The sequence below is a fragment of the Qipengyuania sp. SS22 genome, assembly GCF_025736935.1.
Classification (GTDB): domain Bacteria; phylum Pseudomonadota; class Alphaproteobacteria; order Sphingomonadales; family Sphingomonadaceae; genus Qipengyuania.
On record NZ_CP107048.1, the window covers coordinates 1013135 to 1242349 of the forward strand.

The window sequence follows — 229215 nt, forward strand, 5'->3', positions numbered from 1 at the left end:
AGGCCGCGCTGCCCGCCCTCGACCTCGATCACCTGGAACGCCGCATCGTCCACCGTCTCGCTGACCGGGTTGTTGCGGCAGGCATCGACCACGAACACCACCCCGCGCGCCTGCTTGGTGAGGCGCTGCAGGATTGGATCGAGCCCGATCAGCGAATAGCCATCCGAGGCGAGGAAATAGTTTGCGCCGTCGATCTGAAAGCCATGGCCGGCGAAATACATCAGCGCGACATCGTCGCCATTGAGCGAGTTGGCAAACAGGTCGAAAGCCTCGTCCCACTCCTGTGCATCGGGTTCCTCGACCAGCGCCACTTCGGCCACCGCACTGCGTTTGAGCGCCGCCTCGATCATGCGCGCATCGACGACCGGATTGGCCAGCTGCAAACCGGCGAGTCGAGCAGAGGAGTAGTCCGAAGCGACCACCAGTGCCTTGATCTCGGCATGCAGCGCGGTTGGCGCCAGCGTCACCAGAAATCCCAGCAAGGGCAGGAGAATACGACCCATAGACATGGCCCGAAGGTATCGGATCAGAGCCGCAGCGACAATCCGAGATTGACCCCGTGGCTGACCCGCGCATCGCTGAAATCCTGCACCCCGGTCAGCGGAAAGAACAGCACCGCACGATAGCGCAGGTCGAGCGCGAGGTTCTCCGACAGGATGAACTGTGCGCCGACTGCGAAATCGGGTCCGATGCTGAATTCTCCCTCTTCGCGCCCGGTGATGCTGTCGCTGAACAGGCCCGAGGGGTCTTCGATGACAGTCAGCACATCGTAATCGGGACGATAGCTGGCCTGAAGCATGCCGTTGAAGAAAGCGACCGCATTGTCGCCGAACGGCACGAAAGCCGTGGCGCCGCCGCGCGCGCTGAAAGTCTGGATGGTCCCGTCCTGCCGCACGCCGGCGATCAGCGGCGGGACGGATGGAATGACCGGCGGCGCGGGATCGCCCTCTATCGCAGCACGCGACAGCGCGATGACCGTGGGGATGGCAACGCTTTGCACGATCCGCAGATCGCCGACGAAGGCGGTATCGAGCCGTTCGTAGCGGATACCGCCGAGCAGCGCGAAGCTCTCGCTCTGGCGGCGCTGCCAGGTCAGTTCGACATCGATGCGGTCGGTACTGCTGACCGTGTTCGCATCGTAATTGATCAGGTCGATGAACTCGGTATCGCCCAGCGTCAGCGTGCGCGACACGGTCGCCGAGAGCGCGGCGTCGCCCTTGCCGCTGCCATACATGGCGGTGAGCGTGAAGCGGTCGCGATCGTCTCCGAAATTGACCATCGCGCCGATCATCGGATAGCCGACCTGGTCGGACAGGACGCCTTCGCCCTCGCTGACCGTGGTCAGCTGTGGTTCGACGCCGAAAGCGGTGCGCAACACGGCGATATCTGCCGGGACGAGCGCATCGCCCTCGTCCAGCCGGGGGTCGATGCCCGATGTGCGCAAGTTCGAATTGTCGAAATAATAGGACACGCGCGGGCCGATGACGACATCGGCGTTGGCCGGCGTTGCAATTGCCGCGGCCAGTACCGCGAGACTGGCCAGGGCAAGCTGTTTGCGCATCCTATTCGGTATCCTCCACCTCGACCGTTTCGCCGGTCACGCGCTGGGCCAGCGCGGCGGAAATGAACGGGTCCAGCGCGCCGTCGAGCACGTCGTCAGGTGTAGGCGACTGCACGCCAGTGCGCAAATCCTTCACCATCTGGTACGGCTGGAGGACATAGGAGCGGATCTGGTGGCCCCACCCGATCTCGCTCTTCTCCTGATATTCACCCGAAGCGGCGGCTTCGCGTTCGGCCATCTCGCGTTCGAACAGCCGCGCCTTGAGCATGTTCATCGCGGTCGCGCGGTTCTTGTGCTGGCTGCGGTCATTCTGGCTCGCCACCACGATACCGGTCGGCTGGTGGGTGATCCGGACCGCGGAATCGGTGGTGTTGACGTGCTGCCCGCCCGCGCCCGAGGCGCGATAGGTGTCGATCTTGAGATCGGACGGATTGATCTCGATGTCGATATCATCGTCGATCACCGGATAGACCCAGACCGAACTGAAGCTGGTGTGGCGCCGCGCCGAGCTGTCATAAGGGCTTATACGTACCAACCGGTGGACGCCGCTCTCGGTCTTGGCGTAGCCATAGGCGTTCTCGCCCTTGATCAGCAGCGTCGCGCTCTTGATCCCGGCCTGGTCGCCAGCGGCATATTCGACTGTCTCGACCTTGAACCCGCGGCGTTCGGCCCAGCGCGCATACATGCGCAGCAGCATCTCGGCCCAGTCCTGGCTCTCGGTACCGCCGGCGCCGGCATTGATTTGAAGATAGGTATCGTAGCCATCGGCCTCACCCGAGAGCAGCGCCTGCACCTTGTCGCGATCGGCGCGCTCGGCAAGGCGGGACAGCGTGTCCAGTCCCTCGCGTTCGACCTCGGCATCGCCCTCGGCCTCGCCCATCTCGACGAATTCCACCGCGTCGCCCATCTCGCTTTCGATCTCGCGCACGGTGTTGATTGCGGTTTCGAGCCGCTTCTGGTCCTGTGTGATCGCCTGCGCCTGCTTGGGATCGCCCCACAAGGTAGGGTCCTGCACGCGCGCGTCGAGTTCCTCGAGCCGGCGCAGCGCGCGGTCCCAGTCAAGCGACTGGCGGACCAGCGCCAACGCGGCTTCGATGCGTTCGATATGGGCCTGCCCTTCGGCACGCATAGGGAATTCCTTCGGATTTGCTTGATCCCGCCCCTAATAGTCACAGGCGGATTGTAAAGTGCAGCGCCCGCCAGGCGCGCGGATCAGTAAATTCCGCCCTGATCCTCGACGAAGTCGTTGGGCTGGTCGCCGCGATCGTTTGCAGCCGCCTGCTGCGCCTCGAGGCGGCCGCGACGGATCAATTCGAGAATCTCGTTACGCTTGGCGGCGATGGCATCCGAACGCGTCGCGCGCGGCGGTTCGGTGTCGGGCTTGAAGGCTTCCCAGATGATTGCCGCGGTGGGTTCGTCCGACGGGGTGCCCTCGAACACGCGTTTGCCGCTGCGACGGTCTATCTTGACCATCCGCACACCCGGAGGAGCGACGAAGTCCTCTGCCGTCCAGCGATCCTTGGTTGCTTCGATGAAGCGCTTCATGATCGTTGCGGCAGTATTGCCGCCCTGCACCCAACCGCCGAGATTGCGCGGCTGGTCGAAGCCGACATACATGCCGGCGATGATTTCGGGCGAGCCGCCGACGAACCACGCGTTGGTCGGGCCGTTGGTGGTGCCGGTCTTGCCGAACAGCGGCAGGTCGAGACTGCGCAGGCGGACCGCGGTACCGCGGGTTACCACGCCCTGCAGCATATGGACCATCTGGAACGCGGTACGCGGGTCGAGCACCTGCTTGCCCGAGACGTCGAAGCGCGGCATTGGCTGGCCGTCCCATTCTTCCAGATTGCACCCCGAACAATCGCGGGTGTCGGTGCGGAAGATGACCTTGCCATCGCGGTCCTGCACGTAATCGATCACCGATCCGGCGTTCTGGCGGCCCCAATTGGCGAGCGCGGCGTAGCCATTGACCATCCGCGCCACGGTAGTGTCGCCCGCGCCAAGCGCGAAGGAATAATAGGGCTCGTAAGACCCGATGCCGACCCGGTCGATGGTCTGGATGACATTGTCCATCCCGGTATCGTCGGCAATGTGGACGGTCATCAGATTGCGGCTCTGCTCGAGCCCCCAGCGCAGCGTGTGGATCCCGCCCCCGCCGCCGCCGAAATTGCGGAAGCATTTCTCGCCCAGATTGGCACCTTGCCACACGCAGAAGGTCTGGTCGGGGACCTGCGTCGCCGGGGTCATCCCCTGGTCGAGCGCGGCAGCATAGACGAACGGCTTGATCGTCGAACCCGGCTGGCGCAGCGCCTGCGTGGCGCGGTTGAAACTGCCCAGACGGCTGTCGAAACCGCCCTGCATGGCGAGGATACGGCCCGTCTGCGGCGCTTCGGCGAGGAAGGCACCGGACACTTCGGGCACGCCGCGAATGGCATAGCCCGCGCCCGAACGCGCTGCTGCCACGACATCGCCGGGCTGGAGCGAGCTTGGCCCACCCGACAGCGCGAATTCCTCGCCATCGCTAAAGCCGATCCGGCCCGGCGCGGTGATCACGCCGACACGCCAGTCGCGATAGCTGATGCCGATGTTCGAGGAAGCGAGCTGCGCGGTGAGATCGCCATTATCGGGATTGAGCGTGGCGATCGGACCCGTGAACCCGCGATTGCCGTGATAGCTGATCAGCTGCGCGCGCAGCGCGTCGCGCGCTGCATCCTGGAGTTCGAGGTCGAGCGAGGTACGCACCCACAGTCCGCCCGAATAGACGCTGTTGCGCCCGTCATCGGCGGTCTCGCCGAAACGGTCGATCAGCTGCCGGCGCACTTCCTCGAGGAAATAGCCCGCATCGGCCGAACGCGACCCGCGCTGTTCGACCAGCCCCAGGTCCATCCGCTTGGCCGCCTCGCCAGCGCTCGCGGTGATGAAGTCGTTGGCGACCATCTGGTCGAGCACGAAATTACGCCGCGTAATGGCAAGGTCGTGATAGCGTTCGCGGCCATAGCGTTCGGGCGCCTTGGGCAGGATTGCGAGAAAGGCGATCTGATGCAGCTCGAGATCGCCGACATCCCTGTCGAAATAGGCGCGCGATGCCGCCTGCACGCCAAAGCTGCGCCGACCCAGCGGAATCTCGTTGAGATAAAGCTCGAGGATTTCCTGCTTGGTCAGCACGCTTTCGATGCGCGTGGCGAGGATCATTTCCTTGAGTTTGCGCGTGACCGAATATTCATCACCGAGCAGCAGGTTCTTGGCGACTTGCTGGGTAATGGTGGAGCCGCCGACCGCGCGTTCGCCCGAGCTGAGCTTGGTCGCGTAATCGATCACCGCATTGGCCGTGCCCGTGATATCGACGCCGCCATGGCTGAAGAAGGTCTTGTCCTCGGCCGAGAGGAAGGCTTCGACCAGCTGTTCGGGAAAATCCACATATTGCAGCTGCACGCGGCGTTCGCGAGCGTAGGTGTTGACGATCTCGCCATCGATCCCGCGCACCACGCTGGGCAGCGGGGTCTCGTATTCGAGCAGCGATTCGGCATCGGGCAGGTTGCGCCCGAGCGTCGCCCACGCGAGCACGATCATTACCACTGCAAAACCGGTGATATAGCTCGCGAACCGCAGCTTGCGGTTGCGCGACCAATTGTCGTCGAACCACGCGATCAGCCGCTTGGGATCGCGGCTGATGCGGTAACGGTAATATTGCAGGGCTGGCTGGTCGGGCATGGTGTCGGATGAGCCTCTAGCACGCCAATTTGGCAATTCGCCAGAAGGATTAGCGCCTCGCCGTCAGCTTTCTTGCTGGCGGGCAAAATAGATGCGGATGGCGCGCGCCATGACCTCCGCAAAACGTGCGCGGCCTTCGGTCGAGGAAAGACGCTGCGCATCGGCCTCGTTGGTAATGAACCCGCTTTCGAACAGGACCGAAGGCACATCGGGTGCGCGCAGCACCTTGAGCGCGGCTGAGCGGCGTGCCTGCGGATGGAAGCGGATCGCGCCCGCGCCCTCGCGGCGGATCAACCGCGCAAACTCGTCCGATTGCTCCTGCGTGCGCCGCTGCGATAATTCGACGAGGATCGTGTTTACCACATCGCTCCTCCCGCCGACATCGACGCCGTTGAGCCGGTCCGAGGCATTCTCGCGCTCGGCGAAGCGCGCGGCGGCCTCGCTCGAGGCCTGGTTCGACAGCGTGTAGATGCTGGCCCCGGTGACTTCGGCCGCATCGCCCGCGCTGTCCGCATGGATCGAGAGGAACAGGTCGGCATCGAGCCGCCGCGCGATCGCGACCCGCTCGGCATGAACCAGATAGCGATCGTCGTCGCGGGTCAAGGCGACGCGGACATTGCCTTCCTTCTCCAGCTCGGCGCGCAGCGCGCGGGCGAGGCCGAGAACGACGGTCTTTTCGCGGTAGCCCTGCCCCGATGCCCCCGGATCGTGTCCGCCATGGCCGGCATCGATCACCACCAGCGGCAAGCCCTCGCGGCCTGCCACATCGGGCAAGGCGCCCGGCGCATCCGCCTCGGGCAAATCGACGCGCAGCACATAGGCGCGCCCGATCTCGGGCACGGGAATGCGCTGGGCTGTCACCACCAGCGCGGCCACCACTGCGAGCGGCAGCAGGACCAGCAGGAGGATGTGCGTCCGGATCGACATGGCATGCATGGTTACGGCCTTGTTGTCAGATGACGCAATATGGTTGCCGTGTGAAACCCACGGTGCTAGCGACACCATATCGGTTTTCCGGTGCCTCCGATCGGCGCGAACGATACGCGACGAAGAGGGTCATCGAAGAAAACCGTTAACTTTCAGACCGCAGCGTTCGTATCGTTCCGGTCCAATGCAATACAGGTTGATGCCGGACATGGCCCGTTACTCCCCGACATTGGCAGCACAGGCACCCGCCTTTGCCGCTGCGTCGGGCCGGACAGCGCAAACCCTGCGCGAGGCCAGTCCCGCAGTCACGAATACCCGGCCCCTCGCACATGCAGGACACGGCCGGTTCGCAAACACCGCGACGCCCCGACAGGGCCGCGGACTTTCCAACAGAATACGCCGCGCCCCAGCAGGATCATTCCTGCCCCGGTGCGGCTGGAGACATATCAATGGCAACGCGCATGCTTATCGATGCGCGCCACTCGGAAGAAACCCGGGTGGCGGTGCTCAAAGGCAACCGGATTGAAGAATTCGATTTCGAATCTGCCGATCACAAGCAGATCAAGGGCAATATCTATCTTGCCAAGGTAACCAGGGTCGAACCGTCGCTGCAGGCGGCGTTTGTGGATTTCGGCGGTAATCGCCACGGCTTTCTCGCTTTCAGCGAAATCCATCCCGATTATTACCAGATCCCCAAGGAAGACCGTGACGAGCTGCTCGCTGCCGAGGCCGAAGCGGCCGAGGAAGAAGCCCGTCTGCGCGACGAGGAAGAAGACCGCGGCGAAATGCCCGGCGACGAATACGACGCCGATGACGAAAGCTCCGGCGCCCTCGCCGAAGACCTCGCCGAAGACGGCCTCGAAGAAGTCGACACTTCCGACAAGGATGATGTCGCGACCATCGAGGAAGGCCATCTCGACCGCGACGACGACGACGATGATGATGGCGACGACGATTCCGACGACGAGGAATCGGATGGCGACAACCGCCGCAAGGGCCGCAACCAGGGCCGTCGTGGCCGCGGTCGCCGTCAGGGCCAGGGCAAGGGCCGCGCCCGCGCCAAGGAAGTCGACGAAGCGCGCGCCAAGCGCATGGCGCTGCGTCGCCGCTACAAGATCCAGGACGTCATCCAGCGCCGCCAGGTGCTGCTCGTCCAGGTCGTCAAGGAAGAACGCGGCAACAAGGGTGCCGCGCTGACCAGCTATCTCAGCCTCGCCGGCCGTTACACGGTGCTGATGCCCAACAGCAGCCACGGTGGCGGCATTTCGCGCAAGATCTCCAGCGCAGCGGACCGCAAGCGCCTGAAGCAGGTCGTCAGCGACCTCACCCTGCCGCGCACAATGGGGTTGATCGTCCGCACCGCCGGGCTCAGCCGCACCAAGACCGAAATCAAGCGCGACTTCGATTATCTCGCCCGCCTGTGGGACGAGATCCGCGAGCGCACGCTGGATTCGAGCGCACCCGCGCTGATCCATTCGGACAGCGACCTGATCAAGCGCGCGATCCGCGACATCTACAATCGCGACATCGAGGAAGTCGTGGTCGAGGGCGAAGAAGGCTACAAGCTGGCCAAGCAGTTCATGAAGCTGCTGATGCCCAGCCATGCCCGCCGGGTGAAGCAGTATTCGGACCCCGTGCCGCTGTTCCAGCGCTATGGCGCCGAAGACCAGCTCAAGGCGATGTACGACCCCGTCGTCCAGCTCAAATCGGGTGGCTATCTGGTCATCAACCCGACCGAAGCGCTGGTGTCGATCGACATCAACTCGGGCCGCTCCACCAAGGAGCACAATATCGAGCAAACCGCGCTGCACACCAATCTCGAAGCCGCGCGCGAGATCGCCCGCCAGTTGCGCCTGCGCGACATGGCCGGTCTCGTGGTGATCGACTTCATCGACCAGGAGCACCATTCCAACACGCGCAAGGTCGAAAAGGCGATGAAGGACGCGCTCAAGACCGATCGCGCCCGCATCCAGGTGGGCCGCATCTCGAGCTTCGGCCTGATGGAGATGAGCCGCCAGCGCCTGCGCACCGGCGTGCTCGAAGCGACCACCCGCGAATGCCCGCATTGCGACGGCACCGGCCTGGTCCGCACCGCATCCAGCGCAGGCCTGTCGGCGCTGCGCCAGATCGAGGACGAAGCCGCCAAGGGCAAGGGTTCGACCATCCGCTTGGCAGCCAGCACCGAAGCCGCAGTCTATCTGCTCAACGAAAAGCGCGCCGATCTCATGGAGATCGAACAGCGTTATCATGTGACCGTCGAAGTCGTGCCCGAAGGCGAAGACGAAGGCGCGAAGATGGCGGTGTCGAGCCATGGGCCCAAGCCCAAGGACGCTCCGCGTTTCGACACCATCGTCGATGACGAGGACGATGAAGAGATCCTCGACGAGAACGACGACGACAGCGAACGCGACGACAGCAATGGCGAGGACGATGATCGTCCTCGCAAGAAGCGCCGCCGCCGCCGGGGCGGTCGCGGACGCAACAAGGGTCGCCAGCATTCCGACGATGACGATCGCGACGAGTCGGATGACGACGACAATGGCGATGACAGCGACGACGACACGGATACCGACGCCGACAGCGAAAGCGACGACGGCGATGACCGGCCGAAGAAGCGCCGCCGTCGCGGTGGTCGCCGCCGGGGTGGCCGTGGTCGTGGCCGGACCTCCGACGATGTGACCTCCGAAGATGCTGAAAAGCTCGAAGAGGTTTCGGACGCGGTGGTCGAAGACATGGCCGTAGTCGCGGGTCCCGAGGATTCGCCCGAAACCGCCGAGGCTGCCGCCGAGACGGAAGAAAAGCCCAAGCCGCGCAAGCGCGCCCCGCGCAAGAAGAAGACCGACGCCGAAGCCGAAGCCGCACCCGCTGCCGACGCACCGGTAGAGGGTGAAGCGGAGGCCGAAGCCAAGCCTGCGCCCAAGAAGCGCGCACCGCGCAAGAAAAAGGCCGAGACCGAAGCCGCTGCCGATGCACCGGCAGAGGGTGAAGCCGAAGCCAAGCCCGCGCCCAAGAAGCGCGCGCCGCGCAAGAAGAAGGTCGAGGCCGAAGCTGCACCCGCAGCGCCGGTCGAAGCCGCAGCCGAACCCGCTGCCCAGCCTGCTCCCGAGCCGGCCGCACCCAAACCGGTGACGGAAGACAGCGCGGCTTCGGCCGAGCCGGCCAAGCCCAAGCGTGGCTGGTGGCAGCGCACCTTCGGCGACGAATAACAAGCTCAGGGGGTCGGCGGGTCTTGCACTCGCCGGCCCTCAGGCCTTGCGCGCCACACCCCATTCCATCCAGCCCAACACCTTGGGCGCTTGCTTGAGATAGGCTTGGCCGAGCGGTTCGACCGCGAAGCCCGCACGGCGCAGCGATGCGCCCACCGGCCGCGTCAGATGGCACCCGCCTGCCAGCGGTTTCCACACCGGTTCCACGCGGTCCTGCCACTGCGCGACGCCCGCATCGGGCGCACGGCCATGCTCGAGAAACAGCAACTGGCCGCGCGGTGCGAGTATCCGGCGCAGTTCGGACAGCACCTTGTCCGGATCGTCGACCGAACACAGCGTATAGGTGCACACCACCGTATCGAACGAGCCGGACGGAAAGGGGATGTCCTCCCCGACGCCCGCACGTATGTCGGTCTCCCACCCCTTCGCCCGCGCACGTTCGCGCGCGCCATCGAGCAGCTTTTCATGCGGATCGATCCCGGCGAAAGAGGTGACCTTGTCGCGGTCGTAAAGCGCCTGGTTCAGCCCGCCCCCGCAGCCAAGTTCGAACACGCGGCCCTCCGCAAGCGGGATCAACTGACGGCGGCGTTTCTCGATACCGTCCTGCCCGCAGGCTGCCGTGATCAAACGCGGCATTACGTGACGATCGTACCAGGCCCTTAGCCCCATCGCGCTCTCCTCGACTGGCGTTCGTCAGGGAAAGCTATCCGTTTTCGAATTTGCGACAAGCACAAAATTTCGTGACCCTGTCATGGCCCGCAGGTAAAGGCGCGCGCATGAGTCACACGATCGACCTGTTCACGATACCCGCCGCCGACAAGGATCGGCTGCGCGTCCTGTTCCTTGCCAAGCACGCCGCCGCTGGTGGGCAGTTGCATGGCGAAGACGGCAATCACGCGGTCTATCACCACGAAGTGCTCGACACCTTGCGCACGATCGGTCTCGATGTGACCCCGGCGAGCGATTTCACCGCCTTGTTCGAGAAGACCGATTTCGATTACGTCTTCACCCTGCTCAACCGCGCGGGATACCCGATGAGCGAAATGCTCGGCCCGCTGCTGGCGCAGCGCATCGGTCTGCCCGCGCTTGGCGCCTCGCCCATCCTGCGCGGCCTGTCGGACGACAAACACCTGATGAAGACCGTGGCGGTCGCGCGCGGCGTGCCTGTCGCCCCTTGGCTGGTCGCGCGGCGCGGCTGCCAGTGGATCCCCGCGCCCGATTTCGCCTTCGAACGGCTGGTGGTCAAACCCAACGCCTCCTCCGCCAGCTGGGGCGTAAGCATGCCCACCGACTGGGAAACCGCCAAGAATGACATCGCCAAACTGCATGCCGAGGGGCATGACGTGATCGTCGAGCGCTATGAGGGCGCCTATGACGTGGTGGTCCCCGTGCTGGGCGGGTCCGAACCGATCCTGCTTTCCACCATGCGGTTCGAAATGCCGGGTGATGAGGGCAATTTCCGCTCCTACGAGGAAAAGCGCGGGCTGGCGGAAGCGCCCAAGGAACGGCTGGTGGCGATGAAGAACCCGGTCATGACGCGCAAGATCCGCGAATATACGCGGGCCATGCTGCCCGAACTGTGGCCGTTCGACTACGGGCGGTTCGAGTTCCGCTATACCCCCACGTCGGGCGAGGTGCTGTTCATGGAAGTCAATCTGTCGTGCAACCTGTGGTCGAAGAAGACCGTTTCGGGAGCGGCGCAACTGGCCGGGCTGACACATGCCCAGCTGATCGAGCATATCGCGGCCTACAGCATGGACCGGCAGGGAGTGATCACGGCTGAGCGAGTGCCGTTCGATCTGGCGATGATGCCCGAGGATGTCGGCGGCGAAACCATCGAAGTCTGAGCCGCGGTGCACCTCGCCGAACTCGCCTATTACGCCAAGAAGGCGTTTGCGCTGTTCCCCGGCGGGGCGAAAGCGATCAGCGCCCCGGCCTTCGCTGCACATTACGAGCGCCGCCGGCGCAATCGGTCGCTGGCGCGCGCCGCGCTCGACCGCGGCATTGCGCGCGGTTTCGCCGCATGGCTGCCATCGAGAACCCGCGCGGTCGCGCGCAAGTACGGCATGGATCCGCAGTGGGAACGGCAGGCGCTCGCGATCGCGCGCGAACGCTTCGTTGATCCCAATGATATCGCGCTGTTCCGCATCGAGCGGGCCGAGGAGCTCGATCATTATATCCGGCGGTTCGAGGATGCGGGTTTCAACAAGATCATCAATCCCCACGGATGGAGCCGTACCTGCGTGCTGGTCGACAAGGCGGCGTTCTATCGCCGCTGCGCCGCGCACGGCCTGCCGCATCCCTCCGTGCACGCGGTCTACGATCGCGAAGTGCGCGATTTTCGTCCGGCCCGTGGTCACCCGCTGATTGCCAAGCCCACCCATGGCGAAGGCGGCCGCGGTGTCGCGCTGCTCCCCCATGCCGTGTCCGATATCACCGACCAGGCCGCCTTCGCCCAGTCGATCGCGCCCTATGTCGATGGCCGGCAGGTGTGGGTGATCCAGCGCGCACTGGGCAACCACGCAGCGTTGGCGGACTATGCGATGGATGCGCTGGCGACCGCGCGGCTCACCACGATGCGCAACGAGACGGGAGAACCCGAACTGGTCAGCACCGTGCTTCGCGTGCCCTCGCTGCGCGGCCCGGTGATCGATAACATGAAGGCGGGCGGGCTGATCATGCCGGTCGATTTCGAAACCGGGCGCGCGGGTACCGCTTGCAAGGGCTATGGCGGCGGCGATTATGAAAATCATCCGGTCAGCGGCGCAGCCTTCAGCGGTCTGCAACTGCCCGACTGGACCGATGCAGTGGCGCTTGCCCGCCGCGCGCATGCCGCAGCGTTCCCCGAATATACGCTTATCGGCTGGGATATCGCGTTCACGCCCCATGGGCCGATGGTGGTCGAAGGCAATGCCAAGCCGGGGGTGCTGATGCCGCAGCGCAGCGGCCGCAAGGGTCTGGCAGGCCAGCGCTATGGCGAATTGCTCGCCTTCAATCTCGAACGTGCCGAAACCGAACTGACGGGCGACCGGGCAGCCTAGGCGGGGACGGCTTCGCCTTTCCAGTCGAACACGCCGCCGCTGTCCGCCATCGTCAGCCCATCGATCACGTTTAGCAGGTTCTCCGCCGCATCGGCGGGCTGGGTCAGCTGCCCCGCGGGCAGATTGGCCTGGAAGGGTTCGGACAGGGCCGAATCCACGGTGCCCGGATGCAGGCCTGCCACGATGGCCTGCTTGTGCGTCCGGCCCAGCTCGATCGCGAAATTCTTGAGCAGCATGTTGAGCGCGGCCTTGCTGGCGCGGTAGCTGTGCCACCCGCCAATGCGGTTGTCGCCGATCGAGCCGACCCGCGCCGACAGCGCGGCGAAGACGCTGCGGTCCTCGCGCGGCAGCAGCGGCAGCATGTGCTTGGCCACCAGCGCGGGGCCGATCGTGTTGAGCCGGAACACCTCGTCCATCGCCGCGCCGTCGATCTGCTTGAAACTGCGTTCGGGGCCCGAGCCATCGGCCAGCGTCAGCACGCCGCTGGCGACCACCACCAGATCGGGCGGCGCCTCGGCCATCGCGGCTGCGGCAGCGGCGATCGATGCTTCTTCGGCCAGGTCGAAGCGAAAGGCGCGCAGGGCGGGATCGGCCACCCTGCCCGAACGGCTTCCCGCCCATACCTCGACGCCGCGCTCCGCCAGTCTCGTGGCCAGTGCGCCGCCGATACCGCCGCTGGCGCCGAAGATCGCGGCACGCCGAAAGGGCTTTCCTACATTCATCCTACCGATCTAGACCCTCGGCAACGCCTCCTTGTTCCCCCAAATTCACCCGATTACCGGGCTTTTGGCGCAAGCAGGCCTTTTTGCCCTGAACGGTGTAACACCCGGTCCATGTTGTAGGACACCCGTTGCAGGATTTGCGTCACCCATGGCCTTGCGCCACTCGCCCGAACCGCTAGATGGGTTGCGCAAAGCAACAGGACTGACAGTGTAATGGCGACCTTCACCCTTCCCAAGAATTCGAAGATCACCGGCAAGAGCCGCGCCCACACGGCGACAGGCGGCACGCGCATTCGCAAGTTCAAGGTCTATCGCTACGATCCCGACAGCGGTGAGAACCCCCGCTACGACACCTTCGAGCTCGACCTCGACGATTGCGGCCCGATGGTCCTCGATGCCCTGTTCAAGATCAAGAACGAGATCGATCCCACGCTGACCTTCCGCCGCTCGTGCCGCGAAGGCATCTGCGGTTCGTGTTCGATGAACCTCAACGGCAAGAACGGCCTCGCCTGCACCACCGCGATCGAGGACCTCAAGGGCGAGATTCGCATTACCCCGCTGCCCAGCATGGACGTGATCAAGGACCTCGTACCCGACTTCACGCATTTCTATGCGCAATATGCCAGCATCCGTCCCTGGCTGCAGACCGTGTCGACCACGCCCAGCGGCAAGGAACGGCTTCAGTCGCCCGAACAGCGCGAGAAGCTGGATGGACTCTACGAGTGCATCCTGTGCGCCTGCTGCTCGACCGCCTGCCCCAGCTACTGGTGGAATTCGGACAAGTTCCTCGGCCCGGCGATCCTGCTGCAGGCCTATCGCTGGCTGGCCGACAGCCGCGACGAGATGACCGGTGAACGGCTCGACCAGCTGGAAGACCCCTTCCGGCTCTATCGCTGCCACACGATCATGAACTGCGCGAATGTCTGCCCCAAGGGCCTCAGCCCGGCCAAGGCGATCGCCGAAACCAAGAAAATGATTGCCGAACGCGCGATCTGATGGCCCTGCGCGACGAGGTGTTCGACCATGGCCCCGACCCGGAAAACCCGGGCTGGCACCACTGGAACCTGAAGGACGAAACGCTGTTCAACGGCGCGGTGATGGGCAAGCTCATCACCCGGGTGGACGATGACGGCAAGGCGCGGCTGCGCATGTTCCCCGAACGGCGTCACCAGAACCTGCAGGGCATCATCCACGGGGCGGTGACGCTATCGCTGATCGACATTTCGCTGTTCACCACGATGCACAACATCGGCAGCGGGAATGCCGGCCCCTCGGTCACGGTCGAGCTGTCGACCCAGTTCGTGGGCGGCGGCAAGCCCGACATGCCGCTCGACGCAGTGTGCGAGATCGTCCGCGAAACAGGCAGCATGGTGTTCGTGCGCGGCACCGTGGTTCAGGAAGACCACGCGGTCGCCAGCTTTTCGGGCATCGTGAAGAAGATCAAGCCCCGCGCCGCCGCGTGACGGGCATGCTCGCCCGCTACGAGCGACTGGTCGCCGCGGGCGAATTGCAGGCCGATCCTGACCAGCGCAGGGCTGCCGAAAGGCTCGACCGCCTGCAGAAGGAACTGGAGGCGGAAACTTCCGGCGGCCTGCTCGCGCAGCTGTTCAAGCCGAAGAAGGCCCGGCCGCAGGGCGTCTATATGTGGGGCGGCGTCGGACGCGGCAAATCGATGCTCATGGATCTCTTCGTCGAGACCCTGGGCATTGCCGAAAAGCGCCGCGCGCATTTCCACGAATTCATGCTCGAGGTCGACCGCCGGATGCGTGAACGCCGCGACAGCGATCCGGGCGATCCGACGGGCAAGGTCGCGCGCGACATCGCTCAGGACGTCCGCTGCCTCGCCTTCGATGAAATGGTGGTCAACAACACCGCCGATGCCGCAATCATGGCGCGGCTGTTCACCGCGCTGATCCGCGATGAGGGCGTGACCGTGGTTACCACCAGCAACCGCCCGCCCAAGGACCTCTACAAGGACGGGCTCAACCGCTCGCTCTTCCTGCCCTTCATCGAGCTGGCCGAGGCCGAACTGGATGTGCTGCCGCTTAACGGGCCGACCGATTACCGGCTCGACCGGCTGGGCGATATCGAGACGTGGCACGCCCCGCTGGGCGATGCGGCAACCGCGCAGGTGCGCGAGGCTTTCTTCCGTCTCACCGACTACGCGCCCGAAGACGCCGAACACGTTCCCAGCGCCGAACTGGAACTGGGCGGCGGGCGGACGATCCATGTGCCCAAGAGCCTCAAGGGCGTGGGCGTGTTCAGTTTCAAGCGGCTGTGCGGCGAAAACCGCGGTGCAGCGGACTATCTGGCCATCGCGCATGCCTATCACACAGTGATCGTGGTCGGCGTGCCCGCCATGTCGCCCGACAACCGCAACGAGGCGATCCGCTTCACCAAGCTGGTCGATGCGCTGTACGAGAACAATGTGAAACTGTTCGTCGCGGCGGCAGCCGAACCGGAAGACCTCTACACTGCCGGCGATGGCGCTTTCGAGTTCGAGCGCACCGTCAGCCGCCTTAAGGAAATGCAGAGCGCGGATTACATGGCGCGGGGTCACGGCGCCGATTAGCCACGCTGCGGGGCAGTTACATCGGTGTTTCTTGACGGCTTTCGCGCCGCCCCCACATCGGGCGGGTTCCGGCGACAACACCCCGCCGATGTGAGACTGAACCATGATCGATATCCGTCCCTTCGCCACCCTCGGACACGCAGACCACGGCTGGCTCGACGCGCGGCATCATTTCAGCTTCGCCAATTACCACGATCCCGACCGCATGGGCTGGGGCAGCATCCGCGTGTGGAACGACGACACCATCGCGGCACAGAGCGGTTTCCCGCCGCACCCGCACCGCGACATGGAGATCGTCACATTCGTGCGCAGCGGCGCTATCACGCACCGTGACAGCCTGGGCAATGAAGGTCGCACGGCTGCGGGCGATGTCCAGGTGATGAGCGCAGGCACCGGCATCACTCATGCCGAGTTCAACCGCGAGGACGAGGCGACCACGCTGTTCCAGATCTGGATCATTCCCGATCGGCAGGGTGAGCAGCCCGGCTGGGGCCAGCGCGAGTTTCCCAAGGCCACGCGCGATGGCGGCTTCGAAGTGCTCGCCAGCGGCGCTGCCCAGGCCGATGGCGCGCTGCCGATCCGGACCGATGCGAAGGTCGCCGCCGCGACGCTGGCGAAAGGCCAGAGCGCGGTCTGGACTACTTCTGGCGAACGGCACCAGTATCTCGTCGCGCCCACGGGCCGGGTGACGGTCAATGGCCAGGAAGCGCAGCCGCGCGACGGGATTGCCGTGACCGGTGAGAGCGAAATCGTGGTCGAGGCGCTCGAAGACGCCGAAATCGTGCTGGTCGACGCGCGCTAGGCGCTGGGCTTCAGATTGCGGAGCGAGCGCTCCAGCATCAGCAATTGCCACAGCACCCGGCCGTGATCCGCACGGCCCGCAATATGGTCGTCCGCGAGGCGCGAGAGCGCCTTGCGGGCGAACCACCCGCTCCCGGTAAGCAGTTCGCTCGCGGCGACCGCCCTCGCCTCGCCCGCCAGCGGACCGCGGAACCACTCCGCCAGCGGAGTCACGAATCCCTGCTTGCGGCGATAGAGGATGTCCTCGGGCAGATAGCGCTCCATCGTGCGCTTCATCAACCATTTGCCCGTCATTCCGCGGACTCGCTGGCGATGCGGCAGGCGCGCGCCAAATTCGATCAGCCGGTGGTCGAGCAGCGGCTCGCGCGCCTCCAGGCCGACCGCCATGCTGGTGCGGTCGGTCTTGGTCAGGATGTCTCCGGGTAGCCAGAACTTCAGATCGGCATATTGAGCCTGGTCGAGGCCGCTCCTTGCGGGCGCCTCGCGCATCAGTGTCTCGAATGGCTGTTCGGCGCGATAGGTCCCGCGCTGCTTGAGCAGGACCTCGCCATAAAGTGACTGCCGTTGCTCAGGCGCAAGGATCGCCAGTGCGCGCGCATATCCCGCTTCGCCGCTCTCGGCCAAGGACAGCAGGGTCGTCTTCGCGCGTAGCGGGCGCGGCGCCCAATCGGCCTTGGGCCAGACCCGCCCGAGCGCGCCGAACACCGGTTCGCGCAGGGCCCGTGGCAGGACCGAGCGGGCCTGTTCCTCGCGCGCATGGAACAGCTGGCGGCGATAGCCGGCAAACGCCTCGTCGGCACCGTCGCCCGAGAGCGCCACGGTGACATGCTCGCGCGCCAGTTCGCACACACGCAAGGTCGGCAGCGCGCTGGCATCGGCAAAGGGCTCGTCGAAGATCGCGGCGATACGCGCGATCTCGCCGAATTGGTCGGACGAGACGATCCGCTCGTGGTGGTCGGTGCCGAACAGCTCGGCGACTTGCCGGGCATGACGCGTCTCGTCGACGCTTTCGACATCGAAGCCGATCGAACAGCTGGTTACCGGTTGCGCGCTCGCCTCGCTCATCAGCGCGACGACCGAGGAACTGTCGACCCCACCCGAAAGGAAGGCTCCCAACGGTACGTCGGCGACCATGCGGCTGGTCACGCCTTCGCGCATCGAATGGAGCAATTGCGCCGAGAGGTCCTCGGTCCGCCCCTTCTCCCGCCCGGCGAAATCGACATCCCACCATTGACGGGGCGGCCCCGGCTCGCGGCCATGTTCGAGCAGCAAGAAATGACCCGCGGGCAGCTTCTCCACGCCCTTGAGTATCGCGCGATGGTCGGGGACATAACCCCAGGCCATGTAATCCTCGATCGCCAGCGGATCGATCTCGCGCCGCATCAGCGGATTGGCAAGCAGGCCCTTCATTTCACTGGCAAAGGCCAGCGCCCCGCCCTCAAGCCGCGCAAGGTAGAGCGGTTTCACCCCAAGTCGATCGCGCGCGAGGAACAGCTGCCGCCGGTCGAGATCGTAGAGCGCGAAGGCGAACATGCCGTCGAGCCGCTTGAGGCAATCGGGGCCCCATTTCTGCCATGCGGCGAGAATCGTCTCGGTATCGCCATCGGTGCGGAATCGCGCTCCGCCCTGTTCGAGTTCGCGGCGCAATTCGCGGTAATTGTAGATCTCTCCGTTGAAGGAAATCACGGCATGGCGATCGGCCGATTCCATCGGCTGCGGCGAGCCTTGGAGATCGATAATCGACAGGCGGCGGTGGCCGAGGCCGACCCCGGGTGCGGTCCATATCCCGCTCCCATCTGGCCCGCGATGGGCGAGCGCATCGGTCATCCGCTCGACCCGTCGGGGATCGACCGGCTTCACCGTCTCGTAATGGAAAATCCCCGCAATTCCGCACATATGCGTGCTGGCCTAGCCGAGCTGCGCGAGCACGGCAAAGCTTCCTGCGGCCAGCAGTATCGCACCAAGGACGAGAGCCGGGCGGGCGGCCCCGCCTACCCAGCGCGCAACCAGCGGAAGCGCAGCCACCTCGTCGGCGGTCCAGCCCGCTTCTTCGGGCTCGCGTTCGAACCAGCGCCATGCCGCGCCAAGGACCAGCGCAATCACGATGCCGAAGAATACCCAGCCATAGACGAGGTGGTCGAACCCGCCCGCGGCTTCTGCCCCGACATATTGCGCGAGGAAGATCGTCGCCCAGGCACGAATGCCGTTGGCGATCACCGGCACAACGACGCAAGCAAGCAGGAACCACGCGCGCCTGTTCCAGCTGGTGAAGCAGGTGTGCGCGACGAGTAGGCCGAGCGCGAGCATGGCGATCAGGAACTTCACACCGGCACATTCCTCGGCAACGATGAACAGCCCAGCCGGAGTGTCGATATGGATGCCCTGCGCGACCATCTCGATCCCGCTGAGCCGCGTAAGCGCGGTAGCGATGTGAGCAGTGATCACCTGCAACTGCGGGATGATCTCCCCGCCGATGGGGACCAGAAGAAAGCCATAGACGAGCGGAAAGGCGAGGATCAGAGCCGCGCGCAATCCGAACAGCGCAAGAACCGCGCCCTGCATCGCGACAACCGCGCCACCCTGCCCGATCGTGTTGATGTCGAGGCTCCGCCCCACCAGCCAGAGAACAAGCCCCAGCACGAGCCACGCCAGCCCAGGCCACCAGCCCGCCGAGCCGACGCGCGACAGTTCATCGCGGCGGATCCAGACCAGCCAGGCGATGATCGGGGGGACGAGCAGGATATGGCTATAGGTGTCGATGTCCCACCATTGATGCGCCATCGCGCGCCATTCGGCGAAGGTCAGCGCGAACAGCGCCACCCACGCAATGGCGAGCATCACACCCGAGGCGCTGCGCCCATGCGAAACGGTGCGCGGTAGTGGCAGGTCACGCTGCATCGATAGGGACCTCGGCGCCGCGGACCAGTTCGGCAAGCTTCGTCTCGACCAAGTCCCAGCTCATCCGTTCGATGACGAACCGCCGCGCGGCTTCACCCATCGCGCGCGCGTGCAGCGGATCGGCGAGCAGGCGATCGATCGCGGCGAGCAATTGCTCGGGATCGGGCGAGGAAATGACCAGATGCTCGCCATGGGTCGCATCGATCCCGGTCGCCGCCCCGGGGGTCGCCATCACCGGGCGCGCCATCGCCATCGCCTCGAGCACCTTGTTCTGCACCCCGCGCGCGATCAGCAGCGGGGCAACTACCAGATCGGCGGATTTGAGGAACGGCCGTACATCCTCCACTTCGCCCCAGACCCGCACCCCGTGCTCGCCATGGCGGTCCCGCAAGGCCCGCACCGGCGCGCGGCCGACGATATGGAACCGCGCCCGCGCATGTGTTTTGCGCAAAGGAGGCATGACATGCGCGATCATCCACTCCGCCGCAGCGATATTGGGCGCATAATCCATCTGTCCGGTGAAAACGATCTGCGGTCCCTCGCCTTCGTCGAGATCGGGATGCGATGCCACACGTTCGGGGTCGAAGAATTGCCCGTCGATGCCATTGCCCAGCGCATGCAGGCTGACCGCATCGGGCCGGGTGAGGCGGGATCTGAAAAGATCCGCCTCGTTGTCGCTGATCAGCAATGTCGCATCCGCGCGCGCGGCAAGGCGCTCTTCCTCGCGTGCCAGCAAGCGGCCTTCGCGGCGGTTGATCCACTTACGCTGCCCGGCCTCGGCATAGGCGGCGAACTTGGCGCTATCGACATCGCACAAATCGAACACCACCCGCCCGTCGAAGCTGTCGGGGATGTATTGCCCCATCTGGCCCGAGAAGACGAAGATCGTGTCGATCCGGTGGTTGGTCAGCGTCTTGGCGACATAGCGGTGCATTGCGTCGTCATCGAACGCGGTCAGGCTGACCGCCCTGCCCTTGAGCACCGCCTCGACACCCGCAAGATGAAGCGGCTTGCTCCGCTCGATCAGCGCATGCGTGCGCGCCACCTCAACCAGGAGCGGCTTTTGCGCCATGTCCTGCACGGTTTCGCCAAAGGTGCCGACATGTACGGGGCCAAGTTTGGCCAGGCCCGCCAGCAGGTGATGCGAGCGGATCTTGTCGCCGCGATCGGGCGGAAAGGGCACGCGATGCGCGAGGAACAGCACTTCACCCATCTCAGCCGAGCCCACGTGCAATCCACGGCCCGACGCGCGTAGCGACGGAAAGCGGCAGTTTCTTCCACAACGCGATGCTCGAGGAATAGCCTTGGTCGGTCGGATCGATATTGCGCGCGGTCCTGCCCGGCGCGGTCCACGTCCAATAGGTCAGCGGTTCGGGTTCGAAACCCTGCCATTTTTTGAACTTGTACGGCCCGGTGCCCATTTTCGAGCGACCATAATCATAGCGCGTGCATCCGCGCTCGCGGCCATGGTCCATCAATTCGAAATAGCACCGTTCATTGGCCTTGAGCGCGCGTGCGGCCAACCCGCCCCCGCCCCAGAACGGCATGACCGCACCATCATGGTAGAGCGACAGGACGCTCGAAACGGCTTGCCCGTCATGCAGCGCGGTGATGATGTCGGCATCTTCGCCGAAATGGTTGAGCACGGCTGCGAACAGCTGCCGCGGAAATACCGGCGTACCGAGATTGTGCACGCTGGCAGCATAGCAGGGATAGAAGGCCGCCAGATCGTCCTCGCTGCGCCCAATGACGATTTCTAGCGGCGATTGCAGGCTTTTGCGGACCTCTGCGCGGGCCTTGCGTGGGATGGCGAGTAGTTCGGCCTCGCGGTCCGCAGCCAGCGGGCGTGAGAAATTGGCGTGCTTGCCGGTGATCGCCTGCCAGCCTTCGGGTGCGGTGCCGCCGCGAATCTCGACCGAGCTTACCGCGTGGCGCTGCGCCAGCTCTTCCGCTGCCCGGCACAGCATCAGCGAAGTTGCTTCGCTATCGGCCAGCGGGCCGCCCGCCACGCCAAAGGCACTGGACACCAGTGCGGAAGCGAACAGCGGCGAGCGTATCTCGGTCAGCGGCAGCCAGCCCTCGAGCACGCCTGCGCGTTCGGCGACGAGGCCGAGCGCGCGCTGGCCCGTCCCCTGTTCGATTGCGAGCAGCCACGCCGGGCGGTGAAAAGGCGTCGCCTTATGCTCCGCCACGAACCCCTCGATCCGCGCGGATTCGGTCGGGTCGTGCAGGTCCGCCTGGCGGATTGTAACGCTATGGGAGAGCGACGGGTTCATGCTGCCCAATCGAAGCTACGCGGCTTTTCCTGCGCGGCCAGCGCATCCATCCGGCCCCAGGAGAAATCGCCGAGCAATTCGGTGAGCTTGTCCGCCATTTTCGACAGATTGGTGTAATGCCGCAGCCGCGAGCGCAGCGGCGCCCCGGCGACCCGCGGCTGGTTCGGATCGACCTCCCACGGGTGGAAATAGAACACCGCGGGTCGGCCATCGCGGTTCACTTGCCTGATCGCCCAGCGGCTGAAGCCGTAGGGAAGCACGCGGAAAAACCCGCCTCCGCCAGCGGCCAGCCGCCTGCCGCGCAGCAGCGCGGTCGTCACGGGAATTTCCACGAGATCGCTGCCCGCAACCGGGTTGAAGGCAAAGCGCGGTGCTTCGCGCCAGCCGTAGTGGTCGTGAACCACCGGCGCGACCGACGAGGAATAGGCATAGCGATGCTCGGCCAGCACTTCATGCGCCCAGGGGTTGCGTGCATCGATCGAGAAGCTTGGCGCGCGATAGCCGGTGACTGGCGCGCCGCCCACATCCTCGAGAATGGCGCGCGCCTTGGCGATATCGGCGGCGAATTCCTCGCGCGTGAAGGTGAAGACGCGGGTGTGGTCATAGCCGTGGCTGGCCAGCTCGTGCCCGCGTTCGACGATCGCGCGCATGGCGGGTTTGTTACGCTCGGCCACCCAGCCCAGCGTGAAGAAGGTCGCCTTGACCCCCGCGGCATCGAACAGGTCGAGAATACGCGCGACATTGTCGCCCACGCGCAATTCGAGCCCGTCCCAGTCTGCGCGCGAAATGGTGTTCTCGAACGCGCCGACCTGGAACCAGTCCTCGACATCGACCGAGAGGCCGTTGACGATCGTGCTGTCGCTCAACGCACTCTCCCCGATACTACGCGGCAGCGCGCGAACCCTGCGATTCGAAATAGTCGATCATCATGGTCAGCACGTGGCGCAGCGAACGCTCCTGTTCGTCAAGGCGCGCCTCGATCGACGCGAGCCGCTGGCCGACGTCCTCGGGCAAATCGTCGGCCGCGCGCTTCTGGTCCAGCTTCTCCACCTCGCGGCGCAGCGCAGACATATGTTTGTCGCGCTCGGCAAAGGCCGCCTCGATGGCTTCGATCTGATGGTCGAGCAGACCCTTGTCGGGCGCCCCGTCAGCCGCAGCCGGCGCCTCGGGAGCTGGGACCGGTGCCACGGGAAGTTCGTCCGACGTCTGGCGTGCCTCACCCTTCGCGCGCGCAATCGCGTCCGCCGCCGGTCCTTCGCGATCGGGGCGCGGCTTGGCCGGCGCCTCGACCGGAGCCGCGTCGCCGGTCATTTCCTCGACCACCGCTTCGAGCATGTCGACCTCGAGCACCGATTGCTCTTCGACCGCGCCGAGCAACAGCAGGCGTGTCATCACCTGGTTGACCTTGCGCGGGATACCCCCGGTGGCCTTGTGCAGTTTGACCCAGATCCCGCTATCGATCTCCGGATTGTCGTTCCAGCCGACGCGCGAGAGGCGGTGCATGACATAGGGCTCGATCTCGCCCGGCTGCATCGGTTCAAGATGATGCGCGGCGATCACGCGCTGGCGCAGTTGCTCGAGCTCATCCGAATGCGCGAGCAATTGCTTGAATTCGGGCTGGCCGAGCAGCAGCGTCTGCAGCAGCGGATGCGAACCGAGCTGGAAGTTCGACAGCATGCGCAGCTCTTCGAGCGCGCCGATCGACAGGTTCTGCGCCTCGTCGACGATCAGCAGGGTGCGGCGTCCGTTGCGGGCTTCCTCGTGCAGGAACAGCTCGATCGCCGCGAGATCGGCAGCCTTGTCTCCGCCGGTGACGTCAAGCCCGAAGCTGCGCGCGGCGACATGGATCATTTCCTCGCCGTCTAGCGCGCTGGTGACCACTTCGCCCACGGTCATGCGATCATCGTCGAGCTTCTGCTTGAGATGCGCGACCAGCGTCGACTTGCCCGCACCGACCTCGCCGGTGATGACCACGAAGCCTTCGCCCTGGTTGAGACCATAGCCGAGATAGCTCAGCGCCTTCTTGTGCGTGACGCTCTCGTAATAGAACGCCGGATCGGGCGTGAGCTGGAACGGCCGCTCGCTAAATCCATAATATTCTTCGTACATCGAACCGATCCTATCAGAAATCGTAGCGCAGGCCGAGCAGGGCCGATGCGGTCGTGAAATTGTCGGGCGCGATATCGCTGTCGAGCATCGAGATGGCGACGGCGGCGCGTGCCGAAAGGTTGCGGACAACTTCTTCCGAATAACTCGCCGAGCTGCCCAGGACACGGACATCGCCGGATCCGGCAGTGCCGCTGTCGAACCAGTTGGCGTAGCTGTTGAGCGAGAAATTGCCGCGCTGTCCGACCGGGCCCGAAACCCCTGCCGCGACATAGTAGCTTTCGTCGACGATACCGTCGGCCAGTTCCAGCACCGTGCCCGGTGCGCCGATGAACTTGCGCCGGTCGTACCCTGCGCCGATCGCAGCGGTCATCCGGCCGATCTGGCGGCTGTAGCTGGCGACAACCCCGCGTCCGCGGAAGACCGAGGACCGCACCGAGCCAAGCAGGCCATCGAGACAGCCGCTACCGTCGAGCGTGCTGACGCAGCCTGTCAGCTCACCCGTGACCGGGTCACGCGTAACGGTGAAATCGGTGGGCAAGGCGGCCAATGCGTTATTCAGGCGCCCGCCGAAGCCCTGGATCCCGTCATACACGCCGATCGAAAGGTTGCTCCGGCTGCTCGGACGCCAACTGAAATTGCCGTAGAAAGTCTCGCTATCGTAGCGATGTCCGAAATGCGCTTCGAGCTGGGTGCGGCTGCTGGGGGTCCAGACCACGCCGACATCCCAGATGAGCCCGCTCGCCTCATAGGCGATAATGCGCGGGCTGGCGGTGTCGGTCACGTAGCGGCCATTGTCGCCAATAACCGGGTTGCCATCCACATCGCGCACCGCATCGCGGCTCGACACTTCGACATCCTCGACCCCTGCCCCGGCGACAAAGGCCAGCGTGGGGGTGATCGGCACGGTTACATCGCCGCGGACATAGGCGTCGCGGACGCGCTGATCGAGATTGGAGACGTCTTCCTGGTAATATCCGGCGCCGACACCGACGCCGACAGGGAGCGGGTCGCCCGGGCGTGTCCCGGCACGCACAGTAGCGCTATGGGTGACGCTTTCGTCGAACAGGTCGGCCTGCGTTCCCGACTGGGTGAGGAAATCGGGGCCGTCGACGCGTGTGTACCCGATGCGGTAATTCGCGCTCACATCGACAGCGCCCATGCGGGTTTGCAGATTGGGTCCGGCATAGGCCGAGTAGGTCTGGGTGGAGAGATTGTCGTCGACCAGCGGGTTGATCACCGAACGGCCCTGCGCATCGACGCGCGTGCTGCTTGCCAGCCCGCCGGCCTCGAAGGTCAGGACCCGCGGGATAATCGTCGCATAGCCGCGCGCGAGGCCGGTGATCGTGTCCGAATCCGACCCCTCAGACTGATGCGCGAAATTGCGTTCGTAGCGCAGCGATACGCTGCCGCCATTGTTGCGGCCCGTGATCGAGGCGTCGACGCCCGCCGCGAGCTGTGTGTAGGTCACGACGTCGCTACCGGGCGAGATCTGCCAGCTGGCGAGCGAATTCGCCTCGATATAGGGATCGATGCTGGTGCGGCCGCGGTCGGAGGAAAAGTCCTCGTCGCTGGATTCGCCTGCATCGGCGCCTTGATACGACTGTGCCTGCAGCGGCGCGCCGTGCAGCGCGGCCAGGGCCGCAGCAGTCGTGGCGAGATGACGGAATTTCACACGATAGCTCATGTGCTTACTCCCCATATCCGTAATAGCTGCCGAACTTGCGTCCGCTCGGACTGAACGTCGCATCGTTGAGCAGCAGCTTGATGTCGGGACAGGCGGACAGCAGGTCCACCGCGTCTTCCAGCGCGGCGCGCCCGCTCATATCCGCGCGCGCCACGAGCAGCGCCTGACCGGCATGCTTGGCCAGATCGGCTGCAGGCGTCGCCGCGAGTGCGGGCGGGCTGTCGAACACGATGATCCGGTTGCGCGCGCCGAGCGTCAGATTGTCGAGCACCTTCCACGTGCGCTCGCTGGCGAGATATTCGCTGTCGCGCCCCGTCCGCTGGCCAGCGGGGAGCACCCACAGGCCCGGAATATCGGTGCCGACCACGACGTCCTCGACCTTCGCGGTGGGATCGGCGAGCACATCCATGAAGCCCTTGCCATTTTCGAGGCCGAGCTTGGCCATGATCGAAGGCTTGCCGAAATCGGCATCGACCAGCACCACTTCCATGTCGCGTTCACCCGCCAGCGCGATCGCCAGATTGAGTGCGCAGAAGGTTTTGCCCTCGTTCGAATGCGGCGAGCAGACCAGCACGCGGCGCGCCTGCGGGCCGGGATTGGCCTTGGCAGTCGCGAGGACCTGCCGTTTCACGATACGGAATTCCTCGAGCAGCATCGACGCGCCGCCATCGGGATCGATCAGACCCTGCTCGCGCAGGAGCGAGCGGACGACATGCTGCTTGGGCCCGGCCAGCGTGACCACCGGCTTGTCCGGCTCCGACGGTGCCGCAGGCGGCACAGACGGCACAGGCGTGGCTGCGCCAGCCGGCTGCGGCTGCGCGAAGCGGTCGGATGCGCGGCGCCGCGGCATTTCGGGCGGCGTCGAGGGCTCCGACTTGCGCTTGGGCGCAAACTTCTTGGCCTTCTCGTCTTCAAGCTTGTCGGGCACCGCCGCCGGGGCAAGCCGGTCGAGGCCGAAAGCGCCGCTGGCACGTTCGAGCAGCGAAGTGCGTTTGGGCTTCGCGTCGCCCGATTTGGGCGGTTCAATATTGGTGGGCTTGTTCACTGACACATTCCCCCCTCAGGCGACCGAGCCGACCTGGACCATTTCGACGACCAGCAGGAGGAAGCAGACCGCTCCCAACGCTCCGACGCCCGCGACGAACTGTTTGAGCCGCAGCTTTTCATGCTTGCGCGCAGCCGTGGTCATCGAACGCGAGATCGTGCCGATGACCGGCAGGTCGAGCGTGCGCTCGAGCTTGTCGGCTGTGGTGAAGCTGGATTTGAGCTGGCCCATCACGAACGCCACCCCAGCACCCGCGCCAAGGCCGACGATGAGCACACCGAGCAACAGGAGCGGCCGATTGGGTGCGGCCGGATTACGCGGCGCGGTCGGCGGATCGATGACTTCGAACTGGAAGGCGCTGCGCTCGGTTTCGACCTGCCCGCGCAGGCGCATTTCCTCGCGATCGTTGAGCAGGTCGTCATATTTGTCCTTGAGCACTTCGTAATCGCGGCTGATGCGATTGGCCTCGGCGGCCACGGCGGGCTCGTCGGCCTGCGCCGCGATCAAGCCGGAAATGTCCGATTGCAGCGCCGCCTTGCGCGCCTGGAGCGCCTGTACATTGGCCTGTCGCTCGGCGCGGATCGAGATGAGCGAGGTATAGGCCGGATTGGGCGTGCCGCTCGACCCGGCGGGCTCTTTGGCAGCCTGTTCGCGCAGCGCATCGATCTGGCGCCGCTGCGACTGGATATCGGGATGGCTATCGGTCAGCCCGCGCGCGCGCATCGCGGCGAGCTGCGACTGCGCCGCCATCAACGCCCCGCGTGCCCCGCCGCTTTCGGCAGTCATGATGCTGCGCGGCGTGCTGGCGAGCTGGCCGTTGATCGCTGCCAGGGCGCTCTGCGCGGCGGCGATATCGGCGTCGATTCCGCGCATTTCGGTGCGCATCGTCTGCAGCCGTCCGGTTACCGTGCCGGTGCCACCGATCAGATCGGGATGCTTCGCTTCGAAGACCAGGCGGCGCTGTTCGGCGGCTTCGAGTTCGCGTTTGCGGTCTTCCAGCTGCTCGTCGAGAAAGGCGATGGTATCGGCGACATCGCCGCGATTGCCCGCGATGTTCGATTCGCGGAAGATATCGATCAGGCTCTGGACAACATCCTTGGCCAGTACCGCGTTTTCTGCGTCGCTGAGGTTCGATTTGCCAACCGTGGCGGTGATCTCGAACAGATTGTCCTGCTCGCTCTCGACGACGATATTCTCGGTCAGGCTGGCTACCGCGCTCTGCATCTCGTTGTCGGTGGCGATTTTCTCGCCGAGCTTGGTCGTGCGCACCACGCGTTCGAGATTCACCGCGCTGACCAGCGTCTGGCGGACCTTGGTGATTGCCTGCTTGCCATCGCCGGAGATTTCGAGCTGTTCGGACAGGACATCCTCGAGTTCGACGTAAATCCGTGCCCGGCTTTCATAGCTGTTGGGAATGAAGGCAACCGCGAGCCAACCGAGGATGCAGACCCCCCAGGCCACGGCGAGCGCAAGCCAGCGGCGGTTCCACACCGTATGCAGCGCGCTGCGAAGTTCGTCGAAGACTTCCTGCATGCCCCCGCAGCCCCTAGAACGTGCTCTCGGGGATGATGATCACATCGCCCGGCTGGAGAAGGACATTGGCCTTGCTGTCACCGCGCTTGAGCAGATCGGTCAGGCGCAAGGCGTATTCGCGCTGGCGGCCAAGCTGCTTGTCGAAGCGGATTAGCTTGGCGCGGTTGCCTGCGGCAAATTCGGACAGGCCGCCAACCGCGATCATCGCGTCGAGCACGGTCATGTTCGCCCGGTACGGCAGCGAGGCCGGCTGCGCGGTCGCGCCGACGATACGGACCTGCTGGCTGAAGGTACCGGCAAATTCATTGACGATCACCGAGACCAGCGGGTCCTCGATATACTGGCTGAGCTGGAGGCGAATATCCTCTTCCAGCATCGAGGGCGTCTTGCCCACGGCGGGCATGTCCTTGACCAGCGGGATCGTGATGCGGCCATCGGGCCGCACCTGGATATTTTCCGCGCCCAGTTCGGGATTGCGCCAGACATGGATCGTCAGCTCGTCGAGCGGGCCGATGACATATTCCTCGCCCGGGCCTTCCTGCATCGCGACAAAGGTCGCCGGGGGCAGTTCCGTGCCACCGCCGCCCGCGCACCCGCCAAGCACGAGCGTGCTGGCAGCGCATCCGGCGACGAGAGAGGCAATACGGGTGAAGCGCATAGGTCGGTTTCCTGGTTGTGTCAGGGGATGCGCCGGCCGCATGCTGCGCCCGACACCCCCGTGTTTGGGCGAACTATTGCCCGAAAAAGGTGAACAGACGGTTAGCCATGGTGGTCGACACCCGCAGAAATCGAAGGATTCGCGGGATTTAGCAGATCGGTTCAGACAAGCATTTCGGCGGCGGGCCCTTGTCCCAGAAAGGCACTGGGCGACGCGCTGGCGCCATAGGCTCCGGCGCAGAACACCGCCACCAGATCGCCGACCTCGGCGCGCGGCAAATGCGCCTTGTCGGCAAGGCGGTCGAGCGGGGTGCACAGGCACCCGACGACATTCGCCTCTTCCTCGGGTTCGGCGGCGAAGCGGCTGGCGATCGCGACAGGGTAATTGCGCCGGACCACCGTCCCGAAATTGCCCGAGGCGGCAAGCTGGTGGTGCAACCCGCCATCGGTGACGAGATAGGTTTCGCCGTAGCTTTCCTTGCGATCGACGATCCGCGTCAGGTAAACGCCCGCCTCGCCCACCAGATAGCGGCCGAGTTCGATGAACAGTTCGGCGTCCGCCAGCGTCTCGGGCAATTCGCGGAAACAATCTTCCAGCGCGGCCCCGACCGCCGCGATGTCGAGTGGTTCGTCGCCCGGGAAATAGGGAATGCCGAAGCCGCCGCCCATATTGAGCTTGGGCAGCGTGACCCCCGCGTCGACCGCGATGCGATGCGCGCAGTCGAGCACCTTGGCCTGCATGTCGATGACCGCTTCGGCCGACAGCGCCTGACTGCCGGTGAAGATATGCAAGCCGCGAAAGTCGCATCCTGCGGCGACGATATGCCGGACCAGCGCGGGCACGCGCGTGGCATCGATCCCGAACGGCTTGGGCCCGCCGCCCATCTTCATGCCCGATCCCTTGAGCTCGAAATCGGGATTGACGCGGATGGCGAGGCGCGGCGTCACGCCAAGCCGCTCGGCGATGGCGAGCGCGCGGTCGGCTTCGGCCTCGCTTTCGAGATTGAGAGTGACGCCAGCGGCGATGGCAGCCTCGAGTTCGATATCGCGTTTGCCCGGCCCGGCGAAACTCACCTTGCCCAGATCGAACCCGGTCGCACGAACCAGTTCAAGCTCGCCCCCCGAGGCGATATCGAGCCCGTCGGCGAGCGTCGAAACGAAGGCAAGAAGCGGATCGAAGCTGTTGGCCTTGATCGCATAATTGATCTTGAGCCGGTCGGGCATGGCCGCGCGGAGCGTCTCGAAGCGCTGCGCGATCAGGTCGCGTGAATAGACGAATAGCGGGGTGCGCCCGCCCTGTTCGACCCAATGGCTTACCGGCTTCCCACCGATCGCCAACTCACCTTCGATCGCCGTGTAACCTGCGGGTATGGGACCCAGCGGCTTCATGCGCCCAGCTCCGCCGCGATCGCGGTCCGGTCGAGCTTGCCATTGGGATTGAGCGGCAGCGAATCGCGCCAGTGGATCGCATGCGGCTGCATGAAATTGGGTAACTCCTTTTGCAATGCCTTGGGCAGCGCGGCTTCGGGATCGAGCACATCCGCCGCTCGGCGTGCGACGAGGTGAATCGCATGGCCAAGCCGGTCGTCGGGCACGCCCAGCGCCACCACCTCGGCCACCAGCCCGGTGGCCAGCGCCGCGCTTTCGAGTTCCTGCGGGCTGATCCTGTTTCCCGCGCTCTTGATCATCGCATCGCGCCGCCCGACGAAATAGAGCAAGCCTGCATCGTCGCGCCTGACGCGGTCGCCCGACCATACCGCCGTCCCGCCATATTCGGACATTGCGGGCGTCGGGCGAAAGCGCTCGGCCGTGCGATCGGCATCCTGCCAGTAGCCTTGCGCCACCAGCGGGCCGCAATGGACCAACTCGCCCTCCTCGCCCGGTTCGGCCAAGGTCCCGTCATCGGCGATAACGAGGATTTCGGCAAAGGGAATGGCGCGTCCCATCGATGTAGGATGATGATCGACACTCTCGGGATCGAGATAGGTCGAACGGAAAGCCTCGGTCAGGCCGTACATGGGAAACAGGCGTGTTTGCGCGAACATAGCACGCAAATCGCGCACGAGTTCAATGGTCAGTGCGCCGCCCGAATTGGTCAGTCGGCGCATGCTTGCAATGGCCTCTGGTAGCCATTCGATTTCGGTCAGCTGGACCCAGAGCGGGGGCACCGCCGCGAGCGTTGTCACGCCATGCTTGGCGCAGGCCTTGGCGACATCGCGCGGAAAGAGATAATCGAGCGGGACCACGCAGCCGCCGGCATACCAGGTCGATAGCAGCTGGCTCTGGCCATAGTCGAAGCTGAGCGGCAGCACCGCCAGCGTGACATCGTCGCTGGCGAGCCCGAGGTAATCCGCCACACTGACGGCACCCAGCCACATATTGGCATGGCTCAGCATCACCCCCTTGGGTTTGCCGGTCGATCCGCTGGTGTAGAGAATTGCCGCCAAATCGTCGGGATCGTGCGTCGACGCGGCCATCACCGCGCCTTCCGCCTCGGCCGCCGCAAAGACGTCAGTCTCATCGATGACGTCGCATTCCGGCAGAACGTCGCCGTCGCCCAGCGATGCCAGGCGCGCCTTGGTCCCCATCAGCAGGACTGCGCCGCTATCGGCGAGGATATGCGCGACCTGCGCCCGCTTGAGCAGCGGGTTGATCGGAACATGCACCAGCCCCGCGCGCGCTGCAGCCAGCGGAAGCAGGCAGGTGAGCTCACCCTTCGCTGCCCAACTGGCGACGCGTGCACCCTTCCCCACCCGGCCTGCCAGCCATCCGGCAAGCAGCGCCACACGGTATCTCAACTCCTCGAAGCTAAGCGTGCGATCGCGCAGCACCAGTGCAGGCGCCTGTGCATCCCCGCGCTCTGCCAGTTGATCGAGCGGATAGGGCGTGGGATCAGGCATTAACGCTCCGAGGCGAGGGAATTCCGGTGGGCATCGCGGTCAGCTATCACGACACGGTTACCAAACTGCAAGGGCTGGATGGGCTCGGTGCGGGTCCTTTCGACAGGCTCGCATGGTTTGCGCTGCTGGAGACAGGCGATGTCCGCCCGCTGATCGCTCTGGCCGAACGCAATGGCGTGCAGCTCGCCCTGCCAATGCAGCACCAGCCTTCCGGACTGGCCAGCCTCACAAACTGGTTTTCCTTCACCTGGCGGCCACTGGGGGAAAGCAGCGAGCTTCTCGCCGCGATCGCCCGCGATCTGCGTGGCAGGACGCACCGGATCGATATGGCGCCCGTCCCAGCGGAGGATGGCAGCACTGCGGTTCTCGAACGCGCCTTCCGCGCGGCCGGTTGGTGGGTCTGGCGCACGCAATGCGACGAGAACCACGTGCTCCGCGTCGAAGGCCGCAGTTTCGCCGATTACTGGGCGCAGCGTCCCGGCAAGATGCGCACCACGCTCAAGCGCAAGGCGAAGAAGGTCGATGTGGAGATCCTCGACCATTTCGACGAGGCCGCCTGGCGCGATTACCAGGCCGTCTATGCCGAAAGCTGGAAGCCCGCCGAAGAACGCGCCGACATCCTCGAGCATTTCGCGCGGGCAGAGGGTGCGGCCGGGCGCCTCCGGCTGGGCATCGCGCGCGCCGACGGTGTCCCGGTGGCAGCGCAGTTCTGGACGGTCGAGAACGGCACCGCCTACATCCACAAGCTGGCGCATATCGAAGCGGCCAAGCCGCTCTCCGCGGGGACCACGCTCAGCGCCGCGCTGTTCGAACATGTGATCGACACCGACCGTGTCGCGCTGGTCGATTTCGGTACCGGCACCGATGCCTATAAGCGCGACTGGATGGAGGCGAACCGTCCGCGCTATCGTCTGACCTGTCTCGACTGGCGCCAGCCGCGCGCCTGGCCGGGGATCGCCAAGGCCTGGGCGCGCCACCTTGCACCGCACAATCGCCCCAGCTAAGGGCATCGCCTTTATGCACAGGCCAAACGCAGGGGAAGCCGCAGGAATGACCGCCGAGACCGCACATGCCCCGCCGACCGGGCCGAGCCGCAGCGAGATCGACCAGACGCTGCGCGGGATCCTGCGCGACGTCCTCGGTCTCGACCAGGCACAGGTCGACGGTTTCGACAACGATACCGGCCTGTTCGGTCATCTCCCCGAACTCGATTCAATGGCTGTCGCGGGCCTGTTCACCGAAATGGAAGACCGGCTCGACATCGTGATCGACGATGAAGACGTCGATGGCGAAATGCTCGAAAGCTACGGCGGCCTGCTCGCCTTTGCCGAAGCCAAGGTCGTCGGGGCCTGAGTTCGACCATGTATGCCACATGGCCTTGTCCGCTGCCGAATGGCCGCATGGGCGAGGAAATGGTGCTCGGGTTCGATGCCGCACGGGCGAAGCGCCTGCTGGTGATTCCGCCGATCTTCGATGAAGCCAACAAGTTTCGCCACCAAATCTTCGAAATCATGCGCAGGATCGATTCTCGCGAGGTGGATTGCTTCCTTCCCGACCTGCCGGGCTGTAATGAAAGCACGGCCGATCTGACGCAGCAGACGTTGGGCACATGGCGCGCAGCCGTGGCGGCGGCTGCGGCGCATTTTCGCGCTACGCATGTCCTCGCGATCCGCTCCGGCGGGTGGCTGGTGCCTGGCGATATTCCGGGATGGCTCTATGCCCCGGTCAAACCCCGACAGGTCCTGCGCAGCCTGCTGCGCGCGCGGATAATCGCCGCACGCGAAGCGGGACGTGACGAAACCTCAGACGGACTGCTCGAAACCGCGCGGACCGAAGGCATCGAACTGGCCGGCTGGCCACTCGGCGCACAGCTTGTCCGCGAGCTCGAAGCGGAGGAAGTGACGCCCACCGGCGCGCAGATCGTGATCGAACACTCCGATGTGGGCGGCCAACCGCTGTGGCTGCGCGCCGAGAATGACGACGACCCCGAACAAGCCGATGCGCTCGCGGCGATCGTCACGACCGGCGTGCACGGGCTGTGACCCGCCTCCACCTCACCTTCGAATGCCAGGGCGTGCGCTGCGCTGCGACGCTCGACAGTGCACCGGGAACGACCGGGCTGCTCATGGTCAGCGGCGGCAACGAGATCCGCGCAGGTGCCTTCAACGGCCAGGCACGGCTCGCGGCAACGATCGCCGCGGCAGGTTTTCCCGTGTTCCGCTTCGATCGACGCGGGATCGGCGACAGCGAAGGCGACAATCGCGATTTCCGCAGATCGACCAAGGACATAGCCGCCGCTCTTCTCGCGTTTCGCGCGATTGCACCGCAGGTCCAGCGCGTGGCGGGGTTTGGCAATTGCGATGCCGCATCGGCGCTGATGCTGGCGAGCGGCGCCGAATGCGATGCACTGGTGCTGAGCAACCCGTGGACCATGGAAGACGGTGAAGACGATATTCCGCCCCCCGCCGCGGTCCGTTCGCGCTATGTCGAAAAACTCAAGAATCCACGGGAACTTGCACGGCTTGTTTCGGGCCGGGTCGACCTTGGCAAGCTCGCCAAGGGTATGGTCCGGGCGGCACGGCCGCGCAGCAAATCCTCATCGCTCGCGGACGAGATGCGTACCGGGCTTGCCGGATTTACGGGACCGGTGAAATTCCTGCTCGCGGATGGCGATCGGACCGCGCAGGTCTTTGCCGAGCGCTGGGATACAGACGATACGCGGATCGCGCGCTGCCCCGGTGCCGACCATGCCTATTCGAGCGTGGAAGCGCGCGCCTGGCTGCGCAGCCGGATCCTCGAGACGTTGCGCCGCTAGCGGGTGAAGTAGCTCGTCACTTCGACATGCGTCGACCAGCGGAACTGGCCGACGGGACGCAGCGTATCGAGCCGGAACCCCGCTTCGACCAGCAGCTTGGCATCGCGCGCCCAGCTCGCCGGATTGCAACTGACATAGACGACCCGCGTGGCAGTGCTGGCGGCGATTTGCGCCACTTGCTCGCGTGCACCTGCACGCGGCGGATCGAGCAGCACCGCACTGAACCGGCTCACCTCGTCGCGTTGCAGCGGGTTGCGGAACAGGTCGCGGTGCAGCGTGAGCACGGGGACACCGCGCATATTGGCCGCGGCCTTGCACGCGAGATGCGGCTCGCGCGCCGCCTCGACCGCGAGGACCTTGCGCGGACCGGCGAGCGCAAAGGCGAAGGTACCCAGCCCCGAGAAAAGGTCGGCAATCGTTTCCGCCCCGGCAAGATAGCGGCGGGCATCCTCGATCAGCACCGCCTCGCCATCGGGGGTCGGCTGGAGGAAGCTGCCCTGCGGGAACGGGACGGGGATCGCGCCCAGCGTCACCGTTAGCGGTTCGGGTTCCCACAAGGTCTCGGGCCCATAGCCACTATCGAGCGAGAGCCGCGCCAGCGCATGGTCACGCGCGAAATCGAGCAGCGCCTCGGTCGCGGCCAGCCCCTCGGCTGCGATGCCCTTGAGCAGGCAGTCGATACCCTGGTCTGCCAGTGTCAGTTCGATGTCGACCGCCTGGCGCCCGCCATGCGCGGCGATCAGCGTCTTGAGCGGTGCGACGAGCGCGAAGAGTTCGGGCGTCAGGATATGGCATTCCTGCATATCGACGATGCGGTGCGATCCGCCCTCGCGAAAGCCCAGCACCGCGCTGCGTCCGGTACGCATGCCGTGGAGCGTTGCGCGGCGGCGCGATCGTGGCGGCGACAGGTGCGTTTCCAGCAGCGTGTCAGGCACGATCCCCTGCCCTTCGGCAGCATGGACCACGCGGTCGGTGACGAACTGGCGCAGCGCCTCCTCGTCGGCATGCTGGAGCTGGCAGCCACCGCAAGTCGGGAAATGTCGGCACGGCGGGGCGACATGATGCGGCCCTGGCGTCAGCGTACCATCGGGCGCGATAGTATCGCCGGGTACGCCGCCCGCCACATGGCGGTCCGAGGCGGTGATGCCGTCGCCGCGCGCGGCGATGCGCTGGATGATCTCGATTTCGCTCACAGGAACGACGCCATGGCCGGTTTGACCGCACGGGCAAGGTCTCCGGCAGAAAAAGCGGGTGATGCGATCCGCGCTGCCTCCTGATGAAGCCAAACGCCTTCGACGCAGGCGCGCTGCGAATTGCCATGCACCGCCAGACGCGATGCGACGATGCCAGCAAGGACATCGCCTGTCCCGGCGACCGAAAGCCAGCTCGACCCGCGCGGGAAGAACTGCGTCATGACGTCACTGGCGAGGATCGTGTCGGGACCCTTGGCAAGCACGGTCATTCCGGTGACGTCACGAAGGCTTCGCGCGCAATCGAGCTTGCCATCCGCGCTGATACCGAAAGCCTCGCAGAGTTTGGCCAGCTCGCCCTCGTGCGGGGTCAGGCAAACCGTCGTGACGTCGGCTCCCTTGAGCATATCCGGGTCGAGCAGCTGCAGCGCATCGGCATCGAGCACCATGGGACGCCGCTGTTTGAGGGCCCTGGCTAGGCGTCCCCGGGCATCGCCATCGCGCCCCAGCCCCGGACCGACGAGCAGGGCAGAGATCCGCTCATCGCCAAGGCTCTCTCCGAGATTGTCCTGTTCGATCACCAGATCCGCGGGTGCGTCGGGGTGCGAATGCTCGCTGAGCAGCTTCACATAGCCCGCCCCCGCACGCATCGCCGCTTCGGCTGCAAGCAGCGGTGCCCCGGGCATCGCGCCCGCGACGATTGCGAGTAGTCCGCGGCGATATTTATGCGCGTCGGGCGATGGTGCCGCCAAGTGCGGGCGCGAGGAGAAGCCGGTCGAGCCCGGCCCAAGGTCGAGGCCGATCGGAACGAGCCGCCGTATCCCCATCGCGGCCATGGCGGGCATCAGTCCATGCGCCTGTTTCCAGGCCCCCAGCGCCAGCGTCATATCGTACTGCGGCAGCGGTCCGAGCACCTCTCCACTGTCGCTGGCTACCGCGCTCGGCACATCGATTGCTATTCTATAACAGTCTCTTGCGGAGACTTGTTCGAGCAAAGAGGCAAATTCACCCTCGACCGGCCGCGTCAGGCCGTAACCGAACAGGCAATCGACCACGACCGGATGGCGCAGTGCCGCGTCGGCGGAGATGTCTCCGCCAAACTGCGCGCGCGCTTTCCGTGCGGTATCGGTGGTGGGCTCGATCGGCGCGATGATTTGCACCGTGTGCCCGGTTCGCAGGAGGATATCGGCGATCACATAGCCGTCCCCGCCATTGTTGCCCGGGCCGCACAGCACCGTCACCGACCGTCCGGCGGCGACCCGCATGACCCATTGCGCCGCACCTTCGCCCGCGCGCTGCATCAATTCCCATTCGCTGGCCTCGGCATCCATCGCCGCGCGTTCGGCGGCGCGCATCTGCGCAACGGTCAGGATCGGCTCATTCATCGCGCGGTGCCTCCCAGCGATAGCGGTCATCGCCAATGACGAGGACGATCTCATCGCCTAACCGCTGGCTTTCGGCGCGCTGCGCTCCGTCGAATTCGACCAGGCCCGACGGGGTATCGGCGCTGGCGAGCTTGCGGAAGCCGCCATCGGGGTGGCGCATCACGAAGTAGCGTGCGCTGCCCTCGCCCATTTTAACCAGGCGGCACTCGCTCGCAAAGTCGCTCGCCCCGCGCAGCGCGCAAGCGACGGGCGTGCCGCCCTCGGCATCGATAGTGGGCGAGCGGTCGCAGGCGCCGAGCGCCGTCAGCGCCAGCACCGGCACAGGAAGGAAGCGCCGTAAAATTGCCATGCCCCGCCGCTGCCATGCGCGGGGGCGCGGAGCAAGCCTCAGCCGCGCTTGATCTGCGAAACGTCGCGGATCGCGCCGCGCGCGGCACTGGTGGTCATCGCGGCATAGGCTTCGAGCGCGGGCGAAACGCGGCGCTCGCGCGGTTTGGCAGGCGCCCAACCCTTGGCCTCCATTGCGGCGCGGCGTTCGGCCAGCACTTCGTCTGCCACCGCGAGGTTGATCGAGCGCTCGGGAATCGAAATCTCGATCCTGTCGCCGGTCTCGACCAGTCCGATGGCCCCGCCCTCGGCCGCCTCGGGCGAGACATGGCCGATCGACAGGCCAGAGGTTCCGCCAGAGAAACGCCCGTCGGTCAGCAAGGCGCAGGCTGCGCCCAGCCCCTTCGATTTCAAGTAGCTGGTCGGATAGAGCATTTCCTGCATGCCCGGCCCCCCGCGTGGCCCTTCGTAGCGGATCACCACCACGTCGCCTTCGACCACCTGCCCGGTGAGGATCGCAGTCACCGCGTCGTCCTGGCTCTCATAAACCTTCGCCGGGCCCGAGAAATTCAGGATGCTCTCATCGACGCCCGCGGTCTTCACGATGCAGCCGTCGCGCGCGATATTGCCATAGAGCACCGCCAGCCCGCCATCCTTGCTGAAGGCGTGCTTGGCGCTGCGGATGACCCCATTCTCGCGGTCGAGATCGAGTTCGTCCCACCGCCGCGCCTGGCTGAAGGCGGTTTGTGTCGGCACCCCGCCAGGAGCGGCAGCGAAGAATTCGCGCACCTTGTTGTTATGGGTGCGGCCGATATCCCAATCGTCCAGCGCATCGGCCATGGTCGGGCTGTGGACGGTCGGCAGCGCGGTGTGCAGCAGGCCCGCCTTATCGAGCTCGCCGAGGATCGACATGATCCCGCCCGCGCGGTGGACGTCCTCCATATGGACGTCGCTCTTGGCAGGCGCGACCTTGGACAGGCACGGCACCTGGCGGCTGAGCCGATCGATATCGCGCATGGTAAAATCGACCCCTGCCTCATGCGCGGCGGCGAGCAGGTGAAGCACCGTGTTGGTCGAGCCGCCCATCGCAATATCGAGGCTCATCGCGTTCTCGAACGCCTCGAACCCCGCGATCGTGCGTGGCAGGACGCTTTCGTCGTCCTCTTCGTAATAGCGCTTGGCCAGTGTCACCACGAGCCGCCCGGCGCGTTCGAACAAGCCCTTGCGGTCGGCATGCGTCGCCAGCGTCGAGCCATTGCCGGGCAGCGAAAGCCCGAGCGCCTCGGTCAGGCAGTTCATCGAATTGGCAGTGAACATGCCGCTGCACGAGCCGCAGGTCGGGCAGGCGTTCTGCTCGATCGCGGTCACTTCCTCGTCGGTATAGCTTTCATCCGCCGCCGCAACCATCGCATCGACGAGATCGAGCGCAACTTCCTTGCCCTTCACCACGACCTTGCCCGCTTCCATCGGTCCGCCCGAAACGAACACGCTGGGGATGTTGATCCGCATCGAGGCCATCAGCATGCCCGGCGTGATCTTGTCGCAATTCGAGATGCACACCATCGCATCGGCGCAATGTGCGTTGACCATATATTCGACGCTGTCGGCGATCAGGTCGCGGCTGGGAAGCGAATAGAGCATCCCGTCATGCCCCATAGCGATCCCGTCATCGACCGCGATGGTGTTGAATTCCTTGGCCACCCCGCCCGCAGCCTCGATCTCGCGCGCGACCAGCTGCCCCAGATCCTTCAGATGGACATGGCCGGGCACGAATTGAGTGAAACTATTGACCACCGCGATGATCGGCTTGCCGAAATCGCCGTCCTTCATCCCCGTGGCGCGCCACAATCCGCGCGCGCCGGCCATGTTGCGGCCGTGAGTGGTGGTGCGGGAACGATAGGCAGGCATGATCTTGGTCCGGTCGGCTTCGTGGAGGATGTCAGACTAGAGGATCGCGGGTGCGGGTCGAAGCGGAAAATCTTTACGCGAAGCTAGATGCGGGATTGGCGCGCTGGTTGGCGGAGGAACTTTCGGCCCCGCAACCGCCGCGTCGCCCCTGCGCAGGCAGGGGCCCAGATGACCTTCGTTCCTCAAAGCCACGTCAGCTGGATCCCCGCCTTCGCGGGGATGACGGGAAAGCGGGAAGAAACCGGCCTCCACCCGCTCGCGAGGAGCAACACGACACCGCAAACCGCCCGCAAGCGACGAACTGATCAGCTCAGAATTCGAGCGCGACACGTCCCATGACATCGGCGATCAGCAGCGCCCAGCGCGCCTGCCCCGCCTCGGTGGCGATCTGGTCCTGGCGGACCTCGATCGTGCAATAGGGGATGCCATGCGCTTCGGCATGACGGTCCATCGTCGCGTTGAGCTGCTTGCCCGAATAGGGCTGGTTGTCGCCGACATTGAGCCGCTGTTCGCCGAACAGGCGGATCGCATGCCGAGCAGCGCGATCGTCCTGGTTATACAGCAGCGCAACCTCCCATGGCCGCTCCTCGTCGCTGGTGGCGAGGCTGGGAGTGAAGCTGTGCAGTGCGACCAGCAGCTTGGGTCTCGCCTCCGCGATCAGATCGGCGAGCGCCGCGTGATAGGGACGATGGAAGCGGTCGAGCCGCGCCTCGATATTGGCGCCGATATTGCCCGGGATCAGATGCCCGTCGCTGGTCGTCGGGACGACTGCGGGCTCGTCCTCCTTGCGGTGCATATCGCACACCAGCCGGCTGACCCAGGCGATATGCGCGGGCATGGCGTGGCGGCGGGCGAGACGGTCGGCGATGCCCTCCACCCCGATGTCGACCGCGATATGCTCCGTGAGCAGCTTACGGTCGATGCCCAGTTCGATGTCTTCGGGGACGAAATTCGATGCATGATCGGCAACGCACAGCAGACCGCCGGGCCGCAGGTCTTCGGTACCGACCTGGCGGTAGGGCAGATTGTCGATCATCATCGCAAGGATCCCTTCATCTGCCACCAGCCCGAATGCTCGGCGGCGATGCGTACCGCGGCTTCGTCGCGCGCGGTGTCGCTGTCGAACAGCGCAAAACACGTTGCGCCGGAGCCTGACATACGGGCGAGCACTGGCGAAGTTCCGCGCAATGCAGCGAGTACGCCGGCGATTTGCGGACGCAGCGAAATGGCCGGAATCTCGAGATCGTTGCGCCCCTCCAACGCGATGGTGTGGGCATCGCCCTGGGGCAACGCGCCGCGGTCGGTGCCATCCCAATGCGCGAATACGGGCCCGGTCGATAGCGGGACCCGCGGATTGACCAGCAGGACGGGGGTGCCCTCAAGGCTGTCGTCGATCGGCTCGAGTTCGGTCCCGGTGCCGCGCCCGATGCAGCTGCGGCTGTCGACACAGGCAGGGACATCGGCGCCCAGCGCGGCGGCGCGGTCGTGCCAGTCACCGGGCAGGCCGTGATGCTGCTTGACCATGCGGAAGACCGCCCCCGCATCGGCGGACCCGCCGCCCAGCCCCGCCGCGACGGGGAGGTTCTTCTCGAGCGTGATGGCCAGGCCATCGGCGCGCGGCAATGCGCCAAGCGCCTTGGCGACGAGGTTGTCGAAGGGATTGTCGAGCCCGCCGGCAAATTCGCCGAGCACCCGCACGCTATCCTGCGCCGCGCTGGACGCGGTCAGCACATCGCCCGCATCGACGAAGGCGAACAGCGTCTCAAGCTCGTGATACCCGTCCTCGCGCCGCTTGCGGACATGCAGCGCGAGGTTGATCTTGGCGTATGCGGTTTCAGTCATGGCCACTGCGATCGACTAGCCAAGCACTTGCGCGATTTGCGCTTCGATCGAGGCTACCGCCCCGTCCACTTCCAAAATTGAAGTATCCAGCCGCAAATGCGCCGAACCCCAAGGCTCGAAATTCCGCTCGGAAATCTCAGTCCAAGTGGGATGGACCAGGCCGTCCACATCGGAGGGGCGCTGCTCGGCGCGCGACCGGTGTATCTGGACGTCGCTACAGACCACTTCGACCTCGATAGACGAACACCCGCTACGCTGGGCCGCATCTCGCCAGCCCTTTCGGCTGGCTTCGATGGGGTTCACGCTGTCCGCGATCACCTCCAACCCAAGTTGGAGATTCGACGCAGCAATCGTCTGAGCAACCACATACCCCAAGCGGCCGGCATCCTCACCGGTTTCGTTGAGCACAGCCTGCTCGATCTCATCGACCCGAACATAGGTTGCCGCACGTTTGGCCGACAACGCCTTCGCAATCGTCGACTTTCCGGTTGCCGGCAGTCCTCCGAGAATAACGAGCATCAGCCTTACATATTCGGGTAATTCGGGCCGCCGCCGCCTTCGGGGGTGGTCCATTCGATGTTCTGGTTTGGGTCCTTGATGTCGCAGGTCTTGCAGTGGATGCAGTTCTGCGAATTGATCTGGAACTTCATCTCACCCGTATCCTCGTCGGCCAGCCACTCATAGACGCCGGCGGGGCAATAGCGGTTCGACGGGCCATCGTATTCGGCCAGTTCGCTGGTCTTCTGAAGCTCCCAGTCGCACACTTTCAGGTGAACCGGCTGGTCTTCGGCGTGGTTGGTATAGCTGAAGGCGACATTGGTCAGCTTGTCGAAGCTGAGCTTCCCGTCGGGCTTGGGATAGGCGATCTTCTGGTGCAGGTCGGCGCGCTGCAGCATCTCGTGATCGCGGTGGTGCTTCATCGAAATCGGCAGGCCGATCTTGAGCGTGCGCATCCACATGTCGATGCCCGCCAGCACGGTGCCCAGATCCTCGCCCCATTTGGCGACTGCGGGCTGCGCGTTTTGCACCAGCTTCAGTTCCGTGGCGATCCAGCTTGCGCGGACCGCTTCGTCGTAATCCATCAGCTCGGTATGTTCGCTACCCGCAGCGACCGCCGCAGCGATGCTTTCTGCCGCCAGCATCCCGCTTTTCATCGCGGTGTGGCTGCCCTTGATCCGCGGCACGTTGACGAACCCCGCGGCGCAACCGATCAGCGCGCCGCCGGGGAAGGCCAGCTTGGGCACCGACTGCCAACCGCCTTCGTTGATCACGCGGCCGCCATAGGCGACCCGCTTGCCGCCTTCGAGGATCGCCGCGATCGACGGGTGGTGCTTCCAGCGCTGGAATTCCTGGTAGGGCGAGACGTAGGGGTTCTTGTAATCGAGCGCAGTCACGAAGCCGAGCGCAACCTGGCCATTGGCCTGATGGTACAGGAAGCCCCCGCCCCAGGTGCCGGTTTCGCTCAGCGGCCAGCCCTGCGTGTGGATCACGCGGCCCGGTTCGTGCTTGGCGGGATCGATATCCCACAATTCCTTGACCCCGAGGCCATAGACCTGCGGCTGGCAATCGGCCTCGAGGTCGTATTTCGCCTTCATCTTCTTAGTCAGGTTGCCGCGCGCACCCTCGGCGAAGAGCGTGTATTTCGCGTGGATTTCCATGCCCGGCTGGTAATCGCCCTTGTGCGATCCATCCTCGGCGATGCCCATGTCCTGCGTGACCACGCCGGTCACCGCGCCGTGCTCGTCGAACAGCACTTCGGCAGCGGGGAAGCCGGGGAAGACCATCACGCCCAGCCCTTCGGCCTGTTCGCCCAGCCAGCGCGCCAGATTGCCCAGCGAACCGGTGTAATTGCCGTGATTGCCCATGAACGGGGGCAGCAGGAATTCGGGCAGGTCGGACTGGCCGGTTTCCGACAGCACCCAGTGGTGGTTCTCGGTCACCGGCGTTTCCGCCATCGGGCAGTCCATGTCGCGCCATTCGGGCAGCAGCTCGTCCAGCGCCTTGGGATCGACCACCGCGCCCGACAGCACGTGCGCGCCAATTTCGCTGCCCTTTTCGAGCACGACGACCTCGAGGTCTTCGTTGATCTGCTTCAGCCGGATTGCCGCTGCCAGGCCGGCGACACCGCCGCCGATGATGACGACGTCGCAGGGCATCGATTCGCGTTCGCTCATGACTCTCTCTTTTCGTCGCGTAACTTGTGCGAGTGCCTTGATTGGTGGCGCTATTAAGGTCAAGACCTGCGCTTCGAGGAATGATGCACGCCGACCCGCCGAACACGCGCGATTTCACAGCGCTCGCGAGCCTTGAAGGCGCGCTCGACTGGTGGCGCGAGGCGGGCGTCGATGCCGATTTCGCCGACGAGGCGAGCGGCTGGCTGGCCGAACCCAAGGGCGACGATGCCGTAGCGGCTCCCCCGCCGCCCGCTCCGCCGCCAGTCAAACGCAAGACCGCGCTCGAGCGCGCGCTCGAACAGCCCGACGAACCGGCCTCCGGCATCGTTCCGGCCGAGCTGCCCGATACGCTCGAAAAATTTCGCGAATGGTGGATGACCGCGCCCTCATTGGCGAACGGCGCGCTCGACCGGCGCGTGCCACCGCGCGGGGTCGCGGGTGCCAGACTGATGGTGATGCTGCCCCAACCCTTCGACGACGATGGCGACGGCCTTCTCACCGGCGGCGCGCGCCCATTCGTCGAGGCGATGCTGCGCGCGATGGGGATCGCCGCGCATGAGATCTACTTCGCCAGCGCGCTACCCGTCCCCACGGCCATGCCCGACTGGCCGCGACTGGCGGCGACTGGCCTGGGCGACGTGACCCGCCATCATATCGCGCTCGCCGCGCCGCAGCGCGTGTTGCTGTTCGGACGCGCGCAACTCGAACTGTTCGGCATCGCGCGTGAACGCGCGCGCGAGCCGCTGTCGCTTGATTGCGCGGGCAAGCCCCATCCGCTGCTCGCCGCGCCCGATCTGCGCAACCTCGCGCGCTCGCCTGCGCGGCGCGAGAATTTCTGGAACCGCTGGCTGGACTGGACCCAATGACCATTCGCCCCCTCCCCATTACCCTCGCCGCGATGCTCGCCGCGGCCCTGCCCGCCGCGCCCGCACTGGCGCAGCAGAGCAGTGTCGAATATTTCACCCGCTCACACGCCGCCGCGCTGCCGCAATTGCTGTCGAACGACGACCGCGCCTTTTACGGTTCGCTGTTCGAAGCGATCGACAGCCGCAACTGGGACCGGGTCGAAGTCATGCTGGCGGGCCGCACCGATGGGCCGCTGCATGGCGCTGCGCTGGCAAGCTATTATCTCCACCCCCAAAGCCCGCGGATCGAGCTTGGACGGATCGAAAGCTGGCTCGACCGCTATGCGCGCCTGCCCGCAGCCGAGGCGATCGTCAGGCTCGGCCAGACGCGCGGTCTCGACAATCCGCCCTCCCTGCCCCGCGCCCGCGATCTGGTGCGCCAGCCCGGCTCGACCAAGCGGATCCGGCCCAGTGCGATCAATGACGGGACGATGCCCGAAAGCGTCAAGGCGGCGATCCTCGAACGGATCACCAATGACGATCCCGACGGCGCGCGCCTGCTCCTCGACGGAGTAGATGCGACGCTCAGTTCACAGGCGCGCGCCGAATGGCGCTATCGCGTCGCGTGGAGCTATTATATCGAGAACCAGGACGCGCAGGCCTGGGCGCTGGCCGATACCGCGCGTGACGGCGGCAGCGGGGCTTGGGTCGCGGAAGGCGATTGGGCGGCAGGCCTCGCCGCCTGGCGGCTGGGCGATTGCGACAAGGCCGCCGAAGCGTTCCAGCGCAGCGCGGCGGGTGCGGCCAGCCCCAACCTCGCCGCCGCAGCGCATTACTGGGCCAGCCGTGCGCTGATCCGCTGCCGCTTTCCTGAAAAAGCCGACGAGCAATTGCGCGGCGCGGCCCGCTTTCCCGAAACGCTTTATGGCATGCTTGCGCATGAACAGATGGGCCGCGACCTGCCGCGCACGCATGCGCAGCCCGACCTTACCGAGGCCGACTGGCGGCGCCTGCGCGACAAGGAAGCCGCGCGGCAGGCGGTCATGCTGGCCGAAATCGGGCGGCGCGAAGAGGCCGAACGCGACCTGACCTGGCTGGTCCGCACGGGCGACCCCGACGATTACGGCGCGCTCTCGCGACTTGCGCGGGCGCTCGGGCTGACCGGGGCGCAGACCTTCATGGCCTATAACGCCCCGCGCGGAGAAGGCGCGCATTCCAGCCTGCGCTATCCGGTGACCTTCCGTACGCCGGTGGGCGGCTGGCGGGTCGATCCGGCGCTGGCCTTCGCGCATGCGCTGCAGGAATCGAATTTCCGCGAGCGCGTGGTCAGCCCGGCGGGCGCGATCGGGCTGATGCAGATCATGCCGATCACGCAGCGCGAATATGCCGCCTCGATCAATATGAGCAGCGGCGCCGATCTCAAGGACCCGGCAGTCAATCTCGCCTTCGGCCAGCGGACGCTCGAATCGCTGGGCAGTTCGAACTACACGCAGGGCCGCCTGCCCAAGGTCATGGCTGCCTATAACGCCGGGCCTTCGCCCGTATCGCGCTGGGAAAGCGAGATCCGTGACCAAGGCGACCCGCTGCTGTATATGGAGTCGATCCCCTATTGGGAGACGCGCGGCTACGTCGCCATCGTGATGCGCAATTACTGGATGTATCTGCGCCAGGCGGATGCCGCGGCGCCCAGCCGGATCGAACTGGCCGAAAACGACTGGCCGATGTTCCCGGGAGTGCGCTGATGGCGATCGACGAGGGCCTCCCCTTCAAGCCGGTTCGCATCGCGCTGCTGACGGTTTCCGACACGCGTACGCTGGCCGACGACAGTTCGGGCGACATCCTCGCGGGGCGGATCGTCGAAGCGGGACACATCCTCGCCACGCGCGAGATCAGCAGCGACAGCAAGAACGAGATCGCCGCGCACCTGCATCGCTGGATCGACGACGACCAGATCGATTGCATAATCACCACCGGCGGCACTGGGTTGACCGGGCGCGATGTCACCCCCGAGGCGCTCGACCGGGTCAAGGACAAGGACATTCCCGGTTTTGGTGAACTGTTCCGCTGGCTCAGCTACGAAACGATCGGCACCAGCACGATCCAGAGCCGCGCCTGCGCGGTGCTGGCACGCGGGACCTATATCTTCGCGCTGCCCGGGTCGAACGGCGCGGTGAAGGATGGGTGGGACAAGATCCTCCTCCACCAGCTCGATAGCCGCTTCCGCCCCTGCAATTTCGTCGAACTGATGCCGCGGCTCAAGGAACGATAGGCACCGGGATGCTCCCCGTTTTGCGTTAGCCAAGAGGGGAGGTGGACGAGGCTAGCAACCGCGATCCGAGGGGCACCGGCCTGACCAGGACGCTTCGAACCACATCCACCCACCGTCACCCCCGCGAAGGCGGGGGTCCCGCTACCTTTGGGGATGCGAGACAGCAGCGGGATCCCCGCGTTCGCGGGGAAGACGGAACGATTGTAAGAGCGCGGTAGGTTGCCGCGCTAGCCCGCTGCCACCCACCAATTCTGCCTGGCGCACCACTCTTGTTCTATATATGTTCTCGTATATGGAACATCGACTCGCTCCCCCCATATCCGGACGCGGCGCGCAGGGCGGCGAAGTGTCAACGCGCTTCGGTCTCGCCACGCGCGAGGAAGACGGGGACTGGCGCGATTATATGGAGCAGCTGGCCACCATCGAAGGGGGCCCGCCGGTCAAGCTGCGCACGCAGGTGACCGAGGAACTGCCCAAGACGATCCTCAGCTTCAACCAGTCGCCCGACATACCTTTCGACCGTTCGGTCAACGCCTATCGCGGCTGCGAGCACGGCTGTGTCTATTGCTTTGCGCGGCCGACGCATGCCTATCATGACCTCTCACCCGGGCTCGATTTCGAGACCAAGCTGTTCGCCAAGCCCAATGCGGCGGAACTGCTGCGCGCTACCCTGGCCAAGCCCAAATACCGCCCGCGCCCACTGGCGATGGGCACCAATACCGACCCCTACCAGCCGATCGAGGCGCGTTACCGGATTACGCGGCAGGTGCTCGAAGTGTGCCTCGATGCGCGCCACCCGGTGACGATCACCACCAAGTCGGACCGCGTGCTCGCCGATCTCGACCTGCTGGCCGAGCTCGCCGAGCGTCGGCTGGTGGCGGTGGCAATCTCAGTCACCTCGCTCGATCCGAAACTGTCGGGCAAGCTCGAACCGCGGGCGGCGGCTCCGGCGAAGCGGCTGCAGGCGCTGGGGAAACTGGCGGCTGCGGGTGTACCGACGCATTGCTCGGTCTCGCCCATCATTCCCGCGATTACCGACGAGTTCATGGAAGAGATCGTCCAGCGCGCGGCGGCGCTCGGTGTCGACAGCGTCGGCTGGATTCCGCTACGTCTGCCGCACGAAGTCGCCCCGCTGTTCCGCGAATGGCTCTCGGTCCACTTTCCCGAGCGCGGCGACAAGGTGATGGCAATCGTCCGCTCAATCCGCGGCGGGCGCGACAACGATCCCGACTTCAACACTCGCATGAAACCCACCGGAGTCTGGGCCGATCTATTCCGCGCCCGCTTCCGCCTCGCCTGCAAGCGCTCGGGAATGGGCAAGGCGAAGTTCGAGCTCGATTGCACGCAGTTCAGGCCCCCCGCGCTGGGCGGACAGATGCGGTTGCTATGACAGCCTCCCCTCTCCCCGTTACGGGAAGGCTAAAAGCCCTCGCCCGCATCGCCCGGAGCAAATCGCACCAACCTGCTGTCCGCCAGCGCGGCGGTGCGGTTGGCCACTGCCTTCTGGTACTCCGGGTCCTTGATCATTTCGAAGAAGGCGCCCGAATTGGGATATTGCGCGACGAAGCCGTCGTGCCAGCGCATCGCGTCGGGGCCGGTCACCACCGTTTGGAAGACGCCGCGCCAGACCATCGTGCCGCCCACGCGGCGGAAGATCGGGCCGCTGGTCTTGCCATATTCCTCATAGGCGCGGCGACCGCTCCAGCCCTTGCCGGCATGTTCGTGGCCTTGCGGATATTCCGCCTGCTCGCGATATTCGAGCAGGTTGAGCATGTGGATCGGCTCGTCGCGCGGCAGGTCCTTGAACGCCTGGAAGTTCGCAGGGCTCGGATCGATATAGGTGTCGGTCATCTCAGATCTCCAGCGCGTAATCGTTGAACCGTTCACGCAGGTCCTTCTTGCTGATCTTGCCCGTCGCGGTGTGCGGGATGTCGTCGACGAACTCGACCGCATCGGGTAGCCACCACTTGGCCACCTTGTCGGACAGGAAGTTGATCACCTCTTCCGCGGTGACTTCCTGGCCGTCCTGCTTGACCACGAACAGCACCGGGCGCTCGTCCCACTTGGGATGCATCATCCCGATGGCGGCGGCTTCGGCGACCGCCGGGTGGCCCACCGCCGCGTTTTCGAGTTCGACAGAGCTGATCCATTCACCGCCCGACTTGATTACGTCCTTGGTCCGGTCGGTGATCTGCATCGTGCCGTCGGGGTGGAGGATCGCCACATCGCCAGTGTTGAACCAGCCGTCCGCATCGATCGCGTCTTCTTCGGCCTTGAAATAGCGCTTCACCACCCAGGGTCCGCGGATATGCAGCGCGCCCGAGCTTTCGCCGTCGCGCGGCAGCACCTTGGCCGGATCGTCGAGATCGACCGTGCGCAGTTCCACGCCGAAGATCGGGCGACCCTGCTTCATGGTCTTCTCGACCTTCTGGTCGAAGGTCAGCTCGTCCCAGTCGGTCGTCGGCCCGCCGACCGTCCCGATCGGCGAGGTTTCGGTCATCCCCCAGGCATGCTGGACGCGCGTGCCGTTCTTCATCAGCCGTTCGATCATGAAGCGCGGCGCGGCCGAACCGCCGATGGTCGCGGCGCGTAGCTTGGGCAGTTCGAGGTTGTTGGCGTCGCAATACTGGAAATGCGCCAGCCACACCGTAGGCACGCCCGCCGAGTCGGTGACCTTCTCGGCCTTCATTACCTCGTCGAGGACGGCCGGGTCGTTGACCGCGCTGAAGACGAACTTGATCCCCGCCATCGCTCCCGCATAGGGCAGGCCCCAGCTGGCCGCGTGGAACATCGGCACCACCGGCAACATCACCGACGACGCGGTAAAGTTGAAGGTCGACGGCTGCAGTCCGGCCAGCGCGTGCAGCAGCGTCGAGCGATGTTCGTACTGCACGCCCTTGGGATTGCCCGTGGTGCCGCTGGTATAGCAGATCATGCAGGGATCGCGCTCGTCGCCATCGACCCATTCGAAGTCGCCGTCCTGCGCGCCGATCCAGTCTTCGAAGCTGGTGGTGTGCTCGCCGCTGTCGAAGCAGATGTAATGCTCGACCGTGGGCCATTTGTCGCGCATCTTGTCGACGATCGGCTGGAACGCCGCATCGTAGATCATCACCTTGTCCTCGGCGTGATTGACGATGTATTCGAGCTGGTCTTCGAACAGGCGCGGATTGCAGGTGTGCAGCACGCCGCCCATCCCCGCGACGCCGAACCAGCTGACCAGATGGCGCGCATGGTTCATCGCGAGGCTGGCGACCTTGTCGCCCTTGCCGAGGCCCAGCGCCTGCAGCGCCTGGCTCATCTTCTTCGCATCACGGCGGACGCACGCCCAGTCGGTGCGGGTCTCGCTGCCATCCGCCCAGCGGGTGACGATTTCGCGGTTCGGGGCTTCCCGGGCTGCGTGGTCGATCACATGCGAAATCCGCATGCTCCAGTCCTGCATCGCGCCAAGCGACATATGTATTCCTCTCCATTCTGGTCATTGCGAGGAGCCGCAGGCGACGCGGCAATCCAGCTTCGAACGTCGCAAATCGGAGCGACGGCGGGAAATGGATTGCGTCGCCTGCGGCTCGCAATGACTGTGTTCTCAGGCGACGAGGCGCAGGTTTGCCTTCCCCCGTCGCGCGGTTAACTGCACCTTGGCAAGGCCGGGCACACTTGCCAAGCGTTCGGCAAGCTCGCCGTCGATAGAAAATGTTCGCCCCAGCCGCACAATGGGCGGGCTGGGATCACCGGTCATCAGGGTCGCGACCGCTTCGTCGCCCCCCTCGCCGCCCTGGCCCAGCACGATCGCCAGCTCGCCCAGCGCGGCGACGCTCTCGATCTCGAGCGTGAGCAGCATCGCCATGGTGCCCTTGACCGCTTCCAGCGGAACCGCACCCCGCACGGTGATCCGCGGCGGTTCGTCGGGGCTCGGGCTGTCGAGTTCGACATCGAGCTTCACACAGGTCTGGTCCTGCGCCCACTGGAGGAATTTCTCGACCAGTCCCTCTTCGAAACAGGCGGCGCTGAACTGGCCCGAACTGTCGGAGAAATCGGCCCGCACAAAGGGTTTGCCGCGCCGGGTGGTGCCCTTGTTCACCTTCTCGACCATGGCCGCCATCACCGCGCCCGCCCGGCCGCCTACCGGCCCCCCGCCGACCATCAGCGAGGCATAGCTGCGCGCACCCTGAGCGCTCGCCACCTGCCGCCATGCCTCGACCGGATGCTCGGCAAAGTAGAAGCCGAAGTTTTCCTTCTCGCGTGCCATCAGCTCGGCGCGCGGCCAGGGTTCAGCCTCTTTCAACCGCAGCACATCCTCGACCGCCGCCCCCTCGCCGCCGAACAGGCCGCCCTGCCCGCTCGACCGCTCGCGCTCGGCCGCATCGGCGACCGCCAGCAGCATGTCGGCATTGGCGAACAGCTTGGCGCGGTCGGGTTCGAATTCGTCGAGCGCGCCCGCGCTGATCAATGCCTCGAGCTGGCGCGAATTCATCGAGCCCCTGGGCAAGCGCTCGAACAGATCCTTGAGATTTTCGAAACGGCCGGCGGTTTCACGCTCCTCGACGATCGCTTCCATCGCGCGTTCGCCGACATTGCGGATTCCCGCCAGCGCATAGCGCACGGCGTAACCGTCGTCGGTCTGCTCGACGGTATATTCGGCCTCCGAGTGATTGAGCGAGGGCGGCAGCACCGTGATCCCGCTGCGCCGCGCATCGTCGACGAAGATCGCCAGCTTTTCGGACTGGTGCATGTCGAAACACATCGCCGCGGCGTAGAATTCCTCGGGGTAATGCGCCTTGAGCCACGCGGTCTGGTAGGCGAGCAATGCATAGGCGGCGGCGTGCGACTTGTTGAAACCGTAACCGGCGAACTTGTCGATCAGGTCGAACAGCGCATTGGCCTCGGCCTTTTCGATCCCGCTGACTTCCCTGCACCCGGCAACGAAGCGTTCGCGCTGGATATCCATCTCGGCCTGGACCTTCTTGCCCATCGCGCGGCGCAGCAAATCGGCGTCGCCGAGCGAATAGCCGGCCAGGATCTGCGCCGCCTGCATCACCTGTTCCTGGTAGACGAAGATGCCGTAGGTCTCGGCCAGGATGCCTTCGAGCTTGGCATGCGGAAACTCGATCGCAACCTCGCCCGCCTTGCGTTTGCCGAACAGCGGGATGTTGTCCATCGGACCCGGACGGTAAAGCGAGACGAGCGCGATGATGTCGCCGAAATTGGTTGGCTTCACCGCGGTCAGCGTGCGCCGCATGCCTTCCGATTCCAGCTGGAACACGCCCACCGTGTTGCCCGCCTTCATCAATTCGTAGACCTTGGGATCGTCGAGCGGCAGCTTGGACAGGTCGATGTCGATCTCGCGCCGCTTGAGCAGGTCGACCGCCTTCTTGAGCACCGACAGTGTTTTCAGGCCGAGGAAGTCGAACTTGACCAGCCCCGAGCTTTCAACATTTTTCATGTCGTATTGCGTGACCGGCATGTCCGAGCGCGGATCGCGGTAGAGCGGCACCAGCTTGGCCAGCGGCCGGTCGCCGATCACCACGCCCGCCGCGTGGGTCGAACTGTTCCGCGGGAAGCCTTCGAGCTGCATCGCCAGGTCGACGAGGCGCTTCACCTCGTTGTCATTGTCGTATTCGTTCTTGAAATCGGCCGCCCCGTTGAGCGCGCGCGGCAGTGTCCACGGATCGGTCGGGTGGTTGGGCACCATCTTGCACAGCCGGTCGACATGGCCGTAGCTCATTTGCAGGATGCGCCCCGTATCGCGCAGCACCGCGCGCGCCTTGAGCTTACCGAAAGTGATGATCTGCGCGACGTGATCGTGGCCGTATTTCTGCTGGACGTAGCGGATCACCTCGCCGCGGCGGGTTTCGCAGAAGTCGATGTCGAAGTCGGGCATCGAGACGCGTTCGGGATTGAGGAAGCGTTCGAACAGCAGGCCGAGCTGGATCGGGTCGAGATCGGTGATCGTCAGCGACCAGGCGACGAGGCTGCCCGCACCCGAACCACGCCCCGGTCCCACGGGAATGTCGTGGTCCTTAGCCCATTTGATGAAGTCGGCAACGATCAGGAAGTAGCCCGGGAACCCCATCTGGTTGATGATGTCGACTTCGAACTGCAGCCGGTCGAAATAGACCTTGCGTTCCTCCTCGCTCATTTCGCCATAGGGCGCGAGCCGCGCCTCCAGCCCCTTGCGGGCATCTTCCTCAAGCGCGCGCGCCTCGCCTTCAAGGTCGCCCGCGAGGCTGGGCAGGATCGGCTTGCGATAGGGCGGCGCATAGGCGCAGCGCTGCGCCACCACCACGGTGTTCTGAACCGCTTCGGGGAGGTCAGCGAAGGCCTCCTCCATCATGTGGCAGGTTTTGACGTAACTTTCGGGGTTCGACCGCGCGCGTTCCTCCGCATCGACATGCGTCGATCCCGCGATGCACAGCATGGCGTCATGCGCCTTGTGCATGTGCGGTTCGGCGAAATTGGCAGGGTTGGTCGCCACCAGCGGCAGGTCGCGGGCATAGGCGAGGTCGACCAGCGCCGCCTCCGCGCGTTCTTCCACTGCATCGCCGCGGCGGGCCAGTTCGATGTAGAGCCGGTCGGGGAACAGCGCCTGCAAGCGATCGAGCAGCGCCTCGGCATGGCTCTGCTGCCCCTCGGCAAGCAATCTGGTCACCGCGCCTTCGCTCGCGCCGGTAAAGGCGATCAGCCCGTCGGTGCGACCGCCCAAGTCTTCCAGCCGAACATGCGGTTCGAATTCGAGCGGGCGTTCGAGATGCGCCTTCGAAACAAGGTGGCAAAGGTTGTCATAACCCGTCTCGTCCTGCGCAAACAGCGGCAGGTAATCGACAAGCTTGCCCTCCGCCCCTTCTTCGCGGCTTGGGCGCGCAACACCCAGCAGCGCTCCGATGATCGGCTGCACACCTTCGGCTTTGCAGGCATTGGCGAACATGACCGCGCCATACAGGCCGTTGCGGTCGGCAATCGCGATAGCGGGAAAGCCGCGTTCCTTCGCCAGCTTCGCCATCGCCTTGGGGTCGATCGCGCCTTCCAGCATCGTATAGGCCGACAGGATACGGAACGGGACGAAGGGCTTGAAGGACATAGCAGCCAATATGCGGTGCGGGAGGGGATTCGCCAACCCGCGCGCGCCGCGCTTTCCTCCGTTCCGTCATCCCTGCGAAGGCAGGGATCCAGATAACGGAAACGTTTCGCCAAAGGCTTGCTTGCCTGGGCCCCTGCCTACGCAGGGGCGACAGTCATTGCCTAGGAGCTACAATAGCTTTTCGATATCCTTGGCGATCGTCTTGGGCGCGTCGGTCGGGCCATATCGCTTCACGACCTGGCCTGAACGGTCGATCAGGAACTTGGTGAAGTTCCACTTGATCGCCTTCGATCCCATCACGCCGGGCTTTTCGCGCTTCATCCAGTCGAACAGCGGGCTGGCATTATCGCCATTGACATCGACCTTGGCCATTAGCGGGAAAGTGAGACCGAAATTGACCTTGCAGAACTCGGCGATCTCGCCCGCATCGCCGGGCTCCTGGCCGCCGAACTGGTTGCAGGGAAAGGCAAGCACCTCGAAGCCCCTGTCGCGATAGTCCTGGTAGAGCTCCTCAAGCCCGTCATATTGCGGGGTGAAACCGCATTTGCTGGCGGTGTTGACCAGCAGCAGGACCTTGCCCAGCTTTTCCGACAGAGCGATTTCGTCGCCCTTGTTCGTGGTGACGACGAAATCGGCGATAGTGGTCATGCGGGGCTATTCCTTGCAGCGACGAACAAGTGGGACAGGATCTGCACGCGCGGCGCTGACCGCGCAAGCGCGGCCATTGCTGGCGCGAGGCAGCCCCATTCAGGCGGCAGGGAAATCCGGGCGCTGCGACAGGCCCGCCACCTCGGCAGCGTGATATTCGCGGTCGCCCGCCTTCTCGATGCAATATTGCGCGCGTTCGTCTTCGGGCATCAGCATAATGTGGCGGATCAATTCGGCGAAAGTTCCGCTGCGCAGCCCTTTGGCCGCATCGAGCACACCGTCGCCGTCATCCACGCGGTGCAGGCTGGCACGGTCATCCCATTCGATGCCGTGGCGGTGGTTGTCGTCGCCTTTGAAAGTGCTGGGGTGGTCGGTCATGAAAATCTCCTTCGCGAAACCTACGATCGAACCGGCTTGCGGGTCCGCTATGCCAGCACGCCGTCGTGCAGCCGGACCACGCGGTCCATCCTTTGCGCCAGGCGTTCGTTATGCGTCGCGATCAACGCCGCGCTGCCTTCGCCGCGCACCAGCCCGAGGAATTCGGCGAGCACCTTGTCGGCGGTGGCCTCGTCGAGATTCCCGGTCGGTTCGTCGGCCAGCACAAGATCGGGTTTGTTGGCCAGCCCGCGGGCAACCGCCACGCGCTGCTGTTCGCCGCCCGATAGCTGGCTCGGTCGATGATCGAGCCGATGCCCGAGCCCCAGCGCGACCAGCAATTGGTCGGCGCGCGCCTCCGCCTCCCCATGCGGGCGGCCAGCGACAAGCTGGGGCAGGACGACATTTTCGCGCGCATCGAAATCGGGCAGCAAGTGATGGAACTGGTAGACGAAGCCGAGATGGTCGCGGCGCAGCACGGTGCGCGCGCGCGAGTTCGATTTTTCCGCCGAATGGCCGGCAATGACGATCTCACCGCCGAAGCCACTCTCGAGCAGGCCGACCGCCTGGAGAAGCGTCGACTTGCCCGATCCCGAAGGACCCAGCAGCGCGACGATCTCGCCCGGACGGATCGCGAGGTCGACGCCGCGCAGCACGTCGATTCGCTCGCCGCCCTGTTCGAAGCTGCGGGTAAGCTGTTTGAGCTCGACTACCGGTTTCACGCCCGAATTACTCATAACGCAGCACCTGCACGGGATCGGTGTTTGCCGCCTTCCACGCGGGGTAGAGCGTAGCCAGGAAGCTGAGGCCCAGCGCGAGCAAGGCGATCATGGTCACTTCGCTGCCATCGACCTTCGACGGAATAGTGGTGAGGAAGCGATATTGCGGGTCCCACAGGTTTTGCCCCGTCAGCGCGCCGATCGCCTGCACGATCTGTTGCCGCCCGGCGAGGATCGAAAAGCCCAGCGCAAGGCCCACCACCGTGCCGATCGCGCCCACGGTAAACCCGGTGGTGACGAAGATTTTCATCAGGCTTTGCCGCGACGCCCCCATGGTCCGCATGATCGCAATGTCGCGAGTCTTGGCACGCACCAGCATGACCAGGCTGGAGAGAATGTTGAACGCTGCCACCAGCACCATGAAACTGAGCGCGAAGGCCATCGCCGCGCGCTCGACCTGCAAGGCATCGAAGAGCGTCGCGTTGATGGTCTTCCAGTCGTTGACCACCGCACGGCCGCCAAGCGAAGAATTCAGCGGGGCCATGATTTCGCCGACCTCGTCGGCATCCTCCACCGTGACCTCAATCATCTGCACACTGTTTCCGATAAGCAGGAGCGTCTGCGCATCCTGCATCGGCATCACGACGAAGGCACCGTCGTAATCGTAGACGCCGACCTCGAAAATGGCGGCGACCTCATAGCCGATCTGGCGCGGCATGGTGCCGAAGGGGGTCGAACGTCCCTGGAGGTTGATGACCGTAATTGTATCGCCGACGCGGGCGCCGATGTTCTCGGCGAGCCTGACCCCGATTGCGACCTTGTACGCGCCCGGCTGGAGCGCCGAGAAATCGCCGCTGATCGCCTTGCTCGAAAGGTCGTCGAGGTCTTCCTGCCTATTACCGCGCACCGATACGCCTTCGACGCGGCCGTTGAAACTGATCGCCAGCGGTTGTTCGATCAGTGGGCTTGCATCGACCACACCCGGCGTCTGACGCACTTCTTCAAGAATGTTCTCCCAATCGTCCATCCGCCCGCCATAGGCCTGGACGATGGCATGGCCGTTGAGGCCGACGATCTTGTCGAGCAGTTCGGCGCGAAATCCGTTCATCACGCTCATCACCACCACCAGCATGGCGACCGAAAGCATCACCACGCCGATCGAGATGCTTGCCACCAGGGCAATGAAAGCCTCGCCCTTGCCCGGAAGCAAATAGCGTTTGGCGATGGTCCATTCGAAGGGGGAGAGGATCAAGAGGGCCCTGGTTTGTGGCTGCGGAGTGCAGCGCGTTTAGGCAGGCAATCCTTGCTGCGCAATGAAATCGTGTCGGATGGGCGGGCATTGGTCGCACTGCCCTTGTAATCGGTTCGTAACACCGCCATTGGGCGCGCATCCCGATCAGTCGCGGCGGACAGGCCTTTCGATGAACCTCACGCACCCGTTTCTAGACGAGGATGGCGACAAGCTGCGCGAAGAGTGCGGCGTATTCGGCGCGGTCAACGCGACCGATGCTTCCGCCGTCACCGCCCTGGGCCTCCACGCGCTGCAGCACCGCGGCCAGGAAGCTGCGGGTATCACCAGTTTCAACGGCACCGAGTTCTTCACGCTCCGCGGGCTGGGTCATGTGGCGGAGAATTTCTCCAGCCAGGAAGCGATCGCCGAACTACCCGGCATGATGGCCGCGGGCCATGTCCGCTATTCCACCACCGGCGGCTCGGGCCTGCGCAATATCCAGCCGCTCTATGCCGACCTTGCCAGTGGCGGCTTCGCGGTCGCGCATAACGGCAATATCTCGAACGCGGGTATGCTGCGCGAAGATCTGGTGCGGCGCGGGTCGATCTTCCAGTCGACCAGCGACACCGAGGTCATCATCCACCTCGTCGCGACCAGCCGCTATCCCACCATCATGGATCGGCTGATCGATGCGCTGCGGCTGCTCGAAGGCGCCTATGCGCTGATCGTCATGACCCCCGAAGGCATGATCGCCTGCCGCGATCCGCTGGGCATCCGCCCGCTACAAATGGGCCGGATCGGCGATGCGACATTGTTCGCTTCGGAAACCGTCGCCTTCGACGTGGTCGGCGCGCAATTCGTCCGCCAGGTCGAACCGGGCGAGGTGATCAAGGTCGATTTCGACGGCAATATCGATTCGCTGCATCCCTTCGGCAATCATTCCGCCCGCCCGTGCATTTTCGAGCATGTCTATTTCAGCCGGCCGGATTCGGTGTTCGACGGGCGCAGCATCTACGAGGCGCGCAAGGCGATCGGCGCCGAACTGGCGCGCGAAACGCCGGTCGAAGCTGACCTCGTCATTCCGGTGCCCGACAGCGGCGTCCCTGCGGCGATCGGCTACGCGCAGGAAGCGGGCATCCCGTTCGAACTGGGGATCATCCGTTCGCATTATGTCGGGCGGACCTTCATCCAGCCCAGCGACGGCGCGCGCCATGCCGGCGTCAAGCGCAAGCACAACGCCAACCGCGCGCTCGTCGAGGGCAAGCGCATCGTCCTGATCGACGACAGCATCGTGCGCGGCACCACCAGCATGCAGATCGTCGAGATGATGCGCGATGCGGGTGCCACCGAAGTGCACTTCCGCGTCGCCAGCCCGCCCACCGCGCACAGCTGCTTCTACGGCGTCGATACGCCCGAACGCAGCAAGCTGCTCGCCGCGCGGATGGATGTCGAACCGATGCGCGAATTCATCAAGGCCGACAGCCTCGCCTTCGTCTCGATCGACGGCCTCTATCGCGCGGTCGGCGAGAAACCGCGCAATTCGGCCTGCCCGCAGTTCTGCGATGCCTGCTTTACCGGGGATTACCCGACCGCGCTGACCGATCTGGCGCGGCGCGAGGATAAGCAGCAGCAGCTCTCCTTCACTTCCGAACAGGTCGCCTGATGGACCAACCGTTGGCCAATCGGCTCGCGCTTGTCACCGGGGCGAGCAAGGGGATCGGCGCCGCCACCGCGCGCGCGCTGGCCGCTGCTGGCGCGCATGTCGTGCTGACCGGCCGCGATGTTCCTGCGCTCGAAGCGGTCGAGGATACGATCCACGCAGTCGGCGGCGCGTCGACCATCGCCCCGGTCGATCTTGCCGAAAGTGACGGGCTCGCTCGCCTCGCCTCGGCCATTGCCGGTCGCTGGGACAAGCTCGATTATCTCGTGATTTCCGCAGCCTATCTGCCGGCCCTCACACCGGTTACGCAGATGGACGGCAAGCAGCTCAGCCAGGCGCTGACCGTCAATTTCCTCGCCACCCAGGCACTGCTGGCCAATTTCGACCCGCTGCTCAAACGCGCCGAGGCCGGCCGGGTGATCGGTCTGACCAGCAGCGTCGGGGCCAGCCCGCGCGCCTATTGGTCCGCCTATGGCGCAACCAAGGCGGCGTTCGACAATATGCTCGAAAGCTATGCGCAGGAGGTCGAGAAGATCTCCAAGGTCCGCGTCGCGCTGGTCGATCCGGGCGCAACCCGCACTGCCATGCGGGCCAAGGCCTATCCGGGCGAAGACCCGCAGTCGGTCAAGGAGCCCGCCGCGGTGGCCGACCGTCTTGTCGAATTGCTTGTTAACGATTTCACCGGCTTCCACCGCGAGCGCGTCGACCGGTGAATTAACCAGCTTTGGCGACTAATACTAAACCCTGATCCGCGATACTCGTTAAATCCCGCTGCGCATACGCCGGGTCACACTTCATCTGGATTGATCGAGGAGGGGCGCCCATCATGATCCGACATTCGCAAGATCCATACACGCTGGTCGCGCAGGAGGACCGCTGCGCACCGCGCGCCAAGCTGGCCATTCCCGGCCAGTTGCGCGCCAGTGGCGGCCGCGCCTTCCAGACCGTGATCCACGACCTGTCGATGTCGGGATTTTCCGCCGCCGCGCTCAACCGCATGCACGAAGGCCAGCTATGCTGGCTCACCCTGCCCGGGCTCGAATCGCTGCAGGCACAGGTCGTGTGGTGGGAAAACTCGATGGTCGGCTGCGCATTCAGCGAATTGCTGGGCTCGATCGTCCATGACAACATTCTCGCCCGCTACACCAGCGAAGGCGCCGCCTACCGCCCTTATTGATCGACGGTAGTGGCGGGTAGATGGCGGTGTACCGCTGACCGGCCACCGCCACCTTGCTTGCCGCTAGTCCTCCAGCGTTTCGACCAGCCTGCCCACCAGCGTACGGAACCCGTCGCGGTGTGCGCTGCTGGTCGCGGTCGACCAATTGCTCACCACCGCCACGACCAGTTCCTCTTCCGGGATGATCGTGATCGCCTGACCGAAAATTCCCTGCGCGCCATACATGTCGCCGGGATAGGTCCACCATTGGTAGCCATAGCCGAAGCCGGGTGCCTCGGGCGCGAAGTCCACCAGCGGTGAACCGGCTGTGGCGAACCAGCCTTCGGGCACCACGCCCTCCCCGCCCTCAAGCGCGAACTGGCCCATGCGCGCATAGTCCGACAGCCGCAGCGAAAGGCAGCAGCCCCCGATATTGCCGCCGGTCAGGTCCTGCATCCAGAACAGGCCGCCCTCGAACCCGGCGGGCTCGACGATCTTCTCGGCCGCATAGGCAGCGAGCGACTGGCCGGTCGCCTGTTCGACGATCAGGCCGAGCAGATTGGTCTCAAGCGTCTTGTAGACCCACTTCTCGCCCGCGGGCGCTTCGCGCGTCAGCGTGCGGGCATAGGTCACTGCCTGCGATTCGCCCGCGACCGGGGCGACGCCAAGCATCCGCGCGACGTCGCTGTCAGGGTCGGTGTAATCCTCGTTCCACGCCACGCCCGAAGTCATCGTGGCGATCTGGCCGACGCTTACCCCCTCATAGGCAGTGCCCGCCAGCGCGGGGATGATGTTGGTGACCGGTGTATCGACGCTGGCGATTGCGCCATCCGCAATCGCGGCGCCAAGCAGGGTCGAAGTGAAACTCTTGGCAACCGAGAAGCTGGTCCAGCGTCCGGTCGGGCCGAAATCCAGACCGTAATCCTCGAATACGATCGCGCCGTCCTTGAGCACCATCAAACCAGCCGCCTGCGTTTGGGCCATATAGGCGCGGATATCGGCCTGCAGCGCGGCGGGGAGGCGATCCTCCTGTCGCGGCAGCGTGCGGACCGTATTGGCCGGCGCCACTTCGAGCCCGGGGAAGGCCGATTCCATATCGCGGAAGGCGGCCGACCGGCGTGCGTCGTCCCAGAACAGGATCGAATCGCCCGGATCCAGGCTCGCCATTTGCGCGGGCATCGACTGGGTTACAGCGGGCAGCGCCGGGGGTGCGGTTGCAACGGTGTCGTAAGCCGTCGCGCAACCGGCCAGCGCCAGTGCCGCCGTCGAAATCAATAATCCACGCATCAAATCTCTCCCTCTTTCACCAGCGTAACCTGGTGGACGTCGATCCCGCCACCGCGGAATCCGCCTTCGCAATACATCAGGTAATAGCGCCACAAATCGCAGAACTGTTCGTCGAAATCTTTGGGCAGCGCCCCGGCGGCGACCGCCGCATCGAAACTGTGCCGCCAATCCTCAAGCGTCGCGGCATAGTCGCCCCCGAAATCGTGCTGGTCCCGCCAGGCAAGGCCGCGCTCCTCCGCCAGCTGGCGAAATTCGCTCGTGCGGATCAGCAGCCCGCCGGGGAAGATATAAGCCTGGATGAAATCGGCGCTCTTCGCATAGGCGTCGAACAGATCGTCGCGCATCGCGATATACTGGATTGCGGCGCGCCCGCCCGGCTTCAGATTGCGCGCAATGCAGTCCATGAAAGTCGGCCAGTATTCGCGCCCCAAGGCTTCGACCATCTCGACGCTGACGATGGCATCGAACTGGCCCCCGCAATCGCGATAATCCTGCTTGCGGAAATCGACCCCGACGGCGTGTCGCGCGCGTGCCCAGGCGAGTTGTTCGTCGGACAGGCTGATTGCCGTGACATTGGACCCCCGCGCGGCAAGGAAGCCCGCCAGCCCGCCCCAGCCGCAACCGATTTCGAGCACCTCGGGCGCCGCACCGATACGCGCTGCCAATGCGTCCCATTTGCGCCGCTGCGCCGCTTCGAGGCCGTCCTCGCCACACTCCAGCGCCGAGGAATAGCTCATCGTCGGATCGAGCCATGCCTCGTAGAAATCATTGCCGAGGTCGTAATGCGCACTGATGTTCTTCTGCGCGCCTTCATGGGTGTTGCGATTGACCAGGTGCGCCAGCTTGAGCGCGTGGCGGAACGGGCCCTTGGCACGCGCGGTATCGCCCAGCCGGGCGGCGTGCTGCATGAACAGCGCGAACAGTGGCACCGGATCGGGGCTCCACCATTCGCCCGCCTCCCAAGCCTGGTACCAGCCGACCGAGCCATTGCTCGCCAGCCGGATCAGCGCGGTCCAGCTGCGCAGCTCGACTTCGCATTCGAACCCCGGCGCGTGTCCGCCCAGCGTGCGGCGGCTGCCGTCGGGCAGGACACCGTGAATGGTCCCCGATGTCAGCGCGGCATCGATGCGGCCGAGGATCCTCTCGAAACCGGGTGCCACCAACCGCGCGAACCAGCCGGGTTGGCGCGCAAAGCGTTGCGATCCGGCGATAAGGTCGTGCGCACGGGGGGTGGTCGGCATATCCATCGCGCGCTGCTATTGCGCGGCGCGGCGGCGGACGCAAGCTAGCCTTTTGCCGACCGGTACGCCTCCAGCGCGCGCTCGCGCGCTTCCCGGTGACCGATCATCTTGACCGGATAGCCGCCGCGCCGGTCATCGGGTGGGTCGTGGATGCAATCGTCATCCATATCGGCCAGTTCGGGCACATATTCGCGGATGTAATCGGCGGCGGAGAACTTTGCGCTCTGCGTCAGCGGCGCCATGATCCGGCTGAACATATTGCTGTCGACGCCGGTGCCCGAAATCCACTGCCAGTTGACGCCGTTATTGCCGTAATCGGCATCGACCAGGCAGTCCCAATACCATTGCTCGCCATAGCGCCAGTCGATCAGCAAATGCTTCACGAGGAAGCTGGCGCAGATCATCCGCACGCGGTTGTGCATCCACCCGGTCCGCCACAGCTGGCGCATGCCCGCATCGACCACCGGATAGCCCGTCATGCCGCGCTGCCAGCATTCGAGGTCTTGCTCGATCAGATGCCCCGCCTTGGGGTTCCGCCACAGCGTGCGTTCGTCGTAGTCGCGATAGCTGTCGCGCGGATAGTCGGGAAACTGGTCGATGATGTTCTGCGCATAATCGCGCCAGATCACTTCCTTGGCGAAGGTCTGCCATCCGGTGGAGCGCTTGTCCTTCAATGCATGCCACACCTGCGCAGGGCTGATCTCGCCCCATTGCAAATGCGGCGACAGGCGCGAGGTGATATCGTCCGAGGGCAGATTGCGCCCTTCGTCATAGTCGGCGATCTGGTCCGCCCACCAGTCGAGCCGGTCGTGCGCGGCACCTTCGCCGAACTCCCAGAAATCGCGGATGCCGCCGGCCCAATCGGGCCTGGTGGGAAGCAGATTCCAATTGGCCAGATCGTCGCTGCCGGGCCAGCTGTCGGGCGAATGGATCGTCTCGGGTTCGGGCAGCGGATCACGCGGCGGCATGACCTCGAGCATCGATTTCGAAAACGGCGTGTAGATCTTGTAGGGATCGCCCGAATTGGTCGTCACGCTGCCCGGCGGGAGCAGGTAATTGCCATCGTAGAGGCACAGCTTACAGCCTTCACCCAGCGCGTCGCGCAATTCGTCCTCGGCTTCTTTCCACCACGGCTCGTAATGCCGCATCGCGTGGATGCAGGTAGCCCCGACCTCGTCGGCTAGCGCGGCAAGCACCTGCGGGGCGTCGCCCTCGCGCAGCACGACGCGCGATCGACGCGCGCCAAGCGATTTGCCAAGGCTCTCGAGCGAGTGGTGCAGCCAGACCTTAGATGCGCCGCCATAGGCGTGGTCGCCAGCGCGCGCATCGTCGAGGATATAGACAGGAATAACGGGCCCGGCTTGCGCCGCCGCGTGCAAAGCGGGCTGGTCGGCGAGCCGCAAGTCGCGGCGCAGCCAGACGATTTGTGGTTTCGCGATAAATCTTCTCCCGATTGCCTGATACCAACCCCGTCATGCTGAACTTGTTTCAGCATCCATCCTTCGGCCAACTCAGGTCGAGCGGGAGGAATGATGGACCCTGAAACAAGTTCAGGGTGACGATAAAGGAACCGGTTCGCAACGCACGTCGGGTAGCGCTACCGAAAAGCGGTCACGCGCGCGCGGATCGTAAAAGCGCGCATCGCGCAGGAGGACCTGGCCGCTGTCGTCACATTCGACGAACGGAGCTCTCGACCAGAACAGAAACGCCGCCATGGCACTATTCTTCGTGGCGATCTCTTCCGCAGTCATCGCAGGCGTTCCTCCATGCTCGATAAACACAATTTTGTCGCTCGAACTAAGGCCACTGGCGACTCCCTCCGGAAACCTCCAGTTTCCCCAAACCGGTCTTGCGTTTTCGGGGTCTGCATCCGCCGCATGCCAAATCAGTTCTCTCTCCCAGAAAGCTAAAGGAACAGGTGACGCTATGAGATCCGCAACATCGAGATGCTCATCGCCATCCCGCTCCGCTGCTGCTGTGATCGCTCCATTCATCCCAACATACGCCAGCGCCACCGCAATCGCCACGCGCGCAGGCCTTCGCCACTCCCTGCCCCGCTTCTCGCGGCGGAGCGAGAACCAGGTCGCGAAACCAAGCAGCGCCCATAGCCAGATGTCGATGATGAACAGCGTGTCGCCGTAGAACCACCTTGAGGAGAATGGTTCGAGCAGGCGAATGCCGTAGACGTTGAGCCAGTCGAGCGCGGGGTGGGTCAGGCAGGCGATGAAGCTCAGCAGATAGAGCCATTTGAAACTGACCGGGAGCCTGTCCGCCGGGCGCTTGCCGCGCCCGGCCTGCCAGCGGTCGAAACCGTAGAGCAGCCCCGCCAGCACCAGCGGCAGCAGCACCCAGGCGATCGGTCCATGCTTGATGCCGCGGCGGAAGCCGAGATGTTCGACCCCGTCGAGCCAGAAGAAGCAGGCCGCATCGACATCGGGCAGGTTCGCGCCGATGATCAGCGCGGGCATGGCCAGCCCGGTCTTCCGTTTGAGCCCCGCCTGCCCGATCAACGCCCCGACGAGGCTGTGCGTGAGATTGTCCATCGCGCGCGAGTGTTAGCCCGCCGCGCCCAAAAGGAAAGGGCGGCAGGTTGCCCCGCCGCCCTCGGTTCATCGGTTCAGCCTCGATCAGGAATCGAAGGTTTCGCCGCGGCGCGCTGCGGTGAATTCACGGCGGTCGAGATAGGTGTCGCCGTCGTTATCGTAATAGAAGAAGCTGTCGGCGGCCTTGTTGATCGTGTCCGCCTTGAGCTCTGGCTCGCCCTGATCGTTCATCGCCTCATGCTGCGGATTGAGCGGGATCGCCCAGATCGCATATTCGGCAACCGAGAGCTGGTCGTCGTCGTTCCGGTCGAGATAGCCCCAGGTCATGTTCTGGCGCAGGCGCATGTTGGTTTCGCCATCGCGTTCCTGCGACGCGGCCTCCATTTCCTCGCGTTCGTCATCGCTCATGTCCTGCGAAGTGTCGGTAGCATCGGCCTGCTCGACCTGCTCGTTTACCACCTCGTCGCGATAGGTGCGATATTCGCTGCGGAACGCGTCGGAATCGAACGCATCGCGGCGCGTCTGCGCATCGTCGCCCAGCATGTAATCGCGCGTCATGGGATCGTATTCGTCCACCATGGCGGTTTCAGTATCGGCCATTTCGCTGCCGACTACCGGGTCCTCGGCCACGTCGTCGCCGCAGGCGACAAGCGCCAGCGCAAGCGTGGACAGTGCGGTCGTCTTGATCGAAATATTCATGTCTTCTCCATTGGTTGAACGGACCCTGCAGCGGCAGGGATATGTCCAACCAACGGAGCCGAACCGCGATCGGTCCGAAAAACTGCCAAATGCTGTCAGCGCGTCAGACAGGATCCTGCGCGGTGCCGTCGACGGTCCAGGTCTGGCCCTTGCCGAGCAACTTGGCGAGGTTGGCTTCCTTGCCCTGGCTCGCGGCGGCCTTTTCGGCCATCGCGGCGGCTTCGAAGGTCGGGCGCGGATCGTCATAGAGCACGCCCAGCGCCATCGGGAACGGGCCGAAGGGCATTTCGACCAGCATATGCGCGATCGAGCGGTTGGTGACATCGTGGACGATCACCCCCGCGGCTTCCCAATCGCCATCGACGACATCGACCACCTTGAGTTCGAGCTTGTCGCGGTCGAGCGCGATGCCCTTCGCATCCTTCGCGAACAGCATCGGCTTGCCGTTTTCGAGCCACAGCTGCTGGTCTTCGGCGCCCTTGGGCGCGGCGAAATCGTGGAACACGTCCTTGTTGTAGACGATGCAGTTCTGGAAGATCTCGATAAAGGCGGCGCCCTGGTGGGCATGCGCGGCCTTGAGCACATCGGGCAGGTGCTTCGACACGTCGAAACCGCGGCCGACGAAGCGCGCGCCCGCGCCCAGCGCGAACGCGGCAGGACGTGCGGGATGGTCGTAGCTGCCGATCGGGGTCGAGGGCGACTTCGTGCCTTCGCGGCTGGTCGGCGAGGCCTGGCCCTTCGTGAGACCGTAAATCTCGTTGTTGAACAGCATGATCTGCATGTTCACATTCCGGCGAAGAACATGCATCAAGTGGTTGCCGCCAATCGACAATCCGTCACCATCGCCGGTCACCAGCCAGATATCGAGATCGGGATTGGCCAGCTTCGCACCCGTGGCGAACGCGGGCGCACGACCATGGATCGTGTGGAAGCCGTAGCTCTCGACGTAATAGGGGAAGCGGCTCGAACAGCCGATGCCCGAAATGAACACGGTGTTCGCCGGGTCCGCGCCCAGCTGCGGCAGCGTGCGCTGCACCGCCTTGAGAATCGCATAGTCGCCGCAACCCGGGCACCAGCGAACCTCCTGGTCGGTTTCCCAGTCCTTGAGCGTGGTTTCGATCTTAACGGGTGCGTTCACGAGCCGAGCTCCTGCGATTGCGGTGACGACTGGTTCTTCAACGACCCGTCGTCATGTCCGGATTTCAGATGCGGTAGCTGGTCGTCATTGACCGGCACTTCGCCGCCCTCATTGCCTTCGACGCCGTCGAAATACTTGCCGATCGCCTCTTCCAGTTCGGCGATCTGGAACGGCTGGCCGCTGGTCTTGGTCAGCGGCGTCGCATCGACGAGGAACTGGTCGCGCAGCACGGTCTTGAACTGGCCGGTGTTCATTTCGGGCACCAGCACATGCTCGAACCCGCGCAGCAGGTCCCCGAGGTTCTTCGGCAGCGGCCAGATATGGCGCACATGGATGTGGCTCACGTCCAGCCCCTGGCGGCGCGCATTGTCGACCGCGCGGTGGATCGGGCCGAAGGTGCTGCCCCAGCCGACGACTGCGAGCTTGCCCGAACTGTTCCCGAGGCACACTTCCTGGTCGGGGATGGCGATTCCGTCGATCTTGCCCTTGCGCAGGTCGGTCATGCGCTGGTGGTTGTCGGGCGAATAGTCGATATTCCCGCTCAGCTCGTGCTTTTCGATCCCGCCGATGCGGTGCATCAGGCCGGGCGTGCCGGGCTTGACCCAGGGCCGTGCACCCTTGTCGTCGCGCTTGTAGGGCAGGAAGGTGTCGGCCCCCGCGTCATCGACCGCGTTCTTTTCGGTCAGAAACTGCGCCGGGAACGGTTCGAACGTGGCCGGATCGGGCACTTTCCAAGGCTCGGCGGCATTGGCGATATACCCGTCGGTGAGCAGCATGACCGGCGTCATGTATTGCACCGCGATGCGGCAGGCCTCGATCGCCACCTCGAAGGCATCGCCCGGGCTGCTGGCGGCAATCACCGGCATCGGCGCATCGCCGTTGCGGCCATAGACCGCCTGGTACAGATCGCTCTGTTCGGTCTTGGTCGGCAGGCCGGTCGACGGGCCGCCGCGCTGCGAATTGACGATCACCAGCGGCAGTTCGGTCATGATCGCGAGACCCATTGCCTCGCCCTTGAGCGCAATGCCCGGACCCGACGAGCTGGTGATCCCGAGGCTGCCCGCGTAGCTGGCGCCGATCGCGGCGCAGATTGCGGCAATTTCGTCTTCCGCCTGAAAGGTGGTGACGTCGAATTCCTTGAGCCGCGCGAGATGGTGCAGGATCGCACTGGCGGGCGTGATCGGATAACCGCCGAAAAACATCGGCAGGCTGGCCAGCTGCGCGCCTGCCACGAGGCCAAGACTGACCGCTTCGGCGCCGGTGACGGTGCGGTAAAGCCCCGGCGCGCTGGGCACCGGATCGATATGAACCTGCTTGAGCGGCCCCGCGAGCTCGGCGGTTTCGCCATAGGCATGGCCCGCATCGAGCGCGGCAATATTGGCATCGGCGATTTCGGGCTTGGATTTGAACTTGGCCTTGAGCCAGTCGTGGATCGGTTCGCGCGGACGGTCGAACATCCACAGCGCCAGACCCAGCGTCCACATGTTCTTGGACCGCAGCGCGTCCTTGTTGCCCAGGCCGTAGGGCTTGACCGCCTCGATCGTCTTTTCGCTGATGTCGAAGGCGAGCAAATCGTATTTCGCGAGGCTGTCATCCTCGAGCGGATTGGCCTCGTAATGCGCCTTGTCGAGGTTGCGCTTGGTGAACGCGCCGGTGTCGGCAATCACCAGCCCGCCGGGCTTGAGCGCCGCGATATTGGTCTTGAGCGCCGCCGGGTTCATCGCCACCAGCACATCGGGCGCATCGCCCGCAGTATTGATTTCGCGGCTGCCGAAATTGATCTGGAACGCCGAAACGCCGAACAGCGTGCCCTGCGGCGCGCGGATTTCGGCGGGGAAATCGGGGAACGTGGCCAGGTCATTGCCGGCCAGCGCGGTCGACAGGGTGAACTGCCCGCCCGTCAGCTGCATGCCATCGCCGGAGTCGCCGGCAAAGCGCACGACAACGCTTTCGGGGGTTGCGGGGAGGCCGTCCTGCGGGGCGGTGGCGGCTGTTGCCATCCGGATATTCCTTGTCTGCGCCATCGCTTGCGGCGCCGTTTCCAATGGGAAGCGCCACCTAGGGCGCGCCTCATCCTCTCGCAATGAAGTTTCTCTGCTAGGCCAAAAAAGCGGCATGGAAAAGCGCTGCGAACACGCTAAGTCCCAAAAAGAAACGCAAATGAGAGAGAACGCAATGGCCGATACCGAACATTATGTCCGCGACGATGTACGCGGGTTCCTCGACATGCTCGAAGCGATGGGCGGTAAGGGAGTAGAGGAGGTCGGCGCCGAAGAGGCCCGCCAGCAGATGCGCGCGATGGGCACCGTGGCCGAGTCCGAGCCGCGGACGATGGCGGTACAGCGCGATCTGACGTGCCCCGGCCCTGCGGGTCCGATCCCGCTGCGATTCTACGACGTCAAGGCCGAGCGCGAGCCGGGCCCCTGCGTAATATTCATCCACGGCGGCGGTTTCGTGATCGGCGATCTCGAAGTCTACAACGCGCTGTGCACCGAAATTTCGCACCATCTCGACTTGCCGGTAATCTCGGTCGACTACCGTCTCGCGCCCGAACACCCCTTCCCCGCCGCACCCGACGATTGCGAGGCCGTCGCGCGCTGGCTCGCCGCATCCCCCGCCGAGCTTGAGCGGACGATCACCGGGCTGGTCATCACCGGCGACAGCGCGGGCGGCAATCTGACCATTGTCACCACCAACCAGCTGATGAACGAACCCGCCGACGTACCGGTGATCGTGCAGGCACCGATCTATCCGGTGGCCAGCGACACCTCGCAGCACAGCAGCTTCGCGATGTTCACCGAAGGCTTCCTGCTGACCGGCGCGGCGATGGCCTGGTTCAACGATCAATATGGCGGCGATGCGGGCGATCCGCGCCACACGCCGATGGTCGGCGATTGCACGAACACCCCGCCGACCGTCGTGTGCACCGCGGGTCTCGATCCCTTGCGCGATTCCGGCCGGGAATACGCCGCACATCTGGTGCAACTCGGCACGGAAGTGGTCTATCTCGAGTTTCCCGGGATCATTCACGGGTTTACCACGCTGAGAAAAGCGATACCGAGCGGCCAGAGGGACCTCGAAGCGTTCCTCGACGCGACGAAACTGATGGTGGAGCGATACAGGTGAGCGAAATGCTGGGATACCGCCCGTGTGTGGGTGTGATGCTGGTTAACGGTGACGGCAAGGTGTTCGTCGGGCGCCGGATCGACAACAAGGAAGGCGATTGGTGGCAGATGCCGCAGGGCGGCGTCGACGAAGGCGAAGACCTGCGTGATGCCGCGCTACGCGAGCTGGGCGAGGAAACCGGGGTTCGTCCCGAGCACGTGACCATTCTCAAGGCGATGGACGAGCCGATCCGTTACGACCTTCCCGAAGAGCTGATCGGCAAGCTATGGGGCGGCAAGTACCGCGGGCAGGAACAGGTGTGGTATCTGGCGCGGTTTGCCGGCGCGGATGCCGACATCGACCTCGAAGCGCATGATCCGCCCGAATTCTGCGACTGGAAATGGGTCGAGGCGGAGCAGCTGCCCGACCTGATCGTGCCCTTCAAGAAACGCGTCTACCGCGCCGTAGTGGACGCGTTTCGCGAGCTGGTCTGAGATGGAGTTAGCCCCTCTTCTTCAGGGGAATCCTGACTATCTCAGTTCGATTGCGGCGCCGCAGCATCGGGCAGCACCGCTTCGGCGGTCTGTACGCGCGCCGGGGGTCCGGCGGCGATCCGGGCGTTGAGCTGCTGCGTTTCGGCGCAGGTCTGGCCGCACAGGGACTCCAGCCTGGCCAGGCTGCCGCGCGCCTTTTCGATCGCGCCCTTCTCGACCAGCGCTTCGCCCTCGCCCGCGATCGCGGCCAGATTGCGCGGCTCGCGCGTCAGCGCTTCGCGGTAATAGCGGATCGCCTTGCCCTGCAGGCGGTCGGCGCGGGCGGCTTCGGCGAGCCGCAGGAAGATCGGCGTGTGCCCCGGATCGACTGCCAGCGCGGCCTCGTAAGCGTCGATCGCGCCCTGCGTATCGCCCTGCGCCAGCGCCGCTTCACCCTCGGCAATCAGCACCGCCGCACGCGGCGTCGGTGCGTCATCCCCGGCCCAGCCAACGCTCGATGTCACGGCAAGCGCCAGCGAAAGGGCAGCGGCGGCGGGGGCAAAACGCATAATCGTCTCCAGCGGGGTCGTCCGTCGAATATGTGGCGGGTCAGCCATAATGCTTATGGCTAACACGGGAAGTGTTCAGGCCCAAGCGTGATAATCCCCACCTTCACTCCGCGGTCTGAACCCGCGCTGCACAGGCGATGAAGAAACCGTCGGTGGAATCGGGTCCCGGCGACAGGCGGATGCCCTGCCCGCGCGGACGCCCCAGTGGCAGCGCCAGCGCGCGTGGCTGCAGCGCGGGATGCCGCGCGAGCAGAGCGTCGAACTGCCCCGCGCCTTCCTCGTCGAGCAGCGAACAGGTGACATAGATGATCCGCCCGCCGGGCTTGACCAGTTGCGCCGCCACATCGAGCAGATAGGCCTGCAGCGTGGTTAACCGGGACAGTTCCTGCTCGTCGAGCCGCCAGCGCGCTTCGGGATTGCGGCGCCAGGTGCCGGTGCCCGAACAGGGCGCATCGACCAGCACCGCATCGGCCTCACCAGCGAATTCGGCCAGCGCCTCCATCTCGCGCTGCGGGTTGAGCAGGATAGTGGCGATATTCGCCGCGCCCGCACGTTCGGCGCGCGGCGCCAGCCGCGAGAGGCGGTTGCGATCGGTGTCGGAGGCGACCAGCCGCCCCTGGTTGTCCATCGCCGCGGCCAGCGCGAGCGTCTTGCCGCCCCCGCCCGCACACAAATCGACCACGGTTTCCCCCGGTTGCGCGCCAACCGCGAGGCAGGCGAGCTGCGAGCCGGTATCCTGCACTTCGATCTCGCCGGCACGGAAAGCCGGCCATTGTTCGACCGGTGTGCCCGTGGCGAGCCGCAGCCCGTGCGGGGCAGCGGTGGGTTCGGACGGCTCGGGCAGCGTCACCGTGGCGCGCTCGGCCTTGAGCGTGTTGACGCGCAGGTCGAGCGGGGCGCGGTCGAGCAAGGCCTCTGCCTCAGCGCCTTCGACACCCGATGCGGCCAGTCGCGCAATCAGCCAAGCTGGCGCGACGCCGCCCTCGGCCACCGGCTCACCCTCGGCAATCGGTTGGGCACCATAGTTCGAGCCATCGAACAGTGGGGCAATTGCGGGATCGGTCTCGCCCAGCCGCAGCATCGCGGCGCGCCCGCTTGCCGGCACCGGACCGCAGGCGCGGATGGCGGAATAGACCAGTTCGCGGATCGCGCGCCGGTCCTTCGACCCGGCAAAGCGGTTGTTGCGGAACCACTCGGCGAGGATGCGGTCGGCAGGCGCGGCTTTCGCGCGCGCAGCCTCGACGATCCGGTCGAGCAGTTCGATCGCAGTCTGGACCCGGGCGGCAGGCGTCATGGCCTAGCGCGTCGGATAGTTCGGCGCTTCGCGCGTGATCGACACGTCGTGGACATGGCTTTCGGCGAGGCCGGCATTGGTGATGCGCACGAATTGCGCGCGCTTGCGCAGGTCGTCGATCGTGGCGCTGCCGGTGTAACCCATCGCCGCCTTGATCCCGCCAACCAGCTGGTGAACCACCGCGCTGGCCGGGCCCTTGTAGGGCACCTGTCCCTCGATCCCCTCGGGGACCAGTTTCTGCTGGCTGATATCGGCCTGGAAGTAGCGGTCGGCGCTGCCGCGCGCCATCGCGCTGACGCTGCCCATGCCGCGATAGGCCTTGTAGCTGCGGCCCTGATAGATGAAGGTTTCGCCCGGCGCTTCCTCGGTGCCTGCCAGCATCGAGCCGATCATCACCGTGCTCGCGCCCGCAGCCAGCGCCTTGGCGGCATCGCCGCTGGTGCGCAGGCCGCCATCGGCGATGACGGGAATGCCATACTCCTCGGCCGCCTCGGCGCTGTCCATCACCGCCGTCAGCTGCGGTACGCCCACACCCGCAACCACGCGCGTGGTGCAGATCGAGCCCGGGCCGATCCCGACCTTGACCGCATCGGCGCCAGCGCCCGCGAGCGCCTTGGTCGCTTCGGCAGTGGCGACATTGCCCGCGATTACCTGGACGTTGTTCGACAGCTTCTTCACCCGTTCGACCGCCCGCGCGACATCCATATTGTGGCCATGCGCGGTATCGATCACCACCACATCGACCTCGGCATCGATCAGCGCCTGCGTCCGCTCGAAGCCCTTGTCGCCGACCGTGGTCGCGGCAGCGACGCGCAGGCGTCCGGTGGGGTCCTTGGTGGCATCGGGATAGGCGACCGCCTTCTCGATATCCTTGACCGTGATCAGCCCGACGCAACGACCGGCGTCATCGACCACCAGCAGCTTTTCGATCCGCCGCTGGTGGAGCAGCCGGCGCGCTTCTTCCTGCCCGGTGCCGAGCGGCACGGTGGCGAGGTTCTCGGTCGTCATCAGTTCGCCAATGGGCTGGCGCGGGTTCTCGGCAAAGCGGACATCGCGATTGGTCAGGATACCGACCAGCTTGCCGTCGCGATCGGTCACCGGAATGCCGCTGATGCGGTTGACGGACATGATGTCCTGCGCCTCGCCCAGCGTGGCGTCGGGGTGGATGGTGATCGGATTGACCACCATGCCGCTTTCATAGCGCTTGACCGCACGCACCGCGGCGACCTGTTCGTCGACGTCGAGATTGCGGTGCAGCACGCCGATCCCGCCAAGCTGCGCCATGGCGATCGCCATGTCCGCTTCGGTGACGGTGTCCATCGCGCTGGAAACCACCGGGATGCTGAGCCCGATGTCGCGTGTCAGCCGACTGGCGGTCCGGGCCATCGACGGCAGGATGTCGCTCTCGGCCGGACGCAGGAGAACGTCGTCGAAAGTAAGACCAAGGGGAATGTCGAAATGTGCCACGTGGAGAATCGCCTGCCGGGGGAGAAAGTGGCGGCCCATGTAACGACGGATGGGGAAACTAGCTAGTGCCCATAACCGCACTTTGCCGCCTGACCCGTTCGCGGGGGCCGAATATCCCTTACGGACAGCCCACGGTCCTATGTCCGATGCCCCGACCGCCGCCGATTGCGATGGAGGTATATCCGCCCCAACCCTACGAACGCGCCGAGCGGAAACAAGGCGCGCATCACGTCCGGTTCCCAGCTGCCCGCCGCTGCCCTGAACGACACGGTCGGGACCGCCACGCCGAGGAACCAGTAAAGCTGCTCCGGCGCTTGCGGGACCCACGCCGCCCCGCCGACGCCGACAAAGGCAAGGACCGCCCACAGGGGTTTCAGCGTCAGACCGGGTTCGCGCAATACCGCAATGGCTAACCCCACGCTGACGACGAGGCTCGCGGCCGCAGCGACGAGAAACGGGACCAGCACGCCCGACACGCGCGCCTACTCCGCGGTCCAGCCGCCATCGACGCTCCAGTTGGCACCGTTCACATTCTGCGCCTCGTCGCGGCAGAGAAACACGGCCAGCGCGCCGATTTCATCGGGCTGGACGAATTTCTTGGTCGCCTGCTTCACCAGCAGCACATCGTTGATGACCTGCTCGCGGGTCATCCCGCGCGCCGCCATCGTGTCGGGGATCTGGTTTTCGACCAGCGGGGTCCAGACATAGCCCGGGCTGATGCAATTGGCAGTCACTCCGAACTCGGCGAGTTCGAGCGCCACGGTCTTGGTAAAGCCGTCGAGCCCGTGCTTGGCCGAATTATAAGCCGACTTGAACGGGCTCGCGACCTTCGAATGCGCGCTGGCGGTGTTGATGATGCGGCCCCAGCCCTTGCGCTTCATATCGGGCGCGGCAAGCCGCGTGGTGTGGAAGGCAGCGGTCAGGTTGAGCGCGATGATCGTGTCCCATTTCTCCACCGGGAAATCCTCGACCGGCGCGACATGCTGCATCCCGGCATTGTTGACGAGCACGTCGATCTCGCCCGCCTCGGCCATCATCGCCTCGATCTGCGCGACATCGGTCAGATCCGCGCCGCTGTGCGTCGCGCCCAGTTCCTCGCATAAGCCGGCGATTTCACCCGCATCGCCAAAGCCGTTGAGGACCACCTGCGCCCCCGCGCCCGCCAGCGCGCGCGCAATGGCAAGGCCGATGCCGCTGGTCGATCCGGTCACCAGCGCGCGCTTGCCCTTGAGGAATTCGGTGTGAAACATTTGGCTCTCCGGACGTTGTGGGAATGGTCGATTTCGGCCATTGCGCACATACCAAGCGCTGTAAAGCGGTCAGGCACAAGGGGGAGCGCATGCGGCTCAATCCGTTCAATACCGGCAATATCAACGTACGATCGAGCGGTGGCGGCGGCGGCGTTCCCGGCGGCAAGGCGGGCGGGATCGGCTGCGGCACGATCGTGATCGCCGCAGTGGGCTATTTCGTCTTCGGACTCGACCCGATGCAGACCGCAGGCATGGTCGAAGGCGTCCAGCAGGGGCAGCAGCAGGCGGGCCCCGCTAACACCAACGAACAGGAAATCTGCACCAGCAGCGAATATGCGCGCGAAGCGTGCAACGGGTTGCAATCGCTCAACCAGACCTGGGCGGGCACCTTCGAGGCGCAGGGGTATGGTGACCAGTTCCGCCAGCCCACGCTCGACCTGTTTCGCAATGGCCAGGTAGCCACGCAGGGCTGCGGCAGCGCGACCAGCGCCGCCGGGCCGTTCTACTGCCCCGCCGACCAGACGATCTATATCGACACCAGCTTCTACGACACGCTCGAACGCCAGCTTGGCGCGGGCGGCGATTTCGCGCGCTATTATGTGCTCGCGCATGAATATGGCCATCACATCCAGACGATCACCGGGATCTCCTCGCAGATCCGCAGCGCGCAGCAGCAGAACCCGAGCCGTGCGAACCAGCTGCAGGTGCTGATGGAATTGCAGGCCGATTGCTATGCCGGGGTCTGGGCGGGCAAGAACCGCAATCTGATCGAGCCGGGCGATATCGAGGAAGGCATGCAGGCCGCCGCCGCGATCGGCGACGACCGGCTGACCGGCGGGCGCGTGTCCTCGGAGAACTTCACCCACGGCACGTCGCAGCAGCGCAGCGATGCCTTGCGGCTGGGGCTGCAGGGCGATGATCGCGCCTGCGACCGGATCACCAATATCGGCTGAGGCCGTTTGGCGATAGCGGATGACGCAAAGCAAAAGGGCGCGGCTTTATCGGCCACGCCCTTTTTCATGTGGTGGTTCGCAGGGCAATTAGCCGCGCAGCGAGCGCTTCAATTCGCGGATTTCCGCGTCGAGATCCTCCAGCATATCGCGGCGGACCTCGTCCGGCAGGCTTGTGTTGCCGGCGATCTTGTCGCGTGTCTTAGCCAGCGACTTCAGCGCGATCCGGTCACCGGCGGTATGGCAAACGTAGAGGAACACCTCGCCGTTGCTCTTCACCTTCTTGGCGGGGACATCGGGATACCGGCAGCTTTCGATCACCTTGGGGCCGTGATCGATCGAGACCGCAACCGACCGAGGAATTTCCTCGTCCAGCTTCTTGCCCCACTCGCCTCCCACCTCGACATGCGCCTCCATCCGGCGCGATGTGGCCTCGGCGTGCGCAACGCGGTTCTCGACCGACGCGATCGTTTGCACCGCCCATTCCTGGCGACCGCGCGCATGCTCGATGCGCCCCTCTACCCATTGCTGGCGATCCGCAGTGTAACTGGCGACCTGCTTGGCGCGTAGCTTGTCGGCGTGTTTACGCTTTTCGGCTGCCTTTTCGCGCTTCTCCGCAGCTTTCTCGTACTTCTCCGCGGCCTCCTCGCGTTTCTCGGCAGCCAGCTCGCGCTTCTCTGCTGCCAGTTCACGCTGGCGTTCGGCGCGTTCGAAGCCTTGCTCGATGGCGACGAATTCGATCACGCTTTCGGGAGCCTCGGGCGCTACCGGAGCGAACGGCGGCGGCGGCGCGACCGGCGTTTGCAGGGCAAAGGACTCTTCGGGCGACGCAGAAATCACCTCCGCATACCCGATGCTGGCCGTCATCGGCAGCGTGAACACGGCAGCGACCACCGCGCCGCGCACGGCAAAGCGGCGGCGACGCGAATCGTCGGTCATCGGCAGGCTGCGCAAACGGTGGATGATCGATTTGTCGCCGAGCACGGGGCAGGCCATCGGCGCCGCCAGCGCGGGCCGCGGCGCAATCTGCGGACGGCGGGCGAAATCGGCGATAATCGCGGCATAGGCGGCGCGCTCTTCGCGGCTGCGGCTGGCCACCACGCGCGCATCGCAGGCGGCTTCCTGGTCGCGGCGCATGGCCGACCAACCCATCCAGCCCAGCGGGTTGAACCAGTGGATCGCGAACAGCGGCTGGACCAGCACATTGACGAGGATATCGTGGCCGCGGTGATGCGCGAGCTCATGCGCAATCGCGAGGTCACGCACCTGGCGTTCGCGGCTGGCCATGAAGCCATCGGGCAAGGCGACGACCTTGTCGAACACGCCGAAGGCCATCGGGCCCGAGATCGCGGTGGTTTCGATCAGGCGGATATGGCCGACCTCGCCGACGGGGCGCGCATCCTCGAGCAATTCGTGGCGCAGCTCGCCATAGAGCCAGAACCGGCGACCCATGAAGATCGCTGCACCGACCAGCCACAGGATCACCAGCGGGGTAAGGAGGTCGATCGGCGTGTCGAGCGGCGCAGTCCCGGCGGGGGAGACGAACTCGCTATAGGAGAACCCATTTTCGGCAGCAGGCGCAAACGCCAGATCGGCGGCCATCACCTCGCTCGCGGCGTCGCTACCCGAAAGGTCGGGACGCATCCATGCGGGCAGTGTCACCGGCGGGAAGAGCAGCCGGATAAGCGGCAGGAACCACAGCGCATAAGCCGCGCCCGCGCCGAGATATTTCGCCACCGGGCGGCGCAGCAGCAGCGCAACGCCGATCAGCGCGCCGGTCCACACCAGCGTATCGAGCAGAAACAGGCTCCAATATTCGCGGATTAGCTCGGTCATTTGCGCATCTCCCTCAAGAGCGCTTCGATTTCGACGAGATCGTCGTCGGTGAGCGCCTCGCTCTCGGCCAGTTGGGCGAAGAGCGGGGCGGCGCGGCCGCCGAACAGGCGGTTGACCAGGCGGCGGCTTTCACCGCCGACATACTCGGACCGCTCGATCAGTGGGCGATAAAGGAATTTGCGACCCTGGGGCTCGGTGCTGACCACCTGCTTCTGGACGAGACGGCTGAGCAGCGTCTTGACGGTCGGGATCGACCAGTCGCGCCGGGCGCAGATTGCCTCGCACACCTCGGCAGCGGAGATCGGGTTGCGGTCCCACAGCACTTCCATGACGGCGTGCTCGGCTTCGCTGATCCGTTCGCCCGGGGCGTCCTTGCGCTTGCTCATTCCCACCTCCTGATCGTCATCTGACCTGCACGCGTAATTCTTCGATTACGTCTGTAGCCACAGCGACTACGATTGTAAACCTGAAGCGTGGATGAATGCGCGGGAAAGGTCCTTGCTTCTCGACCAACAACATATCACTCTGGATCAATGACACGGATTCTGGCCGCGCTGGCCCCGCTCACCCTTTTTGTCACGCCGCTCGCCGCGCAGGACGACTCGCTACCCCAAGCGGAAAGCTTCGCCACCCAGCTGGTGGTGATCGAGACCAGCATGGGCGAAATCGCGGTGGAAATCGAGACCGAGCGCGCGCCGATCACCGCGGGCAATTTCCTGCGCTATGTCGACGAAGAACGCTTCGACGGCACGTTCTTCTACCGCGCGATGCATCTCGATTGGGGCGAACCGCCCAATGGCCTGCTGCAGGGCGGGACGCAGATGGACCCGGGCCGCGTGCTGGACCCCATCGCGCATGAACCGACTACCGTCACCGGCCTCAGCCATACCGATGGTGCGCTGTCGATGGCGCGTTACGATCCGGGCAGCGCGACGGGCGATTTCTCGATCATGATCAAGGACCAGACGGGGCTCGATGCGACCCCGGCATCGTCCGACCCGAGCCTGCAGGCGGGGTTCGCGGTGTTTGGCCATGTCGTCGCGGGGATGGACGTGGTCCACGCAATCCACGCGCTGCCGCCCGATCCCGACAAGGGCGAAGGCTGGATGAAGGGACAGTTGCTGGCCGACCCGGTCGAGATCGTCGATATGCGCCGGGTAGATGCGCCTGCCGACGCGGACTGACGGGATACGCGGCGGCTAGGCCGTCGGCTCGTCGCCTTCACCGCACACGGCGGTCCGGTCGATGCGGAAGATCTTGACCTCCCCCACCCCTTTCAGCGTGTGCAATTCCGCGCTTGAAAAGGGCATCACGTTGCGTGCCGACAGATAGGTGGATTCGCTCACCGCGATACCGCCGGGTTCGGCAATGCCTTCGACCCGGCTGGCGACATTCATCGTATCGCCCCAGTAATCATAGGCATAGCGGCGGCTGCCGACCACACCGCCGACCACCGGACCGGTGTGGATGCCGACGCGGACCTGCACATCGAGATCGGCTTGCTGCGCAAAGGCGCGGATGCTGCGGATGATATCGCACGCGAAGGCGATGGCCTCGCCGGCGCCGCGATCGCCCGAGGCCTGCCCGCCGGATACCGCCAGATAGGCATCACCGATGGTCTTGACCTTCTCCACCCCGGTGCGGTCGGCGCAGTCGTCGGCGATCGAGAACACCTCGTTGACCACCTTGACCAGCATGCCGGGCGACAGCCTGCGCGCCAGCTTGGAGAAGCCGACGATATCGATGAAGATCACCGACACGTCGGAGAAGGAATCGGCCACCGCCTGCCCTTCGCGCAGCCGTGCGGCGACTTCGGGCGGAAGGACGTTGAACAGCAGTTCCTCAGTCTTGCGGCGTTCGAGTTCGAGCGCCTGCCCTGCGGCGAAGGTCTTGCGCGCGCGGCGGTCGATGTCCCAGTTCACGAAGGTGGCGAAAGTGAAGAAGGTGGTGAAATTGGTGAAGGTATAGACCTTGTTCACGATCCCGCGATCGGCCTGCACCAGGACGGCGAGATAGATCACCAGCACGAGACCGGCCCAGGCAAGGTAATAGCGGGTGGTGGCGACGAAGCCGACGCTGGCGAAGACCATCAGGATGCCCAGGTTGATGATCGCCATTCCGAAGCGCGAAATGCCGGTGATCGCGGCCTGGTCGCCCAGCGCGTCGATCAGCATGATCATCGCCACACCCAGCGCGGTGAAGATGAGCATATCGACCCATCCCCGCTCGACATAGAACCGCGTAAAGGTGAGCGCGATAATCCCGACCAGCGCGGCGATGAAAACGCCCGCCGCGAGATTGTAGGCGATCACCCCCTCGCGCGGGAAATGCAGCGGATTGAACCCGATATAGGACAGCAGCGTGACAATGCCGATCCCGGCAAGGAAGCGCGTACCGGGAATGCGCGCCAACCGCTCGCCCTCGACATAGGCGCGCTCAGTGTTTGGATCCTCGAAACGGCCCAGCATCGACTGCCCCCCAATGCCCCATGCACCGGCGAACCTACCCAATGCCGCGCGGCAAGACCAGCGGCCGGCGCAGGCAGGTGCCCCGCGCGACCGGGCGCCGCGCCAGTATCAGCGGGTTTCGCGCGCCAGCCGGCTCATCAGGATGGCCGAGCGCTGCGCCTGCCGCACGATCGAGCGCAAGTTGATCGTTTCGCCTTCGGCGTGGCTGCCGCTGCCCGCGGGCCCCATCCCGGCCAGCCCGTCGACATAGGGAGCAACGAAGCTGATATCGGCTGCCCCGCGGCGCGCCGGTGGATAGGGCTGCATCGCATCGTGCCCCAGGTCGGCGTTGATCGCGTTGAGCCGGTCGAGCAGCGCGGCATTGCCCGCGGTCGGCGCCATCGGCGGATAGCGGAACTCGATCGCGATGGTCGCCTCGGTACCCGGCAGGTGCTGCGCGACGATGGCGCGCATCCGTTCGGCGGTCGCCTCGTTCTGTTCGGGTGTCAGCGCGCGCAGATCGCCGCGGGCCACCGCATGCGAGGGGATGATGTTGGTCTTGCCGCTCGTAGTCGCGGAGAGGTCGTCTTCGCCCAGCTCGGCCGGGGTTCCGCCCCCCATGAAGCCGACGTTGTAGGTGAGGTTTTCCTCGGGCAGTTCGCGCCGGAAAGCATCGAGGATGCGCACTATTTCATAGATCGCGCCATAGCCCGCATGGTCGGAGAATATGCCCGAGCTGTGCCCGCTGCCCGCGCGCGTGGTCAGCGTCCAGCTGCCCGACGAACGCCGCGCGATCACGCCCGCGTCCTTGCCGTCCAGCACCGAAAGCCCTTCATAGCCAAGCGCGACATCGGCCCATCTGCCCGCTTCGACCAGGTCCCGGCGCGCGGCCTCCAGCGGTTCACCCGCATCTTCCTCGTCGCCCGTCAGCGCGACGACGATGTTCGCGCCCTCGAGCGTGCCCGCCACCTGCATGGCGCGCAGCGCGGCGAGGATCACCACGATGCCGCCCTTGTCGTCGACCACGCCCGGCCCAACCGCGCGGTCGCCCTCGCGCACGAAGCCGGTGAAAGCCGAATCGGATTCGAACACCGTGTCGAGATGCCCGATCAGCAGCATCTTCGTGGTGCCCGGCGCGCCTTCGTGACGCGCGAACAGATGGCCTGCGCGCCCCTGCGCCGACTGGTCGATCCACTCGACGTCGAAGCCCAGCGCCGCGAACTCGGGCGCCAGCAGCTCGGCGACCGCCTCGACCCCAGCATGGTTGTGCGAACCCGAATTGATGAGCGTGATCCGCTCGAGCAGCGCGACATCATCCTCGAACCCGTCCGCGACGGTTTCGACCATGACCTCTTCTGCATGGCTGAGTTGCGCGGAGACGGGGGCGGCAAGCAGCGCCGCGAAACCCACGACGAAGCCGAGCGCCCCCGTCCGCATCAGTAAACCCGCTTCTTCGGCTCGATGTACTTCGCGTCGTCGGTCAGCGTATATTCGTGAACCGGGCGGTAATCGATCTTCACGCCGCCGCCATTGCCGCCCCAGCCGTCGAACCAGGCGATGGTGTGCTTCATCCATTCGGCGTCGTTGCGATCGGGGAAATCCTCATGCGCATGCGCGCCGCGGCTTTCCTTGCGGTTCTCGGCCGAAGCCATGGTGACATTGGCCTGCGCCATCAGATTGTCGAGCTCGAGCGTCTCGATCAGATCGCTGTTCCAGATCAGCGAGCGGTCGAAGACCTTCACGTCCTCCATCCGCTTGTTGATCTGCTTCAGGTTTTCGACGCCTTCGGCCATCAGCTTGCTGTCGCGGAACACCGCCGCGTGGCGCGTCATCGTCTTCTGCATGTCCGCGCGCAGCTCAGCCGTAGGCGTGCCGCCATCGGCGTAGCGGAAGTGGTCGAGCCGGCCGAGCGACAGTTCGGCGCTGTCGGCGGGCAGCTCGTCATGGCTGGTGCCCGGCTTGATCAGTTCCTTGAGACGGTGGCCGGTCGCGCGGCCGAACACCACGAGGTCGATCAGCGAGTTCGAGCCAAGCCGGTTGGCGCCGTGGACCGAGACGCAGGCCGCCTCGCCCACCGCGAACAGGCCGGGGACGATCTTTTCGGGATCGCTCTTGTCGCCGGCCATCACTTCGCCGTGATAGTTACAGGGGATGCCGCCCATGTTGTAATGCACCGTCGGCGTCACCGGCAGCGGTTCGCGGGTCAGATCGACCCCGGCGAAGATCTTGCCGCTTTCGGTGATCCCCGGCAGGCGCTGGCCCAGCACGGTCGGATCGATATGATCGAGATGGAGGTAGATGTGGTCCTTTTCGGGGCCCACACCGCGGCCTTCGCGCATTTCCAGCGCCATCGAGCGGCTGACGACGTCGCGGCTCGCGAGGTCCTTCGCGGAAGGTGCATAGCGTTCCATGAACCGCTCGCCTTCGGAATTGGTGAGGTAACCACCCTCGCCGCGCGCGCCTTCGGTGATAAGCACGCCCGCACCGTAGATGCCGGTCGGGTGGAACTGGACGAATTCCATGTCCTGCAGCGGCAGTCCGGCGCGCAGCACCATGCCGCCGCCGTCGCCGGTGCAGGTATGCGCGCTGGTCGCGGTGTAATAGCAGCGGCCATAGCCGCCGGTCGCCAGCACCACCGCCTTCGAACGGAAGCGGTGGATCGTGCCGTCGTCGAGGCACATGGCCATGACACCGACGCAGACGCCGTCCTTCATGATCAGGTCGAGCGCGAAATATTCGATGAAGAAGTCCGCATCGTACTTCAGGCTCTGCTGGTAGAGCGCGTGGAGCATGGCGTGACCGGTACGGTCGGCCGCGGCGCAGGTGCGCTGCACCGGCGGGCCTTCACCCATGTTCTGCATGTGGCCGCCGAAGGGACGCTGGTAGATCGTGCCGTCGTCATTGCGGCTGAACGGCACGCCGGCGTGCTCCAGCTCGTAAACCGCCTGCGGTGCTTCGCGCACCAGATATTCGATCGCGTCCTGGTCGCCGAGCCAGTCGGACCCTTTGACCGTATCGTACATGTGCCACTGCCAGTGGTCGGGCGTGTTGTTGCCGAGGCTGGCGGCGATGCCGCCCTGCGCCGCGACGGTGTGTGAACGCGTCGGGAAAACCTTGGTGATATTGGCGGTCTTGAGCCCGCTTTCGGCAGCGCCCATCGTGGCGCGCAGGCCCGAACCGCCGGCGCCAACGACGATCACGTCATAGGTGTGGTCGATGATCGGATAGGCGGCAGCGCCGCTCTGGCGGGTGGTGCCCGGGGCCGAACCGGGCGTGGCCGGCGCGGTGTTGGGCGATTGGTTGGAACTGTCCACATTGCCCGTATTGGTATCGTCGCGCCCACCGTGCGGCGGCGCGCCATTGTTCGCACCACTAGTCATCAGGAAATTCCTCCAAGCGCGATGCGCGCAATCGAAACGAGACCGAAGACACCGCCGCCGATCGCCGCGAGGTTGAGCGCAGCGATACAGGCGAACTTGTTTCCGGGAGTATGGACATAATCCTCGATCAGCACCTGCAGGCCAAGCCGTGCGTGCCAGAAGACCGAGATGATCAGCAGCGCCAGCGCAGTGGCGGGCACCGTTTGCGCGGCCCAGCCGGCGACCGTGCCGTAGGAATAGTCAGGCAGCAGCGCGAGGCTGACCGCAAGGAACAGCATCAGCACCAGATTGCCGATGGCGGTGAAGCGCTGCAGCAGCCAGTGATGCGCGCCTTCATGCGCCGAGCCGAGCCCGCGTACGCGTCCGATCGAGGTTCCGTTACCCATGGGTCTAAGCCTTTAGCGAAGCAGGATGAGGGCCCAGAAGCCCGCAGTGAGAAGAATGCCGAGCAGCGGCGCGAGGATCGACCAGGTCTTGTTCGTGTCGAGCTCATAGCCGGCCCCGAGATCGAGCACGAAGTGGCGCAGGCCGCTCATCATATGACTGAAAAACGCCCACGACAGGCCGACCAGCACCACCAGCCCCAGCGGCGAACCCATCAGGGTTTCGAACTGGCCATAGGCTTCCGGCCCCGCGGCCATCGCGCCCAGCCACCACAGCAGCACGCCCAGACCGACCAGCGCCATGCCGTCGCCTGTCATGCGGTGGAGGATCGAGACCGCCATATGCGGGCCCCATTTCCAGATTTGCAGGTGCGGCGCCATCGGGCGGTTGGCCATGGTCATCTTCCGGTTGAGACAATTGGAGTGCTTCCCTTAGCGATATGGGCGTGTGTGACAAGGCGCGCGGCCTCGACAAGTTGCGCAAATTTTTCGAATAGGGTGTGCATGACATGTATTCTTCTTACCGGCTCCAGCCGCGGGATCGGGGCAGCGGCGAAAACCGCGCTCGAAGCCCGCGGTGCCCAGGTTATCGGCCAGGCCACGCGGAGCAGCTCGATCGACACCATCCCGGCCGATTTCTGCGAACCGGGCGCGCCGCAGGAGGTGTGGCAGGCCGCGCTCGCCCGGGCGGGCGGGCAGATCGACGTGCTGGTCAACAATGCCGGGCTGTTCGATCCCAATCCGATCGAACGCTCGGACATCGCCTGGCTCGATGCATGGGAGGATACCATGCGGATCAATCTGACCGCAGCGGCGCAGCTCAGCCGGTTTGCTGTCAGGCACTGGCAGGAACGCGGCACTGCGGGCCGGATCGTCCATGTCGCCAGCCGCGCAGGGCACCGCGGCGATTCGCCCGCGCATTGGCATTATGCGGCGAGCAAGGGCGGGATGCTGGCGATGCACAAGACCATCGCCCGCCAATATGCGCGCGAGGATATCCTGAGCTTCGCCATCACCCCCGGCTTTACCGATACCTCGATGGCGGGCGATTACCTCGACAGCCGCGGCGGGCCCGGCCTGCTCGCGGATATTCCGTTGGGGCGCGTGGCCGAGCCCGAAGAGATTGCCAGGCTTGTAGAATTCTGCGCGCTTGATGCGCCGCCCAGCATGACGGGCGCCACGCTTGATGCCAATGGAGCCAGCTATGTCCGCTAGATTACTGCCCGCCCTCGCCGCGGCGCTGCTCGCATCCGCCTGCGCGCCGCCGATCCAGACGCTTGCCCCGCTGCCGGAGCCCGAACAGGTTACCCCGCAGCAATGGGCAGCGACCTGTTCCGAGTGGGACGAATGGGACAAGCCCGCCCCGCCCTATCGCATCCATGGGTCGATCTACTATGTCGGCACGTGCGGTATTTCCGCTATCCTCGTCGCGGGCGCAAAGGGTCATATATTGATCGACAGCGGGACGGTGGCGGGCACCGGGGTCGTGCTCGACAATATCGGCAAGCTCGGCTTTCGCCCCAACGAGATCGCCAGCCTGCTGCACAGCCACGAGCATTTCGACCATGTCGCAGGACACGCGATGATCAAGCGGGCCAGCGGCGCGCATGTGGTCGCCTCGCCCCGCGCCGCCGCGGTATTGCGCAGCGGCGAGGACGATCCCGACGATCCGCAATATGGCATGCACGGTCCGCTGGAACCGGTCGCGGTCGATGTCGTGGTGCGTGGTGGCGAGACCGTCCGCAGCGAAACCGCGACGCTGACCGCGATCGCCACGCCGGGGCATACACCGGGCGCGCTGAGCTGGGCATGGGACTCCTGCGATGCGGCAGGTGACTGCATTGGCGTCGTCTATGCCGATTCGCTTTCGCCGGTGAGCCGCGACGACTACCGCTTCGGCGATCATCCCGACTATGTCGCCGCCTATCGCGCGGGCCTGCAAAGACTGCGTGACCAAAAGTGCGACCTTCTGCTGACACCGCATCCCTCGGCCAGCGACATGGTCGCGCGCGCAGCCAGCGGTTCGCTGATCGGCGGAATGTCCTGCGCCGACTATGCCCATGCAGTGGAAGCCCGGCTCGACGCGCGGCTGGCGGAGGAAACCGATGGGTGATGCCTGGAAGATCCTCGCCGAAGTGTCGAAACCCGTCGCCAGGGCCGCGCTGGTCGCGCATGAGGACGCGGTGGACTGGCCGGTAGAATGGGTGGTGACCGGAATGGAAGTCGCCGACCATCTGCCCGATGACTGGACCGTCGAAGTCTATCTCGATCGCCAACCGAAATCCGCCGATCTGCAACGCGTAGCGACCCTGTTCGAAGGCAAACCGCCCGCTTTCGTGGTCGAGAAGCTACCCGATACCGATTGGGTGACCGAGAGCCAGAAAGGCGTCGATCCAATCCGTGCGGGCCGGTTCCATGTCCGCACGCCCGAACATCCGGCCGATCCGGCAATGGTCGATTTCATCGTTCCGGCCAGCCAGGCCTTCGGGACCGGGCAGCACCAGACCACTGCAGGCTGTCTCGCCATGCTCGACCGCATGAAGCGCGAGGGCGTTGTGGCACGCAACCATGCCGATATCGGCACCGGCACCGGCCTGCTCGCCTTTGCCGCGATCCATCTGTGGCCACATGCCAGGGCGACCGCATCGGATATCGACCCGGTCTGCGCAGGCGTGGTGCGCGACAACATGGCAACCAACGCTATCCGCGAAGGCCACGGTCCGGGCGAGCTGACCATGGTCATCGCCGACGGGATGGAGGATCCGCTGCTGGCGCTGCGCGGCCCCTACGACCTGTTCATCGCCAACATCCTTGCCGGGCCGCTGGTCGAACTTGCGCCGTCCTTCGCTGCGGCCATCGCGCCCGGCGGCAACCTGCTGCTCGCCGGGCTGCTCGAGACGCAGGAACTGCGGGTGCGCCGTGCCTACCGCGCGCAAGGCTTCCGGCTGGCGCGGCGGCTGGTGCGCGGTGACTGGTCGATCCTGTGGCTGCGCAAAAGCCGCGTGCGGTGAAACGCGCGGCGAAATGGACCGCATGGGCGGTCGCCGTGCCGCTCATCCTGCTGACGCTGTTCCTCCTCGCCGCGTGGATCGGCAGCGCGCTGCCGCGCAATGGCGACTGGGTCGAACCCGACACGGGCGTCGAGATCATGATCGAAACCAATGGTGTGCATACCGCGATCGTCATGCCACTGGTCACCGCGCAGAAGGATTGGCGGCCCGCCTTTCCCGTGGGCGATCTCGGCGCGCCCTTTCGCCCCTATACGCATGTTTCGGTCAGCTGGGGCGAGCGCGAGGTGTTCCTCAACACGCCCACATGGGGCGATATCACGCCTGCTACGATCCTGGGCGCGGCGGTGGGCGGCGACAGCCTGCTCCATATCGCGCATTACACCCGTCCCGCACCGAGCGACACGATGCGCCCGCTGCGAATTACCCGGGGGCAATACGCCCGGCTGGTCGCGGCGATCGAGCGCCAGGTCCTCCCGCCCGCCGCGCGCACATTCTACCCCGGATATTACGCCAACGACGTCTTCTACGACGCGCCGGGCACCTATCATCTGGGGAACACCTGCAACCAGTGGACCAGCGACACGCTGGCCGAAGCCGGTATCCGCACCGGTCGCTGGACCCCGCTGGCGGGCGGCGTGATGCGCTGGATTCCGTATGAATTGCGAGGGGGTGCTCGCTAAGCGAGCCCCGCATCCGCCGCGGGAACGCCCGCCACCGGGCGCCCGACATCAAGCATCGCGCGCACCCGTTCGGAGAACATCAGCTTGCCCTGCGGATAATAGCGGCGGTGGATGCGCATCAGCTCCGCCAGATGCGCATTGTCCAGCGTCTTGCAGAACTCGGGGCCCAGCGCGCTCTTGCCGAAATGCGGGCGCGTGTCGGGTTCGTAATGCATCACCAGCCGCTGGAGCCGTTCGAGCCAGGCATAATCGCGCGGATCGGCGAACAGGTCGATCGCGGCCATCGGGCGCCGGGCATTGGCTGCAAAATGCGGCCCCGCCTCGCCCGGCATTTCGCGCACCGAGATGATCCCCTTGAGGAAGAAGCCGAGATCGCGCAGCGCATCGGCCTCGCGGATGATGAACTTGACCACCGCCGGAGCTTTTTCCAGCGGGACGAAGAAGGCGAGATTATAGCCGGTATAGGTGGTCGAGAAGAGCCCGCGCGTAATGCTCGGCGCGCGGTTTTCCTTCAGCCCCGGCTGCGGATCGTAGAGGTAATCCAGATCAACGGGATCGGTTATCACCCGTTCGCTCTGCTTCAGGTCGAGCCAGTCGATGAACCGCTGCATCGGGCGGCGCAGCTTGGGCAAGAACCGGTCGAGCTTGTAATAGCGCCGCAGGAACCAAGCGGCGAATTTGCCGCTGCCCCCGCTGGCCTTGGGGTGCGTGGCGATGGCCCCCGCCTGGTCGGTTTCCGCCAGCGCGTGGAGCATGATCACCGGGTCTTCGGGGTTGGTATAGGGCATCACCGCCCAGTTCACTGCAAGCGCGCCCTGCTTGAGCTCGTCAAGCTTCGACAGGCGGCTCATCGAGCTTACCGAGACGTAGGATTCGAGCGGCTTGGTCTCGAGCACCAGTTCCACGATCGGCGCGATCGTCCCGAAGGACAGCGCGACATAGGCGAATTCGGGATCGCCGCGCTTGAGCGTGACGCGCTGTCCCGCGCCGTCGAGGAAGGTCAGTTCGACGATCGCATCGGCCATCACCGCACGCGGGCCGAAGCCGTGGGTGCCGGTCGCCAGCGCGCCGATTACCGATTGCTCCATGTAATTGCCTGCATTGTGCAGCCCGCGGCGATGTTCGTCGCGCAGATACTCCTTGAGATCACGCACCGAGACCGAGGCGCCCACGCGCACGGTCTCGCTCGCCGGGTCGTAGGCCAACGTCGTCAGCCCGCCCTCGCGCATCATCATCGCGGTGACGCTGGGGACCACCTGCACCCCGTTATAGGAATGCGACTTGCCCACGCAGCTGAACTCGCCCTCGCAGATCAGTGCGGCAAGCTGCGCCTCATCCTGCGGCACGCGCGCTTCGGTCTCGGTCCGGAAGACGTTGATCCACGTGCGAATCCAGCGTTTGCCATCGGTGCCCACGGCCCGCGCGTCCGCGCGCCGTTCGCAATAGCGACGATAATACCCGATCATGGCGTTTCCCCCTGCCAACCCCTTGTGCGCGCGTCATAACCCGCCACTCGCCCGGAAGCGAGGACAGGAACGACAATACGCACCGGAACCTCCGTCCGGCCAGGGCGCTGTTGGAGAGCCATTCGAATCAGGAGACTTCATGACCAAGACGCTGCTCATCACCGGCGCCTCGACCGGTATCGGCGCCGCCACTGCCCGCGCTGCGGCACAGGCGGGCTGGAACGTCGCGCTGCTCGCGCGCTCGAAGGACACGCTTGAGGAACTCGCCGGAGACATTGGCGACAGCGCGCTCGCATTGCCGTGCGATGTGACCCAGCGTGACGAACTGGACCGGGCCATCGCGCAGGCAGTCGCGCATTTCGGCGGGCTCGATGCAGTCTATGCCAATGCCGGCAAGGGCGTCTCCAGCGCGGGTATCGAACAGGGCGACCCTGAGGAATGGCACGCCATGATCCACCTCAATATCCTCGCCGTACTTGCCACCGCGCATGCCACGCTGCCGCATCTGCGCAAGACCAAGGGACATTTCGTGGTCACCGGCTCGAAAGCCGGACGCGATCATCTCAAGGGGTCGGTCTATGGCGCGACCAAGTGGTTCGTGCAGGGCTTCGCTGGCAATCTGGCAGAAGAAATGCGCGAATGGGGCGGCCGCTGCACCGTGATTACCCCCGGCATGGTCGACACACCCTTCTTCGACGAACCCAAGCCCGACAAAATCCAGCCCGAAGACATTGCCGCCGTGGTGATGTTCGCACTGTCGCAGCCCGCCACCGCGGTGGTGCGGGAAGTGCATATCATGCCCGGCGACTGATCAGCCGCGCAGCGCGTCTTCCAGCGTCTGGAGGGCGGCGCGCGCAAAGGCTTCCATATTGGCGATCCGGTCGCCCTGCCCGGTCTCGGTCAGGCGGGTGAATTCGAAGCCCTCGGGGCCGACCACAGCCGCGCAGCTACGCCCCGCGGGCGCGCCGCTGGGGTGGCTCGATCCGCCGACCGAGCCGCTTTCGGCGACGCCCCATTGTGCGCCGAAATTGTCGCGGATCGCGCGTGCCTGAAGCAGCGCATAATCCTCGCTTGCCCCGGTCATCCCGGCATACGCCTCGCGCGGAAGATCGAACAATATATCACGCGCGCGGAAGGAATAGACCACCCCGCCCCCGACGAAAAAATCGAGCGCGCCGGGCACCGTCAGCAGCGAGGCGGCGATAAGCCCGCCGGTCGCGCCATCGGCAACGGCGATTTTCTCGCCCCGCGCGCGAAGTAGATCGGCAATGCGCGCAGCCTGTTCGTGGGTCTGGTCCAGCATATCAGCCCGCCGCCTTCACGATATCGGCCCAGCCGGCCTCGTCGATCACCTCGATCCCGAGTTCGGCGGCCTTCTTGAGCTTGCTGCCAGCGCCCGGTCCCGCGACCAGCAGGTCGGTCTTCGCGCTGACCGAGCCGCTGGCCTTGGCGCCCAGGCGCTCGGCCTGTGCCTTGGCCTCGTCGCGGCTCATCGTCTCGAGCTTGCCGGTGAACACCACCGTCTTGCCGCCGACCGGGCTTGCGAGGGTTTCCACCTCATAGCGTTCCGGTTCGACCACGCCCTCGCCCGGCTCAGCGCCGATCAGGTCATTCCAGACGGTGCGATTGTGCTCCTCGTGGAAGAAATCCGCCAGCGCATGGCCCACCGCAATGCCGATGCCGTCGGTGCGGACCTCGAAAATCCGCTTCACCGCCTCGACCATGCGGGTGTTGAACGGGCTTTCCTTCTCGTCCTCGCCGCGCGGATGTTCGCGGCAATAAGTGCCGAATTCCTCCGCCTTGCGCGGCAGCAGACGGATATCGCCCAGACCCTTCATCAGGTCGCGCGCGGTGACCGCGCCGACATGGCGGATGCCAAGCCCGAACAGCAGCCGCGCGGCATCGGGCTGTCGGCGGTTTTCCACCGAAGCCAACAGGTTGTCCACAGACCGTTCCTGCCATCCTTCGAGCGCCAAAATGTCCTCGCGCCGCTGCTTGAGCAGGAAGATATCGGCGGGGCTTTCGAGCCAGCCCAGCGCGAAAAACTGGTCGATCGTCTTCTCGCCCAGCCCGTCGATGTCGAGCGCGCCGCGGGAGACGAAATGTTTCAGTCTTTCCGTACGTTGCGCGGGACAGATAAGACCGCCTGTGCAGCGCACATCGACCTCGCCCTCCTCGGCCACCGCCTCGCTGCCGCATTCGGGACAATGGTCGGGAAATTCATAGGGTTCGCGGGTTTCGTCGCGGGTCAGGTTATCCACAAGCTGTGGAATAACGTCGCCCGCGCGCTGCACCACCACACGGTCGCCCGGGCGCACGCCCAGCCGTTCGATCTCGTCGCGATTGTGCAGCGTGACATTGGTCACCGTCACCCCGCCCACCAGCACCGGCGCAAGCCTGCCGACCGGGGTCAGCTTGCCGGTACGCCCAACCTGGATATCGATGCTTTCGAGTGTAGTCTGCGCCTGCTCGGCGGGGAATTTATGCGCCAGCGCCCAGCGCGGCGCCTTGGCGACAAAGCCGAGCCGCTGCTGGTAATCGAGCCGGTCGACCTTGTAGACCACGCCGTCGATTTCATAGGGCAAGTCGGGCCGCGCCGCGGCTATCGTTTCGTAGTGCGCGAGGATCGCTGCGGCATCGTCGAACCGCGCGAACAGCGGCGAGACGGGCACGCCCCAGCGCTCGATCACGCGGACCACCTCTTCCTGCGTGTCGCCCGGCACTTCGGAAGCCGCACCCCAGCCATGCGCCCAGAACTTGAGCGGGCGCTGCGCGGTCACCTGCGCATCCTTCTGCCGCAGCGATCCCGCCGCAGCATTACGCGGATTGGCGAACTGGCGGACCTTGGACGTGTCGAGCGCCTCGCCCTTCTCGTCTGCTGCAGCGCGCGCATCGTCCATCAACCGCATGTTGAGCGCTTCGAAATCGGCGCGGCCCATATAGACCTCGCCGCGAATCTCGAAGACTTCGGGCGCATCGCCGTCAAGCTGCTGCGGGATGTCGGGAATATGCGCGACATTGGGCGTCACATCCTCGCCCACCTGCCCATCGCCGCGCGTCGCCGCACGCACCAGCTTGCCCTTTTCGTAACGCAGCGAGCACGACAGGCCGTCGATCTTGTCCTCGGCCGTAAATGCCACCTGATCGTCTTCGGACAGCGACAGGAACCGCCGCACGCGCGCGACCCATTCCTCGACCTCGTCGGCGTTGAAGGCATTGTCGAGGCTCATCATGCGAACCTCGTGCGTCACCTTGCTCAGCGGCGAGGTGGTGGCGGTGTGGCCCACCTTGCGGCTCGGCGAATCTGCGCGCACCAGATGCGGAAATTCCGCCTCCAGCGCGGCATTGCGCCGCACCAGCGCGTCATATTCCGGATCGCTGATCTCGGGGTCGTCCTCGGCATGATACAGCCGGTCATGATGCGCGATCTGCCGCGCCAGCCGCATCAGTTCATTGGCGGCTTCGGCTTCGGATAAGTAGGACCTATTTACCACGGTCATTCAATCGGTTTGAACACGGTCAAAGTGGGACGATCATGCAAATCCGGACCTGCCATTTGGACAAGGTACAAATGCTCATCGCCAACTAGCCGCGCCACGTGGCGCGAAAGCAACAATCGGATCTTCGCAATCCATCCCGAGATATCCGCCTCATATTTTTCTAGATCAACTTCGCTCCGGAATGGATTGGTCGCATGTAGAATATTGCCTGAAGTCCCGTAGAGCGTGCGAAAATCGGATCGTGTCAAATATCCGTCTTTCTTGGTAACAAATTCTGGAATGCCTGACTCATGCTCGACTTGTTCAACTGGTTCAGGGTACGCTTTCCCATGAACTTTCTCGATGCGGCGCAGGACCTTGTCGGCGTGATATTCACGCTCTCCAGCCCTCTTCAATCCCTTCAAATTCTCATGGTTGGCCACGAGAACGCTGAAAGCGATTAGCTCAAGAATCTTTCTGAATTGAAGATAACACGTGTCGACTTTGGTAGGCAGAAAAACAAGCCGCTGAGGCTGTTGCATCACCGTTACAATCACGTGATCGCGCCGCTTAATTTCGTACATCATGTCCAAATAATGCCGAAGATGAGGCGCAAAGGGTTCTTCTGTCGTGGCCTCTCTCAGACCCAAATTTTCTTTCCTCACACACCCTCCAGCAGCCGGTCGGCCTGTGCGCGGGCTTCGGGGGTGACCTCGGCGCCCGAGAGCATGCGCGCGATCTCTTCCTGCCGCCCCGCCTCGTCGAGCAAAGCGACGCCGGTTTTGGTCACCGTGCCCTCGCTCGACTTGGCAATCATGTAATGCATGCGGCCGCGCGCGGCGACCTGCGGGCTGTGTGTGACGGCGAGCAATTGCCCTTCGGACGAGAGCCGCGCGAGCCGTTCGCCGATGGCGCTGGCGACCGCGCCGCCGACCCCGCGGTCGATCTCGTCGAAGATCACTGTCGCTGCCCCGCCCTGCTCCGCCAGCGCGACCTTGAGCGCGAGGATGAAGCGCGACAGTTCGCCGCCGCTGGCAATCTTGGTCAGCGGCGCGAAATCGGCGCCGGGATTGGTGGCGATGAGGAATTCGACGGTGTCCATGCCCGCGGCGCCCCATTTGTCCTCGGGCAAAGCGGTCACCGCAGTGCGGAAGCGCGCAGCGTCGAGCTTGAGCGGCGCCAGTTCGCGCGTCACCGCCTCGTCCAGCCGCAGCGCCGCGGCAAGGCGGCTGGCGTGCAAAGCCTCCGCCGCCGCGCGGTAGCCGGCACCGGCATCCTTGGCCGCCGCTTCAAGCGCATCGAGTTCGGCCTCGCCGCCTTCGATGCTTTCGAGCCGGCTGCGCATGGCGCGCATCGTCTCGGGCAATTCGTCGACTTCGCAGCGGTGCTTGCGGGCCAGCGCGCGGAGTTCGAACAGGCGCGTTTCGGCGGCATCGAGCGCGGCGGGATCGTGGACCAGCGCCTCGGCCGCGGCCTGCAGCTTTTCTTCCGCCTCGCCCGCTTCGATCACCGCGCGGTCGAGCGCGCCCAGCGCCTCAGCCAGCAGCGCATGTTCGGGCGCGATCCGGTCGAGCCGCCGCGCCGCCACTCGCAGCGATGCGAGCGGCGAATCCGAGCCTTCCCACAAATGCCGCAATTCCTCGAGATCGCCCGACAGCTTCTCGCCCTTCTGCATGTCGGTGCGCGCTGCGGCGAGCCGCGCCTCTTCGCCCGCCTGCGGTTCGAGCGCGGTCAGTTCGGCGAGATGCGCGAGCAACAGATCCTGGTCGGCCTTGGCGGTTTCGACCGCGCCGCGCGCTTCGGCCAGCGCCTCCTCGGCGCTGCGCCATTTGCTCCACGCCTCGGCGACCCGCGCGGTATCGGCCCCGGCAAACCGGTCGAGCAAGACACGGTGGCCGCGCGGATTGACCAGCCCGCGATCGTCGTGCTGGCCGTGGAGTTCGACGAGGAAGCCCGCCATGTCGCGCAGCAGGGCAACGCTGACCGCCTGGTCGTTGACGAAGGCGCGGCTCTTGCCGTCGGGCTTGAGCTGGCGCCGCACGATCAGCGGTTCGCCACTCTCCAGCTCGATATCCGCATCGTCGAGCAATTCGGCCAGGCTGCGCGGGAGGGTGTGGAAGTCGAAGGTCGCCGAAACGCTGGCCTTGTCCTCGCCGCCGCGCACCAGACCGCTGTCGGCGCGGTTGCCCAGCACCAGCCCCAGCGCGTCGAGCAGGATCGACTTGCCCGCGCCGGTTTCGCCGGTGAGCACACCCAGCCCGCGCCCGAAGGAAAGGTCGAGCGCCTCGATCAGCACGATATTGCGGATGGATAGCCGGGTCAGCATGCAACGCCCTGTTAGCCGCTGCCGCGGGCCAAGTCAGCAAGCCTTTGCGCGCAATCGACAAGCTTTGCAGCGGCAAAATCTTGCCCATGCGTAAACGCCGAATTAGCAAATGCTACAATAGGACAGGCGGGTGTTTTGGCGACGCATCCTGAACGGCCTTGGCGGGCCGGGCATTCCCGCGCATCTGCGGGACGACTTCACGGTGCTCACTGCCCGCCACATGATAGGCCAGGCGCGGCTGCTGTTCGTCGGGTTCATCCTCAGCCTGCCTCTCGTCGCTTACGGAGCGAGCCCGGGTGCGGGACCGATGGTCGCCTATGGCTTGCCGCTGGTGGTGCTGGCGCTTGCGGCGCTCGGCCTGATCCTTCTCGCACGGCCGATGGAATTCGACGCCTCGACCACTCAGGACGCGCGGCGGATCATCGCCACGGTGTGGAAACTGTGCCTGCTCACCGCCGCGGTCGGCAGTGCGTGGTGCATCGCCAGCTGGGCGAGTGCACCGGCGGAAATGCGGATATACTACCCCGCGATCATGTCGCTCGGCGCGCTGATGCTCGGCTATTGCCTGACGGCGGTGCGCGGCATCGGCCTGTCGGTGCTGCTCGTGACGCTGGGCCCGGTGGCCGCCGCGCTGGCGAGCACGGGACAGCTGATGGACGCGGTGCTGGCCGCCGCAGTGATCATCGCGATGGGGTTCCAGCTGCTGCTGATGCGGCGGCACCAGCGTTTGCTGCTGAGCCTGGTCGAGGAACGCTACAGATCGGCCGAACTGGCGCGGCAGGATCCGCTCACCGGCCTCGCCAACCGCCGCGCATTGATGGAGCATTTCGAGTGCTTTGCCGAGCGCGGCCGCGCGGTGCGGCTGATGGTGGTCGATATCGATCGCTTCAAGACGATCAACGACCGCTTCGGGCATGATATGGGTGACGATGTGCTGCGCGCCTTCGCAGCGCTGCTGGTGATCCATGCGCGCGGTGAGATCTGCGCCGCACGGCTGGGGGGCGAGGAGTTCGCGCTGCTCGCCAGCGCCGATGCGCTCGACCCGGCGATCGCGCTGCAGGTGCTGGGCGAAATCCGCGGCGCCTACATGCCGCATGGCGAACAGATCACCGCGAGTATCGGGGTGGCGGATGCGGTGGTCACCGGTTCCGAGGACTGGACCGCGCTCTATGGCGAGGCCGACCGCGCGCTCTACCGCGCCAAGAACGAAGGTCGCAACCGGGTCATGTCATTCGATGAGGAAGAGGCGTCCGCCGCGCAGATCGAGGCCCCGCGCGTACGCCGGGCCTGACCTGCCGGACCCGATCAGCTGGGCTTTACGCCCGCGGCGTGATCCTCCACCAGCTCATACGCCTTGTCGTACCAGTCATTGCCCGGATAGTTCGCACCGAGCACCGCGGCATATTTCACCGCTTCGGCAGGAATCCCCAGCGCGAGGCTGGTCTCGGTCAGCCGGTACAGAGCTTCGGGCGCGTGGCTGGTGGTCTCGTAATTGTCGACCACGTTCTGGAAGCGGATTTGCGCCGCGATCCACTTGCCCGAGCGTTCGTAATGACGGCCGATCTCCATTTCCTTGCCCGCGAGGTGATCGCGCACCAGGTCGATCTTGAGCCGTGCATCGGCGGCGTAATCGCTATTGGGGAAACGGCGGTTGATCTCGTTGAGCGCGGTCAGCGCCTGATCGGTGATCTTCTGGTCGCGCTGGATGTCGCTGATCTGCTCGTAATAGCTGAGCGCGATCAGGTAGAACGCGTAGGGCGCGTCCTTGTTGCCCGGGTGGATCTGCAGGAAGCGCTGCGCTGCCTGGATCGCCTTGTTGTAATCCTGCGCGACGTAATAGCTGAACGAACCCATCAGCTGCGCACGGCGGGCCCAGGGCGAATAGGGATGCTGACGCTCGACCTCGTCGAACAGCGCGGCGGCCATTTCGGCCTGGCCATTGTCGAGCCGGCGCTTGGCCTCCCAATAGAGCGTTTCCACGTCGCGCGCGACATAGGCGGTGTCGCGGGGGCCGTTGTCGCGGCCCGCACATCCGGCGGTGAGGAGCGTCGCACCCGCAAGCGCGGCGCCGAGGATGAGCTTGGGGGTGGAGCGGGTCTGGGTTGTCATGGGAAGCAGCCTATAACCAGCGTCCCGATGAACGCCAAGTGAAGTTCGCGCCGCTGTCCCCCGAGGGCTAGTGCGCGTTGGAAATTTCTTCGGGTGCATCCCACAACAGATGGCGATTTTCGAGCATCACCAGATTGGCGCTGCGGATCACTTCGCCCTTGGTGCGATAGCCGAGCAATTGTTCGGCCTGCGTATCCGGATTGCTCGTCAGCACGCGCAATTCCTCCGAGGTGAAATCGCTCAGCCCGCGGGCGCGTTCGATGCCCTTGCTGTCGTAGATATGGAGCACGTCCCCGCGCGAGAAATCGCCGGTCATCGAGATCACGTCGCCGCGGCGGATCGGGCGATCGCCTCCCAGCCCCGAGGCGGTGGTATCGGAAATCACCAGACTGCCCGCCATCTGCAGGCGGTTGGCGATCCAGCTATCCCAGCCCGACAGCGGATTGGGGTGCGGGAGAATCTTGGTCGAGCGGCGCGTCTGTGCCAGCACGCTGGTAACCGGGTAATCCACCTCGCCCTGCGCGATCCAGGTGGTGACGCCTGCTTCCTGCGCCATGTTGGCGGCGAGCAGCTTGGTCTCCATCCCGCCCGTGCCGAGCGTGCTCTTGCCCTTGGTCGCGTCCATGTACAGGCTCACATCCTCGACCTCGGGCACGAATTGCGCCTCGGGATCGTCGGGATTGCGGTCGTAAAGACCGTCGACGCCGGTGAGAATCACGAAATCGTCCGCGCCGACCATCTGCGCGACCTTGGCCGCCAGCCGATCGTTGTCGCCGACACGAATTTCCTCGGTGGTGATGGTGTCGTTCTCGTTGACGATCGGGACCACGTTGGATTCGAGCAGGCGGTGCACAGTGTTGCGCGTATTGAGGAAGCGGCGGTGATCCTCGAAATCGCCCAACGTGAGCAGCACCTGGGCAATCTCGAAGCCGAATTCGTGCCCGACCTGCTTATAGGCATTGAGCAGCAGCGGCATGCCGCATGCGGCAGCGGCCTGCTTATCGGATACTCCGGCGCTTTCGGGCGTTTCCCCGATGATGCGCAGGCCCAATGCGACCGAGCCCGACGAGCACAGGATCACATTGGTACCTTCTGCGCGCAGTTGGGCAATGTCTTCCAGCAGGCGCTGGAGGAAGCCATAACGCGGAGTTAGGAGCTGTTGGTTGGCGAGGAGAGCCGAACCGATTTTGACGACGACGTTTCGTTTTTGGGTCATATTTTCGAATGTTGCGTAGGCTTGAAATTTCTCGAGCACAATATAGATAGTGGTTGTGCACTGCACAACCGTCTTTTTGAGAATACCGACCTAACATGAATAGGATCGTATTCGGTATAGTTAAAGCAGTAAGCTTCTAGGAAGCTCTTTTTATAGTCAAGTAAGTGCAAGATTACACAAGAGCCAAGGCGCTCGGAAACGGATTTTAGTCATTATAAAAACTGTTTGCATTGTCGGATGCGGAAAAATGGGCTCCGCTTTACTTTCGCAATGGGTCGAAGGGCCCGAAAAGATCACGGTGGTCGATCCCGCTGGCAGCGACGTGCCAGAAGAGGTCACCCTCGTCACCGACCGCGAACAGATTGCCGGCAAGCGATTCGACTGCATCGTCGCCGCCGTGAAGCCGCAGCTGATCGACGACATCATGGCCGATTATATCGAGCATCTGGCGCCGGGGGGCTACGTCCTCTCGATCGCCGCTGGCTATTCGGGCACGCGCCTGTCCAAGCTGATGGGTGACGCGCCGGTCATCCGCACAATGCCCAACCTTCCTGCAGCCATCGGCCGCGGCGTCAGCGGCATCTGCCCCGGGCCACATGCCAGTTCGATCCATGTCACCCATGCCGAGGCGTTCATGCGCCGCGCGGGCGCGACCATCACGGTGAGCAGCGAAGACAAGCTCGACAAGGTAACCGCCGTCGCGGGTTCGGGTCCCGGCTATGTCTTCGAGATTGCCCGCGCCTATGCCGAAGCGGCGATGGCGCAGGGCTTCGACGAGGACGAGGCGCGCGACATGGTGCTCGGCACCATTGGCGGGGCCATCGCCATGGCCAGCGAATCGTCGGCCCCCAGCCTCGAGGAATTGCGCAATTCGGTGACCAGCAAGGGCGGCACCACCGCCGCCGGTCTCGGCGCGCTCAACGCAGACGGTGGCCTTTCCAAGCGCCTGCATGATACTTTGCAGGCAGCCTACGACCGGGCGGTCGAGCTACGCTGAATGCCAGCGACTCCCGCCCCGAAACCAGATAGATGAGAGACACTATGACCGACCAGACACTCGACCCCCAATTGCATATTCACGACCTTGGCCAGCGCGCACGTAAAGCCGCGCGCGGCCTGCTGTCGGCCAGCACCGAGGCGAAGAACACTGCGCTGCGCGAAGCCGCCAAGGCGCTGCGTGACCGCATGCCCGACCTGCTCGAAGCCAATGCCAAGGATGTACAGAGCGTCGAAGGCAGCAAGCCCGAAAGCTTCATCGATCGCCTGCGCCTGACCGAAGATCGCATCGCAGGCATGGCCGGCGCGCTCGAGGAAATCGCCGAACTGCCCGACCCCGTCGGCCGCCAGCTGGCGACGTTCGAGCGGCCCAACGGCCTCACCATCGAACGCGTCGCGGTGCCCATTGGCGTGATCGGCATGATTTACGAATCGCGCCCCAATGTCGGCGCCGATGCCAGCGCGCTGTGCCTCAAATCGGGCAATGCGGTGATCCTGCGTGGTGGCAGCGAAAGCCGCTATTCGACGCGCGTGATCGTCGATTGCATGCGCGCCGGACTCAAAGCTGCCGGCCTGCCCGAAGATGCGGTGCAGACCGTCGGCACGACCGACCGCAATGCCGTCGCCGCGCTGCTCAAGGCCGATGAATTCGTCGATCTGGTGATCCCGCGCGGCGGGCGCGGCCTGGTGGAACTGGTACGCGACCAGGCCAGCGTGCCCACGTTGCTCCACCTCGACGGCAATTGTCACAGCTATGTCCATTCCGCCGCCGATCTCGACAAGGCGGTCAAGGTGATCCGCAATGCCAAGCTGCGCCGTACCGGCGTGTGCGGCGCGACCGAAAGCGTGGTTGTCGACCGCGCGGTGGCGGCAGACTTCATCCCGAAGTTCGCCGACACGATGGGCGCAGATTGCGAATTGCGCGGCGATGCCGACGCTGTGGCGATCGACGATCGCTTGAAGCAGGCGACCGAGGAAGACTGGAATACCGAGTATCTCGACCCGATCGCCAGCGTAAAGATCGTCGACGGTCTCGATGAAGGCATCGCCTGGGTCGAAGCGCATTCGAGCCATCATACCGACGCGATCATCACCGAGGACGACGACGCCGCGCGCAAGTTCATGACCAGCATCGACAGCGCGATCGTGATGCACAATGCCAGCACGCAGTTCGCCGATGGCGGCGAGTTCGGCATGGGCGCGGAAATCGGCATTGCGACGGGCAAGATGCACGCGCGCGGGCCGGTCGGCCTCGAACAATTGTGCAGCTTCAAATATCTCGTCCACGGCGACGGCCAGATCCGTCCGTAAACCCAGTTTGCGCTTTGCGCACCCGCATCCTCGGGGCTGTTCCTCCGTCGCTGCGCTCCTGCGGGCCCCTGCGGGCGGCCGGTCGGCCTTGCCGTTCGCTGGTCGCGAACGGGACTCGCGCGGTAGGATAGCGGGTCGCGATGATCCCGAGCTGCAGGCGAGGCAAGGGCGACCGCCCGCCCGCAGCGGGTGCAGCTTGCTGCACATCTAGCGAGGACGAACCCGCGGATGCGAGTTCGAAAAGCAAAAACTCCCCCCTCCCCCTTCCCCTCCCCAAGTTTTCCTACTCGCGCCAAATCTGCTCCACCCCCGCAGATGGACGACCCGAACCCCGACACCGCCCCCACCCAACACCCCCACACCCCGCGCGGCACGCTGCCCGACTTCACCCCCGTCCCGCGCCTGCGCGAGCGCTCGAACGGCTGGAAACCGCAGGTCCAGCGCGCCTTTATCGAGGCGCTGGCCGATACCGGCAGCGTCGCCAGCGCCTGCCGCCGCGTCGGCCGCGCCGAGGTCGGCGCCTATCTCCTGCGCCGCCACCCCGAGGCCGCCAGCTTCCGCAAGGCGTGGGAAGTCGCGCTCGATCTCGGCATGCGGCGGATCGAAGATGTCGCGATGGACCGCGCGCTCAATGGGGTCGAGGTGCCGGTCTATTCCTATGGCAAGCTGGTCGGCAGCCGCACGGTGCATAACGACCGGCTGCTGATGTTCATGCTGCGCAACCGCGCGCCCGAGCGTTTTGCGGAGGGCAAGCCCAAGGGCCTCAACGCGGTGGGCAAGATGGAGACCGAGCGGCTCAAGAAGCAATGGCGCAAGGAATGGGAAGCCGAGCGCAACGCCGGCGCGGGCGAGGAAGAGGCCGAAACGCTGCGTTCGCTCAACACCAAGCTGAACGCGGGCTACGAGAACTGGTACGCCCAGCTAAGCCCCCGCACCCGCGCGGCGTGGGAGGAGTACAAGCGGCTGGAGGCGCTCGACCAGGAGGAAGGCTACCTCTGCTACGACGACCCCGAGCATGAGCTCTATGACGATCCCGACGCGCGGTGGGACGAGGTGGACGAGGCGATGCCGTTACCGGCCCCGGAGAGGGGTGTGTGGGAGGCGCCGGAGGAGCCTGCCGAAGACGACGGCCCTCGCTGCCGGACGATCAAGGATGACGGGTGGGATTGAGCCCCAGCTTTTCACACACCCTGCGGCTCGCTGAGCCCGCACCGGTCTGGCGCTAGACCGCGAGGCGCAGCCGAGTGCAAGCGCGACCGCGCGCCGCGGCTTATGCCGCGTAGCCAAGGGGCGCGGATGCGCCCCGCCCGGCGCTTGAGGGCGCAAACAAAAGACTCTCTCGCCCCGCTACCCATTCTTACCTACTAGCGCCCCGATGGTGGACAACCTCAGCCCGGAAGACCGCAGCCGCTTGATGTCTCGTATTCGTGGGAAGGATACGAAGCCCGAGCTGATCGTGCGCCGACTCGTACACAGGATGGGCTATCGCTTCAGGTTGCACCGTCGCGATCTTCCGGGAAGCCCGGATTTGGTGTTTCCGGGGCGCAAAAAGGTGATCTTCGTCCACGGCTGCTATTGGCACCGCCATGATTGTAAAAAAGCGACGATGCCGAAGACCAACGTTAAGTTCTGGAAAAAGAAATTTGACGAAAACGTGATTAGGGACAATAATAACGTGAACGACTTGATCGAACTGGGGTGGGATACGATGGTCGTGTGGCAATGCGATGCCGAAAAGTCGGGAAATCTCGCCGAACGTTTGGCGGATTTCTTGGGGGACGCTCAATGAGTGCGCGCCCAGAAGTCGTCGATCTCTTTTGCGGGGTCGGTGCCCTTAGCCACGGCCTGAAGCTTGCCGGGTGCAGGATACTGGCCGGATACGATACGGACGAGCGATGCAAGCACGCCTTCGAGACAAACAACGGAGGCGAATTCGTCAAACGTGACGTCGGTAAGATGTCGGCGTACGAAATCATGGGTCGCTATTCGGGCGACGCGCCTAGCGTTTTGGCAGGATGCGCGCCGTGTCAGCCGTTTTCGACATACAAGCAGCGATACGCCGAAGACCCTCAATGGGGGCTGGTGCGGAAATTCGCCGAATTGGCTGCCGAGGTGCAACCCGACTTCGTCACGATGGAAAACGTGCCGTCGCTTTTGCGCTATAAGGATGGTTCCGTGTTTCGCATGTTCAAAGACATTTTGAATGAAGCGGGCTATCCGTTGAGAGTAACCGTCGCGAAATGCGAATTGTTCGGCGTGCCGCAGAAGCGCCGCCGGTTGGTTGTTGTAGCAGCCCGTGGACGAAAGATCGGGCCGCTGATCCCCGCTGAGAATGTAGGCCGAACGGTCAGGGAGGCCATAGGACACCTTCCCCCAATCGAAGCGGGAGCAAAACACGCCAACGACCCGCTTCATACATCATCATCGCTATCCGACTTAAACATGCGCCGGATGAAAGCTGCCAAGCCGGGAGGCACGTGGCGAGACTGGCCGGAAGACTTACGCGCGGACTGCCATCGACGAGCGAGTGGCAAGACTTATCCGGGTGTTTACGCCAGAATGATGTGGGACGAACCGGCACCCACAATGACAACCCAATGCTTTGGCTTTGGGAATGGGCGCTTCGGCCATCCCGAACAAGATCGAGCAATCAGCTTGCGAGAGGCTGCACTCCTGCAATCGTTTCCCGAGGGCTATGAATTCGTCCCAACTAACGAGAAGCCGAGCATGAAGGAAGTTGGTCGTTGGATTGGCAATGCCGTGCCGGTTGAACTAGGGCGGGCGATTGGAAATACAATTTTGGTGGGGCTTTGATCTATGGCCATAGAGCATGATGCAAAAGACTATCAATTCGCGATTTCCCTCAGCGTTCTCAACCATTTGGGTAGAAACCTCTATCGGAATTTCGTAACTGTTCTTGGTGAAGCGATATCCAATTCTTGGGACGCTGACGCGACGAGAGTATGGATTGATATCGATCGAGAGAATGACAGTTTTATGATCTCGGATGATGGGGTGGGAATGACGTCGGATGATTTTGAGAATAAGTTTCTCAAGATTGGATATTCGAAACGCAAAGAAGGGGGAATGGCAAGCGTCAAAGGAAGGCCCTATATTGGCGCCAAAGGTATTGGAAAGCTTGCCCTCTTATCTTGCGCAGATAAAGTGTCCATTTTCACTCATACCGAAGGCACCCCTTATACTGGCGGCGTTATCATAAATGAGCAGCTTGATGCTGCGATTCAAAATGATCTAGTCCCCGATCAGTATCCGTTGGAACAACTTGATTACGATCTCATCGAAGACGTGTTCGAAAGAGATAAACATGGAACCACGATAGTTTTTGAAGGAGCCGGTCGCGTTCTCAGTAATACTGATGGCTACATCAGAAAAATCCTGGCCCTATCTTTTCAATTTAGTCTGATTGATCCAAATTTCACTATCTACGTGAACGATGAGGAGATAGCAGTCCACGACCTCGCGGATCTTTCCAAGAATACACAATTCTTGTGGACAATTAACGGGTACGACGATGATTACTTGGGAACGCTCGACAAGTTAGCGAGGCCCAAAGAAGAATTGACCACAGACCTAGCGATTTCCGGATATATAGCTTCGGTTGAATTACCGAGACATGCGAAGATACACGGGATGGACGAACGGGTGACTATCGATCTTTTCGTCAACGGGAGAGTGAGAGACAAAAACGTTATAAGGCATGTTCCCACCCAGCGAATTGTCGAAAGCTACATATACGGGCAACTACATTTCGATGGTCTCGACCGCGAGAATGCGGACCCTTTCACAAGCAGTCGTGAGGGCATCGTAGAAAACGACGTGGAGTTTAAAAAGCTCCTAGAATACATACAGAAGGTCTTACTGCCGAAGGTCTTCGATGATTGGGACAAATTTCGCGGAGAAATCGGCAAGGAAGGCGATGATGAAAATCCTCGCCGGACGAAAAAGGAGAGAAAAGCCGCCGCCCTCGTCTCAGCAGCCGAAGAGGAATTCACCGAGGACCTTCCACCTGAGCAGAAAAATACCGTTGATGGGTGGGTGAATGAAATCCGTCCCGACGCACAATTTAACGTGGCTGCTTACATCGATTGCTTCTTGTCAGAAAATTTGGTCCGCAAATTCATGAGCGAGAAGGATATTGCCGTTCACAACTCGGTGACAGGCGAGGTTACGAAATATCGCACCAGAGAAACGCAGGCAAAACAAAGGGCTAACATAAACTTCGACGTTCGCCGTGGTGACGACGATTTGCTTTATCTGGGCATGAATGAGCTTGCTATTTGTGCTGAAGGGGGCGCTGCTCAAGACGGTCAAGTGAATCCAATGGTTCAATCTGCAACCGCCTACAAACCAGTGCGCGATGCAGTTGGGCATACAAGTCGATTGGCAGATCCCGCCAAATTGCATCTGACCGTTACCTTCGAAAATATAAAGGGGCGGGTAAAGACGCTGTTGAGCGAGATGGAACCCTAGGAACCTATTCCTTGTCCCACAATCAGCAGAGCGGCGATTGACGCGTCCTGCGGGATGGTTACGTGGCCCGCCACTTTCGCGGGGGTAGGCCGCCCTTCAGGCGATCGCGCGTTCTTCGTCGCTTTGCGTCTTCGCGCGGAGCACCTCTCGCCCGCCGTCGGGCGCCGCTCCACGATTGCTGGGGCAATCGCTCCATGCGCCCGCAAAATCCCCTACCCCTTCTTCCGCTTCTTCCGCGCCGCATATTTCGCGTCGCGCGCGGCCTTCAACTCCGCTTCGGTTGGTGCGGGGACCGCCTCGGCTTCGGCCTTGGCCTTGGCGGCGGCCTGTTTGTCGGCCTTGGCCTGCGCGATCGCGGCGCGCTTGGCGGCGCTCTTTTCGGCGATGGCGGCTTCTCGCGCTTCCTGTGCGGCCTTGCGCTTGGCAATCGTCGCCTCGTCGAGCTTGGGCGCGTCGGCCAGCTTCTTCAGCGCCTGCTCGCGCGCCTTCTGCGCCAGGGCGAGGCGGTCTTGCAGATTGGGGTCCTTGTATCCGGACATAAGCGGTAATCTCTTTTCTGGTTGGCCGGCGGGGTGAGCCGCGGGCTGATGGGGGCTGGACAGCACTGGCGCCGGGGGCGCGGGCCTATTCCTCGCCCATGCGCAGCGCGGCGATGAACGCCTCCTGCGGGATACTCACATTGCCATACTCGCGCATCCGGGCCTTGCCCTTCTTCTGCTTTTCGAGCAGCTTTTTCTTGCGGCTGATGTCGCCGCCATAGCATTTGGCGGTCACGTCCTTGCGCATCGCGGCGATGGTTTCGCGCGCGATGACCTTGCCGCCGATCGCCGCCTGGATGGGCACCTTGAACAGGTGCCGCGGGATGAGGTCCTTCAGTCGTTCGCACATGCCGCGCCCGCGGCTTTCGGCGACATCGCGGTGGACGATCATCGACAGCGCATCGACCGGTTCGTTGTTCACTAGGATGCTCATCTTGACGAGGTCGCCCTCGCGCAGGCCGATCTGTTCATAGTCGAAGCTGGCATAGCCGCGGCTGATCGATTTCAGGCGGTCGTAGAAATCGAACACCACTTCGTTGAGCGGCAATTCGTAGGTCACCTGCGCGCGCCCGCCGACATAGGTCAGATCGACCTGGATGCCGCGCCGGTCCTGGCACAGCTTGAGGATCGAGCCGAGATATTCGTCGGGCGTGTAGATCACCGCCTTGATCCACGGCTCCTCGATCTGCTCGATACGGCTGGGATCGGGATAGTCGGCGGGGTTGTGCAGCATCAGCTCCTGCGCCGGGTCGGTCCGCGACTTGTTGAGCTGGATGCGATAGACCACCGAGGGGGCGGTGGTGATCAGGTCGAGATCGTATTCGCGCGTGAGGCGTTCCTGGATGATCTCGAGATGCAGCAGGCCGAGGAAGCCCGCGCGGAAGCCGAAGCCCAGCGCGGCGCTGCTTTCGGCCTCGAAGCTGAAGCTGGCATCGTTGAGCCGCAGCTTGCCGATGCTCTCGCGCAGTTTCTCGAAATCGGCGGCATCGACGGGGAACAGCCCGCAGAACACCACCGGCTGGACTTCCTTGTAGCCGGGCAGCGCCTTCTCCGCCCCGCCCTTCACCGTGGTGATCGTGTCGCCGACGCGCGCCTGTTCGACTTCCTTGATCTGCGCGGTGATGAAGCCGATCTCGCCCGGGCCGAGTTCGGGCAGGTCGGTGCGCTTGGGGGTGAAGCAGCCGACGCGGTCGATCAGGTGCTGCGTGCCGCCCTGCATGAATTTGACGTTGAGGCCCTTCTTGATCGCGCCGTCCATCACGCGGACGAGGATGACCACGCCGAGATAGGGGTCGTACCATGAGTCGACCAGCATGGCTTTCAGCGGGGCGTCGCGGTCGCCCGTGGGGGACGGGATGCGTGCGACGAGCGCCTCGAGCGTGTCTTCGATGCCGATGCCCGACTTGGCGCTGGTGAGCACCGCGCCGCCCTCCTGCCAGGTGCCGGTGGCCTCGATGCCGACGATTTCCTCGATTTCCTCGGCCACACGCTGCGGTTCGGCGGCGGGGAGGTCGATCTTGTTGATGACGGGGAGGATCTCGTGGTCGTGCTCGATCGACTGGTAGACATTGGCAAGCGTCTGCGCCTCGACGCCTTGCGCGGCATCGACCACCAGCAGCGCGCCTTCGCACGCGGCGAGGGAGCGCGAGACTTCATAGGCGAAGTCGACATGGCCGGGCGTGTCCATGAGGTTGAGCTCATAGGTCTCGCCATCCTTGGCGGTGTAGTTGAGGCGCACCGTCTGCGCCTTGATCGTGATGCCGCGCTCCTTCTCAATGTCCATGTTATCAAGGACTTGCTCGGACATCTCGCGATCGGTCAGCCCGCCGCAATGCTGGATCAGCCGGTCGGCAAGCGTCGACTTGCCATGGTCGATATGGGCGATGATACTGAAATTGCGTATTTTTGTGAGGTCGGTCATACAAACTGCTTAAGCGGAAAAAGGCGGCACACAGAATGCCTTGCGCGCGCCTTAGCCGGGGGAGACTAACTCGCCAAGCACCGTATCCTCGCGGGGTCAGTAACCTGTGCCCGGTTTGGGTGTCCCGACTTCGACCTCGACGAACTGCCTGGGTGAGCCGGCACCCTCCTGCTCGCCCATGATCAGCGAATAGGGATCCTGCGGCAATGCGGCGAGCGGACGCCCCGCAGCCTCGATCTGGTAGGGCGAGACGCGGTGGCGCGTACACAGCCCCTCGGCGCCGTCGCTAATGAGTGGGTTCTCGAACTCGACGCCTTGCAGCGCCCCCTTCGAGCGCCGCACCGTTGCCACCGCCAGCTGCCCGCCGCCAAGATCGAGCACCACCTGCGTGCCCAGCGGCACTTCGAGCAAGCCCTCGATCATCGCGCCCGTCTTCGACAGGTTGCGCATCACGACCTTGTAGCGATTGTCCTCGTGGATCAGCCCGATCCGGCGGAACACGGTCTTGCGCGCGGCGCGATATTTGGCCGGCCCCCGCGCCTCGTAGGTCTGCTGCCCATTGGCCAGCCGGTCGACGAAATCCTCGTTTGGCATCGGGCGGGCGAAGATGAAGCCCTGGACCAGCGTCGCGCCGCGTTGGGTAACGAGTTCGAGTTCGTCCCTGGCCTCGACCCCCTCGGCTACCGTTTCCATGCCCAGCGCATCGGCAAGACCGACGATCGCGGTAAGAATCGCGGCGTTGTTATTCCCTTCCTCGGTGGCCCCGCGAACAAAGCCCTGGTCGATCTTGATCGTGTCGAACGACGCAGTGCGCAGATAGCTCAGCGAGCTGTAGCCCGAGCCGAAATCGTCGAGCGCGAGATTGACGCCCAGTTCCTTGAGTTCGGCGAACATCCCCTGCGCGCGGCCGATATCGCCGAGGAACACGTTTTCGGTGATCTCTAGTTCAAGGCGCGCGGCGTCGAGACCGCTATTGGTCAGGGCGTTCCGGACAGTCTGCGCAAAATCGTCATGTGCGAACTGCATGGGCGATACATTGACCGCGACCCGCAGCTCGACCGGCCATTGCTTGGCCTGGCGGCACACCTCATTGAGCGCCCACTCCCCCATCTCCCTGATGATCCCGATATCCTCGGCTACCGGGATAAAAACCGCGGGCGGGACATCGCCATTCTCTGGATGGTCCCACCGCATCAGCGCCTCGCAGGACTGCACTTTGTAGGTCTTGGCGCAGACGACCGGCTGGTAGTGCATCGAAATCTGGCCATTGGCAATCGCGTCGCGCAGATCCTCCTCGACCCGGCGTCGTTCTTGAACGCTGTTTTTGAGGTCGCTCGAATAGAACCGGTACTGGCCGCGCCCGCCGCCCTTGGCTGCATAGAGCGCCAGATCGGCAGCGGTAACCAGTTCCTTGGTATCGAGCCCGTCATAGGGTGCGATGGCTACGCCGATCGACGCCCCGATGATCGCACGTGCGCCATCGATCGAATAGGGCTGCGACAATGCCTGGATGAGGCGCTGTCCAAGCTCGCCGAGCGCGCCGCGATCGTCGACATCGGGCTGAACGATCTGGAACTTACCGCCACCCAGATGGCCGATCTCGCCCTCGCTATCGACGATCTGTTCGAGCCGCGCCGCCACCTGCTTGAGCAGTTCGTCGCCGCCCTGCTGGCCCATGGTGTCGGTGATCTGCTTGAACCGGTCCAGATCGAGCGTCAGCAGCGCACAGGCGCGTTTGGAATTGCGATAGGAGGTGAGCGTCTCGGTCAGCCGCGTAGTCAGGCGTTCGCGATTGGCGAGGCCGGTCAGCGGATCGAATTGCGCGACCCGTTCGGCATTGAGATCGCTTTCGCGACTGGCAGTGACATCCCTGGCGCTACCGCGATAACCGGTGAAACGGCCCTTCTCGTCGAATTGCGGTTTTCCGGCGATTTCCCACCAGACTTCCTCTTTGGTGAAAGCCAGCCGGACATTGAGCCCGCTGATCGAATTGCGCGCGCTCAGCAGGAAGACAAGCGGGCGCTGGGTCTTGTTCGGATCATCGAACCGTTCGGGAATAAACAATTCGCCCAGCGGTTTGCCGATCGCCTCGCCATCCGACCAGCCCAGCTTCTCGGAGGCATTGTCCGACAGATAGATGAGGCGTCCTTGCGCATCGGTGGCCCAGAACCAGCCAAGCCCGGCAGCCTCGAAACTGTCGAGCAGTTCAACCCGGCGGACGGCATCGGAAGCGGCGATGGGGCGCAGCGGTGCCTCGTCCGACCCCGCGTCCTCGTCCGCCGTTGCCCGCACCGATCGCGAGAAGAACCCTGCCATGTGTATTGTTGCTCCGATTGATTGCCCGGGGGTGCAGTCCGGTGCCCCCCGGCGAAGGCCAATCATAGCAAATGTACCTTAACAGGCGGCTAACCATGTTTTCCGGGGGTTTACGGCTGTCCGCATCGGGTTGCCAGCCAGCGGGTGCACGTGCATGGATTGCCCGTCTTGTGGGAGAAGGACATGCGGCACATTGCGATCGTGGGGTCGGGCCCGGCGGGCTATTACACGGCCGAAGCAGCGGTCAAGAAATGGGGCGAGGACGCCCGCATCGACGTGTTCGACAAACTTCCCGTGCCCTTCGGGCTGATCCGCACCGGGGTCGCCCCCGACCACCAATCGATCAAGGCCGTCGCGCGTCGCTATGAAAAGACCGCGATCGGCGACACCGTCCGGTTCGTCGGCAATGTCGCGGTGGGCGAAGACATCACGATTGCCGAACTGGGCGAGCTTTACGATGCGGTGGTGCTGGCCACCGGGGCGCCGGTCGACCGCGCGCTGCCGATTGCCGGTGCCGAAGCGGACAACGTCATTGGCAGTGCGGCCTTCGTCGGCTGGTACAATGGCCACCCCGAATTCGCCGCGCTCGAACCGCAGCTATCGGGCAAGCATGTAATCGTGATCGGGATGGGCAATGTCGCGCTCGACGTCGCACGCATCCTCGCCAAGACCGAAAGCGAGTTCGCGGGATCGGATATCGTCACCCATGCGCTCGGCTCCCTGCGCGCCAGCTCTATCGAGACGATCACCATCCTTGGACGTCGCGGGCCGCATCAGATCATGATGACGCCCAAGGAACTGGGCGAACTGCTGCATCTCGAACGCGCCTGCCCGCAAGTCGATGAAGCCGACCTGCCGCCGGTCGATGACGATGCCGCACTCGAGCCGGGCCAGCGTAAATCGGTTACCCTGCTGCGCGAATTTGCCGCCCTTCCCGCCGCGGCAAGCAGCGAAAAGCCGCTCACGATCGCGTTCGATTTCTATGCCAGTCCGCAGGCGATCGTGAGCGAGAACGGCACGGTCACCGGCGTCGAGGTAGAGCGGACCGTGATCGAGGACGGCCGTGCGACGGGCACGGGCGAGACCTACCGCCTGCCGGCCGATCTGGTAGTGACATGCATCGGCTATCAGACATCCCCGATACCCGGCGTCCCCTTCGACGAGCGCGCCGGTCGCTTCGCCAATGACGAGGGGCGGATCGAACCCGGCCTTTACTGCGTCGGTTGGGCCAAGCGCGGCCCCAGCGGCACGATCGGCACCAACCGGCCCGATGGCTATGCGGTGATCGATATCGTGGACGCGGACATCGGCGCTGACTCGGACAGAGCCGGACGCGACGGGTTCGACCAGCTCGCCCGCGAGCGCGACCTCGACGTGGTGACCTTTCGCGACTGGCAGAAGATCGAGGAAGCCGAGGTCGCGGCTGCCCGCACCGGTGCCCCGCGTGAAAAATTCGTCGATATCGCCAGCATGATCGCTGCCCGCGGGGAATAAGCCACGCTTGCCTAATTCGCCTCGCCGCAGCATGAACCGCCGCGGTCGCATCTATACCATAAGAAAATCAGCGGAGAGACCCTCGAACATGACCAGGCTCGACAGCGAAGCTGCGCGGCACACCGGCGGCTGCGGCCCACATGGCCAACCGGCGCGGGAGAATGCGGCCACACCGAAAGGTGTGGATATTTGTTCGGGGAGTGCCAGCTAGGTGGCCGGGGATCCGGCGCTGGCTGCCAATCCGCTCTCCCATCAATCCATCCGCCCGACCTCCGGCGAAGGTGGCGCACTGGGCCGGACCGGCTTTGCCTGGGCGGTCTTCGAATGGGCCCGCAATCCCTATTACGTTCTCGTCGTCATCTACATTTTCGCGCCCTATTTCGCGCGCGACATCATCGGTGCGGATTTGCTGGCCAGCGGCACACTCGACGCGATGGAGCCCGAGGCGGCATTGGCCGCGGCCAATGCGCAAGGCCAGGCCACGATCGCCTCGGTCACCAAATGGGCCGGGATCATCGCTGCCCTGACTGCGCCCTTCCTTGGCGCGGCGCTCGATCGCGGGGGGCGGCTCAAGCCGATTCTCGTTATTTTCCTCGGCTCGATCGCGATCTGCTCGGCGCTACTGTGGTTTGCCATGCCAGGCGGTGCGGGCCTGCCGGTGCCGATGATCATGGCGCTGCTGGTCGTCGCCTATGTCAGCTTCACTTATTCCGAGGTCACGCATAACGCGATGCTCAGCGTCGCCGGTGAGCCGCGACGGCTGGCGATGATCTCGGGTCTCGGCCTTGGCTTGGGCAATCTTGCCGCGACGTTGATCTTCATCGCCATCGCATTGTTGTTCGTCCTGCCCGCGATGATCGGCTGGCCCTTCGCAGTCCCGCAATTCGGCGTCGACCTAGCGAGCTTCGAACATGCCCGCATGGTCGGCCCGATCTGCGCGGTCTGGCTGGTGCTGTTCTCGATCCCTTTCTTCCGCAATGCCCGCGATCCGGGTGTTCCGGGGGCAAGCTGGATTGCGGCATTCCGCGATGGCGCGCGTAGCGTTTGGCGCACGGTGCGCGAGGCAGCGCAATACCGCCAGCTTATGACCTTTCTGGTGGCGCGCATGTTCTATGCCGACGCCATGGCCGCGCTGCTGGCGCTCGGCGCGGTCTATGTCGCGCTGTTCCTCGGCTGGAACTTCCTTGAAATGCTGTGTTACGCGATCTTCGCCAGCGCCTGCGCCTTCTGTGGCGGCATCTTTGGCGGGTGGCTGGAAGGGAAGGTCGGCGTGAAACGTGCGCTGGCGCTGGAAATCCTCGCGATGATCGTCGTCGGGCTGGTCCAGCTCAGCATCACGCGCGACAGCCTGTTTCTCGGGCAGGTCGAAAATTTCGTGGTGTGGGATGGGTTGGTCTTCCGCACGCTGTCGGACCTCGTCTATCTCGGGCTGATCAGCATCATCGCGGTGACCGCCACGGCAAGCATTTCATCGAGCCGGAGCATGCTGGTCACCCTCGCCCCGCCGGGACGCAGCGGCGAATTCTTCGGGCTCTACGCCATTGCCGGGACGATCACCGTGTGGATGGGACCGCTGCTGGTCGAACAGTTCACGCTGTGGTCGGGCGACCAGCGAATCGGGATGACCTCGATCCACCTGCTGTTCGTTGTCGGCCTTGCCGCACTGCTGACGGTGAGGATGCCCGACCGGGCCGCCTAGTCTGCGCTGGACTCATCGGTTGCAATGTGGAACCTTCCTCCGTGGAGAGAGGAGCACAAACATGCCCGCATATGATTTGATCATTCGCAACGGGACCATCGTCGATGGCACCGGCCAGGACCGCTTTACCGGCGACATCGCCATCAAGGATGGCCTGATCGCCCAGGTGGGCGAGGTCAGCGGCGATGCCGCCGAGGAAATCGACGCGCAGGGGCATCTGGTTACTCCCGGCTTTGTCGACATCCACACGCATTACGACGGGCAGGCGACCTGGGACCAGGAAATGGCCCCCTCGAGTTGGCACGGCGTGACCACCGTGGTGATGGGCAATTGCGGCGTTGGCTTCGCGCCCGCCAAGCCCGACAAGCACGAATGGCTGATCGGCCTGATGGAAGGCGTCGAGGATATTCCGGGCACCGCTCTGGCCGAAGGCATGAACTGGGATTGGGAGACCTTCCCCGAATATCTCGATGCGCTCGAGAAACTGCCGCGCACCGTCGATGTGGGCACGCATGTCCCGCATGGTTCGGTCCGCGCCTATGTGCTGGGCGACCGCGAGCGTCCCGGAGCCGTGCCGACCGCCGAAGATATTGCCGCCATGAGCCGCATCGTCGAAGACGGCGTACGCGCGGGCGCGCTGGGTTTCTCCACCTCGCGCACCGTGCTGCACCGCGATATCGGCGGCGAAGTCGTTCCCGGGACCACCGCCACCGCCGAAGAACTGGTCGAGATCGGCCGCGCCATGGGCCGCGCCGGGCATGGGGTGTTCGAAATGGCCAGCGACATGATGCGCGAATGGGACGAGTTCGGCTGGATGGGGCAGATGAGCCGCGAAACCGGCCTGCCCGTCACCTTCGCAGCGCTCCAGTCGATCGCCAAGGAAATGCCGCTCGACGAGCAGATCGAAAGCATGCGCGCCGAGAACGACAATGGCGCCAATATCGTCGCGCAGATTGCGCTGCGTGGCAACGGCATCGTGATGGCGTGGCAGGGTACCGTCCACCCCTTCCGCCTCAAGCCAAGCTGGAAGGAGGTCGAGGATCTGCCGTGGGAAGAGCAGCGCGCAAAGCTGATGGATCCCGAGTTCAAGGCGCGCCTGATCGCCGAGCAGCATGACTTTTCCGAGGTCAACCAGGACATCATGGGGCTGATCATGGTCGTCTGCGGCGGCTGGAACATGCAGTTCGAGATGGACCCGGACTTCAATTACGAACCAACTGCGGACGAAAGCATTCTCGAACGCGCCAAGGCCGCGGGCATGTCCGGCGATGAATATGCCTATGAGCTGCTCTGCCGCGACGAGGGCAAGGGCTTCATCTACCTGCCCATCCTCAATTACGCCGATGGCAATCTCGATTTCCTGAAGGACCTGCAGCACGCTGACGACACGGTGAATTCGCTGTCCGATGGCGGCGCACATTGCGGCACGATCTGCGATGCCGCATCGCCCACCTTCATGCTGCAACACTGGGTGCGCGACCGTGCGCGCGGCACGATCAGCCTGGAAAACGCGATCAAGCGCCAGTGCAACGACACCGCCCGGCTTTACGGGCTCGAGGATCGCGGCGTGCTCGCGCCGGGCTATCTCGCCGATCTCAACATCATCGACATGGACCGGCTCAAACTCGGCAAGCCGTGGCTGGCCTTCGACCTGCCTGCAGGCGGCAAGCGGCTGTTGCAAAAGGCCGAAGGCTATGTCGCCACGATCAAGAATGGCACGGTCACCTTCCGCGAAGGTGAATGGACCGGCGAAGCGCCCGGGGGCCTGATCCGCGGCCCGCAGCGGGTCGAACTGCTGGAGGCAGCCGAATGAAAGCCATTCGTACGGGCGCGGCCCCGTCCACCCTCGACGCGCTCGAATATTGCGACATCGACGATGCGGCCGCGCCCGGACCCGGCGAAATTACGGTCGGGTTGAAGGCCAGCTCGCTCAACTATCACGACTATGCGGTGGTCAAGGGCATGATCCCGACCCCGCAAGGCCGCATCCCGATGTCCGATGGTGCGGGCGTGGTCACCGCGGTGGGCGAAGGCGTGACCGAATTCGCCGTGGGCGATCGCGTCGTCAGCACCTTCTTTCCCGACTGGCTCGACGGGTCTCCGCCGACCAGCGCGTTCACCCGCGTGCCGGGTGACGGGATCGACGGCTATGCGCGCGAAGCGGTTACCGCGCCGACGCACTGGTTCACCCGTGCGCCCAAGGGTTTCAGCCATGCCGAAGCGGCCACGCTGACCTGCGCCGGGCTGACCGCGTGGCGGGCTTTGTTCGTCGATTATACGCTCAAACCCGGTGACACGGTGCTGGTCCAGGGTACCGGCGGCGTGTCGATCTTCGCGCTTCAGTTTGCCAAGACGGCGGGCGCGACGGTGATCGCCACCAGCTCCTCGGACGAGAAGCTCGAGCGGGTGAAGGCGCTCGGTGCCGACCATCTGATCAATTACAAGGAAGTGCAGGCCTGGGGGCCCAAGGCGCTGGAGATCACCGGCGGCCGCGGGGTCGATTGCGTGGTCGAGATCGGCGGTGCGGGCACGCTCGACCAGTCGATGCTGGCGAGCCGCGTGAGCGGGCATGTCGCGCTGATCGGCGTGCTGGCCGGTTTTGCCGGTCCGGTGCAGACCGCGCTGCTGTTCTCCAAGAACCTCAAGGTGCAGGGCCTGACCGTGGGCAGCCGCAAGATGCAGCAGGATATGGTCGCGGCGATCGAGGCGAACGGGTTGAAACCCGAGATCAGCGATACATTCACGCTTGAAAACCTCGCCGATGCTTTCCGCCACCAGGAAAGCGGCGGCCACTTCGGCAAGATCGCGGTCGAGATCTAGGGCTCGATCACGATCCCCCTTGCGGGATCGACGCTGCCGCCGGCCATGGCGGCGAACATGTCGCGCGCGGCGGCGAGGCCCGCGAGCCGTTCGATGGTTACGCTGTCACCCGCATCGGCAAGGAATGCGCGCCAGCTGGCCGCCATCTGCTTGCCCGCCTCCTCGGGGCCGAGGTCCTTGAACAGCGCCACCGCGTGATCGGGCGCGAAGAACAGCGTGGGCGTCGGCCCGGGAAGCTCTGCGCTGCCCCCGCCCCGTTCGTCGATATGCGTCGCCCCGACGAGGCAGGAGTATTGCAACACCTCGCCCAGCTGTTCGTGGATCTCGCGCAGGAGGCCGGCATTGCCCGCGAAATCGACCGCCACGCTCGGCTCTTGGGTGACCTCGCCAACGCGGTCATAGGCGATCACCTCGTCGTACAGCTCGCTCGCCTCGACAAATGCGACATTGCCCGCCGAGGTCAGCCCCACCCGCCGCACGTCGGGCGAACGATGCTTGGCCACGCTCGCCAGACCCATCGCGGTCTTTGACGAGGCGCTGGTGATGACCAATTGCTGCGCACCGAACCAGTCTTGCGAGCGCATGAAATATTCGATCAGGAAGCCGGTCTTGAACAGCGGCCCGAAGATCATCCGCTCGCCCTCACGCGAAGGGTCATGCTCGGGATCGGCGGCGAGCCGGGAATACTGGTTGTAGATCGGGCTCATCGGCTGGCGATGCTCGGCCATGTCGGTGAAACCGCTCGCAGAAAGCTTGCCGGGCACGACATCGAGATGCGTCGCCATGGGCAGGTAGCCATAGACCCGCTCGCCAACCGCCACATCGGGGTGGTTGCTTTCGATCACCCGCGCATGCCCCCACATCGGCACGATGCCCATGCCTTCGGGAGCAGGAAAGAAGTTCCAATAGCCGAAACCGTCGCCAACGACCGCATAGGTCACATTGTTGGCGGTGACCGAGAAGCTCTCGATCGCGAGGCGGATGGCGCCTGCGGCCAACTCGCCCTGTTCGCCTTCGACCAGTTCGGTCTTGGCAATTGCATCCTTGCGGACATGAACCTGCTGCATTCGCACCTCTCCTTGCAGAGCGAGGCTACCGCCCCGCCGATGCGAATGCGAGCGATTAAACCCGCATCGGCATCAGCACGTACAGCGCGGGCGAATTCTCGTCCTTGCGGATCAGCGTCGGGGCGCCAGCATCGGCCAGGTGGATCTCCACCGTATCGGCATCGATCTGGTTGAGGATGTCCTTGAGATAGCCCGCGTTGAAGCCGATCTCGAACCCGTCGGACGAATATTCGGCGGGCACTTCCTCGGTCGCGGTGCCGTTGTCAGGACTGGTAACGGTGAGCGTTACCTTGTCCTTGTCGAGCCCCATCTTGACCGCACGGGTCTTCTCGGTGGCGATCGTTGCGACACGGTCGACGCCCTCGTGGAAGCTCTTCGGATCGAGCCTCAACAGCTTGTCGTTACCCGTTGGGATAACGCGCGAATAATCCGGGAAGGTGCCGTCGATCAGCTTGCTGGTCAGGACCACCCCGCCCGTCCCGCCAAGCTTGAAGCGGATCTTGCTGGCGGACAGGTCGATCTGGACATTTCCGTCGAGCGATTCGTCGAGCAGCTTGCGCAATTCGGCCACGGCTTTGCGCGGCACGATGACATCGGGCATGCCTTCCGCACCGGCCGGACGCGGCAAGGTGAAACGCGCGAGGCGGTGGCCATCGGTGGCAGCCGCCCGGAGCACGGGTTCATTGTCGTCCGAGACGTGGAAGAAGATACCGTTGAGATAGTAGCGGGTCTCTTCGGTCGAGATCGCGAAGCGGGTGCGGTCGATCAGTTCGGCCAGCGTCTTGGCGGGCAGTTCGAAACTGGTCGGCAGATCGCCTTCGACGATGACGGGGAAATCGTCGCGCGGCAGCGTGGGCAGCGAGAAGCGGCTGCGCCCGGCGTTGATCGCCATGCGGTTTTCCGCCGCTTCGAGGCTGACCTGCGACCCTTCGGGCAGCTTGCGCGCAATGTCGAACAGCAAGTGCGCCGACACCGTGATCGCGCCCGCACTGTCGACGCTGGCATCCATATGCTCGACCACCTGCAGATCGAGATCGGTCGCCATGACCTTAAGCGAATTGTCGCCTTTGGCCTCGATCAGCACGTTGGAGAGGATGGGGATGGTGTTACGGCGTTCTACGACCGACTGCACGTGGCTGAGACAACGCAGCAGCGTCGCGCGTTCGATGGTGGCCTTCATGGTCCTACTTTCGTCCCTTTTGGGCGCCTGGCAGGCCGGAATCGCCCCACCAGCGCCGGAATACGGATAGTCACCCTAGCGGGGCGGGCTTGGGGGGCAAGGCCGGACGCCGCGGCGCCGCAATTCCTTGGGGAAAAGTGGGCGGAATCAGCCCATCATCGCCATGCCGCCATTCACATGGAGCGTCTGGCCCGTGACATAGGCGGCCTCGTCGCTCGCAAGGTAGGCCACCGCAGCGCCGATCTCGTCGCCCTCGCCCATCCGGCCCATCGGAATGCGGCCGTTGATCGCCGCCTTCTGGTCGTCGGTCAGCGCTTCGGTCATCGCGGTGCGGATGAAGCCGGGAGCGACGCAGTTCACGGTGATGTTCCGGCTGGCCAGTTCCTGCGCGAGGCTCTTCGACATGCCGGTCAGGCCCGATTTGGCAGCGACATAGTTCATCTGCCCCGGATTGCCGGTATGGCCGACGACGCTGGTGATCGAGATGATCCGCCCACCCCTGGCCTTCATCATCGGCCGCGCGCTCGCGCGCATCAGGCGAAAGCTCGCCTCGAGATTGATCCGGATGACCTGGTCCCATTCGTCATCCTTCATCCGCATCGCGAGGTTGTCGCGGGTAATGCCGGCATTGTTGACGAGGATGTCCATCGAACCGAGCGTATCGACGGTGGCCGGGATCAGTTCCTCGACCTGCGTCGTGTTCGACAGGTCGCAGGTGATCTCGACATGGTCGTGGCCGAATTCGTCGTTGAGCTGTTCGCGGAAGGCGCGCAGCTTGTCGCCATTGGAGCCCGACAGCGCCAGGCGCGCGCCCTGCTTGGCCAGGGCATAGGCGATCGACGAACCGATCCCGCCGCTCGCACCGGTGACAAGGGCGGTCTTGCCTTCGAGGCTGAACATCATGCGTTCTCCTTGGCGAAATTCTCGAGGTCTTCCATGGTGACGAGGCTGACCGTGGTCGCCTCCTTGTCGATGCGGCCCACCATGGGGGCAAGCACCTTGCCGCCCACTTCGACGAAGCGTTCGATCCCGGCTTCACGCATCGCCAGCACGCTTTCGCGCCAGCGGACGCGGCCGGTGATCTGTTCGACCAGCAGCGCCTGTTCCTCCGCCGGGTCGGTGACGCGCGCGGCGGTGACATTGGCGTACAGCGGCACGGAGAAAGCCTGCGGCGGGGTCGCCTCGAGCGCATTCTTCATGCGCAACGCGGCCGGACCCATCAGCGAACAGTGGAACGGCGCCGAAACGGGCAGCTTGATGCCGCGCTTGATGCCGTGATCCTTGGCCATTTCGATCGCGCGGTCGATCGCCTCGGCATGGCCGGAGATAACCACCTGCGTCGGGTCGTTGTCATTGGCGACTTCGCAGACCTGCCCCTCGGCAGCCGCCTCGGCGAGCGCGGTGGCCTTTTCGATATCCGCACCGAGCAGCGCCGCCATCGCGCCGACGCCGATGGGCACGGCATCCTGCATGGCGATGCCGCGCAGGCGCAGCAGTTTGGCCGTATCGGTCAGCGAGAACGCCCCGGCGGCGCACAAGGCACTGTATTCGCCAAGCGAATGGCCCGCAACGCAATCGGCGCTTTGCGCGAGAGCGATCCCGAATTCCTTTTCGAGCACGCGGGCGGTGGCGACCGAATTGGCCATGATCGCGGGCTGGGCGTTGGCGGTCATGGTCAACTCGCTTTCCGGCCCTTCCTTCATCAGCGCCGAAAGCTTCTGCTTGAGCGCCTCGTCGACCTCTTCGAACACCGCGCGGGCATGCGCGCTGGCATCGGCGAGGTCGGCGCCCATGCCGACTTTCTGGCTTCCCTGACCGGGAAAGATGAATGCAGTCATGTAATTCTCCTCGCCGCCGCGCCTAGGCGCGCGCGGCGCGCGCCTCAAGCCCGAAGGGGACAATCTTGTTGGCAGCATCGTGCCCGATATCCGCCCGGCCGAGATAGGGAATGCCGCTCCGCTGGCACCAGTCCTGCGCGATCGCCACCTCGTCGCTGCCGAAGGGGCGATCGTTCTCGGGGATATCGCTGATCCGGCCAAGGCGCAGGCCCGCAATGCCACCGAGGTGCTGCGTCACATGGAACAGCAGCCGGTCGACCGCATAGAGATGTTCGGCCACTTCCTCGATCAGCACGACATGGCCCGACAGGTCGGGGGCAAGCTCGGTGCCGACCAGCATCGCCAGCGTGGCCAGGTTGAAAGCCACCGCGGGGCGCGCATCGAGACCGGGTTCGAGACCGCCCTCCCCGCCCATGAACCAGTCGAGCGCGCGTTCGACCGCCTGTGTCCCGCCCTCGCGTCGCACGTCACCCGCCAGCGGGCCATGCGCCACGCGGCCGATACCATGCTTGTAGAGCGCGGCGAGCAGGAAGCCGGTGTCCGAATAGCCGAGATAGGATTTGGTCCGCGCCACCTCGTTCATTTGCGCGACCGCCTGCGCGGCGATGCGGTTGGAGCCATAGCCGCCCATCGCGAACCATACGGCATCGAAACCGGGATCGTTGGCGCAGTCGAGCAGCGCGGCGAGCCGCACTTCGTCGCTACCGGCGAAATGCCCGTCTTCGGCAAAGCACTGTTCGTGGAAGTGCAACGAGATATCGCTACGCTCAGCCACCAGCGCTTCGACCGCCTCGGCCCGTTCGCGCTTCAACCGCTTTCCGGGGGCGCAGATCGCAATTCTGACCATGCGCCCTGCTAGCGTGCTTGTATCGCGCGGCACAACTCAATAGCTGCACCGCCATGAGCGATATGCCCACTCCAGACGAATTGTTCGCCCGCCCCTTCTTCTTCTGCGGGATCGGCGGATCGGGAATGCTGCCGCTGGCGCAGATCCTGAAAGGTCGCGGCTGCACGGTCGAGGGATCGGATCGCAGCCACGACCAGAGGCGCACGCCCGACAAATTCGCCGCGCTCGAACAACAGGGTTTTATGCTGCATCCGCAGGACGGCAGCGGGATCGTCTCGGCCGAGCAGATCCTCGTCGCCAGCGCCGCAGTCGAGGATACGGTGCCCGATGCCAAGCGCGCCAAGGAACTGGGCTGCCTGCGGCTGACGCGCGCCGAGCTCAATTCGATCCTGTTCAACACCAGCGGCGCGGGGCTGGCGGTGGCCGGGACCAGCGGCAAGTCGACCGTGACCGGCATGCTTGGCTGGATCCTGCACGCCTGCGGGCGCGAGCCGACGATCATGAACGGCGCGGTGATGAAGAACTTCGTCTCGCCCGAACGCCCCTATGCCAGCGCGGTGGTCGGCGGGCAGAGCCTGTTCGTCAGCGAGGTAGATGAAAGCGACGGCTCGATCGCGCTATATCGCCCCGCGGTGGGCGTGCTGCTCAATGTCAGCCTCGACCACAAGAGCATGGAAGAACTGCGCCAACTGTTCGGCGACTATCTTTCGCGCAGCCGCATCGCGGTGATCAATGCCGACGATCCCGAGGCGCTCGCGCTGCTGCCGCACGCCAAGGAAGTCGTCACCTTCGGGATCGAGCAGGAGAAGGCGCAGATCGGCGTGGTCCCCGGTTCGATCGCCGAAGGCCCGATGCGGCAGGCCGCGCTGATCATCGACCGGCACGATGGCAGCGAGCATGCGCTGACGCTCGACCTGCCCGGACGCCACAACCTCTCCAATGCGCTTGCCGCGATCGCGGGTGCAACTGCTGCGGGTATCCCGGTGGCCAAGGCGGTCGCGGCGCTGGCGGGTTTCGCGGGCCTTGCGCGCCGCTTCGACATTATCGGCACCAGCGCTTCGGGAATCACCGTGATCGACGATTTCGGCCACAACCCCGAGAAATGCGCCGCCACGCTGCGCACGCTCAAGGCGCATCCGGGACGCGTGCTCGCCTTCTTCCAGCCGCATGGTTACGGCCCCTTGCGCCAGATGGGCGAGGAACTGGCCGAAACCTTTGCGCACGAACTGGACGACGGCGACCGCGTGATCCTGTGCGATCCGGTCTATTTCGGCGGTTCGGTCGATCGCAGCGAGGGCAGCGAGCGAATCGTGCGGCTGATCGAGGACGCGGGCGGACATGCGGAACACATTCCCACGCGCGAGGCAGTGGGCGACCGGCTGGCGGAAATCGCCCAGCCCGGTGACCGGATCGTGATCATGGGGGCACGCGACGACACGCTGAGCGGTTTCGCGCGCAGCCTGTTCGACCGGCTGCCCTAGATCGCGGCAGGCCCCACGGCTTCGCGCGTCACTGCACGGCGATACCCCTCGCGCGCGGTCAGCCGGTCGCGGTAGTCCTTGAGCGATTGCGGTACGCCCTCGTCCAGTCCGACCCGTCCCGCCAGGATCAGCGCATAACCGCAACAGATATCGGCCACGGTGAAGCGATCCGCGCACAGGAATTCGCGGGTTTCAAGGCGCTGCTCCAACTTGATCAACCGCTTCCAGAACCATTTGGCATAGGCCTCACCCGCCTCGCCCCAGCCCTTGTCCTTTTCGAACAGGGAGAAACGCATATAGACCGTCTGCGGGAAGGTGATCGTCGCATCGGCGTGATAGGTGAAGTCGAGATAGGCCGGATAATCCAGCTCTCCCGGTGCCACCACCAGCGACGCGTCGCTGCCCGTGGTCGCCAGATAATGCGCGATGGCGCAGCTTTCGGTCATCTGCACATCGCCCTCGACCAGCATCGGCACCGTGCCCAGCGGATTGGTCTCGAGATAGTCGGGCGCGGTGAAGCGCGGCGGAAACGGCAACAGTTTCAGCTCGACATCGACGCCGGCTTCTTCGGCTGCCCAGGTTGCGCGCAGGCCGCGCGAACCGGCGCAGGTGTAGAGAACCGGCCGCTCAGCCATGATCGTGGGTCTTGCCGACCTTCAACACATTGTGGATCACGAACGCGAGCACGAAGCCCAGCCCCAGCCCGGCCAGCGCCGACAGGCCGGCATAAGTTGCCCATCCAAGAATACCCGAGAGACCGCCGGTAACGCCCTCGACCATGTGCTGCACCCCGTGCGCCCAGTCGGAGGGGCCGTGCAGGCCAAGCTCGTGCAGACTGTGGAGGATGATCCCGCCGCCGACCCACAACATCGCGATCGTGCCCACAAAGGACAGCGTGGTCAGCAGATAGGGGACCGAGGTGACCAGAAACTGGCCGAACCTCTGCGCCAGTTCGGAAGTCTTCGCGCGCAGGTGCAGACCGATGTCATCGAGCTTCACGATCAGCGCCACCGCGCCATAGACGAACAGCGTGACCGCGACCCCGACGATCGCCAGCACGCCCGCGCGGACGATGAAATCCTCCGCCGCCACTTCGTTGAGCGTGATTGCCATGATTTCCGCCGACAGGATAAGATCGGTGCGGATCGCGCCCGCAACGCGCTGTTTCTCGAACGCCACGGGATCGGCGATCTCGTCATCCACCGTCAGGCCGTGTTTTTCACTGCCCAGTTTCTCCATCACCTTTTCGGCGCCTTCATAGGAGAGGTAACCGCCCCCCAGCATCAGGATGAAGATAATCGCGCTTGGCAACAGCCAGCTGAGCAACAGCGCCCCGGGCAGCAGGATGATAAGCTTGTTCTTCAAGCTGCCCTTGGTAATGTTCCAGATGATAGGCAATTCGCGCGCGGGGCTGAGCCCGGTGACATAGCTCGGCGTCACTGCCGCATCGTCGATCACGACGCCTGCGGTTTTCGTACCCGCACGGCTGGCAGCCACACCGATATCGTCGGCCGAGGCCGCCGCGGCGCGGGCAATGATCGAAACGTCGTCGAGCAGGGCTACTAATCCACCGGGCACGCAATACTCCTTGGTTGCAGATGCAATGCCGCCCTGCCCGCGCGGTTCCACCCTGCCAAGCCCCGAGATTGGCTTGCATTCGCCGCCAATCCCGTTATGTGCGCGCATCCCTAGGGTCCGGCGGATATCGGATTCGGGGATGACGAAGAAAGCCGGAGGGGCCCCGCAATCCCGCGGATCAGCCAGCGATCGGCCATATGTGAAAGGACAAGGGCATGGCTCATTACGAGCATGTTTTCCTGGCGCGACAGGACCTGAGCCAGGCTCAGGTCGACCAGCTCGCCGCCACCGCTACCGAAATTGTCGAGCAGAACGAAGGCAAGGTCACCAAGACGGAGACCTGGGGCCTCAAGAACCTCGCCTACAAGATCGACCGCAACCGCAAGGCGCATTTCGTGATGCTCAACATCGAGGGCCCCGGCGCCGTCGTGCAGGAGCTCGAACGCCAGACCCGCATCAATGAAGACGTCATCCGCTACATGACCATCCGTGTCGAAGAGCACGAAGAAGGTCCGAGCGTGATGATGCGCAAGAACGAGCGCGATGCCAAGAAGCGCCGCGACCGCGAGGAGCGTAACTGATGGCCCGCCCGTTTTTCCGCCGCCGCAAGTCCTGCCCCTTCTCGGGCAAGAACGCCCCCGCGATCGACTACAAGGATGTGCGCCTGCTGCAGGGCTTCATGTCCGAGCGTGGCAAGATCGTCCCCAGCCGCATCACCGCCGTCAGCGCGAAGAAGCAGCGTGAACTGGCCAAGGCCATCAAGCGCGCCCGCCACATCGGCCTGCTGCCGTACATCGTGAAGTAGGGGAATAACCATGGATATCATTCTCCTTCAGAGGATCGAAAAGCTCGGCTCGATCGGTGACGTCGTCACCGTGAAGGACGGCTACGCCCGCAACTTCCTGCTCCCGCAGAAGAAGGCCCTGCGCGCCAACGAGTCGAACAAGAAGGTCTTCGAAGCGAACCGCGACCGCCTGGAAAAGGAAAATGCGGAACGTCGCGGCGAAGCCGAGAAGGCTGGCGAAAAGGTCCAGGGCGAGGAAATCGTCCTGCTCCGCGCGGCATCGAACACCGGCCAGCTCTACGGCTCGGTCAACGTGCGCGACATCGCTGCATCGCTGGGCGAAAAGGGCCACGAGATCGACAAGAAGCAGGTCATCATGGGTGATCCGATCAAGGCGATCGGCATGCATGAAGTCCGCATCGATCTTCACCCCGAAGTCTCGGTCACGGTGAAGGCCAATGTCGCCCGCAGCGACGACGAAGCCGAACTGCAGAGCCAGGGCATCGACGTGATGGCGCAGATGTTCGAAGACGAACAGCGCGAGATCGAAGAAGCTGCCGAAGCCAACCGGACCGACCCGACACTCGAGCCGGGTGAAATCCCCGCCGACATGCTCGAAGACGGTGTCAGCACCGAAGACGGCGTGAGCGAGACCGAAGCGAAGATCGAAGCCACGGCGCCGGACGGCGACGAAGGCTGATCCCCGCGATCACGATCAAAACAGGGCGCGGCGGCTTCGGTCACCGCGCCCTTTTTGTAAGTAGCGCCCGCACACCCTATGTGCAGGCACGAGACGCGAAAGCGAAAACAACAAGAGGCAGGAGGAACGCCCATGGAATCGATCGAACAGACCCTCGACCGGCTTGAAAAGATCTATGACGCCGCGGTGGAACGGCTGCGCGAGGACGTGATCGCATTCGGCCGCGAGCGTGAGATACCCGCCCCCGAACGGCGCAGCGACGGCAGCTATGCCTATCCCGAACTGCGGCTGCGGTTTCGCGGTGGCGACCAGCCCGAGGATCGCAACCGCGCCTTTGGACGGCTCAACGCGCCGGGCCTCTACACTACCACCGTCACCCGACCCGCGCTGTTCCGCGATTACCTGCGCGAGCAGCTCGAACTGATCGACGAGAATTACGAAGTCGAAATCGAAGTCGGCTCGTCGAAGCAGGAAATCCCCTTCCCCTATGTCCTCGACGGCCAGGCCGGTGCGGAATTGGTCGGCGTCGACCCCAATCTCATCGCGCGGCATTTCCCCTCGACCGAGCTCGCCGATATCGGCGACGAGCTGGCCGACGGGATCATGCTCGAGAATGCCGACGATCCCATCCCGCTGTCACTGTTCGACGGCTTGCGGACCGATTTCAGTCTCGCGCGGCTCGCGCATTACACCGGTACCAGTACCGAGCATTTCCAGCGCTTCATCCTGTTCACCAACTATCACCGTTATGTCGATGAATTTGTTGACTGGGCTGGTTCGCAGCTCGGCAAGGACGGCTATACCGCGCTGGCTGGTGCGGGCGGCATGATGCTGACCGAGCAGACCGACAACGCCCGCGCGCAATTGTCCGACACTGCATGGCGCCGGCACCAGATGCCCGCCTATCACCTGGTCGGCCCCAACCGCGAAGGCATCACGCTGGTCAATATCGGCGTCGGCCCGAGCAATGCGAAGACGATCTGCGACCATCTCGCGGTGCTACGTCCCGAAGCGTGGCTAATGATCGGCCATTGCGGCGGCCTGCGTCCAAGCCAGAAGATTGGCGATTACGTCCTCGCCCATGCGTATCTGCGCGATGACCACGTGCTCGATTCGGTGCTGCCGCCGGAAATCCCCCTCCCAGCGATTGCCGAGGTCCAGCAGGCGCTGGCGGGTGCCGCGCAAGAGGTTTCGGGAACGCATGGCGCCGACCTCAAGCGGCGCATGCGCACGGGCACCGTGGTCACTACCGACGATCGCAACTGGGAACTGCGTTATACCAGTTCTGCGCATCGCATGAGCCTGAGCCGCGCGGTCGGCGTCGATATGGAAAGCGCGACCATCGCCGGCCAGGGATACCGCTTCCGCGTACCCTACGGCACGCTGCTGTGCGTATCGGACAAGCCGCTGCACGGCGAGATCAAGCTGCCGGGCCAGGCCAATGCCTTCTACGAGGAAGCCATCGCGGCGCATCTCCAGATCGGCGTGACCGCGTGCAAGCTGCTCAAGGCGGAAGGCCCGCGCCTCCACAGCCGCAAACTGCGCGCTTTCAACGAACCTCCGTTCAGGTAAACTAGCCCCCGGCAAGGGGAGAGATTGCATGACCGAGACAGTGGACCGCTCGCGCTCGATCGCGGGCCGGGTGGCAATCGTGACCGGCGCCGCGAGCGGCATGGGCGCCGCCACCGCCAGGCTGTTCGCAGCCGAAGGGGCGCAGGTGGCAGTGACCGACCTCGATATGGCGGCGTGCGAAAAACGGGCGGCAGAATGCGGCAATGGCGCGCGTGCCTACGCGCTCGACGTGGCGGACAAGGAGGCAATCGCCGGTACCGTTGCGCAGATCTCGGCGGATTTCGGGCGGATCGATATTCTCGTCAACAACGCCGGGGTGTCGAGCTTTGCCCCGCTCGATGACGGCGATGCCTATGAGGAGGTCTGGCACCGCGCGCTGGCGGTCATGCTGACCGCGCATCAACGCATGGTCCGCGCCGCCCTGCCGTATCTGCGCGCCAGCGATGCCGCGCGGATCGTCAATATCGCCAGCACCGAAGGGCTCGGCGCGACACCCGGCGACACGCCCTATGTCGCCGCCAAGACGGGGGTAACCGGCCTCACCCGCGGTCTCGCAGTCGATCTCGGGCCGGAGGGTATTACCGTCAACTGCATCTGCCCCGGCCCGATCCGCACCGCGATGACCGATGCCGTGCCCGACGAACACAAGACCATCTACGCCAAGCGCCGCACCGCGCTCAAACGGTATGGTGAACCCGAAGAAGTCGCGCATATGACGTTGTCGCTGGTGCTGCCCGCGGCGAGCTATATCACCGGAACGGTGATCCCGGTCGATGGCGGGTTGATGGCGCGCAACGCCTGAGGCCTACGCAGTCTCAGCGGGTGATCTGGACCACGCAGCGCAGCCCCTCGGGACGGTAGTCGAACTCGACCTGTCCGGTGCCGCCGAGCACGATCGACATCATGCGGGTGCCAAAGCCGGGCTGAATGTCCGCCTCGACCGGAGGACCGCCGCTTTCTTCCCAGACCAGCTGCATCCCGCCAGCAGTTTTCTCGATATCCATCGCCACGCGTCCTGCGGGGCTGGCGAGCGCGCCATGGGCGATGGCATTGGTCAGGAGCTCGTGCACAACCAGCGTGAAGCCCTCGGCGATATTGCCCTTCAGCCGCGGCCTGCCGCTCACTTCGAGCGTCACCCGGTCCGCGACATCCGCGAACGCTGCAAGTTCGCCTTCGATGATCGTGCGCGGACTGAACAGCTGGTCGGCATTGTCCACCAGCAGGTCATGCGTGCGCGACAAGGCGGCGACGCGGCCCTCCAGCGCCTTGCCAAAGCGGCCGACATCGGTCGCCTTGCGCGCCGACATCGAAATCATCGCGCGGATCGTCGCAAGCATGTTGCGCACGCGGTGGTTGAGTTCGGAAGTGAGGGTTTCCAGCCGCGTCTCGTTGCGCTTGGTATCGGTGATATCGATAACATGGCCGATGATCTTGGTGGGAATGCCGCTCACCACCAGTGGGCGCCCCGCCGCACTGATCCAGCGTTCCTCGCCGTCGGCGCGGGTAATGCGGCATTCGAAAATCCAGTCCTCGACGCGTTCGAGCGCTTCGCCCTGGCGGTCGTCGACGTCGCTGCGATCTGCCGGGATCACATGATCGAGGAACTGTTCATAGGTCCATTCGGGAAGCAATTCGTCATAGCCGAAAATTTCGTCATGGCGGGTGTTGCGCCATACCTGGCCGGATTCCAGGTCGAGTTCCCAAATGCCGATCTTCCCGGCGGCGAGGACCAGCCGGAGATGATCGAGCGACGATTCGGCGAGGTGCTCTAACTCGGACATGCGCCAAACCTATCCGCTACGGAGTGAGTGCCAAGATATTTTTCGTACGCCGGCCAGCGCACGGGGGAAGATCAGCCCTGCCCCTTGGTCTTGGTCTTCCCGTCCTTGGCGCGTTTCTCGATGAATTCGATGATCATCCCGGCAATATCCTTGCCGGTCGCATTTTCGATCCCTTCGAGCCCCGGCGAGGAATTGACTTCCATGATCACCGGGCCGTGATTGGACCGCAGCATGTCGACGCCGCAGACATTGAGGCCCATGCGGCCCGCCGCACGGACGGCGGTGCTGCGTTCCTCGGGGGTAATCTTGATCAGCTGCGCGCTGCCGCCGCGGTGCAGATTGCTACGGAAATCGTCGGGCGCGCCGGTGCGCTTCATCGCCGCGACCACCTTGCCGCCGACCACCAGCGCGCGAATATCGGTGCCGCCCGCTTCCTTGATGAACTCCTGCACCAGGATGTTGACGTTCGCGCCGCGAAACGCCTCGATCACCGATTTGGCGCTGCTCATGGTTTCGGCAAGCACCACCCCGATGCCCTGCGTGCCTTCGAGCAGCTTGATCACCACCGGCGGCCCCTTGACCGCCTTGATGATCTCCTCCGCTGCCTTGGGGTCGTTGGCATAGGCGGTCAGCGGCAGGCCGAGCCCATGCTTGGCGAGGATCTGCATGCTGCGCAGCTTGTCGCGGCTGCGCCCGATCGCCACGCTTTCATTGAGCGGCCAGCAACCGCGCATCTCGAACTGGCGCAGGATCGCGAGGCCGTAATTGGTGATCGAAGCGCCAATGCGCGGGATCACCGCATCGTAGCCGATGCAGGGCTCGCCATTGTAGAACACTTCGGGCTTGTGGCTGGCGATATGCACCGTGCAGCGCAGCGTATTGAGGATGTCGAGCTGGTGACCGCGTTCCTCCGCCGCCTGTTGCAGGCGCTGGTGCGAATAGAGATTGGCGTTCCGCGCCAGCATGGCGATCTTCATCGTGAGCTCCTCAGGGCTTGTGCCCCTTCGTCGTTTTGCGCTCGGGCGTCTGCAACCAGGAATAGCCGCTGTCGACTACAAAACGCCGACGCAGCGACGAACGGCCGATCAGCATCGGGAATTTCATATCCCGGCGGTCGGCGAGGCTGATTTCGGCGCGGAACTCCAGATCGCCGATCCGCAGCGGTGTCTTGATGACATAGCGCCGCTGGGTTTCGCCATTCGAGCTGGTGATGCCGCGGATATCGACATGCACCGCCTCGCATACCTGGCGCACATGCTGCTGTTCGAAATCGACCGCAAAGCGGACGAAATTCTCGCCGTCGCGTTCGAATTCCTCAAGCACCGTACCGTGCAGCGAGGACGTTCGCGCGCCGGTATCGATCTTGGCCGGCATGGCGTGCAGCCCCAATTGTGGCAGGTGGACCAGCTCGCGCCAGCCGACGACGGGCAACGCGTTGCGTTTCAGGCTCATTCGATGATCGCGATCCCGTCGCCGCCGCCTTCGCCGGGCAACCGACGCAGCACTTCGCCGCTGGCGAAATCGACTTCGGCGATCGTATTGGCGGTGGTTTCGGCGACATAGAGCCGCTCTCCACCGGGCGAAAACAGGATCGTGACCTGCGTGCGCGCCTCCGCCTCTGCGGGGCTCGACACGGCAATGCTGCGCACGACTTCGCCGCTGGCGGTATCGATCACGCTCAGCCCGCCATCGGCGAGGTCCGAGGTCACCGCGTAATCGCCCTGCGGACGCAGCGTGATCCGCAAGGGGAACGCACCTGTTTCGACACGCTGGCGGATCGCCAGCGTGTGCGGGTCGAGCGCGAAGGCAGCGTTGGAACCGCGCGCGGATACCCACAGCGTGTCCCCTTCGGCAGACAGCCAGATGCCTTCGGGTTCCTCGCCTACCTCGACAGAGCGCGGCGCGCGCCGGGTCTTGAGGTCAATCAGGCTGACCGTGCGCGACCCCAAATTGGTCGTCCAGGCATGCAGTGCGTCGGGCGCGACGGCAAGCATATGCGTGCCCTGCTGGCCGGAGGCGTATTCGAAGGTTTGCGCCGCGCCCAGCGGGTCGCGAACCCAGAAGATCGAGCCGCGCCCTTCGGCGGTCGCGTAGAGATCGCCATTGGCATGCCAGACGACGCCGTGCGGGCGCGCATTCTCTCCCAGATCGATGCTTGCGACACGTTCGAGATCCACCGTGCGGAAAATATCGAGTGTCTGCCCGCCATAGCAAGCCAGCGCGACATGTGCCGCGTCGGGCGATGTCGCCAGTTCATGCGGATTGGTACAGCTGGCGACCGAAGCGACCACCGCGCCGCTCTTCAGATCGACCTTTGACAGCGTATTGCCGAACTTGCCCGCCACGAACAGCGCGCCATCGACATCCGCAGCGGTGGGCAGTGACGCGGCATCCCCGCCCCCCGCGACGGGCGCACAGGCGACCGCCAGCGGAAGGGCAAGGAGCGGGGCGAAGCGGCTTACCACCCTTCGGTCTGGCCCGCGTTCTGCTCGTCGAGCCACGCCTTGAGCGGGGCAAAATACTCGACCATCGCCGCGCCGCTCATCTGGCGCTCGCCGGTGAAGGCTTCGAGCGCGTCGGGCCACGGCTTGCTGGCGCCCATTTCGAGCATCGCGTCGAGGTTCTTGCCGACTTCCTCATTGCCGTAGAACGAACAGCGGTGCAGCGGCCCGTCCCAGCCCGCCTGGTCGCATGCGGCCTTGTAGAACTGGAACTGCAGGATCCGCGCGAGGAAATAGCGCGTGTAGGGCACATTGCCCGGAATGTGGTACTTCGCGCCCGCATCGAACCCGCTTTCATCGCGCGCGACCGGCGGGGTGATGCCCTGATATTCCAGCCGCAGCGCATTCCAGCCGGTGTTGAGCTGGTCGGCCGGGATCGACCCGTCGAACAGCTGCCAGCGATAACGGTCGACCATCAGGCCGAAGGGCAGGAAGGCAACCTTGTCCATCGCCTGACGCAGCAGCAGGCCGATATCCTTGTCGGCGCTCGGCACGTCGGCCTCGTCGAGCATGTCGATCTGGACGAGGTATTCGGGCGTGATCGACAGCGCGATCATGTCGCCGATTGCCTCGTGGAAGCCGTCGTTGGCGCCGTTGAGGTGCAGATAGTCCTGCTGGTTATAGGCGCGCTGGTAGTAATTGTGGCCGAGCTCGTGATGGATGGTGACGAAATCGTCAGCGTTCTTCTTGATGCACATCTTGATGCGCAGATCGTCGACATTGTCGACGTCCCAGGCGCTGGCGTGGCAGACCACGTCGCGGTCCTGCGGCTTCACGAACTGGCTGCGTTCCCAGAACGTGCCCGGCAGCGGATCGAAGCCGAGCGAGGAGAAGAACTGTTCGCCGGTGCGGACCATCTGAATTTCGTCGAGTCCCTTGGCGGTGATCAGGTCGGTGAGGTCGTACCCGATGTCGCCCGCCCCTTCGGGCGCGACCAGCGGGTAGATATTGCCCCATTCCTGCGCCCACATATTGCCGAGCAGGTCGGCGCGGATCGCCCCCGTGGCGGGCTGGACATCGTCGCCGTATTTCTCGTTGAGCTTGCTGCGAACATAGGTGTGCAGCGCCATGTAGAGCGGCTTCACTTCCTGCCACATCCGCTCGGTCTCACCGGCAAACTGGTCGGGGTCCATGTCGTAGTTGGAGCGCCACATCGCTCCCAGATCGGCAAAGCCCAGATCTTTCGAGCCCTCGTTGGCGATGGCGATCATACGCTGGTAATCCCCGCGCATGGGCGCACCGACATTGTCGTGCCAGCTGGTCCACATCTCGGCGAGTTCGGCAGGCGTACGGTCGAGATTGCCCATCTCGGCCTCGATATCGCTGCCGTTGATTTCCTCGCCATTGAGCGTGCCCGTGCCTTGGCCGTAGGCCGCGCCGAGCTTGGTGGCGATTTCGTTGAGTTCGGTTGCCGCGCCGTCGCGAACCGGCGCGGGCATGACGATGCCATTGCGCAGGATGTCGAGCTTGCGCGCGACTTCGGGATCGAGCCCCGCGACACGCGCGTATTGCGCTGCCTCATTGGCATAGGTCACCGATTTCTCGGTCGCCTGCGCGCCGTATTTTGCCGCCAGCTGGTTGCTGTCGTGAACGATATAGGTGTTGTTGAGCCACAGCACTCGGCCGTATTCGACCGAGAAATCGAACATGTCCTGCTCGACCATCGCAACCCAGTCGGCGGCGCCCTGCGGCGTCATCGGATAGGCGGAGACGGCCGCTTCGGATGTCTCCGCATGGTGATCGGCCAAGGCCGGGGTGGCGAGCGAGACGGCAAGCGCGGAGAGCGCGACGGATGCGAATTTCATGCGGGTCCTCTCAGGATCGGAATGATGTGGTTTCACGTGCTACCGGATTGCACCTGCCGCGCAGCTTAATCAAGCGGTTGGCGCGGCAAAGCGATGGATGAGCCATCCCGCGATCACGCCGAAGAAGGTGACGATCCACGCCGCAACCTTCACCGGTCGCGCGGTGGCCGCGATCCCCGCCGACTGATCCGACCCCTGATCACGCAGCAATTGCACCAGTTGCAGCAGTGTTTCGGTATAGTCGGTCAGCACGAATACCACCGCAGATGCGGCCACGATCGCACCGATGATCCGGAGAATTCCGCCCATCGGCAGGAAGCTGCGCCCGGCGATCCAGCTGCCCCAGCCATAGATGGCAATGAACACGAGATCGCCGATCACGGCGAAAATCGCCAGTGGTCGCACGCCGCCCGCGTGCCATTGCGCATGGATTTCATCGACCCGTGCGGCCGTCGCGGCCGCCTGGTGTTCGGCGATGCCAAGCGTCACATCTGCGGGCGCGGTGACTGCGAGACTGAGCGCGACTACCACGGCAAAGGCCACGAGCCCCCACATCCACCAACCCAATTCGGCGCGCGTGCTGCTCACGCCTTGTCTCCCAGCCAATCGGCGATCGCGCGCCCCAGATCGGGCTTGGTCACGCTGCTCATATGCGTCCCCGGTACTTCGACGAAGTTGGCGTCGGGCAACAGCTTCGCCAGATCGGCGGCCGAGCCATTGTCGCGGTCCTCGTCACCGCAGACCACCAGCGTGGGCATGGTGATATTGTCGAGCAGGGCGAGATCGAGATCGGGCATGGTGTCGAGCAGCAGCCGCGCCGCGACGCGGTCGACCCCCTGCGATTTGAGGAACTGCATCGAGAAATAGTCCGGGTCGCCCTTGGGGATGGCATCGAATTCGTCGATCACCCGCTTGAACTTTGCCGCGCGGCGCTGCCATTCGCCCAGCCCCGCGGTGCCCATGCCGCCAATGACCAGATGCGCAGGCGTCAGCACGCCGTGCGCCACACCGTGCAGCGATGTGCGCGCGCCGAGCGAAAACCCGCCAAGGTCATAGTCGTCGAGCCCGAGGTGATCGACCAGCGCGGCCACATCGCGGACCAGCACATTGCTCGGATAGCTTTCGGAATCATGCGGCGCATCGCTCTCCCCATGCACGCGAAAGTCGAGCATCACTACTTCACGGCCCTGCGCGGCAATCGCTTCGTGGTGGCCCCATTTGATCCAGTTCATCTGCGCGCTGGAAAACAGCCCGTGGAGCAGGATGAAAGGGCGTCCCGCACCATGACGATAGAAGGCCAGCCGCGTTCCGTCGAAACTGTCGAAGAATTCGGTGGTCATCGCTTCGCCAGCCCCCTCTGCTCCATGCGCCACTGCGCCATTTCGATGCGGTCCTGGCCGAAGAACGGTTCGCCTTCGAACACCAGCGTCGGCACGCCCCAATGGCCAGCGGTTTCGAGCGCAGCCTGATTGGCGGCGATTTCGGCATCGAGGTCATCGGACCTTGCGCCGACTTCCTGTTCGATCTCAGCCGCGTCGAGCCCGGCGCGTTCGAGCGCGCCGGCAAGGTGGTTACCCTCGTGCCAGTTCTCCTGCCCGCCCCAGATTAGCTGGCCTGCCTCATGCGCGAACACGAGGCCCTTGCCGCGCCGCGCAGCAGCCTGGCCCATCCGCGTGACACGGCGGATATAGGGCTGCTCGGCGGCGATTTTGCGCGTCGCGGCATCCTGCACGATCGGATCGGGACGCGGCGGGCCGAAGGCAATGCCGTGGAACTGCGCCACGCGCATCATGTCGCGCAGCGTATAGGCCAGCCAGTTGGGATGGTTGCGCTCGAAGAAATCGGGCTCGCGGATCGCCAGCGGCCAGACCGGGCGCAGCGCGATCTCGAGATCGTATTGCTCGGCCATGGCGCGATAGCGGCCGACCGAAAGGTAGCTGTAGGGCGAACGGAAGCTGAAATAGAGCTCGGCAGTAAGGGTCATGCAGAGACTTATACATCTCCGTCGTCTCGGCGAAAGCCGGGACCGCTATCTGCGTTGCGTCAGATAGATAAAGACCCCGGCTTGCCCCGGGATGACGCTCAGCGGAAGAAGCAGCTTATCCCCGCCTGCAACGCGGTGACCGTCTCGCCATCCTCGGCAAAGCCGGTGATCGTGCCGTAATCCGCAGTGGTATACTGGAATTCGCCCGGCAGCGTGGTGTCGAGTTCGCGAACTTCCCGGTCGCGCTTGAGTCCCGCAAAGGTGGTCTCACCCGGACGCACGCCATCCGACGTGGCCATGCCCTCGCCCTCGCGCAGGAACCAGCCGGCGAAGTTGCCGTCCATATAGGCGATCTGGAGCGCGCCGAACTGGCTGAACTCCATCGGCCCCGCCCCGCATTCCTCGTTGCTCGAGGTTGCAGGCGCAGCGCCGAAGGCCGCCGCGATCGCCTCGTCGACCTCGGCCCGCGGTGCGCCGAACCGCAGCGGTTCCTCGCCTTTCGCGCCCAGACCATTGGCATCGACGACGATCGCAACATCGCTGAGATCGACCGTCGCAGCAGACGACGCGGTTTCAACCGGCTCGGGCGCGGGTTCGGACTGCCCGCAGGCGGCCAGCGCCAGCGGCAGGGCGAGCAGGAGTGCGCCGCGGATCATCCCTTCTTGAGGCATTCGCGGCCCAGCAGCTCGGCGATCTGCACTGCGTTGAGCGCGGCACCCTTGCGCAGATTGTCGGATACGCACCACAGGTTGAGGCCGTTTTCGACTGTCGGATCCTCGCGCACGCGGCTGATATAGGTCGCGCTGTCGCCCGCGGCCTCGACCGCGGTGATATAGCCGCCGTCCTCGCGCTTATCGACCAGCATGCAGCCCGGCGCTTCACGCAGGATGTCCTGCGCCTCGGCAGCGGAAATCTCGTTCTCGAACTCGATGCTGACGGCTTCGGAATGCCCGACGAAGACCGGCACGCGCACGCAGGTCGCGGTGAGCTTGATCTTCGGATCGAGGATTTTCTTGGTCTCGACCACCATCTTCCATTCTTCCTTGGTCGATCCATCGTCGAGGAAGACATCGATATGCGGGATCACGTTGAACGCGATCTGCTTGGTGAACTTCACCGGTTCGACCTGGTCGCCGACGAAGATCGCCCGGCTCTGCTGGAACAGCTCGTCCATGCCCGCCTTCCCCGCGCCCGAAACCGACTGGTAGGTCGAGACGACGACGCGCTTGATCGTGGCGGCATCGTGCAGCGGCTTGAGCGCCACGACCAGTTGCGCGGTCGAGCAGTTCGGATTGGCGATGATATTGCGCTTGGCATAATCGTGGATCGCCTCGGGGTTCACCTCGGGTACGATCAGCGGCACGTCGGGGTCCATGCGGTAGAGCGAGCTGTTGTCGATCACCACGCAGCCCGCGGCCGCCGCCTTGGGGGCGAATTCCTTGGCCGGACCGCTGCCCGCAGCGAACAGCGCGATGTCCCAGCCGGCCCAGTCGAAATGCTCGATATTCTTGCATTTGAGCATCTTGCCCGTGTCACCGAATTCGACCTCGGTGCCATGCGAACGCGAGCTGGCGACCGCCGCCACCTCGTCGCAGGGGAACCCGCGCTCGGCGAGGACCTGCATGATTTCGCGCCCGACATTCCCGGTCGCGCCGACCACGGCAACACGATAACCCAAATTACGTCTCCAGTATCTCTAGGCCGCCGAGATAGCGATTAGCTACGCACCCGCAAGCGCACATTCGATTGCACGGGCTAAAGCGTCATTCGGGCGGGGTGACGCCGTGGCTTTCGAGAAACCGGAAGATCGTGTTGTAACGATGCGGCGAGATCTGTTCGCCCGACACGCGGTGGGTGTATCCAGGATAAAGCATCATCTCGAACGGCACGTTGGCTTCCTGCATCGCAGAGATCACTTCGGTCGCGTTTTCGAACACCACATTGTCATCGGCCATGCCATGGATGATCAGCAGCGGATCGGCGATCTTGGCCGCGTCGGGGATCGCGCTCGTCGCGGTATAGGCGGCGCCGTCCGCTTGCGGCGTGCCCATGTAGCGCTCGGTATAATGCGTATCGTAGAGCTCCCAGCGCGTGACCGGCGCGCCGCTTATGCCAGCTGCATAATACCCCGGATCGGCCTGCAGCTGCTTGAGCGTCATATAGCCGCCATAGGACCAGCCATCGATTGCAATCTTCGCCGGATCGACGAAGTCGAGCGTCTTGAGATACTCCGCCCCAGCCCTCTGGTCGCGCACTTCCACCCCGCCCATCGCGCGATAGAGCGGCTGTTCGAACGCGACGCCGCGATTGGCCGACCCGCGATTGTCGAGCGCGAACCAGATGTACCCCCGGTCGACCACGGCTTGCTGCAGGGCGCCGTTCCAGCCCTTGTTGACGATCTGCGGCCCGGGCCCGCCATAGTGATAGAAATAGACCGGGTAGCGCTTGCCCGGCTCCAGTTCGGGCGTGACCATTTCCCAATAGAGCGGCGTGCCGTCCTCTGCCGGGATCGTGCCGTATTGCGTCGGGCGATGGCTGGCGAGGAAAGGCGCATAGGGGTGCGAGCCGTCGAGCGCGTTTTCCTCGATCCAGGCGAGGCGATTGCCCTGCTGGTCGGCGATATAGCTCTGCGGCGGCGTGTCGGCGTTCGAGCGGCTGACAACCAGCGTTTGCGCCTTGTCGTCCATGCTGGCCGAATTCGCATAGGCAGGATCGGTCAGCAGCGTGATGCGCGATGGATCGGCGAGATCGAAGGCATAGACCTGCTGCGCAAGGACATCGTCCTTCGTGCCCTGGAAAAACACCCGTCCGGCATCCTGGTCGACCCCGACCAGCTTGGTCACCACCCATTCGCCCTGGGTCAGCTGCGTCCATGCGCCATCGACATAATGATAGAGATGGCCGTAGCCGTCGCGCTCGGACCACCAGATCAGGCTGCCGTCGTCGAGCCATTTGTAATTGTCCGACAGATTGAGCCAGTAATCGTCCACCGCGGCGTGTTCGGTGAACAGCACTTCGCTTGCCCCCGTCGCCGGATCGACCCGGAGCATGTCGAGCACGGTCTGCGCGCGGTTCTGCCGCTGGACATAGAGCGCTCTGCCATCGGGCGCCCAGTCCACCCGCGCGAGATAGATATCGCTCTCCGCCCCCAGATCGACCTGTACGCGGTCCTGGCCGTCGGGATCCATGACATAGAGCGCGACTTCGGCATTCGCGCTGCCCGCAACGGGATAGCGCTGGTCGAACACTTTGGTGCCCGTGGCACCGATCGCGGCGCGCGTGACCACGCCGACCATGCTTTCGTCGAAGCGCTCGACCGCGATACGGCGGTCGTCGGGACCCCACCAATAGCCGGTCATCCGGCCCATTTCCTCTTGCGCGACGAACTCGGCCTCGCCCCAGCGGATCGCCTCGCCTTCCTGCGGCGTGACCGGCCGGGCTTCGCCGCCCACCTCGCCGACCCACAGCCGGCGGTCGCGAACGAAGGAGACATGGCTGCCCGTGCTGCTCAGGGCGGGATTGAGTTCGCTTTCCTCGGTGTCGGTCAGAAGCACGACCTCGCCGCCGATGCGCGCGAGGTAGAGATCGCCGTCGAGCGGGACGAGTACGCCCGCGCCATCCTCGGTCCACTGATAGTCGATAATGCCTGCAAGGTTGCCGACGCGCGCGCGTTCGCGCTGCATCTTCTCGTCCTCGGACAATTCGCGCCCCGTCCCCAGCGCCTCGCTATCGACCAGCATCGCCCAGGCCGCGCTGTCGCGGTCATAGGCCCACAGATCGTAGCGCTCGCGATCGTCTGCGCGGTTGCGCAGCAGCGTGAGATAGCGGCCATCGGGCGAGATCTTGACCTTGCGCGGGCTCGGCCCGTCGAGATCGGGCGAGGCGAAGACGCGTTCGAAACTCAGTTCCATCGGCGCGGTCTCCGTGCTCTGCGGGGTGGTCTGGGCAGCAAGCGGCGCAGCGAGGCAAGTGCCCAGCGCCAGCGCGGCGGCGAATTTCAACGGCCTCATCATCTCTCCGGTCAATGCAGGCGGGACGCATCGACTGCAGCTCCTCGCAACGACGGTGAGCGAAAGCAAGCGCGTGCCGTGCAAACACACCTAATTTCGGCTTAAGCGCGAGCGTTGAAATTCGGCTAATACCTCGAAGCGACAGTGGTCAGGACCCCGGGCGGCCCATTCCGGTTCACCGGCCGCGCGGGGTCAAACACATGGGGCCGATTACGGCGACCATCACGCTTCGCACGAAAAAGGGCGGCTTCCCCAACGGGAGGCCGCCCTCGATCTTCTCGCGAAGAGAAACGGGTTGGCTCTTACGCCTTGGGCGCGTTGTCGCGGCGCTCGGCGATACGAGCGCGCTTACCGGTGCGGCCACGCAGGTAATAGAGCTTGGCGCGACGCACGATGCCGCGGCGGACCACGGTAAGGCTGTCGACGATCGGCGAGTAGAGCGGGAACACACGTTCCACGCCTTCGCCGAAGCTCATCTTGCGGACGGTGAAGTTGCTGCCCATGCCGCGGTTCGAGCGGGCAATGACAACGCCTTCGAAATTCTGGACACGCTCGCGGGTGCCCTCGACAACCTTCACGCCGACGCGAACGGTGTCGCCCGCACGGAATTCGGGAATGTCCTTGCCGAGGTTTTCAATCGCTTCGGCTTCGAGCTGCTGGATCAGGTTCATGCCTGGTCTTCCTGGTTTTTTCGCCGCGCGCCAGAGGCAGGTCGGTCCCGAGCGTCACAGTAACGCTCCCAAAGGTCCGGCCTGCGTAACCGAGTATCGTCTTCGCTCCTTGCCTTGCGCCAAGCAGCGATCTTCGCATGATCCCCCGATCGCAGCACTTCAGGGATCGTGCGCCCTTCCCATTGCTGAGGTCGGGTATATTGCGGGTATTCGAGCAAACCGTCTTCGAACGATTCCTCCTGCCCGCTATCGGGCGCGCCCATTACTCCGGGAAGCAGGCGAATGCAAGCATCGAGAATCGCCAGCGCGGCGGGTTCTCCGCCCGACAGGACGATATCGGCCAGCGAAACCTGTTCAACCTGCGGAAAAGCGTCGAAAATCCGCTCGTCGAAGCCTTCGAACCGCCCGCACAAAATGGCGACACCGGGCTCCTGTGCGATCTCGCGGATGCGCGCCTGCGATATCGGCTTGCCGCGCGGCGTCATGGCGAGGATCGGCCGCCCTTCGCCCACGCTGGCGATGGCCGCGCCGAGGACATCAGGCTTGAGCACCATGCCCGCCCCGCCCCCGGCCGGCGTATCGTCGACCGTGCGATGCTTGCCTTGCGCGTAATCGCGGATCTGCACGGTCTCGCACGACCAGTCGCCACGTTCGAGCGCACGGCCTGCCAGCGAGACCCCCAGGGGCCCCGGAAACATCTCGGGATAGAGCGTCAGGATGGTAGCGGCGAAACCCATGGCGCGCGCCCTAGCCGCCAATCGCGACCAGCACCATAGCGCGAACCGCGATCAGCGGGTCGGCAGGCGCTGGTCCGCGGTTTCGACGCCCACGCGCGGGGCGGTTGGCACGACTTTGCCGACCATGGTCGATGTTACGACGCCAAGCACCACCAGTCCCCCGGCGCCGAGCAGGTCCATGCCGTGCAGGGTCACGCTATCGGCTTCTGCCAGCCGCGCGCCGAGCACCGCCGCCAGCGGCGCGCCGCCCGCGAAAAGATGGCGCAGGCGCAGCCCGATCGAGGGGGAAACCTTGGCGACCACCGCGCTGAGGCCCGCTGCCATCGCGGCATAGGACCCGGCGAGAAATACAACATTGTCGATCATTGGTCTGCAGCCCTCCCGGTTGTGGGGCGATGGTGTGGCACGGTTGGAAATTTGTGCAAAGCACGTGTCGGTCGGGCAGCCATTATCCCTCTGCGAACGGCACACTTGGGCGCGTGGTGCGTAGGTGGGCCATGGATGTCGACGATTGCATCATCGTGGGTGCGGGGCCCGCCGGGTTGACCGCCGCGATCTATCTGGCGCGCTACCACCTCTCGATCCGCATGTTCGACTGCGGGACCAGCCGCGCAAGCTGGATCCCGACCAGCCACAACCATGCAGGCTTCCCCGAGGGCATCAACGGCAACGACCTGCTCGAGCGGATGCGCGACCAGGCGGCCCAATACGGCGCGCTGCGCGAGCCGAAGCGGGTGACCGACCTCAAGCGCGAAGACGGCCATTTCGTGGTGTGCTGCGAGGAAGAGGAATTCCGTGCGCGCACCGTCCTGCTCGCCACCGGGGTGGTCAACAACCGGCCCGAGGGGATCGACGAGCAGTTCCATGCCGAAGCGATGCAACGCGGGCTGATCCGCTATTGCCCGGTGTGCGACGGCTATGAAGTCACCGACCAGCGCGTCGCGGTGATCGGCATCGGCGATCATGGCACGGCAGAGGCGCAGTTCGTCCGCACCTATACCAGCGATCTGACGCTCGTTTCACCGGATGGCGACCACGATCTTTCGCAAGCAAGTTCGCGCGCGCTCGACGAGGCGGGAATTGCGCGGATTGCCGGACCCTGCGGCGACTATGCCATCGAGAACGGGCGGATTGCCTTCGACACCGCCGAGGGGCGCAAGACCTTCGACACCGTCTATCCCGCGCTCGGGTCAGTGGTTCGCTCAGGGCTGGCGGTGAAATGCGGCGCGGAGGTGACCGAGGGTGACTGCATTATCGTCGACGACCATCTCGAAACCAGCGTGCCGGGTCTGTTCGCTGCGGGTGACGTGGTGCTTGGCCTCGACCAGATCAGCCATGCGATGGGCCAAGCGGGCGTCGCGGCGACCACGATCCGCAACCATCTCGCGGCGGAGCGACCGCTGAGGCGTTAGCGGCGATAGCGGTGACAGCGTAAGCGAGTGATCCGGTAGGCGGCGCTTACCGCTCCCAGAAGTCGTCGGCGATAGTCAGGGTGTCGGCGGTCCATCCGAGGACGGCCTGTTCGGTCAGCGGGACCATGAATTTCTTGCCGTCCGCCTGTTCGATCTCGACGATGTCGGTGGCGCCGTAATTCTCGACCGCGCAGACCTGCCCGACGGACTCGCCCTTGTCGGTGACCACCGCAAGCCCGAGCAGGTCGGAGAAATAGAATTCGCCCTCTTCCAGCGCGGGCAGTGCCTCGCGCGAGACGGACAGGGCGGTGCCCCGCAAGCGCTCCGCCGAGGTGCGATCCGCAACCTCGGTAAAGCGTGCGATGGCACCGCCCTTATTGTCGCTGCGGATTTTCACGAGGGTCAGCGTGCCCCCGGTATCACCCGCATTGAAGCGCTTGTGCGGCTTGAGGGCATCCACCCCCTCGCCGAACAGCTTCAGCCGAACCTCGCCCGTCACCCCATGCGCACCGGTGACGGCGGCAAGCGTGACGGGTTTGTCCGACATGCAGCCGCTTACTCGGCCTTGGCTTCGGCGTCGTCGGCCGCAGCTTCCTCGGCGGGAGCGTCTGCGGCAGCGGCGTCTTCGGCCGGTGCTTCTTCAGCAGGTGCTTCAGCAGGTGCTTCAGCAGCGGTCTTGGCTTCTTCCTCGGCAGCCTTGGCGGCTTCTTCGGCTTCAGCGACCTTGGCGGCCTTTTCTTCAGCGCGTTCCTTGGCGGCTTCGCCCGGCTCACCCTTCTTGGGGTTGTTGCGCTGTTCGCGCTCGAGGATGCCCGCGGCGTCGAAGAAACGGTGGACGCGGTCGCTCGGCGTGGCGCCAACGCTCAGCCAGTGGCGTGCGCGGTCTTCGTCGAGCTTGACGCGCTCGCCCGAATCCTTGGGCAGCATCGGGTTGTAGGTGCCGATCTGCTCGAGATATTTGCCGTCACGCGCTGCGCGCGAGTCGGCGACGACGATGCGGTAGTAGGGGCGCTTCTTGGCACCACCACGCGAAAGCCGGATTGCAACTGCCATTGTGTATTACCTTTCGAATGTAAACGTTTGAAACTTATTTCTTCTTGAGCATGTTCTGGAGGTCGGGGGGAAGCGTGGAAGGATCCACCCCGGGGCCCTTGCCGCCGCCCATTCCGGGCAGGCCGCCAGCGCCGCTTCCCGGCCCGCCGAGGCCCGGCATGGCGGCACCCATGCCGCCTCCGCCGAACAGCGCGCCAAGGCCCTTCATCCCGCCCATTTTCTTGATCTGCTTCATGGCGCGGCCCATCTCCTGGTGCATCTTGAGCACCTTGTTGACGGTCTGCACGTCGGTGCCCGAACCCGCCGCAACGCGCTTCTTGCGCTTGGCGTTGAGCAGCGCCGGCTTGGTCCGTTCCTTGGGCGTCATCGAACCGATGATCGCGTCCATATGCAGCAGCACCCGGTCGTCCATGTTCGACGCGGCCATCGCGGCCTTGGCCTTCTTCATGCCCGGCAGCATCCCGGCGAGCATGCCCAGCCCGCCCATGTTCTGCATCTGCTTCAATTGCATGCGCAGGTCCTCGAGGTCGAACTTGCCCTGCGCCATTTTCTTGGCGAGCGCTTCGGCCTCGTCCTGCTTGATGCTCTCGGCGGCCTTTTCGACCAGCGACACGACATCGCCCATGCCGAGGATACGGCCGGCCACGCGCCGGGGATCGAATGCCTCGATCGCGTCGAGCTTCTCGCCCGTACCGGCAAACTTGATCGGCTTGCCGGTGACATAGCGCATCGACAGCGCCGCACCGCCGCGTGCATCGCCGTCCATCCGGGTCAGCACGACGCCGGTCAGCGGCACTTCGCCGGTAAAGCTCTGCGCGACATTGACCGCGTCCTGGCCGGTCAGGCTGTCGACCACCAGCAGCACTTCGGTTGGCGTCGAGACACCGGCAATCGCCTTCATCTCGGCCATCAGCGCTTCATCGACATGCAGGCGGCCCGCGGTATCGAGCAGCAGCACGTCGGCAGCCTGCAGCTTGGCGCTTTCCATCGCGCGGCGGGCGATATCGACCGGCTGCTGGCCCTCGATAATCGGCAGCGTCCCGACATCGACCTGCTCGCCGAGCACCTTGAGCTGTTCCTGCGCGGCCGGACGGTTGACGTCGAGCGACGCCATCAGCGCCTTCTTGCCGTGCTTTTCGCGGATCAGCTTGCCGAGCTTGGCGGTGGTGGTGGTCTTGCCCGAGCCCTGCAGGCCGACCATCATGATCACGACCGGCGGCTTGGCGGCGAAATTGAGCCCCTCGACCTCGGTTCCGCCGAGCATGTCGACCAGCTCGTCATCGACGATCTTGACGACCTGCTGGCCCGGAGTGACCGATTTGAGGACGTCCTGCCCGATCGCCTTTTCGGTGACGGCATCGATGAAGCGGCGCACGACGGGCAGCGCGACATCGGCTTCGAGCAGCGCGATGCGGATTTCGCGCATCGCCTCGCGCACGTCGCTTTCGCTCAGCGCGCCACGCCCCTTCAGGCGGTCGAAGACATTACCGAGGCGGTCGGACAGATTGTCGAACATGCCGGCCTAAACTCCTTTCGAACCCTGCAGGGCCCGAATACGCGAAAAACGCCGACGGACGAAAACTCGTCGGTCAGCGTGGGGAAATCCCCGATGGAACCCAAACTTGTGCCCGGGTGAGGTGGAAGCAAGCCGTAACCGTCGCCACGGCCTGCTACCAGCGCACTCGGTAGTTGAAATGGTGGAGCCTAGCGGGATCGAACCGCTGACCTCTACAATGCCATTGTAGCGCTCTCCCAGCTGAGCTAAGGCCCCGAGCCATTTCAATCGGCACGCCCTGGGAGGCGCGCCAGCCTTGCGGAGGCAGCCCTTTATGGGGCCGCCCCGCGCAAGGCAAGCGAAAAAATCAGCTCTCGTCGGCGTCGTCGTCGTCGCCCTTGGCTTTGGTTTCGACACCGAGGTCGTCGTCACCGCCAAGATCGACTTCATTGTCGGGCGAATCGTTATCTTCATCGATGTCGAGATCGAGATCGTCGTCATCATCATCGCCGCTCAGATCGCTATCCGGCTCGGCGTCCTTCTTCTTCTTGCTTTCTTCCTCGGCAAGAATCGGCTGCTTCGACTTAAGCACCGGTTCGGGCGACCATTCTTCGCCGCATTCGATGCAGGCGACGGGATCGTCCTTGTTAAGATCGTAGAAGCGGGTGCCACAGTTCGGGCAGGTCCGCTTGGTGCCCCATTCCGGTTTGACCATGTGTAATCCTTAGGCTTTGCCGCCCCTGGCGAACTGCGCAGGGGCCGTGAATTCGTAATCGTATTGATGGGAACCTGCAGCGCAGGAATCAACAGCGCGCGCGCCTTGCCAGAAGCACCTGCCACTGTCAAAGCGCCGCATCCGAATGAACTGCCGATACGGAAACCCCCGCTTGACCGCCCACCGCTTCACCCCCGCAGGACCGCTGACCGGACGCATTCGCGTACCCGGCGACAAATCGATCAGCCACCGCGCGCTGATGTTCGGCGCGTTGGCAGTCGGCCGCAGCCGCATTTCGGGCCTGCTCGAGGGCGAGGACGTGCTCGCCACCGCCGCCGCGCTGCGCGCGATGGGCGCGCAGATCGAACGCGACGGTGACGATTGGGTGGTCGACGGCGTCGGTGTGGGCGGGCTGCTGCAACCGGACGCAGCGCTCGACATGGGCAATTCGGGCACTTCTACCCGACTGCTGCTGGGCCTTGTCGCAAGCCACGCGATCACTGCCGCCTTTACCGGCGATGCCAGCCTTTCGAAGCGCCCGATGGGCCGTGTGATCGACCCGCTCTCCTTGATGGGGGCCAGTTTCACCCCCTCGCCCGGCGGCACGCTGCCGCTGATGATGGAGGGCATCGAGCCTGCTGTGCCGATCGAATACTGCCTGCCCGTCGCCAGCGCGCAGGTGAAGAGCGCGGTGCTGCTGGCAGGCCTCAACACGCCGGGCATCACCACCGTGATCGAGCCGGTTCCGACCCGCGACCATACCGAGCGCATGCTGCGCGGCTTCGGCGCCGACCTGAGCGTGGAAGAGACCGATGGCGCGCGCATCATCCGCGTGCATGGCCCCGCCGACCTGCACCCCTGCGATATCGAGGTGCCGGGCGATCCGTCTTCTGCGGCATTCTTTGCGGTTGCGGCCAGCATCGTGCCCGGCAGCGACCTCGTGATCGCAAACGTCGGCCTCAATCCGACCCGCAACGGCATTTTGGAAGTGCTCGGGCAGATGGGCGCGAAGATCGAGTATCAGGACGCGCGTGAAGTCGGCGGCGAGCCGGTGGCCGACCTGCGCGTGCGCCATGCTCAGCTGACCGGCATCACGGTCGAGCCCGCAGTCGCCCCCCGCATGATCGACGAATTTCCCGTACTGTTCGTCGCCGCCGCGCTGGCCGAAGGCACCACCGTTACCAGCGGCCTCGAGGAATTGCGCGTCAAGGAAAGCGACCGCCTGTCCGCCATGGCGCAGGCGCTGCGCGCAGCAGGGGTCACGTTGGAAGAAACCGACGACGGCCTGATCATCGAAGGTACCGGCGGCGCGCCGCTGGCGGGCGGCGGCCCGGTCACCACCCATCTCGATCATCGCATCGCGATGAGCATGGCGATTGCCGGCCTCGTCAGCCGCGAGGGCGTTGCGCTCGACACGGTCGACCCCATCGCGACCAGCTTCCCCGGCTTCGTCGGTTTGTTGCAGGAGGCCGCGGCATGATCGACCTCGACTGGGCAGCCTGGATCGGCTTCGTCGGCACCGCCTGTATAATCGGTGCCTATGCCTATCTCACCTCTACCGAGAAACCCAACTCCTTCATCCTGCATGGCACCAATCTGGCAGGTGCCGCGCTGCTGACCGTCTCGCTGCTGGTTCACACCAATTGGCCCAGCCTCGTGCTCGAAGGATTCTGGGCAGCGATTGCCCTGTGGGGCTTGGCCAAGGCGGTCCGCGGGCGCAAACAGGCACGATGATTATCGCCGTCGACGGACCGACCGCCTCGGGCAAGGGCACCATTGCGCAAGCGCTGGCCGAGCATTTCGGCCTGCCGCATCTCGATACCGGGCTGCTTTATCGTGCGGTCGGGCGGCAGGTGTTCCTCGACGGCGGCGACCCCGACAATGGCGGCGATGCGCTGGCGGGCTGCGCCTTTCCCGACGAACTGCTGCTCGATCCGCATCTGCGAAACGAGGAAACCGGCGGGCTGGCGAGCCGGGTCTCGGTCCACCCGGCGGTGCGTCAGGCACTGTATGAACGCCAGCGCCGCTTCGCCATGCAGGACGGCGGCGCTGTGCTCGACGGGCGCGATATCGGCACCGTCATCGCGCCCGAGGCCGACGCCAAGCTGTTCATCATCGCCAGCGTCGAGGCGCGCGCGCAGCGCCGCTTCATCGAAATGCGCGAACGCGGTGTGCATGTCACCAAGCTCGAGATCGCGGACGATCTGCGCCGGCGCGACGAACGCGACAGCAATCGCGCGGTCGCCCCGCTGGCTCCCGCGCCCGATGCGATGGTCATCGACACCAGCCCGCTGAGCCGCGAGCAGTCGATCGAAGCCGCGATCGAAGCGGTGAGGGAAGCCACTTCCTAGCCCGATCGACCATCGCGTGGCGCCGTTTCGCGGACGCCGCTTTCCTACAGGAGGGTGGCAATGGCAGCATCATCGTCATGCCCGCCGCCAGCCCCCTCCCCGGACCGCTCCATTTCGCCAGATCAGCGCACATGTACCGGTCCCGGATAAAGTTCTCCAGGACCGTGTAACATGCGGTCCATGTCTAGAGGCCGATGCCCGCAATTCGCTTGCGTTTCGCGACCATTTCGCCTAGGCGCGCGCCCGTTCTCTCAATCCCCGATTGAAAGGACTTCCGCGGCGGCATTCGGCCCTGCGGGAGACAGCGGCCCTCTTGCCCCGTTGGCCTGCGCAATCGTGCGCAGAGACGGGTAAAGACCCCGGGAAAACCGGTGGCCGGTAGCAAAACGTAAGTTAGGACTACTCACACATGGCAACTTCAGCCAATCCCACCCGCGACGATTTCGCGGCCATGCTCGACGAGCAGCTCGGTGGCGCCGATGACGGCGGCTTCGAAGGCCGCGTCGTCAAGGGCACCGTCACTGCCATCGAAAACGGCATGGCGCACATCGATGTCGGCCTCAAAAGCGAAGGCCGCGTCGACCTCAAGGAATTCCAGCGCTCCGAAACCGAAACCGCGCCCGGCGTCGGCGATGAAGTCGAAGTCTATGTCGACCGCGTCGAAAACGCCGAAGGCGAAGCGATGCTCAGCCGCGACCGCGCCCGCCGCGAAGCCGCCTGGGACAAGCTCGAAAACGAATTCGGCGAAGGCAAGCGCGTCGAAGGCCGCATCTTCGGCCGCGTCAAGGGCGGCTTCACCGTCGACCTCGACGGCGCCGTGGCCTTCCTGCCCGGCAGCCAGGTCGACATCCGCCCCGTGCGCGATGTTACCCCGCTGATGGACATGGCCCAGCCCTTCCAGATCCTCAAGATGGATCGCCGCCGCGGCAACATCGTCGTGTCGCGCCGCGCCGTGCTTGAAGAAACCCGCGCCGAACAGCGCAGCGAACTGATCGACAAGCTGGCCGAAGGCCAGGTGATCGACGGCGTGGTCAAGAACATCACCGATTACGGCGCCTTCGTCGACCTCGGCGGTATCGACGGCCTGCTGCACGTCACCGACATGAGCTACAAGCGGGTCAACCACCCCAGCGAAATGATCGAAATCGGCGCTACCGTGACCGTCCAGATCATCCGCATCAACGAAGAAACCCAGCGCATCAGCCTCGGCATGAAGCAGCTGGAAAGCGATCCGTGGGATGGCGTTGCCGCGAAGTACCCGGTCGGCATGAAGATGACCGGTACCGTGACCAACATCACCGAATACGGCGCCTTCGTCGAAATCGAGCCGGGCATCGAAGGCCTGGTCCACGTTTCGGAAATGAGCTGGACCAAGAAGAACGTCCACCCGGGCAAGATCGTCTCGACCTCGCAGGAAGTCGAAGTCATGGTCCTCGAGGTCGACAGCGAAAAGCGTCGCATCAGCCTCGGCCTCAAGCAGGCCCAGCGCAATCCGTGGGAAGAGTTCGCAGAGAAGCATCCGGTTGGCTCGAAGGTCGCTGGCGAAGTCAAGAACGCCACCGAATTCGGCCTGTTCATCGGTCTCGATGGCGACGTCGACGGCATGGTCCACATGTCGGACATCGCCTGGGGCATCTCGGGTGAAGACGCACTCGCCCTGCACCGCAAGGGTGAAGAAGTCGAAGCCGTCGTTCTGGATGTCGATACCGACAAGGAACGCATCAGCCTCGGCATGAAGCAGCTCGAAAAGGGCGCGCCGACCGAAGCCGGTGCCGCCGGTTCGGTTCGCAAGGGCGAAACCGTCACCGTCACCGTTCTCGAAGTCCGCGATGGCGGGCTCGAAGTGCAGGTTGGCGAAGACGGCGCGACCGGCTTCATCAAGCGTTCGGATCTCGGCCGCGATCGTGACGAACAGCGCCCCGACCGCTTCCAGGTCGGTGGCAAGGTCGATGCGATGGTCACCGGTTTCGACCGTTCGAAGAAGCCCAACTTCTCGATCAAGGCGCGTCAGATCGCCGAAGAGAAGGAAGCGGTGCAGCAGTTCGGTTCGTCCGACTCGGGTGCCTCGCTCGGCGACATCCTCGGCGAAGCGCTGAAGAAGAAGGAAGACTGACGGCAACAGGTTGGCGCCTGCGAAGCGGGCGCTTACCGCACCGTCATCCCGGGCTCGATCCGGGATCATGGGCCGATAAGTCCCGCGGTGCCGTCAGCGATCCCAGCTTCCGCTGGGATGACGATTACAGGAAGGCCCGCTTGCGAGATCCGCAAGCGGGCCTTTCCTATGTGGGGGAACCGTCCTAGGTTCCCCGTCATGCTAGACGTCCACCAGTTCCCCTGCCTGACCGACAATTACGGTTTCCTGCTCCACGATCCCGCCAGCGGGGAAACCGCGGCGATCGACACGCCCGATGGCGGCGAATACCTCAAGCAGGCCGACGCCAAGGGCTGGCGTATCACGCAGATCTGGAACACGCATTGGCACCCCGACCATGCCGGCGGGAACAAGACCATCGTCGAGGCGACTGGGGCAACGGTCATCGCGCCGCGCGAAGTCGAACGCCTGTCACCCATCGACCGCGTGGTCGGCAATGGCGACAGCGTAATGCTGGGCGACTGGCAGGCGCGGGTGATCGACGTGTCGGGCCACACCAACGGCCACATCGCCTATTACATAGCCGAGGCAGACATGGCTTTTGTCGGCGACAGCGTCTTCGCACTGGGCTGCGGGCGGATGTTCGAAGGCGAGCCCGAGCAGTTCTGGAACAGCCTCGACCGGATACGCCAGCTCCCCGACAACACGCTGCTCTATTGCGCGCATGAATATACCGCGGCGAATGCCAAGTTCGCGCTCCATGCCGATCCCGACAATGCCGAGCTCGCGCTCTATGCCGCGCGGATCGACGAGCAGCGCGCCAAGGACGAACCGACCGTTCCCACCTTGCTGTCGCGCGAACTGGCGACCAACCCCTTCCTGCGCGCCGACGACGCCGATCTGCGCGATCGTTGGGGCGGATCGAGCCCGGCGGAGACCTTCGCCGCATTGCGCGCCGCAAAGGACAGTTTCTAACTGCGATGAAGGCCGTTCTCGTCCGCGAACTGTCGCCCGACCTGTCGGGGGTCGAGCTGGCCGAGATCGCCCAGCCTGCCGGCGATGTGCTGGTCCGCGTACGCGCCGCCTCGCTCAACTATCCCGACCTGCTGATGACGCAGGGCACATACCAGTTCAAACCCGAGCCGCCCTTCGTCTCGGGTCTCGAAATGGCTGGCGAAGTGGTGGAAGCCCCTGCCGATTGCGGCTTCGTCCCGGGTGACAGGGTACGCGGCGGGGCCAAGACCGGCGCCTTTGCCGAATATGTCGCGCTGCCCGCTGCCGCGCTGCGCAAGGTCCCTGAGGCAATGGACTGCGCGCACGCTGCGGCGATGGGCGCTGCCTATCACACCGCCTATGTCGCGCTGGTCGAGATTGGCGGGCTGGAAGCCGGACAGACGGTGCTGGTGCATGGGGCCAGCGGCGGGGTCGGCCTTGCCGCCTGCGATCTGGCCCAGGCGATGGGCGCAAAGGTAATCGCCGCCACGCACCGCGAGGACAAGCTCGACCGTTTGCGCGTGATCGCCAAACCCGATGCGGCGATCCTCAACACCGGCCGCTTCCGCGAAGATGTCAGCGAATTGACCGGGGGGCGATTGTGCGACCTCGTCTTCGATCCCGTCGGCGGCGATGTGTTCGACGAGAGCACCCGCTGCGTCACTTTCGGTGGCAAGCTGCTGGTGATCGGGTTCGTCGCCGGGCGCATCCCCGAAATCGCGGTCAACATCCCGCTGATCAAGGGGTTCTCGGTGGTCGGTGTCCGCGCGGGCGAATACGCCCGCCGTTTCCCCGAGCGCGGCGCCCACATCGCGCAGGCGATCGACCAGCTTGCCAGCGAGGGCCGCATCACGCCCCATGTCGAGCGCACGCTCCCCCTCGCCTCGTGGCGCGAGGCTTTCGAGGCGATGGCGCGCGGCGAGATCATCGGCAAGCTCGTCCTCGAACCGTAAGCTTCGCGGCTCAAACGCAAAAGGGCGGCCCCGCAGGACCGCCCTTTCGAAAACTCCATGACAGCCGGAATCAGATCCCGGCGATCACCGTATCGGCCAGCGCCTTGTCGGCCGTAGCATCGTGCTTTTCGGAAATCAGCGTGCGGCTGGCATTGGTCGCGGCATTGACGGCGCGATTACGGACATCGTCGACCGCCTCGCGCTCGGCGGCAGCGATCTTGTCTTCGGCCATCCGCTTGCGGCGCTCGACCATGGCCTTGCTGTCGGCCTCGGCCTTTTCGAGCAGCGCATCGGCTTCGTGCCGGGCATTGACCAGCATCGCTTCGGCGTCCTTCTCGGCACCGGCGATCTTGGCGGCATATTCCTGGCGCAGCGCTTCGGCTTCGGCGCGCAGCTGCTTGGCCTCGTCGAGCTGGTCCTTGATCGCGGCAATCTTGCCGTCGAGCCCACCGGCGATGGTCTTGTGGGCCTTAGCCCCGAACAGCGCGATCAGCAGCAGGACAAGCATCGACAGCGAGACGATCTGGAACGGTGCCAGGCCCCACAGCTCGGGTTCGGCATGCGTTCCGGCACCGCCGTGGCTGTCCTCGACGAGGACCTGGGCCGCTTCGGTGGCGAAGACTTCGGGCGCGGCGTTAGCCATGGCTCAGGGCCTCCTTGACGGCCTTAGTGGCGACGGGCTTGGTCACGCTGACGCCGGCGAGGCGCGAGACGATGTCCTGTGCCGCTTCGGCAGCGACCGCTTCGACTTCGGTCAGCGCCGCAGTGCGGGCTTCGGCGATACCGTGTTCGGCTTCGGCAAGTTTCTTGTCGAGCCGCGCCTGTGCCGCCTTCAGTTTCTTTTCGGACTTGGCCGCAGCCTCGTCCTTGGCCCCGGCGACGATTGCCTGCGCCGCGGCGCGGTTCTCGTTCTCGCGGACCCGCCAGGCTTCTTCCTCGGCGTCGGCAGCATCGCGCGCAGCCTTGGCTGCAGCGAGGTCGGCGGCGATCTGGCCGTCACGCTGGGCGACGGTTTCCATCACCCTCGGCACCATGCCGCGGCCGATGACGAAGAAGGTGATGCCGAAAAAGACCAGCAGCCAGAAGACCTGGCTGGACCATGTTTCGGCAAGCTGTGCGATCTGGGGCATGGCAGCTCTCGAAAGGCGGGTACGAAAAATTCACGGCACCGGCCAGGACATGTCCCCGGCCGGTGCGATATCGGCAGTCGCTGTTAGGCGACGAAGATCAGGATCATCGACACGACGAACGCCAGCAGGCCGAGAAGTTCGGCAGCGGCGAAGCCGATGAACAGGCGGCCCTGCTGGCCGTCGGCAGCACCCGGATTGCGCAGCGCGCTTTCGAGGAACGAACCGAAGACGTTACCCACACCGATCGCGGCCATACCGGCACCGATCGCTGCGAGGCCTGCACCGATGAGCTTTGCAGCTTCCATTTCCATGACAAACTCCTTTGAAAAATCTGATTGATAGATGACTTAGTGAAGGTTCTCGGCGTCGTTGATATACAGCGACGTCAGAAGAGCGAAAACATAGGCTTGGATACCGGCGACCAGCAGTTCGAGCGCGCAGATGCCGATCATCAGGATAAAGCTGGGCAGGCCGACCATCAGGCCGAAAGTGGCGCCGGCATTGGTGCCGTCGATCACGAAGCTCGACAGCACTTCGAGCAGCACGTGGCCGGCCATCATGGCGACGAACAGTCGCAGGCCGAGGCTGAACGGACGCACCATGAACGAGATGAACTCGATCGGCGCGATGATCGGAATCATCGGCAGCGGCGTGCCTTGCGGCACGAACAGGCTGAAGAAGTGGAAGCCGTGCTTCCAGAAGCCGACCAGCAGCACGATCGAGAAACTGATGATCGCGAGCACGCCGGTAACGGTGAAGTGGCTGGTGAAAGTGAACGGGTGCAGCCCGAAAATGCCCAACGGCAGCAGGCCGAGGAGGTTGGCGAACAGGATGAACATGAACAGGCTGAAGACATAGGGCACGTATTTGCGCCCGGCCTTGCCGATATTGGCTTCCAGCATGTTGTCGATGAAACCGGTGAAGGTTTCGACCGTCATCTGCCAGCGCCCGGGCACCAGTTCGCGCTTCATCCCGCCCAGCACGAAGAGGAAGAGCACCACGGTGGTGATCAGCATCCACATTGCGCTGTTGGTGAAGGCGATGTTGTAACCGGCCAGTTCCCAACCGCCCGAACCGGCAAGCGGTTCGATGGTGAACTGGTACATCGGATCGACTTTGGCCTGCTCGGCTGCCACGTCTGTTTCGTCCCTAGAACCTGTAACGAACGCCCCGGAAATCCCGCGAGGGGATCATTCGTCGGGGCGCTTGTTTGCCGCACGGAAAATGTTTCTGAAGGCGACCACTATTCCGAGGAACAGGCCGATCAACAGACCCCAGGGATTGGTACCGGTGAAATAGCCGATGGCATAACCGATGACCGCACCGCCAAGAAGCCCGCCGAGAAGGTCCGCCAGAACCCGGTTGCCGCTACGATAATTCGCATCGGCACCCGAAGCCGTGGGACGGTTACGCTGCTCTTCGCGCTGCTGGGCGGCCGAGAGCCGCTTCTCCAGCGCGTCGATCCGCGCATCCTCCTCGATAGGTTCTCGTGCGGGTTCGTCGTCGCTCATGCCTTGCTCCTTTAAGGGGGTTGCGCGGCACGGGCACGGACTTGCCCGCCGAGGGCGACGACCCCTTAGAAGGGGGGTGGTGGCAAGTCAACACGGAGCGGGGCGAGCTACGCCCGAAGTATCACAAAAAAGCCCACTTTCTTACGGACAGCGTGGATCGCGCAGCGGGGCACCGGTGCCGCGGGTCTGCCAGCTGCCATCGGGTGCCTGGTATTTCTCGCCCGGTTCGGTGGCGAGGATCGCCTGGCAACCGGCGGTCAGGGCATATTCCTCGATCGTCGCATTGTTCGCCTTAGCGCGTTCCGAATAAACAGCGCGGCGCTTGATGTTGATATCGTTGACGATCCGGCGCAGCGCGGGCGTTTCGCCGACCACGATGCCCAGATAGCCATCCATCCGCTCGCCGACCTGGCCCGACGAACGGGCCGCGGCATAGGCGGGATCGCGCTGTGCGAAGGCCGGTGCGGCGAAGCCGCCCAGCGCGGTGGCCATGGCCGCAGCCACCAGAACCGGTTTCGTCATCTTGTTCATAATGTCACCCATCAGAAGATATCCGCATTGTCCTCGATCGTATTGCCCGCATCCTCGGCGAGCCGGTAGATCACTTCCTGGCGGATGTTGACGTTCAACTCGATCACGATCGGCTCTTCGGGCGCATTCACCGTAATGCATCCGCCCAGCGCGACTGTGGCCAGCATGGCCGCCGCCATCCTCCCGGTCAATTTGGGGTATTTCATAGCCCTCACTCGCTTTCCTGCTCCTGAATAGGGATTTCATCCGGAATGATGTCGTCCGGGTCGATAATCGGTTCGGCCTCGGCGCCGGTAATCGAACGGCGCAGCAATCGCGTGCCATCGTCGGACAGCAATCCCAGCGAACGCGGATCGCGCACCGAGGCCGGATCGTACAGCGATTTGAGATTGTTCAACAGCTGGTAGAACTGGGCCTTGATGTTGATACGGAACTGCAGCGGCAGCGATGCGAGGCGCTTGGTGACGAAATTGGACTTGGCGTCCTCCCCCTGCCGAATCCCGTCGAAGCGGACACGGGTGACGATCTCGCCGGTCAGCGGGCCTTCCATGATCACGCGCATCTGCGAATAATCGAGGCTCTTCAGCGCATCGAAGGCAAAATTCGCGATCGGCGAGAGGTCTTCATAAGTCAGCTCGCCGACATAGGAAACGGTGCCGCCCGGCGGGCGCGAGATAAGGACTCCGGTATCGATCCGGCCATTGCCGCGTTCGTCGAACACGATCGGCACGGTCCCGTCGAACAGCCCCGTCGCGGTGATGTTCTCCAGCTCCATCTCGGTGACGAAGGTCCCCGCATCGAGACCGACGATCTCGAAGATATAGCGCCGTTCCTCGCTGACCCCGAGATTGAGATCGACATCGCGCAGGATCAGCTGCCCACCCATGAACGGCCAGTTGCCACCCGACACCGCGAGCAATTCGCCGTTCTGCAGCGCAAAGCCGACTTCGCCGTCGAACACTTCGACCCCGGGATTGACCGAAGCGACGCGAATCGTTTGCCCGGGCGCAGTCGTCAAATTGAGCAAATCGGTAAACTCGATCGTCCCGCTGGCTCCCTTGACCGGGCCAAAGGCAGCCGCGAAATCGAGATCGTCGGTGGTAAAGCGCCCGGTACTGGTCACCGTGCCGTCTGCCGCCCAGTCGATCCGGCCCCGCCCGGTGACGGTTCCTTCGGTATTGGCGATCACACCCTTGGTCAGGCTCGACAGCTCCATCGGCTGTAGGCCAGCGTCGAATTGCAGGCCGGGGACTGCAAGATCGGCAAAGCCCGCACCGCTGGCCAGATCGTGGCGGATATCGACCGCGGTGACGAGCCGGTCGCTCGCCGGATGGCGCAAATCGGCCTGCGCAGCGATGACATTATCGATCAGAGCAAGCACCGCATCGCGCGCGACCAGCGGCTCGAACCGGGCGGGTTCGTCGCGGTCGACGAGTGTGAACTCGCCTTCCTCGATCGCCAGCCGGCCATCGGCGAAACGCCACTGGCCGCTGGCCTGCGTCAGGTTCATCGGCACCGCCGCGAGCGCGATATCCGCATCGCTGAACGTCCCCGCGATTTCGTCGCCGAGCCGCGCCTCCAGTCCCGATACGCGGAACCGGCTGGCGGTCTCCGCCGGGCCGAGCGCGACATCGATGGCCTTGGCGGTCATCACGCCCGGATAGGCGAAGCCGACCGGACCGGAGACGAGCCGGATCGGCGTTTCGCCGAGATATCCCTCGAGATCGAGCGACGAGGTTCCGGCAGCGATCTGCAGGCCGCCGGGTCCGCTCTTCAGAATCGCGCGTCCACGCGGCGGGCATAGCGTCAGGCCGCGCTTCTCGACGGCGAGATTGGCGAGTTCGAGGCGATCGAAGCGCACCTCGGTGCACGAGCGCCACAAAGCGAGTTGTCCCTCGCCGTACCGCCCTTCCACCGGCAACCGCAGATTGGTCGCCGAGCCGCCCGGTAGCGCGCCGCTGGCCTCGACCCGACCCGCAAAGCCGAGCGCCCCGCCCGGCCCCTGCGCGATCATGATCTGCGGCACGGCCAGCATCGAACTGCCCGCAGCATACCGCTCCATCGCCAGGCGGAAAATCGACCCGCCCGAATCGCTGCGCTCCATCCGTCCGCTGATCCGCGGCATATCCGCGCCGCCGGTTGCGATATTGCCCACGATGCGCGGCATTTCGCCAGTCCTCGCAGCGATCTCGACGCGCGATAGCGACACCAGCCGTGCGCCGCTGCCGCCGCGCAATTCGGCGCGCGGGGTGAGCAGCGAATACCCCTCGGGATCGAACCGCAAACGGATATCGGCATCGAGCGCGCTGCCGCGGGTCTCCGCCTGCAATGCATTGGCCATCTTGCGGGTCAGCGGTGCGACCAGCGTCCCCTCGCCCGTTCGCACAAGCGATTCGACCGTCGCCACCAATCCGCGCCCGAGCCGCAGCCCGTTGCCCTCGAGGTTGCCTTCGAGCTGGAGCCGCTCGACCCCGTCGCTGGCACGCAATTGCCCTTCGGCGGTGAGCACCGCCGCGAGCACCTGCGGGGTATCGACGCCGCGTGCTGCGAGCGAATATTTCGCGGTGGTCAGCCGGTCGCGCATCTGCGCGCGAACCGTGCCCATGATGGCGGAAGCGGTATTACCCGCATAGCGCGTTTCGCCGCCCTCGAGCCGGACCTCGATCGCCGGGTTTGCCAATCGCGTGTCGGCTGCAACCGTGAAGTCCAGCGCATAGTCGTCGAGGGTGAGCGCCTGGTCTTCGCACGCCAGCGAGGCGAGACGCACGGGGCCGGAGAATTGCGGCTCGCCCGAGGTCGAAGTGAGCTTGCCATAGGCGCTCGTCCGCCCTGCTTCACATCCAGGCAGCGCAAGGCTGGGCGCAATCGCGGCCAGCGTGCCGTCCCAGCCATGGCTGACCAGTCCGGTGCCCGCGATCTTGAGTCCGACCGGGCCGTAATCGGTTTCGATCAATCCGCGCCCGTCGTGGATGGTCAGGTTGAGATTAGGCAAGCCGGCAGGGCCTTCGCTCGGTCCGAAGACCAGCGGGTCGAGGCTTCCCAGGCTGAATTGGCTGTCGCGATAGGTTCCGTAGAGGCGCGGTTCGACCAGCGTGACGCCGCCAATTTCGGGCGTGCCAAAGCGGTGCCTCAGCGTGACGATCACGCGTTCGGCGGTGAAATCGGGGGCGTCGGGATCGCCGAGGACGACCTGCGACAGAACCTGCGTCTGGCCGCCGACGCGGTCGATCGTGTAACTGGCGGGGATATTGTTCGCATCGAGCTGGTCGCGGATGATGTCGTCGACAATCTGCTCGCGCGACAGCCATACTACCAGTGCGGCACCCAGCAGCACGGCAAGGAAGGCAAGCGCGAACGCCCAGCGCTTGCGACGCCAGCCTGCCCGCCGCACGGAATCGTCGGCCGTCATGTCATCGTCGCTCGCGGCCCGCTCCATCGATCCCACACTTGCGCGTATTGCCTGCTAAAGGCAATGCAAGTGCGTCAAACGCGGCGCATGGGGGAATGGTTGCCGGGGGATACGAATAAATCGGCGACGCATGCCGGTGCCGGGCACCGCCAGCGTCTGCGCGACCGCCTGCTGTCAGGCGGTGCCGAAGCGCTCGCCGATTACGAACTGCTGGAATTCCTGCTGTTCGCCACCATCCGCCAGGGCGATACCAAGCCGCTGGCCAAGGCGCTGATTGCCCATTTCGGATCGTTCGCGGGCGTTCTTGCCGCCGATCCGCAGGCGCTGCAGCGGGTCAAGGGCATGGGCGAAGCGAGTGCCGCCGCGCTTTATGCCTGCAGTCTGGCAGCCCGGCGGATGGCGCGCGGCGCAGTGCAGGACAAGCCGGTGCTGGCAAGTTGGCAGGCGCTGCTCGATTATCTCGCGATCGACATGGCGCATCTCGCTCACGAGCGCGTCCGCGTGCTTTACCTGAATGCGCAGAACCGGCTGATCCTCGACCACCTGCTCGGCGAAGGGTCGATCGACGAAGCCGCGATCCACCCGCGCGAGGTGATCCGCAAGGCGTTCGATATCGGCGCGACGGCGCTGATCCTGGTGCACAACCATCCCAGCGGAAACCCCGAACCGAGCCGTGCCGATATCGCGATCACCGCGCGTATTGCCGAGGCTGGCCGCCTGCTTGGCGTGACCGTGCACGACCATGTGATCATCGGCCGCGAGGGCAATGTCTCGCTGCGCGCGAAGGGCCTGATCTGATCAGCGCGGGACCAGGCCGTAGCCCTTGTACAAGCGATCGATACCGGGTTCGATCCGCCGCGCGTAAACCAGATCCTCGCGCCCGCGCTTGTCGCCATCCTCCAGCCGGATCAGACCGCGCATGAACAGGCTCGCCGCCTGCCCCGGCTCCTGCGCCAATGCCGCCTCCAGATCCGCCATCGCCTCGTCCTTGCGGCCAAGACGGTAATAGGCAAGCGCGCGGCTATCGAGCACGCCGGGCGCATTGCCCGAAACCGCGACCGCCCGATCACAGACCTCCTCGGCCAGCTCGATCTGGTAGCTCCAGATACCCGCGGTCCAGCACTGCGAATTGAGCAGCGATACGTCGTCGGGCTGCCGGTCGAGAGCGATCTGGAGCCGATCCCAGGCCTCGGCGGCGCGGTCCGCATGACCGGAAATTTCCGCCCATGCGGTGTCGACGCCAACGCCTTCGTCCCCGGAAAGACCAAGGCGGTCGAGCAGATCGAGCGCCTCGTCAGCGCGGCCCGCCAGCGACAGTCCCTCAGCGAGGCTCGCGGCGTATTCGAGATCGCCTTGCAAATCGAAAGCGGTCTGCGCATCGGCCAGCGCCAGATCGTATTCGCCCATGGCGTTGTAGACCCCGCCGCGTAGCACATACAAATCTGCGCTGCCTTCCAGATCGATGGCGCGATCGAACTCGACAATCGCCTCCTCGTAATCGCGCGCGAAAGTCAACATGGTTCCGCGAAAGGTATGAAATACCGCCAAATCGGCCTTGAGTTCAGTCAATGCCGACGCGCCCTCGATATGCGGCTGGAGCCGTCGGGCGATGACCTTGTCGTCGAGCTCCCAATGCCGCTTGGGATTTTCGATGCGCAACACCGGATCCCCACTGGCGATCCGGCGAATCGCACGTCGCGCATCGCCGAGTTCGGCGGCGGGAATTTCGGCGGGAATAAACGATGTCGAATCGCGAAATTCGAAAGTCCCCTCGGCAAGGCTGCTGGCGCGCTTGAAACGCACCCCCGCAGCAAGCTCGTCGAGTGCCTCGACACCGGTAAGCTGAACCACATCGCTGCCTTCGGGCAGGCGGTAGGTCCAGTGTTCCTCCATCGTCACCGGACCGCCGGTTCGATAGGGAATATCGCGCCACGCGGAGCGTGCACGATCGGGCTGGAAGCTCCAGTTGGTGGTCGCCCCGGTGACGTAATAGCTGGCCACGCCGCGATCGAATTCGAACTGGTCGAAGGTCATGCCCTTGGCCACCAGCCGCGCAATCCCGGCCTCGTCATCATAGGTAATGCGCGCGTCGTAAACGAGGCCGCCGATGATGTCTTCGAGATACTTGGTCACAGCCCCGACCACGATCATGGGATCGTCCTGTGCTGCCTCCGCGCGCCAACGCGCACCCATCGATCCGCGCAATTCGACATCGGCCGTATAAAGCACGGGCATGTCGACCCCGGCCGACATGTCATAGGTCATTTTCAGCACCCGGTCGGACGTTTGCGGCCAGCGCTGCGCGACCGGGATCAGGTCGGCGCCTTCGCTGCGGATCGGCAGTGCCCAGCCGAAGTCGGGCACTTCGTCGATCGTCGCCAGCCGCGTGCCGGCATTGGTCCCGTCGAGCCAATAGTCCTTGCCGGCGATGTGCGCGCGGACAATCATGTGGTCGAAGGCACCGGGGATTGGCTGCGAAATCGCCACCGCATCGCCATTGTCGCTATCGACCAGCACCGCTTCGGCCTCGATCCCCATCGCGCGCAGCATGGCCAGCAGCAGCAGGCTCTTGGCCTTGCAGTCGCCATAGCGATTCGCCCACGTCAATTCGGGCGCCTGCGGCAGGTAATTGCCCCCGTCCATCCCGTTGAGCAGGTAGCTGACCTCGTCCTGCACCATGCGCAGTGCCAACGCCGCGCGTTCGAGCGGTACGTCGGTGGCCTGTTCGATGCGCGCCACCTCGCGGGCGATCGCGCTGTCGGACGCAATCGTGCCTTCGGTCGTGTAATAACGGCTCATCGACTGCGAGACGTGGGCCCAATCGGTGAAGCTGCCGACCTGGATTTGCGGCATCACCTTGAAGCGGCTCGGCGCATCCTCGGGCATGGGGTCGGGCTCGGCCACCGGGAGGTTGAAATCGAGCACGGTAAACCCGCTCTCGTTCCAGCTTTTGGGCGCAGCGACATCGCCCAGCGTCTTCCACTGTATCGGCGCAGATTCGGGCCATGACAGCCGCAGGCGTCCCAATCCGATCTTGGTCGGCTCGGCAACGATTCCTTCAGCAAACTGCATTTCGCCCGCCAGCGCCTGGTCGCGCAGGCTGCTCGACGACGTGACGCGCAGCACATCGCCGATCTTCAGTCCGGGAATGGCAAAGGCGGCTGTCAGTACACCATCGACCGAGCGCCGCTCGAGTTCGCGTTCGCGGCGCAGGATTTCGGGCCGCAGCCCCCCCGCGAGGAGATCGATGGCTTCCCCATCGCGCAGGATCTCGAGCCGGTGCACTGCCAGATCGCCCTTGTCGGGCAACCAGGCCAGCTGGATCGTTCCCATCTGCTGCAACGCCTGCGCGGTATCGAGCCAATAGGCAATGTCGGTATAGCGCGTGACGGTGCCGTCCTCGAGCCGGACCTGCCGGTCGTAGAGGGGAATGTTGTCGCGCGATTCCGCCAGCCCACCATCATACAGCGGTTCGACCCAGGCGGGCGGCTCGATATAACGCACATCCTCACCCGCCAATACGGGAGCGGCGAGGACAAAAAGCGGCACGGCAGCAAGTGAACGGTACGACAAGTCTTTGGAACTCCCCCCAATTCCTGCGCATCTATGGGATAAGTGCGGACCTGCCAAGATTTCGCCGCGCGAAAGCCGTGGTTTTGTGCCGCGCATGACGCGGGCACCACAGCGCCGACCGGCTCGCGCGAACCTTGCTATTCGGCTGCGCTCCGCCTAGCGGCAGCGCCACGTTTCAGCCCCTATCGCATCCGGAGCTCACCATGGTCCCCCGCTACGCCCGTCCCGAAATGACCGCTTTGTGGGAGGCCGAAGCGAAGTATCGCATCTGGTTCGAAATCGAAGCGCATGCGACCGAAAAGCTCGGCGAACTGGGCGTGGTCCCGCCGAGCGCGGCCAAGGCGCTGTGGGACTGGTGGGCAACCGATCCCAAGATCGACGTCGAGGCGATCGACGCGATCGAGGCGGTCACCAAGCACGATGTCATCGCCTTCCTCACCTGGGTAGCCGAAAACGTCGGCGACGAGGCGCGCTTCATGCACCAGGGCATGACCAGCAGCGACGTGCTCGACACCACGCTGGCGGTCCAGCTGGCACGTTCCGCCGATATCCTGCTGGCCGATCTGGACGCGCTGCTGGAAGCGATCAAGCGCCGCGCCGAGGAACACAAATACACGCCGACCATCGGGCGCAGCCATGGCATCCATGCCGAACCGGTGACCTTCGGTCTCAAGCTGGCGCAAGCCTATGCCGAGTTCGACCGCTGCAAGACGCGGCTGGTGGCGGCGCGCGCGGAAATCGCCACCTGCGCCATTTCGGGCGCAGTCGGCACCTTCGCCAATATCGATCCGCAGGTCGAAGAGCATGTCGCGGACAAGCTCGGCCTGACCGTGGAGCCGGTTTCGACGCAGGTCATCCCGCGTGACCGGCACGCCATGTTCTTCTCGACGCTGGCGGTTATCGCCGGTTCGATCGAACGGCTCGCGGTCGAGGTTCGCCACCTCCAGCGCACCGAAGTGCTCGAAGCCGAAGAGTATTTCTCGCCCGGCCAGAAGGGATCGAGCGCGATGCCGCACAAGCGCAACCCGATCCTGACCGAAAACCTTACCGGGCAGGCCCGGATGATCCGCGCCTACGCCCTGCCCGCGCTCGAAAACGTGGCGCTGTGGCACGAGCGCGATATCTCGCATTCCTCGGTCGAACGCTTCATCGGGCCCGATTCCTGCATCACGCTAGATTTCGCGCTCGCCCGGCTGACCGGCGTAGTCGACAAGCTGCTGGTCTATCCCGAGCGGATGCAGGCGAATATGGACCGCATGGGCGGGTTGATCCATTCGCAGCGCGTGCTGCTGGCGCTGACTCAGAACGGGGTCAGCCGCGAGGATGCCTACCGCCTCGTCCAGCGTAACGCGATGAAGGTGTGGGAATCGGACGGCCAGCTGACGCTGCTCGACCTGCTCAAGCGCGACGAGGATGTGACCGCCGCGCTCGGCGTCGAACAGCTCGAAGAGAAATTCGACCTCGAATACCACTTCAAGCACGTCGACACGATCTTCGCGCGGGTCTTCGGCTAGACGCGGGACGGGTCCCGGCCTAGCATCGACCGACAAGACACAAGAGGGGCTTCACTTCATGCAAATCGTGCGCACCATCGGTTGGGTCCTGCTGCTGTTTTCGCTGCTGGCCTTCAGCTTTTTCAATTGGAAGCCGGTCGAAGTGCAGATCTGGTCGAACCTCGTGCTCGAGACCAAGCTGCCCGCGCTGGTGATCATTTCCTTCCTGCTCGGCTTGGTGCCGATGTGGCTGGTTCACCGCGCCAGCAAATGGCGCGCGCAGCGCCGCATCAATGCGCTGGAGGCGGCGACCACTCGCCTGACAACCCCGGCAGCGGCACCCGCGCCAGCGCCGGCGCAAATGCCCACCGCCGAGACACCCGCGAGCGACCTGCCGCCCGAACCGGTCAACCCGGTCGACCCCGAGCCGTCAAAACCCGCATGACCAATCCGATCTATCTTGCACTCGACGTTCCGCACCTGCGCGACGGCCTCGATCTGGCCAAGAAGGTCAAGGGCCATGTCGGCGGAATCAAGCTGGGGCTCGAATTCTTCTGCGCACACGGCGCGCACGGTGTGCATATGATCGGCCAGCTCGGCCTGCCGATCTTCCTCGACCTCAAGCTCTACGACATCCCCAACACCGTCGCCGGCGCGATGCAGGCGATCCACGTGCTCGAACCCAGCATCGTCACGGTGCATGCCAGCGGCGGGCGCGCCATGCTGGAAGATGCCAAGGCGGCCGCAGGAGAGAATACCAGGGTCGTCGGCGTCACCATGCTCACCAGCATGGACGATCGCGACCTTGCGCGCACGGGCATCGCGGGCAGCGCGCACGATCATGTGAAGCGCCTCGCCGAACTGTCGCATGAAGCGGGTCTCGACGGGATCGTCTGCTCGGGTCAGGAAATGAAGGCGGTTCACGACCAGTGGAAGGACGGCTTCTTCGTCGTTCCCGGCCTGCGCCCCGCAGGCAGCGCGGTAGGTGACCAGAAACGCGTCGTCACCCCGCGCCAGGCCCGCGACGATGGAGCTAGCGTCCTCGTGATCGGCCGCCCGATCAGCCGCGCCGACGATCCAGCGCAGGCCGCGCGCGATATCGAAGCGACGCTGTAGGACATCCGATGTCGGTTCAGATCAAGATATGCGGGCTCTCGACGCCCGAAACCGTGGACGCCGCGATCGAAGCGGGCGCGACGCATATTGGGCTCGTGCATTTCGAACCCTCACCGCGCCATGTCGCGCTCGACCAAGCCCGGGAACTGCGTGAGCGAGCCCGCGGCAAAGCCAAGGCGGTGCTGCTGCTGGTCAATGCCGATCCCGAGCTGACCGGGCGCGCTCTCAATGCGATCCAACCCGACATCATCCAGTTCCACGGCAGCGAGACGCCCGAATGGATCGGCGGCATCCGCCGCAGCCTGCCCTATGAAGTGTGGAAGGCGGTCGGGCTGAAAGACGCGGGCACGCTGACCCGCAGCGAAAAATATATCGGCAAGGTCGATCGCCTGCTGTTCGATGCCCCCGCCAAGAAGCTGCCCGGTGGCAATGGCACTGTCTTCGACTGGTCGCTGCTCGCCGGGCACGATCACAAGATCGACTGGGCGCTGGCGGGCGGCCTCACGGCGGACAACGTCGCTGAGGCGATCCGTGCGACCCAGGCACCGCTGGTCGACACCTCGAGCGGGGTGGAAAGCGCGCCCGGGGTCAAGGATCCGCAGCGTATCGCCGACTTCTGCCGCGCCGCGCGGAGCGCCTGACCCACCGCTTGAATAGGTGCGGTCCGGAGTCCTGATGCTCTGCAAAATAGCAAAGCTGTCTCGACTTCGGCTTCCAGCGACGGCAAGGGGAAGGCGATGACCGAAACCACCCCCAACTCCTACCGCACCCAGCCCGACGAGCGCGGGCATTTCGGCGATTACGGCGGGCGCTATGTCGCCGAAACGCTGATGCCGCTGGTGCTCGATCTCGAGCGCGAATATCGCGCAGCGCAAGCCGATCCCGAGTTCCAGCGCGAGTTCGACGATTTGCTCGAACATTATGTCGGCCGCCCCAGCCCGCTCTATTTCGCCGAGCGGCTGACCGAGGCGGTCGGGGGGGCGCAGATCTGGTTCAAGCGCGATGAACTCAATCACACCGGCGCGCACAAGATCAACAATTGCATCGGGCAGATCCTGCTGGCGATCCGCATGGGCAAGACGCGCATCATTGCCGAAACCGGCGCGGGCCAGCACGGCGTGGCCACCGCCACCGTCTGCGCGCGCTTCGGCCTGCCCTGCGTGGTCTACATGGGCGCGGAAGACGTCCGGCGGCAGTCGCCCAATGTCTTCCGCATGAAGCTACTCGGCGCCGAAGTGGTGCCCGTGACCAGCGGGCGCGGCACGCTCAAGGACGCGATGAACGAAGGGCTGCGCGACTGGGTCGCGAACGTCCACGACACATTCTACATCATCGGCACCGCCGCGGGGCCGCATCCCTACCCCGAGCTTGTCCGCGACTTCCAGAGCGTGATTGGCAAGGAAGCGCGGCAGCAGATGCAGGACCGCATCGGTCGCCTGCCCGACCTGCTGGTCGCAGCGATCGGCGGCGGCTCCAACGCGCTCGGCCTGTTCCACCCCTTCCTCGACGACGCGGACGTGAAGATGCTCGGCGTGGAAGCGGCCGGTTATGGCCTCGATGGCGACCAACATGCTGCCAGCCTGCTCGGCGGCTTCCCCGGCGTACTCCACGGCAACAAGACCTATCTGCTGCAGGACGAGGACGGCCAGATCACCGAGGGTCACTCGATCAGCGCGGGTCTCGACTATCCGGGCATCGGCCCCGAACACGCGTGGCTCAAGGACATGGAGCGGGTCGAATATACCGCCGTCACGGATGAGGAAGCGCTGGAAGCCTTCCAGCTCCTGTGCCGCACCGAGGGCATCATCCCCGCGCTGGAGCCGAGCCACGCGATTGCCGCGGTGACGAAGGTCGCGAAAGACATGCCCAAGGACAGCGTGATCCTCGCCAATCTGTGCGGACGCGGCGACAAGGACATCTTTACGGTGGCCGAGAAGCTCGGGGTGGAGATTTGACGACGCACTGTTGCGACATGATGCGGGAGAATGTCGAAAAAACGTGTTCAGAGCATCCAGATCGCTCGGAGTGCCCCGATTGTCTTATCGAATTCAATCCTGAATTCGAACGATACGGTATCCTGATTCATGACGGCGGCTCGTCGATGATTGCGATCAATTTCTGTCCCTGGCGTGGGACTGATCTCAGAATTGGACAATGACAAGCGTAGCATCTTTCGTCACCCCGGACTTGATCCGGGGTCCAGCTACTTCCACCGCGGCGCTCAAGGCAGCGGGACCCCGGCTCGGGGGCCGGGGTGACGAAAAGTGGATTGGCGCTGTCCTACACGGCCATGTCCGTGCCATGGGAAACGCATGAACTTTCGCCATTTCCTCCCTCCCGCCGCACCCACAGCAGTCCGCTTGCCCCCTCCAGCTTTTTCCTCCTTGGACAGTGTAACACCCGGTCCATGTCTCAGACTTCTGCCGAGCTAGATGAACGAACCTGACCTTATGAGCACCTCTACCCGCCTCTCGAATGCCTTTGCCAAGCCACACCCGGCGCTCGTCTGTTTCCTTACCGCAGGCGACGGCGATACCGCAGCCAATCTCGACGCGCTGGTCGCGGGCGGCGCCGATGTGATCGAGCTGGGGATGCCCTTCACCGATCCGATGGCCGATGGTCCCGCGATCCAGCAGGCCAATATCCGCTCGCTCGGCAAAGGCACGACGACCGCCGATGTGCTGCGCATCGCGACCGCGTTCCGCGAACGTCATCCCGAGGTGCCGCTGGTGCTGATGGGCTATGCCAATCCGATGATCCGCCGCGGGCCCGAATGGTTCGCGCAAGCCGCGAAGGATGCGGGCGTCGACGGCGTGATCTGTGTCGACATCCCGCCCGAGGAAGACGACGCGCTCGGCCCCCAACTGCGCGCTGCGGGAATCGCCCCGATCCGGCTCGCCACGCCGACCACCGACGACCAGCGCCTGCCCGCGGTCGTCGATGGCAGCGAAGGCTTCCTCTACTACGTCGCGGTCGCGGGTATCACCGGCATGCAGCAGGCGGCGATCGAATCGATCGAAGCCAATGTCAGCCGAATCAAGGCGGCGACCGACATTCCGGTCGCGGTCGGCTTCGGTGTGCGCACGCCGCAGCAGGCCGCCGAGATCGCACGCGTGGCCGATGGCGTAGTGGTGGGTTCGGCGCTGGTCGAACTGGTCGCCGAGCATGATACGGACGCGCCTGCCAAGCTACGCGCTTTGGCTTCATCGCTTGCCGAAGCGGTGCGATCAGCCCGCTAGTTCGTCGCCCCTGCGCAGGCAGGGCCCAGATAACGCATGCGGTGTGCCCGACGATCGCTCAGCTGGATCCCTGCCTGCGCAGGGATGACGCTCTCTGCCAATCCGCTGCCTATTTGAGCTTTGTGACAACCCGACTATAGGCCCATCGCATGAACTGGTTCACGCGCGTCCGCAATTCGATCACCTCGCTGTCCAAGCGCAGCACCGAGAAAGACCTGTGGGTCAAGTGCCCCAGTTGTCAGCAGATGGTGTTCGCGCAGGAATATGAAGAGAACTCCTATGTCTGCCCGCGCTGCGACCACCACGGCCGCATTGGTGCCGACGAGCGCCTGCGCCAGCTGCTCGACGAAGGGTTCGACGTCCTCCCCATCCCCGATGTGAAGGAAGACCCGCTCAAGTTCCGCGATACCGCGAAATATACCGATCGTCTCAAGAAGGCGCGCGCCAAGAGCCCGCACAAGGATGCCTTCCTCGTCGGTTCGGGTGCGATCGAGGGCAAGCCCGCGGTCGTCGGCGTACAGGATTTCGGCTTCATGGGCGGGTCGATGGGCATGGCGGTGGGCACTGCCTTCTGCCAGGGCGCCGAGCGTGCGCTGTCGCGGCATTGCCCCTATATCGTGGTCACCGCGGCGGGCGGTGCGCGGATGCAGGAAGGCATTCTCAGCCTGATGCAGATGCCCAAGGCAACCGTGATGACGCGCCGCCTGAAGGAAGCCGGGCTGCCCTATATCGTGGTGCTGACCGATCCGACGACCGGCGGCGTTACCGCCAGCTACGCCATGCTGGGCGACGTGCATATCGCAGAACCCGGCGCACTGATCGGTTTCGCGGGCCAGCGGGTGATCCAGGATACCATCCGTGAACAACTGCCCGATGGCTTCCAGCGCGCCGAATATCTGCACAAGCACGGCATGGTCGACATGGTGGTGCACCGTCACGATCTGACCGATACGCTGGCGACGTTGCTCGATTACCTGGCGCCCGCCGAGGCAGCCTGACGCGCAGCATGCGGGATTTCGCCCGCTCCGACAACCCTGCTGTGCAGCGCCAGTTCGACCGGCTGGGCCGCCTGTCCGTTCCCGATGGCCGGCTCGGCCTCGAGACGATCCGCGCGCTGCTCGACCGGCTCGGCAATCCGCACTTGCGGCTCCCCCCGGTGTTCCATGTCGCCGGGACCAATGGGAAAGGGTCGACCTGCGCCTTCCTGCGCGCGATGCTGGAGGCGCAGGGGTACCGCGTCCATGTCACCACCAGCCCGCATCTGGTGCGCTATAACGAACGCATCCGGCTGGCTGGAACCCTGATCGAGGACGCGCGGCTGGCGGAATTGCTGGGCGAAATTCTCGATAAGGGCGAGGATCTGAGCCCCAGCTTCTTCGAAGTGACCATCGCCGCCGCGTTCACCGAATTCGCGCGCGTGCCTGCGGATGCCTGCGTGGTCGAAGTGGGGCTCGGTGGGCGGTTCGATGCCACGAATGTGCTGGAGCCGGGCGTGCTTGCCGCCTGCGGTATCGCCGCGCTCGGGATCGATCACGAGCGCTTCCTGCTGATGCCCGAAACCGGTGCCCCGGCAGAGCCGCTCGCGCGGATTGCCTTCGAGAAAGCGGGTATCGCCAAGCCGGGTATTCCGCTGGTGTGCGTGTCGTATCCGGGCGATGCGCGCGACGAGGTTGTAGCCGCCGCTGCGCGCGTTGGAACGCCGCTCGCGATGCGTGGCGCGGAATGGGATACCGAGGTCGCCGGGGAGCTACGGTACCGAGACGAACGCGGTGAACTGGCCCTGCCGCTCCCGGCGCTGCCGGGTGCGCACCAAGCGCAGAATGCCGCGCTGGCAGTGGCCATGCTTCGCCATCAGGACAAGCTCCCTGTCTCGCCCGCTGCGATGGCGCAAGGCCTGGCGCAGGCGCGCTGGCCCGCGCGGCTACAGCGGCTTGCAGACGGCCCTCTGGTCGGAGCTCGCGAAGTCTGGCTCGATGGGGGACACAATCCCGACGCCGGCAGGATGCTTGGCCAGCATTTCGCCGGACAACAGCTGCACCTGATCATCGGCATGCTCGACGCCAAGGATCCCGAGGCGCTGACCGGACCACTCGCGTCCAGTATCGCAAGCGTTGCGGTAGTCCCCGTCCCCGGCCACGATTGGCACAGGGGTACGGCATTCGGTCCCCAAGCGGTAAGCCAGCCGGACGTCGCGACCGCGCTTGCCGACCTGCCCGAAGACGGCCTGCCCGTGCTGATCGCAGGCTCGCTCTATCTCGCGGGTGAAGTCCTGCGGCTCAACGCGGAACTGCCCGACTAGGCGGGCGTCATTCGGCTGGTACGGCCTCGCCCGCTTCGGGCGCCACGATCCCCGCCGATCCCTTCCCGCGGCTTTCGCGGTACCATTCGACGCACACCAGCACCGCTGCGCCAAGCCCGATCCAGGTGGTGAGGATAAAGACGTCGTAATAACCCTGGTTCTCGATCATCTCGCCCAGCGCTCCGCGACCCAACGTTCCGACCAGCAGGGTGAGCGAGGAGAGCAGCGCATATTGCACCGCGCTGAACTTCTTCGACACGATTGATGATAGCCACGCGATGTAAGCCGCGCCGGCGATCCCGATCGCCAGGTTTTCGAACCCGATGGTGATGGTCAGCTTGGCAAGGTCGGCGTCGCCGATCCCGGGCACCTGTTCGATCAGATAGGTGAAGCCAACCGCATCGCTGAAGGCCTGCATATTGGCGCCGCCTAGCGCCATGTCGGCATAAAGCAGATTGGTCAGCGCAGCGAGCAGCCCGCCGATCAGCAGCGTGGCCATGCGTCCGATGGTGGTAAGCATCAGCCCGCCCAGTGCCAGCCCCGCGATGATCGCCCCGATGCCGAAGAACTTGGACGCAAACGCCACGTCGTCATTGGTGTATTCGAGCTCGCCGAGATAGAACGGATAGGCAAACGTCCCCCAGATCGCGTCGCAGATGCGATAGGTGAGCACCACCGCGAAGATCAGCACCAGCGACCAGCCCATCCGCCCGACCAGTTCCACCAGTGGCAGCACCAGCGCGCGATAGAGGTGATCGAGGGCATAGGATCCCCCGCTCGCCGGCGGCGCGTCATGCGTCAGCAGGTGCCTGCCGGTCTTCTTCTGCCCCGAAAGCCACCCTGCAATGAGCGAAGGAAGGATGATCGTCGCGACAATGATCCACGGCCCCCAGGTGACGGTGAACTCGGTCGGATTGGGACGATCTGCGGGCGCATAGGTCATCGACATGATCATGAAGGCCAGCACCGCGCCAATCGCGGCGGCCCACAACAGACCGACCGCTGCCAATGCCCGGTTGCGGATTGCCGGAGCAAGCTCGCCCGCCTTGCGCAGCGCGCGAACCTGTTCGTCACCCTCTGTCAGTTCGGCCGCACCCTCGGCATTGGGCGCGAGCAGACCGACGGCACCCACTCCCAGCAATATCCCGCCCATCATCATATATGTTTCGGGCCAGCCAATCCGCGCGGCGATGATCAGCCCGAGCGCGCCGCCCACCAGTGACGATAGCCGGTAGCCCATCTGGTAAACGGTCGAGAGGATGTCGATCGTCGCCACCTCGTCCGCCACGTCGATACGCCAGGCGTTGATCGCGATGTCCTGCGTGGCGCTGGCGAAAGCGCCGATCCCGGCCAGCAGCGAGAACATGCCCAGCTGCGTGCGCGGTTCGAGCAGGCTCATGGTGATCAGGATTGCCCCGAGCAGCAATTGCATCGGGACGATCCACTGCTTGCGCTTGCCGAGGCGGCGCAGCAACGGAATGTCGACCTTGTCGATCAACGGCGACCACAGGAACTGGAAGGCATAGGCCAGCCCGATGAGCGAGAAGATGCCCATCGTCTCAAGGTCGACCTCGGCCTCGGTCAGCCAGGCGAACAAGGTGCCGAGGAACAGCGCAAAGGGAAGCCCGCTGGCGAAACCGAACAGCAGCATGAAACCGGTCTTGCGATTGCCCAGGGCCAGGCCCAGCGCGCGCCAGGCGGAGATCTTTTTTGTTTCTTCGGCGACCGCGGCCATTCCCTAGCGTCCTTCCTATTCGACGAATTTTTTGCGACACTAGCGACGAGTGAGAGCGAGGAACAGGCGTCATGAACGATGTCGACACCAAACATTTCGAGCGCCGTCCCACCGATGGCATGCTGGCCCTGGCCAAGGATATCGCCACGGGGTGCAAACGCGATGCGTCGGAGGCAACCACCGTCCCCGCGAGCGTCTATATCGACCCCGATTACTGGGCGCGCGAGAAGGCCGCGATCTACGACCGCCTGCCGCAGATCCTGTGCCCTTCCGCGCTGCTACCCGATCCGGGCATGGCGGTGCCTCATGATGCCACCGGGCGCCCGTTGCTGATCACGCGCGATGCCGCGGGCGAAGCGCATGTCTTCCTCAACGTCTGCCGCCACCGCGGCACGCGGCTGGTCGAAGGCAGCGATGTCCAGTGTACCAAGAAGCTCGTCTGTCCCTATCACGCCTGGACTTATGCGGTTGATGGGAGGCTGCTAGCCCTGCCTCGGCCCGATACCTTTCCCGGTTTGGACAAGGGCGATTACGGCCTCGTCGAATTGCCGAGCAGGGAGACCGGCGGCCTGATCTGGTTCTGCCCGCAGGAAGAAACCGCCGACTTCACCGTGGCCGAGACCATCGGCGAAGATTTCGATGCGCTGGGCATGGGCGAACAGGTGCTGTTCCGCCGCAAGACGCATGAAGTCGCGGGAAACTGGAAGCTCATTATGGATGCCTTCCTCGAAAGCTATCATGTCACCCGCCTGCACGCGAAGACCATCGGACCTTTCTTCAAGGACGGCGCGACCAGCGGCGACATGATCGGCCCGCATGCGCGCAGCGCGGTCGGGCGGCTGGAGGAAATGGCCGATGTCGATCTCGAAGACATGGCCGCGCTGCGCCGCGTCGTGACCTATGCCTATCAGCTGTTGCCCGGCGCGCTGATCATCCCCAGCCCCGACTACATCAATGTCATGGTGATGATGCCGCAGGCGCATGACCGCACGCTGGTCGAGGATTTCATGTTGATCCCCGAACACCCTTCGACCGACAAGGCACGCGATCACTGGGAACGCAGCTGGGCGCTGCTCGATGGCGGGGTCTTCGCGGGCGAGGATTTCCGCGCTGCCGAGCTTGGCCAGCAAGGCCTGGCGACGGGCGCGGTACCGCAGCTGACGCTGGGCACGATGGAAGGCGGCATCCGGCGCTATCACGAGACCGTCGAGGAGGCTCTGCGGGCCGCGACCTAGCCGCCCGACAGCTAGCGCTTCCGCTGCATTGCACTTGTGTGTATTGGCGCGGCCATGGCCGACAATCGACTACCCGAAGAAGGCGACCGGATCGCCAAACTGCTAGCCCGTGCGGGCATCGCCAGTCGCCGCGAGATCGAACGGATGATCGCCGACGGGCGCATCGCGATCGCGGGCAAGGTGCTGGACACACCCGCGGTCAAGCTGGCGAATCTCAACGGCGTTACCGTCGATGGCAAGCCCGTGGGGCAGGCCGAAGCGGCGCGATTGTTCGCCTTCCACAAGCCCTCCGGCCTGATCACCGCCGAGCGCGATCCTGCCGGTCGCCCGACGATTTACACCGCCTTGCGCAACGCCCTGCCCCGCGACACGGGCCGCGTGATGCCGGTGGGTCGTCTGGACTTTACGACCGAGGGTCTGCTGCTGCTCACCAATGATGGCGAGTTGAAGCGGGCGATGGAGCTGCCCTCTTCGGCCATCCCGCGGACCTATCGTGCGCGCGCCTTTGGCGACGTCACGCAGGCACAGCTCGACGATTTGATCGAAGGCATCGAGATCGACGGTCTGCGCTATGGCCGGATCGAAGCCGATCTCGAACGCGGCTCGGGCAAGAACCGCTGGATTCAGCTGACGCTGACCGAAGGCAAAAACCGTGAAGTCCGGCGCGTGCTCGAACATCTCGACCTCAAGGTGAATCGCTTACTGCGCACCGCCTATGGCCCGTTCGAACTGGCCGATCTTCCGCGCGGGCAGGCAGTCGAAATTCGCCAGGCCGATGTCGAACGGTTCCGCAAACAGCTCAAGCGCGGGGGCCAGCTTTGAGAATCATCGCGGGCGAATGGCGCGGGCGTAAGCTGGTCGCACCCCCGGGAGACCTCACCCGCCCCACCGCCGACCGGACGCGCGAGACGCTGTTCAACATGCTCGCCAGCCGCATTGGCAGTTTCGATGGTCTGTCAGTGCTCGATCTGTTCGCCGGTTCGGGCGCATTGGGGCTCGAAGCGCTGTCACGCGGAGCTGGATCCTGCCTGTTCGTCGAACAGGACGCCCAGGCGGTAAAGGCAATCCGCACCAATATCGACACCTTCGATGCGCGGCCGCGCTGTGTGGTGCAGCAAGCCTCGGTCATGAGCCTGGGTCCCGCCAAGGCGCCGCATGATTTGATACTGCTCGATCCACCCTACGAAACGGGAGCGGGTTTTGTCGCGCTCGAGCGTCTCACTCGGCTTGGCTGGATCGGATCCGCGACGTGGATCGCGCTCGAAACTGGCGCAAAGGAGGCCAGCGCCATGCGCAGGCTCGAACTGGTTGCCGAGCGGAAGACCGGCAAGGCGAAGATTTCGCTGCTCCGCCTCGCCGGATAATTCACGACACGATCACATCGGATCGGCGGCGTCAGAGTCCATATCGGTCATTTGATCCGGCTCTGCCATCGGCTCGTCCGCGCTTGGCGCCACCTGGGTCGCGGCTTGTGCCTCGATCTGCATCCAGGCTTGCGCCTGCTGCTCGGCAGGCAACCCGCTCACGGTGAGTTTATTGGCATCAGAAATGCGCCAGAACAATTCCCGGCGTTCGGGGGTAAGCGACCAATAATAGCTCTGCACTTCGCCCGGCCACGCATCGAACTGTCCCTGCAGTTCGACCGGCCAGGAGTCGTAGGATGCCTGCTGCTCTGCGGAGAGACCCATGTTGGTCTCCGCAGTCACCGCTTCATCGGAAGTCGCATCTGCCGACACGTCCTGCGCAATGGTGGGGATCGACAAGGAGGCGAGCGCGCCGCCGGCGACGAAGTAGAATGTCTTACGCATCATAAGTCCTTTCATTTGGGGGCGTGACGAGGCCCGTCCAGCGGCCCATCGGAGATGCGCTCGCTGTATACGACACCAACGCCGCTCCTGCCGATCGGCCCCGGTGCCAAACCCGCCTCCGCCACGCCCGGTCGCCAAATGTGCCCAAAATGCGGCAGCTTGCGAGCGCGCATGCAAAAAGGGCGAGATTGCCGTCAGCAATCCCGCCCTTCGAACGTCATGTACGCAATTCGTAGTGGCTACGCAGCTCAGGGTGGGCTTATGAACCCGGGTTCTTGGCAGGCAGCTTGCCCGGAATCTCGCTCGCGGGCTGACCCGGCCAGTATTCGAGCGGGCGGTTGCCCGTCTTGTTCTTGGCCCAGCTGTTGATGCAGCCGTCTTGCTGCATGCTATCGCACACGGGCAGATTTTCTCCCGAAGCCGCTGTGTACCCGGCCGGAGGAGACTGGCTGACTTCCTTGCTGACGAAACGCGGTGCGGTCGATGCCGAGGCTCTTGCGATGGATTCCATCGGCGTCGCGCCAGGACCAATTTGTGCGGCCACCTGCGCCCAGGCCTGCGCGCGGGCTGCGGGCGCCATTTCGTAAATGCGCACACGCTGGGCGTCGGTAAGCACCCACCAGCCCTCGGTCTGTGCGGGGGTGAGGGTCCAGTAATATTGCTGCACATCGCCGGGCCAGCCATCATAGGCGCTTTGCCGGTCGGCGGGCCAGGCATCATACATAGCCTGCTGGTCTGCCGACCACGCGTAGGCCTCGCCCTCCATGTGGTGATCTGCCAGCGCCGGGGCGGCGGTAAAGGCCAGCGCAGCGGCGCCGGCAAGGATAAGATTACGCATCGGAGATTGCTCCATTTGTCGTTGTCATCGCCGAATCTACGCAGCGAATGGGTGGTCGGTTCCGGTGGATGTCTGCGCGCGGGGCTTGTCTTGCGACCATGCGTTCCCTAGCTGTTCCGAACCTTCATGACCGATCTACCCATCCCGTCCGACGCGCCCGACGATGCGCAGCTTCCCGCCTATGCAGCGCGCTTGAACGCCCCCCAGCGCGAGGCCGTTCTCACCACCGAAGGCCCCGTGCTGATGTTGGCCGGAGCGGGCACCGGCAAGACCGCGGCGCTAACCGCACGGCTGGCACATCTCATCGCAACGCGCCGGGCATGGCCGAGCGAAATCCTCTGCGTCACCTTCACCAACAAGGCCGCACGCGAGATGCGCGAGCGCGTGGGGCGGCATATCGGCGATGCGGTCGAAGGCATGCCCTGGCTTGGCACCTTCCACTCGATCGGCGCGCGCATGCTGCGCCGCCATGCCGAACTGGTCGGGCTCAAGAGCAATTACACGATCATCGATCCGGACGACCAGTTGCGGCTGTTGAAGCAGCTGATCCAGGAGAACGATCTCGACGAGAAGCGTTGGCCCGCGCGCCAACTCGCCGGCCTGCTCGACCGCTGGAAGAATCGCGGGCTCAACCCCGGCGATCTCGATGCAGTGGAGAACGAAAGCTATGCCAATGGCCGCGGGGCGCAGTTTTACAAGCTCTACCAAGACCGCCTGAAAGCGCTCAACGCCTGCGATTTCGGCGACCTGCTGCTACATATGCTCAACATTTTCCGCGAGCATCACGACGTGCTGGCGCAATATCAGCAGCGCTTCAAATATATCCTCGTCGACGAATATCAGGACACCAACCAAGTCCAGTATCTGTGGCTGCGCCTGCTTGCCCAGACACGCAAGAACATCTGCGTGGTGGGCGACGACGACCAGTCGATCTATTCATGGCGCGGCGCAGAAGTCGCCAATATCCTCAAGTTCGAAAAGGATTTTCCCGGCGCGGCGGTGGTCAAGCTCGAGCAGAACTATCGCTCCACCCCGCAGATCCTCGGGGCGGCATCGGGGCTGATCAACGCCAATAGCGAACGGCTCGGCAAGACGCTGTGGACCGAGCTTCCGGCGGGCGAGAATATCCGCGTAATCGGCGTATGGGACGGACCCGAGGAAGCCCGCCGCGTGGGCGAGGAGATCGAGCGGCTGGAACGCGAAGGCGCGCCGCTCGACCAGATCGCGATCCTCGTACGTGCGCAGTACCAGACACGCGAATTCGAAGACCGGTTCATCCAGATCGGCCTCAATTACCGCATCGTCGGGGGCTTCCGCTTCTACGAGCGTGCCGAAATTCGCGATGCGCTGGCCTATCTGCGCACTATCGCCCAGCCCGCCGACGACCTCGCTTTCGAGCGGATCTACAACCAGCCCAAACGCGGGCTTGGCGCGAAGACACTGGAAGCCATGCGCCGCCACGCACGGCGTACACAGATGCCGCTGACCGCCGCCAGCCTCGACCTATGCGACACCGACGAATTGCCCGCGCGCGCGAAGAACAATCTCGTCGCGCTGCTCGGCCAGTTCGTCCATTGGCGCGAGCAGGTGGACAAGGTCACACCGTCCGAACTGCTGCGCCGCGTACTCGCCGAAAGCGGCTATGAAGACATGCTCCAGAAGGATCGCAGCGGGGAAAGCGCCGGGCGGCTGGAAAACCTCACCGAACTCGCTCGCGCGATGGAGGAATACGACACGCTCGGCGATTTCCTCGAGCATGTCGGGTTGGTGATGGACAATGACCGCGCTGGCGACGGCGAGAAGGTCACCATCATGACCATGCATGCCGCCAAGGGGCTCGAATTCGATCACGTCTTCCTACCAGGTTGGGAGGAAGGCGTCTTTCCCAGCCAGCGCGCGATCGACGAAGGCGGACTCGCCAGTCTCGAGGAAGAGCGCCGCCTCGCCTATGTCGCCATTACCCGCGCCAAGCGCCGCTGCACCATCCTGCACGCGGCCAACCGGCGCATTTACGGCCAATGGACCAGTTCGATCCCGAGCCGGTTCATCGAGGATTTGCCCGAGGAATATCTCACCAGAGAAACTACCATGACCGGCGGCGCTTCGCTGTGGCGGGCGAACTGGAGCGAGACCGAAGACCCCTTCGCGCATGTCTCGACCAGCCGACCCGATCGTTCGGGAGCCCGCGGTCCTGGGTGGCAGCGAGCGCTATCGTCGGGCTATGACACGACGCCCAAGCGCCTCGCCGAGCCCGGCCGCAGTGCGGCGAGCTTTGCCGCGCAACCCCGCAGCGACATCTCGATCGGCGCGCGCGTGTTCCACGACAAATTCGGCTATGGCTGCGTGACCGATCAGGAAGGCAACAAGCTGACGATCGAGTTCGAGAAGGCGGGCGAAAAGCGCGTACTCGACAGTTTCGTCAAGCTGGCTGACGATTAGGGCAGTTTGAAAGGCACCGTCGCACGCGGCTGTCCTGCGCATGCGCAGGACATGATTTGGCTGCGCGAAGGTCTCTGATCAGATCGCGGAAACGTCGAGGAAGCCCGGCCGCGGCCCGTTCCACTCACCCGACGCAACAGAGTCGCTGTCCTCGTCGCGGCGTTTGCGCGGTTCGCCCTTGGGCTTCGCCTTGCGCGCAGGCTTTTCGCGCGGCGCATCGTCCTCGTCGCGCGGCTTGCGGCTGCGCTTGGGCTTTGCCTCGTCCGCGGGTGCCGAAACTTTCTCGGGTGCCGAGGCCTTCTCCGGTGCAACCGCCTTCTCGGCGGGCTTGGCGCTGCTTTTCTCGACCAGATCGACACGGACATCGCTCTTGCCGAATACCGGAACTTCCGCACCGGTCAGCTTCTCGACATTGGCGATCGCCTCGGCATCTTCCTCGGCGACGAGGGTGAAGGCGCGGCCCTTGGCACCGGCCCTGCCCGTGCGTCCGATGCGGTGGACGTAATCGTCCGGATGCCACGGCGTGTCGAAGTTGAAGACGTGGCTGACACCCTTGATGTCGAGCCCGCGCGCGGCAACGTCCGATGCGACGAGAATATTCACCTCACCGGCCTTGAACCGCTCGAGTTCCTTGAGCCGGTTCGACTGGTCCATGTCGCCGTGGATTTCGCTCGACGCGAAACCATAGCTTTGCAGGCTCTTGTTGAGCTCGCGCACGGTGGTCTTGCGATTGGCAAAGATGATCGCGGTTTCGACATGGTCGTGTTCGAGCAGCCAGCGCAGCGTGTCGCGCTTCTGACGCGCCTTTACGGGCACCTTGAACGCGGTGATGTCCTTGTTCGTGGTCGCGGCACGGCTGACTTCGATCCGCTTGGGATTGTCGAGAAACTTCTTGGCCAGCTTTTCGATCGGCGGCGGCATCGTCGCCGAGAACAGCATGGTCTGGCGTGCGTCGGGCAGCTTCGAGCAGATGAACTCGATATCCGGGATGAAGCCCATGTCGAGCATACGATCGGCTTCGTCGATCACCAGCAGTTCGCAGCCGTTGAGCAGGATCTTGCCACGCTCGAACAGGTCCATAAGGCGGCCCGGCGTGGCGATCAGCACGTCGACGCCATCGTTCAGCGCCTTGACCTGGTCGCCCATCTGCACGCCGCCAATCAGCAGCGCGAGCTTGAGATCGTGGTTCTTGCCGTATTTTTCGAAATTCTCTGCCACCTGCGCGGCGAGTTCGCGCGTCGGGGCAAGGATAAGGCTGCGCGGCATCAGCGCGCGGCGACGGCCGCTCGCCATGATGTCGATCATCGGCAGCACGAAGCTCGCGGTCTTGCCGGTGCCCGTTTGGGCGATGCCAATGATATCCTTCATCATCAGCACCGGCGGAATCGCCTCGCGCTGGATGTCGGTCGGCTCGGTATAGCCAGCTTCGCTTACTGCCCTGAGCAAGTCTTCGGAAAGGCCGAGATCGGCAAAAGTCATGCGGTTCGAAATTGTCCCTGGAACATAGGCCGACAACAAGCTGCGCGTCCGCAACATCGGCTGGGCGCGCCCTTCGCCGGAAATACGCCGAAAGTCAAGAAATCACGCTGCGAAACGCGGCTCACCGGTCGTCGGTAACCGCCACAAGGCGATTGAGGTTGGAAATGCGACACTTCGCGCCGGCGCGCGACAACAGGCGATCGCGATCGACACAGAGCTTACCGTCGTCATTTTGCTCGACATAAAAGCCGAGGTAGAAATCACGCGGACTGCAGCTTTTCTCAAGCTCGGCAGTAATGATCTGGCGGTTGCGCATATACATCACCAGCCGGCTGTCACGGTCGGATACGCCGATGATGTCGCTCGCATCGACGCAACTGCCGTAAGGTCGTTCGACGAGCCGCGGCGGCGGAGCCTGGCGCGGCAGTTCGGTCAGAAAGCTGCGCCGCATGCTGCCGGGCTGCGGGCTGATCCGCAGGATGACGCGGCGCTCGATCCGCACCTGGTTGGCAACCGGTATGCCGCGGCTGTCGGTAAACCCGGTCCAGATCGTGCCGCGTGCCGATAGCGCATCGACATCCACGCGAGCACTCTGCGAAACCCGAGCCTGGTGCACGGCCGCGTCCTCTCCCGCGCCTGACGGCGTGCCCAATGCGACGAGCATGGCAAAGAGAGGGGACAGCAAGGGCATGGGCTTCGTTCGAACGCTCCTCGGCCGCAGGTCGATTGACGTGCGGGAAGTTATAGCGATGCCTGATGCGCCCCCACGCTTGAATGCGGGCTTAATTGTTCTGGCCCGATTGGCAAGTGGTGGCATTCGCCCGTCCATCTATGGCAAGGATGCGGCAGATGACCGTGACCGACACCTTTTGCGCCGCCGCCGCCGATATTCTCGGGCCACGCGGGTTCACCCGCGATCCCGAGCTGGTGGAACCCTGGCTAACCGACTGGCGGGGACGGTACACCGGCAAGGCGGTGGGCCTGGCCTCGCCTGCGTCGACCGATGAGGTCGCCCGCTTCGTCACACTATGCGCGGCGCACCAGATGCCGATCGTCCCGCAGGGCGGGAACAGCGGCATGTCGGGCGGCGCCACGCCCGACGATAGCGGGAGGAGCGTATTGCTTTCGCTGCGCCGAATGGATGCGATCCGGGATTTCGATGTCGCTGCACAGCAGATTACCTGCGACGCTGGCGTCGTGCTCCAGACGCTGCACGAGACCGCCGACGCGCAAGGTCTGCGCTTTCCGCTTACGCTTGGCGGCAAGGGTTCGGCCACTGTGGGCGGCCTCATCTCGACCAATGCCGGGGGAACGCAGGTCCTGCGCCACGGCACGATGCGCGCGCAGGTGCTCGGGATCGAAGCGGTGCTGGCCGATGGCGAAATATTCTCCGGCCTGGTCCCGCTCAAGAAGGACAATCGCGGGTTCGACCTCAAGCAGATGCTGATCGGGTCCGAAGGGACATTGGGCATCGTCACCGCCGCAACCTTGCGGCTGGTGCCGCAAATCGGTGAGCGCCGTGTTGCATGGGTCGGCCTGCCCAGCATCTCGGCAGCGCGCGCATTGCTGCGCCACTGCGAGAAGGTCGCGGGCGAGGCGCTGGAGGGGTTCGAGGTGCTGCCCGGCCACTGCCTCGAATCGGTTCTGGCGCATGTTCCCACCGCGCGAAGCCCTTTGGGCGGCACCCATGGCTGGCATGCGCTGGTGGAACTGGTTGCGGATCAGGGTGACACAGGACAGCTGGACGGGCTGGTCGCCAAGGTATTCGAGAGTGCGATGGAGCACGGTCTGCTCGAGGATGCCGTCATATCATCCAGCGAGGCGCAGGCCGAAGCCTTCTGGCATATACGCGACAGCATCTCCGCAGCGGAGCGCGCGATCGGCCCGGCGATGCAGCACGACATTTCGGTGCCGGTGGCGCGGATGGCCGAATTTGTCGAGACGGTGGCACCGCAGGTGGAAGAACGGTTCCCCGGCTCGCGCGCGGTCGGTTTCGGGCATCTGGGAGATGGCAATATCCACTTCCACGTTCTCGCCCCCGCCGGTGCCGTGCGCGGCGAATGGGAATTGGGCGACGGAAAAGCGATCAGCGCCTTCGTGCATGACCGGGTGACCGATTTCGGCGGATCGCTCAGCGCGGAACACGGCATTGGCCAGATGAAACGCGATGAACTCGGGCGATTGGGCAATCCGGTGGCGCTCTCGCTGATGCGTAAGGTCAAGCAGGCGCTCGATCCGCAGGGGATACTCAACCCGGGCAAACTGGTGCCGCTTGCACCGCACGCCGCAACGCCGTAAAGCGCCCGCTTCGTGTGCTTGCCCATCGGGTTTGCCGCTCAATCCAATCGAATTTCGGAGAGTTCCATGGCCAGCGCGCCGCAGCCCAATCTGCCCCTGTTCTTCAAAGACCTGATGCCGCTTAACAGCAAGGACCATGCGAATTATCGCTCGCGTCCGATGACCAAGGCACCGTGGCTCGCCAAGCAGCATGCCGTGCCGCTGACCGTCGACGAGTTCGTCCAGGCGCAGCGCGATATGCCGATCGTCTTCTCGACCGGCCCCGATGCTGTTCCGCTGGCGCTGATGGGCCTCAATGACGGCGTCAACACTTTCGTCGACGAAGAAGGCTCCGTTACCGAGCAGGTCTACATCCCGGCCTATGTCCGCCGCTATCCGTTCATGCTCGCACGGCTCAAGCCCGACAGCGACGACCTGTCGCTGTGCTTCGACCCGACCGCGGAGAACATCGGCGAGTTCGAAGAAGGCCAGGCCTTGTTCGAAAATGGCGAGGCCAGCGAAGGTACCAAGCAGATCCTCGAATTCTGCGAGCAGTTCGAGCATGCGGGCCAGCGCACGCAGAACTTCATGAAGGAACTGAAGGATCACGACCTTCTCATGGAAGGCGAGATCGCGATCACCCAGGACGGTAGCGACAAGCCGTTCGTCTATCGCGGGTTCCAGATGATCAATCAGGAAAAGCTGCGCGAGCTGCGCGGCGACCAGCTGCGCAAGTGGACCGAAAACGGCCTGCTGCCGCTGATCTGGGCGCAGATCTTCTCGATGGACATGATGCGTACGATCTTCGGACGTCAGCTCCAGCAGGGCAAGGTGCCGATGCCCGACGCCGCGACTGCCGGTGTCCCGACTGCCTAAAAATCCGAGCAAGGGCGCGCGTCTTGTCATGAGGCGCGCGCCCTCGCCCCGCCTCTTGCGCACGCTCCCTGCTTGCGCGGTGCTGGCACTGGCGCTTCCGGGAACGCATGCGGACGCGCAGCAGCACTCCGCCGAGACACGCGAACTGCAGCCGCTCGAAGTTTTCCAACGTAGCGAAGACCTGCTGTTTGGCGTCGGCTATCGCCTGGCAACGGCCAACGCCGATTTCTGCCCGCAGACCGTGCGAGTCTCGGGGATGCTGATCCACGACGCGGAAAGCTATGGTGACCCGATCGCCGTGCGCCGCCGGTTCGGCTTGCATGGCGACATCGGTGTACAGGCGGTCGCTCCCGCGTCTCCGGCAGCCGCGGTGGGGATAGGCCGCAACGACACGATTCTGGCCATCAATGGCCAGACAATCGCGCAGGACTGGCCGAAAACCGATCCTCGCTGGCAGCGCGTATTCGGCCTGCGTGATGCAATCGACAGCGCGCTCGCCCTGGGAGCGCTGGACATCACCTGGCAGGCACCCGGGGGCACGATACGCACCGCGACGATCGAAGGCGTGGACGCGTGCCCGACGCGGTTCGAACTCATAGATTCGAAAAGCAACGCCGCCGCTGATGGCGAGCGTGTGCTTGTTGGGGAAGAATTTCCCGGCCTTGCCTATGATGAAGCCGCCTTCGCCGCAGCGATTGCGCATGAAATGGCGCATAATATACTTCGTCATCCGCAGACCTTCCGCGAGATCGGCTGGAAGCGGAAGCTTGTCCGCCTGTCCGAACGCGATGCCGACCGCCTGATGCCCTGGTTGCTGCACAACGCTGGCTACGATCCCGATGCGGCGATCGATTTCATGCGTCGCTGGGGGCCCAAGCATGGCGGATGGATCTTCCGTAAACGCTCGCACGACGGGTGGGATGAACGCGTTGAATTCATCGAGGCGGAACTGGCGACGATCGAGACGGCCAAGCAGTCGAGAACGGATGGGCGCGCCGATTGGTCGATGTTTTTCAAGGAAGAGCTACCAAGAGAGCTTCCAAAAAAGTAACACATTTGGTGATTACGAAGTAACACCGCCCCGGTGCTTCCCCTTCCAAGCCTTGTCGACTTCTGCCAGAACCGCCCCGAACGGACTGATGGAGAACTCCTTGCCCACTATCGTACCAGTCGTACTGTGCGGGGGGAGCGGCACCCGGCTCTGGCCGCGTAGCCGCTCGGCCAAACCGAAGCCTTTCATTCCGCTTCTCGGCGAGCAGACACTCTACCAGGCCACGCTCCAGCGCTGTTCGGATCGCACCCGGTTTGCCCGTCCGCTGGTGGTGATCGGCGAGAAACATCTGGAGTTCGCCAAGCCGCAGGCTGCCGATATCGCGCCCGATGCGCAGTTCGTCGTCGAACCCATGGGGCGGAACACGGCGCCAGCGATCGCGCTGGCCGCACTGGCGCTCGACGCGGGCGACATCATGCTCGTCTGCCCCAGCGACCACCACATTATCGATCGCCAGGCGTTCGAAGCCGCCGCCGAGGCCGCCGCCGAGTTGGCGAGCCAGGATTGGCTGGTGGCTTTCGGCATCGAGGCGACCGCTCCCGAGACCGGCTATGGCTATATCCGTCGCGGCGAAGCGCTTGGTGGAGGCCACCATGTGCACAGCTTCGTCGAAAAGCCCGACCTGGAAACCGCGCTCGGCTTTCTCGCCCAGGGTGGTTACGCCTGGAATGGCGGGATTTTCGCCTTTCGTGCGGGTCATTTCCTGTCCGAACTCGCCAAGCATCGACCCGCAATGGCCGAATCCGCAACCGCGGCTTTTGAAAGCCGTGCCGCCGGGAGCGAAGACTTTCGTCCCGATGCGGACCATTTCGCTGCGATTGCGCCGGAATCGGTCGATTACGCGATCATGGAAAACACCGATCGGGCAGCCATGGTCGATGTTTCGATGGGGTGGTCGGACATCGGCAATTGGGACGCACTGCTGCAGCAACGCAAAACCGCCGATGATGACAATGTCGTCGTCGGGCCGGGAGAGATCATCGGTGCGCAGGGCGCAATGATCGACAGCGACGGGCCGCATGTCACATTGATCGGGGCCGACAATATCGTCGTGGTCGTCGATGGCGAGGACATCCTCGTGACCAACCGCGATTCGGTCCAGCGCGTGGGCGAGGCGAGCCGGTGCAAGAACCAATGATCCGCAAGCTTCCCACCCGCTTCGTGGATAAGGTCTGGGGAGTAGAGCGGCTGCCCGCCCCCTTCCCGCACCCTTCTGACCAGCCCATTGGCGAAGTCTGGTTCGAACCCCCGCCCGAGCTCGACCAACTACTGGTCAAATATATTTTCACCAGCGAGCGGTTGTCCGTTCAGAACCACCCCAGCGACGAACAGGCCGAAGCGATGGGCCTCGCAGACGGCGGCAAGAGCGAATGCTGGGTCATTCTCGATGCCGAACCCGGTGCCTCCATCGCGGTGGGGTTCCGCGAGGACATTACTCCGGAAGACATGCGCAAGTCCGCTCTCGACGGCACGATCCTCGACAAGCTCGTCTGGCACGAGGTTCGGCGTGGCGATGCTTTCTACATCCCCGCAGGCACGGTCCACGCCATTGGCGGCGGGATCAGCCTCCTCGAGGTGCAGCAAAACAGCGACATCACCTTCCGGCTGTTCGATTACGGCCGGCCGCGCGAGCTCCATCTGGACCAGGGTGTCGAGGTCGCGACTACGGGACCCTACCCGCCCGATCTCAGCACGCGGATGGATGACGACGCCGGGTTATTGGTCGATGGGCCCCATTTCCGGCTGTTCTATTGGCAGAGCAACACGTCGGCTCCCCTCCCCGCGATCGCGCAAGCGCCGTCCATCGTGATACCGTTGTCGGGCGAAATCACGCTCGATGGGCAGCCGCTCGGCGCAGGAGAATGCGCGCTGGTCGAGGATCTCGGCTCGGCGTCACGCGCAGGGGATAGCCTGCTCCTGATTGCCCAGCCGACTGCATCGTCCTGATCCGAAACTGTCGGACTGCTCTCGCTGCGCGCCGAACCGTGTGCACCATAGCCCAAACCGACCCTTGAAATTCGCACGACCCGGCTCCATTTTTACTGTGCCGGCTGGGCCGCCCCTCATGGCCCCCCGGTAGATGCACGCAAGTGCATCTCCTCCCTGAACCTTGGCCACCCCGCGCATATTGCGTGGGGTGGTTTTTTATGGGCGGGCTATTCTGCGGCCTGCGCGATGTGGCCCCGTCGGCCCATTGTCGCGACTTCGGCTCCCAGGGTGCGGACGAGCCCGGCGAGCAGCTTCGCGATTGCCCCGACCCGTGCGCTGGGCTGGTCGAGCCGGGCATCGAGATAGGTGCTGCGGCACACCTCGATCTGCACCGCATGGATACCGCGCGCGGTCTGGCCATAACGATCAAGCACATAGCCGCCCGAATAGGGGCGATTATGCGCCACCCGGCGGCCATTCGTCGCCAGATAGCGAATTGCCAGATCGACCAGCCCGGGGTCGCAGGAGGCACCGAACCGGTCGCCGATGACGAATTCTGCCGGGCGGTCCTGCGGATGGCTCCGTTTGAGCGGAGGCATCGAATGCAGGTCGACCAGCAACGCCACGCCCCAACGATCACGCAACCGCTCCAACTCATGACCCAGAGCGGTATGATAGGGGGTATAGATGCCCTCGATCCACGCATCGAGCTCGGGTTTGGCGAGCGGTCCGCGCCAGATCTCGCCCATGCCGGGGATCCGCCGCGGCACGAGGCCGAGCCCGTTGCGCGACCGGCGATTGGCCAGCGAATGCCGCATTGGCCGGGGCTTTGCGCCGCGCACCATGCCCCAATCGACATCCTCGACCGAACGATTGAGATCGATCATCGCCCGCGGCGCCTCGGCGAGCAGGAGGCTCGCTCCGGTGGCAGAAGCAACCGGCTGCGCGACCGCATCGATATGACGATCCTCGAGCCGCAGACGCGCCTGGTCGGGGTCGCGTAGCGCAGCGAGCACGTCATCGGGATAAGCGCGCCCGCAATGCGGTGCGGCAATCAGAATCGGAATGCTGGGTTCGCCAAACCGGAACAGATTGTAGGACGGCCCCTGCCGTCCCGGTATCTTGCCGCCCGTCAGGTGCTCGACACCCGCCGCTGCTGCTGCCTGCCGTTCACTCATGATCCCATCGTCGGGCCAGCGCCGCAATTAGGCAAGCGCAGATTTCCGGGAGCTTTCGATCGCCCTACCCTCCTAACCAGCATGTGGGCCGGCATTCTCACTCATCCGCGCCCATCAGCCCTACCCGCCCGTTAACAATGCTTGTTTTGGATACATGCTTTTTTAAAGCGCGCGCGCTAAGCAGTTGGCATGACGGAAACAACGACCCAGCGAATCCTGCTCGCCGAGGACGACGATGCGATGCGCGTCTATCTTGAACGCGCGCTCGTCAATGCAGGCTATACAGTCGACTCGGTCGATCGGGGCACTGCGGCCATACCGTTGCTCGAGGAATGCGAATACGATCTGCTGCTCTCGGATATCGTGATGCCCGAGATGGACGGGATCGAACTGGCGCAGCGCTGCAACGAGGTCAGCCCGCATACCAAGGTTATGTTTATCACCGGCTTCGCCGCGGTCACGCTCAAGGCCAGCCGCGAGCAACCGCACGCCAAGGTGCTGTCGAAACCGTTCCACTTGCGCGACCTCGTGCTGGAAGTCGAACGGGTGCTCGACGACCGCATCAGCGCGCGGTTGCAATAGGTCCGAAATAGGGTCTTGCATGGCTTTCAGCGCCCCGCTAAAGGGCGCGCCTGCCCCATGAAAGGGGCACTCGATGGTGCGGGCGTATAGCTCAGTGGTAGAGCACTATGTTGACATCGTAGGGGTCGCAAGTTCAATCCTTGCTACGCCCACCATCGAAGCCTTCGAGGCATGAAAAAGCCCGCCGGAAACGGCGGGCTTTTTTGTTGCGCACTGAGATACTGCTGTTCAGTCTGGTGGGTCTATGTCGGCCGATAAATGGAAGTGAACATCGAATAGATCAAATTTCAAGTTGATCACTCGCTTAGGCCTCGATCAGCGAGCGATCGGCTTGCTGCACCTCCAACGTAACTGATTGCCCTCGTTGAGAAAATCGACGATGGGTTCGTTTCGAAAACAAACCATCGAGAAAGATCAGGGAATGACAAGCGAACGACAGAGGGCGGCAAATCGGCGCAACGCGCAGCTGAGCACCGGCCCTCGAACTCCCGAGGGCCGAGCGATCAGCAGTCGCAACTCCGAACAGCACGGCGTTCTTAGTCAACGGGTAACTACCGACGTAGAAGAGAATGAAATCTACCAACGCATGCTTAACAGTTTCATGGCCGAGTATGGCCCACGGTCCGAAACGGAAATCCTACTTGTTGAAAGGCTTGCGAACTTGTTCTGGCGAGAACGCCGGTTGATTCAAACAGAACGAAGTCAATTATCTATGCAGCAAGACGATGTTCTTGTGGCGGGGAAAGCGAAGGACCAGTCGCTTACTTTGACAGATCAGTTGCTGATTGGTCGATATCAGACGATGCTAACGAACCAAATCAACATAACTATAGCTCAGATAGAAAGGCTGATGCGAAGAGAGCCCGCCGATTAAGATGGGATATCAACAACAATTGGATATTCAAATACTTCTTCGGGATCCGTTCATTCCCGTATGTAGATCGCCAAAGATCAGGTTTTGCTTTGCATGCACAACCTAGAAGGCGTTGAGGGAACGGCTCCAACCGTCTCATTTCGTTAGTCTAGAGTAGACCTCTGTCGTGAGGCCTACTTTTTGATTAAAACAACTTCGAAATTCGTCCTGCCAGCTGCCAGTCTTTAGAGTTCGCAGGGCCATGTCGACGTTAAGTGTGGGAGCGGCGCGGAGCCGTGGAAAGCATAACGGCTCACGCACGATTAGAATTCACCGCTGCACAACATCAACAGCCTCGATATTTTCGTTCAGCGCTGAACGACCGCTCCAGGCACGCGCCGCGATAGCGATTTCAATGAACGCGCAGTCGGAGGGCAGATTGTCGATCCGATATCCATTGCCCTGCCGAACCAGATTAGCTTCGAGTAACGCGCTGGTTTGTCCGGCGCATTTAACCAAGACATCGATATCCTGCAAAGCCTGTTGGGAATCGATGCTATGCTTTACGATGATTGAGAAAGGCCGCTCGGGCGCTCTCAAAAGGCGACGGGCGACGACGCCGCCCTTGCTTGGCTTAACCGAGATTTCGAGCTCCTTGCCGCTCAGACTGGGTTGCGCGCGCAATCCGGCTTGATCCGTCAGGCTCCAATCGAAAGGTGGATAATTATCTGACCACGCGCCAACGGCATCGGTCGCGTCAAAACCTGCGATCCTTTCATATAGCGAGTAGGCTGTAGCAACGTCGCCCTCGCGTACCAGACTGCGCAACAACGTCTGGTCGGTAACTTCGTCGTCGAACGACATCTGACCGCGCAGTTCTGCCAAATTACGCAGCGCAGATGGCTGGCGGGCAGCAAAGCGGAAAAAACGACCATGCCATTCCGAGGACCCGTCGAGAATCTTGGCAAACTCATCGATTGCGCCCTCTTGCGCGAAGATATTGATGAGAACCGGAAACAACTCATTGTACTGACTGGGTTTGACACGAAGGATACGGTCGAGGGACGCGATCGCCGCAGGGTAGTCCGCATCGGCAACCTGCTGCTGCAAGACCACTGCCTGAAGACGAGGCTCGCGCCGATTCAAAGCCAATGCCGCATCCAAAATCTGCTTGCGCTTTGCCGGTTCATTCTCAGCAAGCGCAAGAATTGCGTGTGCTTTGGGCGCCAGGGGCTCCAAGCGATAGGCCTCGAGAGCCCACGGCCGGGCCGCCTTTGCGCCCTCCTCGGGCGAGCCGGTCGCTTCGGTTGTCGCCAGGAATACAGCAGACGCGATGTTCTCGTAGGCCAACCCGTTTAGCGGGAACGCCGCGATAGCCGTGTCCGGCGCCTTCTTCGTTAGTGCGATCCCCGCGGACTGCGCACCGAGCGCGGCCGCGAGCACCAACCCGAGCGTGATTGAGACACCGAGGCGAACAGGACGAACGACCTTCATTGCGCAGCCTTATGCTGGTTCTGCATCACGCTCTTCACCATAGCCATAGCCGTAACCGTAGCCATATCCGTAGCCATAGCCGTAAGCCGAGTTGTTCTGGCTCACCTTGGTGACGATCGCGCCATATACCTTCGCACCCGAACGCTGCAGACGACTCAGCGCATTCTCGATCCCGCGGAGCTTAAGCCGCTCAGTCTGGATCACGAAGATCACACCATCAACGGCCTTGGACATTTCGATCGCATCGGCGAGTGCTAGCATCGGTGCACCGTCGATCAACACCTGATCGTATTGACCGCGCGCCGCTTCGATGATTTGCGAGAAACGGTCACCCGCAAGCAGTTCGACAGGGTTCGGCGGGGTCCGCCCCATCGGGAGGAAGTCAAAGCCGAAGTCCTCGAGATGAATGATCTGCGATGCCATATCGGTTTGCTGATTGGCGAGCAGCGGCACCAGCCCGCCCTTGTCATAATCATGTAGATCGAGCGTATCGCGGAGCTTCGAATTACGCAGATCGGCATCGATCAACAGGACACGCTTGCCCAGTTGCGCGAAGCTCGTGGCGATACCGAGCGACGAAATGGACTTACCTTCCGAAGGCACCGAGGAGGTGAACATAAGCACCTCGGGCGCGCCTTGCGGAGTCAGGAAGTTCATGTTCGTCCTAACCGTCGTGTAAGCTTCGTTGATATGCGAAGAACGCTCGGTGATGCGTTCGACCATCGCCCCCTCGGTGTTAAGCGGGATGGCACCTAGCAATGGAAGATGCAGACGACGGCGAACGTCCTCCGGATCCTTGAGCGTCTGGCTTAGGGCGACCTTCAGGTAAACCAAACCACCCGCCAAAATCAAACTGGTGATGAGCGAAATCAGTACATTCTGGATCAGCGATGGCGCGTAGGGTTCAGCAGGAACATCCGCCTCATCAATGATCTGAATATTGTTTTGTCCAGCACCAGACGCCTCAAGCTCCTTGAAGCGCTGAAGCAGCGCATCATAAATTTCTCGGTTCGTTTCAACCTCTCGCTTAAGGATTCCGTAGCTTATCCCTTGTCCCTGCTGGCTCAAAAAGCGCTGCTTGACCTGTTCAACTTGATCACGGAGCTCTGCTTCTCTGATCCGTGCCGAATCAAGCAGACCGCGAGCCCCGCCGGAAATGGCAGAACGCAGTGAATTTACTTCCGCCTGTTTCTCTTGAACTTCAGGATACTCAGGTCCGAAATTCGCGCGCAATACAGCTAACTCAGCCTCGGCTTCGCTCAAATTTGTCAGCAGTTGATTGCGCGGATCACCGCTGGGGAAATTCCCTCCAACTACCGCAGCCTGAGCACTGACACGATCTGCCACTGCAGCGGCGAGCGCCATATTAAGCGCCTGTAGATCCGCTCCAACAAGAGTTTGGCCAGCGCTTTCCGCGCCGGACTCGCCACCTGCATTGAGCACAAGGATCTCGTTGGCATTCGCGTATTCGACAAGTTCACGCTCGGAATCGGAAAGCCGCTCCCGCAACTCTGCGATCTGGCTCTGAAGAAAATTCCGGGCCTCAATATTGGCGCCAAATCGTTTCTCATAGTTAGCAGCTACGAATTCCTGAACCCAAAGGTTCGTTATCTCGGCCGAAACCACCGGGTCGGGGCTCGAGAATGCTACGTCAACAAGGCTTGATTGCGAGATTGGGCTGATATTTACATTGTCGAGTAGTATTCTTTCGATAGTTTTAAATTGTGCCTCTTCTTCAATCCCGAATGCCTCGCGAAAGGCTCGGGCCCTAGACAGATTTCCTGCCTCCATCACGCGCTTGGCCATAAATCTGGAGACTAGAAGCTCATACTGTGTGTTCAGATATTGAAGTTCCGACATCTGACTGTCTACTTCAAGCGAGTCGATATTGGTCACGTCGGCAGTTACCTGAGACACTTCCAAGCGCGCACTGGCTTGATACAGCGGAGTGGCCAAGAGCGTAAAAAGGATTCCGATCAGGAAGCCCAACGCAATTATCCCCACCAGCCAGTACTTAAGTCCGATAGCCTCGTGCCAGTAACGCTCTAAGTCTAGGCTGAATGCATCCTCCGCGGATGAACGACCTTCGGCAATTTCGTGACGGTCGCTAAACTCTGAGGCCACTTGCGCCGTAAAGTTTGAATTATTCAACGGCCAATCCGATCGATTAAAATAGCTGACGTCGAGAGCAAAGGAGCAAAACGCAAGACACTGTCTAACCGCCGTCGACTAGGTGAGTCCCCCACAACAATAATGTCATTAGGATAAACAATCGGATCTCCGTAGTTACCCCGCTGGATTGCCTGTATGTTATAGGCTCCTATGTATCGCCTTCCAGCGACACTTCGAAGGATCAGAACATCATCCAACTTGGCGTACTCCGCCAAGCCGCCTGCTTGATGGACTACACGCAGCAGGGACTGCCGACCAAGAACCGGGTATTCTCCGGGCTCGTTCACTTGCCCTCCAACAGAAACCGTCGGGGGCGGGATCTGGGACGGAATGACACGCACCTGCGGATTGAGCAAATAGCTACCGCGCAAGAGGTTGGCAATCAACTCGGCGGCCTCGTTGGGGGCCAGCCCCCCGAGATCGAGCAAACCGACCAAAGGAAAAGAAATGCGCCCTTCGCCATCGGTCAGATATGTTCCGCTCAAACGTTCAGCACCTACGACTTCGATTTCGAGCGCCTCTTGGGGACCAATAACATACAGGTTCTCGAGACTAGGCGCAGGTAGCTCCTCTAGCTCTGCAATTTCGATACCAGGCGCCTCGCCATAAGCCCGATCCGTCACACACCCCGAAAGCGCAAAAGGCAACATCAACCCAATCATGGCTAATGCAACGTGTCTGATTGATTTTGGTGTCGTCATGAAGCGCGCCTTAGCGCATTCTCAGATTGATGAAAGCTCCGTTGCCATAGGAATTTCCACAGGAACCAAGCTATTTTATCTTTTCGCCTCGCGCATCGCGCGAAAGTGCGAGTAACAACCAAACAGTGACTAGCTGAAAAAGTGGGGTTCTCAATGGATAATCGATTAAAGACGCCGCACCTATAAGCGTAAAAACGCTAACCCAAAAAACGGCATCAATCCTAAAATTCTGATGCGATGCCATGACGGCAACGCGCTTCACCAGCCAAGCGAGAAGTCCCATAAGAAGGACCCCTGCCAACGCCCCCCCCTCTATAACGAATTGCGCCCAGTCGTCGTGCGCTTGATTGACATAAGACGACATCAGTAGTGCTGACGGCTCATAAATGTTATAAACTTGCTCAAAGGAACCAAACCCAGTCCCTAGAAGTAGATGGTTTTCGAGCATCTTCGCAAGAACTGGCCATAATGACCAGCGGAGATCCTCTAAATTATCCCTTGCAAGAATGTCCCGAAAGGCAGGCGCGCGGTCAAGCGCCAGAAAGGATGCCGCCGTCAGCGTCACGATAACGACCGGAATAGCCAATAGGATGGCTGGCCGCCCATCAAGCGCCCGCTGGACTACAGTGCTAGCCCTGCCCCCCTCACGATGACGCGAAGATAAAACAATCATAGTTATCGAAACCAAGCTTGCCCCGATCGCAGCTATAAAACCAGCCCTTGAACGCCCAACCAAGGCAACGAATAGAATGAAGAAAAAGGCTACAACGTAGACCAGTCGCTCCCATGAAGCATTCGACCCTTGACGCACCCTCAAGCCCAATAAAGTTACGACCAGCATAGAGCAAGCCGCAAATATTGCGGCGTGGTTCTCATTCGCCAAAATACCTACAGGCGAGCTGCTGTTGGTAACTTCATAGAAATAGAGAATGCTGGATTTCCCAATGGCGATCTGAAGAAGGCCCAATAATGCATTGAGAACGCCTAGAGCGACAACAATTTGCAATAAGATCAAAGAAGACGCGCGCAGAGCAATTGCCGAAAAGAGGCCGGCTGCAGGCACAACAAGACTGCCGAGCACGTTCCAAGTTCGCACTGGTGCTAGCGTTAAAGGCCGCCAAACTCCTTCCTGGCCAAGCACAGCGTCCAATTGAGAAACTTCGAGTCGTTGCGGGAAGCTCTGCCATAGCAATGGCGGCAACGGCACGAGCTGCAAAGCAACAATTAACGCGAAGGAACCGAAAAGGACAACCAGCGAGCGCTCAGCCTTAAGTCTTTCTTTGGTCAAAAAAAACAGCGAGAGAACGAGGAATATCGCGGACAGTGTCCGCAGCGGTAAGATTTGGATTGCATCAAACCTGGAGGCCCCCCCGGTGAACGCTACCGTGGTCGCCAAAAGTCCGAGCAGTATCCAGCCTCTGCTTACGTCCTGATCCGATGTTTTTAGTTGCCCTTCTCGCTCACCAGCACCTGCCATCCTCAGCGTCATCCCTGCCATTTAATAATGCGCAACTGCCGTGCGTCCAGACGATTCAAAAATGCATTGGTCATGCCGCAGTCAATAAGTCTAGGCCCATATGGCGCGGACAGCGTCATATCCACAAATACCAGAAAGCCCGCCTATACCGCGAAAAAGCCTTCATGAAACTGCGACTTATCAAGCCGCCCCTTGCCCATTCTTTACGGCAGGAAGCGGCACCAATGACATGACCCCCGGCTTTCCTCCAGCTGGGATTAGAACCGAACGGTTGTTTTGCGCATCAGCGCGGTTGAAGCAATGAGCTGCATAGCGGAGCCCCTAGAGCGTAGCAAAGCAGGCCATTGCTTATCCAGTTTGGCGGCGAACGCCGCTTGGGTTGCGAAGACGATGGATGAGTGAGGTCTCTCCAGAGTGTAGTCTTCCATCCAGGCCGCGATCTCGAGCTCGGCATGAACCATGTTGGAGAACAGCGTCTCGTTGAAAAGCTCGTCCCGCATCCGACAATTGAAGCTCTCGACATAACCGTTCTGCATCGGCCTTCCCGGCGCGATGTGATGCCGCTGCACGCCGATCTTGCCACACCAAGCCAGCACCGCATTACGGGTGAGCTCCGTGCCATTGTGACTGACGATCATGTTGGGCTTGCCACGCTGGGCGATCAGCTCGGTCAGTTTGCGTACCACTCGGCGACCGAAGATCGAGGTGTCGGGCACCGCTGCCAAACAGTCACTCGTCACGTCATCAACCACGTTGAGTACGCGGAACCGCCTTCCCGTCGCTATCTGGTCATGGACGAAGCCAAAGCCACAGCGCTGGTTTGGAAGAGGGAGCACCGGAGTCGGCGTCCTTGTGCCTACAGCACGCTTGCGGCTGCGTCGTCGCCTCACCGCCAAGCTTCCTCCTTGCAGACCTTCTATGTCTTCTAACGGTTGACCATGATTCCATCCCGGCGCAGCAGCATACGCAGACGGCGATAACCGGACTGCCGAAGCTGTGTGACCAGTTCGCGCAGCTTCTCGCGAAGCGCAGCGTCATAGTCCCGCTCGGCACGATAATGTACGCGCTTGCGATCGGCATCGATAACACGGCACGCCCGCCGATCGCTCATCCCATGGCATGCTTGGAGAAAAGCGGCATCCACCCACTTCACGGCGGCCGACACCACTTTTTTGTAAGCAGATCCTTTAGAGCTACTTTATCGAGCATCGTGTCGGCCAGCAGCCACTTCAGCTTCGCGTTCTCGCTCTAGAGCTCCCGCAGACCTCGAGCCTCAGATACCTCCAGCCCGCCATACTTGCCTTTCGAGTTGTAGTACGTCGCTTCAGACGCCCCATACCGACGGGCCAGACAGCGGTCTTCGCGTCCCACTCAGCCTCCTTCAAAAATTCGAATGATGCGCTCCTGGGAAAACTTCTTACCCTTCATCGCCTATCCGTCCCTCAAGCCAGCCTTTAATCAGGTTTGAATGCAATCAGGGGCTCACGCCAGCGAGGCTGAATAGTAAATCCGACTTTCTATTGGCATATCCGTGAGTTCGAATTCAAAAGTAAGCATACGGTATGGATTTCTTCGCCACGGCCTTCGTTCTTTTGCTCGAGTTTTTAAGAGGCAAGCCTGCCCGACGAAGAAAATTTAATTTCAACGCCGCAAGGACAGTCGATGAGTGTGGCCCTGATTTCAGGACCCGCAAGTTACGGCGACCTTATTAGAAAAACTCCTAATGAGAGATATCTAACGATTTAAGCCGCGAGGCCTTCAACGCGGAGTAAATCGCCATGCTGGATATTGACAAAACTAGCGTGATCGCTGCGCCAGTCGCACCGTAGGCTGACATCAGAAAGTAACCCGGATAGATGGTCATTACCGCGCCAATCAGCGACTGCACGATGACATCGTTCATGCGTTTTATCGCCTTCAGGAACGCGACCGTCAGAGCCTGCGCAGCCGAAAGCGCCGGGATGATTGAGAGCACGAGAAGAGAATAAAACACTGGCTCCGGATCGGAACTGTATAGAAAGCCAATGATCTCCTGCCCGAAGAACCAGAACGATCCGAACAACCCAATGCTGAGACCAGTAAATGCGAGTATCAGCAACCAAATGAACTTCCAGCTCTCATGAGCCTCTCCACGGTACGAGGAAACCGCGAACTTTGGCAGCAGCAGGTTGACCAGCGTTACAATCAGGTATCGAAACGGCATCAGGAGGTTGGACGCCATGCGGTAACTAGCCACTTGGTCGAGCGTGCCCCACACGCCCAGCAGCGAATACAAGGCATTGTCCGGAACCCATTTCAGCGAACCAGCAACCAGCCCCTGCGTCGCGAAGGTGCGGTGGAAGACCCACAGTTCCTGCCGGTCCAGCGCCGCAGTGGTCGGACGCAAGGCTTCGTGGAGAACCTTGAGGAAGAACAGGATTGCAAGCGAGCCTGCAAGCGATGCTGCGCCAAGGCTGGTGAGGATGAAATCGATCGTGATAGCATCGGAGAAGTACGCTGCAACCACTGCAGCGGCGTAGGAAACGACGTAGACGACCGAGCCCACCAACGCGATGCTCACTCGGTCGATCGAATAACACAGGCGCTTGGCCATCATCAACATGGCGAAGCTGACGAATACGAATATGAGAATCAGGCAGATTTCGATATTTTGCGCCGATGCGCTGCAAATGATGAGATAGCCTAGTGATCCCACTGCACCCAGAATAACCGACAGGCGCAAGAACAAGCTGACGACATAAAGAAAATAGCGCCGGAAATGCTCACGACCCGTCTCGGGTAGGTTGACGGCAAAGGCATCCATGAACATCGCGTTGGACACCATCTGGTAGAGTACCACGAAGGTGTAGATCACCGCTAGAAGCGCGTATTCCTTTCGCGGCATCAACGACTCCAGCACAATGAAGTTGAGCGATGCCGACAGGCCGTAGACGACTTGGTCGGCCAATGCCCAGACATAGGAGAGCTTGAGTTTCACTTGAGCCTAACGCTTGGCAGGAGGTCGCGGAAGATGATGCGGTTAATGGCATCGCTTTCGAAAGCCTTCTCGGCATAGCGCCGGCCCACCTCGCCCATCTCGGCGATCCTGTCGGTGTTCTCGGCGAAGTATATCATCTTGTCCGCTAGCGCCTGGCTGTCCCGGCTCTTCACGACAAAGCCCGTCACGCCGTCATCAATTTGCTCGCCGCAACCGGGCGCTTCAGTCGTAATGACAGGGCAGGCCATGCTCAGCGATTCTTGGATCGAACGCGGAAGGCCCTCGGGATAGAACGTCGGCAGTACCAGTACCGCGTGACGGTGGAAGAATGGGCGCGTGTCGGGCTGGAATCCGAGCCAGTCGACATGCCCCTCGCGATCCCAGCTTTCGATTTCCTCACGTGTGGCAGAATCAACGTTTTCGTCCACATCGCCGATGACGGTGCACTCGACCTCGGGATACTTAGCGCGAACCTTTTCCGACGCTCTGACGAATTCGACGACCCCCTTGCTCTTGAGCAGGCGGCCGCAGAATATGAAGCGCAGCGGCTGTTCGTCGTAGTCGTGCGGCGCGTAATAATCGATGTCGAGGCCAATGCCGTTCAACTGCGTCACCCGGCCCGCCTTGCTGCCCATCAGCCCACCCGCGAAAGCGCGATCTTCCTTGTTGAGAACGAAAACCCGGTCGGAAAAGGGCAACACAGCGCGGAGGGTAGTGGTCACCGCCCGCTTCACAGCCTGGCGCTTGAAGCTGAACGGTGCATTCTCGCCGAACAGCATGCCGCGCCCTTCTATCATCGAATAGACGGTGGGCACCTTGGCGATTTTCGCGGCAATGTTGGAGACCACGATGGGCTTGAGGAAATAGCAGAACACGACATCGATGTTCAGGCGCTTGAACTGCCTGACGAGATCCCTGATCGAGACAAGCGCGCCCAGCGGATTTGTGCCCGATCGCTCATGCTCGAAGTCCACCGGCGTCGCCCCTAGATCTTCGATGGCCTTGCGACTTTGCGCGTCGTAATCGGGCGCGAAGCAATGCACGCGAAAACCGTGCTCGATCAGAAAGGTGATCATGTGTCCGCGAAACTTTTGCATCGTAAATGCGGCGTTCCCGACAATGGCGAAGTTTTTAGAGATGGGGCCCCCCTCAGTTCAATTTGCCGCTATAGCATGCGGATGCGCGATTGCAGGCGACGCAGTTGCAAAGCTATGAAAACTCGACTAAACTTGGCTTTAAGCCATCCGTCCGTCCCTTCCGTGAAAGCACGGTAGCCATCTGTCCAGATGCGCGTTTCGGCAAGCCGCAACAATTCGTATAGGACAAGCCGTTCGCGCAAGGCGCCTTGCTCCTGCGCAGTATGGCCGGCACCGGCTAGATATTCGTCAATAAAGCCCTGAACCAGCTCCTCGACCGGAGCGTCAGACGCCAAGGCGATGGCCGGATTCGCCATCAACATTGCGCGGGCCATGCCGATGGCGAAAATCGCCGCGTCGCGAAGCGGCGAAACCGAATCGACAGGATGAGAAAAATCGATGACGTGAATTGTGCCAGCCGCATCGAAGATCAGGTTCTTGGGCGAAAAATCGCCGTGAATCGAGACCGCCGGCTCGTTCTTGCCAGATGCCAGCCGATTAAGCGCTTCCGCGTTGCGCCGGGCAAACCTAGGAAATTCGGCGGACACATCGCGCACCAGATCGGCTGCAGGCTGTCGCAAGGCCTCGTCCGGCCGGGGTTCGGAGGAGTGATGGATGGTTGCGAGCGCGCGCACCGCCTGCCTTACGTAGTCGAGTTGCGCAGCGCGATCCGGGTTGCACTGCAGTAAGATGTCGAGCCGCGTCCCTTCGACAAATTCCATTAATGCGGCGTCGTATTGCTCATCGATGTAGTGCGATTGGGGAACCGAAAACGCCCCTTTAATGTCGGAACCGGCGACGGCGTTCATGCGCAGGGCGGCGCCGCGGACTTCGTGCGAATCCGGATTGCGATTGACCTTGAGCAGGTAACGTTTCCCTGCCCCCTCCGCGCGTAGGCAGACACTGTTCCGGTTGTCGACGATCCTCCGGACATCGGTGAACGGCACCCCCATCTGCTCGCCAGCCCTATCAAGAACCGTAAGCCCAATACGCTCGCATTCATCGGAAGAGCGAAGTTTCTCGGCATCGAATAGCACTCGCCTCGCATTGGCGATGATCATTCTGAGCGGCCTTCGTCCAGTGCCGCCTCGATCCTTGCGATGACCTGCGCCTTGTCGGCGCTGCCGGTGTCGATCGAAATCGTGTTCAGCCCCATCCGTTCGAGCTCGGCGATCATCGCGCGATGTAGTCCGAGCTTTTCGGTGTATTTTTCGAACGAAGAGTCGACATCGACCTGTCGGTGGTAGGTGGTCTGCGCATCGGCTTCCAAATTTGCAAGCAAGGCCGGCCGGGGGACCATCGGTTCGAGCAGTCGGAAGAATCCTTCTGAAACGCCATAGCGCTGCTGCAGGCGGACGAAGTCGTCATAAAAGTAGCGGTCGAACACCAGGTAGTCCCGCAAGGAGAAGCGGGCCTTATTCGCCCTTATGGCAAGTAGTGTGAGCATGAGGTAAGCTGCCAGCTTCTTCATCGTTGACGGACGCGCCGGTCTGCCCTTGGCTTTAGCAAATTGCGCTTCCTCGGTTGCCGCATTGTGTTTCGTGCTCTCCATGGGCCGCCGAAAAGAATTCACAACGCGCGCGAAAATACTGTCGAACTGGTGCTGGTACTCGGCATCGTACCCCGCCGCGGAAAGGCTGGCCTGCAAGTTGCGTGCGGAGGTAGTTTTGCCGGAGCCGTCGATACCGGTGATTGCTATGATCTTTGCCATTGTCCACCTGTGACCCCGTGGTTTGCGCGCGCCCCTTGGCGTTCGCCCGAAGAAAAAGCAACCAGCACGAGTATCCATACGAACTTGGTCCGGTGCCTGAGCGCCACTCCGTCATTAACCGTGTTGAGCCCAAAGATCAGGCATAGCAGTAAGTATCCGGCATAGAGAAATACCCGCGGATCGCGCCCCTCGCGCCTGTGGAGCGAACGTATCGCCATAATATGGAGCATCATTTGCAGCACCAAATCGCTCACCTTTATCAGGGTAGCGCCGCTGGCCACGCTAATTTCCCAAGGGAACGGCGAAAAGATCAAACGGATCGTCATGTAGATGGCCGCGAAAGCCTGATCGATCACGGGGATCCCGATGGTGCTTTCGGGATAAACGTAGGCCCCTTCGCCGCGGGACTTCGCTTCTTGGGCATTCGCTAAAGAATCAAAGCTGATCGAACCTGAGGATTCGTCCAGCAGTCGAGCGACACGCGGAATCGACTGGATTAAGTCAGTATTTAGAAGGAATGCGAGAGCAACCGCCACGAACACAAGGGCAAATAGATTCAGCGGTCGGAGGATTGCTTTGAACGATATCGTCACATGGGCGGCCCAGGCGATGAGAATGATCGCAAGGGCAGCCAGTCCGATATGCAGGTAGATCGCAACCGCGATCGATATAAGCAGCGTCGGGTTTGTCATGACGCCAAGGCTGCGCGGTTGAGATATCAGGACTCGGAAGAACAGCGCAATTACCGCGTAGATCAGCGCCTCGCGCATAGGCACGGCCGAGTACAACAAGATGATCGGATTGATCGCCAAGACCACAGCGATCAGAAATATCTTCCGCCTGTCTAACCCCAGTATCTTAGCTGCAAGCATAATATTGTAAGCGGCGAACGTCGTAAAAGCGGTGTTGACGAGGGGGATCAGCGCTACGTTATATCCGTCGACATAGAACAGTAGCCCAAGGAAGTTGGAATACGCGTAGCGCGCCGTGAATGGGAGAAATTCGATCCCTGTCCAACCCCATGCGGCGGCCAGCTGCAGACCGATGGCCTCAAAAGTGACAGCATCGACATCGGCCCCCGGAAGGGGGCCCCATGTATTGTTTACCAAGCCAACCACGATCTTGAGCGCTACGCTGAAATAAGTGATCAGTAGGATGTTGCCGCCAAACTCCGCCCGCATCTTTTGCAAGATGGTGAAGATCGCCAGCAGCGAGAGTAGTGTGAACAACGGAAACATGACCTAGCGAGCCGATTTTCTTTGGAGATAATGCAACAGTGGGGTTAGCGGCCCAGGATCTTGCGACCTACGCGCATCACCGGATACCAAGCCAACGACGCCGTCGCACGCAGGAGACCGGCGGCACCGGTCGCTACGCCGTATTGTAAGTGAGACTTGGCAATAACGCCAAACGGAATGCGCATAGGCTTGCGATCAAGCGCAGGCGACCGTCCATGGGAGAACTCGCTCATAGCAAGGTCGCAAATCGCCTTTAGGCAATAAGAAAGACCCAGCGCCTTCGCGATCACGTCCATCCGAGCATGATCGAAGCCGGGCTTCTTCAGAGTCTCTGAAATATGCACCATCTCGCCAATGGTGAGGCGGTAGTTCTCAATGGTCACGTGTGCGACCTGGATGACCATGTCGAATTCATCGGTTGGCACTAGGATTTGCGACTTCGCGTCGGGATTTTCCGGGTTGCCATACTGCTCTGGCAATTCGCGCCACAGCAGTGCAGGGTCGACCCGGTCAAGCATGAAAGGCGTGGCATAGCGCCAGCGCACACCGCCGTAAAAATGCGCGGCTGGCAGGACGTTGTCGATCGCCTTGTATTTGAGCTTGAAAGGCTCGACCAGCGTCTGCTCTAAGAACTCCTTCCAATTCGGCTTGCGCCAAGTCTGCCGGGTGACCGCGGCGCTTAACTTGCGCCAGTCTTTCTGCGAGACGATGATATCAATGTTGCTGTCGACATAGGGATAGCTGCGGATTGATTTGATGGTGATGAACTGCACGCCGCAATCAGCAAACACTTCGGCCAGCCGGTGTATGCCGGTCCAATATTCGCGATTGTCTTCCGCGAATTTGGGCAGGAGATATTGCAGGTTCTGCCGCGCCACCGCGTCCTCAGGCCAAGTCCTGACATCGCTGCTGATTTGTTCAAGATAGTGGGTCAATTTCACTCTTCGTACAATGTGCTGACGGCTCGGTCTGATTGCCCGATACCCTTTCAGACTAAGCTTAGCTACCGATGAGATTAGAAAGATGAGTAAGGTTGGAGTCCGACCGCTTTGCCAAAAGCTCCTGTGCGGCGGCGACTTTGGCCCGGCTTTGCGGCAGATCGGCGAGGATCGCCTCAAACTTGCCGGTCACATCGGCCACCGCGGCTTCGACGTCGCCGGTCGCTATTTCGGGTAAGGACACCCGCCAATCGTCGAGATCAGCTTCGTGCAGCATCGAATCCGATTTCGGCAAATAGGACAGCGCCACGAATGGCAGTCGGGCGTCGATCGAAAAGATCATAGAGTGCATACGCGAGCAGATGGCGATGGCACTTTCGGTCATTAAATTGATGATGTCGATAGGGCTCGTGGGTTCGAGAATGCGCATCTTCGTCGCTGCCTCGGGGGAGCAAAAGCCGACAATACGGTTTGCAAGAATACGGTCGCTGAACTTGCCCGATTCCAAATGCGGAATGAACATAACGTCGAGCCCTTGCTCGGAGATTTGCTCAGCCACCTTAGCGATGACGCGGCAATACTGGCTTTCCGCTTCTTCTCCGGCCAAACCGGCGAAGCGGGGCGAAACGAGCGTGATGCAGGCTCGCGCCGGAGATTCTGAGGCACAGCCCTCAGCCTGCTTAGCCGACGCAGCAGTAGCGCCACCTTGATAGGTCGCCAGAGCGAAGGCAGCATCAGCCGTAAGTTTCACCTTCGACGGATCAATGCCCAGAACCTCAGTGGAATACTCGTACGAATACTCATCCCGCGCCAGAACCAGCGAAACGCGCCGCAGGACGAAGCCCGCAACCATCCGGCCGAAGCCGCTTTCGAACGGGCCGATACTCTGGGCATAAATGACCGTCTTCTTGCGCAGAATGATGGCGATCCAGATCGTGATGAGGTGGATAGGCACCGAATAGGTCGTGCCCCGATCCAGTAGGAAGCCACCGCCCTTGCTGAGCACGACATCGGCATCAAGCACGGCGGAGCCAAGGTCCGTAGTCCGGGCAAAGCGTTTGCGCAGAGCGAAGGGAAGGACCGTGAGCGACATGCAGAATGCCACCGCCTTGAGGCCATATGCGATGACCACCAGCCGCGCCTTCTTCCCTACCGGCAGCTGGTAGAGATCGGACACTTCGTCCGGATAGGCGATTTCGTCGTTGGCACGGACCTTGGCAACATAAACCTCTTCGATCTGGTTGTTGCGACGGAACGGCGATGCAACGGTGATCGATACATCGGAGAACTTCTTTCGCAGCGCTTTCAGCATGGCGAGCACAATTCCGTGATCGCCGGCATTGTAATAATTTATCCCGTGAAGGATGAGCACATTTTTCACAGTAGGTTCCCAGAAGCGGACACTAACCTCCCTGTCCCCACAATTCACTGAGCGGCAAATTGTGAGGTATGGGAGATCAAATATAAAGCGAAGATGCAACCTGTTAAGCGGCTCTGGCCTTACAATCAAGCTGTGTCGTCTAACGGGCGCAAAACTGTCGCACTAACGCAACCACGCTGCACTACAAACTTTCATGCAGATCTAAAGGCTATCACCTCTTCTCCAATCCATACCTTATTGAAACTTCCAAAGATAGGTGCAGATTGCGTTCACACTCCAAGAATTGACTGCATCTTTCCGCTATCTGCGTGTTCAATGCACAGGCCAGCTTGAGTGCGCTAAGATGGTCCCACGCCCCGATATCGTCAATTCCTACACAGCTGACCGCTCTGCCGCAAAATTGAGATGCTCATCTTTCCAATCTTACTAAGGCGGACGGGGAATTACTCCGGCTCTAGAGAGCAGTCCGTGTCAAAAGTAGTAACCTATCAAAGGGAACATAGTAATCAACGCCCCCTCATGATCAATCAAAACCAATTTCATTTGGAACCAAAACCAGAAAGCATAACTCCTATTGTTCTCAAAGAGATAAGAATATCCAGCCAGTAAGACAAATTTTTTATATAATAGAAATCATACTGGAGTTTCTCGTCTACTTGTTCAACTTCGGCCACATGTCCTAGATTAACCTGCGCCCAGCCAGTAATGCCAGGCCGGACAATATGGCGGTAGCGATAGAACGGTATTTCGCCTTCGTACCACTGTGACAGGCTCACTGCCTCAGGCCGGGGCCCTATCCAACTCATCTCTCCTCTCAATATGTTTAAAATCTGAGGGAGTTCGTCGAGTCTCGTCCGACGCAGAAAACCGCCAACTCTCGTGATCCGCTTGTCATCACTTTGCGTGATTGAAAGGTTGCGATTGTCGCCAGCATGCCCTTCAATCATAGTTCGCAGCTTCAGCACTAAGAACTCTTTTCCCCGAAATCCTAGGCGACGCTGACGAAAAAACACGGGGCCCCGACTGTCCCATTTGATTGCTAAGGCACAGAGGGCAACAATCGGCACCACGATCGGAATGGCGACGAGCGAAGCGAAGAGATCGACTCCTCGTTTAATTTTCTGATACGCAAAGTTGGGGACCAGCGCACCAAATCCATTTTCCGACAAGTGCTCAATCCGCACTTTCCCCGTTTCAGCCTCCCATACCTGCTTGTAGTGATAAACTGGACACCCAGAAATGGCCGCCTCAGCGAGAAACCGCTCCCATTCTGGCTCCAGATTTGCGCTGAGGTCTGCAACAATTGCCGATTCTGGCAGCCCATCTAGGGTTGGACTGACAAGAGGTAGAACAGGAGCTCCTCGCAGTTCTTTTAATAACTCGATACGACCGCCAGGCACCAAATAGTAAAGAATTCCTTTGGCACGCGAGCGTACTGCGGTGATCGCAAACCGAGTTCCGAGAATTGCCGCGAAACATGTGCCGATAACCTTATTTGAATACTCGAACCGGAATCCAGCGATTATCGCCACCAACACGCCGAATACAATCGCAACCACGGGAAGGATAGAGCGAGCTACCGCCACACCAGGATAGAAACGCAGTCGTCGCAAAATTGCGAGCGATATGAAAGAACAAACTACCACACCAAAGCCAGAGTTGATCACTCCTTGCTGGGACAACCAACTTACACTGGCACTGGGATCCCCTCCGCCCTCGGCGGCCGCCAAAACGCACAAGGGTATAATCACCCCCGCTGTGAGGATCGCAATTACTTCGAACCGAAGAGAGTGAAATAAACCGCGACGCACGATAGCAAGGGAAGAGTTTACTAACACCAATTGGCACTCCAAAAATCACTACACCTGCCGCTTATCGAACACAGCGCAAACCAAAAACCAGCGAATCATTGCGTGCACCAGGAGGGCGACAAATAGCGTATCCGTTCTCGCATTCCTTAGACAGAGCCCTGTAGAGCTTCAATCAGAACGAGGCGAAACTACACATATTGGCTCTAGGGTGCATATCCGAGCTATTAATGCGTGATCGGCAGGGCTAGAGATACCTAGTTAAGGGCAAAATACTGTCACGTCGCCTCCCCCTATAACGCCCAGGCTTGCAGTGCCCACTCTTTTCACCTAAGCAGAGGCCGAATACGGGCGCGGCCGGCACGTCGAATGTGCGTGTCGGTTGAGACACTGAATTCACAATGGAGAACAAGATGATTGCTAAGAAGATTCTCATTTCGGCTTCGGCCGCTGCTATGGCGTTCGCGCCGGTTGCTGCCTCGGCTGCTCCGGTTGCCGTCGAGCGTTCGTCGGCTTCGGCTAAGGACACCTCGGAACTGGGCGGCGCTGGCTTGATCATCGCCATCTTGGCGGGCATCGCTGTGGTTGCCGGCGTCATCATCGCTGCCGATGACGACGACGACACCCCCGTAAGCGTCTAAGCCAGCCTTAGAACTTAAAGAACCGGTCGCGGAGGTTTGCTCCGCGGCCGGTTTTTTCGTGCGCGCTCCGAAAGCGTTTTCCGAGTCGCGTGCTTCAGGATGGCCGCTAGAGTAAAATGAGCGGCCACACCCGCCAACGCGATTCTCCGGCAATCCTATTTACGCGGCCATTGCGGTCGAACCCGGCCCGCGTCCCTTGCCCTCGGCCAGCGCTCTGCTATGCCGCGCGCAACTCTCATTCGAACGAACAGGAACCCCATGGCGAAGATCAAGGTTGCGAACCCGATCGTCGAGCTCGACGGCGACGAAATGACGAAGATCATCTGGGAATGGATCCGCGAGCGGCTGATCCTGCCCTATCTCGACGTCGATCTGAAATATTACGATCTCTCGATCGAAAAGCGCGACGAGACGGAAGACCAGATCACGATCGACGCGGCCAATGCGATCAAGCAGTATGGCGTGGGTGTGAAATGCGCCACGATCACCCCCGACGAAGCCCGCGTCGAGGAATTCGGCCTCAAGAAGATGTGGGTCAGCCCCAACGGCACGATCCGCAATATCCTTGGCGGCGTCGTCTTCCGCGAGCCGATCGTTATCGACAACGTTCCGCGTCTCGTCCCCGGCTGGACCGATCCCATCGTCGTCGGCCGTCATGCTTTCGGTGACCAGTATCGCGCCAAGGACACGCTGATCCCCGGCGCCGGCAAACTGCGTCTCGTCTTCGAAGGCGAGAATGGCGAGAACATCGATCTCGACGTCTACGAATTCCAGAGTTCAGGCGTCGCCATGGCAATGTACAACCTCGACGACAGCATCCGCGACTTCGCGCGCGCCTGCATGAACTACGGTCTCGACCGTGGCTGGCCGGTGTATCTGTCGACCAAGAACACCATCCTCAAGAAGTACGATGGCCGCTTCAAGGATTTGTTCGAGGAAGTGTTCGAAAGCGAGTTCAAGGACAAGTTCGCCGAAGCGAACATCACCTACGAACACCGCCTGATCGACGACATGGTCGCATCCGCGCTCAAGTGGAGCGGCAAGTTCGTCTGGGCCTGCAAGAATTACGACGGCGACGTCCAGTCGGACGTGGTGGCGCAGGGCTTCGGCTCGCTCGGCCTGATGACCAGCGTGCTGATGACGCCCGACGGCAAGACCGTCGAAGCCGAAGCCGCACATGGCACGGTTACCCGCCACTATCGCCAGCACCAGGAAGGTAAGGCGACCAGCACAAATCCGATCGCCAGCATCTTCGCCTGGACGCGCGGGCTGATCTATCGGGGGCGCTTCGACAACACGCCCGACGTGGTCAAGTTCGGCGAAACGCTCGAGCGGGTCTGCATCCAGACCGTCGAAAGCGGCAAGATGACCAAGGACCTTGCGCTGCTCATCGGGCCCGACCAGAGCTGGATGACCACCGAGCAGTTCTTCGAGGCAATCGTCGATAACCTCGAGACGGAAATGAAGGCCTGGGCCTGAAACCAACCGCCGACTTCGTCATTGCCTAGGCAGTGACGCACGAGACCGGGACCGGCACGCGCCGGTTCCGGTCTTGTCGTTTGGGCTCATCAGAAAAGACAGGGATGACATGGCCGCACCGGCACAGAAGAAGCGCACAGCGAAACGCAAGGGCACCGAGAAGTTCGGCCAGCGCCGGCTCGAAGTGCGCAATGCGATGATCAAGGACATCCCCGGCATCGCGCATCTGGTGCGACGGGTCTACGAGGACATGCCCGCCTATACGCACGGCGAGATCCGCGGCCAGATCAACAATTTTCGCGAAGGCTGCTTCGTCGCCCTGCTCGACGACGAAGTGGTCGGCTATTGCGCGACCATGCAGCTTGCCGAAGCGCTCGCGTTCCAGCCGCATGACTGGGACGAGATCACCGGCAATGGCTATGGCAGCCGTCACGATCCGACCGGCGACTGGCTCTATGGCTACGAGATGTGCGTCGATCCCAAGGTGCGCGGCGTGCGCATCGGGCGGCGCCTGTATGAAGAACGACGCGCGCTGGCCGAGGAGATGGACCTGACCGGGATCGTCTTTGCCGGGCGGATGCCCAACTACCGCCGCTTCCGCCGCAAAGTCGAAAATCCGCAGGACTATCTCACCAAGGTGGTCGAGGGGAAACTGCACGATCCGGTGCTGCGCTTCCAGCTGGCCAACGGGTTCGAGCCCGAACGGATCATGCAAGGCTATCTGCCCGAGGACAAAGCCTCGATGGCCAATGCGGTAATGATGGTCTGGCGCAATCCCTATGTCGAACGCGACCAGCCGGTGAAGAAGCGGCTCCCACGCGGGGTCGAGGCGGTGCGTGTCGCGACCTGCCAGCTTCAGGCGCGCGCGGTCGCGGATTACGACGAATTCATGCGTGCCATCAAATATTTCGTCGATGTCGCAAGCGATTACGAGGCGGACTTCATCGTCTTTCCCGAACTGTTCACGCTCATGCTCCTGAGCTTCGAGGAGAAGGAACTCTCCCCCGTCGAGGCAATCGAGCGCTTGTCCGAATACACCCCGCGTCTGCGCCGCGACATTTCCGAGATGGCGATGCGCTACAACATCAATATCATCGCCGGATCACATCCGACGCGAATGGAGGATGGCGACATCCACAATGTCGCCTATGTCTGCCTGCGCGACGGCGCGGTGCATGCACAGGAGAAGATCCACCCCACGCCGAACGAGCGCTATTGGTGGAACATCAAGGGCGGTGACAAGGTCGAGGTGATCCAGACCGACTGCGGTCCGATCGGCGTGCAGATCTGTTACGATAGCGAGTTTCCCGAACTCAGCCGCCGCCTGGCCGATGAAGGCGCACGGATCATCTTCGTGCCTTTTTGCACCGACAGCCGCCAGGGCTATCTGCGTGTGCGGTACTGCGGACAGGCGCGCGCGATCGAAAACCAGTGCTTCGTTGTGTTGAGCGGCAACGTCGGCAATCTCCCCAATGTCGCCAATATGGACATCCAGTACGCGCAAAGCTGCATACTGACGCCGTGCGATTTCCCCTTCGCGCGCGATGGCATCGCCGCCGAGGCAAGCGAGAATGTCGAGACGCTGACGATCAGCGACATCAACCTCGCCGATCTCAGCTGGGCGCGTGCCGAAGGTACGGTGCGCAATCTCGCCGACCGCCGGTTCGACCTGTACCGGATCGAATGGGACGAGGACGGCAAGCACCCCGGCAAGCCGCGCCCGCGCCGTGAACCACTCGGCCCCGCGCATCCGGGTGGGGGTTAGCGCGCTATCGTATCGTGACAGCCTGACACGGCGCGGTTACGGAAGGTCCTATGGCATCGGCTGAATTTGCAAGCCCGGCGGTTTCGGACGCGCTGGTGATCCTCGGCGCGGCCGGGCTGGTCATCCCCGTCTTCACGCGCTTTCGCGTGACGCCGATCATCGGTTTCATCCTGATCGGGATTGCGGTCGGCCCCTTCGGGCTCGGCCGGCTGGTGTTCGAGCACCCCTGGCTCAACCACATCACCATCTCCGATCCCGAGGCGCTCGAGCCGTTCGCCGAGTTCGGGATCATCCTGCTGCTCTTCACAATCGGTCTCGAACTCAGCTTCAACCGGTTGTGGCAGATGCGCAAACTGGTCTTCGGTCTTGGCGCGATGGAGCTGCTGGTGATCGGCACTTCGCTCGCCATCGCGCTGTCGATGATGGGGCAGTACTGGACCGGTGCGCTTGCGCTCGGCTTTGCCCTCGCCTTCTCCTCCACCGCGATCGTCCTGCCGATTGCGGGCACGCATTCGCCCGTCGGGCGCGCCGCGCTGTCGATGCTGTTGTTCGAAGATATCATGATCGTGCCGATCATCTTCGTCCTCGGCGCGATGGCCCCCAATGCCGCCGGCGAAGGCTGGGAAGGCATGCTCACCACGCTGTGGCAGGGCGGGCTGGTGATCGCAGCAATGATGATCCTCGGGCGGTTTGCCCTGCCCCGACTGTTCGGCCAGGCTGCGCGCACCAAGAGCCCCGAGCTGTTCCTTGCCGCATCGCTGCTGGTGGTCATCGGTGCGAGCCTCGCCACCGCTGCGGTCGGCCTTTCGCCGATCGTCGGCGCACTGATCGCCGGGCTGCTGATCGCGGAAACTGAATATCACGGCGAAGTCGAAGCCATCATGGAGCCGTTCAAGGGCCTCGCGCTGGGGATCTTCCTGATCACCGTGGGCATGAGCATCGACCTGCAGACGATCTGGGAAAACTTCGCGCTGATCTTCACCGCGGTGCTGCTGATCCTGCCGTTCAAGGCGCTGGTCACCGGGGTCCTGTTGCGATTGATGGGAGCACGGCGCAGCACGGCGGCGGAAACCGGCATATTGATGGCCAGCCCTTCGGAAACGACGCTGATCATCCTTGCGGCGGCCAGTGCGGCGCTGTTGATCCAGCCGGGCACCGCGCAGTTCTGGCAGATCGTTACTGCGATCGGCCTGACGGTGACACCACTACTCGCACGTCTCGGCCGGGTCATCGCGCGACGGGTCGAACCGGTCCCCGAACTGCCCGAGGATACCGCCGACGAACCACGCGTGATCATTGTCGGCGCCGGCCGCGTCGGGCGACTGGTGGCGCAGATGCTGACCGCGCATGACAAGCCCTATATTGCGCTCGATGCGGATCCCGACCTGATCGAAAGCGCGAAGCGCGATGGTTTCCGGGCCACGTTCGGCGATGCGGCACGCGGGGATTCGATGGACCGGCTGGGTATCGAGAACGCGCTCGCCGTGGTGCTGACCATGGACGAGCCGGTATTGGTGCAGCGGCTGGTATCCAAGCTGCGCAAGGAGCATCCCAACCTGCTGATCGTGTGCCGCGCGCGTGACGTTCGGCACGCTGCCGAGCTTTATCGCGCGGGCGCAAGCCATGCGGTCCCCGAAACGCTCGAAAGCTCGCTGCAATTATCCGAGGCGGTGCTGGTGGATATCGGCGTGGCGATGGGCCCGGTGATCGCCTCCATCCACGAGAAACGCGACGAGTTCCGCGGCCAGATCGAGCAGGAAGGCGCACTGACCTACAAGCCGAAACTGCGGACCAGCACCGCGGAAGCCTAGATGGCGGTCCCGCTCGAAACGCGTTCGGATTGCGCGCGCTGCGCGGCGCTGTGTTGCATCGCCTATCCTTCGCAGGACATGCCGGGTTTCACCGCGGCGAAGGAGGCAGGCCAGCCCTGCCCCAAGCTCGGCGACGACGCGCGCTGCACGATCTATGCGGACCGCGCCGAACAAGGCTTTGCCGGCTGCATCCGCTTCGAGTGCTTCGGCGCGGGGCAGCATGTGGTCCAGCACCTGTTCGGCGGACGCGACTGGCGCGACAATCCGGCGCTGCGTGGTCCGATGGTCGAAACCTTCCTCGCCATACGCCCGGTGAGCGATCTCGCCTTCCTCGTCGAGCGAGCGCTGGGCCTCGCCCCTTCGCCAGAATCGGTGACGGAACTCGAACGACTGAGGGATGAATTACAGGCCATCGCGAGCACACGCGAATCCTTGAGCGATGGGCCCCGCATCGCGCAGGCCGAAGCCGCGATCAGGCGCGTCTATGCCTCGATCGATCCCACCAAACTGCGGGAAACGTGAACTTCTTTGCACGCCAACCGTTGGTCGGGGGAAGGAGAAAAGACATGAGCAACCCCGACCCGACCAAACCGACGCCCAACAGCGAAAAGTTCAAGCCACAGAATGTGCAGGACCCGGTGAGCACCGTCGAGCCGCCAAGCGCGAATGCGAACAAGCCTTCCGATACCGGCGGTCAGGACCTGCCGCGTGGCAGCCAGTCCGAAGTCGGTCGCAAGTCGCGCAACCGTAGCTGACGCTAGCGGGCGGAAATCCGGTCGCGGACTGCTGCAATCGCGTCCTCGGCCTTGGAGCCGTCCGGACCGCCCCCCTGGGCCATGTCCGGGCGGCCACCGCCACCCTTGCCGCCCAGCGCCTCGACCCCGACGCGGACCATATCGACCGCGCTGAACCGCTCGGTCAGATCGTCGGTCACGGCCACGGCAAAAGCGCCCTTGCCCTCGTTCACTGCGCAGATGGCGGCGATGCCCGAACCCATGCGGGTCTTGGCCTCGTCGAGCAGCGGGCGCAATTCCTTGGGATCGAGTCCCTCGATCACCTGACCGGAAAAGGTCACACCATTGATGGTCTCGTCAGCCGCGCGCGCTTCGCCCGCACCGCCACCGCCGAGCGCCAGTGCGCGCTTGGCATCGGCGAGTTCCTTTTCGAGCCGCTTGCGCTCCTCGACCAGCGCCGAAACGCGCGCCGGGGCTTCGTCGGGTGACGTCTTCAAGGCTGCGGCGATCGCACGCACGGCCTCGTCACGCGCGACCAGCCACTGGCGCGCCGCTTCCCCGGTCAGCGCCTCGATCCGGCGCACGCCCGAACTGACCGCGCTTTCCGACACGATCTTGAACAGGCCGATATCGCCGGTCGCGTTCACATGCGTCCCGCCGCATAGCTCGACCGAATAATTGCGTCCCTCGCCGCCCTTGCGGCCCATCGCGAGCACGCGCACCTCGTCGCCATATTTCTCGCCGAATAGCGCCAGCGCGCCGGCTTCGACGGCATCATCGGGCGTCATCAACCGCGTGCCGACCTGTTCGTTGGCGCGGATTTCCTCGTTCACCTCGGCCTCGATCGCGGCGATGTCTTCATCGCTGAGCGGCTTGGGATGCGAGAAATCGAACCGGAAGCGGTCGTCCGAGACGAGCGACCCCTTCTGCGTGACGTGACCACCCAACCGGTCGCGCAAGGCGGCATGCACCAGATGCGTCGCCGAGTGATTGGCCCGAATGCGGTCGCGCCGGTCGGCATCTACCGTGAGGTGGACCGCATCGCCGACCACGACCGAGCCCTTGGCGATCGTCCCGACATGCGTGTGCAAGCGCCCGAGCGGCTTGTTAGTCGTTTCGACTGCGAACTCTAACCCCTCGGGAGTCCATATCCGTCCCGCATCGCCGGTCTGGCCGCCGCTCTCGCCATAAAAGGGTGTCTGGTTGGTCAGGATGATCACGGCCTCGCCAGCACTGGCGGACTTAACCTCTGCCCCATCCTTGACGATGGCGACAACCTCCGCCTCCGCAGTGGTCGCGCTGTAGCCGGTAAACTCGGTCGACCCTTCGCGCTCGGCGAGGTCGAACCACACTTCCTCATTGGCTGCCTGGCCCGAGCCCTTCCAGGCTGCGCGCGCGGCGGCTTTTTGCTGCTCCATCGCGGCATCGAAGCCATTGCGATCGACGCTGATCCCGCGGCTGCGCAGCGCATCCTCGGTCAGATCATAGGGGAAGCCGTAAGTGTCGTAGAGCTTGAAGGCGGTCTCGCCGTCGAGCGTCCCACCCTCGCCCATGTCGCCGGTCTCGTCGTCGAGCAGCTTGAGGCCCTTGTCGAGCGTCCGGCGGAACTGGGTTTCCTCGCGCTGGAGCACTTCCTCGATCAGCGCCTGGCCACGTACCAGCTCGGGATAGGCCTGCCCCATCTCGGTCACCAGCGCCGGCACCAGACGATGCATCAGCGGCTCGCTTGCCCCCAGCAGATGCGCATGGCGCATGGCGCGGCGCATGATCCGCCGCAGCACATAACCGCGGCCTTCGTTCGAAGGCAGCACGCCGTCCGCCATGAGGAAGCTGGTCGAGCGCAAATGGTCGGCGATCACGCGGTGGCTGGCAGTGCTGTCGCCTTCGGCGCGGACGCCGGTCAGCCCCTCGCTCGCCGCGATCAGATTTCTGAAGGTATCGGTGTCGTAATTGTCGTGCACACCCTGCATCACCGCGGCGATGCGTTCGATCCCCATGCCGGTATCGATGCTCGGGCTGGGCAGATCGCCGACGATCTCGTCGTTCTCCTGCGTGAACTGCATGAACACGAGGTTCCAGATCTCGACGAAGCGGTCGCCATCCTCTTCGGGCGAGCCTGGAGGGCCACCCCAGATATGGTCGCCGTGATCGTAGAAGATTTCCGAACACGGGCCGCACGGACCATCCGAGCCCATTGCCCAGAAATTGTCCTTGGTCGGGATGCGGATGATGCGGTCGTCGGCAAAGCCGGTGAGCTTCTTCCACAGGTCGAACGCTTCGTCGTCGGTGTGATAGACGGTGACCGTCAGCCGGTCCTTGTCGAGGCCCCATTCCTTCGTCAGCAGTGTCCAGGCATGCAGGATCGCCTGCTCCTTGAAATAGTCGCCAAAGCTGAAATTGCCGAGCATCTCAAAGAAAGTGTGATGCCGCGCGGTGTAGCCGACATTGTCGAGATCGTTGTGCTTGCCCCCGGCGCGCACGCATTTCTGCGCGCTGGTGGCACGCGGCGCGGGCGGGGTTTCCAAGCCGGTGAAGGCATTCTTGAACGGCACCATGCCCGCATTGACGAACATCAGCGTGGGATCGCTGAACGGCACAAGCGGTGCGCTGGCGACCTCGGCATGGTCGGAGGAACCGAAATAATCGAGGAAGCTGCGGCGGATGTCGTTGGTCGATGTCATGACGGGCAGTTAGGCAATCGGCGCGCGGGCGACAAGCGCGAATGCCCGGCCAGACTGTGCAGGGGCAGCGATCAATCGGGCGCGTTGGCCGTCACGATCCAGCCAGCGGCCGGGAGTGCCATCTGGGCATCGACACAGTGCCGCTCGAGCATGGCGCGAAGGCGGGCCAAGGCGGCGTCGCGTTCAGCGTCGCCAAGCGCCCCGATGGCACGCGCTGCGGGGCCGATCCGCAGGAAATAGGACAGGGCATCCTCGACCGCCTGCTCGCCTTCGCCGCCGATCATGCCGTAATCGATCGGCTCGAAGGCAATGTCCTGCCACCCGGCTTTGGCAAGAATATCCTCGACGCGGGCCCGACGTCCGAAGGCAAAAGGCCCGGGGGCATCGGGATCGGGCGCGGGCTCATCGTTTGGCGGGAGGACCGCGGCGATTTCACGCACCCAGGGGTTCTCGGTACGCTCGCGAAAGCAGGAAAAGACCAGCCGCGCATTCGGCGCCGCCTGATCCGCGATATGCGCGAAGGCGGCGATGGGGTCGCCAAAAAACATCACCCCGTGGCGCGAAACGACGAGGTCGGCCTGTTCTCCAGCGTCCGCCGTCCAACAGGCCGCATCGCCCAGTTCGAAGCGTAGGTTCTGCTGCCCCGCTCCGCGCTCACGGGCCGCCTCGAGCAGGTCTGCGCTGATATCGACCCCGATCACCCTCGCCGTCGGATCGCCCGCCGCGAGCGCGAGCGACACTTCGCCTGCGCCGCAGCCGACATCCAGTGCCTGTGCGAAACCATTCGCCTGCGCGACTTCGAGCAGCCGGTCGGTCACCGGGCCGAAGCTGCGATCGGTCCGCTGCCATTCGTCGGCCCAAGCATTTCCGACCTTGCCGGTCCATTCGGATTGATCGGTCATTGCACCTCAGATCTGATAGTAGTCGCGATACCACGCAACGAACCGCTGCACGCCATCGCGGATATCCGTTTGCGGGACGTAGCCGGTAAGGCTGCGCAGCAGTTCGGCATCGGCCCAGGTCGCCTGAACGTCACCCGGCTGCATCGGCATGAGATTGCGCTTGGCCTTGATGCCCAGTGCATCCTCGATTGCCGCGATCATGTCGCCAAGCTGGACGGGCTGCGAATTGCCGATATTGACCACGCGCCACGGGGCGACTGGCGACAAACTGTCACCTTGGGCGATTTCATCGCCATTTTCCGGTCGGATTGGAGGTGCATCGATCAAGCGGCGAATTGCCTCAACCAGATCCTCCACAAAGGTGAAGTCGCGCATCATCTCGCCGTGATTGTAGACGTCAATCGGCTTGCCCTCGAGCATTGCCTTCGTAAATTTGAACAGGGCCATGTCGGGGCGGCCCCAAGGTCCATAGACCGTAAAAAAGCGAAACATCGTCACTGGCAGACCGAAAAGGTGTGCGTAGGAATGCGCCATCGCCTCGCTCGCCTTCTTGGTCGCGGCGTAAAAGGACATCTGGTGATCCGTCCTCATCGTCTCGCGATAGGGCATCTCGGTATTGGCGCCATAAGCCGAAGAGGTAGAGGCCAACAGCATGTGTTGCGGCGGATGTGCGCGCGCCGCCTCGAGCAATTCAAAAGTCCCGACGATGTTGCTCTCAAGATAGCTGCGCGGACTTTCGATCGAATAACGCACCCCTGCTTGCGCCGCGAGATGAACCACAATGTCGGGCCGCTCGTCGGCGAAAAGATCAGCGAGCAGGTTTGGAGTCTCGATAGATTCGTTGATGGCAGAAAATCCAGCATTCTGGAGTAACCCAGCTTGTCGGCGACGCTTCAACCCAGGATCGTAATAATCCGAAAGCGAATCTACTCCGATCACCCGGAAACCGTCTTTCAAAAGGCGACGGCTTAGGAAATAGCCGATAAAGCCAGCCGAGCCGGTGACCAGCGCGGTGCGGCTTTCGCCCATCAGTCGGCGCCGAACAGGTCGCGGGTGAAGACCTTGTCGCGGACATCGGCGATATCGGGATCGAGTCGATTGGCGACGATCACGTCGGCCTCTGCCTTGAATGCACCGAGATCGTTCACGACGCGGCTGCCGAAGAAACTCTCGTCATCCATCACCGGTTCGTAGACGATCACTTCAATCCCCTTGGCCTTTACTCGCTTCATGATGCCCTGGATCGACGACTGGCGGAAATTGTCCGAACCGGCTTTCATCACGAGGCGGTAGATGCCGACGATACGTGGCTCGCGCTCGATGATGCGGTCGGCGAGATAGTCCTTGCGCGTGCGGTTGGCGTCAACGATCGCGCGGATGAGGTTTTGCGGGACTTCGGAATAATTGGCCAGCAACTGCTTGGTATCCTTGGGCAGGCAGTAGCCGCCATAGCCGAAGGATGGATTGTTGTAATGCGCCCCGATGCGCGGATCGAGGCCGACGCCTTCGATGATCTGGCGCGTGTCGAGCCCGCGCGACAGGGCGTAGCTGTCGAGTTCGTTGAAGAAGGCGACGCGCATCGCGAGATAGGTATTCGCGAACAGCTTGATCGCCTCGGCCTCGTCGGCATCGGTCAGCAGGACAGTGACATCGGCTTCGAGTACCGGTTGAAGCAGCAGATCGGCGAACTTCTGTGCCCGCTCGGACCGTTCGCCGACGATGATCCGCGAGGGATGGAGGTTGTCGTAGAGCGCCTTGCCCTCGCGCAGGAATTCAGGACTGAAGATAATGCGGTCGGTCGCGAAGCGTTCGCGCGCTTGGCCGACATAGCCCACCGGGACCGTGGATTTGACGACTACGACTGCCTGATCGTTGGCGGCCAGAACCTGTTCGATGACCGTATCGACCGCGGAGGTATCGAAGAAATTGGTTTCGACATCGTAATTGGTCGGGACGGCAACCACCGCAAATTCGGCGCCTTCGATCGCTGTGGCAGGGTCGGTGGTGAAGGCGAGGTCGAGATCGTCGCGGCGCAGATACTCTTCGAGTAACTCGTCCTGAATCGGCGATTGGCGATCGTCGAGCAAGGCGATCCGCTCGGGCGAGATATCGCAGCCGATCACGCAATTGTGCTGCGATAGCATGATGGCATTGGAAAGGCCGACATAGCCAAGCCCGAAAACGGCGATCTTCATCGAATTACCCGCATATCAATCCGCTGCCGCAAGGGTCGTCAGCGCGAGCCTTCTGTGGGGAGGCGCGAGCGAATGCAAGCCCTGCCCCGCCCGCCGCTACTCACCAGATGAAATAGGGCCCGCCGCGCGCGCGCGCGCGCTGCCACGCAGGGCGGGCGTGGATCGCCTCGACGAACCGCGCGAGCTTCGGCGCTTGCTCGCCATAGCCCTGCATCACCGCGATCTCGGCGGGGAAGCTCATCATCACATCGGCAGCGGTCCAGTCATCGCCGACGAAGTGGAGGTCGGGTGAGATGTTGTTCTCGGCGAAGCGGACATGAGCGGCGAGTTGCTCGTCGACGCGCGGCATCAGCGATCTGGCGGCATCGCCAAGGCGACCGGCGTAGATCTTCAGCATGACCGGGACGAAAAAGCTGCTTTCGCCGAACTGCATCCATTCGAGGTGGCGGACATGGGCTTCGCCGTCGCGCGCGGGAAGCCAGCTTTCGCCGCCATGGCGTTCGCACAGATATTGGATGATCGCGCCGCTTTCGGCGATGCACAGCCCATCATCTTCGATCAGCGGCGACTTGCCAAGCGGATGGGCTTTCTGAAGTTCCGGCGGCGCAAGATTGCTTTCGGAATCGCGCTGGTAGGCGACCACTTCGTAGTCCGCGCCCAGTTCCTCGAGCAGCCAGAGAATGCGCTGCGAACGGCTGTTGTTGAGATGGTGGACGGTGATGGTCATGGCGGCGCTCCGGATTGACGATTCGCTCCGCACCCTAGGGCTGCCGCCGGTTGGCGGCCATGCCACAAACGGAAAAGCCGGTGCGGCCATGAAGCGGCGCGCACCGGCTTTCCGGTTTTTCGGGAGTACCGGGGGACAGCCCGGCTGTAACGCGAGCCCGGGGATATGGGCCGACGCGCTCCCGCTTGAAGAGAATTCAGTCCTCGTCCGCGTCCGGGCCGGTCATCATCTCTTCGGCGACCTCGTCGGTGCGGCCGCGGATTGCGGCTTCCAACTTGGCACACATCTCGGAATTTTCCTTGAGGAAGTTCTTGGCGTTCTCGCGGCCCTGGCCGATGCGGACACTGTCATAGCTGAACCAGCTGCCCGATTTCTCGACCACGCCGGCCTTGACGCCGAGGTCGAGGATCTCCCCGATCTTCGAAATACCTTCGCCATACATGATGTCGAACTCGACCTGCTTGAACGGCGGGGCGACCTTGTTCTTGACCACTTTCACGCGGGTCGCATTGCCGATCACCTCGTCGCGATCCTTGATCTGGCCCGTGCGGCGGATGTCGAGCCGCACCGAGGCGTAGAACTTGAGCGCATTGCCGCCGGTGGTGGTTTCGGGATTGCCGTACATCACACCGATCTTCATGCGCAGCTGGTTGATGAAGATCACCATGCACTTGGAGCGGTTGATCGAGCCGGTCAGCTTGCGCAGCGACTGGCTCATCAGGCGAGCCTGGAGACCGACGTGGCTGTCGCCCATCTCGCCTTCGATTTCGGCGCGCGGGACCAGCGCGGCAACCGAGTCGACCACCAGCACGTCGATCGCGTTAGAGCGGACCAGCGTATCGGTAATCTCGAGCGCCTGTTCGCCGGTATCGGGCTGCGAGACGATCAATTCCTCGATATCGACGCCCAGCTTCTTGGCATAGACCGGGTCGAGCGCGTGTTCGGCATCGACGAAGGCAGCGGTACCGCCGGCCTTCTGCGCCTCGGCGATGACATGCAGCGCCAACGTGGTCTTGCCCGAACTTTCCGGACCATAGACCTCGACCACACGGCCCTTGGGCAAACCGCCCACGCCGAGCGCGATATCGAGGCCGAGCGAGCCGGTGGAAATCGATTCCACCTGCATGGCTTCCTTCTGGCCGAGCTTCATCGCCGAACCCTTGCCGAATGCGCGATCGATCTGCGCAAGCGCGGCATCCAATGCCTTCTGACGGTCTGCGTCCACTTTCTTGTCCTCTACGAGCTTCAGACTTGCCGCCATGACATTACCTCCTGCGCTTGGCCAGAGCCGCTGTTCGACTCTTCAACTGGCGCAGTATGTATCGGCTTTGTTCCGCTAGAACAAGTGGGGAACGCGAAAAAGTTTTCTGGCTTTGTTCCACCCCGCGAAAACCAGTCAGCATAACATGCCTATTTGCGTTGTTCGCTCAGCACTTCGGCTACCTTGGCATTGATCTGCTGGACGCTGAACGGCTTGGGGATGAAGTGCATGTCTTCGATATCGATCTCGTTGCGGAGCTGCTCTTCGGCATAGCCCGACATAAACAGGATCGGGATTTTCGGCTTCACCTTGCGGATCGCGCGAGCCATCGCCGGCCCGTCCATCGTCGGCATGACGACATCCGACACGATCAGGTCAAACTCGGTCGTGCCATTGGCGATCGCGCCCAGCCCCTCTTCGCCATCGGCGGCCGTGGTCACTGTGTAGCCCGCGCGGGCGAGCGCACGTTCGGCGACGGCGCGCACCATGTCCTCGTCCTCGACCAGCAGCAGCTTCCCGCCCGCCGACCATTCGGTCGCCTTGGTTTCCTCGGGCTCTTCGCGGCGCATGATTGCGGGCAGTTCGCCCTTGTGCACCGGCAGGTACATGGTGAAGCGTGCGCCGATCAGCGTGCCGTCGGGCCCCTGCACATTGTCGGCAAAGATAAAGCCGTTCGACTGCTTCACGATCCCATAGACCGTCGACAGGCCGAGCCCGGTGCCCTTGCCCTGCTCCTTGGTGGTGAAGAAGGGTTCGAAGATCTTGTTGAGATGCTCGTCGGGAATACCGCCGCCGGTGTCCTGCACGATCAGCACGGTGTAATCGTCCGCGGGCATGATATCGATGCCCATCTTGCGCACGTCGCGCGCCGATACCCGGCGCGTCGCCAGCGTGAGGCTGCCCTTCCAGTCCTGCTTGCCGCGCTTGATCGCATTCATCTGCATCGCATCGCGCGCATTGACCGCGAGGTTGATGATGACCTGCTCAAGCTGCTGCGGATCGGCGCGGACAGAGCCTAGCTCGCGATCGTGGCGCACCGAAAACTCGACCTTCTCGCCCATCAGCCGCTTGAGCAGCTGGCTGACCTCGCTGACCACGTCGGGCAGCTGCAGCACCACGGGGCGCAAGGTCTGCTGGCGGCTGAAGGCAAGCAATTGCCGCGTCAGGCTGGCCGCGCGGTTCGAATTGGCCTTGATCTGCTGGATGTCATCGTAATCGCTGTCACCCGGCGTATGCCGCAACAGCATGAGGTCGCAATAGCCAATGATCGCGGTCAGCACGTTGTTGAAGTCATGCGCCACGCCGCCCGCCAGCTGGCCGACCGCCTGCATCTTGGTAGCCTGCGCAACCTGGCGGCGGAGGCGCTTCTCTTCCGAGGAATCGGAGATCGACAGCAGCACCGCCGCATCGCCCAGCCCGCGTACGCCCGCGAGGCCGATCGACACCGGTTCTTCCTTGTCGTTCGCCAGCCGCACCGCCATGTCGCCGCTCGCGGTCGCGCCCTTGGCGAAGCGGCGAACGGTATCAGCCAGCGCGGCCTTGTCTTCGCGCACGACAAGGTCGGACGGAAATTGCGGCAGTCCGCGATCGACCCGTTCCACCGCGCGCAGAAAAGCCTTGTTGGCGAATAGGAAGCGGCCGTCGCGATCGGTCAGCGCCAGCCCCAGCGGCAGCGCGGAGAGCAGCGCTTCGAGCTGCGGGATGGCGGCCTTGCCGCTGCCTTCCCAGCCGCCCCCGAGGCCGACCGAACTGTCGACCAGCAGCATCAGCGAAGGCGATTGGTCGGCATCGCTGAGTTTGTCGGCGGAAGGTGCGTCGAGCGGCACATGCACCAGCGTCTGCGGCGAACCCTGCTGCCCTTCGCGCGCGAAGAAGATGCGGTCGCGATCGTCCGAGCGAAGCAATTGCACGAATTCGAGCCCGCCCAGCGAATTGTCGCGGCTGCCGGTAGCGCGTTCGGCCAGCCCGGGTGTGGTGGTGAGGACGACACCATCGGGCCCCACCAGTGCGAGTTCGAGACCCGACCGGGAGATCACCTCGCCAAAGCGGCCCGAAAGGCGCTCGGACAGGCCTTCATAGCTGTGTTCCTCACGCAACTCGGTGAAGCGCCAGACGAGATAGGCCTCGCCCCGTCCGCTGCGATCGATCTGCAATTGGTAATAGGCCCCGAGACCGTTGAGCCGCAATTCGGCGACCTTGGCCGAGCCATCGCGCCAGGCTTCGCGCGCGCCGGCGATCACCGCTCCGCGAGAGGCGGTATCGAAGGGCAAATCGTAAGGCGTGGTCGCGCTGTCAAACCAGCCTTCATAAGTCGAATTGGCGCAGACCATGCGGTTAGCCCGATCAATGATCACCACGGCCCGGCGGCGGTTCTCGATCGCGACGCTGGTTACCGACCAGTCTGGCTGGAGCGCATCCCCCTCGACAGGAGCAGTCTTGAGACGGGCCGCGAGCAGCAGCATCAAAAGCACCGCCACCAGCGCTCCGCCATAGGCCAAGGCAACGACGGTCTGCTGGCCGACCAGCCATACCAGCGATACCGAAACGATCCCGGCAGCCGCGACGCCGAGCATAAGCGGTAGCGGGGGCAGCCGGGTGACCGGATTGTCTTCCTGCACCATCACGGCTTGGGATCTTTAAGCATGCGGTCATCCAGACGTCGTTCCATCGCGCGCAGGCGGCGCTGGCGCTTGCGCGCAACGACGAAGCGCCAGACCACATCCGCAAAGACATAGCCGAACGCTGCCCCGACAATCGCCAGCACGATGAAGCCGAATACGGTCACCAGCACCGTGATCCCGACCCCTTCGAACATTTCGATGAACCACGACCAGCGCCCGCTGGAAATTTCGTCCTGTGCGACGCCGCCGGTTGCCGCCAGATCGACCTTGAGAATGAAGACGCCGATCTTGTTCGCCACCAGGGCCCAGAACGGGAAGGTGAACGGGTTGGTGATGAAGGTGACCAGTGTCGACAGCGGCACGTTGGCGCGCGCAGGTAGCGCCATGAAGGCGGCGAGGAAGATCTGCCCCACCGGAACGATAAAGCCCGCAAAGATTCCCAGCGCCACGCCGCGCGGGACGCTACGCCGGGTAAAGCGCCACAATTCAGGGGTCAGGAAGCGGTGCGCAATGGGGCGCAGGAACTTGCTGCGCGCCATCTGCTCACGCGTGGGCATGCGCAGGCGGATCCAGTCCGACAGGAATGTCTTAGATTTGCGCTCGCTCATTGCCACGACCCTGCCATGCGCTGCCTCCCTGGCGAGTGCAAGGAAAGGTGGAAAGCGGCTTGCGACGAATGCGGCATGGCTGGCGATGTGGTTAGCACGGGCCCCCGATGTAAGGGGCCTGCACGCCAATCATCCGCGGTCGCGCAACAGTCGCGCCTTGTCGCGCTTCCAGTCGCGATCCTTGATCGTCTGGCGCTTGTCATGCGCCTGTTTGCCCTTGGCCAGCGCCAGTTCGACCTTCGCCCGCCCGGTGCTGTTGAAATAGACCGACAGCGGGACCAGAGTCATGCCCTTGCGCTCGACTGCGCCGAACAGCTTCTCGATCTCGCGCGAATTGAGCAGCAACTTGCGCGGCCGGCGCGGCTCGTGGTTGAGCCGGTTGCCATGCGAATATTCGGGGATGTTGGCATTGACCAGCCACACCTGCCCGTCGCGGACCTCGGCATAGCTTTCCTTGATACTCGCCTCGCCCGCGCGCAGCGCCTTGACCTCGGTGCCCTGCAGCGCGAGCCCGGCTTCGAAAGTCTCTTCGACGTGATAATCGTACCGCACACGCCGGTTGTCGGCGACGGTCTTCTGCTTGTCGAAAGTGGCGGGCTTGGGTCGGGCCATAAGGCGGGCGCATGTAGGGTAGCGGGCGGCGCTTGGAAAGGGCGTGCAGCGATTTCTCTTGCCAAGCGTGCCGTGCCCATGGCGAACGCGGTCGAGGCGCTTGCCGTCAGCGATCCACCCTTCCCCGCCGCGCCATTGCTCGACGAGGACGAGGTGATCTAGGCCAGCCCGGCGATTTCCAGCGCTTCGTCGACTGCCTTGCGGCTGGCTTCGCTGGCGGTGCACAGCGGCAGACGGACATCGGGCTCGAACCAGTCGTGCACGCGGCTCAGCGCATATTTGACCGGTGCCGGGCTGGCGTCGGAGAACATCGCGTAGTGCAGCGGGAACAGGCGGTCGTTGAGCGCGCGTGCCTTGACCAGGTCGTTCGCCGCGATCACGTCGTGGAACTCGGCGCACAGCGCGGGCGCAACATTCGCGGTCACCGAAATACACCCAGATCCGCCCGCGGCCGAATGCGGCAGCCACAATTCGTCATTGCCCGACAGTTGGCAAAACTCGTGATCGAGCCCCATGCGGTGATCGGCGACGCGCGACAGATCGCCACTGGCATCCTTGATGGCGACGATCCGTTTGGGATATTTGCGCACCAGTTCGACCACCGTCTCGTCCTCGATATCGGTCACCGTGCGGCCGGGTACATTGTAAAGGACGATCGGCAGGTCGCTGTTCTCCGCCAGGAAGCTGAAATGCGCAATCAGGCCGGTCTGGCTCGGACGGTTGTAATAGGGCGCGACGCACAGACCCGCTGCCGCCCCCGCCTTCTTCGAGAACTGCATATGCAGCAGTGCGTTGCGCGTATCGTTCGAGCCGCAGCCTGCGATCACCGGCACACGGCCCGCCGCCTGTTCGATACATACCTCGATCACCCGGTGATGTTCGGCATTAGACAGCGTCGAGGCCTCGCCCGTGGTGCCGCAGGGGACCAGCCCCTTGCTGCCATTGTCGATCTGCCAGTCGACAAGCTTGCGGAACGCGGCTTCGTCGAACGATCCGTCGCGAAAAGGAGTCGCCAGAGCTGGAATCGAGCCTGAGAACATTTACCTGAGTCCTGCGTTAGAGGAATGAAACACAATCATTTTCGCGACGCGGCGCCACGATCCATTCAGCGCCTGATAAGGAGGGGCCAGGCAATATGTCCAGCATGGGCCGAAAAACAGTTTTCTCACTCGCACTTATGGTCGGCAGCGCGCTGGCCTTCCCCTCGCTCGCGCAGGCACAGGATGCCTCGCGCACCAGCATGGTTGCGCAGCAGCCGGGCCGGATGGACCAGGCGGTCGGTCAATGGGAATATCTGACCAAGCAGGAGAACCTGCCGTTCTCCTCCTATGCGGGTTTCCTCACCAGCTATCCCGGCTTTCCCAAGAAGGAATTGCTCCAGCGCCGCGCCGAAGCCGCGCTCGATAGCGAAGCGCCTACTCCGCAGACGATGGTCGCTTTTTTCGACGAGCACCCCCCGCTGACCAATAGCGGGCGGGCGCGGTATGCGCTTGCGCTGGCCTCGCTCGATCGCCCCGAGGCGCTCGAGGTGGCGCGCGAAGCGTGGCGCGGGGGCATGATGAGCGGCCCGGCCGAGCTTTACATGCAGGGTCTGTTCGGCAGCCGCTTCGCCCCCGAAGACCATGATGCGCGGATGGACGCGCTCCTGTGGCAGGGTAGTTACGAAGCGGCTTCGCGCCATGTCGTGCGCGTTTCGCCCGCCTATCGCGGGATGGCGCAGGCGCGGCTGGCGCTGCTGCAGGGCAGCACACCTTCGCAAGCCGGCGTACCCATTCCGGCGGGCGCGATGGCCGATGCGGGCTATGTCTACAATCTGACGCGGCATTACCGCAACTCGGGCCAGCCCTACGAAGCGGTGAACCTGCTTTCGACCCGTGCTGCCTTCGTGTCGCCCGCTTTCGATGGCACGCAGTTCGTCAGCGAAGCGCTGGCCGTGGCCAAAAGTGCCGGGGCGACGCAGGCCGCCAGCATCGCGGGCAAGATCGACGACGTCTTCGCGCCGGGCACCGATATTTCCGATGGTTCCTATACGCTGCGCGACAAGTACACCGACCTGATGTGGCTTGGCGGGACCAAAGCGCTGTGGTCGCTCGGCGACGGGACGCAGGCTGCGCCGCTGTTCTACCGCTATGGCACCGCGGCCAAGACGCCGCTGACCCGCTCGAAGGGCTTCTACTGGGCCGGCCGTGCCGCCGCGCGCGCAGGCGACCAGACCGGAGCAGAGCGATATTGGGAAATGGCCGCCGAATATCCCGATTGGTATTACGGCCAGCTGGCGCTGAGTGAGCTCGGCCGTCCGATGCCGAGCTTCGCCGCCGTCCCCGCGCCCGACAGCGCCGAACGCGCGGCCTTCGAAACCGATCCGCTGACCGGCGCGCTGCGTGCGATTTCGCGCAACCGCCGCGACTGGCGCACCGAACGCGCCTTTTTCGAAGCGATTGCCGACAAGGCCGATACGCCGGGCAAGATGGCGCTTGTCGGTCAGTTGGCCCGCGAGACGGGGCTCGAGGAAATGGCGGTTGTCGCCGGTCTCGTGGCAGGCGAGCATGGCCTCACCGGTTTCGAACGGCTCGGTTATCCAACGGTTGAAACGCATCCGGGCGCGAACTGGACGATGGTTCATGCCATTGCGCGGCAGGAAAGCGAATTCGACCGTAACCGTGTCAGCCATGCCGGCGCCCGCGGGATGATGCAGTTGATGCCAGGGACCGCGCGCGAGGAAGCGGGCAAGATCGGCGTGACCTACATGTCGGCCAGCCTGACCCAGAGCCCGAGCTACAATATCCGTCTGGGCGATGCGCATTTCGCGCGGCTGATGGACCGCTATGGCGGGGCCTACCCGCTCGCCATCGCGGCGTATAATGCCGGTCCTGGCCGCGTGAACGAATGGTTACGCCTCAATGGCGATCCGCGCACTGGCGCGGTCGACTGGGTGACCTGGATCGAACAGATCCCGTCGAATTTCGAGACGCGCTATTACGTCATGCGCGTGATCGGAAATGCCGTCAGCTATGCCAATATGCATCCCGACCGGTCGGCCGCTTACGAACGCGATATCGGGAATTACCTGCCCCGCTGATTTACGCTAGGGGCCACGGCCTCATGCAAGACAAGTCCAATCCCGTCACCCCTGCCGGCTATGCCGCGATGCGGGCACGCTACGACCATCTACTGGGCACCGAGCGGCCCGCGATCGTCGAGATCGTCAGCTGGGCGGCGGGCAATGGCGACCGCAGCGAAAACGGCGATTACCTCTACGGGCGCAAGCGCATGCGCGAGATCGACCGCGAACTGGCGCATCTCGCGCGGCGGATGAAGGCGGCGCGGGTTATCGACCCCGCTGCGCAGCCCGACAAGTCACGCGCCTTCTTCGGCGCCACGATCACGCTTGCCGACGAGGACGACGTCGAGCGGGTCGTTACCCTGGTCGGCGATGACGAACAGGATGCCAGCGCCGGCCGCATCGGCTGGTCCTCGCCGGTCGCGCGTGCCATCAAGGGCGCGGCGGTCGGGGACCTGCGCAGCGTCCGGCTGCCGGGCGGGCTCAAGGAATGGGAGGTGGTGGCGATTGATTATGCTTAGGCTTGGCGCCCTCCTGCTGCTCGCCCTCGCCGTGCCGCTATCGGCCAAGGACAGCCTAGGGGTGTTTTCCGACTGGGGCGCCTTTCGCGATCCGGCGGTTCCGCGGTGCTATGCCATTGCCATGGCCGCGCCGAGCCGGTTGCAGCGCGATTTCGAACCCTTCGCCACCGTCGGCACCTGGCCGCGCCGCAATCTGCGCGGGCAAGTGCATTTCCGTCTCTCGCGCCAGCTTGCCGCGGGTTCGGCCATCACACTGGCGATCGGCGGCAAGAGCTTCCGCCTCAGCGGCGGCGGCGGCGATGCCTGGGCCGAAGACCGCACGATGGATGCGGCGATCATCGCGGCGATCCGGTCCGCCACGCGCATGACGGTTCGCGCTACCGATACGCGCGGACGCCGCTTTGCCAACACCTATTCGCTGGCCGGCGCGGCCACCGCGATGGACGCCGCCACGCTCGCCTGCGCACAGCGCTGACACGAAAAGGCCGGAGAGCGCATAACGCTCCCCGGCCCTCGATTAGGTCGGATGCGATCGCTTAGAAGCGAACGCCGAGGCCTGCCATAATCTGGTGACGGTCGAGATCGACATCGAAACGCTCGCTGTCGGCCAGGTCGCCGTCAAAATCGACTTCGCCTTCGCTGTAGTTCGAATAGCGATATTCGACGTTCATGAAGGTGCGCGGGTTGATCGCATATTCGAGACCCGCACCGGCACGCCAGCCGTCGAGATCGAAGTCTTCGTCATATTCGGTGGTGCCGTCATTCGCGAGAATGTTCAGCTTGGCGTTGGTGTAACCGCCCTTGGCGTAGACCAGCAGGTCGGGACCCATCTTCGCACCGACGCGCGCGCCGAGGAAGAGGTCGCGACCGGCATCGACTTCACCGAAGCCGAAGCCTTCGAAATCACCGTTGTTGAATTCGGTCTTGGCGCTGGAATCGGTCAGTTCCGCTTCGAGACCGACGACTGCGCCGCCGAGATCGAAATCGTAACCGGCCTGAACGCCGTAGACCACGCCGTCGATCGACTGGTCGTTATTGTCGTTGGCATCGTCATCGACGCTGCTGCCAGCCTTGAGCGCATCGTAACCGGCCACGCCCTGCAGGCGGAAGCCGTCGAAATTGCTGCCGCTGTCCTGGGCCATCGCGGGTGCCGAAAATGCAGCCAGCGATCCGGCGACGAGCAGGGTTGAGATCTTCTTCATATGCGAACTCCATTGGTTTTACCCGCAGCTTTCGCGCTGCGTGGACCCAGAGAACGATGCGAAATGGCAAACAGTTTCATTAACCTGAGACAACAGTAAGTTGTTGCCTTTTGAACACATGTTGCGCGACGAGCCGAGGCTTCGCGGCGGTGGAACACGGGAAACGCCGAAACCGGGCGGGTACTTTCCGTCCGCGTGTAGCGCATGATGGTCAGAGCCGCCCTGCCCTTGGTCACAGCTGCCTGCATGCTTTGCTTTCGGGGCATTTGGCACTATATGCGCCGCTCCCATGGCCGATACGACACTCATGAGCATCCCCGGGCAGGTGGACCCGGTTCCCGTCGCGCGCGACATCACGCCGCGCGCGGACGGCCGCGTCGACCTGATCGGTCTGCCCAAGGACCGTATCCGCGAATTGTTCGCCGATGCCGGGCTCGACGCGAAACAGGCCAAGCTGCGCGCCAAGCAGGTATTCCACTGGCTCTATCATCGCGGTGTCACCGATTTCGCAGCGATGACCGATATCGCCAAGACCATGCGCCCGTGGCTGACCGAACGGTTCGTCGTCGAACGTCCCGATGTGGTCGAGGCGCAGCATTCGACCGATGGTACGCGCAAGTGGCTGCTGCGGACCGCCGACGGGCACGAATTCGAGATGGTCTTCATCCCCGATGCTGATCGCGGGACGCTGTGCATTTCCAGCCAGGTCGGCTGCACGCTCAACTGCACCTTCTGCCATACGGGCACCATGCGGCTCGTGCGCAATCTGACCCCGGGCGAGATCGTCGGCCAGGTCATGCTCGCACGCGACGCGCTGGGCGAATGGCCCAAGGGCTCTATGGCCGGGCTCGACACCGAGGAAGACAGCAGCGAATACCGCTCGGACGGGCGTCTGCTGACCAATATCGTGCTGATGGGCATGGGCGAACCGCTCTATAATTTCGACAACGTCAAGGCTGCGATGCAGCTGGTGATGGATGGCGCCGGTCTCGCGCTGTCGAAACGCCGGATCACGCTGTCGACCAGCGGCGTCGTGCCGATGATGGATCGCTGCGGCCAGGAAATCGGCGTGAACCTCGCGGTCTCACTCCACGCGGTGACCAAGGACATTCGCGACGAGATCGTCCCGATCAACCGGAAATACGGGATCGAGGAACTGCTCGAAGCCTGCGCCGCCTATCCCGGCGCGAGCAATGCGCGGCGGATCACTTTCGAATACGTCATGCTGCGCGACAAGAACGATAGCGACGAGCATGCGCACGAGCTGGTGCGGCTGATCAAGCATTACCGGCTGCCCGCCAAGGTAAATCTGATCCCGTTCAACCCGTGGCCCGGCGCGCCTTACGAATGTTCGACGCCCGAGCGGGTAAAGCGGTTTTCCGAGATCGTGTTCGAACAGGGCATCAGCGCGCCGGTGCGCACGCCGCGCGGACGCGACATCGATGCCGCCTGCGGCCAGCTCAAGACCGCTGCCGAAAAGAAGAGCCGCGCCCAACTCGACCGCGAGGCTGCCGCCGCCGAGGCCGTGGCCGAGGCCGCCGCGGGATGACCGCCGATGCGGCGACGATCGCTTTCTACCAAGCGAACGCGCCGCGTTACACGCTAAGCTTCGGGCAAGGCCCCAGCCGCCACCTCGATACATTCCTCGACCGGCTCGAACCGGGTGCCCGCGTACTTGAACTGGGGTGCGGCGGGGGCCGCGATTCCGCGCGGATTCTTGAACGCGGTTTCGCGCTCGACGCGACCGATGGCACGCCCGCCATGGTTCGCAAGGCGAACGAACGCTTCGACGTCGGTGCACGGGTTCTCCAGTTCGACCAGCTCGATGCCGTGGCGGCCTATGACGCGGTCTGGGCGCATGCTTGCCTGCTGCATGTTGCGCGTGCCGACCTCCCCGGTGTGCTCCATGCGATCCGCGGGGCGCTGCGTCCCGGTGGTTGGCACTATGCCACTTACAAGCTCGGCGACGGCGAGGGACGCGA

At 63.6% G+C, this 229215-nt stretch carries 209 protein-coding genes, 2 tRNA genes and 1 pseudogene (2 of these 212 only partly in view); 84 read left to right on the forward strand and 128 right to left on the reverse strand.

Features of this window, described 5'->3' with window-relative positions; all coding sequences use genetic code 11:
• From N6L26_RS04970 to N6L26_RS04990, 5 genes are all read right to left on the reverse strand, one after another.
• Positions 1 to 503, reverse strand: the 5' portion of a protein-coding gene (locus N6L26_RS04970; RefSeq protein WP_263606943.1) for a caspase family protein. Its footprint begins 322 nt before the window's first position; the window shows 503 of its 825 coding nt (coding positions 1–503); its start codon is at positions 501 to 503; its stop codon lies off the left edge, out of view.
• 23 nt (positions 504 to 526) lie between these two features.
• Positions 527 to 1561, reverse strand: coding sequence for a hypothetical protein (locus N6L26_RS04975; RefSeq protein ID WP_263606944.1), 1035 nt, complete (start codon positions 1559 to 1561; stop codon positions 527 to 529).
• Position 1562: 1 nt separating this feature from the next.
• Positions 1563 to 2690, reverse strand: coding sequence for a peptide chain release factor 2 (gene prfB / locus N6L26_RS04980; RefSeq protein WP_263606945.1), 1128 nt, complete (start codon positions 2688 to 2690; stop codon positions 1563 to 1565).
• Between the two features lie 83 nt (positions 2691 to 2773).
• Positions 2774 to 5272 (reverse strand): penicillin-binding protein 1A, encoded by a 2499-nt coding sequence (locus N6L26_RS04985; RefSeq protein WP_263606946.1) that lies wholly within the window; start codon positions 5270 to 5272, stop codon positions 2774 to 2776.
• 63 nt (positions 5273 to 5335) lie between these two features.
• Positions 5336 to 6199: an N-acetylmuramoyl-L-alanine amidase family protein gene (locus tag N6L26_RS04990; RefSeq protein WP_263606947.1), complete on the reverse strand. Its 864-nt coding sequence runs from the start codon at positions 6197 to 6199 to the stop codon at positions 5336 to 5338.
• A 449-nt stretch (positions 6200 to 6648) separates the two neighbouring features.
• On the opposite strand from N6L26_RS04990, the gene N6L26_RS04995 reads away from it, so the two are divergent.
• The gene (locus tag N6L26_RS04995) at positions 6649 to 9405 is read left to right on the forward strand and encodes an Rne/Rng family ribonuclease (protein WP_263606948.1); all 2757 of its coding nucleotides are present in this window, start codon (positions 6649 to 6651) and stop codon (positions 9403 to 9405) included.
• A gap of 39 nt (positions 9406 to 9444) precedes the next feature.
• On the opposite strand, the gene N6L26_RS05000 is transcribed toward N6L26_RS04995, so the two are convergent.
• Complete coding sequence (locus tag N6L26_RS05000) at positions 9445 to 10074, reverse strand: class I SAM-dependent methyltransferase (protein WP_263606949.1); 630 nt, start codon at positions 10072 to 10074, stop codon at positions 9445 to 9447.
• A 107-nt stretch (positions 10075 to 10181) separates the two neighbouring features.
• Here N6L26_RS05000 and N6L26_RS05005 point away from each other — a divergent pair, with 107 nt between their 5' ends.
• Positions 10182 to 11252, forward strand: a complete 1071-nt coding sequence (locus N6L26_RS05005; protein WP_263606950.1) for a phosphoribosylglycinamide synthetase — start codon at positions 10182 to 10184, stop codon at positions 11250 to 11252.
• 6 nt (positions 11253 to 11258) lie between these two features.
• Positions 11259 to 12446: a sugar-transfer associated ATP-grasp domain-containing protein gene (locus N6L26_RS05010; protein WP_263606951.1), complete on the forward strand. Its 1188-nt coding sequence runs from the start codon at positions 11259 to 11261 to the stop codon at positions 12444 to 12446.
• On the opposite strand, the gene N6L26_RS05015 is transcribed toward N6L26_RS05010, so the two are convergent.
• Positions 12443 to 13168 carry an SDR family NAD(P)-dependent oxidoreductase gene (locus tag N6L26_RS05015; RefSeq protein ID WP_263606952.1) on the reverse strand — a complete coding sequence of 242 codons (726 nt, stop codon included), beginning with the start codon at positions 13166 to 13168 and terminating at the stop codon, positions 12443 to 12445. The two genes, N6L26_RS05010 and N6L26_RS05015, sit on opposite strands and share 4 nt — an antisense overlap.
• Before the next feature lie 213 nt (positions 13169 to 13381).
• On the opposite strand from N6L26_RS05015, the gene N6L26_RS05020 reads away from it, so the two are divergent.
• The 4 genes from N6L26_RS05020 (at position 13382) to N6L26_RS05035 (ending at position 16542) form a co-directional block, all read left to right on the forward strand.
• Entirely contained in the window at positions 13382 to 14164 is a 783-nt protein-coding gene (locus N6L26_RS05020) for a succinate dehydrogenase iron-sulfur subunit (RefSeq protein WP_318173621.1), read from the forward strand.
• On the forward strand, positions 14164 to 14631 hold the full coding sequence (locus N6L26_RS05025; RefSeq protein ID WP_263606953.1) for a PaaI family thioesterase: 468 nt from the start codon (positions 14164 to 14166) through the stop codon (positions 14629 to 14631). Before N6L26_RS05020 ends, N6L26_RS05025 begins: the two co-directional genes overlap by 1 nt.
• Entirely contained in the window at positions 14628 to 15740 is a 1113-nt protein-coding gene (gene zapE / locus N6L26_RS05030; protein WP_263606954.1) for a cell division protein ZapE, read from the forward strand. Before N6L26_RS05025 ends, zapE begins: the two co-directional genes overlap by 4 nt.
• 103 nt (positions 15741 to 15843) lie before the next feature.
• Complete coding sequence (locus N6L26_RS05035; protein ID WP_263606955.1) at positions 15844 to 16542, forward strand: pirin family protein; 699 nt, start codon at positions 15844 to 15846, stop codon at positions 16540 to 16542.
• Here N6L26_RS05035 and N6L26_RS05040 read toward each other — a convergent pair.
• The 12 genes from N6L26_RS05040 to N6L26_RS05095 all read right to left on the reverse strand — a co-directional run bounded on the left by N6L26_RS05040 (position 16539) and on the right by N6L26_RS05095 (position 31643).
• Positions 16539 to 18437: an XrtA/PEP-CTERM system amidotransferase gene (locus N6L26_RS05040; RefSeq protein ID WP_263606956.1), complete on the reverse strand. Its 1899-nt coding sequence runs from the start codon at positions 18435 to 18437 to the stop codon at positions 16539 to 16541. The two genes, N6L26_RS05035 and N6L26_RS05040, sit on opposite strands and share 4 nt — an antisense overlap.
• A gap of 12 nt (positions 18438 to 18449) precedes the next feature.
• Entirely contained in the window at positions 18450 to 19439 is a 990-nt protein-coding gene (gene xrtA / locus N6L26_RS05045; RefSeq protein ID WP_263606957.1) for an exosortase A, read from the reverse strand.
• A complete protein-coding gene (locus tag N6L26_RS05050; RefSeq protein WP_318173622.1) occupies positions 19429 to 20667 on the reverse strand; it encodes a TIGR03087 family PEP-CTERM/XrtA system glycosyltransferase in 1239 nt (412 codons plus the stop codon). Before N6L26_RS05050 ends, xrtA begins: the two co-directional genes overlap by 11 nt.
• Positions 20654 to 21715 carry a FemAB family XrtA/PEP-CTERM system-associated protein gene (locus tag N6L26_RS05055; protein WP_263606958.1) on the reverse strand — a complete coding sequence of 354 codons (1062 nt, stop codon included), beginning with the start codon at positions 21713 to 21715 and terminating at the stop codon, positions 20654 to 20656. The genes N6L26_RS05050 and N6L26_RS05055 overlap by 14 nt, the downstream gene beginning before the upstream one ends.
• Positions 21712 to 22581, reverse strand: a complete 870-nt coding sequence (locus N6L26_RS05060) for an XrtA system polysaccharide deacetylase (protein ID WP_263606959.1) — start codon at positions 22579 to 22581, stop codon at positions 21712 to 21714. Before N6L26_RS05060 ends, N6L26_RS05055 begins: the two co-directional genes overlap by 4 nt.
• A gap of 16 nt (positions 22582 to 22597) precedes the next feature.
• The gene (locus tag N6L26_RS05065; RefSeq protein WP_263606960.1) at positions 22598 to 23824 is read right to left on the reverse strand and encodes an XrtA/PEP-CTERM system-associated ATPase; all 1227 of its coding nucleotides are present in this window, start codon (positions 23822 to 23824) and stop codon (positions 22598 to 22600) included.
• 13 nt (positions 23825 to 23837) lie between these two features.
• The gene (locus tag N6L26_RS05070; protein ID WP_263606961.1) at positions 23838 to 25508 is read right to left on the reverse strand and encodes a preprotein translocase subunit YajC; all 1671 of its coding nucleotides are present in this window, start codon (positions 25506 to 25508) and stop codon (positions 23838 to 23840) included.
• Between the two features lie 4 nt (positions 25509 to 25512).
• Positions 25513 to 26553, reverse strand: coding sequence for a capsular biosynthesis protein (locus tag N6L26_RS05075; protein WP_263606962.1), 1041 nt, complete (start codon positions 26551 to 26553; stop codon positions 25513 to 25515).
• Positions 26554 to 26568: 15 nt separating this feature from the next.
• Positions 26569 to 28086: an XrtA system polysaccharide chain length determinant gene (locus N6L26_RS05080; RefSeq protein ID WP_263606963.1), complete on the reverse strand. Its 1518-nt coding sequence runs from the start codon at positions 28084 to 28086 to the stop codon at positions 26569 to 26571.
• A gap of 13 nt (positions 28087 to 28099) precedes the next feature.
• On the reverse strand, positions 28100 to 28744 hold the full coding sequence (locus N6L26_RS05085) for an XrtA/PEP-CTERM system exopolysaccharide export protein (protein WP_253515461.1): 645 nt from the start codon (positions 28742 to 28744) through the stop codon (positions 28100 to 28102).
• Between the two features lie 161 nt (positions 28745 to 28905).
• Positions 28906 to 30132, reverse strand: a complete 1227-nt coding sequence (locus N6L26_RS05090; RefSeq protein ID WP_263606964.1) for a pyridoxal-dependent decarboxylase, exosortase A system-associated — start codon at positions 30130 to 30132, stop codon at positions 28906 to 28908.
• Positions 30129 to 31643, reverse strand: a complete 1515-nt coding sequence (locus tag N6L26_RS05095; protein ID WP_263606965.1) for an acyl-CoA ligase (AMP-forming), exosortase A system-associated — start codon at positions 31641 to 31643, stop codon at positions 30129 to 30131. Before N6L26_RS05095 ends, N6L26_RS05090 begins: the two co-directional genes overlap by 4 nt.
• Positions 31644 to 31669: 26 nt before the next feature.
• Between N6L26_RS05095 and N6L26_RS05100 the strand changes: the two genes are divergently transcribed.
• The 4 genes from N6L26_RS05100 to N6L26_RS05115 are packed head-to-tail and all read left to right on the forward strand — an operon-like array spanning position 31670 to position 34458.
• The gene (locus N6L26_RS05100) at positions 31670 to 32647 is read left to right on the forward strand and encodes a GNAT family N-acetyltransferase (protein WP_263606966.1); all 978 of its coding nucleotides are present in this window, start codon (positions 31670 to 31672) and stop codon (positions 32645 to 32647) included.
• A 46-nt stretch (positions 32648 to 32693) separates the two neighbouring features.
• On the forward strand, positions 32694 to 32996 hold the full coding sequence (locus N6L26_RS05105; protein WP_263606967.1) for an acyl carrier protein: 303 nt from the start codon (positions 32694 to 32696) through the stop codon (positions 32994 to 32996).
• 47 nt (positions 32997 to 33043) lie between these two features.
• The gene (locus N6L26_RS05110; protein ID WP_263606968.1) at positions 33044 to 33685 is read left to right on the forward strand and encodes a hypothetical protein; all 642 of its coding nucleotides are present in this window, start codon (positions 33044 to 33046) and stop codon (positions 33683 to 33685) included.
• Positions 33682 to 34458, forward strand: coding sequence for a hydrolase 1, exosortase A system-associated (locus N6L26_RS05115; protein ID WP_263606969.1), 777 nt, complete (start codon positions 33682 to 33684; stop codon positions 34456 to 34458). Before N6L26_RS05110 ends, N6L26_RS05115 begins: the two co-directional genes overlap by 4 nt.
• On the opposite strand, the gene N6L26_RS05120 is transcribed toward N6L26_RS05115, so the two are convergent.
• From N6L26_RS05120 to N6L26_RS05155, 8 genes are all read right to left on the reverse strand, one after another.
• Entirely contained in the window at positions 34455 to 35651 is a 1197-nt protein-coding gene (locus tag N6L26_RS05120; protein ID WP_263606970.1) for a class I SAM-dependent RNA methyltransferase, read from the reverse strand. The genes N6L26_RS05115 and N6L26_RS05120 overlap by 4 nt on opposite strands.
• Complete coding sequence (locus tag N6L26_RS05125; RefSeq protein WP_263606971.1) at positions 35648 to 37033, reverse strand: NAD(P)H-hydrate dehydratase; 1386 nt, start codon at positions 37031 to 37033, stop codon at positions 35648 to 35650. The genes N6L26_RS05120 and N6L26_RS05125 overlap by 4 nt, the downstream gene beginning before the upstream one ends.
• Positions 37026 to 37382: a hypothetical protein gene (locus tag N6L26_RS05130; protein WP_263606972.1), complete on the reverse strand. Its 357-nt coding sequence runs from the start codon at positions 37380 to 37382 to the stop codon at positions 37026 to 37028. Before N6L26_RS05130 ends, N6L26_RS05125 begins: the two co-directional genes overlap by 8 nt.
• A gap of 38 nt (positions 37383 to 37420) precedes the next feature.
• A complete protein-coding gene (ilvD, locus tag N6L26_RS05135; RefSeq protein WP_263606973.1) occupies positions 37421 to 39268 on the reverse strand; it encodes a dihydroxy-acid dehydratase in 1848 nt (615 codons plus the stop codon).
• Between the two features lie 310 nt (positions 39269 to 39578).
• On the reverse strand, positions 39579 to 40304 hold the full coding sequence (locus tag N6L26_RS05140) for an N-formylglutamate amidohydrolase (RefSeq protein ID WP_263607255.1): 726 nt from the start codon (positions 40302 to 40304) through the stop codon (positions 39579 to 39581).
• The gene (locus N6L26_RS05145; RefSeq protein ID WP_263606974.1) at positions 40304 to 41110 is read right to left on the reverse strand and encodes a 4-(cytidine 5'-diphospho)-2-C-methyl-D-erythritol kinase; all 807 of its coding nucleotides are present in this window, start codon (positions 41108 to 41110) and stop codon (positions 40304 to 40306) included. The genes N6L26_RS05140 and N6L26_RS05145 overlap by 1 nt, the downstream gene beginning before the upstream one ends.
• 15 nt (positions 41111 to 41125) lie before the next feature.
• On the reverse strand, positions 41126 to 41629 hold the full coding sequence (locus tag N6L26_RS05150; RefSeq protein WP_263606975.1) for an AAA family ATPase: 504 nt from the start codon (positions 41627 to 41629) through the stop codon (positions 41126 to 41128).
• 5 nt (positions 41630 to 41634) lie between these two features.
• On the reverse strand, positions 41635 to 43284 hold the full coding sequence (locus tag N6L26_RS05155; protein WP_263606976.1) for an electron transfer flavoprotein-ubiquinone oxidoreductase: 1650 nt from the start codon (positions 43282 to 43284) through the stop codon (positions 41635 to 41637).
• 80 nt (positions 43285 to 43364) lie between these two features.
• On the opposite strand from N6L26_RS05155, the gene N6L26_RS05160 reads away from it, so the two are divergent.
• From N6L26_RS05160 to N6L26_RS05175, 4 genes are all read left to right on the forward strand, one after another.
• Positions 43365 to 44150, forward strand: a complete 786-nt coding sequence (locus tag N6L26_RS05160; RefSeq protein WP_263606977.1) for a hypothetical protein — start codon at positions 43365 to 43367, stop codon at positions 44148 to 44150.
• Positions 44147 to 45871: a lytic transglycosylase domain-containing protein gene (locus tag N6L26_RS05165; protein WP_263606978.1), complete on the forward strand. Its 1725-nt coding sequence runs from the start codon at positions 44147 to 44149 to the stop codon at positions 45869 to 45871. Before N6L26_RS05160 ends, N6L26_RS05165 begins: the two co-directional genes overlap by 4 nt.
• Entirely contained in the window at positions 45871 to 46398 is a 528-nt protein-coding gene (moaB, locus tag N6L26_RS05170) for a molybdenum cofactor biosynthesis protein B (RefSeq protein ID WP_263606979.1), read from the forward strand. Before N6L26_RS05165 ends, moaB begins: the two co-directional genes overlap by 1 nt.
• A 280-nt stretch (positions 46399 to 46678) precedes the next feature.
• Entirely contained in the window at positions 46679 to 47788 is a 1110-nt protein-coding gene (locus tag N6L26_RS05175; protein ID WP_412071343.1) for a PA0069 family radical SAM protein, read from the forward strand.
• A gap of 29 nt (positions 47789 to 47817) precedes the next feature.
• Here the strand turns inward: N6L26_RS05175 and N6L26_RS05180 are convergent, their stop codons facing one another.
• From N6L26_RS05180 to N6L26_RS05210, 7 genes are all read right to left on the reverse strand, one after another.
• Positions 47818 to 48249 carry a DUF1330 domain-containing protein gene (locus tag N6L26_RS05180; protein WP_263606981.1) on the reverse strand — a complete coding sequence of 144 codons (432 nt, stop codon included), beginning with the start codon at positions 48247 to 48249 and terminating at the stop codon, positions 47818 to 47820.
• Position 48250: 1 nt separating this feature from the next.
• Complete coding sequence (locus N6L26_RS05185) at positions 48251 to 49852, reverse strand: long-chain fatty acid--CoA ligase (protein WP_263606982.1); 1602 nt, start codon at positions 49850 to 49852, stop codon at positions 48251 to 48253.
• A gap of 129 nt (positions 49853 to 49981) precedes the next feature.
• The gene (dnaE, locus tag N6L26_RS05190; RefSeq protein ID WP_263606983.1) at positions 49982 to 53473 is read right to left on the reverse strand and encodes a DNA polymerase III subunit alpha; all 3492 of its coding nucleotides are present in this window, start codon (positions 53471 to 53473) and stop codon (positions 49982 to 49984) included.
• A gap of 168 nt (positions 53474 to 53641) precedes the next feature.
• Positions 53642 to 54121: a glutathione peroxidase gene (locus tag N6L26_RS05195; protein ID WP_263606984.1), complete on the reverse strand. Its 480-nt coding sequence runs from the start codon at positions 54119 to 54121 to the stop codon at positions 53642 to 53644.
• A 99-nt stretch (positions 54122 to 54220) separates the two neighbouring features.
• On the reverse strand, positions 54221 to 54499 hold the full coding sequence (locus N6L26_RS05200; RefSeq protein ID WP_263606985.1) for a hypothetical protein: 279 nt from the start codon (positions 54497 to 54499) through the stop codon (positions 54221 to 54223).
• A gap of 47 nt (positions 54500 to 54546) precedes the next feature.
• Positions 54547 to 55233, reverse strand: coding sequence for an ABC transporter ATP-binding protein (locus tag N6L26_RS05205; RefSeq protein ID WP_263606986.1), 687 nt, complete (start codon positions 55231 to 55233; stop codon positions 54547 to 54549).
• A complete protein-coding gene (locus N6L26_RS05210; RefSeq protein ID WP_263606987.1) occupies positions 55226 to 56467 on the reverse strand; it encodes a lipoprotein-releasing ABC transporter permease subunit in 1242 nt (413 codons plus the stop codon). The genes N6L26_RS05205 and N6L26_RS05210 overlap by 8 nt, the downstream gene beginning before the upstream one ends.
• A 169-nt stretch (positions 56468 to 56636) precedes the next feature.
• On the opposite strand from N6L26_RS05210, the gene purF reads away from it, so the two are divergent.
• From purF to N6L26_RS05225, 3 genes are all read left to right on the forward strand, one after another.
• Positions 56637 to 58109, forward strand: coding sequence for an amidophosphoribosyltransferase (purF, locus tag N6L26_RS05215; RefSeq protein WP_263606988.1), 1473 nt, complete (start codon positions 56637 to 56639; stop codon positions 58107 to 58109).
• On the forward strand, positions 58109 to 58819 hold the full coding sequence (locus tag N6L26_RS05220) for an SDR family NAD(P)-dependent oxidoreductase (RefSeq protein WP_263606989.1): 711 nt from the start codon (positions 58109 to 58111) through the stop codon (positions 58817 to 58819). Before purF ends, N6L26_RS05220 begins: the two co-directional genes overlap by 1 nt.
• A 113-nt stretch (positions 58820 to 58932) precedes the next feature.
• Positions 58933 to 59283, forward strand: a complete 351-nt coding sequence (locus tag N6L26_RS05225; RefSeq protein ID WP_263606990.1) for a PilZ domain-containing protein — start codon at positions 58933 to 58935, stop codon at positions 59281 to 59283.
• Positions 59284 to 59346: 63 nt separating this feature from the next.
• Here the strand turns inward: N6L26_RS05225 and N6L26_RS05230 are convergent, their stop codons facing one another.
• The 7 genes from N6L26_RS05230 to N6L26_RS05260 form a co-directional block, all read right to left on the reverse strand.
• Positions 59347 to 60549: a serine hydrolase domain-containing protein gene (locus tag N6L26_RS05230; RefSeq protein ID WP_263606991.1), complete on the reverse strand. Its 1203-nt coding sequence runs from the start codon at positions 60547 to 60549 to the stop codon at positions 59347 to 59349.
• Complete coding sequence (locus N6L26_RS05235; protein ID WP_263606992.1) at positions 60549 to 61796, reverse strand: SAM-dependent methyltransferase; 1248 nt, start codon at positions 61794 to 61796, stop codon at positions 60549 to 60551. Before N6L26_RS05235 ends, N6L26_RS05230 begins: the two co-directional genes overlap by 1 nt.
• A 38-nt stretch (positions 61797 to 61834) precedes the next feature.
• The gene (locus N6L26_RS05240) at positions 61835 to 63229 is read right to left on the reverse strand and encodes a cryptochrome/photolyase family protein (RefSeq protein WP_263607256.1); all 1395 of its coding nucleotides are present in this window, start codon (positions 63227 to 63229) and stop codon (positions 61835 to 61837) included.
• 111 nt (positions 63230 to 63340) lie between these two features.
• Entirely contained in the window at positions 63341 to 64333 is a 993-nt protein-coding gene (locus N6L26_RS05245) for a metal-dependent hydrolase (RefSeq protein WP_263606993.1), read from the reverse strand.
• An 84-nt stretch (positions 64334 to 64417) separates the two neighbouring features.
• Positions 64418 to 65032: a hypothetical protein gene (locus N6L26_RS05250; protein ID WP_263606994.1), complete on the reverse strand. Its 615-nt coding sequence runs from the start codon at positions 65030 to 65032 to the stop codon at positions 64418 to 64420.
• A gap of 103 nt (positions 65033 to 65135) precedes the next feature.
• The gene (locus N6L26_RS05255) at positions 65136 to 66170 is read right to left on the reverse strand and encodes a 2-oxoacid:ferredoxin oxidoreductase subunit beta (RefSeq protein ID WP_263606995.1); all 1035 of its coding nucleotides are present in this window, start codon (positions 66168 to 66170) and stop codon (positions 65136 to 65138) included.
• A complete protein-coding gene (locus tag N6L26_RS05260; protein ID WP_263606996.1) occupies positions 66167 to 68170 on the reverse strand; it encodes a 2-oxoacid:acceptor oxidoreductase subunit alpha in 2004 nt (667 codons plus the stop codon). Before N6L26_RS05260 ends, N6L26_RS05255 begins: the two co-directional genes overlap by 4 nt.
• A 160-nt stretch (positions 68171 to 68330) precedes the next feature.
• Here N6L26_RS05260 and N6L26_RS05265 point away from each other — a divergent pair, with 160 nt between their 5' ends.
• A complete protein-coding gene (locus N6L26_RS05265; RefSeq protein WP_263606997.1) occupies positions 68331 to 69296 on the forward strand; it encodes an alpha/beta hydrolase in 966 nt (321 codons plus the stop codon).
• Between the two features lie 5 nt (positions 69297 to 69301).
• Positions 69302 to 69769, forward strand: a complete 468-nt coding sequence (locus N6L26_RS05270; protein ID WP_263607257.1) for an RNA pyrophosphohydrolase — start codon at positions 69302 to 69304, stop codon at positions 69767 to 69769.
• Positions 69770 to 69810: 41 nt separating this feature from the next.
• Here N6L26_RS05270 and N6L26_RS05275 read toward each other — a convergent pair whose 3' ends face one another.
• The 5 genes from N6L26_RS05275 to N6L26_RS05295 all read right to left on the reverse strand — a co-directional run bounded on the left by N6L26_RS05275 (position 69811) and on the right by N6L26_RS05295 (position 74328).
• Complete coding sequence (locus N6L26_RS05275; protein ID WP_263606998.1) at positions 69811 to 70317, reverse strand: tetratricopeptide repeat protein; 507 nt, start codon at positions 70315 to 70317, stop codon at positions 69811 to 69813.
• Positions 70318 to 70420: 103 nt separating this feature from the next.
• A complete protein-coding gene (locus tag N6L26_RS05280) occupies positions 70421 to 71611 on the reverse strand; it encodes an RsmB/NOP family class I SAM-dependent RNA methyltransferase (protein WP_263606999.1) in 1191 nt (396 codons plus the stop codon).
• A 3-nt stretch (positions 71612 to 71614) separates the two neighbouring features.
• Positions 71615 to 73117: an IMP dehydrogenase gene (gene guaB / locus N6L26_RS05285; protein WP_263607000.1), complete on the reverse strand. Its 1503-nt coding sequence runs from the start codon at positions 73115 to 73117 to the stop codon at positions 71615 to 71617.
• 98 nt (positions 73118 to 73215) lie between these two features.
• The gene (locus N6L26_RS05290) at positions 73216 to 73554 is read right to left on the reverse strand and encodes a hypothetical protein (protein ID WP_263607001.1); all 339 of its coding nucleotides are present in this window, start codon (positions 73552 to 73554) and stop codon (positions 73216 to 73218) included.
• A gap of 6 nt (positions 73555 to 73560) precedes the next feature.
• The gene (locus N6L26_RS05295) at positions 73561 to 74328 is read right to left on the reverse strand and encodes a 3-hydroxybutyrate dehydrogenase (protein ID WP_263607002.1); all 768 of its coding nucleotides are present in this window, start codon (positions 74326 to 74328) and stop codon (positions 73561 to 73563) included.
• Positions 74329 to 74417: 89 nt separating this feature from the next.
• Here N6L26_RS05295 and N6L26_RS05300 point away from each other — a divergent pair, with 89 nt between their 5' ends.
• Entirely contained in the window at positions 74418 to 75281 is an 864-nt protein-coding gene (locus N6L26_RS05300) for a neutral zinc metallopeptidase (RefSeq protein ID WP_263607003.1), read from the forward strand.
• An 87-nt stretch (positions 75282 to 75368) separates the two neighbouring features.
• Here N6L26_RS05300 and N6L26_RS05305 read toward each other — a convergent pair whose 3' ends face one another.
• Together N6L26_RS05305 and N6L26_RS05310 are read right to left on the reverse strand one after the other, a co-directional pair.
• Positions 75369 to 77114 carry a M56 family metallopeptidase gene (locus tag N6L26_RS05305; RefSeq protein WP_263607004.1) on the reverse strand — a complete coding sequence of 582 codons (1746 nt, stop codon included), beginning with the start codon at positions 77112 to 77114 and terminating at the stop codon, positions 75369 to 75371.
• Positions 77111 to 77500 (reverse strand): BlaI/MecI/CopY family transcriptional regulator, encoded by a 390-nt coding sequence (locus N6L26_RS05310; protein WP_263607005.1) that lies wholly within the window; start codon positions 77498 to 77500, stop codon positions 77111 to 77113. The genes N6L26_RS05305 and N6L26_RS05310 overlap by 4 nt, the downstream gene beginning before the upstream one ends.
• A gap of 147 nt (positions 77501 to 77647) precedes the next feature.
• Between N6L26_RS05310 and N6L26_RS05315 the strand changes: the two genes are divergently transcribed.
• Positions 77648 to 78298, forward strand: coding sequence for a peptidylprolyl isomerase (locus N6L26_RS05315; protein WP_263607006.1), 651 nt, complete (start codon positions 77648 to 77650; stop codon positions 78296 to 78298).
• Positions 78299 to 78313: 15 nt separating this feature from the next.
• Here the strand turns inward: N6L26_RS05315 and N6L26_RS05320 are convergent, their stop codons facing one another.
• The 5 genes from N6L26_RS05320 to sdhC all read right to left on the reverse strand — a co-directional run bounded on the left by N6L26_RS05320 (position 78314) and on the right by sdhC (position 83720).
• Positions 78314 to 79582: an adenylate/guanylate cyclase domain-containing protein gene (locus N6L26_RS05320; RefSeq protein ID WP_263607007.1), complete on the reverse strand. Its 1269-nt coding sequence runs from the start codon at positions 79580 to 79582 to the stop codon at positions 78314 to 78316.
• Between the two features lie 108 nt (positions 79583 to 79690).
• Positions 79691 to 80998 carry a M20/M25/M40 family metallo-hydrolase gene (locus tag N6L26_RS05325; RefSeq protein WP_263607008.1) on the reverse strand — a complete coding sequence of 436 codons (1308 nt, stop codon included), beginning with the start codon at positions 80996 to 80998 and terminating at the stop codon, positions 79691 to 79693.
• Positions 80998 to 82941 (reverse strand): succinate dehydrogenase flavoprotein subunit, encoded by a 1944-nt coding sequence (gene sdhA / locus N6L26_RS05330; RefSeq protein WP_263607009.1) that lies wholly within the window; start codon positions 82939 to 82941, stop codon positions 80998 to 81000. The genes N6L26_RS05325 and sdhA overlap by 1 nt, the downstream gene beginning before the upstream one ends.
• Complete coding sequence (sdhD, locus tag N6L26_RS05335; protein WP_263607010.1) at positions 82941 to 83327, reverse strand: succinate dehydrogenase, hydrophobic membrane anchor protein; 387 nt, start codon at positions 83325 to 83327, stop codon at positions 82941 to 82943. Before sdhD ends, sdhA begins: the two co-directional genes overlap by 1 nt.
• A 12-nt stretch (positions 83328 to 83339) precedes the next feature.
• A complete protein-coding gene (sdhC, locus tag N6L26_RS05340; RefSeq protein ID WP_263607011.1) occupies positions 83340 to 83720 on the reverse strand; it encodes a succinate dehydrogenase, cytochrome b556 subunit in 381 nt (126 codons plus the stop codon).
• A gap of 108 nt (positions 83721 to 83828) precedes the next feature.
• Between sdhC and N6L26_RS05345 the strand changes: the two genes are divergently transcribed.
• The 4 genes from N6L26_RS05345 to N6L26_RS05360 are packed head-to-tail and all read left to right on the forward strand — an operon-like array spanning position 83829 to position 87015.
• Positions 83829 to 84539, forward strand: coding sequence for an SDR family NAD(P)-dependent oxidoreductase (locus tag N6L26_RS05345; RefSeq protein WP_263607012.1), 711 nt, complete (start codon positions 83829 to 83831; stop codon positions 84537 to 84539).
• Positions 84529 to 85437: a subclass B3 metallo-beta-lactamase gene (bla, locus tag N6L26_RS05350; RefSeq protein ID WP_263607013.1), complete on the forward strand. Its 909-nt coding sequence runs from the start codon at positions 84529 to 84531 to the stop codon at positions 85435 to 85437. The genes N6L26_RS05345 and bla overlap by 11 nt, the downstream gene beginning before the upstream one ends.
• Complete coding sequence (locus N6L26_RS05355) at positions 85430 to 86335, forward strand: 50S ribosomal protein L11 methyltransferase (protein WP_263607014.1); 906 nt, start codon at positions 85430 to 85432, stop codon at positions 86333 to 86335. The genes bla and N6L26_RS05355 overlap by 8 nt, the downstream gene beginning before the upstream one ends.
• Positions 86332 to 87015 (forward strand): DUF2459 domain-containing protein, encoded by a 684-nt coding sequence (locus tag N6L26_RS05360; protein ID WP_263607015.1) that lies wholly within the window; start codon positions 86332 to 86334, stop codon positions 87013 to 87015. Before N6L26_RS05355 ends, N6L26_RS05360 begins: the two co-directional genes overlap by 4 nt.
• Here the strand turns inward: N6L26_RS05360 and N6L26_RS05365 are convergent.
• Complete coding sequence (locus N6L26_RS05365; protein WP_263607016.1) at positions 87012 to 88481, reverse strand: FAD-binding protein; 1470 nt, start codon at positions 88479 to 88481, stop codon at positions 87012 to 87014. The genes N6L26_RS05360 and N6L26_RS05365 overlap by 4 nt on opposite strands.
• A gap of 139 nt (positions 88482 to 88620) precedes the next feature.
• On the opposite strand from N6L26_RS05365, the gene N6L26_RS05370 reads away from it, so the two are divergent.
• Entirely contained in the window at positions 88621 to 89292 is a 672-nt protein-coding gene (locus N6L26_RS05370) for an SDR family oxidoreductase (RefSeq protein ID WP_263607017.1), read from the forward strand.
• Here N6L26_RS05370 and N6L26_RS05375 read toward each other — a convergent pair whose 3' ends face one another.
• From N6L26_RS05375 to recN, 4 genes are read right to left on the reverse strand one after another with little or no spacing between them, the layout of a single operon-like run.
• Complete coding sequence (locus N6L26_RS05375; protein ID WP_263607018.1) at positions 89293 to 89784, reverse strand: CinA family protein; 492 nt, start codon at positions 89782 to 89784, stop codon at positions 89293 to 89295.
• 1 nt (position 89785) lies between these two features.
• Complete coding sequence (gene ligA / locus N6L26_RS05380; protein ID WP_263607019.1) at positions 89786 to 91981, reverse strand: NAD-dependent DNA ligase LigA; 2196 nt, start codon at positions 91979 to 91981, stop codon at positions 89786 to 89788.
• On the reverse strand, positions 91978 to 92610 hold the full coding sequence (locus N6L26_RS05385) for a hypothetical protein (protein ID WP_263607020.1): 633 nt from the start codon (positions 92608 to 92610) through the stop codon (positions 91978 to 91980). Before N6L26_RS05385 ends, ligA begins: the two co-directional genes overlap by 4 nt.
• Positions 92611 to 92621: 11 nt before the next feature.
• A complete protein-coding gene (recN, locus tag N6L26_RS05390) occupies positions 92622 to 94286 on the reverse strand; it encodes a DNA repair protein RecN (RefSeq protein ID WP_263607021.1) in 1665 nt (554 codons plus the stop codon).
• A 130-nt stretch (positions 94287 to 94416) separates the two neighbouring features.
• Between recN and N6L26_RS05395 the strand changes: the two genes are divergently transcribed.
• Positions 94417 to 95577 (forward strand): sensor domain-containing diguanylate cyclase, encoded by a 1161-nt coding sequence (locus N6L26_RS05395; RefSeq protein ID WP_263607022.1) that lies wholly within the window; start codon positions 94417 to 94419, stop codon positions 95575 to 95577.
• 14 nt (positions 95578 to 95591) lie between these two features.
• On the opposite strand, the gene N6L26_RS05400 is transcribed toward N6L26_RS05395, so the two are convergent.
• Together N6L26_RS05400 and proB are read right to left on the reverse strand one after the other, a co-directional pair.
• A complete protein-coding gene (locus N6L26_RS05400) occupies positions 95592 to 96395 on the reverse strand; it encodes an outer membrane protein assembly factor BamD (RefSeq protein ID WP_263607023.1) in 804 nt (267 codons plus the stop codon).
• A 67-nt stretch (positions 96396 to 96462) separates the two neighbouring features.
• Complete coding sequence (gene proB / locus N6L26_RS05405; protein ID WP_263607024.1) at positions 96463 to 97611, reverse strand: glutamate 5-kinase; 1149 nt, start codon at positions 97609 to 97611, stop codon at positions 96463 to 96465.
• Between the two features lie 229 nt (positions 97612 to 97840).
• Here proB and N6L26_RS05410 point away from each other — a divergent pair, with 229 nt between their 5' ends.
• The 6 genes from N6L26_RS05410 to N6L26_RS05435 all read left to right on the forward strand — a co-directional run bounded on the left by N6L26_RS05410 (position 97841) and on the right by N6L26_RS05435 (position 104409).
• Positions 97841 to 98608, forward strand: a complete 768-nt coding sequence (locus N6L26_RS05410; protein ID WP_263607258.1) for a pyrroline-5-carboxylate reductase family protein — start codon at positions 97841 to 97843, stop codon at positions 98606 to 98608.
• A gap of 44 nt (positions 98609 to 98652) precedes the next feature.
• Complete coding sequence (locus tag N6L26_RS05415) at positions 98653 to 99918, forward strand: glutamate-5-semialdehyde dehydrogenase (protein WP_263607025.1); 1266 nt, start codon at positions 98653 to 98655, stop codon at positions 99916 to 99918.
• A 315-nt stretch (positions 99919 to 100233) separates the two neighbouring features.
• Positions 100234 to 101088 (forward strand): hypothetical protein, encoded by an 855-nt coding sequence (locus N6L26_RS05420; RefSeq protein WP_263607026.1) that lies wholly within the window; start codon positions 100234 to 100236, stop codon positions 101086 to 101088.
• Between the two features lie 205 nt (positions 101089 to 101293).
• Positions 101294 to 101707 (forward strand): very short patch repair endonuclease, encoded by a 414-nt coding sequence (locus N6L26_RS05425; protein ID WP_263607027.1) that lies wholly within the window; start codon positions 101294 to 101296, stop codon positions 101705 to 101707.
• Complete coding sequence (locus N6L26_RS05430) at positions 101704 to 102732, forward strand: DNA cytosine methyltransferase (protein ID WP_263607028.1); 1029 nt, start codon at positions 101704 to 101706, stop codon at positions 102730 to 102732. The genes N6L26_RS05425 and N6L26_RS05430 overlap by 4 nt, the downstream gene beginning before the upstream one ends.
• A 3-nt stretch (positions 102733 to 102735) precedes the next feature.
• On the forward strand, positions 102736 to 104409 hold the full coding sequence (locus N6L26_RS05435) for an ATP-binding protein (RefSeq protein WP_263607029.1): 1674 nt from the start codon (positions 102736 to 102738) through the stop codon (positions 104407 to 104409).
• A 212-nt stretch (positions 104410 to 104621) separates the two neighbouring features.
• Here N6L26_RS05435 and N6L26_RS05440 read toward each other — a convergent pair whose 3' ends face one another.
• The 3 genes from N6L26_RS05440 to N6L26_RS05450 form a co-directional block, all read right to left on the reverse strand.
• A complete protein-coding gene (locus N6L26_RS05440) occupies positions 104622 to 104948 on the reverse strand; it encodes a DUF6481 family protein (protein WP_263607030.1) in 327 nt (108 codons plus the stop codon).
• An 85-nt stretch (positions 104949 to 105033) separates the two neighbouring features.
• Entirely contained in the window at positions 105034 to 106869 is a 1836-nt protein-coding gene (gene lepA, locus N6L26_RS05445) for a translation elongation factor 4 (RefSeq protein WP_263607031.1), read from the reverse strand.
• Positions 106870 to 106965: 96 nt separating this feature from the next.
• Positions 106966 to 109185, reverse strand: coding sequence for an EAL domain-containing protein (locus N6L26_RS05450; protein WP_263607032.1), 2220 nt, complete (start codon positions 109183 to 109185; stop codon positions 106966 to 106968).
• Between the two features lie 183 nt (positions 109186 to 109368).
• On the opposite strand from N6L26_RS05450, the gene N6L26_RS05455 reads away from it, so the two are divergent.
• The 4 genes from N6L26_RS05455 (at position 109369) to N6L26_RS05470 (ending at position 115198) form a co-directional block, all read left to right on the forward strand.
• The gene (locus tag N6L26_RS05455) at positions 109369 to 110679 is read left to right on the forward strand and encodes an FAD-dependent oxidoreductase (protein ID WP_263607033.1); all 1311 of its coding nucleotides are present in this window, start codon (positions 109369 to 109371) and stop codon (positions 110677 to 110679) included.
• A gap of 211 nt (positions 110680 to 110890) precedes the next feature.
• The gene (locus N6L26_RS05460; RefSeq protein ID WP_263607034.1) at positions 110891 to 112378 is read left to right on the forward strand and encodes an MFS transporter; all 1488 of its coding nucleotides are present in this window, start codon (positions 110891 to 110893) and stop codon (positions 112376 to 112378) included.
• 61 nt (positions 112379 to 112439) lie between these two features.
• Complete coding sequence (locus tag N6L26_RS05465; RefSeq protein WP_263607035.1) at positions 112440 to 114191, forward strand: N-acyl-D-amino-acid deacylase family protein; 1752 nt, start codon at positions 112440 to 112442, stop codon at positions 114189 to 114191.
• A complete protein-coding gene (locus N6L26_RS05470; RefSeq protein ID WP_263607036.1) occupies positions 114188 to 115198 on the forward strand; it encodes a zinc-dependent alcohol dehydrogenase family protein in 1011 nt (336 codons plus the stop codon). Before N6L26_RS05465 ends, N6L26_RS05470 begins: the two co-directional genes overlap by 4 nt.
• Here the strand turns inward: N6L26_RS05470 and N6L26_RS05475 are convergent.
• The 5 genes from N6L26_RS05475 to N6L26_RS05495 form a co-directional block, all read right to left on the reverse strand.
• Complete coding sequence (locus tag N6L26_RS05475; RefSeq protein WP_263607037.1) at positions 115195 to 116265, reverse strand: DUF2855 family protein; 1071 nt, start codon at positions 116263 to 116265, stop codon at positions 115195 to 115197. The genes N6L26_RS05470 and N6L26_RS05475 overlap by 4 nt on opposite strands.
• A gap of 55 nt (positions 116266 to 116320) precedes the next feature.
• Positions 116321 to 117445, reverse strand: a complete 1125-nt coding sequence (gene dnaN, locus N6L26_RS05480; RefSeq protein ID WP_263607038.1) for a DNA polymerase III subunit beta — start codon at positions 117443 to 117445, stop codon at positions 116321 to 116323.
• 147 nt (positions 117446 to 117592) lie between these two features.
• Entirely contained in the window at positions 117593 to 118345 is a 753-nt protein-coding gene (gene fabG / locus N6L26_RS05485) for a 3-oxoacyl-[acyl-carrier-protein] reductase (protein ID WP_263607259.1), read from the reverse strand.
• On the reverse strand, positions 118345 to 119283 hold the full coding sequence (gene fabD / locus N6L26_RS05490; protein ID WP_263607039.1) for an ACP S-malonyltransferase: 939 nt from the start codon (positions 119281 to 119283) through the stop codon (positions 118345 to 118347). The genes fabG and fabD overlap by 1 nt, the downstream gene beginning before the upstream one ends.
• Positions 119284 to 119305: 22 nt before the next feature.
• The gene (locus N6L26_RS05495; protein ID WP_263607040.1) at positions 119306 to 120130 is read right to left on the reverse strand and encodes an LD-carboxypeptidase; all 825 of its coding nucleotides are present in this window, start codon (positions 120128 to 120130) and stop codon (positions 119306 to 119308) included.
• A 53-nt stretch (positions 120131 to 120183) separates the two neighbouring features.
• Between N6L26_RS05495 and N6L26_RS05500 the strand changes: the two genes are divergently transcribed.
• Positions 120184 to 121611, forward strand: a complete 1428-nt coding sequence (locus N6L26_RS05500) for a glutamate ligase domain-containing protein (protein WP_263607041.1) — start codon at positions 120184 to 120186, stop codon at positions 121609 to 121611.
• On the opposite strand, the gene N6L26_RS05505 is transcribed toward N6L26_RS05500, so the two are convergent.
• Positions 121608 to 122246: a glutathione S-transferase family protein gene (locus N6L26_RS05505; protein ID WP_263607042.1), complete on the reverse strand. Its 639-nt coding sequence runs from the start codon at positions 122244 to 122246 to the stop codon at positions 121608 to 121610. The two genes, N6L26_RS05500 and N6L26_RS05505, sit on opposite strands and share 4 nt — an antisense overlap.
• Entirely contained in the window at positions 122239 to 123189 is a 951-nt protein-coding gene (locus N6L26_RS05510; protein ID WP_263607043.1) for a DUF808 domain-containing protein, read from the reverse strand. Before N6L26_RS05510 ends, N6L26_RS05505 begins: the two co-directional genes overlap by 8 nt.
• A gap of 215 nt (positions 123190 to 123404) precedes the next feature.
• On the opposite strand from N6L26_RS05510, the gene rpsF reads away from it, so the two are divergent.
• The 5 genes from rpsF to N6L26_RS05535 all read left to right on the forward strand — a co-directional run bounded on the left by rpsF (position 123405) and on the right by N6L26_RS05535 (position 127047).
• Positions 123405 to 123770: a 30S ribosomal protein S6 gene (gene rpsF / locus N6L26_RS05515; RefSeq protein ID WP_263607044.1), complete on the forward strand. Its 366-nt coding sequence runs from the start codon at positions 123405 to 123407 to the stop codon at positions 123768 to 123770.
• Positions 123770 to 123994, forward strand: coding sequence for a 30S ribosomal protein S18 (gene rpsR / locus N6L26_RS05520; RefSeq protein WP_094062939.1), 225 nt, complete (start codon positions 123770 to 123772; stop codon positions 123992 to 123994). The genes rpsF and rpsR overlap by 1 nt, the downstream gene beginning before the upstream one ends.
• Before the next feature lie 10 nt (positions 123995 to 124004).
• Positions 124005 to 124673, forward strand: coding sequence for a 50S ribosomal protein L9 (rplI, locus tag N6L26_RS05525; protein ID WP_263607045.1), 669 nt, complete (start codon positions 124005 to 124007; stop codon positions 124671 to 124673).
• 132 nt (positions 124674 to 124805) lie between these two features.
• Entirely contained in the window at positions 124806 to 126245 is a 1440-nt protein-coding gene (locus tag N6L26_RS05530; RefSeq protein WP_263607046.1) for an AMP nucleosidase, read from the forward strand.
• Positions 126246 to 126273: 28 nt separating this feature from the next.
• Positions 126274 to 127047 carry an SDR family NAD(P)-dependent oxidoreductase gene (locus N6L26_RS05535; RefSeq protein WP_263607047.1) on the forward strand — a complete coding sequence of 258 codons (774 nt, stop codon included), beginning with the start codon at positions 126274 to 126276 and terminating at the stop codon, positions 127045 to 127047.
• Between the two features lie 13 nt (positions 127048 to 127060).
• Here the strand turns inward: N6L26_RS05535 and N6L26_RS05540 are convergent, their stop codons facing one another.
• From N6L26_RS05540 to N6L26_RS05605, 14 genes are all read right to left on the reverse strand, one after another.
• Positions 127061 to 128026 (reverse strand): sensor histidine kinase, encoded by a 966-nt coding sequence (locus N6L26_RS05540; RefSeq protein ID WP_263607048.1) that lies wholly within the window; start codon positions 128024 to 128026, stop codon positions 127061 to 127063.
• Positions 128027 to 128097: 71 nt separating this feature from the next.
• The gene (rimK, locus tag N6L26_RS05545) at positions 128098 to 129003 is read right to left on the reverse strand and encodes a 30S ribosomal protein S6--L-glutamate ligase (protein WP_263607049.1); all 906 of its coding nucleotides are present in this window, start codon (positions 129001 to 129003) and stop codon (positions 128098 to 128100) included.
• Between the two features lie 10 nt (positions 129004 to 129013).
• Complete coding sequence (locus tag N6L26_RS05550) at positions 129014 to 129478, reverse strand: ATP-dependent zinc protease (RefSeq protein ID WP_263607050.1); 465 nt, start codon at positions 129476 to 129478, stop codon at positions 129014 to 129016.
• Positions 129475 to 130491 (reverse strand): YncE family protein, encoded by a 1017-nt coding sequence (locus tag N6L26_RS05555; RefSeq protein WP_263607051.1) that lies wholly within the window; start codon positions 130489 to 130491, stop codon positions 129475 to 129477. The genes N6L26_RS05550 and N6L26_RS05555 overlap by 4 nt, the downstream gene beginning before the upstream one ends.
• Positions 130485 to 132332, reverse strand: a complete 1848-nt coding sequence (locus N6L26_RS05560; protein ID WP_263607052.1) for a M2 family metallopeptidase — start codon at positions 132330 to 132332, stop codon at positions 130485 to 130487. Before N6L26_RS05560 ends, N6L26_RS05555 begins: the two co-directional genes overlap by 7 nt.
• A gap of 69 nt (positions 132333 to 132401) precedes the next feature.
• The gene (locus tag N6L26_RS05565; protein WP_263607053.1) at positions 132402 to 132920 is read right to left on the reverse strand and encodes a hypothetical protein; all 519 of its coding nucleotides are present in this window, start codon (positions 132918 to 132920) and stop codon (positions 132402 to 132404) included.
• Positions 132917 to 133672, reverse strand: a complete 756-nt coding sequence (locus tag N6L26_RS05570; RefSeq protein ID WP_263607054.1) for an alpha/beta fold hydrolase — start codon at positions 133670 to 133672, stop codon at positions 132917 to 132919. The genes N6L26_RS05565 and N6L26_RS05570 overlap by 4 nt, the downstream gene beginning before the upstream one ends.
• Positions 133669 to 134316, reverse strand: coding sequence for a 2-hydroxychromene-2-carboxylate isomerase (locus tag N6L26_RS05575; protein ID WP_263607055.1), 648 nt, complete (start codon positions 134314 to 134316; stop codon positions 133669 to 133671). The genes N6L26_RS05570 and N6L26_RS05575 overlap by 4 nt, the downstream gene beginning before the upstream one ends.
• Positions 134317 to 134414: 98 nt before the next feature.
• Positions 134415 to 134972: a hypothetical protein gene (locus N6L26_RS05580; RefSeq protein ID WP_263607056.1), complete on the reverse strand. Its 558-nt coding sequence runs from the start codon at positions 134970 to 134972 to the stop codon at positions 134415 to 134417.
• Complete coding sequence (locus tag N6L26_RS05585; protein WP_263607057.1) at positions 134969 to 135994, reverse strand: aspartate-semialdehyde dehydrogenase; 1026 nt, start codon at positions 135992 to 135994, stop codon at positions 134969 to 134971. The genes N6L26_RS05580 and N6L26_RS05585 overlap by 4 nt, the downstream gene beginning before the upstream one ends.
• 85 nt (positions 135995 to 136079) lie before the next feature.
• Positions 136080 to 138326, reverse strand: a complete 2247-nt coding sequence (locus tag N6L26_RS05590; protein WP_263607058.1) for a S9 family peptidase — start codon at positions 138324 to 138326, stop codon at positions 136080 to 136082.
• A gap of 302 nt (positions 138327 to 138628) precedes the next feature.
• On the reverse strand, positions 138629 to 138997 hold the full coding sequence (gene rplS, locus N6L26_RS05595; RefSeq protein ID WP_301298458.1) for a 50S ribosomal protein L19: 369 nt from the start codon (positions 138995 to 138997) through the stop codon (positions 138629 to 138631).
• On the reverse strand, positions 138994 to 139734 hold the full coding sequence (gene trmD, locus N6L26_RS05600; RefSeq protein WP_263607059.1) for a tRNA (guanosine(37)-N1)-methyltransferase TrmD: 741 nt from the start codon (positions 139732 to 139734) through the stop codon (positions 138994 to 138996). The genes rplS and trmD overlap by 4 nt, the downstream gene beginning before the upstream one ends.
• 51 nt (positions 139735 to 139785) lie before the next feature.
• Complete coding sequence (locus tag N6L26_RS05605; protein ID WP_263607060.1) at positions 139786 to 140100, reverse strand: hypothetical protein; 315 nt, start codon at positions 140098 to 140100, stop codon at positions 139786 to 139788.
• Between the two features lie 131 nt (positions 140101 to 140231).
• Between N6L26_RS05605 and N6L26_RS05610 the strand changes: the two genes are divergently transcribed.
• On the forward strand, positions 140232 to 141146 hold the full coding sequence (locus N6L26_RS05610) for an NAD(P)/FAD-dependent oxidoreductase (RefSeq protein ID WP_263607260.1): 915 nt from the start codon (positions 140232 to 140234) through the stop codon (positions 141144 to 141146).
• A gap of 46 nt (positions 141147 to 141192) precedes the next feature.
• On the opposite strand, the gene rimM is transcribed toward N6L26_RS05610, so the two are convergent.
• The 5 genes from rimM to N6L26_RS05635 form a co-directional block, all read right to left on the reverse strand.
• Entirely contained in the window at positions 141193 to 141693 is a 501-nt protein-coding gene (gene rimM / locus N6L26_RS05615) for a ribosome maturation factor RimM (protein WP_263607061.1), read from the reverse strand.
• A gap of 8 nt (positions 141694 to 141701) precedes the next feature.
• Positions 141702 to 142199, reverse strand: a complete 498-nt coding sequence (rpsP, locus tag N6L26_RS05620) for a 30S ribosomal protein S16 (protein ID WP_263607062.1) — start codon at positions 142197 to 142199, stop codon at positions 141702 to 141704.
• 34 nt (positions 142200 to 142233) lie between these two features.
• The gene (ffh, locus tag N6L26_RS05625) at positions 142234 to 143715 is read right to left on the reverse strand and encodes a signal recognition particle protein (RefSeq protein ID WP_263607063.1); all 1482 of its coding nucleotides are present in this window, start codon (positions 143713 to 143715) and stop codon (positions 142234 to 142236) included.
• A 179-nt stretch (positions 143716 to 143894) separates the two neighbouring features.
• Positions 143895 to 143970: transfer RNA gene (locus N6L26_RS05630), tRNA-Ala, on the reverse strand.
• A 91-nt stretch (positions 143971 to 144061) separates the two neighbouring features.
• Positions 144062 to 144409, reverse strand: coding sequence for a TIGR02300 family protein (locus tag N6L26_RS05635; RefSeq protein ID WP_253515313.1), 348 nt, complete (start codon positions 144407 to 144409; stop codon positions 144062 to 144064).
• 145 nt (positions 144410 to 144554) lie between these two features.
• Here N6L26_RS05635 and aroA point away from each other — a divergent pair, with 145 nt between their 5' ends.
• From aroA to N6L26_RS05665, 6 genes are all read left to right on the forward strand, one after another.
• Complete coding sequence (gene aroA / locus N6L26_RS05640) at positions 144555 to 145889, forward strand: 3-phosphoshikimate 1-carboxyvinyltransferase (protein WP_263607064.1); 1335 nt, start codon at positions 144555 to 144557, stop codon at positions 145887 to 145889.
• Positions 145886 to 146143 (forward strand): CBU_0592 family membrane protein, encoded by a 258-nt coding sequence (locus tag N6L26_RS05645; protein WP_263607065.1) that lies wholly within the window; start codon positions 145886 to 145888, stop codon positions 146141 to 146143. Before aroA ends, N6L26_RS05645 begins: the two co-directional genes overlap by 4 nt.
• Positions 146140 to 146760, forward strand: coding sequence for a (d)CMP kinase (locus N6L26_RS05650; protein ID WP_263607066.1), 621 nt, complete (start codon positions 146140 to 146142; stop codon positions 146758 to 146760). The genes N6L26_RS05645 and N6L26_RS05650 overlap by 4 nt, the downstream gene beginning before the upstream one ends.
• 409 nt (positions 146761 to 147169) lie before the next feature.
• Entirely contained in the window at positions 147170 to 148873 is a 1704-nt protein-coding gene (gene rpsA, locus N6L26_RS05655; protein WP_253515304.1) for a 30S ribosomal protein S1, read from the forward strand.
• Positions 148874 to 149071: 198 nt separating this feature from the next.
• Positions 149072 to 149827 (forward strand): hydroxyacylglutathione hydrolase, encoded by a 756-nt coding sequence (gene gloB, locus N6L26_RS05660; protein WP_263607067.1) that lies wholly within the window; start codon positions 149072 to 149074, stop codon positions 149825 to 149827.
• Between the two features lie 5 nt (positions 149828 to 149832).
• On the forward strand, positions 149833 to 150798 hold the full coding sequence (locus tag N6L26_RS05665) for an NADPH:quinone oxidoreductase family protein (protein WP_263607068.1): 966 nt from the start codon (positions 149833 to 149835) through the stop codon (positions 150796 to 150798).
• A gap of 70 nt (positions 150799 to 150868) precedes the next feature.
• On the opposite strand, the gene N6L26_RS05670 is transcribed toward N6L26_RS05665, so the two are convergent.
• The 8 genes from N6L26_RS05670 to N6L26_RS05705 form a co-directional block, all read right to left on the reverse strand.
• Complete coding sequence (locus tag N6L26_RS05670; protein WP_263607069.1) at positions 150869 to 151441, reverse strand: hypothetical protein; 573 nt, start codon at positions 151439 to 151441, stop codon at positions 150869 to 150871.
• Positions 151434 to 151928 carry an ATPase gene (locus N6L26_RS05675; protein ID WP_263607070.1) on the reverse strand — a complete coding sequence of 165 codons (495 nt, stop codon included), beginning with the start codon at positions 151926 to 151928 and terminating at the stop codon, positions 151434 to 151436. Before N6L26_RS05675 ends, N6L26_RS05670 begins: the two co-directional genes overlap by 8 nt.
• An 83-nt stretch (positions 151929 to 152011) precedes the next feature.
• Complete coding sequence (locus N6L26_RS05680; RefSeq protein WP_160726388.1) at positions 152012 to 152239, reverse strand: F0F1 ATP synthase subunit C; 228 nt, start codon at positions 152237 to 152239, stop codon at positions 152012 to 152014.
• A 36-nt stretch (positions 152240 to 152275) separates the two neighbouring features.
• Positions 152276 to 153064: a F0F1 ATP synthase subunit A gene (locus N6L26_RS05685; RefSeq protein WP_263607071.1), complete on the reverse strand. Its 789-nt coding sequence runs from the start codon at positions 153062 to 153064 to the stop codon at positions 152276 to 152278.
• 54 nt (positions 153065 to 153118) lie between these two features.
• On the reverse strand, positions 153119 to 153439 hold the full coding sequence (locus tag N6L26_RS05690; protein WP_253515299.1) for an AtpZ/AtpI family protein: 321 nt from the start codon (positions 153437 to 153439) through the stop codon (positions 153119 to 153121).
• A gap of 141 nt (positions 153440 to 153580) precedes the next feature.
• Positions 153581 to 153961, reverse strand: a complete 381-nt coding sequence (locus tag N6L26_RS05695) for a YdbL family protein (protein ID WP_253515298.1) — start codon at positions 153959 to 153961, stop codon at positions 153581 to 153583.
• Positions 153962 to 153981: 20 nt separating this feature from the next.
• Positions 153982 to 154176: a YnbE family lipoprotein gene (locus N6L26_RS05700; protein WP_263607072.1), complete on the reverse strand. Its 195-nt coding sequence runs from the start codon at positions 154174 to 154176 to the stop codon at positions 153982 to 153984.
• A 5-nt stretch (positions 154177 to 154181) separates the two neighbouring features.
• On the reverse strand, positions 154182 to 157379 hold the full coding sequence (locus N6L26_RS05705; RefSeq protein ID WP_263607073.1) for a YdbH domain-containing protein: 3198 nt from the start codon (positions 157377 to 157379) through the stop codon (positions 154182 to 154184).
• Between the two features lie 87 nt (positions 157380 to 157466).
• On the opposite strand from N6L26_RS05705, the gene radC reads away from it, so the two are divergent.
• Positions 157467 to 158177: a RadC family protein gene (gene radC, locus N6L26_RS05710; RefSeq protein ID WP_412071351.1), complete on the forward strand. Its 711-nt coding sequence runs from the start codon at positions 157467 to 157469 to the stop codon at positions 158175 to 158177.
• Here radC and N6L26_RS05715 read toward each other — a convergent pair whose 3' ends face one another.
• Positions 158178 to 160928 (reverse strand): DUF3857 domain-containing protein, encoded by a 2751-nt coding sequence (locus tag N6L26_RS05715; RefSeq protein WP_263607075.1) that lies wholly within the window; start codon positions 160926 to 160928, stop codon positions 158178 to 158180.
• A gap of 227 nt (positions 160929 to 161155) precedes the next feature.
• Between N6L26_RS05715 and purB the strand changes: the two genes are divergently transcribed.
• From purB to N6L26_RS05755, 9 genes are all read left to right on the forward strand, one after another.
• Entirely contained in the window at positions 161156 to 162466 is a 1311-nt protein-coding gene (gene purB, locus N6L26_RS05720) for an adenylosuccinate lyase (RefSeq protein ID WP_263607076.1), read from the forward strand.
• Between the two features lie 58 nt (positions 162467 to 162524).
• Positions 162525 to 162890, forward strand: coding sequence for a LapA family protein (locus tag N6L26_RS05725; protein ID WP_263607077.1), 366 nt, complete (start codon positions 162525 to 162527; stop codon positions 162888 to 162890).
• A complete protein-coding gene (gene pyrF, locus N6L26_RS05730) occupies positions 162887 to 163561 on the forward strand; it encodes an orotidine-5'-phosphate decarboxylase (protein ID WP_263607078.1) in 675 nt (224 codons plus the stop codon). The genes N6L26_RS05725 and pyrF overlap by 4 nt, the downstream gene beginning before the upstream one ends.
• Positions 163562 to 163569: 8 nt before the next feature.
• Positions 163570 to 164202, forward strand: a complete 633-nt coding sequence (locus tag N6L26_RS05735; RefSeq protein WP_263607079.1) for a phosphoribosylanthranilate isomerase — start codon at positions 163570 to 163572, stop codon at positions 164200 to 164202.
• 96 nt (positions 164203 to 164298) lie between these two features.
• Entirely contained in the window at positions 164299 to 165516 is a 1218-nt protein-coding gene (gene trpB, locus N6L26_RS05740) for a tryptophan synthase subunit beta (RefSeq protein WP_263607080.1), read from the forward strand.
• Positions 165517 to 165533: 17 nt separating this feature from the next.
• Positions 165534 to 165719 carry a DUF6980 family protein gene (locus N6L26_RS13285; RefSeq protein ID WP_412071344.1) on the forward strand — a complete coding sequence of 62 codons (186 nt, stop codon included), beginning with the start codon at positions 165534 to 165536 and terminating at the stop codon, positions 165717 to 165719.
• Between the two features lie 292 nt (positions 165720 to 166011).
• Positions 166012 to 166800: a tryptophan synthase subunit alpha gene (gene trpA, locus N6L26_RS05745; RefSeq protein ID WP_263607081.1), complete on the forward strand. Its 789-nt coding sequence runs from the start codon at positions 166012 to 166014 to the stop codon at positions 166798 to 166800.
• 149 nt (positions 166801 to 166949) lie between these two features.
• Complete coding sequence (gene accD / locus N6L26_RS05750) at positions 166950 to 167798, forward strand: acetyl-CoA carboxylase, carboxyltransferase subunit beta (RefSeq protein WP_263607082.1); 849 nt, start codon at positions 166950 to 166952, stop codon at positions 167796 to 167798.
• Positions 167799 to 167806: 8 nt separating this feature from the next.
• Positions 167807 to 169099 carry a bifunctional folylpolyglutamate synthase/dihydrofolate synthase gene (locus tag N6L26_RS05755; RefSeq protein WP_263607083.1) on the forward strand — a complete coding sequence of 431 codons (1293 nt, stop codon included), beginning with the start codon at positions 167807 to 167809 and terminating at the stop codon, positions 169097 to 169099.
• Positions 169100 to 169106: 7 nt separating this feature from the next.
• Here the strand turns inward: N6L26_RS05755 and N6L26_RS05760 are convergent, their stop codons facing one another.
• Positions 169107 to 170834 carry an AmpG family muropeptide MFS transporter gene (locus N6L26_RS05760; protein WP_263607084.1) on the reverse strand — a complete coding sequence of 576 codons (1728 nt, stop codon included), beginning with the start codon at positions 170832 to 170834 and terminating at the stop codon, positions 169107 to 169109.
• Between the two features lie 71 nt (positions 170835 to 170905).
• On the opposite strand from N6L26_RS05760, the gene N6L26_RS05765 reads away from it, so the two are divergent.
• Genes N6L26_RS05765 through rsmD form a run of 3 tightly spaced genes read left to right on the forward strand, consistent with a single transcriptional unit; the run spans position 170906 to position 173433 of the window.
• The gene (locus N6L26_RS05765) at positions 170906 to 172069 is read left to right on the forward strand and encodes an aromatic ring-hydroxylating oxygenase subunit alpha (RefSeq protein WP_263607085.1); all 1164 of its coding nucleotides are present in this window, start codon (positions 170906 to 170908) and stop codon (positions 172067 to 172069) included.
• A 54-nt stretch (positions 172070 to 172123) separates the two neighbouring features.
• Positions 172124 to 172891, forward strand: a complete 768-nt coding sequence (locus N6L26_RS05770; protein ID WP_263607086.1) for a pseudouridine synthase — start codon at positions 172124 to 172126, stop codon at positions 172889 to 172891.
• Positions 172888 to 173433 (forward strand): 16S rRNA (guanine(966)-N(2))-methyltransferase RsmD, encoded by a 546-nt coding sequence (gene rsmD, locus N6L26_RS05775; protein WP_263607087.1) that lies wholly within the window; start codon positions 172888 to 172890, stop codon positions 173431 to 173433. Before N6L26_RS05770 ends, rsmD begins: the two co-directional genes overlap by 4 nt.
• Before the next feature lie 12 nt (positions 173434 to 173445).
• On the opposite strand, the gene N6L26_RS05780 is transcribed toward rsmD, so the two are convergent.
• Together N6L26_RS05780 and N6L26_RS05785 are read right to left on the reverse strand one after the other, a co-directional pair.
• Positions 173446 to 173880 (reverse strand): hypothetical protein, encoded by a 435-nt coding sequence (locus N6L26_RS05780; protein ID WP_263607088.1) that lies wholly within the window; start codon positions 173878 to 173880, stop codon positions 173446 to 173448.
• A 256-nt stretch (positions 173881 to 174136) separates the two neighbouring features.
• Positions 174137 to 174715, reverse strand: coding sequence for a hypothetical protein (locus N6L26_RS05785; protein ID WP_263607089.1), 579 nt, complete (start codon positions 174713 to 174715; stop codon positions 174137 to 174139).
• A 126-nt stretch (positions 174716 to 174841) separates the two neighbouring features.
• On the opposite strand from N6L26_RS05785, the gene N6L26_RS05790 reads away from it, so the two are divergent.
• Entirely contained in the window at positions 174842 to 177154 is a 2313-nt protein-coding gene (locus N6L26_RS05790) for an ATP-dependent helicase (RefSeq protein WP_263607090.1), read from the forward strand.
• Between the two features lie 78 nt (positions 177155 to 177232).
• Here the strand turns inward: N6L26_RS05790 and N6L26_RS05795 are convergent, their stop codons facing one another.
• Together N6L26_RS05795 and N6L26_RS05800 are read right to left on the reverse strand one after the other, a co-directional pair.
• The gene (locus tag N6L26_RS05795; protein WP_263607091.1) at positions 177233 to 178633 is read right to left on the reverse strand and encodes a DEAD/DEAH box helicase; all 1401 of its coding nucleotides are present in this window, start codon (positions 178631 to 178633) and stop codon (positions 177233 to 177235) included.
• A 121-nt stretch (positions 178634 to 178754) separates the two neighbouring features.
• A complete protein-coding gene (locus N6L26_RS05800) occupies positions 178755 to 179216 on the reverse strand; it encodes a hypothetical protein (RefSeq protein ID WP_263607092.1) in 462 nt (153 codons plus the stop codon).
• A 266-nt stretch (positions 179217 to 179482) separates the two neighbouring features.
• On the opposite strand from N6L26_RS05800, the gene N6L26_RS05805 reads away from it, so the two are divergent.
• The 5 genes from N6L26_RS05805 (at position 179483) to N6L26_RS05825 (ending at position 184784) form a co-directional block, all read left to right on the forward strand.
• Complete coding sequence (locus N6L26_RS05805) at positions 179483 to 180931, forward strand: FAD-binding oxidoreductase (protein WP_263607093.1); 1449 nt, start codon at positions 179483 to 179485, stop codon at positions 180929 to 180931.
• Between the two features lie 66 nt (positions 180932 to 180997).
• Positions 180998 to 181786 (forward strand): SapC family protein, encoded by a 789-nt coding sequence (locus tag N6L26_RS05810; RefSeq protein ID WP_263607094.1) that lies wholly within the window; start codon positions 180998 to 181000, stop codon positions 181784 to 181786.
• Between the two features lie 28 nt (positions 181787 to 181814).
• The gene (locus tag N6L26_RS05815) at positions 181815 to 182837 is read left to right on the forward strand and encodes a hypothetical protein (protein WP_263607095.1); all 1023 of its coding nucleotides are present in this window, start codon (positions 181815 to 181817) and stop codon (positions 182835 to 182837) included.
• Positions 182838 to 182937: 100 nt separating this feature from the next.
• On the forward strand, positions 182938 to 183975 hold the full coding sequence (locus N6L26_RS05820) for a mannose-1-phosphate guanylyltransferase (RefSeq protein ID WP_263607096.1): 1038 nt from the start codon (positions 182938 to 182940) through the stop codon (positions 183973 to 183975).
• Positions 183972 to 184784, forward strand: coding sequence for a class I mannose-6-phosphate isomerase (locus tag N6L26_RS05825; RefSeq protein WP_263607097.1), 813 nt, complete (start codon positions 183972 to 183974; stop codon positions 184782 to 184784). The genes N6L26_RS05820 and N6L26_RS05825 overlap by 4 nt, the downstream gene beginning before the upstream one ends.
• Before the next feature lie 209 nt (positions 184785 to 184993).
• On the opposite strand, the gene N6L26_RS05830 is transcribed toward N6L26_RS05825, so the two are convergent.
• A complete protein-coding gene (locus N6L26_RS05830) occupies positions 184994 to 185944 on the reverse strand; it encodes an N-formylglutamate amidohydrolase (RefSeq protein WP_263607098.1) in 951 nt (316 codons plus the stop codon).
• Positions 185945 to 186133: 189 nt separating this feature from the next.
• On the opposite strand from N6L26_RS05830, the gene cpdR reads away from it, so the two are divergent.
• The 3 genes from cpdR to N6L26_RS05845 all read left to right on the forward strand — a co-directional run bounded on the left by cpdR (position 186134) and on the right by N6L26_RS05845 (position 187400).
• The gene (gene cpdR / locus N6L26_RS05835; protein ID WP_263607099.1) at positions 186134 to 186526 is read left to right on the forward strand and encodes a cell cycle two-component system response regulator CpdR; all 393 of its coding nucleotides are present in this window, start codon (positions 186134 to 186136) and stop codon (positions 186524 to 186526) included.
• Between the two features lie 80 nt (positions 186527 to 186606).
• A tRNA-Val gene (locus N6L26_RS05840) sits at positions 186607 to 186681 on the forward strand.
• Positions 186682 to 186905: 224 nt separating this feature from the next.
• Entirely contained in the window at positions 186906 to 187400 is a 495-nt protein-coding gene (locus N6L26_RS05845; protein ID WP_263607100.1) for a hypothetical protein, read from the forward strand.
• Positions 187401 to 187709: 309 nt separating this feature from the next.
• Here N6L26_RS05845 and N6L26_RS05850 read toward each other — a convergent pair whose 3' ends face one another.
• The 13 genes and pseudogenes from N6L26_RS05850 to N6L26_RS05910 form a co-directional block, all read right to left on the reverse strand.
• Entirely contained in the window at positions 187710 to 188873 is a 1164-nt protein-coding gene (locus N6L26_RS05850; protein WP_263607101.1) for a hypothetical protein, read from the reverse strand.
• 9 nt (positions 188874 to 188882) lie between these two features.
• Complete coding sequence (locus N6L26_RS05855) at positions 188883 to 191024, reverse strand: GumC family protein (RefSeq protein WP_263607102.1); 2142 nt, start codon at positions 191022 to 191024, stop codon at positions 188883 to 188885.
• Entirely contained in the window at positions 191021 to 191746 is a 726-nt protein-coding gene (locus N6L26_RS05860) for a polysaccharide biosynthesis/export family protein (protein WP_263607103.1), read from the reverse strand. The genes N6L26_RS05855 and N6L26_RS05860 overlap by 4 nt, the downstream gene beginning before the upstream one ends.
• A gap of 70 nt (positions 191747 to 191816) precedes the next feature.
• Positions 191817 to 193244 (reverse strand): O-antigen ligase family protein, encoded by a 1428-nt coding sequence (locus tag N6L26_RS05865; protein ID WP_263607104.1) that lies wholly within the window; start codon positions 193242 to 193244, stop codon positions 191817 to 191819.
• A gap of 236 nt (positions 193245 to 193480) precedes the next feature.
• Positions 193481 to 194651, reverse strand: a pseudogene (locus tag N6L26_RS05870) (IS3 family transposase).
• Positions 194652 to 194943: 292 nt separating this feature from the next.
• Positions 194944 to 196200, reverse strand: a complete 1257-nt coding sequence (locus N6L26_RS05875; protein ID WP_263607105.1) for a lipopolysaccharide biosynthesis protein — start codon at positions 196198 to 196200, stop codon at positions 194944 to 194946.
• A complete protein-coding gene (locus N6L26_RS05880; RefSeq protein ID WP_412071345.1) occupies positions 196197 to 197276 on the reverse strand; it encodes a glycosyltransferase family 4 protein in 1080 nt (359 codons plus the stop codon). Before N6L26_RS05880 ends, N6L26_RS05875 begins: the two co-directional genes overlap by 4 nt.
• An 89-nt stretch (positions 197277 to 197365) precedes the next feature.
• The gene (locus N6L26_RS05885; RefSeq protein ID WP_263607106.1) at positions 197366 to 198397 is read right to left on the reverse strand and encodes a phosphotransferase; all 1032 of its coding nucleotides are present in this window, start codon (positions 198395 to 198397) and stop codon (positions 197366 to 197368) included.
• Positions 198394 to 199047 (reverse strand): hypothetical protein, encoded by a 654-nt coding sequence (locus N6L26_RS05890; RefSeq protein ID WP_263607107.1) that lies wholly within the window; start codon positions 199045 to 199047, stop codon positions 198394 to 198396. Before N6L26_RS05890 ends, N6L26_RS05885 begins: the two co-directional genes overlap by 4 nt.
• A complete protein-coding gene (locus N6L26_RS05895; RefSeq protein ID WP_263607108.1) occupies positions 199032 to 200276 on the reverse strand; it encodes a hypothetical protein in 1245 nt (414 codons plus the stop codon). Before N6L26_RS05895 ends, N6L26_RS05890 begins: the two co-directional genes overlap by 16 nt.
• A 53-nt stretch (positions 200277 to 200329) precedes the next feature.
• The gene (locus N6L26_RS05900; RefSeq protein ID WP_263607109.1) at positions 200330 to 201220 is read right to left on the reverse strand and encodes a hypothetical protein; all 891 of its coding nucleotides are present in this window, start codon (positions 201218 to 201220) and stop codon (positions 200330 to 200332) included.
• A 64-nt stretch (positions 201221 to 201284) separates the two neighbouring features.
• On the reverse strand, positions 201285 to 202604 hold the full coding sequence (locus tag N6L26_RS05905) for a polysaccharide pyruvyl transferase family protein (protein ID WP_263607110.1): 1320 nt from the start codon (positions 202602 to 202604) through the stop codon (positions 201285 to 201287).
• Between the two features lie 539 nt (positions 202605 to 203143).
• Positions 203144 to 204286, reverse strand: a complete 1143-nt coding sequence (locus N6L26_RS05910) for a sugar transferase (RefSeq protein ID WP_263607111.1) — start codon at positions 204284 to 204286, stop codon at positions 203144 to 203146.
• Positions 204287 to 204813: 527 nt separating this feature from the next.
• On the opposite strand from N6L26_RS05910, the gene N6L26_RS05915 reads away from it, so the two are divergent.
• From N6L26_RS05915 to N6L26_RS05940, 6 genes are all read left to right on the forward strand, one after another.
• Complete coding sequence (locus N6L26_RS05915) at positions 204814 to 205053, forward strand: hypothetical protein (protein ID WP_263607112.1); 240 nt, start codon at positions 204814 to 204816, stop codon at positions 205051 to 205053.
• A gap of 258 nt (positions 205054 to 205311) precedes the next feature.
• Positions 205312 to 206532: an NADP-dependent isocitrate dehydrogenase gene (locus tag N6L26_RS05920; RefSeq protein WP_263607113.1), complete on the forward strand. Its 1221-nt coding sequence runs from the start codon at positions 205312 to 205314 to the stop codon at positions 206530 to 206532.
• Positions 206533 to 206641: 109 nt separating this feature from the next.
• Positions 206642 to 208297 carry a bifunctional GNAT family N-acetyltransferase/carbon-nitrogen hydrolase family protein gene (locus tag N6L26_RS05925; protein ID WP_263607114.1) on the forward strand — a complete coding sequence of 552 codons (1656 nt, stop codon included), beginning with the start codon at positions 206642 to 206644 and terminating at the stop codon, positions 208295 to 208297.
• A 50-nt stretch (positions 208298 to 208347) separates the two neighbouring features.
• Positions 208348 to 210108, forward strand: a complete 1761-nt coding sequence (locus tag N6L26_RS05930; protein ID WP_263607115.1) for a cation:proton antiporter — start codon at positions 208348 to 208350, stop codon at positions 210106 to 210108.
• Entirely contained in the window at positions 210109 to 210630 is a 522-nt protein-coding gene (locus N6L26_RS05935; protein ID WP_263607116.1) for a hypothetical protein, read from the forward strand.
• Positions 210631 to 210674: 44 nt separating this feature from the next.
• The gene (locus N6L26_RS05940; protein ID WP_253515234.1) at positions 210675 to 210863 is read left to right on the forward strand and encodes a hypothetical protein; all 189 of its coding nucleotides are present in this window, start codon (positions 210675 to 210677) and stop codon (positions 210861 to 210863) included.
• 2 nt (positions 210864 to 210865) lie between these two features.
• On the opposite strand, the gene alaS is transcribed toward N6L26_RS05940, so the two are convergent.
• From alaS to dapA, 10 genes are all read right to left on the reverse strand, one after another.
• Positions 210866 to 213523, reverse strand: a complete 2658-nt coding sequence (gene alaS / locus N6L26_RS05945) for an alanine--tRNA ligase (RefSeq protein WP_263607117.1) — start codon at positions 213521 to 213523, stop codon at positions 210866 to 210868.
• Positions 213524 to 213594: 71 nt separating this feature from the next.
• Positions 213595 to 214425 carry a class I SAM-dependent methyltransferase gene (locus N6L26_RS05950; RefSeq protein WP_263607118.1) on the reverse strand — a complete coding sequence of 277 codons (831 nt, stop codon included), beginning with the start codon at positions 214423 to 214425 and terminating at the stop codon, positions 213595 to 213597.
• Positions 214426 to 214431: 6 nt separating this feature from the next.
• Positions 214432 to 215454 carry an NAD-dependent epimerase/dehydratase family protein gene (locus N6L26_RS05955; protein WP_263607119.1) on the reverse strand — a complete coding sequence of 341 codons (1023 nt, stop codon included), beginning with the start codon at positions 215452 to 215454 and terminating at the stop codon, positions 214432 to 214434.
• Positions 215454 to 216620 carry a nucleotide sugar dehydrogenase gene (locus N6L26_RS05960; protein ID WP_263607120.1) on the reverse strand — a complete coding sequence of 389 codons (1167 nt, stop codon included), beginning with the start codon at positions 216618 to 216620 and terminating at the stop codon, positions 215454 to 215456. Before N6L26_RS05960 ends, N6L26_RS05955 begins: the two co-directional genes overlap by 1 nt.
• 100 nt (positions 216621 to 216720) lie before the next feature.
• Entirely contained in the window at positions 216721 to 217347 is a 627-nt protein-coding gene (locus tag N6L26_RS05965) for a glutathione S-transferase family protein (protein ID WP_263607121.1), read from the reverse strand.
• Between the two features lie 196 nt (positions 217348 to 217543).
• Entirely contained in the window at positions 217544 to 218608 is a 1065-nt protein-coding gene (gene recA, locus N6L26_RS05970) for a recombinase RecA (RefSeq protein ID WP_263607122.1), read from the reverse strand.
• A 149-nt stretch (positions 218609 to 218757) separates the two neighbouring features.
• On the reverse strand, positions 218758 to 221229 hold the full coding sequence (locus tag N6L26_RS05975) for a response regulator (RefSeq protein WP_263607262.1): 2472 nt from the start codon (positions 221227 to 221229) through the stop codon (positions 218758 to 218760).
• Positions 221229 to 221837 (reverse strand): DUF2062 domain-containing protein, encoded by a 609-nt coding sequence (locus N6L26_RS05980; protein WP_263607123.1) that lies wholly within the window; start codon positions 221835 to 221837, stop codon positions 221229 to 221231. Before N6L26_RS05980 ends, N6L26_RS05975 begins: the two co-directional genes overlap by 1 nt.
• A 129-nt stretch (positions 221838 to 221966) precedes the next feature.
• Positions 221967 to 222449, reverse strand: coding sequence for an SsrA-binding protein SmpB (smpB, locus tag N6L26_RS05985; protein ID WP_263607124.1), 483 nt, complete (start codon positions 222447 to 222449; stop codon positions 221967 to 221969).
• Positions 222450 to 222607: 158 nt separating this feature from the next.
• Positions 222608 to 223489 carry a 4-hydroxy-tetrahydrodipicolinate synthase gene (gene dapA / locus N6L26_RS05990; RefSeq protein ID WP_263607125.1) on the reverse strand — a complete coding sequence of 294 codons (882 nt, stop codon included), beginning with the start codon at positions 223487 to 223489 and terminating at the stop codon, positions 222608 to 222610.
• Between the two features lie 104 nt (positions 223490 to 223593).
• Between dapA and N6L26_RS05995 the strand changes: the two genes are divergently transcribed.
• Genes N6L26_RS05995 through N6L26_RS06005 form a run of 3 tightly spaced genes read left to right on the forward strand, consistent with a single transcriptional unit; the run spans position 223594 to position 226506 of the window.
• On the forward strand, positions 223594 to 225528 hold the full coding sequence (locus N6L26_RS05995; protein ID WP_263607126.1) for a lytic transglycosylase domain-containing protein: 1935 nt from the start codon (positions 223594 to 223596) through the stop codon (positions 225526 to 225528).
• A 23-nt stretch (positions 225529 to 225551) separates the two neighbouring features.
• Complete coding sequence (locus N6L26_RS06000; RefSeq protein WP_263607127.1) at positions 225552 to 226031, forward strand: GreA/GreB family elongation factor; 480 nt, start codon at positions 225552 to 225554, stop codon at positions 226029 to 226031.
• Complete coding sequence (locus N6L26_RS06005; RefSeq protein WP_263607128.1) at positions 226024 to 226506, forward strand: invasion associated locus B family protein; 483 nt, start codon at positions 226024 to 226026, stop codon at positions 226504 to 226506. The genes N6L26_RS06000 and N6L26_RS06005 overlap by 8 nt, the downstream gene beginning before the upstream one ends.
• Before the next feature lie 61 nt (positions 226507 to 226567).
• Here N6L26_RS06005 and N6L26_RS06010 read toward each other — a convergent pair whose 3' ends face one another.
• Positions 226568 to 227233 (reverse strand): outer membrane protein, encoded by a 666-nt coding sequence (locus tag N6L26_RS06010; RefSeq protein WP_263607129.1) that lies wholly within the window; start codon positions 227231 to 227233, stop codon positions 226568 to 226570.
• A 289-nt stretch (positions 227234 to 227522) separates the two neighbouring features.
• On the opposite strand from N6L26_RS06010, the gene rlmN reads away from it, so the two are divergent.
• A complete protein-coding gene (gene rlmN, locus N6L26_RS06015) occupies positions 227523 to 228782 on the forward strand; it encodes a 23S rRNA (adenine(2503)-C(2))-methyltransferase RlmN (RefSeq protein WP_263607130.1) in 1260 nt (419 codons plus the stop codon).
• Positions 228779 to 229215, forward strand: partial view of a class I SAM-dependent methyltransferase gene (locus N6L26_RS06020; protein WP_263607131.1) — the 5' portion only. The gene runs 163 nt beyond the window's last position; only the first 437 of its 600 coding nucleotides appear in the window; its start codon is at positions 228779 to 228781; its stop codon lies off the right edge, out of view. The genes rlmN and N6L26_RS06020 overlap by 4 nt, the downstream gene beginning before the upstream one ends.

What these genes read in the sequence shown, in the direction of transcription:
- N6L26_RS04975 (WP_263606944.1), bottom strand. Translation starts at nt 1,561, where the DNA reads ATGCGCAAACAGCTTGCCCTGGCCAGTCTCGCGGTACTGGCCGCGGCA.
- prfB (WP_263606945.1), bottom strand. Translation starts at nt 2,690, where the DNA reads ATGCGTGCCGAAGGGCAGGCCCATATCGAACGCATCGAAGCCGCGTTG.
- N6L26_RS04985 (WP_263606946.1), bottom strand. Translation starts at nt 5,272, where the DNA reads ATGCCCGACCAGCCAGCCCTGCAATATTACCGTTACCGCATCAGCCGC.
- N6L26_RS04990 (WP_263606947.1), bottom strand. Translation starts at nt 6,199, where the DNA reads ATGTCGATCCGGACGCACATCCTCCTGCTGGTCCTGCTGCCGCTCGCA.
- N6L26_RS04995 (WP_263606948.1), top strand. Translation starts at nt 6,649, where the DNA reads ATGGCAACGCGCATGCTTATCGATGCGCGCCACTCGGAAGAAACCCGG.
- N6L26_RS05000 (WP_263606949.1), bottom strand. Translation starts at nt 10,074, where the DNA reads ATGGGGCTAAGGGCCTGGTACGATCGTCACGTAATGCCGCGTTTGATC.
- N6L26_RS05005 (WP_263606950.1), top strand. Translation starts at nt 10,182, where the DNA reads ATGAGTCACACGATCGACCTGTTCACGATACCCGCCGCCGACAAGGAT.
- N6L26_RS05015 (WP_263606952.1), bottom strand. Translation starts at nt 13,168, where the DNA reads ATGAATGTAGGAAAGCCCTTTCGGCGTGCCGCGATCTTCGGCGCCAGC.
- N6L26_RS05020 (WP_318173621.1), top strand. Translation starts at nt 13,382, where the DNA reads ATGGCGACCTTCACCCTTCCCAAGAATTCGAAGATCACCGGCAAGAGC.
- N6L26_RS05025 (WP_263606953.1), top strand. Translation starts at nt 14,164, where the DNA reads ATGGCCCTGCGCGACGAGGTGTTCGACCATGGCCCCGACCCGGAAAAC.
- N6L26_RS05035 (WP_263606955.1), top strand. Translation starts at nt 15,844, where the DNA reads ATGATCGATATCCGTCCCTTCGCCACCCTCGGACACGCAGACCACGGC.
- N6L26_RS05040 (WP_263606956.1), bottom strand. Translation starts at nt 18,437, where the DNA reads ATGTGCGGAATTGCGGGGATTTTCCATTACGAGACGGTGAAGCCGGTC.
- xrtA (WP_263606957.1), bottom strand. Translation starts at nt 19,439, where the DNA reads ATGCAGCGTGACCTGCCACTACCGCGCACCGTTTCGCATGGGCGCAGC.
- N6L26_RS05055 (WP_263606958.1), bottom strand. Translation starts at nt 21,715, where the DNA reads ATGAACCCGTCGCTCTCCCATAGCGTTACAATCCGCCAGGCGGACCTG.
- N6L26_RS05065 (WP_263606960.1), bottom strand. Translation starts at nt 23,824, where the DNA reads ATGTACGAAGAATATTATGGATTTAGCGAGCGGCCGTTCCAGCTCACG.
- N6L26_RS05070 (WP_263606961.1), bottom strand. Translation starts at nt 25,508, where the DNA reads ATGAGCTATCGTGTGAAATTCCGTCATCTCGCCACGACTGCTGCGGCC.
- N6L26_RS05080 (WP_263606963.1), bottom strand. Translation starts at nt 28,086, where the DNA reads ATGCAGGAAGTCTTCGACGAACTTCGCAGCGCGCTGCATACGGTGTGG.
- N6L26_RS05085 (WP_253515461.1), bottom strand. Translation starts at nt 28,744, where the DNA reads ATGCGCTTCACCCGTATTGCCTCTCTCGTCGCCGGATGCGCTGCCAGC.
- N6L26_RS05090 (WP_263606964.1), bottom strand. Translation starts at nt 30,132, where the DNA reads ATGAAGCCGCTGGGTCCCATACCCGCAGGTTACACGGCGATCGAAGGT.
- N6L26_RS05095 (WP_263606965.1), bottom strand. Translation starts at nt 31,643, where the DNA reads ATGCCTGATCCCACGCCCTATCCGCTCGATCAACTGGCAGAGCGCGGG.
- N6L26_RS05105 (WP_263606967.1), top strand. Translation starts at nt 32,694, where the DNA reads ATGACCGCCGAGACCGCACATGCCCCGCCGACCGGGCCGAGCCGCAGC.
- N6L26_RS05110 (WP_263606968.1), top strand. Translation starts at nt 33,044, where the DNA reads ATGGGCGAGGAAATGGTGCTCGGGTTCGATGCCGCACGGGCGAAGCGC.
- N6L26_RS05125 (WP_263606971.1), bottom strand. Translation starts at nt 37,033, where the DNA reads ATGAATGAGCCGATCCTGACCGTTGCGCAGATGCGCGCCGCCGAACGC.
- N6L26_RS05130 (WP_263606972.1), bottom strand. Translation starts at nt 37,382, where the DNA reads ATGGCAATTTTACGGCGCTTCCTTCCTGTGCCGGTGCTGGCGCTGACG.
- ilvD (WP_263606973.1), bottom strand. Translation starts at nt 39,268, where the DNA reads ATGCCTGCCTATCGTTCCCGCACCACCACTCACGGCCGCAACATGGCC.
- N6L26_RS05140 (WP_263607255.1), bottom strand. Translation starts at nt 40,304, where the DNA reads ATGATCGACAATCTGCCCTACCGCCAGGTCGGTACCGAAGACCTGCGG.
- N6L26_RS05145 (WP_263606974.1), bottom strand. Translation starts at nt 41,110, where the DNA reads ATGACTGAAACCGCATACGCCAAGATCAACCTCGCGCTGCATGTCCGC.
- N6L26_RS05150 (WP_263606975.1), bottom strand. Translation starts at nt 41,629, where the DNA reads ATGCTCGTTATTCTCGGAGGACTGCCGGCAACCGGAAAGTCGACGATT.
- N6L26_RS05155 (WP_263606976.1), bottom strand. Translation starts at nt 43,284, where the DNA reads ATGAGCGAACGCGAATCGATGCCCTGCGACGTCGTCATCATCGGCGGC.
- N6L26_RS05160 (WP_263606977.1), top strand. Translation starts at nt 43,365, where the DNA reads ATGATGCACGCCGACCCGCCGAACACGCGCGATTTCACAGCGCTCGCG.
- N6L26_RS05165 (WP_263606978.1), top strand. Translation starts at nt 44,147, where the DNA reads ATGACCATTCGCCCCCTCCCCATTACCCTCGCCGCGATGCTCGCCGCG.
- moaB (WP_263606979.1), top strand. Translation starts at nt 45,871, where the DNA reads ATGGCGATCGACGAGGGCCTCCCCTTCAAGCCGGTTCGCATCGCGCTG.
- N6L26_RS05175 (WP_412071343.1), top strand. Translation starts at nt 46,679, where the DNA reads ATGTTCTCGTATATGGAACATCGACTCGCTCCCCCCATATCCGGACGC.
- N6L26_RS05180 (WP_263606981.1), bottom strand. Translation starts at nt 48,249, where the DNA reads ATGACCGACACCTATATCGATCCGAGCCCTGCGAACTTCCAGGCGTTC.
- N6L26_RS05185 (WP_263606982.1), bottom strand. Translation starts at nt 49,852, where the DNA reads ATGTCGCTTGGCGCGATGCAGGACTGGAGCATGCGGATTTCGCATGTG.
- dnaE (WP_263606983.1), bottom strand. Translation starts at nt 53,473, where the DNA reads ATGTCCTTCAAGCCCTTCGTCCCGTTCCGTATCCTGTCGGCCTATACG.
- N6L26_RS05195 (WP_263606984.1), bottom strand. Translation starts at nt 54,121, where the DNA reads ATGACCACTATCGCCGATTTCGTCGTCACCACGAACAAGGGCGACGAA.
- N6L26_RS05200 (WP_263606985.1), bottom strand. Translation starts at nt 54,499, where the DNA reads ATGACCGACCACCCCAGCACTTTCAAAGGCGACGACAACCACCGCCAC.
- N6L26_RS05205 (WP_263606986.1), bottom strand. Translation starts at nt 55,233, where the DNA reads ATGAGTAATTCGGGCGTGAAACCGGTAGTCGAGCTCAAACAGCTTACC.
- purF (WP_263606988.1), top strand. Translation starts at nt 56,637, where the DNA reads ATGAACCTCACGCACCCGTTTCTAGACGAGGATGGCGACAAGCTGCGC.
- N6L26_RS05220 (WP_263606989.1), top strand. Translation starts at nt 58,109, where the DNA reads ATGGACCAACCGTTGGCCAATCGGCTCGCGCTTGTCACCGGGGCGAGC.
- N6L26_RS05225 (WP_263606990.1), top strand. Translation starts at nt 58,933, where the DNA reads ATGATCCGACATTCGCAAGATCCATACACGCTGGTCGCGCAGGAGGAC.
- N6L26_RS05230 (WP_263606991.1), bottom strand. Translation starts at nt 60,549, where the DNA reads ATGCGTGGATTATTGATTTCGACGGCGGCACTGGCGCTGGCCGGTTGC.
- N6L26_RS05235 (WP_263606992.1), bottom strand. Translation starts at nt 61,796, where the DNA reads ATGGATATGCCGACCACCCCCCGTGCGCACGACCTTATCGCCGGATCG.
- N6L26_RS05245 (WP_263606993.1), bottom strand. Translation starts at nt 64,333, where the DNA reads ATGGACAATCTCACGCACAGCCTCGTCGGGGCGTTGATCGGGCAGGCG.
- N6L26_RS05250 (WP_263606994.1), bottom strand. Translation starts at nt 65,032, where the DNA reads ATGAATATTTCGATCAAGACGACCGCACTGTCCACGCTTGCGCTGGCG.
- N6L26_RS05260 (WP_263606996.1), bottom strand. Translation starts at nt 68,170, where the DNA reads ATGGCAACAGCCGCCACCGCCCCGCAGGACGGCCTCCCCGCAACCCCC.
- N6L26_RS05265 (WP_263606997.1), top strand. Translation starts at nt 68,331, where the DNA reads ATGAGAGAGAACGCAATGGCCGATACCGAACATTATGTCCGCGACGAT.
- N6L26_RS05270 (WP_263607257.1), top strand. Translation starts at nt 69,302, where the DNA reads ATGCTGGGATACCGCCCGTGTGTGGGTGTGATGCTGGTTAACGGTGAC.
- N6L26_RS05275 (WP_263606998.1), bottom strand. Translation starts at nt 70,317, where the DNA reads ATGCGTTTTGCCCCCGCCGCCGCTGCCCTTTCGCTGGCGCTTGCCGTG.
- N6L26_RS05280 (WP_263606999.1), bottom strand. Translation starts at nt 71,611, where the DNA reads ATGACGCCTGCCGCCCGGGTCCAGACTGCGATCGAACTGCTCGACCGG.
- guaB (WP_263607000.1), bottom strand. Translation starts at nt 73,117, where the DNA reads ATGGGCCGCCACTTTCTCCCCCGGCAGGCGATTCTCCACGTGGCACAT.
- N6L26_RS05295 (WP_263607002.1), bottom strand. Translation starts at nt 74,328, where the DNA reads ATGTTTCACACCGAATTCCTCAAGGGCAAGCGCGCGCTGGTGACCGGA.
- N6L26_RS05300 (WP_263607003.1), top strand. Translation starts at nt 74,418, where the DNA reads ATGCGGCTCAATCCGTTCAATACCGGCAATATCAACGTACGATCGAGC.
- N6L26_RS05305 (WP_263607004.1), bottom strand. Translation starts at nt 77,114, where the DNA reads ATGACCGAGCTAATCCGCGAATATTGGAGCCTGTTTCTGCTCGATACG.
- N6L26_RS05310 (WP_263607005.1), bottom strand. Translation starts at nt 77,500, where the DNA reads ATGAGCAAGCGCAAGGACGCCCCGGGCGAACGGATCAGCGAAGCCGAG.
- N6L26_RS05315 (WP_263607006.1), top strand. Translation starts at nt 77,648, where the DNA reads ATGACACGGATTCTGGCCGCGCTGGCCCCGCTCACCCTTTTTGTCACG.
- N6L26_RS05320 (WP_263607007.1), bottom strand. Translation starts at nt 79,582, where the DNA reads ATGCTGGGCCGTTTCGAGGATCCAAACACTGAGCGCGCCTATGTCGAG.
- N6L26_RS05325 (WP_263607008.1), bottom strand. Translation starts at nt 80,998, where the DNA reads ATGCGGACGGGGGCGCTCGGCTTCGTCGTGGGTTTCGCGGCGCTGCTT.
- sdhA (WP_263607009.1), bottom strand. Translation starts at nt 82,941, where the DNA reads ATGACTAGTGGTGCGAACAATGGCGCGCCGCCGCACGGTGGGCGCGAC.
- sdhD (WP_263607010.1), bottom strand. Translation starts at nt 83,327, where the DNA reads ATGGGTAACGGAACCTCGATCGGACGCGTACGCGGGCTCGGCTCGGCG.
- sdhC (WP_263607011.1), bottom strand. Translation starts at nt 83,720, where the DNA reads ATGGCCAACCGCCCGATGGCGCCGCACCTGCAAATCTGGAAATGGGGC.
- N6L26_RS05345 (WP_263607012.1), top strand. Translation starts at nt 83,829, where the DNA reads ATGACATGTATTCTTCTTACCGGCTCCAGCCGCGGGATCGGGGCAGCG.
- bla (WP_263607013.1), top strand. Translation starts at nt 84,529, where the DNA reads ATGTCCGCTAGATTACTGCCCGCCCTCGCCGCGGCGCTGCTCGCATCC.
- N6L26_RS05355 (WP_263607014.1), top strand. Translation starts at nt 85,430, where the DNA reads ATGGGTGATGCCTGGAAGATCCTCGCCGAAGTGTCGAAACCCGTCGCC.
- N6L26_RS05365 (WP_263607016.1), bottom strand. Translation starts at nt 88,481, where the DNA reads ATGATCGGGTATTATCGTCGCTATTGCGAACGGCGCGCGGACGCGCGG.
- N6L26_RS05370 (WP_263607017.1), top strand. Translation starts at nt 88,621, where the DNA reads ATGACCAAGACGCTGCTCATCACCGGCGCCTCGACCGGTATCGGCGCC.
- N6L26_RS05375 (WP_263607018.1), bottom strand. Translation starts at nt 89,784, where the DNA reads ATGCTGGACCAGACCCACGAACAGGCTGCGCGCATTGCCGATCTACTT.
- ligA (WP_263607019.1), bottom strand. Translation starts at nt 91,981, where the DNA reads ATGACCGTGGTAAATAGGTCCTACTTATCCGAAGCCGAAGCCGCCAAT.
- recN (WP_263607021.1), bottom strand. Translation starts at nt 94,286, where the DNA reads ATGCTGACCCGGCTATCCATCCGCAATATCGTGCTGATCGAGGCGCTC.
- N6L26_RS05400 (WP_263607023.1), bottom strand. Translation starts at nt 96,395, where the DNA reads ATGACAACCCAGACCCGCTCCACCCCCAAGCTCATCCTCGGCGCCGCG.
- proB (WP_263607024.1), bottom strand. Translation starts at nt 97,611, where the DNA reads ATGACCCAAAAACGAAACGTCGTCGTCAAAATCGGTTCGGCTCTCCTC.
- N6L26_RS05415 (WP_263607025.1), top strand. Translation starts at nt 98,653, where the DNA reads ATGACCGACCAGACACTCGACCCCCAATTGCATATTCACGACCTTGGC.
- N6L26_RS05420 (WP_263607026.1), top strand. Translation starts at nt 100,234, where the DNA reads ATGGACGACCCGAACCCCGACACCGCCCCCACCCAACACCCCCACACC.
- N6L26_RS05425 (WP_263607027.1), top strand. Translation starts at nt 101,294, where the DNA reads ATGGTGGACAACCTCAGCCCGGAAGACCGCAGCCGCTTGATGTCTCGT.
- N6L26_RS05430 (WP_263607028.1), top strand. Translation starts at nt 101,704, where the DNA reads ATGAGTGCGCGCCCAGAAGTCGTCGATCTCTTTTGCGGGGTCGGTGCC.
- N6L26_RS05435 (WP_263607029.1), top strand. Translation starts at nt 102,736, where the DNA reads ATGGCCATAGAGCATGATGCAAAAGACTATCAATTCGCGATTTCCCTC.
- N6L26_RS05440 (WP_263607030.1), bottom strand. Translation starts at nt 104,948, where the DNA reads ATGTCCGGATACAAGGACCCCAATCTGCAAGACCGCCTCGCCCTGGCG.
- lepA (WP_263607031.1), bottom strand. Translation starts at nt 106,869, where the DNA reads ATGACCGACCTCACAAAAATACGCAATTTCAGTATCATCGCCCATATC.
- N6L26_RS05450 (WP_263607032.1), bottom strand. Translation starts at nt 109,185, where the DNA reads ATGGCAGGGTTCTTCTCGCGATCGGTGCGGGCAACGGCGGACGAGGAC.
- N6L26_RS05455 (WP_263607033.1), top strand. Translation starts at nt 109,369, where the DNA reads ATGCGGCACATTGCGATCGTGGGGTCGGGCCCGGCGGGCTATTACACG.
- N6L26_RS05465 (WP_263607035.1), top strand. Translation starts at nt 112,440, where the DNA reads ATGCCCGCATATGATTTGATCATTCGCAACGGGACCATCGTCGATGGC.
- N6L26_RS05470 (WP_263607036.1), top strand. Translation starts at nt 114,188, where the DNA reads ATGAAAGCCATTCGTACGGGCGCGGCCCCGTCCACCCTCGACGCGCTC.
- N6L26_RS05475 (WP_263607037.1), bottom strand. Translation starts at nt 116,265, where the DNA reads ATGCAGCAGGTTCATGTCCGCAAGGATGCAATTGCCAAGACCGAACTG.
- dnaN (WP_263607038.1), bottom strand. Translation starts at nt 117,445, where the DNA reads ATGAAGGCCACCATCGAACGCGCGACGCTGCTGCGTTGTCTCAGCCAC.
- fabG (WP_263607259.1), bottom strand. Translation starts at nt 118,345, where the DNA reads ATGTTCAGCCTCGAAGGCAAGACCGCCCTTGTCACCGGTGCGAGCGGC.
- fabD (WP_263607039.1), bottom strand. Translation starts at nt 119,283, where the DNA reads ATGACTGCATTCATCTTTCCCGGTCAGGGAAGCCAGAAAGTCGGCATG.
- N6L26_RS05495 (WP_263607040.1), bottom strand. Translation starts at nt 120,130, where the DNA reads ATGGTCAGAATTGCGATCTGCGCCCCCGGAAAGCGGTTGAAGCGCGAA.
- N6L26_RS05500 (WP_263607041.1), top strand. Translation starts at nt 120,184, where the DNA reads ATGAGCGATATGCCCACTCCAGACGAATTGTTCGCCCGCCCCTTCTTC.
- N6L26_RS05505 (WP_263607042.1), bottom strand. Translation starts at nt 122,246, where the DNA reads ATGGCTGAGCGGCCGGTTCTCTACACCTGCGCCGGTTCGCGCGGCCTG.
- rpsF (WP_263607044.1), top strand. Translation starts at nt 123,405, where the DNA reads ATGGCTCATTACGAGCATGTTTTCCTGGCGCGACAGGACCTGAGCCAG.
- rpsR (WP_094062939.1), top strand. Translation starts at nt 123,770, where the DNA reads ATGGCCCGCCCGTTTTTCCGCCGCCGCAAGTCCTGCCCCTTCTCGGGC.
- rplI (WP_263607045.1), top strand. Translation starts at nt 124,005, where the DNA reads ATGGATATCATTCTCCTTCAGAGGATCGAAAAGCTCGGCTCGATCGGT.
- N6L26_RS05530 (WP_263607046.1), top strand. Translation starts at nt 124,806, where the DNA reads ATGGAATCGATCGAACAGACCCTCGACCGGCTTGAAAAGATCTATGAC.
- N6L26_RS05535 (WP_263607047.1), top strand. Translation starts at nt 126,274, where the DNA reads ATGACCGAGACAGTGGACCGCTCGCGCTCGATCGCGGGCCGGGTGGCA.
- N6L26_RS05540 (WP_263607048.1), bottom strand. Translation starts at nt 128,026, where the DNA reads ATGTCCGAGTTAGAGCACCTCGCCGAATCGTCGCTCGATCATCTCCGG.
- rimK (WP_263607049.1), bottom strand. Translation starts at nt 129,003, where the DNA reads ATGAAGATCGCCATGCTGGCGCGGAACGCCAATCTCTATTCGCACCAG.
- N6L26_RS05550 (WP_263607050.1), bottom strand. Translation starts at nt 129,478, where the DNA reads ATGAGCCTGAAACGCAACGCGTTGCCCGTCGTCGGCTGGCGCGAGCTG.
- N6L26_RS05560 (WP_263607052.1), bottom strand. Translation starts at nt 132,332, where the DNA reads ATGAAATTCGCATCCGTCGCGCTCTCCGCGCTTGCCGTCTCGCTCGCC.
- N6L26_RS05570 (WP_263607054.1), bottom strand. Translation starts at nt 133,672, where the DNA reads ATGACCACCGAATTCTTCGACAGTTTCGACGGAACGCGGCTGGCCTTC.
- N6L26_RS05575 (WP_263607055.1), bottom strand. Translation starts at nt 134,316, where the DNA reads ATGACCCTTACTGCCGAGCTCTATTTCAGCTTCCGTTCGCCCTACAGC.
- N6L26_RS05580 (WP_263607056.1), bottom strand. Translation starts at nt 134,972, where the DNA reads ATGATCCGCGGCGCACTCCTGCTCGCCCTGCCGCTGGCGCTGGCCGCC.
- N6L26_RS05590 (WP_263607058.1), bottom strand. Translation starts at nt 138,326, where the DNA reads ATGAGGCCGTTGAAATTCGCCGCCGCGCTGGCGCTGGGCACTTGCCTC.
- rplS (WP_301298458.1), bottom strand. Translation starts at nt 138,997, where the DNA reads ATGAACCTGATCCAGCAGCTCGAAGCCGAAGCGATTGAAAACCTCGGC.
- trmD (WP_263607059.1), bottom strand. Translation starts at nt 139,734, where the DNA reads ATGGGTTTCGCCGCTACCATCCTGACGCTCTATCCCGAGATGTTTCCG.
- N6L26_RS05605 (WP_263607060.1), bottom strand. Translation starts at nt 140,100, where the DNA reads ATGATCGACAATGTTGTATTTCTCGCCGGGTCCTATGCCGCGATGGCA.
- N6L26_RS05610 (WP_263607260.1), top strand. Translation starts at nt 140,232, where the DNA reads ATGGATGTCGACGATTGCATCATCGTGGGTGCGGGGCCCGCCGGGTTG.
- rimM (WP_263607061.1), bottom strand. Translation starts at nt 141,693, where the DNA reads ATGTCGGACAAACCCGTCACGCTTGCCGCCGTCACCGGTGCGCATGGG.
- rpsP (WP_263607062.1), bottom strand. Translation starts at nt 142,199, where the DNA reads ATGGCAGTTGCAATCCGGCTTTCGCGTGGTGGTGCCAAGAAGCGCCCC.
- ffh (WP_263607063.1), bottom strand. Translation starts at nt 143,715, where the DNA reads ATGTTCGACAATCTGTCCGACCGCCTCGGTAATGTCTTCGACCGCCTG.
- N6L26_RS05635 (WP_253515313.1), bottom strand. Translation starts at nt 144,409, where the DNA reads ATGGTCAAACCGGAATGGGGCACCAAGCGGACCTGCCCGAACTGTGGC.
- aroA (WP_263607064.1), top strand. Translation starts at nt 144,555, where the DNA reads ATGAACTGCCGATACGGAAACCCCCGCTTGACCGCCCACCGCTTCACC.
- N6L26_RS05645 (WP_263607065.1), top strand. Translation starts at nt 145,886, where the DNA reads ATGATCGACCTCGACTGGGCAGCCTGGATCGGCTTCGTCGGCACCGCC.
- N6L26_RS05650 (WP_263607066.1), top strand. Translation starts at nt 146,140, where the DNA reads ATGATTATCGCCGTCGACGGACCGACCGCCTCGGGCAAGGGCACCATT.
- rpsA (WP_253515304.1), top strand. Translation starts at nt 147,170, where the DNA reads ATGGCAACTTCAGCCAATCCCACCCGCGACGATTTCGCGGCCATGCTC.
- gloB (WP_263607067.1), top strand. Translation starts at nt 149,072, where the DNA reads ATGCTAGACGTCCACCAGTTCCCCTGCCTGACCGACAATTACGGTTTC.
- N6L26_RS05665 (WP_263607068.1), top strand. Translation starts at nt 149,833, where the DNA reads ATGAAGGCCGTTCTCGTCCGCGAACTGTCGCCCGACCTGTCGGGGGTC.
- N6L26_RS05670 (WP_263607069.1), bottom strand. Translation starts at nt 151,441, where the DNA reads ATGGCTAACGCCGCGCCCGAAGTCTTCGCCACCGAAGCGGCCCAGGTC.
- N6L26_RS05675 (WP_263607070.1), bottom strand. Translation starts at nt 151,928, where the DNA reads ATGCCCCAGATCGCACAGCTTGCCGAAACATGGTCCAGCCAGGTCTTC.
- N6L26_RS05680 (WP_160726388.1), bottom strand. Translation starts at nt 152,239, where the DNA reads ATGGAAATGGAAGCTGCAAAGCTCATCGGTGCAGGCCTCGCAGCGATC.
- N6L26_RS05690 (WP_253515299.1), bottom strand. Translation starts at nt 153,439, where the DNA reads ATGAGCGACGACGAACCCGCACGAGAACCTATCGAGGAGGATGCGCGG.
- N6L26_RS05695 (WP_253515298.1), bottom strand. Translation starts at nt 153,961, where the DNA reads ATGACGAAACCGGTTCTGGTGGCTGCGGCCATGGCCACCGCGCTGGGC.
- N6L26_RS05700 (WP_263607072.1), bottom strand. Translation starts at nt 154,176, where the DNA reads ATGAAATACCCCAAATTGACCGGGAGGATGGCGGCGGCCATGCTGGCC.
- N6L26_RS05705 (WP_263607073.1), bottom strand. Translation starts at nt 157,379, where the DNA reads ATGACGGCCGACGATTCCGTGCGGCGGGCAGGCTGGCGTCGCAAGCGC.
- radC (WP_412071351.1), top strand. Translation starts at nt 157,467, where the DNA reads ATGGGGGAATGGTTGCCGGGGGATACGAATAAATCGGCGACGCATGCC.
- purB (WP_263607076.1), top strand. Translation starts at nt 161,156, where the DNA reads ATGGTCCCCCGCTACGCCCGTCCCGAAATGACCGCTTTGTGGGAGGCC.
- N6L26_RS05725 (WP_263607077.1), top strand. Translation starts at nt 162,525, where the DNA reads ATGCAAATCGTGCGCACCATCGGTTGGGTCCTGCTGCTGTTTTCGCTG.
- pyrF (WP_263607078.1), top strand. Translation starts at nt 162,887, where the DNA reads ATGACCAATCCGATCTATCTTGCACTCGACGTTCCGCACCTGCGCGAC.
- N6L26_RS05735 (WP_263607079.1), top strand. Translation starts at nt 163,570, where the DNA reads ATGTCGGTTCAGATCAAGATATGCGGGCTCTCGACGCCCGAAACCGTG.
- trpB (WP_263607080.1), top strand. Translation starts at nt 164,299, where the DNA reads ATGACCGAAACCACCCCCAACTCCTACCGCACCCAGCCCGACGAGCGC.
- N6L26_RS13285 (WP_412071344.1), top strand. Translation starts at nt 165,534, where the DNA reads ATGATGCGGGAGAATGTCGAAAAAACGTGTTCAGAGCATCCAGATCGC.
- trpA (WP_263607081.1), top strand. Translation starts at nt 166,012, where the DNA reads ATGAGCACCTCTACCCGCCTCTCGAATGCCTTTGCCAAGCCACACCCG.
- accD (WP_263607082.1), top strand. Translation starts at nt 166,950, where the DNA reads ATGAACTGGTTCACGCGCGTCCGCAATTCGATCACCTCGCTGTCCAAG.
- N6L26_RS05755 (WP_263607083.1), top strand. Translation starts at nt 167,807, where the DNA reads ATGCGGGATTTCGCCCGCTCCGACAACCCTGCTGTGCAGCGCCAGTTC.
- N6L26_RS05760 (WP_263607084.1), bottom strand. Translation starts at nt 170,834, where the DNA reads ATGGCCGCGGTCGCCGAAGAAACAAAAAAGATCTCCGCCTGGCGCGCG.
- N6L26_RS05765 (WP_263607085.1), top strand. Translation starts at nt 170,906, where the DNA reads ATGAACGATGTCGACACCAAACATTTCGAGCGCCGTCCCACCGATGGC.
- N6L26_RS05770 (WP_263607086.1), top strand. Translation starts at nt 172,124, where the DNA reads ATGGCCGACAATCGACTACCCGAAGAAGGCGACCGGATCGCCAAACTG.
- N6L26_RS05780 (WP_263607088.1), bottom strand. Translation starts at nt 173,880, where the DNA reads ATGATGCGTAAGACATTCTACTTCGTCGCCGGCGGCGCGCTCGCCTCC.
- N6L26_RS05785 (WP_263607089.1), bottom strand. Translation starts at nt 174,715, where the DNA reads ATGCGTAATCTTATCCTTGCCGGCGCCGCTGCGCTGGCCTTTACCGCC.
- N6L26_RS05790 (WP_263607090.1), top strand. Translation starts at nt 174,842, where the DNA reads ATGACCGATCTACCCATCCCGTCCGACGCGCCCGACGATGCGCAGCTT.
- N6L26_RS05795 (WP_263607091.1), bottom strand. Translation starts at nt 178,633, where the DNA reads ATGACTTTTGCCGATCTCGGCCTTTCCGAAGACTTGCTCAGGGCAGTA.
- N6L26_RS05805 (WP_263607093.1), top strand. Translation starts at nt 179,483, where the DNA reads ATGACCGTGACCGACACCTTTTGCGCCGCCGCCGCCGATATTCTCGGG.
- N6L26_RS05810 (WP_263607094.1), top strand. Translation starts at nt 180,998, where the DNA reads ATGGCCAGCGCGCCGCAGCCCAATCTGCCCCTGTTCTTCAAAGACCTG.
- N6L26_RS05815 (WP_263607095.1), top strand. Translation starts at nt 181,815, where the DNA reads ATGAGGCGCGCGCCCTCGCCCCGCCTCTTGCGCACGCTCCCTGCTTGC.
- N6L26_RS05825 (WP_263607097.1), top strand. Translation starts at nt 183,972, where the DNA reads ATGATCCGCAAGCTTCCCACCCGCTTCGTGGATAAGGTCTGGGGAGTA.
- N6L26_RS05830 (WP_263607098.1), bottom strand. Translation starts at nt 185,944, where the DNA reads ATGAGTGAACGGCAGGCAGCAGCAGCGGCGGGTGTCGAGCACCTGACG.
- cpdR (WP_263607099.1), top strand. Translation starts at nt 186,134, where the DNA reads ATGACGGAAACAACGACCCAGCGAATCCTGCTCGCCGAGGACGACGAT.
- N6L26_RS05845 (WP_263607100.1), top strand. Translation starts at nt 186,906, where the DNA reads ATGGGTTCGTTTCGAAAACAAACCATCGAGAAAGATCAGGGAATGACA.
- N6L26_RS05850 (WP_263607101.1), bottom strand. Translation starts at nt 188,873, where the DNA reads ATGAAGGTCGTTCGTCCTGTTCGCCTCGGTGTCTCAATCACGCTCGGG.
- N6L26_RS05860 (WP_263607103.1), bottom strand. Translation starts at nt 191,746, where the DNA reads ATGACGACACCAAAATCAATCAGACACGTTGCATTAGCCATGATTGGG.
- N6L26_RS05865 (WP_263607104.1), bottom strand. Translation starts at nt 193,244, where the DNA reads ATGGCAGGGATGACGCTGAGGATGGCAGGTGCTGGTGAGCGAGAAGGG.
- N6L26_RS05880 (WP_412071345.1), bottom strand. Translation starts at nt 197,276, where the DNA reads ATGATCACCTTTCTGATCGAGCACGGTTTTCGCGTGCATTGCTTCGCG.
- N6L26_RS05885 (WP_263607106.1), bottom strand. Translation starts at nt 198,397, where the DNA reads ATGATCATCGCCAATGCGAGGCGAGTGCTATTCGATGCCGAGAAACTT.
- N6L26_RS05890 (WP_263607107.1), bottom strand. Translation starts at nt 199,047, where the DNA reads ATGGCAAAGATCATAGCAATCACCGGTATCGACGGCTCCGGCAAAACT.
- N6L26_RS05915 (WP_263607112.1), top strand. Translation starts at nt 204,814, where the DNA reads ATGGAGAACAAGATGATTGCTAAGAAGATTCTCATTTCGGCTTCGGCC.
- N6L26_RS05920 (WP_263607113.1), top strand. Translation starts at nt 205,312, where the DNA reads ATGGCGAAGATCAAGGTTGCGAACCCGATCGTCGAGCTCGACGGCGAC.
- N6L26_RS05925 (WP_263607114.1), top strand. Translation starts at nt 206,642, where the DNA reads ATGGCCGCACCGGCACAGAAGAAGCGCACAGCGAAACGCAAGGGCACC.
- N6L26_RS05930 (WP_263607115.1), top strand. Translation starts at nt 208,348, where the DNA reads ATGGCATCGGCTGAATTTGCAAGCCCGGCGGTTTCGGACGCGCTGGTG.
- N6L26_RS05935 (WP_263607116.1), top strand. Translation starts at nt 210,109, where the DNA reads ATGGCGGTCCCGCTCGAAACGCGTTCGGATTGCGCGCGCTGCGCGGCG.
- N6L26_RS05940 (WP_253515234.1), top strand. Translation starts at nt 210,675, where the DNA reads ATGAGCAACCCCGACCCGACCAAACCGACGCCCAACAGCGAAAAGTTC.
- alaS (WP_263607117.1), bottom strand. Translation starts at nt 213,523, where the DNA reads ATGACATCGACCAACGACATCCGCCGCAGCTTCCTCGATTATTTCGGT.
- N6L26_RS05950 (WP_263607118.1), bottom strand. Translation starts at nt 214,425, where the DNA reads ATGACCGATCAATCCGAATGGACCGGCAAGGTCGGAAATGCTTGGGCC.
- N6L26_RS05955 (WP_263607119.1), bottom strand. Translation starts at nt 215,454, where the DNA reads ATGGGCGAAAGCCGCACCGCGCTGGTCACCGGCTCGGCTGGCTTTATC.
- N6L26_RS05960 (WP_263607120.1), bottom strand. Translation starts at nt 216,620, where the DNA reads ATGAAGATCGCCGTTTTCGGGCTTGGCTATGTCGGCCTTTCCAATGCC.
- N6L26_RS05965 (WP_263607121.1), bottom strand. Translation starts at nt 217,347, where the DNA reads ATGACCATCACCGTCCACCATCTCAACAACAGCCGTTCGCAGCGCATT.
- recA (WP_263607122.1), bottom strand. Translation starts at nt 218,608, where the DNA reads ATGGCGGCAAGTCTGAAGCTCGTAGAGGACAAGAAAGTGGACGCAGAC.
- N6L26_RS05975 (WP_263607262.1), bottom strand. Translation starts at nt 221,229, where the DNA reads ATGGTGCAGGAAGACAATCCGGTCACCCGGCTGCCCCCGCTACCGCTT.
- N6L26_RS05980 (WP_263607123.1), bottom strand. Translation starts at nt 221,837, where the DNA reads ATGAGCGAGCGCAAATCTAAGACATTCCTGTCGGACTGGATCCGCCTG.
- smpB (WP_263607124.1), bottom strand. Translation starts at nt 222,449, where the DNA reads ATGGCCCGACCCAAGCCCGCCACTTTCGACAAGCAGAAGACCGTCGCC.
- dapA (WP_263607125.1), bottom strand. Translation starts at nt 223,489, where the DNA reads ATGTTCTCAGGCTCGATTCCAGCTCTGGCGACTCCTTTTCGCGACGGA.
- N6L26_RS05995 (WP_263607126.1), top strand. Translation starts at nt 223,594, where the DNA reads ATGGGCCGAAAAACAGTTTTCTCACTCGCACTTATGGTCGGCAGCGCG.
- N6L26_RS06000 (WP_263607127.1), top strand. Translation starts at nt 225,552, where the DNA reads ATGCAAGACAAGTCCAATCCCGTCACCCCTGCCGGCTATGCCGCGATG.
- N6L26_RS06005 (WP_263607128.1), top strand. Translation starts at nt 226,024, where the DNA reads ATGCTTAGGCTTGGCGCCCTCCTGCTGCTCGCCCTCGCCGTGCCGCTA.
- N6L26_RS06010 (WP_263607129.1), bottom strand. Translation starts at nt 227,233, where the DNA reads ATGAAGAAGATCTCAACCCTGCTCGTCGCCGGATCGCTGGCTGCATTT.
- rlmN (WP_263607130.1), top strand. Translation starts at nt 227,523, where the DNA reads ATGGCCGATACGACACTCATGAGCATCCCCGGGCAGGTGGACCCGGTT.